Source organism: Olivibacter sp. SDN3 (assembly GCF_014334135.1).
Lineage (GTDB): Bacteria > Bacteroidota > Bacteroidia > Sphingobacteriales > Sphingobacteriaceae > Olivibacter.
The window spans coordinates 2,883,577-3,114,262 of record NZ_CP060497.1 but is presented as its reverse complement, the minus strand read 5'-3'; the positions used below and the strand labels follow the sequence as shown (position 1 = coordinate 3,114,262).

The following is a 230,686-nucleotide window of genomic DNA, read 5'->3' as shown; positions in this document are numbered from 1 at the left end:
GTATACAAACTATTTGGCTGTTTATTGCCAGTATTACTATCCTAAGTCTTTTCTTATTCCCTTACGTTCAGTTTTTTGACGTTAATGGCATTGCTATGGCGTTGAAGATAAATGGGGTGTTAGACAGTACCGGAGGCCAAAATCAGCTCAACACCTCTTTCTCTTTTATACTACAAACAATTGCAACAATTGTATTGGGGATCTTACCATTGGTAACCATCTTCAACTATAAAAACAGAAAAAAGCAGGTGAATTTAATTATGTTTACCATCATACTAACCATACTATTCTCCTTCTGGCTGTTTATTACTGCCAGTAACGCAGTCCACGCAGTTGGTAGAGCAATAACCCTAAGCAACATAGGGATTGGGGCACTTTTGGTGCCACTCTATATTATCTTTCTTTTGTTAGCTATTAAGGGTATCAGAAAAGATAATAAACTTATTAAATCTGCTGAACGACTTCGTTAAACTTCCTTATCGATCGGCTTCTCATAAAAAAAGGACATTGTTGCTAGCAAAAATGTCCTTTTTTAAGTTCACCACCATACACTAAAAATATTTTAACCAGCTATAAAACAACAGGTTAATAATAAAAGCAAAATCATTGGCGTATTCTTTGTCTAAAAAAACAAAATTTCATAACGCACTTTAAACTTGAATCAAAATTTAATTCCACAAAAATGAACTTTAAACTAAAAAAAGCTGGTTATACTGCCATCCTGACATTAATAACAACATCGTCGGTCATGGCACAATCTACAGAAATCAATGAGGTGAAACCGTTTGCGCCTACAACCGAGTACCGTACCTGGTCAATTGGAGTTGGGTTAGGGGTAGTCAACCAATGGAATGGAATGGGCTTTCTCCGGGATTTCAAGGCCGTGGAACACCAGCTGGGATATAATTTTTACGTGAGAAATCAAATTCTTCCGAGCTTAGGTGTCCAAGCTGAATATTTTGGGGGAAAACTAAGTGGCGGTATGAAAACAAACGACAATAATTTTTCTACATCTTTACCTTGGTCTGCTTCACTGAGTGCCAATATTACATTAGCGAATATCAATTGGCGACATAGAGAAGGAATCATCAAACCTTACTTCACAATTGGTGGGGGTATTATGGGATACCAACCAACAACGGAAATAAACGGAGTTGTCAGTGAATTGGAGTCGACAACCACCGCCTTTATACCCGCTGGCCTTGGGCTGAAATTTGGGGTAACACCCGATATTAATTTAGACCTAGGTTATCAATTAAACCTTGTAAATACAGGAGAACTAGATGGTGTTACCAGGAGACGCCGAGACATGTTTTCATATACAAGAATAGGAATCGAATTTGCTTTAGGGAATGGCAATAAGCCTTTTTTAGCTAATCGTAACCCCGTTGCAGATATGCAAAAGGAGTATCAGGCGAATTACGATGAGTTAGCTGCTGCACTGCAAATCGAAAGGGAAGAGCATGAGGCATTGAAAGCACAACTGGCAACTGATTTAGCCGACGACGATGCCGATGGTGTGGCCAATAAATTTGATAAATGTCCCGGAACGCCTGCAAATACAAAAGTCGATGGGTCAGGCTGTCCGTTACCTGAAGCGAAGCAGGTCGTGCAACAAATCACCGTAACAGAAGAAGATAGACGTGTGGTTGATGAAGCGATTAAGAACTTAGAATTTGATTTGAGTAAAGCGACCATTCGCCCAAGTTCTTATCCTAGCCTGGACAAAGTAGCTAATTTATTAATAGAGAAGAATTTTAGTCTTAAACTAGCCGGGCATACAGACAATACGGGCTCTATGCAACTCAATATGCGCTTATCAAAAGAACGTGCCGAAGCGGTGAAAGCCTATCTGGTAAGTAAAGGAGCTAATCCTTCCCGCATAGAGGCAACAGGCTATGGACCAACACAACCAATAGCAACAAATTCAACTGCAGAAGGCCGACAAGCAAATCGTCGGGTGGAATTTACTTTATATTAATATATAACAACATTAAATAATGGAGGGTGCTAACTAAAAACCCTTCATTATTTTTTACATAAAAATCTAATAAAATTCCAGGTTTTACGAGTTTCTAAATAGTTTGGCTGACTATCATTTGAATAAGCTTCACGTTCAAATGACAGGGCTTTATATGCTTGATGTCTTTTTTTATAGATTGCCCATTTAAACAACCATTCCATTACATACCATATATAAAAAGGTAATACCAACATTTCAATCTGCTGCCTATGATGTATTTTTTCATGCAAAAGAATCCGATCGGATAGTTGTTTATTTTTTATTGATTTATTAGCGAGGACAACCGGCCAAAGTGCCATAGCCTGTATTTTACTTCTGGATGGGATAATATAGTAAACTTTCATACCAAACTCCCTCTATGCTTTCATATGATCATTGACGTTCCTTTAGACAAGCTTCTAAAAACTAGTAATAACCCGTAAACCACCGTATCTGAAATTAATGTTCTGACGAGACAGCGTTCCCACAGGTAGTTTATAAAATGGTTCAACGGATAATCCAACCTTCTTAGAAAGAGGCAGCTGATGACCAACAGAAAAATTAAGGAATCCAGAATAACTATTACCCTGTAAAGGTGTTTCGGTTGATTGTTCACTGATGCTCATCACTTCAAATTCTGGTTGAGCCACCGCCAAACTTTCCATGTTCTCCATTGTTCGGTTTGTTGCAACCCGGGTTACATTATAGTTATTCACACGGTTCTCATTCAGGATGGCGAAAAGGGACACCCCTGCGCTGGCATAAAACCGATTATTAATATGATATTTTAAATCAATCGGTACGTCTAACGCCAAAACATTTGTATTAATTGATGTAAGTTCACGTGTCTCCGCATTTCTTGCGGTAAAAAAAACCTGTGAATTATCCGAAGATACTGCCGACGGCGACGATGCTGGTGGCAATGTCTGAGAGCCCCCCTGCTGAAAACCTAAATCTACAATAGAAACACCTGAGCCAATAGAAATTTTATTGGAAAGACGATATGCCACGGTTACCCCTCCTCCCATATTAACACGCTCTTCAGTCAATGATGGGGCAAAGACAACGCCTACACCCCAACGCTTCGCCAATACAGACGATTCCTCTTCATTGACCATTTTTAGTTCTGGTCTACTGTAGGCTTCTCCTTCACTCAACATTTTAATTAATGGGTCTTCATTTTCAACCATATCATTTGCATTCGGCTTCTCCTGCACTTTCCCAGTAGTCTCAGAGATACTGCTTGCTTGCCTCTCTCGAACATTGGGCACTTGCAGTGCGAATAACGACTGGTCTCCAATATGGTTTTCACGCTTTTCTATAACATCATTTTCATTAATTACAGAAATTAACGATACTTCTCCCAAAGGATTTGCTTTAGTCTTTAAAGTTGCTCTTTCCTCCTCCCGACTCGACTTTACTATTTTATTTTTATTGCTTTCGCTTACAGCAAGATTTTGCGTGTCGTAATCAGGTTTTTCTTCATCGGTCTGGGTATTTTCTTCCAAAGGAGTTTTTGATACAACTTGATGAGGTAGTTCCCTTAACACCTCATCAACCCCGCTCTTATTATACAAGAAGAACGTAACTCCCAACAATAAAATAGCAGCTGCACCACTTAAATACCAAAGAGGCATCAACCTATTAGCCCCTTTGCCTTTTTTTGCAAAGCGCTCCCATGCCCCTTCCCGATAAGGTGCTGAGTGTTCCCGCAAGGCCTCTGCCATGCGCGTTATCAGTTCCCTATTTTCTTTATCTTTCATGTTTAATTAACACCACTAATTTTTTTCTTAACTGCTATCTTCCTACCGCAAATTGTTCAGTATATAGTTTTCTCAGTTTTTGCTTCGCCCGGGTAAGGTATGTTCTAGAGGTACTATCAGGTATGTTTAATAGTTTCCCTATTTCCTCATGAGCATATCCCTCCACTTCATACAGATTAAATATTAAGCGCTGTATTTCAGGCAAACCTTCAAGCAGCTTTAGTATATCTTCAGCATAAAGCTTATCCGTTGCATTGATCATTACTGGCTTTACGTCATGCTCGCCCACATCTTCCAATGCGACCATACTTTTCTGCGAACGCAATAAATCAATTGAAAGATTAGCTGCGATTCTAGCTAACCAACCGCGAAAAGATTTTTCAAGCACCTCTCCTTCACCTATCTTATTAAACTTAGAGAGGTTCTTAAATGCCTTTATGAACGTTTCATTCACTAGTTCTTCGGCGTCATATTCATTTTTCACATATCGCATAACCACCGCTATCACATAACCATAGTATTTCTTATAGATAAATTCTTTACCACGTTCGTCATCTTTTTGGACACAGCTATCCAATGCACCCTCTAGTGTTACATTTTTACTTCTATTTAAATATCCAAAGCGATACTTCACTACAGCTATTAAAACTAATATCGAAAGCTATTTATCCTTTCTAATCCAACCACAAACCAAGCATAAATTCCACAAATTTACATATAAGTCCTAAATTTATGCTAACATCTCCTGGCTATTAAAGAACAGCTTTATAAATCGGCATACCATTTCAAAATAATGACCAGCTGTAGCAAAAGTTCTTTAAGTAAATATTATTCATCATTATTCTCCAATAACGTAAATGTTAATGCAAATGCTACATCGAGCCTAGCCAAATTTGCTTTTGATATAATTTTATTGGTTTGCATATACAGCCAAAGCTAGCTTGAAAGCAACTGAAACCACCGCTTGCCGTCCTCCGCCACAAAAGACTTTTTTATAGCGGAACCCCACATGATTGGCCTAAATTAAAAGAAGGATGAAAAAAAGCTTTTACAACCATGCCTGGTTCCATGAGACCTTTAGGCGTAAATTATTTCGAATGAAAACTTTAAAAATAGTATTCCAGCAAGTCGCTGCTTTGTAATTTTAATTTTTACTTTTTACTTTTTTACCTAAGTTTGCGAGAATCTAACGATTTGTGTTTCCAACGGTAAGAAAAGGAACATTTTACAGAATAAAATAAATGAGCAACAATATATTATCAGAACAAGAGATTTTACGAAGGGAAGCGCTGACACAACTGGTTAAACTAGGAATCGATCCTTATCCAGCAGACGCTTTTGAAGTCAATGCGAATGCACATGATATACTCGAAAATTATGAACGCGATAAGCTGAATTATAAAACCATCAGTATAGCCGGCCGGATGATGAGCAGACGCATTATGGGCAGTGCCTCGTTCATTGAGTTGCAAGATGCTACCGGACGTATACAAATCTATCTTAATAGAGACGAGCTATGCCCAACAGAAGACAAGACCTTGTATAATACTGTTTTCAAGAAGCTATTAGATATCGGTGATTTCCTGGGAATCAAAGGGCATGTGTTTACCACTCAAACCGGAACCATCTCTATACATGCCACCGAAATAAAAGTACTATCAAAATCACTTCGACCTCTTCCCATCGTTAAAGAAGCTGGAGGAAAAGTATTTGACGCTGTAACGGATCCTGAATTTCGTTACAGACAACGTTATGTTGATTTGGTAGTCAATCCCCAGATACGTGAAACATTTGTCAAAATAACAAAAATAAAGTCGGCTATAAGAAACTTCTTAGATGAACGTGGCGCACTTGAAGTTGACACTCCGGTATTGCAAAGTATACCTGGAGGAGCTGCGGCAAAACCTTTCATTACCCATCACAATGCACTTGATATTCCTTTGTATCTGCGCATCGCTAACGAACTGTATCTTAAACGCTTAATTGTTGGCGGGTACGACTGGGTATACGAGTTCAGTCGTAATTTCCGTAATGAGGGAATGGACAGAACCCACAACCCCGAGTTCACGGTGTTGGAATTTTACGTGGCATACAAAGATTACCTTTGGATGATGGATACTACAGAGCAGCTTTTTGAAAAGATTGCTGTTGCTACTAATGGAAAAACCATCCTAAAAGTTGGCGATAAAGAGATAAACTTCGCTGCACCTTATAAGAGGATAAGTATTTACGATGCCATTAAAGAGCATACAGATTTCGACGTAAGTTCCTTGGATGAGGCTGGTTTACGAGATGTGTGTGAACAACTCGACATACCTGTGGATGAAAGTATGGGCAAGGGGAAACTCATTGATGAAATATTTGGTGAAAAATGCGAACATCATTATATACAACCGACGTTCATCATCGATTATCCGGTTGAAATGAGTCCGTTAACAAAAAAACACCGAGACACAGAAGGTTTAGTGGAACGCTTTGAGCTTATGATTAACGGCAAAGAGCTCGCTAACGCTTATTCAGAACTCAACGACCCAATCGATCAGTTAAATCGTTTTGAGGATCAACTAAAACTCATGGAACGTGGAGATGATGAGGCCATGTTTATAGACTACGATTTCCTGAGAGCCTTGGAGTACGGCATGCCCCCTACCGCTGGTATTGGAATTGGAATCGACCGTCTGGCGATGCTGATGACCAATCAAGCTAGCATACAGGATGTATTATTTTTCCCTCAAATGAGGCCTGAAAAAGTAATTAAAACGGCTTCTATAGCCGATTATGAAGCTGAGGGCGTTCCAGCTGCCTGGGTTCCTGTATTACAAAAAATGGGGTTGAACACAATTGAAAGTCTCAAGGCGGCTAATCCCAACAAGGTTTTTAATGATCTGGGAGGGATGCGAAAAAAAATGAAGCTAGATATTACCATGCCTTCGAAGGAAACGGTGATGGATTGGTTTAAATAATAGGAAAATAGCAAGATTGCGGATTAAAATATCAGCATCATCCAAAACTGTTAAGTAACACTTCACTAACGGCCAAGGCCAAGCCTTTGAATAGGTTGGAGCTTTTGTCTTGCTACTTTGTCAATTTTTCCAAAGATTTACGATAAGCGCTACCTGTTTGCTTAATAATAAAGTCTTTTCGTAGCAAAAATGATAACCTGCTGCTTAACCTATTAAAAAAACCAGGTATATAAGTTGATTTCCTCCTTTTAAATGCGCTCAATCCCTCTCTTGCCACCTGTTGTACTGGCATTAAATAAGATCTAAGCCCGTTGAACTGGTCTCCTGCGGTCATTTCCGTCGCAATACCTCCCGGCATAAAAACAGTAAAAGAAAACCTGCTATTGGTCAGCTCCTTCGAAAGAGCAGATACAAAATTCAGCAGAAACCCTTTTGTTCCAGCGTAAACTGCCTGATAAGGGGTTGGGAAAAGTGCCGCCATACTTGACACTACCATCACCCCCCCCTCAGCTTGTTGCTTTTCAAAATAACGCACTAAAACATTAATCATATATGTGGTACTTACAATATTAATCTGAACCATTTGATTAAATTTTTCCCGCGAAAGTTCCATGTGGTTTCCCAAATAAGTTATTCCAGCATTTAGTACTACAGCATACACCGTTTTCTTTTTCAATATTTCATCTGTGATTCGTTCGACGTCACCGGTTACCGATAAATCTGCCACGACTACTTCAACCTCTACTTTAGCTTCATATTCCAATGCCTTTTTCAGAGATTCCAAGCGCTCCTTTCTACGCGCTAACAATATTAGATTAGCCCCGTGAATACTGGCCAACTGCCTTGCAATTTCTTCGCCCAACCCCGAAGAAGCACCTGTAACCAGTACCCATCTACCTCTAAAATCTAAACGTTTCATCTATTATAACCATCAGAGTTGGGCATAAGAACCTACTATTCTTTGCCTATTAATTAACATGTTACACCGAGAATCGCTCACAGCAAGAAGTGCTAAAAGTCATAACTTAATTAAGCCTGCGCCGTTGGCCCTCCAAAATTCATAGGAAACGGAGGTTCTTCATGTGTATCGATTTTACCATTCATTGCCTCATATTTGGCAATATTATCCTGAAATGCTTTCATCAAACGCTTAGCATGTTCGGGCGTCAAAACGATTCTTGACTTCACCTTGGCCTTGGGAACGCCGGGCATAACCCTGATAAAATCAACTACAAATTCAGTATGAGAATGGGTAATGATAGCTAAATTAGCGTACACCCCCTCCGCTATGTCCTCCGTCAATTCAATATTCAATTGATTATTTTGCTGCTCTTCCATAAAAAACAAATATTATTAATGTACCTTCTATTGCTTATGTTAAATAATCTCTATAAAAATGTAAATATAACGAATACCTATAAGAGCCTATTTAAAATTCATCTAATAATTTTTTTATATTTCTTTTTGGTTATACCATCGTTAAATTTTTCGAGATAGGCTTCTTGCTATCTCTGCAAAACCGAACGGAGTGAGCTCACCGAAGGTAATTTGTCTCGGCTCGCTCAAAAATGAGCTATAAAAAATTTTACAATATTAAATAGGCCCTAAGAAAAAAGCTCCGAAGAATGATTCTCCGGAGCCTTATATTAACTTGTTTTACTTGACAGACAGTTCAACTATACTTCTTCCTTAGAAGCTAATAATTGATCGTACTCTTCTTTAGAACCAACAATAATTCGATCATAGTTACGCAAACCAGTACCGGAAGGTATTAAGTGCCCTACGATTACGTTTTCTTTGAGACCTAATAAATCATCGCGCTTACCGCTGATAGCTGCTTCGTTCAAGACTTTAGTCGTCTCCTGGAAAGAAGCTGCAGAAATAAATGATTTGGTACCCAAAGATGCTCGGGTGATACCCTGCAACATCGGACTAGAGGTGGCAGCTATTGCATCACGCACCTGTACCAATTTAAGATCGCGACGTTTTAGGCTTGAGTTTTCTTCACGCAACTTGCGTAAAGACACGATTTGCCCAGCCTTCAAAACGTTCGAATCACCTGCGTCAGTAACCACTTTCTTATCGTACATCGAGTCATTCTCCTCGATGAAGTCCCATTTATTTACAGCATCCTTTTCAAGGAAACGTGTATCGCCCGGGTCTTCAATCATTACCTTCTGCATCATCTGGTGTACAATCGTTTCAAAGTGTTTATCATTGATCTTCACACCTTGTAGACGATAAACTTCTTGAATACCGTTCACCAGGTATTCCTGTACAGCGGCAGGCCCCTTAATCGCTAAAATATCTGCAGGAGAAATTGATCCGTCAGATAGAGGCATACCAGCCTTTACAAAGTCATTATCCTGTACAAGGATGTGCTTAGAAAGAGGTACTAAATATTTTTTCACCTGTCCATCACGCGATTCGATTTGGATTTCCCGATTACCACGCTTAACTCCACCTAAAGTCACTACACCGTCTATTTCAGTTACCACTGCCGGGTTAGAAGGATTACGTGCCTCAAATAATTCAGTTACGCGAGGCAAACCACCAGTAATATCTCGGGTTTTTCCTGCTGAACGAGGAATTTTAGCTATAATCTCCCCTACCTTTGCTTTACCATTATCATCCACAGAAATGTGAGCACCAACCGGTAAGTTATAGGTTCGTATTACATCGCCCGCGGTATCTAAAATTTTAATAGCAGGATTTTTTGTTTTATCTCTCGTGTCGATAATTACTTTCTCACGGTGACCTGTCTGCTCGTCAGACTCTTCACGATAAGTTACGCCTTCGATAATCGACTCAAATTCTACCTTACCAGCAAATTCCGAAATGATTACCGCATTATATGGATCCCACGAACAGATACGATCACCCTTGCTCACTTTATCTCCGTCTGCAACGTACAGGAACGAACCGTAAGGAATATTATTAGTCATTAACACTTTTTTAGATTCTGGATCTAAAATACGGAACTCACCGGAGCGGCCCAGCACAATATGTAGCTTGCCTTCTTCCGTTTCCCGCTCTACCGAACGCATGTTCTCAAATTCAATGATACCATCGAATTTAGCGATAACTTGCGATTCAGCAGCAATGTTAGATGCAGTACCCCCCACGTGGAAGGTACGAAGTGTTAGCTGAGTACCTGGTTCACCAATGGACTGAGCCGCGATAACACCAACGGCCTCTCCCATCTGTACGCGCTTACCTGACGCAAGATTACGTCCATAACAAAGAGCACAAACACCTCGTTTACTCTCGCAGGTTAAAACTGACCTGATTTCTATACCTTCAACAGCAGATTGTTCAATCTTTTCGGCTATTTCTTCGGTAATATCTTGGTCTGCTCCTACTAATAACTCGTTGGTTACATTATCATACACATCGTGTAAGGAAGTCCGCCCTAAAATGCGATCGTAAAGAGGTTCCACGATATCCTCATTATCTTTTAATGCGGTAGTAAAGATACCTCTCAGCGTACCACAGTCCTCTTCGGTTACAATCATATCCTGAGCCACATCATGTAAACGACGGGTTAGGTAACCAGCATCCGCAGTCTTCAATGCCGTATCGGCCAAACCTTTACGCGCACCGTGTGTAGAGATGAAGTACTCCAAAACCGAAAGCCCTTCTTTGAAGTTGGAAAGGATCGGATTTTCAATAATCTCACCACCGGAAGATCCAGACTTCTGAGGCTTGGCCATCAGTCCCCGCATACCGCAGAGCTGGCGGATTTGTTCTTTCGAACCACGCGCACCGGAATCTAGCATCATATAAACCGAGTTAAAGCCTTGATTATCATTAGATAGGATATCCATTACATTGGCCGTTAAACGGTTATTGATACGGGTCCAAATATCGATAATCTGATTATAGCGCTCGTTATTGGTTATGAATCCCATGTTATAGTTATTCATAACTTCTTCCACTTCTCTAGTTGCTTGTTCAATCAATCCAGCTTTGGCATCCGGAATGTTCAAATCCTGAAGGTTGAATGACAGACCGCCACGGAAGGCCATTTGGAATCCCAGCTCTTTAATATCATCTAAGAATTGAGCTGCTCTTGCCATACCCGTCGATTTCACAACATCTCCGATAATATCCCTTAGTGATTTTTTTGTTAAGAGTTCATTAATATAACCAACTTCCTCTGGAACCATTTGGTTGAAAAGCACCCGTCCCACAGTCGTATCGATAACTTTATTAACGATATTGCCTTCCTTATCCTTTACATTGGTTTTTACCTGAATAAAAGCATGCAGATCAATTTGTTTTTCATTGTAGGCAATAATTACCTCCTCCGGAGAGTAAAAAGTCATATCCTGCCCCTTCACTACACGGCTATCGTCTGTTCTACGACCTTTAGTAATATAGTAAAGCCCCAACACCATGTCTTGAGAAGGCACAGTAATAGGTGTACCATTTGCAGGGTTTAAGATATTATGGGCTGCCAACATTAAAATTTGGGCTTCCAGGATTGCCGCGTTACCTAGAGGCAAATGCACTGCCATCTGGTCACCATCAAAGTCGGCATTGAACGCTGTACACACTAACGGGTGAAGCTGGATCGCCTTACCTTCAACTAGTTTTGGTTGGAACGATTGGATACCTAAACGGTGGAGTGTAGGAGCACGGTTCAGTAATACAGGGTGTCCTTTAAGTACATTCTCCAAGATATCCCAAACAATAGGATCTTTGCGATCGACTATTTTTTTAGCAGACTTAACGGTTTTTACTACGCCACGCTCAATCATCTTACGAATGATAAATGGCTTATAAAGTTCGGCTGCCATATCCTTGGGCAAACCACACTCATGTAGCTTAAGGTTTGGTCCCACAACAATTACGGAACGAGCAGAATAATCCACACGTTTACCCAGTAAATTTTGGCGGAAACGTCCTTGCTTACCTTTCAATATATCCGATAAAGATTTCAAAGCTCTGTTACCCTCTGTTTTAACTGCATTCACCTTACGTGAGTTATCAAACAGCGAATCAACAGCCTCTTGAAGCATACGTTTTTCATTACGCAAAATAACTTCAGGTGCCTTGATTTCAATTAAACGCTTTAAACGGTTGTTGCGTATAATTACACGACGGTAAAGATCGTTCAGATCCGATGTTGCAAAACGGCCACCTTCCAAAGGCACCAATGGGCGCAATTCAGGAGGAATCACCGGAACAATCTTTACAATCATCCACTCCGGCCGGTTTTCTATACGATCGCGGGAACCACGAAAAGCCTCTACAACCTGAAGGCGCTTTAACGCTTCATTTTTACGTTGCTGGGAAGTCTCATTAGCAGCTTGATGACGTAGATCATACGAAAGTTGATCTAAATCGATACGGTGTAATAATTCTTCCAACGCTTCCGCTCCCATCTTAGCAATGAACTTCTGCGGGTCTTTATCATCTAAATACTGATTTTCTTTAGGCAAGGTATCCAAAAGGTCGAGATACTCCTCTTCCGTAAGAAAATCCATATATTGGATACCATCTTCTTCTTTTATTCCAGGCTGGATGACTACATATCGTTCATAATAAATAATCATATCCAGCTTCTTGGTTGGAAGCCCCAACAAGTAGCCTATCTTATTAGGCAATGAACGAAAATACCATATATGTGCAACGGGCACTACCAAATTGATATGACCCATACGCTCACGACGCACTTTTTTCTCGGTAACTTCAACACCACAACGGTCACAAACAATCCCTTTATAACGGATACGCTTATATTTCCCACAGTGGCACTCATAATCTTTTACAGGACCGAAAATACGTTCACAGAACAAACCATCACGTTCCGGCTTATAGGTACGGTAATTGATAGTTTCTGGTTTTAACACCTCTCCGCTTGAGCGCTCCAAAATAGCTTCTGGAGACGATAAACTGATAGTTATCGAGGTGAAATTACTTTTGATTTTATTATCTTTCTTATAAGACATAATAGCTCTTATTAGTTATGAGTTGAGGGTTATAAGAAAAGAGTCGACATACAACCCAAACTCATAACCCATAACTTTAAACATTAATCTAATGTGATATCTAAACCTAAGCCACGAAGCTCATGTACCAATACGTTGAATGATTCCGGCACAGATGGTGTCGGCAAATTATCACCTTTGACGATTGCTTCGTACGTTTTGGCCCTACCGATAACGTCGTCTGACTTAACAGTAAGTATTTCCTGTAGGATATTGGAAGCTCCGAATGCCTCAAGTGCCCATACCTCCATCTCACCGAAACGCTGACCACCAAACTGGGCCTTACCTCCCAAGGGCTGTTGCGTAATAAGTGAGTACGGCCCAATAGAACGTGCGTGCATCTTATCGTCAACCATGTGACCCAATTTCAACATATAAATCACACCCACCGTTGTAGCTTGGTCAAAACGTTCACCGGTCAACCCGTTATATAAATAGGTTCTTCCAGAAGCAGGAAGCTCAGCTTTAGCTACCCATCCTTCCACTTCTTCTGTTGTTGCACCGTCAAATATCGGAGTAGCGAACTTCATGCCCAGTTTCTGACCTGCCCAACCCAATACCGTCTCATAAATCTGTCCAAGGTTCATACGCGACGGTACCCCCAATGGATTTAGTACGATATCTACAGGTGTTCCATCTTCCAGGAATGGCATATCCTCATCACGCACAATACGAGCAACAATACCTTTGTTACCATGTCGGCCGGCCATCTTATCACCTACCTTAAGTTTACGCTTTTTAGCCACATAAACTTTTGCCATCTGTACGATGCCGGAGGGCAATTCATCTCCAACGGTTATAGCAAACTTATCACGGCGGTAAGCTCCAAGCTCTTCATTCAATTTAATATTATAGAAGTGTAAAGCCTGTTTTACCAATTCGTTCTTATCATCATCGGTTGTCCACTTTGTAGGATTGATATTGGCAAAATCCAGCTCAGTCAACATCTTTTGTGTGAACTTGGCCCCTTTAGGAATTAATAACTCTTTGTATACATTATATACTCCTTGAGAAGTTTTTCCATTAACAACAGCAAATAACTTATCGATAAGTCGCTCACGCAACTGGCGTACCGCCCTTTCATGGTTGAGATCAAGCTTTTCAATGGCCGCTTTCTCTTCTTTCTTCTCTGTTTTCTTAGCCCTTGAGAACAACTTCGTATCGATAACAACACCTCTAATAGAAGGTGGGGTTTTTAAAGATGCGTCCTTTACATCGCCCGCTTTGTCTCCGAATATCGCCCGTAGAAGTTTCTCTTCCGGAGATGGGTCAGACTCTCCCTTAGGTGTAATCTTACCGATAAGGATATCTCCCTCCCTCACCTCTGCTCCCACACGAATAATTCCGTTATCATCTAAATCCTTTGTAGCTTCTTCAGATACATTTGGGATATCAGATGTTAACTCTTCTTCTCCACGTTTGGTATCACGAACTTCCAATTCAAATTCTTCGATATGCAGCGAAGTAAAAATATCTTGACTCACAACACGCTCAGATATTACAATCGCATCCTCAAAGTTATATCCTTGCCAAGGCATGAAAGCTACTTTTAAGTTACGCCCTAAAGCTAATTCGCCATTTTCAGTTGCATAACCTTCACATAATACCTGCCCCTCTACTACCCGCTGTCCTTTGCGGACAATCGGCTTCAAGTTAATACAGGTACTCTGATTTGTCTTTTTAAACTTAATTAAACGATATGTTTTGATATCATCGTCAAAAGAAACGAGTTTCTGATCTTCATTTCTATCATAACGAATTTTTATTTCATTGGCATCTACATATTCAACCACACCATTGCCTTCAGCATTTATTAAGGTCCGCGAGTCGCTCGCCACGCGTCCTTCCAAACCTGTACCAACAATTGGCGCCTGAGGGCGCAATAACGGAACAGCTTGGCGCTGCATGTTTGATCCCATCAAAGCACGGTTTGCATCATCATGTTCCAAGAAAGGAATCAGCGACGCCGCGATCGAAGTAATCTGATTTGGAGCGACATCCATCAAATCTAACCTTTCAGGTTCGATAATTGGGAAATCTCCCTCAAAACGGGCTTTCACTTTCGGCGTAATGAAGTTACCCTTTTCGTCGTACTCTGCATTCGCCTGAGCAATGGTTTTACCATCTTCATCTTCAGCAGAAAGATAAACAACAGGCTCTTCAACAACTACCCTACCCTCATCTACTTTACGATACGGTGTTTCAATGAAACCTAAATTATTGATCTTTGCATGCACGCAAAGAGACGAAATCAAACCAATGTTTGGTCCTTCTGGAGTCTCGATGGTACACAAACGGCCGTAGTGCGTATAGTGAACGTCACGCACTTCAAAACCCGCACGCTCGCGCGAAAGACCACCTGGTCCTAAAGCGGAAAGACGACGTTTATGTGTTATTTCCGCCAATGGATTGGTTTGATCCATGAACTGCGATAGCTGGTTCGTTCCGAAGAAAGAATTGATCACAGACGATAAAGTACGGGCATTAATTAAATCAGTTGGAGTAAACACCTCATTGTCACGTATATTCATACGTTCACGTATAGTACGTGCCATACGAGATAAACCTACTCCAAATTGAGCATATAATTGCTCCCCTACCGTACGCACCCTACGATTAGACAAATGGTCGATGTCGTCCACCTCTGCCTTCGAATTGATCAAATTAATAAGATATTTAACAATAGCAATGATGTCCTGCTTCGTCAACACCTTAATTTCATCGGGCGTGTCCAGTTTTAATTTACGGTTGATGCGGTATCGTCCCACATCTCCCAAATCATATCTTTTATCTGAGAAGAATAAACGGTCAATGATACCACGTGCTGTTTCCTCGTCAGGTGGTTCGGCATTCCGTAACTGACGGTAAATATGTTCTACCGCCTCCTTCTCAGAATTGGAAGTGTCTTTTTGTAAAGTATTGTATATAATAGAATAGTCGGCATTATTCGCTCCATCTTCTTTCGTTAGGATGATAGACTTCACACCGGCATCTATGATCATATCAATATGATCGTCTTCTAAGACCGTTTCACGCTCCAAGATGATTTCATTTCGATCGATCGATACAACCTCTCCAGTATCTTCATCCACAAAATCTTCTACCCACCTCTTGAGAACTCTGGCCGCTAGCTTACGTCCTACTAATTTTTTAAGGCCGGATTTACTAACCTTTACCTCATCGGCCAACTCGAACAACTCCAGAATATCCTTATCAGAGTCGTAACCAATAGCACGTAGAAGAGTGGTTACCGGAAATTTCTTTTTACGGTCGATGTAGGCGTACATCACGTTGTTCACGTCTGTTGCAAACTCGATCCACGACCCTTTGAAAGGAATAACCCTCGCAGAGTATAATTTAGTGCCATTGGTATGGCGGCTTTGGCCAAAGAATACACCGGGCGAACGGTGGAGTTGTGATACAATAACCCGCTCTGCGCCATTGATTACGAAAGTACCCTTAGGCGTCATATAAGGGATTGTCCCTAAATATACGTCCTGTACGATAGTTTCGAAATCCTCGTGTTCTTCATCATTACATGATAAACGCAACTTAGCTTTTAGCGGAACGCTATAAGTTAAGCCCCGTTCGATACATTCCTGAATATCATAACGTGGCGGATCGATAAAATAATCCAAAAATTCAAGCACAAATATGTTTCTTGAATCAGAAATAGGGAAGTTTTCAGAAAAAACTTTGAACAGCCCTTCCTGGTGGCGGTTGTCAGAAGTTGTTTCCAACTGGAAAAACTCCCTGAAAGATTGCAATTGCACATCCAGAAAATCGGGATAGTCGATGACTCTTTTGCTGGTTGCAAAGTTTACTCTTTCGTTACGAATATCTTTGTTTGCCAAGGGAATTAGATTTTAGTTTATATTAAACTTCGCGAGACATGTTTTTGTCTTTCATTAAAGACCTTGTACTGTCAGACAAGCATAAGGATTATATAAAAACGGCAATAGACCCCGGTAGAAATACCGGAGTCTAGAACCATTTAGGACTTCTCTAGATGAAGATTACTTGATCTCAACTACAGCTCCTGCTTCTTCAAGTTGTTTTTTCAAAGCTTCAGCTTCGTCTTTAGCAACACCTGTTTTTACTTCTTTAGGCGCACCATCAACTAATTCTTTAGCTTCTTTAAGGCCTAAACCTGTTAAATCTTTTACTAATTTAACAACAGCTAATTTTTGGCCACCAGCTTCTTTCAAGACCACATCAAAAGATGTCTTCTCTTCAGCTGCAGGAGCATCAGCACCACCCGCAGCAGGACCAGCAACAGCTACAGCTGCAGCAGCTGGCTCAATACCATACTCATCTTTTAAGATTTGAGCTAACTCGTTAACTTCTTTTACTGTTAAGTTTACCAACTGCTCAGCAAACGCTTTTAAATCTGCCATTTTATTTTAAATTTTTGAATTTACTTTTTGTAATGAATTAATTGTTATAACGGTTTTCAAAGGGAATCCGTTAACCTCTTTCTTGTAAAGTTTTAACTAAACCTGCAAGTGTACCACCTCCTGATTGAAGGGCAGATACCACGTTTTTAGCAGGTGATTGAAGCAATCCGATAATCTCACCAATAAGCTCTTCTCTCGATTTGAGTGCAACCAGTGTATCCAATTGTTCGTCTCCAACAAACACCGCAGCATCGATATAAGCTCCTTTAAGAACGGGTTTATCCCCTTCCTTACGAAGTTCTTTGATCAATTTTGCAGGTGCGTTACCTGCCTCCGAGAACAATATAGTGGAAGCTCCTTTCAAAGCTCCTTTCAATTCATCAGAATCAACACCTGCCGCTTCCAAAGCCTTAACTATCAACGTATTCTTAGCCACTTGGATCTTAATACCTTTCTCAAAGCACTTACGGCGAATATTGTTGACTTTTGCCACAGTCAAATCAGCAGTATCAGTAATGTAAAAATTACCATAAGATTTGATCTGATCAGTTAAAGCTTGAACAATTTCTTGTTTTTCTTCTTTTCTCATGATTAAATCCCCGCTACTGATTTAGTTTCTACCTGAATACCCGGACTCATTGTTGAAGAGATATGGATACTCTTAAAATATGTTCCTTTCGCTGCAGAAGGCTTAAGTTTAGAAATAGTTTGTATTACTTCTAAAGCATTCTCATAAATTTTATCTGCTTCGAACGACACTTTACCAACTGAAGCGTGAATGATACCGGTTTTGTCAACCTTGAAATCAATTTTACCGCCTTTGACATCAGTAACAGCTTTCCCAACATCTTGAGTTACTGTTCCTGACTTTGGATTCGGCATAAGGTTGCGAGGTCCCAAAATACGACCAAGCCGACCTACCTTTGCCATCACACTAGGCATGGTAATAATGATATCAACATCGGTCCACCCACCTTCTATTTTACTGATATACTCATCTAAACCTACGTAATCCGCACCAGCTGCTTTAGCTTCTTCCTCCTTATCTGGAGTACATAAAACTAAAACACGCACGGTCTTACCGGTTCCATGAGGCAAAGTAGCAATACCACGAACCATTTGATTTGCTTTCCGCGGATCAACGCCCAAACGGACATCGACGTCTACGGACGCGTCAAACTTAGCGTTGGTAATCTCCTTCACTAAGGCTGACGCCTCTTGTAAAGAATATGCTTTACCAGCTTCAATTTTGGATAGTGCCGCCTTTTGATTTTTTGTTAATCTAGCCACTTTCTTAAACTGATTTCTGTTAATTAATTGTTCCAGGGTGCATCACCACTTACAGTGATACCCATACTACGCGCTGTCCCAGCAACCATTTTCATGGCCGATTCAATGGTAAATGCATTCAAGTCGGTCATTTTATCCTTAGCGATATTTTCAACCTGTTCCCAGGTAACTTTACCAACCTTTTTACGGTTAGGCTCGCCAGACCCACCTTTTAATCCAGAAACCTCAATTAATTGAACAGCAACCGGAGGGGTCTTAATGATAAAATCGAAAGACTTATCTGCATACACCGTAATAACAACGGGTAATACTTTACCTGGCTTGTCTTGGGTACGTGCATTGAACTGCTTGCAAAATTCCATGATGTTCACCCCTTTTGCACCTAATGCCGGTCCTACGGGAGGCGATGGGTTAGCTGCGCCACCTTTCACCTGTAATTTCACTAACGCACTGACTTCTTTTGCCATTTTTCGATTTTAATTTAATTACTAAATGTTTGTTAGTAAGTTGGAAGCAATATAACGTAACATTTATTGTTTGCATTTACAAGATGCAACACTCTTTGAAAGAGTGCGCAAAAATACAACAAAATTCAGAAGATTACAAGAAAAACTGTAATAATCTGAATTTTGTTGTATTATCTTATTGCTATGTTAAAAAAGATCTATAAAAACTGCACTACTCTTTCTCCACCTGCATGTAATTCAGCTCCAATGGTGTTTTCCGTCCAAAGACCTTTACCATCACCTTCAGTTTCTTTTTCTCCTCGTTAACTTCCTCAATCTCGCCAGAGAAACCATTAAAAGGTCCATCGGTAACCTTCACTGCCTCTCCAACATAATACGGTACATTCATCATCTCTCCTTGTTCGCTCATCTCATCAACTGTACCAAGTATTCTATTAACTTCGGTCTGACGCAAAGGAATTGCATTTCCGGCCTTATCACCTAAAAAGCCAATTACGCTATTTATATTTTTGATAATGTGCTCTAGCTCACCGTCAAGCGCAGCCTCAAGTAGCACATAACCAGGGTAATAATTTCGCTCTTTCGCTATCTTTTTCCCTTCACGCATTTGGAAATATTTTTCCATCGGAATCAATACCTGTGGAACCAAATGATTAATACCTAAGCGATTGATTTCCGCTTCAATATATTGTTTAACTTTTTTTTCTTTACCGCTAACGGCGCGTACAACGTACCATTTCAATTGCTGATCTGCCATTCTATAATCCTCCTTGATTTTTAGGCTGCTGTACCGTAAATGAGTTTCAATATCGCACTTGATGATTGATCCATTGCCAACACAATGAGCGCAATGATAATCGATGCAATAAGTACAATCACAGCAGAGTTCTGTAGCTCCGGCCAAGTCGGCCAAGAAACTTTCTGAGTCATCTCGTGATAAGAGTCTTTTATAAAATCAAGTACGTTTGCCATTGTGAGTTATGAGATATATTTCTTCGACTTCTGCGGCCTACTGTCGACGTTTATAGCCAACGGCCTACCGGTTATTATTTTGCACGGGCACAAGGATTCGAACCCTGATCAAAGGTTTTGGAGACCTCTATTCTACCATTGAACTATGCCCGTAAGACAATTAGCTAACTGGCCAATAACCAGTCAGCTAATTAGTTATATCTATGCGTGGATTAAGCTACAATTTCAGTAACCTGACCAGCACCTACGGTTCTACCACCCTCACGGATAGCGAAACGTAGACCTTTTTCCATAGCAATCGCGTTAATCAACTTCACATTAATAGTAACGTTATCACCAGGCATAACCATTTCTACACCTTCCTGTAACGTGATTTCTCCAGTTACATCAGTGGTACGGAAATAGAACTGTGGGCGATATTTGTTGAAAAACGGCGTATGACGACCACCTTCAGCTTTCGATAAAACGTAAACTTCAGCTTTAAATTCTGTGTGAGGAGTTACGCTACCTGGTTTACAGATTACCATACCACGACGGATATCCGTTTTCTCAATACCACGTAATAACAAACCTACGTTATCCCCGGCTTCTCCATAATCTAAGATCTTGCGGAACATCTCAACTCCAGTTACGGTAGATTTCAAGTTCTCTGCACCCATTCCTAAGATCTCAACAGGATCACCACTATTGATCACACCACGCTCAATACGACCTGTAGCAACTGTACCACGACCGGTAATTGAGAACACGTCTTCGATAGGCATCAAGAAAGGCAAATCAGTCAAACGTGGAGGAATAGGGATGTGATTATCTACAGCATCCATCAACTCCATAATTTTATCCACCCACTGTTGCTCTCCATTCAATGCGCCAAGTGCAGATCCTTTGATTACAGGAATATCATCACCTGGATATTCGTAGAATGATAATAATTCACGAACTTCCATTTCAACTAAGTCTAACAATTCAGGATCATCAACTAAGTCTGTTTTATTCATAAAAACTACAAGTGCGGGAACACCTACCTGGCGAGCCAACAAAATGTGCTCGCGTGTTTGAGGCATTGGTCCGTCTGTTGCAGCTACCACGATAATAGCTCCGTCCATCTGCGCAGCACCAGTAACCATGTTTTTCACATAGTCAGCGTGACCTGGACAGTCAACGTGAGCATAGTGACGGTTTGCAGTTGAGTATTCAACGTGTGCTGTATTGATAGTGATACCACGTTCTTTTTCTTCAGGAGCTGAGTCAATCGAATCAAATGAGCGAGCTTCTGATAAACCTGCATCAGCCAATACTTTAGTGATAGCAGCAGTTGTAGTGGTTTTACCGTGGTCAACGTGACCGATTGTACCAATATTTAAGTGTGGTTTACTGCGGTCAAATTTCTCTTTTGCCATTTTGTATGTGAATTAGTAAGTTAATTTTTATTTTTTTGGTTTTTATTATTTACACTTACGAGCCAATGATGGGACTTGAACCCATGACCTCTTCCTTACCAAGGAAGTGCTCTACCGCTGAGCTACATCGGCTTGTTTGAACAACAAAAAGCTAAAGCCGATAACGGTTTTAACTCTTTAATTTCAAGAGCGGAAGACGGGTCTCGAACCCGCAACCTATAGCTTGGAAGGCTATCGCTCTACCAATTGAGCTACTTCCGCTTGTTATTTTGATTTCCTACACTACCTACGTTCACGCAGGTATAAAACCGCCATAAGTTCACTTGTGAAACTTATTTTAAAAGTGGTGGGGGGAGAAGGATTCGAACCTTCGAAGCCGAAGCAACGGATTTACAGTCCGTCCCATTTGACCGCTCTGGAATCCCCCCAACATTGAGCCCCCTGCCGGGATCGAACCAGCGACCTACTGATTACAAGTCAGTTGCTCTACCAGCTGAGCTAAGGAGGCAAATTTACACTTATATAAAGAACGCTCTACCCTACTAGAACACCATTTCCTACTCCCTCGCATCCCCTGTGTTCCCTTTGGGACTGCAAAGATAGACAAGAAAGTATTAATTCAAAAAAAAAGTGAAAATAATTGTTGCAAAAAAAGCTTATAAAGCGCAAATACCTTGTTTATCAGTCTACTATTTTTTTGTTAAAAGCTCCTGTCTCAGTTCACCAAATGAGATTCCCTTCAAAAGAAAAGCCCCTCAAGAAAATAGCTTCCTTGAGGGGCCTTTCCTGTATGCTCTAGCTAACCAAAAGCTTCTTGTTGAGCTTCCACTAGTACTTCTTTATGATGGCTTACCTTCGTTCGCGTTTTCGTCTTATGTTTATTTACCTGCCTACGCAATGACTCTATCGCTAAATCTGTAGCTTCTTCAAAACTTTTTGCCCGACCTTTAGCGAAAAGCTGATTTCCAGGTATGTTAAGCTTAAACTCCGTTATTTTATTAGCTTCATCTTCAACATTTTCCAGTTTCAGATAACATTCTCCAGCTATTATCTGGTCAAAAAACTGGTCCAATTTGTCCACACGACGTTGAATAAAGTCTATCAATTTCTTGTCAGCTTTAAATTGAATTGATTGCGTGGTAATGTTCATAATTTCCTCCTTTTTTAAGCTTTGGGATGAGCTTGTTTGTAAATAGATTTTAATCGTTCAACTGAATTGTGTGTATACACCTGTGTGGCTACCAAATTCGCGTGGCCCAACAGCTCCTTTATAGCATTCAAATCAGCACCCCGGTTTAATAAAGCAGTAGCAAAGCTGTGCCTTAACACGTGAGGGCTCTTTTTTTGCTGTGAAGTTATCAGCGACAGATAATTCGTTACTACCCGATAAACAAGTCCTGGATAGACTGGCTTACCTTTTTTAGTAACGACTAAAGTTAAACAATTGTTATCAAATTTCTCATTTTTTTTTGATAATAAATACGCGCTGATCAGTTTTTCTAAACCTTCCAACAATGGCACGATACGCTCCTTATTCCGCTTACCTAAAATACGGATGGTACGCTGATAAAGATCCACGTCTTCTTCCTTTAGGTGCACTAATTCAGAAAGACGCATGCCTGTTCCAAAAAGCAATTCTATAATTAAACGGTCTCTTATCCCTTCAAAATTTTTCGCAAAAAAAACATCATCTGCCAACAACACGTCCATCTTTCCCTCTTCAACAACTACCGGTAATTTTTTTGGGGTTTTCACCGCCTTCAACAGCAGCATTGGATTCTCTTCATGAAGCCCCTCCCGCTGTAAAAATTTGTAGTATGTCCGTAAAGAAGATAATATTCTATTAACAGAAGAGGCTCCTAACTTATTCTCCATAAGTCCTGAAAGATAAAACCGCACATCTTTGTGTGTCAATTCGTCAAAGCCAATCCCTTCCATCTTCCAGAATTCTAAATACATGGATATATCTTTCTCATAAGCTTTCACAGTATGAGCAGAATAACGCTTCTCGAACGTTAAAAAAGAAATGAACTTATCCAAATACATCTTTGCGTCTATTTATCATTAAAAATCGCATGATCATCTAATCAATTACGCTGCTGAAACAGGCACCCCAAGTTACAATTGATTTCTCGTAATCTTACCCTTTACAATAAATAATTTCGAAATGGCTCGTTTGTCTATCACTGTATCTCCTTTAAAGTTTGGATTTGAAGCCCTTAGAATCAGCTTGTCTGACTCTTCATGTTCATAAAGGAGTTTTAAAGTTACCATATTATTAGCTAATTTATTAGTTACAACAAGGTAGGCTTCTCCCCACAGGATTACCTCCTGATTTATTACTTCCTTAATGGCTATAATTTCTCCGCTTGCAAACTTCGGATACATACTATCACCATAGATAGGTAAATAAGCTGTGCAATCATTAAACGGACGAAAATTAACATAAAACTCCGGCGCTTCCTGGAATGCTTCCGGCCCGTCAAACACCATTTCCGATAACTGAAGATGATAATAAGGCACTTCTCCCTCCGAAGGTTCTTGCCTCAGTCGGGTAATATTTCTCTCCTGTTTATATATTTGATAAGGAACATTGGATAAAAAAGGCTTGCCTTCCTTTTCCGACAACCATTTAAAACTTATATTATGATAATTTATAATATCTTTTGCCAACCTCTTCCCTATTACCCTCCCACCATTTTCAATGGCAGATAAATTATTGACATGCGTTGTAATATCTCCATAAAATTGCTCTAACGTCATATTTTTAAGCAAACGCAGCTCTTTAAACAATGAACCGAGCTTCGCTCTATCCAATTTATCAATCATATCAATTATTATCAAATAATATTTTTATTTATATAAAATGATACTATATTTGTTCGTATCATGTGATAGGCAAGATACAAATAACCTAGAGCATTCAAAAACGCACATTGTTCATTTTTTTACTCAAAATTATGGAAAACCTTAATCAAGAAATCCAGACAACGCATTTTCGTTATTTACAAGGAAATGCTATTCAAAACCCTCTGCTATTTATCCAGCAGTTTTGCTTTACAGAAACAGCCATCGAACTGTTTCGTCAAGACATCACTACACTTGTTGCTGCAGCAGGCACAAGAAAAACCGACAATAATGGTAAGTTCCACTTAAATTCCGACGAATACGTCTATAATCATAGAAAAATTATCGAGGCAATTGAAGCATTATGGGTACTCCATCATCAAGCATCACCAGAATTCGCTATCGATGAAAACCACCCTCTTTATCAGACAACAAAATGGAAAAGAGACGGCATTGATTTGGAGACAAGAATAAACAGCGCTGCAAGATATTACCGAAAGCTCGAAAATGAAGAAATAAACGATATCCGATTATTTTTAAGGGTCTTTTTCGTATATGCCGATATGAGTGAATGGAGAGAAATTTTAGATGATATTTTATCATACGCATATATCGATGAGAGCATAGCTTATGGATCCACCCAGTTCAGTCGCGAACTCATCCCCCTTACGGAATACTTAGAAAAAATGGCGGAAGCTATTTTTCTGATTGCTGAATTGACGCACTCCAAAAAAGAAACAACGGAAACAGTGTCGAATACTGATATAGAACACACGCCCATTGTTAATGAGCAAGCACCCGATATGGAAACCGGACCAAATACGGCCGTCCCCCTCCTTTCTTTGGAAGACGATAACTTTACAAAAGATCTTATCGAATATCTCAACACCTACTGGGTACATCTCGAAGAGCAGGAAAACACCTTTTTATACAGCCCCATCATGCTCACGGAAAGATTAGAAAAAAAACTTCTTACTTATTTTGAAACATTTCATCCTAAATTTTTGGCCAGAAATTATAGAAGGGTCTATATGGGATATTTAGAATATATTTTTCAGACCGGAATGCCATCCTATGAAGGCGAAATACGAACCTTTATCTATCAGATGGACACTTTCTTTGAACTTCTGGACTTAGCCGATGACGAAACCAAGCATTGGCCACAAGAAGATCGCATAGGATGGCAAGAAGTCTAAATCACCACAGATCTGATAATTTCTATTAATTCTCAATGATTTTATTTTCTGAAGCTGTAAAAAAAAGCCATTCGCAATTGTGTGCGAATGGCTTTTTTGTATAATAAATATCTATAAACTAGACCGTATCCTGGTTCAACGATTGCTTGTAGATAGCTTTTTTAATTTGAGTACGGCGGGCAACAGATTTTTTCTCGTAAGCCTGGCGCGAACGAAGCTCTCTTAACACTCCTGTTTTCTCAAATTTCTTCTTAAAACGTTTCAAGGCTTTATCTAACGACTCACCATCTTTTACATTTACGATAATCATATTCTTTTATATACCCCCTTTCTTTTTTTCTTTTTGGGACAACAAAGGTACGTAATATTATTCAATATAAAAAAATATAACTCCAGTAATTCGTAATCCTCCAAATATCATAAAGGAATAAGATTAATCGCCTTTAAAAAGATTAATGCGTAAGGCTAAGGAAGCAATATGTGTATTGGCATAGGTATATTGTGCCTCAGTCTGAAGAAAGCCTCTTCCAAGCAGAAGGCCTACACCTCCGGCAGGTACGGTATTGGTAAGCTTAGAGGAAAATAGATTAGAAAACTCGATATGCCCGTCATCCACTACATCACTAATAAATTCATTTTTTATATTTAACCTAAAGATGCCATCACTGCCTAAATTACTGCGCTGATCAATAACTCCTCCATGCGCATAAATTTGAATCAGTTTTGGAAGTTTATAGTTGAAAAACATTAAGGCCTGCTTGGTATGTGTTTCATGAGATAATACCACTTTCGTTCCCTCGGTATTAAAATACTCATTATTAAAGGTAAGAAACCGCTCGCCATTCGGTGTAAAATCTACTCTATTCTTCATATAAGAAAATAAAATATTAACGGAGAAAGCAGGATCATCATTTGCCGCAAACCATTGTGACAACTCATGCCGCACAGCTCCACCCCAAGCGGAAACCCCAATGCGCCCGTTATCGGAGACTAACGATAAAGGAAGGGCTCTTAATAGAATTTCGGTACTCTTCCCCAAACTAACGCTTAATTGAGGCATCAGAAAGGGAGTAACACCAACATTTGTACCCAACCCATCCATCATATTAAAATTAGCCCTTAAATAGTCGCCATTTATCGGATTAACTAAACGGTTGTTCGTACTAGGATCTAACAAATAAAAACCGATATTTCCACCGTCAGCATCCGTAAACAAACTGGGTGTTAACAGCGATGTGCTTACGCCAGGAGTTTGGTAAAGCTGATTGGTTGCGATAAAACGATTATTATCATTTATAGGAATAACCGCTGTATTACCCACCACGCTTAGTGAAATATGTCCTGATTTCTTAGGAATACTCCCACCCGGCCATCCCTGATTCAACGAAAAACCAAAATTCGACGAAAAGAGATTAGTGTATGCTGCAAAATAACTGTTACCAAAACGCTCTAAGTCTCTTAACTGTATTTCATAGTCTTGCAAGGATTGTCCGGAAACGTGTTTAAAACCGAACAACGCATATAACACCAATACATTAACCTTTACAAAAAAAGCTATTTTTCCTTTACTCTTCATCACTAACCGGTGTTAACAGTGCATACCCTAATTGATTATCCCCATTAGTGAGATTTATTTCTATCTCATCATATCCAGTGCTCATTACATTAAAAGTTAGCTGAGCTTTTAGTGCATCAGAAACGGCCGGAGCGGTAATCCTTAATTCGTCCTGCGCACCTCCTTCTAACGAATAAGTGGCAAAAGCCTCCATTCTCTCACCAAATAGCTCCTTAAACACACCACAGGGTGTATCCCCTTCCTTAATAGCTATCTTAATGACCGCCCCTTTACCTCCCTTGAAAAAAGTAAAGAGCAAGTTTCTTATGCAAATCCATTCGGGCCTATCAGAAACGTTATTTCTATTTTCATCGTATACTTCGCCTATTTCCCAAGTTTTACTACCTCCATCCTGCTCTGCATCGTTTAATACAAGGTGCATATAAGTAGGAGACGAATTGACAACTTTGTTCAATGCTTCTTGATCGCTATAATTTATTTCTGTCAAACAACTGGCATAGTTAACAGCCGACTGTCCTAACTTAACTATTTCTGCTTGATTTGACCAGCTATTAGTTCCGTCGGTACGCCGTATATCGATAAACGGCAAATCTTGATTATCACCCGTTAACTCAAAACTCACGAAACCATTATTATTCTCGCCTAAAACACCATTCTCACCAATAGTGAAGTCTTCTTCATGTAAATAAATCTTCATGTAGTCAAACTCGTCTAATATATGCTCAGGGAAAAGATAAGTATAGGTAAGTAAATCACATTGGGTATTTCTTGTACAAGAAGTAGGAATAAATAGGGAGATCATTAGTCCCACTGCGTAAACAACTTTTATCATGCTCAACGATTAAAAATTTCCATTAATCCCGCATCTTCCGTACCAAAAACCTTCAACACCAATAATCATATTATTATTTAACCGTGCGGGTCGTCATTTAACTTTGAGGTCGCCTTAGTATCCTTCATGAACGTGTATACGAGTAGCGAACAGAAAATGCAGGCTGTTATATACCAATAATAGTATGATTCATGACCTATATGTTTAAACCATAATGCCACATATTCCGCAGATCCTCCAAAAATAGCCACGGTTAATGCATATGGCAGACCTACTCCTAAGGCACGAACTTGCGCAGGGAAGAGCTCTGCCTTCACAACAGCATTGATACTGGTATAACCACTCACTATCATCAAAGCCGTTAACAACAACCAAAAAGCTTGCCATACGTCTTGTGTTTCCTGCAATAACGTAAGTAACGGCACCGTACATAAAACACCTAGTATGCCAAAACCGAGCAATAGTGGTTTTCTTCCGATTCTATCGGATAGTAATCCAAAAACCGGCTGCAGACAAGCAAAAATAAACAAGGACAAAAAAGAAATCAGTGTCGATTCTTCTCTTGATAAATGAACAGTGTTGACGAGAAATTTTTGCATATAAGTCGAATAAGTGTAAAAAGCAAGCGTCCCCCCCAAGGTTAGCCCCACAACTGTTAAGACAGCTTTAGGATGTTCTAACAACAGCTTTATAGAAGACTCACTGTTATTTACCTGCTTTTGTTGCAACTGGAAAGCTCTGGTTTCATCGAGATGCCGACGTAAATACAATGCAACTACTGCTAACACTGCCCCTATAACAAAAGGTATGCGCCAACCCCAGGCCAATATTTCCGCGTCACTCAGCAAAACGCGCTGTAATAACAGCTGAACCCCCAAAGCAATCAGTTGCCCCCCGATGAGTGTAACATACTGAAAACTGGAGTAAAACCCTCTTCTGTCCGGAGTAGCCATTTCTGTTAAATAGGTAGCAGAAACACCATATTCTCCGCCTACACTAAGCCCTTGTAATAATCGGGCAATAAGTAAAACTGCAGGCGCAAACAGGCCAATCTGATGATAGGTGGGCGTAAAGGCAATAAGTAAAGAGCCAAACGACATGAGTAAAACAGACAAAGTCATCGATTTTTTACGCCCATATTTATCGGCAATTGTTCCGAAAACGTAGCCGCCTAACGGTCGCATTAAAAAACCTACCGCGAATATTGCTGCGGTATTAAGTAGTTGGGCAGTAGAGTTGTTCTCGGGGAAAAAAGCAGCAGAAAAATATAGCGCAAAAGCAGAATAGGCATACCAGTCATACCACTCCACCAGATTTCCAATAGATCCTCCAAAAATCGCTTTTAATCTTCGCTTTGAAATTTTATGCTTATTTACAGTACTCATATTAAAAAAGGTTATATTATAGTCATCAAGCTGCCAAGTTTTATTTATCTTAACACCCCTAAAACAACAGTCAGAACATTAACGTAATTACCAAAAAGTAACGATGTCTTCAAACCTAACATTTTACCGCTATTTTTTTTTATGTATTACTACATTATTCTTAAATTTTGTCAATTGTCATGCTCAAGAAAACCAATTTGGAAACTGGACCGGATGGTTCAACAATGTCAAATTCAACAATCGATGGGGAATGAATAATGACATTCAGTTTCGGGGAGGTAGAAACTGGAACAGCAATTCATTACTTTTAATTAGGCCGGGCGTCAATTACTATATAGCAAACCATCAAACCGCATCCGTAGGATATGCCACAACATTGGTTACAAATGAGCTAAATACTGGACAGCGACGATTGACAGAACATCGCATCTGGGAACAATACCTAATCAACGACAAGATCTTCAATATTTTTTTACAACACCGTTTCAGATTTGAGCAACGTTTTTTAAAAAGACCAGACGAAACTATTTTTTCCCAACGGATAAGGTACTTTATTCGAGGGATCATTCCTCTTGTAACACCTATAAACGAGCGTTTTACCAATGGCATGTTTTGCTCTTTACAGAACGAGCTTTTTTTCAACGTCCAGAATAAAGGAGCACTTAACGGAAGCTTTTTTGACCAGAATAGAGCATACGCATCAATTGGATATAGGTTTTCACCAAAGTACGATCTCGAAATAGGGTATATGAATCAATTTATCTTAAGGCGATCTCCACAAGCAAATTTATCTACACATATCGCCCAGATTGCATTTTACACCAGATTGTAAAATAGTAAAACATGGGGTTAGGTAGATGGACAGCCTAGTCCTCAGTATCTCCAAACAATTTCGTTGCTGCATTACTTATATCCGGATCCTTCATAAACAGATCCCAAATAAGCCCCGTACGCCCATTTTCGAGCATCACCGGCACGACCGCCTGGTTAACAGCGTTAAAATCTTCAGAAACCCAATTATTCTTAAAATCAAATTCATCCCTAAAACCATATTCAGTCCAAAGGAATGCTCCGAGGTTGCGATAATAGTTCTTCAAGGCATCCAAGGCAATAGTTGGTGTAAAGGGGTAAGTTGCAATTGCCGACGAAGGGCTAAACTTAGCAGACATTAAAGAATCATTAGTAGTCTGTGGCCACAATACATCTGTGAGACTAACAAATTTCTCGCTTTTGTCTAGGGCGGCACGATAAAAAATATTGGCCAAATTTGTTTGATTACGTTCATAATCAACTCCGCTATCTACTTTACCCCGCGGGTCGAACGCTAAAAAAGGTTGCTGTAAATCAATCAGTGAAGAGGATAGTTTTCCTGCATTTAAGCTCATACCGTAATAAGTACTGTCGTCACCAAAGGTGTCTTTTCTAAAAATCTGACTTTGCTTCGTCTCTTGATCGGTAACTATAGTGTCCATTGGCGATGAAGAAAATCGTCCGACAGCTGGACCGACGTACTCCAGCGGCTGCTTATACCCGTCAAAATAAATATCCGTAGACATACTGCTACTTGGGGAAGCTATTGCTAAAAGATAGGCTATAAAGCTGCCGTTATACCCTCCCAAAGGTTTTGCATGATCAAAAAAACATGCTGGCGACCATTGGTCGTACAAATGAACACTTTCTTCATCCTTTTTAAATACTCTCCAATCAACATCTTCCCATAAAGCCGTAACCTTCTCTCTTAATTCCTGCTCCAGGCCTTCATCTTGATCAAAATAATTCCGTGAAACCAGCAACCCCTGCATTAAATAAGCGGTCGACTCTAAATCGGCAGCTATCTGACACGAATCACCAGAAATGGGAGATCCAGTTCTTCCATCTAATAGCTCCGGGAAAGCGCCATGATATTTAGTAGCATTTCCCAGAAAATCAACTATTTTTATTAGTCGATCAAGCACTACCTGTCGAGGAACAAACTGCCTTTCAGCACCAATAATCTGTGTCAAAATGCCTAAACCAGTTCCTTTAACCGACACTTGCGCATCGCTAACTAACGGATTTACTTTATGCATTCCACTGTTGAACTCCGTCTCAGCTGTAAAATAAGCAATGTGCGCACGCTCTACAGCTTCCAACAATTCATCGTCAGAGGCAAGTTTCGTATCCGCTTTCTTTATTTCCGAAAAAGGAGATTCCCTATATTTATAGTCTACCCAGGCAATTTTATAATAATAGCTTACATCTGTTCTCGGAACAAAATCAGTATACTTATCAAAATAGATTGGTCTAATCGCAATTGGAGTGAAATTTTCATTATCTTCTGATCGATATATTTTAATATAACGAATACTGGGAGTCAATGGTAGCTGCCATGTAATATCTACATGCCTTTCATAAGCGGTAACAGCAGTGAGCATTGCTTTACCTGTGAGTCTCATCTCAGGTGTTTTGGCAGGTAAAAATTCAATTTGATCAATAAATACATGATGCTCTTTACCATCATTGTTCTCTTGCTCAAACAAGATGCTAGTTATAGAAGCATTTTCGTCCAGATTATCGATATCCTTTACTGGAATCATGATAGACAACCAAGTATTATCTTGATAATTAGTAATGTATTTCTGCAGACTAATCAATTGCGATCGATTTTCTCCTTGCTTAAGCTGAATACCTGGCAATTCATTTACTTCAGTGTCTGCACTTGCAAAAATTTTAAAGATAAGGATATCGTTTTTATTAAATGAATAGCCTGATTCGCCTCTATAGTTAATTTCTGCCTGCCATAGCCCTTCGGTCCCTGACACATAATTCAGCAGCAAAGCATTCCCCGGTGTAAAAAAAACAGTATCTGAAACTGGAAGATGCCCATTCATACTATTAATCCAACTATCGCCGCTAAAAGTTGATTGCGAATAAAAATAGCTTTTGGGCATCACGCTATTATCAAAAAGCACTTCTGGGTAGGTCTCTCCCCTAGCTTGGAAAAGGAAACAATTAATAAATAAAAAAAAAGTAAAGTATGTTTTGTTCATAACGTGTATCTTAACAAATTATGCAGTGAGCAAAAACCAAGCCATGTATACAACCTGTCAAAATAGTATAGGGTTTATTAATTTCGCCGGCAAAATAATGCCGTTTACCGAGAAAGTATATGTATCAACCTAATACTATAGTGATAAAACATTTGATTCTATTACTTTTACAGAAATTAAAAGAGAAAGAGATATGAACGATTATAAAGGTCCGCAACGTAAGTCTAACTCTGGCAGAATCTGGGTAGGACTGATTATTATTATCATTGGGTTTTCGATGTTGACTAAAACATTAGGTTTTATGTTTCATTTCCCCAACTGGTTGTTCTCATGGCCTATGTGGCTTATTGTAATAGGTCTAATTATTGGTGCTAAAAACAATTTTAAAAAGCCTGCTTCTTTTGTTCTGATATTTATCGGCTGTTTCTTTCTAACTGAGCGAGTAGCCGACATTAGCTTGGGACGATTTTTTTGGCCTATGTTTATCATCATTCTCGGTTGCTGGTTAATTGCCGGCAGGAACAAACGCAACAACTATTTTAGCCCAAACGATCCGCCGAGAGATCCACTGAACGAAGATAAAGACGACTATACAAACTACGGTACCGACCATAACTATGGTAACGAAATGGACTGGGATAAAAGAGTAGACGATCCAACATTGGCTAATGAACCAACGGAAGAGGAAACAACGTCTAACGGTTTTCATGAGAAGCGCACACACTATTCGAACAAATATCCAGAGGACTTCATCGATTCTGTTTCTGTTTTCGGGCAAGTCAAAAAAAACATTTATTCAAAGAACTTTAAAGGTGGTGATGTAGTCAATATTATGGGTGGAGCGGATATCAACCTCATGCAAGCAGATATTCAACAACCCGTCATATTAGAGGTTGTTCAGATTTTTGGAGGAACTACTATTATCGTACCCGCTCATTGGAAAGTAAATCCAGAAATGACTGCAATATTTGGAGGAGTAGAAGATAAACGTTTTGTAAACAATATCGCTGTCGATAATCATAAAAATCTGATCATAAGAGGAACTTCCATCTTTGGAGGCATTACCGTTAAAAGTATTTAGGCAAAAAATGGCGTCATCTCCCATGATAACTTCAAAACAAAAGCTTATTGTCGTAAGCTGTGTTGCTGTTTGGGCCGGAAGCCTCATGATACAAATAGGACTACTTCTGTGGTTCGGTTTTAATCTCGAACCCGCACTCATTGATAGTCTTATCAGCGCAACAACCATTACAGCAGCATGTTATATTATTGCCAACAATTTAAATTATTATCAACCTCGTAAAGAGCGTTATTTTTACATCATTATCTGGGGATTATCTCTTGCGGCCATCAGCTTGACGGTAAACCGTTATGTTATGCAATATATCGCTAACGATAAATCTTACCTTGCTTTTCTTGATTTATCACTTCCGATACGCTTCTGTACTAATAGCCTGATCATTGCCTGGGTCGCAATCATGCAAGTATTATGGAATACACTCCACGATCAAAAAGAAAATGAACAACGCAAGACGGATGCAGAGAAGTTGGCACGGGAAGCTGAACTGTATAATCTCCGACAGCAACTGCAACCGCACTTTCTATTTAATAGTTTAAACTCTATTATAGCTCTTATTGGCAGGAAACCTGATGAAGCTCGAAATATGACCTTCCAACTTTCCGACTTTTTAAGAGGAACTCTTCGAAAGGACGATCAACAATTAATTCCTTTAAAAGATGAAATTGAGCATCTCAAACTTTATCTGGAAATTGAGAAAGTACGTTTTGGTCATCGTTTAGAAACAACTATAGACTATCCTGAAGATTGCGAACATTGTCTACTACCAGCCATGATTTTGCAGCCACTGGTAGAAAATGCCATTAAGTACGGTCTCTATGACACTACCGGCAATGTACAGATTACTATTAGAGCCAAAAAGGAAGACAACGGTTTATTTATAGCTATTCAAAACCCGTTCGACAAGGAGAGTAACCGACCACATAAAGGAACAGGTTTTGGTTTAAGAGGAGTACAACGTAGACTATTTTTATTGTTTGGAAGGACAGATTTGTTGCAAACTCAGCATACAGCACATATCTTTACAAGCAATATTAAAATACCACAAACATGATTAAAGCTATTTTGATTGATGATGAACCCCTAGCAAGAAGTATCATTAGCGAGTATTTAGCTAATTATAAAGAAATTACTATTGTAGAAGAATGCAATGATGGATTCGAAGGGGCTAAAGCAATTATGCAGCATCGCCCCGATATTGTTTTTTTAGATATTCAGATGCCAAAAATCAATGGTTTTGAAATGCTCGAACTATTAGACGAGCAACCTTCTGTTATTTTTACTACTGCTTTCGATGAATATGCCATTAAAGCTTTCGAAAAACACGCTGTCGATTATCTACTTAAACCTATCAGTAAATCCCGCTTTGACCAAGCCATTTCAAAATTCCTAAGCCAACGAAACCTTTCACAGGTAGATAAAGAACAAACGAAAAAGTTATTGGATAATCTCCCGCCGAGTCAACAAGCGTTAGAGCGTGTAGTAGTTAAAACCGGAAGCAAAATTAAAGTACTTCCAATAGAAACTATTTTTTGTTTAGAAGCAGATGACGACTATGTGAAGCTGCACACGGACGATGGTGTTTTTCTTAAGAATAAAACGATGGCATTCTTTGAAAAAGAGCTAGATCCTAACATTTTTGTTAGAATTCACCGATCTTTTATTGTAAAGATCGATAGCATTACCCGGCTCGAACCCTATGAAAAGGACAGTCATGTCGCTATTCTAACGAACAACATGCGAGTAAATGTGAGTAAATCTGGTTATGCCCGACTGAAACAGGCGCTAGGTTTATGAGGTGACATGGCATTATTTAATTTTATTTTTCTAAATTAAACCCATAATAGGCAGAACACCACAACAAATAAGCATCGATATTTACTGATTACGTGTGGTTTTACCGTTATCATCTTGGTTTAAACGAATAGATTGCATGAAATATATCATATTAGCGTTACTTACCTGTTTTACCTGCTTACGATTGACTTGTTTTGCCCAAGAGGAAAAAAGCGAAAAAACAATTGAAAATTTTAAACGCTATTTCAATGCAAAACAAACAGACTCTATATATAATCAGTGGTCAGGCCAAGCCAAAGGTATTACCAGTAAGCAAGTTTTTGATTCCCTATTGCAAAAACAACTTTATACCTTAGGTACAATCGATTCTTCAGTATTTCTGAAACGGGAAAATGGTCTTGATCATTATAGGTTAAATTTCAAAGACGATAGCTTAAAGTTAATATTAGGTACTGATTCCAATAATTTTATCGAAACCCTTTTGTTTCAACCATACGAAAAAAATGAAGCAGTAATATCGGCCCAAACAGTTGATAGCACGGATCTCCCTCCTACTACTGATTCATTGAATACACTTACAAAAGCGATTCCCGAAACCATCACAGAACGTTCTATTGATGACTTGGTGGATTCATTGGCGTTAAAATACATCACCCTTCCAAATACAAGCGGACTAGCGATTGGCATTATCAATAAGGGAAAAACCGGCTATTATTATTACGGAGAAACAACCCAGGGCAACAAACAACTTCCAGATCACGAAACATTGTTTGAGATCGGTTCTATCAGCAAAACATTCACCGCTACTTTACTGGCCAATGCGGTGCTAAAGGAATCCGTAAGCTTAGATGATCCGATACTGAATTTTCTACCCGACTCCATAGTCACAAATGAAACGCTTAAAGACGTTACCTTCCGAAACCTGGCGACGCATACTTCAGGTTTACCTAAAATGCCAAACAACTTTCACCCTGTCGACGAACTCGACCCCTACAAAGACTATAACCGCAGAGATCTTTTTTCTTTCTTGAAAAATTATACACTTAAAAATAAAGCGGATTCCGTCTATACGTACAGTAACCTTGGGTATGGCATAATTGGAGAGCTTTTAGCTTATAAAAATAGAACATCGTATAATGAAATGGTCCGAGACATCATATGTAAACCGTTAGACTTACCTAACACTACAGAGTTCCCAGAAAGCAAAAATCAGGAACATTTCATCCCCACATATAACAAAGATGGTCAGCTAACTCCTCATTGGCATTTTCTGGCATTTAGTGGGGCAGGCTCCTTAAAATCAACGGCACCTGACCTGCTCAAATATGCCGAAGCAAATATAAACCCTCCGAACAATGCGATAGGTAAGGCGATCCTTTTAACACAAAAACCTTTTTGGTTAGCTTCGGAGACTTTAGATCTGGGCCTAGCTTGGCATATCACGATAGACAACTTTCAGGAAATCTTTTGGCATAATGGAAGCACCTTCGGTAGTAGCAGTTTCATAGCCTTTTCCCCTGAAAAAAAAGTGGCAATAATTGTGCTTGCGAACGCTGCACAATCTGTTGATGACATTGGTCTCTTAATTATCAAGAAATTAATGAAAATAATTCCGTAAACGCGCTTAATTGCTATTTATTCGTTTTAATAATGCTTCTACTATTTTGGGAAAATGCTGATGCTCTAATTGCTGGCCTTTAAATTTAATCATCTCCAGGTTATCCCCTTCCTCTATCTTAAACCTTGCCTGATAGATTATCTCTCCTTCGTCAAAACATTCATTCACAAAATGAATAGTTATACCAGATTCACTTTCTTTATTAGCAAGAACAGCTTTGTGAACCCGATCACCATACATGCCTTTCCCCCCATAAGCAGGCAATAATGCTGGATGAATGTTAATGATTTTATTTGGATACGCTTCCAATAACGTAGCCGGCACCAACCACAGGAACCCCGCCAATACAATCAGATCTATCTCCATACGTTTCAGCAGATTTATAACCTCATCTGTTTCATAAAAATCATGTCGATCAAAAACGTGTGAAGGAACTTCGAAATTATCTGCTCGTTGTAAAACATAAGCGTCGGGATTGTTAGTCAAAATCAAAGACACTTCCGCATCTTGGCTATATTTGAAATGTTCCATAATTTTTTGGGCGTTTGACCCAGATCCCGAAGCAAAAATGGCAATACGTTTTTTCATTAGAGTTGTTGTAATAAATAAAGTGACAATGTCTATATGTACTCGTTACGCTTATATTTGGCACATAATAACATCGCTGGCAATAACATCATTAGCAGATTATAAATATACTATAGCTGGCCACAAAGTTAACATTAATGTATAATTTATTGTTCAAATGATAAACATCAAAACGTAAAATTGGCTCGAAGCTTGTTAATTTAACTCAGATAAAGTCTATTTTTGCATTTAAAATTCATCTTAAAAATATTTTATGGTTAACAAAATATACTATACCGCGTACATACTTTTCGTGATTATTACAGGAATGACAGCCTGCAGTTTTGCACAAACCAATAAGGTACCAAAAGAAATGCCCGAATTCACCTTCTATACCGTAGAAAAGGATGTTCCTTTTACCAAAAACAGCGTCAAATCCAATGACAACAACAATATAGCTATCTTATTTTTTGATCCGGGATGCAGTCATTGCCAACAAGAGGTACTTGGTTTAGGAAAGAACTATGATCGTATTAAAAATATCAATCTCTATCTCGTGGCCATGCAGGAGAAAAATCTTATAAATGCTTTCATGGCCATGTACGGTGGAGAACTGAGAGGAAAGAAAAATGTGACACTGCTTCACGATAAGAATTATGAGTTTATCGGAAAATTCAAACCCACCCAATATCCTGCAACCTTTGTTTATGGTCCAGATAAAAAACTAAAAGATTATTGGGACGGTGAAAAAAAACTACAAGACATCATACAAGCGTTGAACAAATAACGACAAATATAAATACGTCTAGTATTTCGCTCACCTTCGATACTGGTTGATAATCGTTAAAAAAATATTACCTTTGCGCTTTTAATTTATAATCAATGAGTCATCCTGTTAAAATCAAAAACGCGCTAGTTTCTGTATACTACAAAGATAATTTGGAACCCCTTATTAGGTTGTTGGATAACTATGGTGTACAACTTTATTCTACTGGAGGGACAGAAAAGTTCATCCGTGATCTGAACATTAATGTTACCCCTGTAGAAGAACTCACCGGTTACCCCTCTATATTGGGCGGAAGAGTAAAAACATTACATCCAAAAATTTTTGGCGGGATTTTGAGTCGAAGAGAATTAACAGAAGATAGAGAAGCAACCAATACATACGGCATTCCTGAAATTGATTTAGTTATTGTTGATCTATATCCTTTCGAAGAGACAGTGACTTCGGGTGCCTCTGAAGAAGATATTATTGAGAAAATTGATATTGGCGGCATTTCGCTGATACGTGCTGCGGCAAAAAACTATAAAGATGTGGTTATCATCGCTTCAAGAAATGACTATAGCGAACTAGAACATATACTAAAAGAAAACGAGGGGTATACCTCGTTAGCACAAAGAAAATCTTTTGCCAAAAAAGCCTTCAATGTTTCTTCTCATTATGACACCGCTATTTTTAACTATTTTAACAAAGAAGAACCACTAGAGGTTTTCAAATATAGTGAACAAACTACCAAAGCTCTCCGATACGGAGAGAATCCGCATCAAAAAGGAACCTTCTACGGCGATCTGGATGCCATGTTCCACAAGCTTAACGGAAAAGATCTTTCGTATAACAATTTAGTAGATATCGATGCTGCAGTCGCACTTATTGATGAGTTTGAAGAGCCCACTTTTGCTATATTAAAACACACAAATGCCTGCGGGATAGCCAGCAGGGACAATCTTTTAGATGCATGGAAAGATGCGCTCGCATGCGATCCTGTTTCAGCATTCGGAGGGGTATTAATCTGTAACGGAACAATAGATAAAGAGACCGCTGAAGAAATTAATAAGTTATTTTTTGAAGTGTTAATTGCCCCAGCTTTTAATGAAGAGGCCCTTCGAATACTCATGGGCAAAAAGAACCGCATATTATTGCAGAGAAATCATGTCAAATTGCCGAAAACTCAGTTCAAGACCTTATTAAATGGTATCATTGAACAGGATAAAGATTCGGTTATTGAGCATAAGGAACTTATGTCGACCGTAACAGACAGGATACCGTCTGAAGAAGATTATGCAAATATGTTCTTTGCAAATAAAGTTGTAAAACACACAAAATCGAACACGATTGTCTTCGCGAAAAACAATCAATTATTAGCAAGTGGTGTAGGCCAAACCTCTCGTGTTGACGCATTAAAACAAGCTATCGAAAAGGCTAAATCATTTGGGTTTGATTTACACGGAGCGGCGATGGCCTCTGATGCTTTCTTCCCTTTTCCAGATTGTGTAGAAATTGCTGCTGATGCAGGTATTATGGCTGTCCTACAACCTGGCGGTTCCATTAAAGATAAAGAATCCATTGATATGGCGAACAAAAAAGGTATAGCCATGGTTACTACCGGAATCAGACATTTCAAGCATTGATCAAAACAGGAGCTGATTCATTATAAAAAAAGCGAGCGCATGCTCGCTTTTTTTATGGCTCTTCTTTCAATGAAAAAACCACCTTACTTAAATCTGCACTATGCACGGTATTCATAAATTGAGCATGCCTGTTAACAAAATGATACACTGCTTTTGCTTTACTTAATTCATCATGGGTTTGTTTTAATAAATCGGGCAAAAGCCTTTTGAATTCGTCCCTTTGTTTCATCTGCCCACCCAACTCCTTAGCTAGAAGCAATTCTTTATCTACATTTTTCCATTCTTTTGTATAACTATGTCTTGAACCGCTACGCAGATACACATCTGCCAATTCAAAATACACTGCCGATTTGAAATTAGATGCCGCCGTCATATGATCCTCCTCAATAAATGCCGGCACGTTTTTCATAATATAAATCATCCTGGAGCAATCTATTGGCCATCCTGGAAGCCTAAACCCCTCTCTCAATAAAGAAGATTTTTGTTCGGAGAGTTTGAGCGTTCCCCTTAACACCACATTATAATTGTACGTTGCAGGTATAATGGCTTCGTACTCACTATACAATTTGGGGATCCTATCCTGAAACTCCCAAGTTTTAAAATTGTATAAGCGAGGCGAGACCAAGCGATAACTAAACTCTATGATGCTCCCGTCTTGAATATCGGGCATAGTAAACTTCGTTAAATCAAGATATTTGCTATAATTTTCAGTATATATCTTTTTACTATCCAACAACGTTTCTTTTGTTTTCCCTTTCAGATTAATAGTTACGGCCTTGATATCTTCAATATATTCTTTCCTATTGCCATCTTTATACAATGGGATAACAATATTAGCATGGTCAACTCCCTCTTTGTTAAATATTTTCACTCGCTTGTGATGAGTAAAAACCAACGTTATTTCGCCCTTGCTATCATCAAACTGAAACGCAGTACGTCCATATTCCCGTAACACAACAGCATCCGAAATACTGTCTAGCGAATACTTTTCGGTAGTCAAATCTTCATTAGTCAAAATGCCGAAAGAAAAATCCTGCGCTCGCAATTGATCTGCAATAGCAAGAAAACAGGAAAATAGCAAAATAATCCTAAGCATAAAAAAGGTTTAGATTTCGGGAGTGAATATAAATATAAAATACCTCAAGAAAAAAATATTTTTAACACTGATGAACGATAACGGGCAAGCATATGAATCTCAAATAAACATTTTTCTTACAAAGAATATATTTATAGGATGAAGATAACACCAATAAAAATTGTTTTTTTTCCTGTCTTTGTATATATCAGATTCATATTGTGATATTTTTGTCTTAATTTTGCGAACTATTATAAGAAAATATTAAAAACATTCCGAATGGGGTTATTTAACTGGTTTACTCAAGAAGTTGCGATAGATTTAGGTACGGCAAATACGCTGATCATACATAACGATAAGGTTGTGGTAGACGAGCCAAGCATCGTGGCGTTCGATCGTACGACAAATAAAGTTATTGCCATTGGCAGACAAGCCATGCAAATGGAAGGAAAAACCCATGACAACATAAAAACCGTTAGACCCCTAAAGGATGGTGTGATAGCCGATTTCAATGCGGCAGAGTATATGATTCGGGGTATGATAAAAATGGTCAACAATGGTAAAGGGTGGTTCTTCCCATCACTACGCATGGTTATCTGCATTCCCTCTGGTATTACGGAAGTTGAAAAAAGAGCGGTTCGCGATTCAGCAGAAATTGCGGGAGCAAAGGAAGTATATCTTATACACGAGCCAATGGCAGCTGCCGTTGGAATAGGCATTGATGTAGAAGAACCTATGGGAAATATGATCATCGACATCGGTGGGGGTACTACGGAAATTGCGGTAATCGCGTTATCCGGAATTGTGTGTGATCAATCCATACGTGTTGCAGGAGATAACTTTGATGCAGACATTGTCCAATATATTAGACGTCAACACAATATTATGATTGGTGATCGTACGGCGGAAAAAATAAAAATTGAAGTTGGCGCAGCTTTACCTGAATTGCAAGATCCCCCTGCTGATTTCGCGGTGCAGGGACGTGACCTCATGACTGGTGTTCCTAAACAAATTACGGTTTCGTATACGGAAATAGCCCACTGCTTAGACAAATCTATTTCTAAGATTGAAGAAGCCATTTTAAAAGCTTTAGAAATTACACCTCCAGAATTATCGGCCGACATCTATCAGACAGGTATATATTTAACAGGGGGAGGTGCACTCTTACGCGGATTGGACAAGCGTGTCCAGGCCAAAACCAAGCTGCCCGTACACGTAGCAGAAGATCCGCTGAGGGCAGTTGTAAGGGGAACCGGCATTGCACTCAAGAACATTGGTGGGTATAAATTTTTGATGCAGTAAATAAGCGGCGGCTCCCTACGATATTTTTTAGGGAGCAGCAAATTTTAAAAGCATATGCGAAACCTATGGATATTCATAAGTAAGTACAATAACTTCTTTTTGTTTATCCTCTTTTTTGGTATATCATTCATATTGGTGATAAGGAATAACAGCTTTCAGCGCGCCAGCACTATAAATTCCTCCAACGCTTTTATTGGTAGTATTTATCAAAGAATTGATAATTTCACACAGTACTTAAACTTAAAAGAAACCAACAGATACCTATCGGAAGAAAACGCCTTTTTAAGGAGTCAACTAAAAACTTCTAAATATAATACGCTAGTTGAACAGGATTCGGTACTCGATACTTTAGGACAAACACAGTACACCTACATTGTGGCCCGCATCATCAGCAACAGTGTTCACCAGAAAAACAACTATATTACCATCAATAGAGGAAGTGAGCAAGGTGTAAAAAAAGGCATGGGTGTGATCTCTTCCCATGGAATAGTAGGCATCGTCTTAAATGTTTCTCCTCATTTCGCTACCATTCAATCATTGTTACATGCCGATAGTAGAATAAGTGCTAGTTTAGTTGGTAGCAATGCATTTGGATCTTTGGTATGGGGCACCGAAAACTACGAAGCGAACAAAGCTGTATTACGGGATATTCCAAACCACGTAAAAGTTAAGCCTGGCGAAGAAGTGGTAACCTCAGGTTTCTCTTTGTTCCCCCCGGGTGTTTCTATTGGAAAAGTTATTAAATCGGGCAAAAGTGGCGATAGCTTTTTAGATATTGAAGTGCAATTAAACAATGATTTCAATACGCTTCAATATGTTTATATAATAGAAGATAAATTTGCAGATGAAAAGCAAAAGCTGGAAGGAGATACGTTAATCAATGAGTAGGATATTACTATTAAATGTTGTACGATTTATCGTTCTTATAATTGCACAGGTATTCCTTTTCAAAAATATGGGGTATTACAACCTAGCTACCCCTTACCCTTACGTATTATTCTTGTTAATGCTGCCACTGGGAATACCAAAATGGCTTTTATTTATTATTTCTTTTTTTACCGGTTTAACCGTTGATGCTTTTTATGATACGCTGGGCGTCAACGCTGCCGCGTGCATAACACTTGCAGCCATTCGAACGGCCTTTATCAACATCACTGTTCAACTAGATAATCATGAACTGTTTGCCACACCCAGTATGGGTGAGATGTCATTTAGATGGTTTCTGATTTACTCTACCGTGATGGTCTTTTCACATCATTTGGTCCTGCTCTTTTTAGAAGCATTTACATTTAGTAACTTCCACTATACATTCCTTAGTGTAATTTTAAGTTGTATATTTACGATACTTTTAATTTTACTTTTTTCTTTACTTTTTTACCGTAAAAGTAGGCGTTAACTGGAATACATATGGCTATTTTCAGCTATGCGCCGATAAATACACGCATTTTAGATATATGAACAGCTTTTTTGAAAGAAAATATGTTATTCAGGGGATATTTATAACCGCGGCTTTGCTTTTGGCATTACGACTTTTTTACCTACAGATTATCGATGATTCATATTTACTTTCGGCGAATAACAACGTATTGAGGAAAGTTGTAATTTACCCGGCCAGAGGTGTGATTTTAGATAGAACAGGTAAAATATTAGTGCAAAACGAGCCAGTATACGACCTCATGGTTACACCGAGAGAAGTAAAAAGCTTTGACACGTTAGCACTTTGCGAGCTGATCGGCGTTGACAAAGAGGGTTTCGATAAACGTTTCCAAAAAGCGGTAAATTTCTCACCTTATAGAGCCTCCGTATTCGAAAAGCAGCTCTCTGCACAAATCTATGCCCGCCTACAGGAAAAACTCTATCAATTTCGCGGTTTCTATGTACAAAACAGAACTGTTCGAAGTTATCCGGATTCAGTAGCAGCTCAATTTTTAGGATATATTAATGAAGTAACACCAAAAGACATTGAACGCTCGAATAACTTTTACCGACCGGGAGATTATATTGGAGTAAGTGGTGTGGAACGCGCCTACGAAGACCTGTTAAGGGGTCAACGAGGAGTCCAGAACCTGATGGTTGACGCCTTCAATCGCCCTAAAGGGCATTTTATGGATGGTAAATATGACACCCTGGCCGTAGCTGGGGAAGGATTAGTATCATCTCTTGACTTAGAGTTACAGAAACTCGCAGAAAAACTAATGAAAAATAAACGAGGCTCTGTGGTAGCCATCGAGCCATCAACTGGTGAAATTTTAGCTTTTTCGAGCACCCCAAGCTACGATCCAAACATGATGGTAGGAAGGGAACGCGGAAACAACTATATGAAATTATTGAACGACCCGAATAAACCCATGTTTATTCGGCCAATACAAGCGCAGTATCCCCCAGGCTCCGTTTTCAAAGTAGTCAGCGCATTAGTTAGTCAGCAAGCCGGCATGATCGAACAACAGACACGTTATCATTGTCCCGGAGGATATAGTTATGGAGGAGGAAGAGGCTTTATGCGCTGTACTCATGTTCATGGAACAATAGATCTCCCTGCTGCTATTCAAGGCTCTTGCAACACTTATTTTGGACATATCTATGCGCGCATGTTAGATCAACGGAAGATGAGGGCATCCAGTGCTTATACGTTATGGCGCGAAGCTATTATGAAATTTGGTATTGCTCAGGAACTCGGCGTAGATCTACCTAACGAAAAAAAAGGTCTTCTCCCAACGGCCGATTACTACTCCAAACGTTACGGTAACGAAAAGTGGGGTTCTGGCTACAATATCTCCAACTCCATTGGGCAGGGAGAAGTAGAAATCACTACACTTCAAATGGCCAATATCATGGCAATTGTAGCTAATCGTGGTTATTATTACCGTCCACATCTTATAAAATCTATAGGAGAAGAAAAAGTAGTAAAAAAAGAATTTACAGAAAAGATTTCTGTTGATATTGATGAAAAATATTTTGAGCCTGTTGTAGAGGGTATGAGTAGGGTAGTCAAATACAACACTAATATTCGCATACCAGATATTGAAATGTGTGGAAAAACCGGTACCGCACAAAATCCGCACGGAAAACACCATTCGGTATTCTTTGCTTTTGCCCCACGGGTGAATCCGAAAATAGCGATCGCAGTATTTGTTGAAAATGTTGGATATGGTGCCACCTATGCTGCTCCTATAGCTAGCATGATGGTGGAAAAATACTTAAAAGACACCATCAGCATGTCAAAAGCAACACAAGAACGTGTATTGAAAGAAAGCAACCTGATAGAACCTGAACCCCCTAAAGAAGAAACTGAACAAGTGGTAGGCACCTCTGCTCCATTTCCGTCTGCTGCGGAGAACAGGGTTACCTATATTAGACATAAGGAAAGGAAATTTCAAAGCAAAGAACGATAAGAGAGAAATTACAAACGAATGAATCAAACACGCAAAATATATGGTGGCTCTATTGATTGGTTAACTGTTTTTATTTGGTTAGCGCTCTGCATCATCGGATGGTTCAATATCCATGCGGCAGTTTTTGACCCCATGCACTCCAGTCTCGTAAGCTTAAGTACCAATTATGGTAAACAATTTCTATATATCATTGTGTGTGTTTTGGTGGCTTGTGCGATTATGATCATTGACGGCAAGTTTTACAATTACGTCTCACCCTTACTGTATGCCATTACACTGATTCTACTGGTAGCCGTTTTAATTGTCGGAAGAAATGTTGGTGGTAACCAGGCATGGATACCTATCGGAACCTTCAGGCTACAGCCCTCTGAGTTTGCAAAACTTGGTTCCTGTTTATTGCTCGCGAGATACCTAAGTTCACATAGTAATAAAACACCCAATACAGGAACACTTCTGGTAGGAACTATTATTCTTCTAGTACCGATCATACTCATCATGCTTCAACCAGATACCGGCTCGGCACTTACTTTCTTCGCTTTGGTACTTGTATTCTACAGAGAAGGTTACGTATCCGGACAGTTGCTAGCTTTCGCTTTTGTTTGCATTGTTCTTTTTATTCTGACACTTCTTTTTTCACAGTGGTATATTATCGGCATATTGGCGTCATTATGTGCACTTGGTGCTTATCTATTTAAAAGGAGCAGGAAAGCCATCCCTTCAGCAGTCATTCTATTTGTGGCATCCACTTTATTTGTGCTCTCAGTAGACTTCGCTTATGAACATATCTTACAATCACATCAAAGAAACCGTATCGATGTGATACTCGGAAAGGTTGACGACCCCAGAGGACAGGGCTATAACCTCAATCAATCAAAAATTGCGATAGGGTCCGGCCAACTTTTTGGTAAAGGTTACCTCCAAGGTACACAAACTAAATACAATTTCGTGCCCGAACAAAGTACGGATTTCATTTTTTGTACCGTAGGAGAAGAATGGGGCTTTATTGGTTCGGTGATCATTGTGCTATTGTACCTTGGGCTACTGCTACGTATTATACAAATGGCCGAACGCCAGAGGTCTTCCTTTGCACGGGTATATGGCTATGGCGTAGCATCTATTTTTTTCTTCCATTTTTTTATTAATATCGGAATGACAATAGGTATTGTTCCGGTAATTGGGATCCCATTGCCCTTTTTGAGCTACGGCGGCTCATCATTATTAAGTTTTACGATGCTTCTTTTTATTCTGCTGAAGTTTGACTCCAATAGAAAAGGGGTAGTATAAAGAAATAGCAAGTAAACGGTTACCGTTAATTAGCTAACGGCAACCGTTTCGTTCAATCATTTATTAAAGCGCTGGCGCAGAATAATATATAGTTTATCTACAGTAGCCTGCTTACTCGCCCAATTGTTTTTTTCAGCATAGTTGCTTTTCAAAAATGCATCTGCATCCTCAAAATTATCATATCTACCCAACAGTTCGATAGCCTCTGTATAAGCCAAACTATAACCGTTAAATAAATCTTTAATAAATAAAAGTTTGTCGTTTAAACTCACCGCCGACTTAAGATCTGTTGCATTCCGCTTTATACCTTGCTGGGGAGCATTAAAGGCACTTCTTGCCGCTGTAGCAGATATTTCCGGCTTCTTCTGCTCTTGCTTCCGTTGAGCAGAGAAAAGTTCATTCAAAGTCATTGGCCGCTTAGGTGTCTCGTCTGGTGCAGATTCAGGTTCTTCTTCGACTTTGTTTTGGCTTTCTTCAGAACTATCATTCGTCGAAATCTTCACAGATCGCTCTTCCTCAACCACTTGATCACTTTTTGTTTCCACTTTCTGTTTTCCCTCATCTTCAATTTCCTCACGCTCAGCTTTTGTTTCGGTAACAGGATGATCACTTTCCTGTTCTTCTTTTACACTTTTGTCCGAACTTTCAACTGAGGGCTCTTCCTGTTCACTTACTACAGGTTCAGCAGGCTTGAATTCTTTTTCATCATTAAAATCTGATGTTTTTTCTTCCTCTTTTGCTTCTTGTCTCGTTTCTTCTTCCTTTTTGTCCCGCTTATCTTCTAATTTGAATTCTTCTGCTTTCTCCTCAGTGCTCGCCGTTGCCGGTGTGAAATAGGTTTCCTCCACTTGCTGTTGATCTACATAATTTAAGGCCGATTCTTCTGTTTCATCCTTTAATATCGGTTTCGCCTCCTCTTCTGTAGATGCAGGTTCAGCAGCGTGCTCATCCTCATCCGGTTCATCTTCGTACCCGACGTCATCTGAAGGAGAATCTGCCACTATTTGAGCACCTAAATCAAATTTGTCAGCTGTATCGGCAGACACATCTCCTTGTACTTCTTCTGCCCTATCACCTATAAAAGTTAACTTTTTAAGAATGGTAATATGTCCCATCAAGTAGGTCATATTTGCTTCTAAAAGTTCTAAATGCACCCCTTCTTGTTCCTGTGGATTATTTTCCAAAAATTCGTACTGCTCCGTTAATTCCTTTAACAGTGATCCTACCTTTTCAAAAATATTCTGCTTTGTTACCATAATTTTCTAACGTATGTTTAGCTTAAAACATGGAGCTTAACCCCATTCAAACTTATACAAAATTGCTTTGATATGCAACGATAGATTCCGGAGAATAGTTTTTAATAAAATGCTTTGCATTCGCAAACGAGTAATTCTACTTTAGCAGCACCGATGAAGCAAAGTTCCAAGCGATGAGTCTTTGCCTACTATCTGCCGAATAAAGTAATAAAAATAATATAGACTTTAAGTTTTAATGCTGATATTAGTAGCCGTTTTAATCATATCAACAAACCTAGAACTTGATAAATTCAACATCCGTTGCGTGACCATTTGGTCTCATTTTTATACTAAAACAAAACTTTAACGATATATGATGCTATTTAGTGAGCATAGCTTTATAAACAAATCCAATCCACAAGGAAGTATTGAAGTGATCTGCGGTTCTATGTTTTCTGGAAAAACAGAAGAACTGATCAGGAGATTAAAACGCGCCCAGATAGCAAAACTACAAGTAGAGATTTTCAAGCCACAAGTAGATAATCGTTATGCCACGGCCGAAGTTGTTTCGCATGACAGAAACAGCATCCCATCAACATCGGTTGAAACGTCTTCTGCCATCCTTCTGTTAGGCTCCCAAACCCAAGTGGTAGGTATTGATGAGGCTCAATTTTTTGATAACCATCTATCTGAAGTATGTAATACGCTAGCAAATAAAGGCATTCGCGTAGTGGTAGCAGGTCTAGATATGGATTTTCAAGGCAAACCATTTGGACCAATGCCCGACTTAATGGCTATTGCTGAACACGTAACTAAGGTACATGCGGTCTGTGTATGTTGTGGAGCTCCTGCAAACTATTCCTTTAGAACAGCAGCACAAAATGAGAAAATCCACGTTGGCGAAAAAGAAAGTTATGAGCCCAGGTGCAGAAGTTGTTACTTCCAAGTTAAATAGCATTGCTGTTTTCATGTCGCAACCATCCAAAAACAATTAATATGTCTTACGCAAAACCAGTATGTATATCTTAGAGGTTTAATTGACTCTTATTTAACAGAAGTTTAATATAATATTTACTCAATAGAAAATAATAGCACTTACCTTTGTTATAGAAATTTACGGCCGGTTCTAACTCGGCTCTACATAAAGCCCCTTCTCATAATTTAGGTTTATAATTGGTTAAGTTAAGGCTGTCCGCCCATCGGATAGCCTTATGTTGTTTGTCTTTGTAGAAAAAACCCCACAGTTTGTAGCACCTTATCCCCTTTCTGCTGAAAAACACGTAAGCAACCCCTTGTATATCAAGCAAATAGTTACAAAAAACCCACAAACCTTCTCGACAAATCTCTTGTTACCACCAGTAACGATTATAAGAAAGGTAAAACAACCAAGGAAAAAGATAAGATGGAAAATAAATAATTCGTCGCCATTTTATCTCAACAGTCTAGTGAAACTAATTTATTCGAAAATGAAAACAACATAGCAAAACAGATTAACATGAAAAGAAGTCGTATCCAACATCCAATGTTCTTCCTTTGCCTATTGATGACAACACTACTATTAGCCACCAATCCAAAAAGAGTGGAAGCATCTGTGGCACACACCTCCAGAATCTTCCATTTACAAGATACTATCCCTAACCAAACAGAACCTCCCCCTGCTCCAACAGCTGACACACTTGAAGTTCAAGGAGTGGTAACGGATGACTCTACAAATGCTCCGCTGGCAAATGTATTGGTTAAATACAATGATACAGACAGTGCATTAACTGATCAGGATGGAAAATACCGTATAAATGCTGGCGCGATTGGCATATTGACTTTTGTCCGCGACGGCTACGATGTCAAAGAAGAGCCCATTAACAGTCGTGCTGAAATTAATATTGATCTTGCCTCGCTAGCTTCCATCCAAACCCGGGAAGCCGCTACCGCTTCGACAGATACCAGCGATAATGTTCAAATGACGGACTCCATTTCCCAACCTACTCAAACACAAGATTCGCTGGCAGTAGCCGATAATCAGGCCGATACCGCCTCTTCTGCGCAAGGAGAAATAACAGGGACGGTGCGAGACGACAATGGCCCAGTACCGGGTGTGAGCGTCACCGTTAAAGGTAAAGAAGGGGGTGTTACAACAGATGAAAATGGCAATTTTAGTATAAGCGCTCCCGGCAACTCCATATTGAGATTTAGCTCGTTAGGCTACAACCCTACCGAGGAATTCATTGATAACCGAAACGCCATCAATGTTACACTGCAGGAGGAAGCCCAGGCATTGGAAGAGGTCGAGGTGGTAGCCATCGGTTACGGAACGATGGATCGATCTAAATTGACCAGCTCTGTGTCAAGTATCGGTGCTGATCAGATTGAGAATGAAGTTCTTCCAAGTGTTACGCAGGCCATACAGGGAAGAGCTGGAGGGGTACAGGTAACGCAGAGATCTGGTTCCCCTGGAGGTGGGCTCAATATCAGGGTGAGAGGTACCACTTCAATCAATGCCAGCTCAGATCCACTTTACGTAGTTGATGGTATCCCCGTGAATAGCACCACGAACTTTACGGGAGGCAGCGACTTCAATTTTGGAGGTGGAACCCAAGGAATCAATATCCTTTCTTCCATCAATCCATCGGACGTACAATCCGTAGAGGTGCTAAAAGACGCGGCTTCATCAGCGATATATGGTGCACGGGCTGCCAATGGTGTAGTGCTGATAACGACAAAAAAAGGACAGCCAGGAACAAGTACTTTTAATTTCAATATGTATGAAGGGTTCTCTGAGGTTCCGAATAACCGGCGATATAACATGATGAATACCGAACAATATCATGATTACATGCGTGATTTTTATCGGTTCAATCTAGACGGAGATGGAAATCCTACGCCAGTTCCGGATCCTATTCTGGCCAATCCGGGGATCAATACCGACTGGCAGGGAGCCATGTTTCGAAGTGCTCCTACACGTAACTATGAGTTATCGGCTAGTGGTGGATCAGAAAAAACACAATATTTTACTTCGATTGGTTATATGAGACAAGCAGGTGTATTGCTAAATTCTGATTTCAGTCGAATAAGTGCGCGATTGAATTTAGATCATCAACACAGCGAAAAATTACGTTTCACCGCCAATGTCAACTTAACACGGGCTATTAACGACCGTGTCCAAGAAGAAAATTCCAGCAATGGTCCTACCAAATTTGGTATTGTGGCGCCGCCAAATATACCTGTTTTTAATGCTGATGGAAGTTACGGGCTGGACGAGGTAAGTACTGCTAGAGAAAACCCCATAGCCATGCTACAACTACCTGTTAACAATGCACAGACCAACCGAATTTTGGCTACACTATCGGCAGAATACCGCATCATCCCTGAGCTTGCACTGAAAACAAATTTTGGGACGGATATGAGCTTCATTGATGAAACAATGTTTATGCCGCCGACAGGTATTCGTGCCTTTGAAGCGCAACGTGGAATTGGCGCCCGAAGAAATTCACGGGATCAACTCTGGATAAATGAGACAACCTTAAATTTTGATAAAGCTTTTGGCGATCATAACCTCAACGCGTTGTTAGGGGTATCGGTTCAGGAATCCCGTTTTGAATTCGTGCATGCCAACCGATCTAATTTTCCATCCAATGATATCGAACACATAAATGCGGGAGGAATAATCAGCGGAGCAGATGCGTATCCCGAAGAATGGGCCATTGCATCGGGTTTTGCACGAGTAGACTATGGATACAAAGGCAGATATTTATTGACAGCAAACTTCAGAGCGGATGGTTCTTCGCGTTTTGGTGCCAACAACCGTTGGGGATATTTCCCATCTTTTGCGGCTGCCTGGCGCGCGTCTGATGAAGAATTCTTCCAGGATATTTCAGCAATAAGTAATTTAAAGCTCAGGGCAAGTTGGGGGATTACCGGGAATCAAAATATCGGAAACTATGCGAGTTATTCACTATATACCGGAGGCAATAATTACATGGGACTTCCGGGTTTTGTTCCAAATGTTTTGGGTGACCGTAATCTCAAATGGGAAACAACCAAACAATTAGATATAGGTTTGGATTTAGGCCTATTCAACAACCGGATCTCCCTATTGGCAGACTATTACGTCAAAAACACGTCGGACCTCCTGCTCGGGATCCCTATTCCATTCAGCTCGGGTTTTCAAACCCGTTTTACCAATGCCGGAGAAATACAGAACAAAGGTTTTGAATTCGAATTGACCACACAAAATTTGGTAGGTGAATTCAAGTGGAACACAACACTCAATATGACATTTAACCGAAACACTGTTCGAAGCCTAGCGAATAATTTAGACCGTATGTTAGGTGGCGTGGGCGAATTGAATATGGCGGTTCCAGGAGAACCATTAGGCGTATTCTTTGGATGGAAAATGATCGGTGTCAATCCGGAGACAGGCCTCATCGACTTCGAAGATCAAAATGGTAATCCAACAGCGCCTACTAACCCTAATGATCGACAGATCATTGGCGACCCTAATCCCGACTTCTTCGGTGGTATAACCAACACTTTCCAGTATAAAAATTTCGACCTGAGTATCATGGGACAGTTTTCTTATGGAAACGATATATTTAACTATAACCTATCTACCGTTTTGGGAGGGAGCAACATTAGTGCTAACCAATCAGAAGATCTAACCAGAAGATGGCGGAACCCGGGCGACATAACGGATATTCCCAGGCCAACTCCAAATGATCTAAATCATACTGCGATTTCTGATCGCTTTGTGGAAGACGGGTCTTTCTTTCGACTGCGTAACATTACGCTAGGCTATACCTTCCCCAGTGAGTTTTCTGAAAGATTAAATATCAATAGCTTAAGAGTGTATGCCACTGTGCAAAATGCTTTTGTCTTCACCAAATACCGTGGTTATGATCCGGAAGTCAGCTCACAACACGTGGGAGCGGGTAATGAAGGTTTGATCTATGGTTACGACTATGGTAGTTATCCACAGCCAAGGATCTTTACCGCCGGTGTTAATTTAATGTTTTAGCCTGATGATAATAAAAGATGAAACCTGCATGAGCTACAGCTCAAAAAAACATGTAAATATACCGCTCATGCAAGCTTCATTGCCTTTTAAAAATAACTTATTCCAATGAAAAAGCAGATCAGAAAAATAGCCATACTAAGCACGCTTGCACTAAGTTTATCCGCTTGCAACGATTTCTTAGACCGAGAACCAATTGTCCAAGTGAATCCTGACGAATATTTTACTTCTGAGAACAGTGCTGAGGCGGCAGTCACCGGCATGTACCGCAGCATGCAGAATTCATTTTCCTTTGGACAATCGGTGATTATCGTACCCGAATTCTCCGCCAGACATGTTAGTCACGCCAGCTCATTTCCCGAATACGTAAATTTCGACCAAAATGCCGTACGCGTGGATAACCCTTGGATTCAAAATATTTGGCAGCAGGTCTATACAACGATTAACGCAGCAAACAATATTATTGCAAGCGTACCCGAAATGGAAGAAAATGCCATTTCCGATGAAAAAAGGCAGCAATTTATTGGAGAAGCAAAATTTGTTCGGGCACTTAATTACTTCTTCATGGTACGTGCTTTTGGTGCCATCCCCTTTCCCTTAACACCAACAGAAGAAGATAGCGAACTACTAATACCCCGAACACCTATACCCGAAGTTTACGCACAAATCGTAACTGACCTGGAAGAGGCTTCCGGTATACCAGACTCCTATGGCGATAATGCCACTACCAAAGGACGGGCCACAGGACTGGCAGCAAAGGCTTTGTTAGCCAAAGTACAACTCTATCATGCGAATATCACAGGAGACTACGCACAGGCGGCCAGTACAGCACAGGAAGTAATTGCTTCTGGAGTTTTCTCTCTACAAGGTACATTCAGCACGATATGGGCAAATGAAAACACCGAAGAATCTATCTTTGAACTACAGTTTGACGAACAGGTAACCAACCCTCTTGCCTTACAGTCCAACGATAATGCCAGCAACCTGTTTTACGCAAAAAGCGTTTCGATTTATGATATGTATGAAGATGATGATCAGAGACGGGATTTTACCGTTTATTCCGGCACCAGAAATCGCTATTATATCGGAAAATACCCTCAAGGAGAACCGGCAACGCAGAACCTTCCGGTTATACGTCTAGCCGAACTGTACCTGATACATGCCGAAGCACAAGCCCGTATCGACGGTACTGTCAGTGACGCTGCTTATAATTCGTTAAAGGAAGTACGCGACCGTGCCGGCATCGAAACACCTCCCGCTTCTTCCTATGGAAGTTTAGATGACTTTATCGTAGCCGTGCAAAAAGAAAAGGAACTGGAAATGATGTTTGAAGGTGAATCTTGGTTCGACTTCTGTCGAACAGAATTAGCATTAACAGACATGATGTCCATTGCTGATCCAAATTTCTTTCTCTATCCTATACCAGGGAACCAAATCATTTTGAACCAGCAGCTCGATCAGAATCCCGGATATTAGTACAAAAGCTATTTACTTTTTTCCCGTAAAAAGGTAAATAGCTTTTGTACTACCTGCATAGCCATCAAGACCTGATGGTTCTGGCATTAATGATCTCGTTAATGCCTTTTTTTATTTTTTCTTAGATGAAATTTGTTTAACACCTGCCAGTTAGGGTAGTTTATCAAAGTCAACAACCGGTTGTTTATCAACGGTAGAAGACCGATCAAAACTTTGTCCAATAGGTGTATAGTCACTAAAAAAACCGAAGTTATGCAAGTAAAAGCGGTTCTTTTCACTGCCTCCACTATAGTCCAAGCGGAAGCCGGCACGAGCCGTATTATCCGCAGAAAACCGGGCTTTCATTACCTCATACCAATTCCCCTCCTTATCAACCACCCACTGGTTACCAAAATAAACCCTTCTTTCATATACCCCCTGTTTCGGAGAAAAATTCTCCAGAAAAGAATGAAATCCTTTTAACCAAGTCTGCGTCTGAGGCCGACTAAAACTTGCAATCAATTGCCACTCCCCTAGCTCTGGCGTAAAAAACCAAGCGGTATAATTTGTGTAATTGTTCTCCACAGGCTCCCCTTTAAGCAAAAAACCGTAGGTCTCGCCTGCTTTCCAATTATAACGCAAAAAACTCTGTCCACCCGACCCCTCATTACCAAATTCTCCGGTGTATACTTCCTCACCTTTCTTTAACAGTTTAATCTGTTGGTCTTCAGGGATCTCCTCCGGATTATCCGTCTCAAACGGGCTCCATACCGAAAATAGGACACGCCTTTCATCAGGTGAGTTCACCTGTATCCCAAAGTACCCTCCACTAAAACCATTCGCCATATAATATGACCCTATCACGTCATTCCCTTCCGGCACGGTTACTTCATTGTAATAATAACGAATGTCTTTATCTTCAGGTGTCTGGTAATTTAAATGCGTAGAAGGCCCTCTTCTACCCCAGTAAAAGAAGTTTCCCTCATCATTTTTGACAAACCTGACGGCATCGGTAACCGCTGTTCCCGCTAATTTAAATTCGGCTAGGTTTGACAAATTAATTGGCCCCTTCCCCTGTAAATGAATCGCTACATATCCGGTATCATTGATATTCCATTCACCTAAATACATATAATCATCTTTCACATGAGCTAATTCCACCAGTTTTCTTTCACTTCCTATCATCGCAACCAGTGATCCCGCACGCTCACTCGTTGCCTTCAGCCAAACATCAAGTGTTCCGGTAGCTCCAAACCGCACAAATGTTTTAAACTGCTGCTCCACCTCTTTCCATTCCTTTATCCCCTCTTTGCCAACAACATCTTTTTTATTCAAACTTGTTGTATGATCACCAACCTGCCAGGTATTCCCTCCTATCGGTACGGTAACCGCATTCGACGGGACTTCTTTCTGTTGCGCTTCCAAATGAGGAACACTTGCCATAAAAGCAACAATGAATAATATAAAAATCCGATTCTTCATACTTGATAAAACGTTAAAACCTTAATGAGAGGCAAACTACAGCAAATAAAACAAGTTTAAAAATTCTTGCTTTAATCAATCGGTTGCGCAAAAATAAGTCAACAGACAATACCTTATATCCACATCATTTAAATTGCATAATAAAAGCAATTTATATAAGTTTGTGCCACTGCAATCCATGCCTTTAGTTATAAGGTATAGATGTTATTTTTTCAAAAATTTTCAAAAGAGTAAAAATTAATATATTATGTCAAATACAACTAAAATCATCTATACTAAAACAGATGAAGCGCCAGCGTTAGCCACTTATTCTCTGTTACCTATTGTAAAAGCATTCACTGCATCGTCTAATATTGCCGTTGAGACCAAAGATATCTCATTAGCAGGTAGGATTTTAGCCCTTTTCCCTGAAAGCCTGACCGAATCACAACAAGTTTCAGATGCTTTAACGGAACTCGGAGAATTAGCTAAACAGTCAGAGGCTAATATTATTAAACTTCCAAATATCAGTGCTTCTATCCCACAACTGAAGGCCGCTATTAAAGAACTGCAGGCAAAAGGTTATAAATTGCCTAATTATCCAGATGAGCCAAAAAATGACGAGGAGAAGCAAATCAAAACTAAATACGACAAGGTAAAAGGAAGTGCAGTAAATCCAGTATTACGGGAAGGAAACTCCGATCGTCGTGCCCCTAAAGCAGTAAAAAACTACGCTAAAAAACATCCGCATAGTATGGGCGCCTGGTCAGCAGATTCGGCATCACACGTTTCAACTATGGAAAACGGTGATTTCCGCCACAATGAACAATCCGTGACCATTCCCGAGGAAACTGATGTAAAGGTCACTTTTACCGATAAGGCTGGCAACAAAACCGTGCTGAAAGAAAAAACACACCTACTTGCCGGCGAGGTTATCGATGCAACGGTAATGAGCAAGAAAGCTTTGCTAACGTTTCTGGATGAACAAATTGCAGATGCCAAAGCAAAAGGCGTATTATTTTCTTTGCATATGAAGGCCACAATGATGAAGGTATCTGATCCGATCATTTTTGGATATGCCGTAAAGGCCTTTTTCAAAGAAGTATTTGAAAAATATGGTGCCGACTTAAAATCAGTTGGTGCTAACCCAAATAGTGGCCTCGGAGATGTGCTCAGTGCAATTGAAAAATTGCCTGCCGATAAAAAAGACGCCATCGAGGCCACCATCAAGGAGGCGCTTAAAAATGGTCCTTCCATTGCTATGGTAAATTCTGACAGAGGCATTACCAATCTTCACGTTCCAAGCGATATTATCGTAGATGCCTCTATGCCAGCCATGATTAGAAATTCTGGACAAATGTGGAACGCCGATGGAAAATCTCAGGATACAAAAGCAGTTATACCAGACAGCAGTTATGCAGGAGTATATGAAGCTACTATTGAATTCTGTAAGAAAAACGGCGCTTTCGATCCTTCAACCATGGGAACAGTCCCTAACGTGGGTTTGATGGCCCAAAAAGCGGAAGAATACGGCTCACACGATAAAACCTTTGAAATCACAGCGGAAGGAACCGTAGAGGTGAGCGATGCTACTGGAAAAGTATTGTTTACGCATGACGTAGAAGCAGGCGATATCTGGAGAATGTGTCAGGTGAAAGACGCTCCAGTACGCGACTGGGTAAAGCTTGCGGTAACTCGTGCCCGTGCATCGGAAACGCCTGCCATCTTTTGGCTCGACCAAGATCGTCCACATGATGCAGAATTGATCAAGAAAGTGAAAGCTTATCTTCCTGAACATGATACCGAAGGATTAGATATTCAAATATTATCACCAGTAGAAGCTACTAAGCTAACACTTAAACGTATTAAAGAAGGCGAAGATACTATTTCGGTAACAGGAAATGTTTTACGTGATTATTTAACCGACTTATTTCCGATCCTCGAGCTAGGTACAAGCGCAAAAATGTTATCTATTGTACCACTCATGAACGGAGGAGGGTTATTCGAAACGGGTGCCGGTGGCTCTGCTCCCAAACATGTGGAACAGTTTGTAGAAGAAGGCCATCTACGTTGGGATTCTTTGGGAGAGTTTTTAGCCTTAGCCGTTTCTTTAGAGCATTTAGGTACTAATTACGACAATCCAAAAGCTTTGGTTCTAGCAGAAACCTTAGATCAAGCAACAGGTCAATTGCTCGAAAATCAAAAATCTCCATCCCGAAAAGTAAACGAATTGGATAACCGTGGAAGTCATTTTTATCTGGCCCTGTACTGGGCGGAGCGTTTAGCTGCCCAAGACAAGGATACTGATCTTAAAACGCAATTCGCGTCTATTGCGCAGCAATTAGCCACAAATGAGCAAAAAATCATTGATGAGTTAAACGCTGCCCAGGGCTCCAAAGTGGATATAGGAGGCTACTATTTTCCTGATGATTCCTTGGCAAATAAGGCCATGCGTCCAAGTATTACTTTGAACGAAATACTCGAAAAACGTTAAGTGATACAATAGCAAAGGAAAGGCCCTTGGAATATGTCCAAGGGCCTTTCCTTTGCTACAAATATTTTGGATATTATTTCTTAAGCACATAATTTTCCGCCAGTTCTCCGGTCACTTTTTCTCCATCCAAATCTAACGTAGTTAACGTGTTTTCACCTACAAAATATTTATTCGGACCATCCGACGCTCCATTTAAAACAATATTACTTCCATCCTCCCAAGAGAAACTGCCTTTTTCTTCTTGTACATCTCCATCACCTTTACCTAAATATTTTGTCTTTTTAACGTAGGTATCATCATCTTTCAATTCAACTTCCGTTTCGATCCCCTCACAGTCAGCGCAAGGCAGAACTCCCTTATAAACACCAACCACGTCCAGCGAATTTTGGGCATTATGCATATCCGCCGCGTCAGAAGTAGCGTCAATAGGGATATATTCATCAGTTGTTGTATCAGCAATACCCGTATTCGTTTCAGTCGAATTACTTGTCCCGCTATTATTACAACTCCAACATAATAGGGATACCAGCGAAAGCGTTAATAATTTCTTCATCATATAATTCTTTTTTTGTAGAAAATATAGCAAATCTAATACCAAATTATCTTTTTTTGCACACGAACAACTCATCACTAGATTTTTTATATTGCGCCAAAAATGATAGCTTTGACGGGAATAGGCCAGTGAATTTAATCAAAATACGAAACTCGGTTTACCTAAACCTCTAAAAATATGTTAGCATCCATATTTGCACTAATACTGATAAGGCATTTGCAGAAAAGAACAATATTATCTGGTCCTGATGATCAATGGGTGAGCTATTTCAAAGCTGGTATCTTCTTCTCAATAGCATTCATCGGCTTTTCCGTTATTTTCAAGTCTATCTTCGTTGGCTTACTAACACATTGCTTCCTTCTAGGCTTACTGCTAGCAGTGTATCTCATCCCCAAGTTACAAATTGGTCGGCCGATGATGTTTTCCATTATTCCAGTTGCGGCCGCATCCTTCATTGCCGATATCGTCAAATGGGTTACACCTACATTTTACGCAGCTAATGACGATGCTTTTGAAAGTGCAATTCTTTTTGGCGTTATATGGTTCATAGCCATGTGGTTCATCAACCGTAAGCAACATAAGGCCTTGGAAAACGAGCGATATAGACGGGAGATCGAAGAGGAACGCACACGCATGATCACCAAATTGAAGGTAGATCTCGAAGCCAAAGTTGCGCAAAGAACGAATGAGTTATTGCAACAGAAAAATGAGCTTCAACAAGCTTTAAATGAACTTAAGAGCACACAAGATCAGCTTATACACGCCGAAAAAATGGCGTCATTGGGAGAGTTAACAGCGGGCATAGCTCATGAGATACAAAACCCACTTAACTTTGTAAACAATTTTTCCGAAGTAAGCATTGAACTGCTGAATGAAATGAAAGAAGGGCCTCTTCTCGAATTACCAGAGGAAGCAAAAGAGGAGGTGGAAGAAATTGTATCAGACCTTTCCCAGAACCTTGAAAAGATCGTCGTTCATGGCAAACGTGCGGACAGTATTGTGAAAGGTATGCTGCAACATTCCCGTAGCAGCACAGGCCAGAAAGAAGTTACAGATATTAACGCATTGGCCGAAGAATACTTACGACTGAGCTATCATGGGCTGCGCGCAAAAGACAAATCCTTCAACGCTACTATAGAAACACATTTTGAACCTAACCTTTATAAGGTACATGTGGTAGCCCAAGATATCGGGAGAGTACTTCTCAACCTATTTAACAACGCTTTTTATGCCGTGAATGAAAAAAGCAAGGTACAAACGGGCACTTATGCCCCAAAAGTTGAAGTCACCACAAAAAACACGGAACTTACAGGTAACCAGAAAGGTATAGAGATCATTATAACAGATAATGGGTCAGGAATTCCGCAACGGGTTTTAGATAAAATTTATCAACCGTTTTTCACAACTAAACCTGCAGGTCAAGGTACAGGGCTCGGGTTATCTATCAGTTATGATATTATCAAGAAAGGACATTCCGGCGATCTAAAAATAGACACAAAAGAAGGAGCATACGCTAGCTTTATCCTTACAATACCAACATAGGTTAACTTTCTAAAAGGAGCAAGTTTATTTAAAATTATATAGGCATGAAAATATTGGTAGTTGACGATGAAATTGACGTACAACCGTTGTTTAGGCAACGCTTTAGAAAGGAAACGAAGAAAGGAGACCTAAGCCTCGATTTTGCATCCTCAGGAGAGGAAGCCCTGGCTTATCTTGCGAAAAAAGCATCCGAAGTGGTGCTCATCTTATCAGACATCAATATGCCGGGAATGAGTGGACTAGATTTACTCAGACATATTAGGCATACCTATGAAGGTACACCACCATACGTCATGATGATCACCGCTTATGGCGACGATGAGAATCATCAACAGTCAATTCATTTAGGGGCTGATGATTTCCTAACAAAACCATTAGATTTTAATCTTCTGAAAGACAAACTAAAAAATTTAAATGAACATGGCTAAAATACTTGTGGTTGATGATGAAGCTGATTTGGAATTATTGATCAAACAAAAGTTTAGAAAAAAAATCAGGGAACAGGTATATGTGTTTCTTTTTGCCAAAGACGGAAACGAAGCGTTGGAGATGTTAAAAAACAACGACATTGACATCATTTTAAGTGACATCAATATGCCAGGCATGGATGGGCTTACGCTACTCACCAAACTCCCCGAAGCCAACCCAGTAATAAAGGCAGTAATGGTGTCTGCTTATGGCGATATGGATAATATCCGCACGGCGATGAATCGCGGTGCTTTTGACTTCGTATTTAAGCCGGTTAATTTCAGCGATCTGGATTTAACCATTGAAAAAACACTACAACATGTTTCGCAAGTCAAGCGAACATTGCAGGCTATCAAAGAAAACAATATTCTGAAAATGTATGTAGACGAGCATGTGCTCAATTTCATGACTCACCAGGAGTTTGAAAAAAGTTTAATGGTTAATGAAACGGTTGAGGCCACAGTAGCCTTTATCGATATTTGTGGGTTCACTTCCATCACGGAAAATGTAGCCGCAGACGATGTAGTAAAACTAATAAACAACCTTTTTGACCTTATTGTTAAAGAAATCATCAACTATAACGGGCATGTAGACAAATTTATGGGAGATGCAGTAATGGCCATTTTTAAGGGAGACTACCACCTTGACAGGGCTATAGATGCAGCCTTAGCAGTAAAAGAGCAGATTGCAGCCGTCCCAATTTTCCAGTCAGGAGAAGATACTTATAAACCACAGGTATCTATTGGTATTAATTCAGGAGAAATGATTTCAGGAAACATCGGCTCCGCTTCATTGAAACGGCTCGATTATACCGTTATAGGCGATGCGGTCAACCTTGCCCAGCGCTTACAATCAACAGCAACACCAGGACAGATTATTGTCGCAGAACATATTTATAACCAAGCAAAAGAGTCTTTTGGATTCAATGCTTTAGGAACTGTATCCCTAAAAAACAAACAAAAACCAGTAGCAATATATGAAGTTACCTCCTAAACGCTGAGCCCTTAATGCTCACGTTTCCTTCTCTTTAGCACCCCGCCGGCAGCCTCTTTTATACTATTGGTATACACAAAGGCCTGCGGATCGATCTGGTGTATCAGATTCTTCAGTCTTCTCACCTCCAGACGGGTAACTACCGTAAATACCACATCTACCGGATAACTTATATCAAAACTGTCTTTAAGAAAACCGCGTTCTCCTTTATAAACGGTAATCCCCTTGCCCATGTCTTTTACTAAGCGTTCTTTGATAGTTTCGCTCTTTGCCGAGATAATATTAACTGCTGTGTATTCTTCTAATCCCTCTATCACAAAATTGATCGTTCTGGAAGCCGTATAGTAGGTCAACATAGAGTAAAGTGCAGTAGGAAGCCCTAAATGAATAGCAGCTATCAAAAATATAAGAATATTAATCCCCAATATTATTTCTGTTATGGTAAACCCAACCCTTTTTATCGTATAAAGCGCCAAAACTTCAATACCATCCAAGGCACAACCACCTCTCATTGAAAGACCAACGCCAATCCCCATAAACACCCCTCCAAATATAGAAACCAATAGTTTGTCGGAAGTAATCACCGGATAGGGTATGTACAAAAGACAGAAGCCTAATAAAATCACACAAATCAGCGTTTTCCACGCGAATTTAGCACTGATCTGGAAAGCACCCATAATGATGAACGGAAGGTTCGCAATAACAATAACATAAGCGATATTGACGTGATAAATCTCATGTATTAATAACGAAATACCGGTTACACCGCCGTCAAAAAACTGATTAGGCACCAAAAAACCCTTTAAAGCAAAACCACAAAATAAAATTCCCGTCAATACACATACGATATCCTGAATGGTCGCTTTCATTTTTTTATTCATATATTCTTGTTGCTTTTATTATTTTGTTTTAATCGTTTTAAGTGTTCTTCCTTTTTTTGCGCTCTCAATTTGATCGCTGTATCTGTAAAATATCGGTGCGTTTCCAAAAAATGAATCTGGAGATCGTTATACTCTCTGAGCGATTTTACTGTTCCCAAATTGATCATTTCGAGATACAATTTGTGACTGATTATAAAGAAATCATCTCTTCCCAGGTAATCTAAATCCGCATCACAAATAATTTTTTCCAAAAGATTTTCAGGTGTTTGTGGAAGTCTAGTGGCCATAATCAGTTCACAGACCTGCTCAATTTCTTTTGTATTATACTCAAATAAAGGCAGCTTTTCTCTTGCTATCGCACAAGATAACAACTCGTGATCTTTAGGTTGCACTAAAAAACCGGTATCATGAAACAACACTGCACTTAATAAGATAGTACAATCTGCTGTCGCTACACGTTCTTTTAACGCAATGTATCTGGCAGCATCATATACGTCCTCGGTATGCGTGACGCTATGATAGGTTAAGGAAGGAGAAAGCTCGTCTTTTAATTTGGATAAGATAAAACGAGTAGCCATATCCAATTGCATAATCAATTTTATTGATCGCTAATATATCAATTTTTCTTTTACCCTTATTCTGCAAACTTAATTTCGGTAAAACATGCTGATAACGGATGATATCACACCATCAAGTACTAAGGTTTTAGTGGCGATTAATACCTTGCTTTCAAAAATCTAAAGGACAATCCGTACGGTAATAAACGATGGCTCATTTTCCCGTGACAATAGCAGCACTCGTTAACGCCATTAGTCCGCCAAGAGCAGAAAAGGAAAGCCTTTCCATCGCTAAAAAAAGAGGATCATTTATCTCTAGACCCAGAAGCACCAACACAAAAGCGGTAACAAATATGGAGCCCATCATGTAATTTTGTCTAATATAATACTGCCAGAAGTAAACAAGTACAACGATAGTTACTAATAAAAGAATGATATCTCCGGTTAACAAAAGCACCAATGCACCTATCACACATCCAATCAATGTGCCCAATAGACGTTGACCGATACGTTTGACTGCTCCTTGGTTTCCTACTTGTACCACCATAATAATAGTAAGTGGCGCCCAATAACTATGTGGAAAAGGAGTCAAATGCATCATATATCCACTGATAATCAAAAGAGTGGCTAATTCAACTGCATACCTAAAATTCTCCCGTTTTAATCTTAAAAAATAATAGGTCGGCGATCGTTGCGAAGCATCCAAAGGTTTCATAGGGGTATAACGCTTTCCCAATAGCATTAACCCGATGACCACCAAAAGCTCTGTCAATATCCCAAGTCCACACCCTAAAGCAGTATATCGTATAATCCCACCTTCACCCGTATATATATAACTCATCAAAAACAAGGCTGCAGCCGGAATAACCATATCCGGCCAATTAATAGGAAAATACTGTTTTAAAAAACTGAAAAGAAAGGCTAGCAGGAGCATTGCCAGGGAAGTATACCATAGATTATTCCTGCACAGGTCAGCCATTAACACTACCAAGAGAAAAATTAATGATACTTTGAACGCAATGGTTATACGCTTGATTGGCGTATTATGCGCATTTACCCCAGCAATACTTTGAGCGGCAACAATAAGTATAGCCCCAAGCAAGCCTAATTTGAAGTTAAACATCACCGCCAAACCAACAGATACCACCGCAGAAGACACCAGCGAATTAGTAATTCTATCTAATTTATAAGAAAACTGATAAAAACACTTACTTACTTTAGCAAGACACAACACAATTATTAATTCTGATTTATCATATTAAATTAAAATAAAAAAACAAATATAACAATAAATACAGAATTTTAAATTGTCAAGAATTTATCTAATATATTAGCGGTGAGCTAAAGAATGATTATAACAAGACAATCGCAGATGCCGAAGGTTTATGCTCCGGCATCTGCGATAAGCAATTAACGGCACTGAAGAGTTAATCAGGGTGGTTCCCACTGATTTTATAACTTCCGGCAATAGTTCCGAACGATTTCACCAAACGATTCCAAGAATTTATTTGTGCCACGGCCAAAGTAAGATTGGCTATTTCTTCTTTCGAGAAAAAATTCAACAGTTCGTCGTGAATATCATCGGGATTGCGATCATCCTGAACATCAGTTAATCGTTCAGCGAATGCCAGGGCTGCTCTTTCAGCGCCCGAATAGTAGTTCGTTTCGCGCCAGGCAGGCAGGGAAACTAAACGCTGTAGCGTCTCTCCTGCTGCCGTAGCATCCTTTGAATGCATGTCCAAGCAATAAGCACAACCATTAAGCTGCGAAACACGCATAAAAACCAATTTAACCAGTAAAGGGTCTAAACCCGAACGCTCGATGTAAGACTGAACACCGCGCATTGCTTGGTAAAGTCCATTTGGCATCTCTTTTTGACTTATTCTTTCCATTTTTATAAAACATTTCTCTACAAGACATCCCTACCTTCCCAAAGGTGACATAAAAAAACATTTTTTTTGAAATGCTAATCCTGAAAATGGGATAAATGCTTTAAAGTTTTTAATTTATCAGGATTACGAACAATGTAAATATTGCTGATACCGTCGTCTTCTATATCTATAATCTGACAGCTTGCCAACCTATTTCCTTCATAGAACAGTATAGCGGGCTGGTGGTTAACTTCTGCCAGCTTATGGGAAAGCCCCTTCCAGTACTTAGCAAGCAATCCTCTCATCAAATTGAATGCTGCACGACGACCAATACTTGGTCTCAGCGCTGCCAAAACCTTTCCTCCTCCATCTGAAACTACTTTGGCTTCAGTCACCAATAAATGTTCCAATGCTTCAATATCACCTGTTTTCATCATTTCCAAATAGCTTTCCAACCAATCTTTCTGTACCTTATTCTTCTGCTTAGCCGGTAATTGAAGGATCTTTTTACTTCGCGTTAACACCTGCTTAGAAGCGTCCACACTAATTTGAAGTAGATCAGCAATCTCCTTATGTGCATAACCGTAGGCTTCCTTTAAAATAAATACTGCTCGTTGTACTGGATTAAGCCGCTCAAGTAAAACGAGGAGTGCATACGATAAGGTTTCTTCTTTCACTAATGGTTGTTGCGTATTTAACGTATCCACAGGTTCGGGCAGCCATTCACCCGGATACGTCATTCGACTATTCAATTGTTTCTTTTTCAAATTTATCGCACCATTGATTACGGAACGTATCCAATATGATTTTCGATTTTCTATTGCTGAAACATCCTTTCCCAGAAAGCGCAAAAAAACATCTTGTACAACATCCTCGGCATCGATATATGAGCCTAGGATATTATACGCATAGGTTAATAACAAAGGTCTGTATTGTTCAAAATCCGAATGTGACATGCAATCAAAATTAAACTAATTTACAAAAACTCAAGCCTACTATTCAGTTCTTTTATTTTGAGAAACCATAGCAGCTCTTTAACTTAGTGCCATCATCTATACAACAACCATCATGAGGATTGCTACCTACAATGTAAACGGAATCAATAGTCGGCTCCCCGTATTATTACGCTGGCTCGAAGAAACAAAACCAGATGTCGCGTGTCTGCAGGAGCTTAAAGCCCCACAGGAAAAGTTTCCTGAACAAGCTATTCTCGAAGCAGGTTACCAAGTCATTTGGCATGGTCAGAAAAGCTGGAACGGTGTAGCTATCCTTGCCCGAAATCTAACCATTACCGAGAGGGGGCGAATACTCCCCGGAGATCCGGAAGACAGTCATAGCCGTTATATCGAAGCCGAAATAAATGGTATTATTGTGGGGTGCCTATACCTTCCAAACGGCAATCCCGCCCCCGGTCCTAAATTTGATTATAAATTGGCATGGTTTGATCGGCTCCACGCTCATGCCCTTACCTTGTTGGACTCCGGTCAACCTGTTTTACTTACCGGTGATTTTAATGTTATGCCTACCGAACTTGACGTTTACAAACCCGAGCGTTGGGTAAAAGATGCCCTTTTTCGTCCCGAAACACGTGGGGCTTTTCAAAAACTCCTTGCACAGGGCTGGACTGATGCTATCCGTAAACTTTATCCTGACGAAGTGATCTATACTTACTGGGACTATTTCCGCAAGGCCTATGAACGCAACGCAGGCTTACGCATCGATCATTTTCTGCTAAGTCCGACGCTTGAAGGCCGTCTATCAGCTGCCGGAGTAGATCGCGCCGTTCGTGGGTGGGAGAAGACCAGTGACCATGCTCCAGTGTGGATTGAGTTAAGGTAATATACTCACCAAAAAAAACGGCAACGTAGTCAATAACAAATCCAACATGTATTTAGCTCAAGAAGAAGATAAAGAAATAGTAATCGATATTCTCTTACAATCATTTCGAAACAATAAAAGCGTTCATTATATTGTTAAGCAAGATGAGCAGCTAAATAAAAGGCTAAGATATCTTATGAGTTACTCCTTTGATTTATGTTTCCATTTTGGAAAGGTTTTATTGTCTGACCGTAAAGACGCCTGCGCATTGATTACCTATCCGCACAGAAAAAAGAACCTCCTAAAATCAATACGCATGGATATCGGACTTTTGATAAACACTATTGGTATATTCAAGTTAGGTAAAGCGATAAAAAGAGAGGCATTGATTAAAGCCAACTATCCTGTGCAAGACTTCCTGTATCTATGGTTTATTGGCGTGAAACCTCACATGCAGGGACAGGGCGTTGGATCCGATCTATTGAACCAAGTGCTACAGGAAGCTAAAGCAACACATTTAGACGTACACTTAGAGACGTCTACCTTAACGAACCTACCTTGGTATCGTAAATTTGGATTTGAAATCTACAAAGAACTTGATTTTGGTTACACGTTACATATGCTCAGGTGGAGAAAGGAAAAAGTATAACTTACCGAATCACAAAACTTTATTGACTTTTATCCAAATTTCCCTCAGGCCTTGATCCTTCCCGAACAATGGGTCTGTAGCGGGTAACTGCACAGCCTCAATATTCTTATCGGCTTGTGGCCGTTCATCTTCCTCACCTTTATTGAGGTCGGGGCTTAATCCTTTGGGGTAGGCCCCCACTACAGCAAAATCATCACTATGGGCTAAACATTTGTGACCTACTCCAGCCGGTATTATAAGGAGGTCACCGGCATTTGTCTGTACTTTTTCGCCGCGCTCGCCGCCGAGATGCAACAACGCATTTCCACTAAACACACCCAAAACTTCATGTGTGTTACTATGATAATGGTGAAAGGGATAAACACCCCATCGCCAGGCGTTGCCCCAATCATTTGACATAAATTTTTCCTCCAGCCAGTCAGCTCCCTTATTTCCGCGCATTGCGAAAGCACTTCCATAAAGCAATAGGGGAAGATCGTTGTTGGGAATACTTCCATCATCTTCAAAATGAAACATTTTTGGTTGTACTTTCGCCATAACAGAAAAATGCTGGTTAAGTATAAACGCAGCAAACGTCGTACCAGCTGTCGCTATAAAATGCTTACGTTTCATCATATTTTTCCTATTTTCCTCCCTTCACCGGTCATTTAAACCAGCTATGCGTTATAAAAAAGACGGGTTCCCCAGATTTTAACAAAAAAAGCCAAATATAGTTTAGTTCTTCGTATTGATCTGTTCATTTGGAAGCTATTTTCATGTCAATTCCCAAAAAACAGGCCATCATGCACATGGCAAGTTTCTTTGGTTAACAGCTGCGATTTTGCGGCCTGTCCCTTTCGCTTCCATTTCCAACTACGGCTATATACTATTTTCCTTCAAAACAAAAGTTGAAGAAGAGCTATCATAATTTTCAATAAGAATACTAGAATAAAAGTAATAAGATTTTATAATGAACCTATAAACATTCTCATATTGACCATAAATTTATCGTTTATTCACCGTAAATTGACCGTATATTTTACGGTCAATTTACGGTGAATAAACGGTTAAAAAACGATAAATTTGACTTTTATTATACCTTCTTTATACTTTTTTTATTACTTTATTTTTGTTTTTATCTATAAAATAGGCTTATTTTACCTATAATTGCAGGTGAGGGGAATCGACAGGAAATAAAAAAACCAAACTTAAATTATGGGAATTCTTAACAAAGGAGCAAACGGTCCTTTCCGGGGGAAGACAGGAAGTGTTATCGGCAGCGGATGGAAAAAGATCGATTACATCAAAGGGTTGCCCCGTTCATACAAAAACAAGGGGAAACCAAGTGTAGAACAACAATTTCAACAGCAGAAGTTCCAACTATTGAACAGTTTTTTATCGTTCATCACTCCTGTGCTAAAAATCGGTTTTCAGGCTTTTCTAAGCAAAGCCACCGCCCGTAATATTGCTTTCCAATACAATTACGAACATGCCTTTATCCAGGATGAGACAGGAGAGCCAGCGCTCAACTACGCTGCTCTCCGACTGAGCCACGGATCATTATTCAGTGCAGGGGCAGAAAATGCGGAATGGGTAGAAAATAGTATTCGAGTCTCTTGGGATCCGAAAACTTACGGCATTAGCGGTGCATTAGACGATGAGGCCCATATGCTCTGCTATTTCGCTAATGCTAATTTTTTTAAGAGTCCCGAAAATTTGGTGAGACGCCATCATGGTGAGGCACAAATACCCGATGTCTCCCAAGAAGAGTTCCAATCGGCACATATCTGGCTTTTCTTCAGTGATAACCAACGGAAAAGGGTATCATCTACGGTTTATCTCCCGACAACCAAGGATTAATTTACATATACAAATGGAGTTTTTCTACGACAGAAACAAAAAGAAATCCAAAAAAGCGCCCTACGGACGATTGGCGACCCAGCAGAAAATGCGTTTAGCGATGGCTTTTCTTAATCCGCTACGCCCTATTATCAATGACACCTGGAAAAACTATGGGGATGGTAAAAAAACCAAGGCCTTCGGCCAGGCCCTGCGGAAGGTGATACAGGATGCCATTACCGGTGACTATCCCGATCAGCATATTGTACCGGAAAAGGTGATGATCAGTATGGGTACCCTACCTCTACCGCCTATCGATGATGTTGCCCGTTCCACCGAACAATTGGAAGTTTTCTACGGGAATCTCACACATCCGATGGCAAAAGATGGCGATGAGTTGGCTTTAGTGCTCATCAACCCAGAAATGGGATTTGGCGCCCGGAACGATCAGACCTGCTATAGAAAAGATGGACATATCGAAGTAAAAATACCCCCTCCATTTAAACAGCATGGTTTCTACGCCTATCTCTATGCGCACAATAAAAAGGGAACCCAATATTCCAAAAGCTGTTACCTAGGCTATTTTGAGCCACGGGCGTAAGCTGAAAATTTATTGTTATTTCCAGGATCCGAATAGACGCCCTGTAAACAATTAATACACAAGGCACAACCAATAAAGGATTCATTGGATTCGAAAAACCAACAATGGAAGATCGATTACACGGATGCTTTCTTAAACGCAAGGATAGCAATATTTTTTGTTTTTTGTAAAACAAGAGTCTCCAGTGAAATATAGCAACTCCATCTTAATCTTTTGCGAAACTATTTCGGGCTGCTTTTTGTTGAGTTATATCAGGTGGTGGCTTTGGAGGATTTATATCGGGATAACCGGCTGCTTATTTTTTGTTAATTCTGAAGTCGAATAACACCTGATAATCGTTGGGAAATTATTGCTTTTCGAGTGGCCTTGCTTTCGGAATGATTAAGATATATTTATTGTTGATAGCAATACATAAGATATACTTACGTCGTCATATGTTCTTGGATTTATACCTGGCAATATGCACGTAAACAAATTTTTAAAATTAACTAATGCTTTGTATAACACTCAAAAATGAACACAATGAAAACAGTTAAAAATTTGTTAGTTGCTTTATTTGTTGGAGCTTGCACAGTTGCATATGCCCAAGAGCCTCAATTGGATGTTCCCTACGTCCCTACCAATCAGCAGACAGTGGAAAAAATGCTGGAGCTTGCGAATATTAAGCCCGATGATGTCGTCTATGATTTGGGCTGTGGCGACGGAAGGATCATTGTCACTGCCGCCAAGAAATTCGGCGTCACGGGTGTCGGAGTGGACCTCAATCCCCAACGTATCAGGGAAGCTAATGAAAACGCAGAAAAAGCGGGAGTGACAGATAAAGTGAAATTTGTTGAAGGTAATCTGTTCGAATTTGACTTCAGTAAGGCGGATGTTGTAACCATGTATCTTCTACCGTCGGTAAACATGAAACTGCGGTCGAAGTTGCTAAAGGAGCTGAAACCCGGCAGCCGCATCGTATCGCATGATTTCGATATGGGCGATTGGGAAGCGGAAAAAACGGTAAAAGTCGGCAACGACACGGTTTACCTGTGGACGATTGATTAAATAGTCTGGAAAGTCTTGAGTGGAGACCGAAAGCCGGTAAACATCTTAGTTTTTTACTTACGGATTTGTACTTGATCAATTGGAACTTTATCCAAGTAGAACAGAATTTCAGGATTAAAATAGAGCGGTTTTTCTCTAATTTTCAAAGAAGGATATTATCCTATCTCGCAATGTCCACCAAAGAGCGATATCTGCAATTTATAAAAAACTATCCCGATATAGAGCAGCATATCAAAAATTATCATTTGGCATCCTACATGGGGATTATGATCGAAAGTCTTAGCCGCACTCGTAAAGAACTTGCCAGAGAATAAACTATAATATTTAATCATAGATGGAAGAAAGTAGCAAACTATTTGATGTATTTATAAATTATTTAAAAGAGAACATTCCCGTATCTGACAAGGAGTTGTCAGCTATTATAAGTGCGGCGACGACCAAGACACTACGTAAATGGCAATCTATACTCCACGATGGTGAGGTTTGGAGAAAGATGGTATTTATCTCCGAAGGTTGCTGCCGCTTGTTTCGGTACGATGGGAAAGGCGCAGACCATACTGTACGCTTCGGGATCGAAAACTGGTGGATGACCGATCTAGAAAGCTTTAATGCAGATCGGCCGTCACAGTATAATATAGAAGCCTTGGCGGCTACCAAGATCATCGCATGGAGTAAAAAAGACTGGATGCAGTTACAAGAAGAAATACCTGCCTTCAAGAGATTTTACGAGCAATTGGTGTTACGTGCTTTTGAGGCAACACAAGAGCGGGTATACACACTTATCAGCCAAACGCCGGAAGAAAAATACCTCGACTTTCAAAAAAAATACCCTTTGGTTTTCGATAAAGTTCCCTTGCATATGGTGGCATCTTACCTCGGAATCTCCCGAGAAACACTTAGCCGCGTGCGCAAGGAACTTGTCAAGCCGAGCAAGAAAGGCTAGGAAAGATCCCCTAGCCTTTTATATTTCACCTTTTAAATCTCCGGATGCCAACTGCGCACAGGACTCACACTTTCCAATGCCGCTGCGACTTGTAAGATGGTGTACTCATCTAACCATTTCCCTACAATCTGCACGTTGATTGGCAAGCCCTCTGCACTGGTACCAAAGCGCATCGCAATGCCAGGCAGTCCCGTAACGTTGAGCGGTACAGTAGCTCCTTGCAGATAAGTAGCATCTACCGTCTGCCCATCGATCACAAAGGTTTCCACTCCGTGTTTATGTGCGGGAATAGGTAATACCGGTGTTATCAGCGCATCATATTGTTGAAAATAAGCTGCAAAGCCATCTTTGAGGCGCTCAGCAGCTTGTTCAGCATCGATATATGCTTGGTAAGAAGTCTCCGGTATCGAAAGCATGGTGTGCGCCATCTTGTAGATCTCGTTTTCCGGCCTGCCCTTCACAGCCTCTCGAAACGCAGGCTTCATCTCCATAATATGTAGCTTGTTAAATACCTCCAGTGCAAAATCTTGTTCCAAGGCGGGGATGTGGACGGCTTCCACGCTTGCCCCTAGAGCTGCTAAGGCATTGGCAGCGTCTTCAACCGTCTGTGCCACTTGCGCATCGACAGGCCCAAAACCCGGTGCTACCAACCAACCTATTTTCAACGTTTTAATATCTTTTGGCTGCTTAGTTTGTACATCTCCCAGCGCACTGCTAAATCCGTCTTTTCCATCGGCACCTGCCAAGATACCAAAAGACAGTTCCAGATCTTGAATGCTACGCGCCATAGGCCCTACGTGCCAGAAACGGCGTGGTGCACGAGGCCAGATACCGGTCATCGGCACTCTTCCGTGGGTAGCTTTCAGCGATACGATGCCGGTCTGTGCGGCAGGGCCTCGCACGGAAATAGCCAAGTCTGTGCCCAAGCCTATCGGCGATAGTCCGGCAGCTATGGCAGCCGACTCACCACCGCTGGATCCACCCGGCGTCCGGGTAAGATCCCAAGGGTTTTTGGAGCGACCGGTAAGCAGGTTCTCACTTTCAATCCAATAGGAAAATTCCGGAAGATTGGTCTTACCTAATAAAATAGCGCCGGCTTGTTTCATACGGGCAACAGCGGTGGCATCTGCATTCGGTATCCTCCCTTTGAATATGGGCGAGCCTCTTTGTGTAAGCACGTCTGCCGTGTCTATAGAGTCTTTGACGGTGAACGGGACACCGTGCAAAGGGCCGACCATTTCACCATTGGCAAGGGCAGCATCTGCTTTTTTAGCTGCGTCCAATGCTTTTTCTCCTACGATGGTAACCATTGCATTGATCTGCGGATTGACTGTGGCGATACGATCCAGATGTGCCTGAACCGCCTCTGTGGAGGAGATTTCTTTGTCGCGGATCAGCTTTGCCAATGTGATGGCCTCCTCGTAGTGGAGCCCGCCTGCTGTAGTGTGATTTGTCTTCATCTCTTTACATTTTTAAATAATTAAACATCTCTGATGAAGCAAAATTGCGACGAAAAGTGATCTAAAACGAAGTCAAATGACATAATTTGACAGCGGCATTTGACATAAATGTATGGCAAAAAGCCTTATCTCGGATCGATAGAAGTAGAGACCAATTTTTGTAATAGGATATCGCCATGTAAATATTATAGTGTTGTAGCCCAGGTTCGTTCAATTTTTTTGAAAGGCTCTTCTCCCAGTTTCTGCGATTAAACTTCGAAAATCTATTACTTTATTTTTAAATTCGCGTATGAAACCGAGATAAAAATAATATTGGCACACAGGGCAATGATTATTTCCATCGAGCGTTCATCGGCCATAACGAAAAAATAAACAGATGAAATTTCAGACTTTTGCCCAATTTATATTTGGCCCGATTTTGTTGGGAATGTTTTTGGTTATCAACATTCCGCAGACCAATGCACAAACCTTTGAATCATTGCCGGTTTTACATGGCGATACTGTTGTTTTCCCTATCAAACTGGTTAATGCCTACCCGTTCATATCGGGTACGGTAAATGGCGTAACGGGCAAATTTATGTTTGATACCGGCAGCAGTAACTCTATTGCACTGAATGACAATGTATTGTCTTTCCCGGAAAAAAAAGTAACAGGTAGTGGCGTAGTTGGCAGTGGACAGACGTATAAAGCAAGTACAATTGATACGGTCAAGAAAATCACCTTCAATAATGGCCTCGTATACAAAAACCTTGAAAAAATTCACAGTGCCAATTACAATTTCGTGGAGAATATAACTCCGGATTTCATAGGATATATTGGCTATAAATTCTTTGAGGGATATACGTTCAAATTAGACTATATCCATAAAAAGGTAACGTTTTACAAAAATACCCCCCAACGTGAGCTAAACAAAGATTTTCTGACCAATGAAAAAGTGTTGTCCATTATTGATTTCGATACCCGAAGATTACCCAATCATCCCTTGATCAAGTTTAAGATCGGAAATACCGAAATTTTGGGCGCATTTGACACTGGTCAGAACGGACTGCTGCAAGTCTCAGATAATACTCAAAAAGTTTTATCGTCAGAGAGGCTTATCACGCAGTCAGGGGTTGATGGTGCTGGGGATACCATATTGACCGTTAAGAACGTACTTATCGGAGAGCAGTTGAAAATTGATTTAAAAGGGATAGAGCAGGAAGAGGCCGAAAATATAAAAGTCATCAGAAAAGAACTGGAAATACCGGAGCCTGATTTAATGACATTCGGTTACCGATTTTTATCATTGTACAAAACCGTTTGGGACTTTGATGCTAAAAAAATATATATATTGGAATACTAGTGAAAGAATGGCTCCGTCCCACAGACACGTACATACAAAAGAGCACCCGTCAAGTATTCCTTTTTCCAATCCACCCTAAATGAGTGTGTCTGAAATTGTCATTCAGCTTAAGACCATATCCAAACATTCTATCCATTGATGAATGGCCGAATAGAATTAAACCTGCTAAAATGAGTATCTCGTTCGTGAGGCTAAATCCCAGAATAAAAATAGCTATTCCCACCAGTTTATGATGGAAAAAATTATAGAACCGGGCACCGACCTTAGTATTGATCAAGTAACCTATCATGGATAGATCTGGCAATAACAAATAGGCAGGAAAAACCCACCAGGCATAATGCAATTGGTTAAATAAGATTATCGAAAGCAAAAACTGCCCCACTTCTTCAAGTTTTAAAAGATTTTTCATTTCATTTATCATAACGGTCATTTTTTTGTTGTCAGATTGAATTTTATCAACTGTTTTACCGGTAAAAATCCGCCGGGATAATTGATCTGTGCATATCTGGTATTAGAAAGTGTTTTTAAACATTACCCGCAAGCAAACAAACTGCGAGTAATGTTGAAACAAGGTATCCTACCGTCTTTATCTTGGATAATTTCTGTTTAATGTTAACAGGTAGACCCTCCATTTACCAATAGATGTTGTCCGTTGACAAATGAGGATAAATCGCTGGCAAAAAACTCTGCGATATTAGCAACGTCCTCTACTTCCGCCATACGTTTCATGGGACACAGATCGATGATCTGCGCTCTCAGTTCAGGGTAAGCGTCGGGATCGGTGAAGATACCAGAGTGGTCCACTGCATAGGGGATAATCGAATTTACGGTTATACCTTTATGCCCGATTTCTTTTGACAAGACGTCCACCAAATAGCGTGGCGTTGTTTTGCTACCGCCATACAAAGCCATTCCCGGGATCGGGAACGAAGTTGTTGAGGATGCAATGTAAATAATCCTTCCGTTGTCCGAAACATGGCGTGCCGCTTCCTGCATCGTGAAATAAGAACCTTTCGTATTGATGGAGAATAAACGGTCATATTGTTTTTCCGTGAAGTCTGTTACGGGTAAATTCACCAGTTCAATACCCGCATTGGCCACCACGATATCAATTTTTCCGAAAGCATTTTCGGCTTCATTGAACAGTTTTTCGATGTCTGCCACTTTGCTGACGTCTGCCTGCACAGCCATTACTTTGACACCCATTGCCTTAATGTTCGAAACGACCTCATCTGCTGAGGCCTTATCTCTGGAATAATTGATTACAATGTCAGCCCCCAGTGCGGCATAACGTTCTGCAATGGCTTTCCCCAAGCCTCTTGCCGAGCCCGTAATCAGGGCCACTTTGTTCTTAAGTGAGTTCATTTTTTTCATTTTAAACTGATTCCCCGTTTCATTGGCTAACGGTAACAGCCAACCCGGAACAATGTCAATAAAGGGCTTTAGTTTAGCAAACGGAGAACCAGTGGTTTTTAAATTGACTGATTAGAGGTTCATCCCTCCCGATATTTCAATGCGTTGGCCTGTAATCCACCGAGCTTCATCTGTGCATAAGAATGCAACAACACTACCGATATCATCGGGCTGGCCTACACGGCCCAGTGCCGTAACGGATTTTATAAAAGAGTTGACTTCCGGGACATCCCTTGTGGCGCCTCCTCCAAAATCCGTTGCAATAGCACCGGGCGCTACAGCGTTGACCCGAATACCTCTTGCCCCCAACTCTTTTGCCTGGTAAAGCGTAAGCGTTTCGATAGCTCCTTTCATAGAAGCATAGGCAGCAAAGCCCGGCATGCTAAATCTTGCCAAACCTGTCGAAATATTTACGATTGCACCGCCATCGTTCAGATAAGCCAAAGCCTTTTGCGTGAGGAAGAATACGCCTTTGTAATGCGTGTTGATCATGTCGTCCACCTGTGCTTCGGTGGTTTCTGCAAAGGCTGCGTGAACCCCAGTTCCTGCGTTGTTGATTAGGTAGTCGAAATTTGGACTGCCCGTGTACGTTTGCAGATGTTCTGTCACTTGCTGTAGGAAATGATCGAACGATTGAACATTTCTGGTGTCCAATTGGTACGCTTCGGCTTTTCGGCCTGATGCCCGGATTTCTGACACCACGTTTTCTGCATCCTGTTTATTGGAATGATAGGTCAGCACTACATCGATACCTTTTTTAGCAAGTGCTAATGACGCGTTCCTACCGAGTCCCCGGCTCCCGCCGGTTACTACTGCGATTTTGTTTTTTGTTTCCATTTTTTTTTATGTTTTGATATAGAACAAAAGTGGGAATAGATCGAATGCAGCTGTTTGCAAAGATTAAAGCATCTGTTGCAAATTTTAAAGAAGGGGAATAGAAACGGTTATTTTAACGGGTTGTTGTTCTCTTTTCTATAATGGGCAGGCGATAAGGATGTGTGTTTTTTGAAGTAATTGCTGAAATGGGCGATTTCGGCAAAGCCAAGTTTGTAGGTTATTTCCTTAATAGGTAAATTGGAGTTCTGTAGGATAGCTTTGGCGGTCGCAATGGTTTTATCAGTAATCCACGTAGTGATTGGTTTTCCTGTTTTTGATTTAATTACACTACTTAGATAGTTAGGGTGCAAATTTTGTGCATCAGCATAATCTTGAACCCTGAAAACAGTTTCAACCTTGCCCGAACTCAAATCACGGTAATGTTTCTCTAACAATTGCTTGAACGATTTTACAATCTGCGAGCTTCGGTTTCCCTCATAAATCGGATTGTAATCCAGCCAAAAATATTCCTTAATTTTATACAGTAAAACAGCAAGCAGGTGGCCAATGATATAGTATTTTTCCAAAGCATGGTTCATGTATTCCCGGTGAATTTGCAGGTAGATATGCTCTACCGATAGGTAAAATTCTTCCGTTACGATTTTAGGTTGAACAGTTTCGGTCAAAAGAAAAGGGAACTGTTCAAAAATGGATTTGCTGACGTATTCTTTCAGGAATGCTTCATCAAAAGTAATCAAATAAACCTCCTCAATTTTTGTCCATCCAAAAGTTCGGTAATTACTCGGATTGGTAAAATATATGGTTTGAGGGGTCGTCTGAAAAAAATGTTCATCGATCTTATAGTGACCATTTCCGTCTTTAACAAAAAGAAATGAAAAATAATCTGGCCGGAATGAGGGTGAATGATAGGGAAATTCGAAGTCGATATCTTTCAGATTGAGTATGGAGAAACCTACCAAGGGATGTATCAGATCAGTCGATAAGCCCAAATGTTTGTACAGGTCAAAAAGTGATTTTACTTCTGGATTGTCGACTTTTTTCATTTTTCACGGCTTTAGTACGAGACAAGGGCTCGCATCAATTCAACAATCGATATCTTATCTCCACAGGAGCTTAATAAAAAGCTGATATTATACACGTAAACAACTATTTTTACGATGAACACTTAAAAAGGAAATGGACATTCATTAGCAATAAAGATACAGATCTTCTTACATTAATTAAAGCCCATCTTATGTGGGGCTCGCTTAGAAAGCACTCCTCTCTTTTGCAGAACAATCACATTTGAAAACACCGAATCGCCCAGAAAATCAAAGGAGATATCTATTATTCATTTTTTATTTGTTTTTCAATAGCGGATTTATCGATCACTGAAAACACTTTTTTGATTTTCGAATTCTCGAAGTGATAAAAAACATTTTCACTGAAACGAACTTTCCGGCCGTTTATAGGCAGTCCTAGGAATTCATCTTTCGGTGTACAATCGTACGTCAATCTGCTTGCCACATAGGAAGATGAACTAACAAGGATATCGATAGTGTAATACAGGTCGGGAATGTCTTCAAAATCTTGCTCAAGCAACTTTTGATAATTTTGCAAACCTATTTTCTCGTCGTTGTAAAAGATTTCTTCGGCTACGAATCGGTGCAGATTGGTCAAATCTTTTCCATTAAGAAGTGCTATATAGTGGCAATAAATGTCAGAAAAGTCCGTCATTGTTATGATTTTAGTTCAGATTATGCAAATGGACTCACATAACTTACTCAACAACGTTTTAAGCAAACGGTTTCAAAGACAGAATAATAACAATCTTTTACCAACCTTTTCTTCCCTACCATCGCTGGCAGTAATTAACCGTTGTTATCTTGGTTTTCCCTCGATCGAATTGGATAGGAGCATATAAGGATACGAGTAAAAGTACCCTAGCAACTTCTAAAAAAGCGGATGCGCTGAACGAACGACCCTTCCTGTACATGGTCGACTTACGGGCTTTAGTCAACCGATAAAGTGACTTAGTTACTGCGGCCTTTGACTGGACCGACAACCAGGTAAAGAAACGATTTTGAATCGACCTCATACTATGTTGTAATATCCTGATCTTCAAAATCGGATAGGTATAAACTCTGGCAACGTATGTATCGGCCTTCAATACAGGTTTATATTTTGTACATTTACGGTGTACACAAAATTGCATTGCGTGAAAAAAGAACGGTTGTACCTAAAAATTGCAAACATTATCGAAGAACAAATCGCCAATGAAACGCTAAAATTTGGCGATAAATTACCATCTATCCGTACCGTTCAAAAAATTTATAACGTAAGCATGAACACGGCCAAACAAGCTTTCCTGAAACTAGAGAGTAAGTCACTGATCGAACCCCGTTTACGTGAAGGGTATTTTGTCAGCAATACATCGCCCCGAAGATTTCCACTGCCATCGGTGGGCAAGCTGCTATCCTCACCCGATGAAAAACCACCTGATGACCTGATCGATAAGGTGGTTTCTTCCATGACTAGCGAGGGAATTACTAGGTTTTCACTTGGCACACCTTCCGCTAGTATGCTTCCAACGGCCAAACTCAATAAAGGAATCTTCAAAAAGATTCGAGAGCTGAATAATAGTGGCACAAGCTATCATCCCGTACAGGGCAGCGCCTATCTGAGGAGGATGGTTTCTAAATGGAGTATGGTGTATGGAGGCGGGCTTACCGAAAATGATTTGATAACCACGTCGGGTACGATGAATGCACTGTTCCATTGTCTGCTCGCGGTGAGCAAGCCTGGAGACACAATGGCGGTAGAGACACCCGTTTTTTTTGGAACGATACAGATTGCCAAATCACTTGGGCTTCATGTTATCGAAATACCTTCACATCCGCTCACAGGGGTTGACCTTGCCGCGTTAAAGAAAGTACTCCATAAAATCACGGTCTGTTGCTTTACCACCAATTTCAGCAATCCACTTGGTAGCCTTATGCCTGATAACCATAAAAAAGAGCTGGTCAACATGCTGGCCGAATACGACATACCATTGATAGAAGACGACTTGTACGGTAACCTGTTCTTCGGAACGGAAAGACCAAAACCCTGCAAAATATTCGATAAGGCAGGTATAGTTATGTGGTGCAGTTCAGTTTCCAAGACATTGGCTCCCGGTTATAGGGTGGGTTGGGTAGCACCCGGCAGATTCAAGGATAAAATAATGCGGCATAAGCTACTACAGACCATTTCCGCACCAATACTCTATGAGGAGGTGATAGCAGACTTTATGGAGCATGGACGGTATGAACATCACCTACGCAATTTCAGGAACCGACTTTATGCCAACTGTTTGCATTTCCAAAGGGCTATCGAAGAATACTTTCCCGACAACACCAAAATATCGCAACCACAGGGCGGCTTTGTACTTTGGCTCGAATTGGATGAACGGATTGATACGGCAAAGCTTTATGATACCGCCATTCGGAAAAACATCAGTTTTGCACCCGGCAGAATGTTTACGCTTCAGGAAAGGTATCACAATTGTATGCGGTTGAGTTTTGCGTTGGAATGGAACGACAAGCTTGAAAATGATCTCAAACGGTTGGGGCGTATCGTCAAAAATTCGTTATGATCTGTGTCCTATAAAAAAGACAAATCTGTACCTGTATCCAAAAATACAAAGTCTGTAAGTTTGCATAAAAAAGTAAAGAAATGAATTTGACAATTTATCACGTAGACACCTTCACCAATGAAGTATTCAAAGGAAACCCCGCAGCAATCTGTCCCCTAGCAAAATGGTTGCCCGATGATATCTTGTTGAAAATCGCAGCCGAAAACAATCTTTCTGAAACAGGATTTTATGTCATCGGCGAAAACAATGTAGAAATCCGTTGGTTTACCCCTACTGTGGAAGTTGATCTTTGCGGGCACGCTACACTTGCTTCGGCGTTCGTCATGCATCACTACGAAAATTATGGAAAGGATAACATCAATTTTTATTCCCTACGAAGCGGTAATTTATCCGTGACCGTAAAGCAGAAAAAATTTGTGCTCAATTTCCCGACAGACCAATTTACGGAAATCGAATTGACCGATGAACTGATTGCGGCAACAGATAAAAAACCGATTGCGGCTTTCAAAGGCAAGACCGATTACATGCTGGTATTCGACAGGCAGGAAGACATCGCAACCATAAAGCCTAATCTGCCATTGATGGGAGGAATGGATGCCAGGGGATTTATCGTAACGGCAAAGGGCAATACCCACGATTTTGTTTCCCGTTTTTTTGGCCCGGCAGTCGGCGTGAATGAAGACCCTGTTTGCGGTTCGGCGCATACTACCCTTATACCTGGAGTTGCTACCTTTAAAGCGAGACAGATTTAGATAGTAATTTTAAATTTGTAGAAATGCATAGAAAATTTGATGATTCGTTTAAGACCATGGCGGTCGATTTGAGCGTTGTTAAGGGGTCTGTAGCCGATGTAGCTAAGGAATTAGACATAGACCCCAGTTTGCTCAGTAAGTGGCGTAGAAACCCACGTTATAATGGGAATAAAGTTTTACCTGACAATCCTAAAATTAGCCCAGAGGAACAGGAGTTGAGAATTTTGCGTAAAAAATTAAGAGAAACAGAATTAGAGCGTGATATATTAAAAAAGGCCATAGCCATCTTCTCCAGGGGAGACGGTCCATATACCGGTTCATAAAGGCGAACCGAGAGGTATATTCCGTAGAGAAGATGTGCGAAGTATTGAACGTTAGTAGCAGTTGTTTTTATCGTTGGCTGATTTCTCCGGAGTCCCCTAGTGAACAGCGAAGTAAAGCACTTCTGGATAAAATACAGCAGGTACACAGTGACAGTAAGTATATCTATGGTAGTCCAAGGATAACTGCAGAGCTGCATAAAAAAGGTGAAATGGTATCAAGAAGCTATGTTGCAAGGTTGATGAAGAAACATGGGATACGAAGTAAGGTCAAAAAAAATATAGGGTGACCACAGATTCGAGCCATAGCTATGGGATAGCTGAAAATCTCCTCCAAAGAGATTTTTCAGCGGATGCCCTGTCACAGAAATGGGTTGGCGACATTACCTATATCCATACTGACAAAGGGTGGCTTTATCTAACAACAGTCATTGATCTGGCGGACAGAAAAGTCATCGGATGGTCTTTGAGTACTGATATGACCGCTAAAAACACTTCTGTAGAAGCCATCAGGATGGCTATTAAAAACCGGCGTGTCAAAGATGGACTGATCTTCCATTCGGATAGAGGGATCCAATATGCCTGCGATGAATTCAGGGAGGTAATTGTAGAAAACAGGATACTTCAAAGCATGAGCAGAAAAGCGAATTGCTGGGACAATTCAGTTGCTGAGAGCTTTTTCAAGACATTAAAGGCTGAAATGGTCTATCATAGAAAATTCATGGATCAGCAGTCAGCTAAATTGGAGATCTTTGGATACATTGAAGGATTTTATAACACCAAAAGAACACATTCTGCTCTGGGTTATAAGACACCCAGACAGATCGAAGAAATGCTATTGGAAAAAGAAAAAATGGCAGCATAAAAAAGTCTCCTATTTTTAGTTGCAATTCCAACCCTATTGGGCAGACCGATTGAACAAAACGGAATTAAAGGCTTTACAGATTTCCAAACGGACCGGGGAACTTCATTGCCGTTTGTTGGGTAACAGGATGGAATTGGCGGGTAACGCCGTACTCTATATGAAAGGCGAAATCTACATTTGATTGTAGTATTTTTCGTAATTTAGCTACCTTATAACTGTTTTACATTTTAGATTACCTAAGAACAATTTGGATAGACTGCGAAGACATATTGAACAGATTTCGCCTTTAAGCGATGAGGAGTTTAATTACCTCAAGGAATTTTTTGCTCTGAAACGAGTAAGAAAGAACCAGTATCTGGTTCACGAAGGTGATGAGGTGCGGTATGAGTTTTTAGTCTTATCCGGGTTGTACAAGGTTTTCTTTTTGGATGAGCAAGGAAAGGAATACATTATCCAATTTGCTCAGGAAAACTGGTGGATGTCTGATTATCAGGCTTTTTTTAAACATAAGACAGGTACAATTTTCATAGAATGTATTGAAGCCGGAGAAGTTTTGTATTCTACCTATGCAACAAGGGAAAAACTAGCTTCGGAATTTCACAAAATGGAACATTTTTACCGTGTTAAACTGACCAATGGATATGTAGCATTACAGGAAAGAGTTAAACTTCTGTTGTCCAGTACTCCGATAGAACGATATGAGGCCTTTTCAAAAATGTATCCCGATTTATTGCAGCGCTTACCAAAGAAGCTGATTGCTGAATATCTTGGTGTCAGCCGGGAGACCCTAAGCAGGATGCACTCCAAATAGCTTTTACAGATTATTGAATATTAAAGTGTGATTTCCATCACACTTTTTTTGTGCGCTCGCTCCTTTGTAACAAGGGTATGGTGGTCCTACCTTTGACTTATCAAAAGCAACGAATAGTAATCACTTTTTAAATTTTAAAATCATGAGTAAAAGAATTTTAATCATCGTATCCAATGCAGATAGTATTGGTCCGAACAATAGAAGAACAGGTACATTTTTACCTGAAGTAGCACATCCTTACGCTGAATTTGATAAAGCGGGGTTTAAGATTGATTTTGCATCTTTGTCTGGTGACACCCCTTATCTTGATGCCCTTAATCTGGCAGATGACCCGGATAATTTAACGTTTTTGACAGGAGATGGTTGGGAGGAAATGCAGAAAGCAACAAAACTCAGCGATGTAGATACAAGCGTATATGATGCTCTTTTCATCCCCGGTGGATTAGCTCCTATGGTAGATATGCCTGAAAACCCATTATTGAAAAAGGTAATTGCAGAAGCATACGATCGAGGAGCAGTAATAAGTGCTGTTTGTCATGGCCCTGTTTCGTTTTTAAATGTAAAATTATCAGACGGAACCTATTTGCTTAACGGTAAAAATATCACCTCATTCACAACTGAGGAAGAAGACCAATATGCAAGAGCTGATGTTCCTTTTGATTTACAAACCGCACTTACCGGGCAGGGAGCTATTTTCCACCCCGCAACAGCATGGTCTGCACACAGTATTCAGGATGGGAAAATTGTTACCGGCCAAAATCCTGCATCTGCAAAAGGTGTCGGAGAAAAAGTAGTAAGTATTCTTAGTAAATAGCAATTAATCATACCCGGCAATATTCTTAAAAACTGCAGAAACATTGCCGGGTTAAACAAAATAGAAGAAATCATGGAATCAAAAACCATAACAGCTTTTGCCAAATGGCAGGTCAGGGAAGGACAATTGAAAATGTGTTGTCTTTATTAAAAGAAGCTGTCGCAAAAAGTTCAGCAGAAGCGGGCAATCTTAAATATCAGATTTTTCTGGGGAATGAAAACCAGCATACACTAATGCTGTTTGAAGAATATGTCGATAAAGAGGCACTTGACTTTCATCGCAATGCATCCCACTTTCAGGAAGTCGTCGTACGAAAGATTGTTCCTTTACTTGAAAAACGGGAAGTAATACTTGCTTCATTGATAGAATTATAACGATTTAAAACTAAAATGACATGAGTAATATATTAATTATTGGAGCTAAAGGGAGAGTGGGCTCAAAACTAGTAGAAGTTTTGCAGGACTCAAAGCACATTGTATTTGCGGCTTCACGTCACGGTGATAGCAACCCAGTATGGACGAATGCAAACGTATCTCCGTTGGAATTTAACCTGGATTGGAGTGCGCAAGAGATGGCAGATGTGTTCCGAACCCATGAGATTGAGGTAATTTATTTTACCGCTGGTTCACGTGGTAGAAATTTGTTACAAACGGACTTGCATGGAGCTGTGAAGACGATGCAGGCTGCTGAATTGTCAGGAATAAAACGCTATATCATGTTAAGCTCTGTATTTGCGCTGCAACCCAGTAGATGGAACGAAAGTTTTTTAAAAGATTTAACTGATTATAACATTGCAAAACACTATGCAGATAACTGGTTAATTCGTAATACTAATTTGGATTTCACAATTTTACAACCCGGAAGCCTTGAAGAGACAGGAGGCTCAGGAAAGATAAAAGTGAATGTGGAATATCCCGGAGGTAATTCCATTGAGAATGTTGTGAAGACGCTAGCTGCAGTGCTAGATATTTCATCCACTTTTAGAAAAGTAATTACCATGCACGATGGAGAAACACCCATCGCAGAAGCTTTAATGTCTGTGTAGAAACACACATTCCTACTCATCATATTGTCTTAAAAAGTATTTTAACAAAAAATCTTTCCAGCTTTTGGAAAGATTTTTTGTTTATGGACAAAGCAGTGCTTTATACACTACTTGATTTTCATTCCATATTATGAAAATTGAATCCCGTGGGCTTATTTTATAAAAGTTGAAAACTCATCAATTGGCAATCTCACTTTTGCCGTATTGGCCAGATAATCATTTTCCGTATCGCGATACCCCAACGAAAGAATAACGGTGGTGTGCAAACCCTTCTCTGAAAGCCCTAATAAGCCGTCAAATCGCTCTGGATCGAATCCTTCCATAGGTGTTGTGTCTATCTTTAATTCCGCAGCAGCAATCAAAGCTGTTCCCAATCCAATGTACGCTTGTTTGTTAGACCACGTTGCATTTGCCTCGGTACTATTGGGACCGAAATAGCTAACCAATGCATTTTTTAAATCATCCATGGCTCCCTCAGGTAAATTTCGTTGTTTTTCGCCCATCTGTATGTATTTTTCAATATACGCCGTAGAGATATTATTGAATGCGGCAAATACCAATAAATGAGAAGAATTTGCAATCTGTCCATTGAAAGAACCTTCTCCCAACTTAGCTCTTAATTCAGGATCGGAAATCACAAAAACACGATAGGGCTGTATCCCGCATGAAGAGGCGGTAAGATTAATGGCTTCTACAATTTGATTGATTTTATCTTCACTGACTTTTTCTTCCGTATACTTTTTGGTGGCGTAGCGCCACTTTAAATGATTGATTAATTCCATTATTGTTATAATTTATTCTTTACGGCACAAAAATAAATGCATTTTGCTTAAATTTGTCACTAAGTAACAAAAAGTAATAGTGACATTTGGGTAACTAAAGGACAAGTATGAAACAAGGGAATATAGTATCAAAAGAATGTAGTCAAACCATATTGGCTATTAACGACACAATGGAAATATTAAGTGGAAAATGGAAAGTATCCATTATCGCTTGCTTATGCTTTCATCCTATGCGTTATTCCGAACTATTGAAGGAGGTACTAGGAATATCAGGAAAGATGTTGAGCAGAGAACTGAAAGAGTTGGAAGTGAATGGATTGATTGAACGAAATGTATTGGCCACATCGCCTGTTGCTGTAGAATATAAGATAACCGAATACGGCACCTCTTTAAAAAATTTAACGCAAACCATTGCGGATTGGGGATTAAATCATCGGGAACGCATTATAAGAGGAATGGAAAAAGAGAAGGGCTAGCTAAACTCAGTCCTGAATTTTAAAGATGTTTAGTTATTATTCTGTTCGATAAGCCTACAAAGGATATTGCTCAGCGAATCGAAAGTATCTGTTCTATTTTCATCAACTGCCATAAACCATAACTCATTCAAACCGCGTAACAGGTATTCTTTTATAAAAATTCTGAATCTATCACAGTGTAATTACCAGAAGGTGCAAAAACATAAAAAGATCTCAGCCGAATCGCGATGAGATCTCTAAAATTCCATGTATCATTAATTACCTGTGTAAAGCATCTTTCAATGCAACTGCGGCTTGTTTTACAGAAATCTGAACTGCTGGTATATGGCTCAATGGATTGAGCATCCCGTAGTCGTGGATAAATCCTTTGTACTCTGTAACGGTTACCGGTACACCCGCTTCATCTAATTTCCTAGCATAAGCCAGACCTTCATCATATAAAATGTCGTTTTCGGCTAATTGTACCAATGCAGAGGGCAGACCTTTTAATTCTTCCAACGAAGCTCTGGCAGGGGAAGCATATTTGCCCTTGCGTTCTGCAAGATTCGGTGCATAATTATCCCACATCCATTTCATCAAAGGTGTTGTTAAGAACCGCTCTTGGGCATATTTTGTATAGGATTCCCTTGTGAAATCCGCATCTGTCACCGGCCATAATAATAACTGGAAACTGATTTTCGGCCCTTTTCTATCTTTTGCCATCAATGAAACAACAGCGGCCATATTACCTCCTACGCTATTCCCGGCAACGGCCAATCTTGAACTGTCCACTCCTAGTTCACGGCCGTGAAGCGAAACCCATTTTGTAGCGGCATAGGCTTCATTAATTGCCACCGGAAATCGGGCTTCGGGTGACGGTGTGTAATCCGGGAATACAGCAACTGCTCCGCTATTAACTACGAGGTCACGTACGAGTCTTTTGTGGGTTGGATAGTCACCTAATACCCATCCACCTCCGTGGAAGAACATAAATACAGGAACATCTTTTTTTGCCTCTTTGGCTTTTACAACATGGATTTTTACCGTAATCCCGTCCTGGGTGATTGTTCTTTCTGATTCTTCAATATCGGAGTAATCATAATTTACCGAGTTCTGAGCTCCCACCAACACTAAACGTGCATCTTTTGGAGACATAGTTTCAAGGGGGTCACCACCACCGCTGTTCAGTACCTTAAGAAATGCTTTGGTTTCTTTGGAAATACTCGGATCCTGATTTGCAGGAGGTTGTGCCGATGTTGCAAATAAGAACTTTTTCATCTTTATAAATATTTAGTTGTCAATGAATAATTTATAAAGCAAATTTACTGTGTGCCCCTTTTCCCTGCGAGGAGCTAACGCACAAAAAAAGTGTGATTTCCATCACACTTTAATATTTAATAATCTGTCAAAGCTATTTCAGGACAAGACAGTATTTTACAAGGGGAGGAATTTTAAATAAACCCGCACGGAACAGATGGGCAAGGATCTCGAACCCTGTTTTTGCATCTGTGATGGATTTATGTAGCAGACCAGGCAAAAGGCCTGAGAATCGTTGCTTCCCCACATTGCGCATTTTGTATTACCATCATAGCATACCCAGAAAAGTTATACAGAATGCGCAATGGAACAGATGGGATAGGCTCCTAAGTAACGGATTAAAAAACAGACAGTTGTACAGACAAACCAAAGAATATTGCTATACTTGTTTCCTAAAAGGTTATGCGCATATTTACGAGTTGGGCGCAAGTTGACCTAATAGAATGTTTGTCAGAAAAAGGACTATTTTTGATACATTAATAACAAATTGTTAAATAAACCTCTAAAAATTTGATATTATGAAACTTCAGAGAATCTACACTTCATTACTCACTACAGACCTTGCAATGGCCGAAGATTGGTATACTAAGCTACTTGGCCGTGGGCCGGATAACCGTCCGATGGACACGTTAGTTCAATGGGAGCTATTTGACCAAAGTGGATTGGCTCTTTCCACCGACAAAGAGATTGCAGGCAAAGGCGTGATGTTCCTTTACGTTGAAGATGTCGTTGCCGAACGCAATAGACTACAGGGCCTTGGCATCGTAATCGGGGACGACATTCAGGGTGATTATTCGACACTGGCACAAGTTCGTGACCCTGACGGCAACCTGCTCACTTTGGCGACACCACCCTCGCCTTCCTTTCCACCAGCCTGACGTTTCAAACAAAATAAATCTAAAAACAATAGCAGATTTAAAAACAGAAACGAATAAAAAAACCTGAGCCCAACATTGTATAAGCGTAATGCATGCTGTACGCTAAAATTGAGCACTTTTGCTCCTAAGAAACTTTGCGGTAGGCGTAAAGTGAATAGCTCCGAAGTCCCGCACTACGCTTATACTTGACCGTTAGCTGTAACCACTTACCGACTAACATAACGACAAATTGAGAAAAAATATGGAGAATTCAACATCGATAACAGACGCAATTTGGACACAATTTGGAGCAAGCCTCGATATGCTCGAAAATGCAATCAATATGTGTCCTGACGAACATTGGGAAACAGAATTAGACTTTTGGTATCTATCTTTCCATTGCATTTTTTGGACAGACTATTACTTATCGACAGAACCTCATAAATTTGAGCCACCGAAACCTTTTACTTTTTCAGAATTTGACCCTACAGGTAAAAAACCGGAAAGAACTTACACAAAGCCAGAGGTTCTTATCTACTTGGAACATTGCCGGCTGAAAGCAAATCGGCTTATTAGCGAACTAACACCAAACAGAATGAACGACCGTTGGATTAACGAACGCAAAAACTATTCTTTACTTGAAATTTTGTTGTATAATATGAGACATATTCAACATCATTCCGCACAGTTTAACTTGTTCCTTAGACAGACTATTGACAATGCACCGAATTGGGTAGGTCAAGCAAAGAAACTTGCCGAAAAATAGACGGTCAAAAATTAAACGGACGAAATGTGGCTACAACTAAAGGTTTTGCAATAGTGGGGCGAAACTGCAAAGTTCAACAGTTGTATTTCTATTGAACTTTCGTGCAAAATTGAAGATTTGTGCTTCGATTCCCCCGCCCTCGCAAAGCCCCGAACCGTTACAGGCAATGTTTGGCGACCGCACAACCCGACACTTGTAAAGCCCACGATGAACTGTCCACTAACGGGTATTTATAAGACTTTGTGCAAGACGTCAACAGCAGCTCTTGGCTAACTGGCCCATAACGATTGAGGTACGGCTAGAACTATTTTTTGGGCAGTTTCCATTTTCCAACCAATGCAGCATCAGGCCCACCTTCGATATTGTTAGACCACCATCCGCGAACATTATTGACAATATGAAATACTTCTTCCGGAGTTTGATCTATATATATGGTGGTTGTGAAATTTTAGCTTACGTAATTTTACTTTTTTTAGCGTTATCAAAATTATTTCATAAAGAAACAGACCAATTGTCACCTGTAAGGAGAATGTTTAGAAGGTCGATTTGGACAGATGAATTTTAGTCCTTCTGCATCATTCAATTCAGCAAAACAGGGATTGGGCTTAAAGTGCACAGCAATCAGTTAACTCCTTTGGGCAGTATCCTATAGGTCAAACTTGCACGTCCATCTTTAAGTTGTTCAACCTTCAGTAGTTTCAGCTCGTTAAGGTGTTCCATCTTTGCAAAAAGCGCTTTCCCTTCGCCTGCAATGAGCGGATACACCAATAGGCGGATCTCATCCACCAGTCCCGCTTCAATTAAGTTTGCTACCGTCTGGGCACCCCCAATAAGATAAATATCCTTGCCGGGCTGATGCTTCAGGGCAGCAACTTCATCCAAGCTACGTATAAAGTTCGTATTAGGCCATAGAGCGGAATCAAGCGTAGTCGACAGCACATAATGCGGTGTCTTTGCGGCAAAGCGGGCCCATTCAATTTCACCGGGCGTCGGCACCCTGCCGGTCATGGAGAGGCGGTTACCCGGTTCATTTTGTTGTATGGCGGTCCAATACTCCTCGTAGCCGCTTTCGTTGTACATTGTTCCGCCAAGCAGGCAGGCATCTATCTGCGGTGTCAGGCCGTAGTCTTCAGACCAGGCTGCTATCCAATCCGGGTCACCGTTGGGTCCCGCGATCTTATTATCAAGAGACATTTTCATTGCAGCGATCAATTTTCTCATGTCAGTTTATTTTTGTTTGATTGCCCCGGTCAGTATTTGCCAATTCATTATTGTGTGGCCAGGGCAATCCCTTTCCGGTTTCACAAAGCAATCTCAGGCTTCTGAGAAACATGGCCCAGTCGTATGTGCAAACAGCAAACCCTTCTGAATACGCCTTCCAGCCATTATGCTGAAAAGATAACACGCATCCATTATCACCCGGTTCGATCTCAAAAGAAATGGTAGTGCCTATCCAGGATGCATAACCCTCCAGACAAAGCCATGTAACCCGCTTCAAAGGCGTCAGCTCCGTAATTTTCATTTCTTTGAAGTATTTATTGTCAAAAGCAAAACGGGCAATAGTGTTCAATTCCGGCTTTGCAGTTGTGTTTTCAGTCCACCATCCCGACAATCCCTTTTCAGTAGTGATTGCATTGTATATTTTTTCGGCGGAAGCTTCAATTTTTAATCTGTGACGAATATCTGGCATAGCTGTAAATTTTATAAAGCAAATATCAGGTCTAAATATTACTTTTATGGGGTGCTAAATAGACTTTTAAAGGGGCTGATTTGGACAAACATAAATTCTATATCTGTGAAAAAAACGATGAAACATATTACCATTCTGGTTCCTGATGGAGAAGTTAATCTCAGCACCATAGTAGGTGCTTATCAAATATTTACCCGGGCCAACGCTTATTGGAAGGAAAATGACGGAAGGGACTTATTTAAAATTCAACTGGTGGGTGTTTCCCCCAAAGTGGATCTGTATGGTCGCCTGTTCGCTGTGCAACCACATACCCATATTGCTGCTATTGATCAGACGAACCTCATCGTTATTCCGGCCTTGATCCATAATTTTCAAAAGGCGATCAAACAAAATAAACTGATGATGGACTGGGCGAAAAAGCAATATAAAAATGGAGCTGAAATAGCTACTATGTGCACTGGTGCATTTTTATTGGCCTCCTCCGGCTTGCTGAACGGAAGAGCCTGCTCTACACATTGGTCTGATGCGGATACTTTCAGAACAATGTTTCCGGAAGTAAACCTGCAAACGGACAAATTGATTACAGATGAAAATGGCATTTATACAAATGGTGGCGCCTATTCTTTTCTCAATCTCCTCATTTACCTTATTGAGAAATATTTTGATAGGCAAACGGCCATTTTTTGTTCCAAAGAATTTCAGATAGAAATGGACAGACAAAGCCAGTCGCCGTTTATCATATTCAAGGGACAGAAGCTGCACGGCGATGAAATGGTGAAAGAGGCACAGGCTTATATTGAAAGCAACCTTGATGAAAAACTTTCGATTGAAGATCTGTGTTCAAAATTTGCCACAGGCAGGAGAAATTTCGACAGGAGATTTATCAAGGCTACAGGAAATACACCGCTTGAATATGCTCAGCGGGTAAAGATTGAAATGGCAAAAAAATCATTTGAAACCAGCCGCAAAACGGTTAATGAAGTAATGTACGAAGCGGGTTATTCAGACGTAAAGGCATTTCGGAAAGTTTTTAGGAAAATAACGGGAATATCGCCTTTGGAATATAAAGGTAGATATAACAGGGAAGGAATGAATTAAACACGGCCGACAAAAGTCACATGCCACTAACAAGGTGTTGCCATAAACAGGATTGACGGAAGTAATTCAACTCATCGGAGCACCCGGGCGGCATTCTCCCTCTTACGCCTTCAGGCCTAATCGCGCCAGGCCGGTGTCCGGTCGCATGCCTGGTGAGTTTCCCCCTGGCGCAGACTCTTTTGTGATTGCCCGCCCATTATAGGTATCTCCCTTTGCCGTCCGGCTGTGCAAACACACTATCCAATCGCTGCCGGACCGCATGGCGCGGAAGCCGAATGCGGAAAGCTCTCCTCGCAGGCTTGCGGTACCTTTCCGCACCCAGCTTTCCTTACCCGGCCTTAGCAGGGCCGCTTACCGCACAGGGCTTCAGATGGCATATCTGTCCCACCCGTAAATAATATGACTGAGCGAAGAAGGATCCGGCAACATGGTATGTCTCCTGGTCCCACTGTGCCACTCCATGCGCCGGATTCAACAAAAAATCTGTAGAACCTCGCTAGAACTGTTTTTTCGGATTTTGGGGCTTTGGTTGTTTTTTACACAAAAGTGCATAAAAAAACCCTTCTAACGTTAATTAGAAAGGCTTTATGTGGTACCAACTGGATTCGAACCAGTGACACAAGGATTTTCAGTCCTTTGCTCTACCAACTGAGCTATGGTACCTCCTGCAAACGAGCTTGTTAAAAAGCTTTTTTGTTTGTTTTGGGAATGCAAATGTAGTGTCTTTTTTGAATACACCAAAGTTTTAATCAAAAAAATATCAATTTTTTTTGCTCTTTAAACGCATAAACCTGATTAACAGCTAGAAAATTTTTGTTCGAGATCTACCTTAAATAACTCTCCACTTTTTTACACCAAAAAACAATGCGCAATCTCCATACGTTTCAAGAATAGCATTTCTTGAGTTGGTTTGTATTCCCGGTAAAAACACGCCCAATTTAAATTGCTTCTAAATTTTTATTATTATGCAAGCATAATAAACACATTTAACTAAATTCGTAAAAAAAACCTTTTGTTCACTATGATTAGCCAGTTGATATTCGCGGTAATCTTTATACTAGCAATCGCTTTATTTACGTATAACATACGGAAAATTGTCAGAAACATAAAACTTGGACGCCCGTTAAAACGCAGTGACCGTCCTAAAGAGCGCCTTAAGACTATGTTGCGTGTTGCTTTTGGTCAAAGTAAAATGACTAAACGCCCTGTAGCATTTGTATTACACCTGTTTGTTTATCTAGGCTTTGTTATTATTAACATAGAAATGCTAGAGATCGTGATCGATGGTCTTGCCGGTACTCATCGTGTGTTTGCTGGATTGGGAATACTTTATAATTTCCTTATTGCCTGTTTCGAATGGTTAGCCTTAGGGGTACTTGTGGGCTGCGCCATTTTTCTCATCAGAAGAAATATTATTCATGTCAAACGTTTCTTTGGCGTGGAAATGACCAAATGGCCAAGAACAGATGCAAATTTGATTCTGATAGCTGAAATCCTGTTGATGATCGCCTTTTTATCCATGAATGCGGCCGACTTCAAAATGCAATCCCTAAATCAGGAAACAGTTATTGGTTCGTTTCCTATTAGCCAGTGGTTAGTAAACTTACTGCCTGCTGACTTAGATGCACTGCACATTATAGAAAGATGCTGTTGGTGGTTTCATATTGTAGGAGTGCTTGCTTTTTTAAACTATCTACCCTATTCAAAACATCTGCATATCATTTTTGCCTTTCCCAACACCTATTTTTCCAATCTCCATCCCAAAGGACAATTCAGTAATATGGAGTCCGTTCAACATGAAGTAAAAGCTATGTTAGACCCCTCCTACACACCGCCGAGCACTGATCAACCCGTACGATTCGGCGTAAAAGATATTCAAGATCTAACCTGGAAAAATCTACTCGATGCCTATACCTGTACGGAATGTGGTCGCTGCACATCAGTGTGTCCGGCAAATATTACAGGCAAATTACTATCGCCAAGAAAAATCATGATGGATACGCGAGATCGCACAGCAGAAATAGGTAAGAACATCGATCATAATGGCAATTTCAGTGATGATGGAAAAGCGCTACTCGACGACTACATCAGCAGAGAAGAAATATGGGCATGCACGACCTGCAATGCATGTGTAGAAGCCTGTCCGGTAAATATTAATCCACTTGAAATTATTGTAAATTTAAGACAATACGCAATTATGGAAGAATCACAAGCGCCCTCAAGCATCAACGCTATGTTCGGCAATATCGAAAATAACGGAGCACCGTGGAAGTATGCACAAGCTGATAGAGCGAACTGGAGGGAAGTCAATTAGTTCAATAGAACAAAATACGTTTACATTAATCTATGGAATTAGCAGGCTGACAGCTAATTTCCTAATAGCCATAAAGCAAAAATAGACTACAATATGAGCGACGAAAAGATAATACAAGTACCCACCATGGCTGAAATGCTTGCTAAGGGAGAAATTCCGGAAATACTGTTTTGGGTAGGGTGTGCTGGCAGTTTTGACGAACGTGCACAACGGATTACCCGGGATATCTGCAAAATTTTATCACACGTAGGATTAAAATTCGCTATTTTGGGCACAGAGGAAGGTTGTACGGGTGACCCAGCCAAACGGGCAGGAAATGAATTCCTGTTTCAGATGCAAGCTATGATGAATATAGAATTGCTCAATGGCTATGAGGTAAAAAAGATAGTAACCGCCTGCCCACATTGCTTCAATACGATCAAAAATGAGTATCCGCTTTTAGGTGGACAATACGAAGTTATCCACCATAGCCAACTACTTCAGCAACTAATTGATGAGGGAAAATTAAAAGCCAGTGGAGGAGAATCTTTTAAAGGAAAAAGAATTACTTATCACGACCCTTGCTACCTTGGTAGATCCAACAATGTATATGAAGCTCCTAGAAAAACTTTGGAAGCGCTCGATGCACAACTTGTGGAAATGAAGAGATGCCGGAGCAATGGTTTATGCTGCGGGGCAGGAGGAGCACAAATGTTTAAGGAGCCTGAACCGGGAAAAAAAGACATTAATATTGAACGGATTGACGAAGCACTGAAAACGGAACCAGAGGTGATTGCAGCTGCCTGTCCTTTTTGCATGACCATGTTACGGGATGGCGTAAAAAACTATAATAAAGAAGAAGAAGTTCAGGTATTGGACATTGCGGAAATCACTGCAAGAGCGAATGGACTATAGCAGATAACAAGCCATTATGCCCAGCAATCAACTATAGTTCTTATAGCTGACGCTGAGCATAAACGACTAAGTTATTTTAATATGATCACTTCTACCCTTCTATTTTGCTGGCGGCCTTCAGCAGTACTGTTCGTGGCAACCGGCTTGCTTTTTCCATAACCCTTGGTAGTAACACGATTTTCACTCAGACCTATACTAACAGCATAAGTTTTCACAGAAGAGGCTCTTTTTTCCGACAACCATTGATTATAATCTTCTTCACCAGTCGAATCGGTGTGTCCATTAATCTGGATATTGGCATTAGGATAGTTTTTATTGATGTAAGCAACCATATTTTTCATGGTAACTTTAGCCTTTTCAGATAGGTAAGAAGAGTTCGTGGCAAAAAGCACATCAGACTCGAAGGTGAGTACAACTCCTTGATCGGTCTGTGAAACAGTTCCTCCATCAATATGCTCATCAACGCCGGAAGTAACCACCTCGGCACCATCATTTACGATCATTTTTTTGCTTTTACAACTGAAAAACAATGCTGACGCCGCTAACATTAAAAAAAAAGTAAATCTGTTCAATTTCATTCTTAAGTTTTTTAATTAATCTATGCTATTCCAAGGGCCTCCCGCCCGGGTATCTTAGGAAGGATACGATATCGTATCGCTAATTTCGCTAAATCCTAATTTTGCGTAAATTAACTCAAAAGAAGAATGAAAAACAAATGGTCTTTTACATTTAAATGCTAATCCCATATATAGGTCATAACGGCACCACTTGCCAAACTTGTCTCTACATATTTATTGTGATACTCAATATTAAAAGATCTGTTTTTATCGTCATCATTTACTATAACCAAAACCTTTTTATTTTCAGGTGTGATAAAGGCCACATTAGCCAGCCCGTCGATAACATTAGATCCGATTCTTTTGGACCCATCTGGTACAAATTTCGATGCGTGCCCAACGATATAGTAAGCGACGTTACGCTGTATCTTTTCACCATCAATGCTTAATGCGCCTAAACAGCTGGTACATCCACCATCCGTATGGGGTTTATAATCAGATGTTGCTGCTAAATTCCATTCAAGTACATTTCTAGACCAATTTCTGGTAGCCCCTATTATTAAGTTAGACACATGCCATTGGAGTTCTTTCGAGAAATCACCAGGCCCTCCTACCCACTGTTCAGTAAAGTACAGCTGCTTCTCCGGATGTGCTTTGTGTACCTCTGATAGCGCCTCAATACGACCACCATATAAATGGAAAGCTGACCCATCTATATATTTCGCTGCTTCCTCGTCATTTAAAATGCTGATTGGATAATCTGGGCGATCGGCATTATGATCATAAAGAATGATTTTTGTTGTAATACCGGCCTCTTTAAAAGCTGGCCCTAAAGCGCTTTTAATAAAGTCGGCTTGCTCAACAGCTTCCATCAACATGCTAGGATTATTTCCTGGGTGCAAAGGCTCATTCTGGATGGTAACGGCGTCTATTGAGATACCCTCATCGGCCATCGCTTGCACATATTTCACAAAATAATCTGCGTACACCCCATAATATTCGGGTCTTAACTTTCCACCAATCGTATTGTTATTGGTTTTCATCCATGTGGGGGCACTCCAAGGAGATCCCAAAATTTTAATCTTCGGATTGATTTTTACAATCTCTTTTAGAACCGGGATAAGCGTCTCCCGCTCTTTTTCTATAGAAAAGTGTTTTAAGGTTGGGTCTTTCTGTCCTGCCGGTAAATCATTGTATGAAAAAGTAGATGCGCTGAGATCGGATGCACCGATACTTACACGCAGATAATTGATACCTATGCTATTTTCTTCCCTTCCAAATAACTCACGTAAAAGTACAGAACGCTGGTCTTCAGGCAATGCCTGAATTAAATCAGCACTTCCTCCCGTAAGTGTAAAACCGAAACCATCGATATCCTGATAAACTTTGTTATCGTCTATAGTAATCGTGGGTAAATCATTCGACTTTTCAACGAATGCTAACGCAGGCTGTCTAGCCAATAACGCTTTTTGATCACCAGTTGTTAAATACGGAACGACACCTTTACTATCTTCTTCCGGAGATTCTGATGAAGGGTTATTGCACGCAGCCATATTCAATAAGGCAAACAGCATCAATAAGAAAAAATTAAATCGCATTTGTTTGTAGGGTTAAAAGTAAACACAAGGCGGGAAACCTTTACTTCCCGCCAATAAAATGGTAAAGTTAGTATCCCGGGTTTTGATCCAGTTGTTGATTTCTATTGATTTCCTGCTGCGGAATAGGCAGCAACAACTTCTCTTCGGTCATATTATAATCTACCGCATTACCCGTACGTAAATCTATTTCCTGTAGATCGTTCATCACCTCTATAGCTAATCCCGCTCGTTTCAGGTCGTCCCAACGTTGCCCCTCCTGACATAGTTCTAAGCGCCGTTCCTCGAGAATAGCCAATTTTAGCGTTGTTTGATCACTCGCCGTCGACGCTGCTAATCCAACACGCTGACGCACCTGATTCAGCGCTTCCAGCGCTTCCGGAACTCTACCCAATTCATTGAGCGCTTCTGCTTTTAACAACATGATATCTGCTAACCTCAGCATATATTGCCTATTAGTGCTCGCCCAGCCGCTGGCACTCTTCCATTTATAAGCGAAGGGGACAGACGAACCCGAAGCATTTCCCCAGTATTCATCCAACCAGCCTACATTTTCAAAGAGTATACTGCTCGACTTTCTTGTTTCGTCCGACGCACGATCAAATGCGGCAACCAGATCGGTAGATGGCGTAATGAACTTGCGCCAGGTATCGCCACTTATGGATGGTGGAAGAAGCATCTGCGGCCCCCAATTCCCTTCGTTAGCGCCAACAAACTGTATTTCTAAAATAGACTCTGCATTGTTGTAATGCGCCCCATCGAACAGTTCAGCGAAATTAGCTAATAAGCGATAATTGGCAGGACTATTAATCACCGCATCACAATGTTCGAGTACTTTACCGTAGTCCCTATCTGCCTTTTGTGCATATACTTTTGCCAAGAGTGCGTTTGCGGCCCCTTTAGTAGCTCTAGCCTTGTTGACGCTGTTTTCTTCGGATAAGCGATCAGGCAAATACGAAACGGCCTGTTCAAGATCTGCTAGGATCTGTTGATATACCTCAGCTTCCGTATTCCTGGGAAGTTGTATGGCATCCGGTGCGGTAGACGCTGCTGGTTCCAGCACCAGGGGAACGCCCCCAAACATTTTCACCAGATTGTAATAATGATTAGCGCGCAAAAAGAGTGCTTCGCCCAAAATCTGCTCGCGTCTGCCTCCCTCGTCTAAGCTCGGATCATCGATAACAGGCACTTCTTGTAATATCGTATTGGCACGAAGAACACCTACGTAAAGCTGGCTCCAATTGTTGAATAGTCGGCCATTGGTAGGAACCAACTGTAACCTGTCTACCGCAAAGATCTCCGGATCATCTCCTCCTGCATAATAATTATCGGCCATAACATCACTAAAAATCACATTATCCCAAATATAATATTCTTGCTGTAGTGCATCGTACGCTCCTGTTAATGCAGCTTCTGCTTCTTGAAGGCTGGTATATGCATTTCCAGAGGTAGCTTCCGAAATGGGATTTAAATCGGTAAACTTATTACATGATGTTAACCCAGAAGTGATCCCCGTTACTGTCACGAATAGGGCAATATATTTAGCTTTCATAAATCAAATCCTTAAAATGAAACATTAAGTCCAAAAATGATGTTTCGGGTCTGTGGATAGGTACCATAATCGATACCTATAAAAGTGTTCTTACTTTGCGTAGCGTCGTTCACATTGGTAAATGCGTTTACCTCTGGATCAAAACCTTTATAATCGGTTATCGTGAAAAGGTTTTCTCCAGTGACATACAAACGTACATTACTTATCTTAATCTTATTTAAAAACTGTTCAGGCAAGTTATAACTCAGGGTAGCCGACTTTACGCGGAGGTAAGAACCGTTTTCTACAAAGCGCGTGGAATTTCTTGAATTCGCGATGTTATCGGCCACTGCCCGTGGAATCTGTGTTTCTTGCCCAATACTTGTCCACCTATCCAAAACAGCCGCCGTCTGATTCTTGGCATCGATCATACCCTCGGCCTCTACGCGAGTACCATTGTAAATATCATTCCCTTGGCTTCCCTGTAAAAAGATACTTAAGCCGATATTCTTATAGGAAAAAGTATTGGTCAAGCCATAAATGAAATTCGGGTTTGGGTTACCAATGATCCGGCGGTCGGACGCAGAAGGTGAACTGCTCGAAGTACCATCGTTTGTCAAATATAGGGCATCACCCGTTTGCGGATCAACACCGTTAAAAACATAACCATAAAACATGCCTATCGGTTGGCCGATCGTTGTATAGCTCACTTCGTCTCTGCCGGATATATTGGCTCCAAAAATATTGATTCCGCCCAATTCGGTTACCTTATTGCGATTAAAGGAAATATTAAAATCTGTTTCCCATTTAAAGTCGTTGACAAAGTTTCTGGAATTTACCTGAAACTCCAATCCTTTATTTTCTAATGCACCGGCATTCTGCAGTGCCACATCAAAGCCTGTGGAGCGCGGAACAGGAACATTTAACAATAAGTCATTTGTCTTTTTCAGATAGGCATCTACACTGAAATTAAGTCTTGCATTGAAAACACTTACATCAATACCGATATTCGTTTGCTGCGTTTCTTCCCATTTTAAATCATCATTCTGTAAAGTAGAAGGACGCGTTCCCGGTAAGATCTCTCCTCCGATAGGGTAATTAGCATCACTGGCCACCCTTCCCCAATAAGCGTATTCTCCTACGTTATCATTTCCTACAACTCCCCACCCGGCACGCAGTTTTAAGTCATCCAGCCAAGAAACATGCTGCAGAAAACGCTCCTGCGATAAGCGCCACCCGGCAGAAAATGAAGGAAAATAGCCCCACTTGTTGGAAGGTCCGAAGTTGGAACTGTTATCTGCCCTAAAATTCGCCGTTAATAAATACTTTCCTTCAAAATCATAATTTATCCTTCCGATAATGGATGCATTGGCCTTTTCCCTTTTCGCCACATTCGCAACCTGGATAATGGAGCCACCATTTGGTGTAACGATTGATGTGCCAGAGAAATTAGTGCGCTCGATCTCACTGTTTTCCCACTGTGTTTTTTGCGCCACCATTCCAACCAAAGCCCCAAAATTGTGTTTATCCACTTGTTTGTTATAAGAGAGGGTATTATCTGCAATCCAGTAACTCATCTGGTCTGTGTTATAGCGACCGATACCATTTCTAGCCCTTCCGTAACTGGTACGTATGGGGTCCAGAAAATAATCGTACACCCCGTTACCTGCATCGATACCGAAGTTGCTCCTGAATTTCAATCCGGGGAGGAAAGTAACTTCTGCATAAGCATTACCAATAACCCGTTGATTGCGGTATCCCCGATCTGAGCCATCTGTAAAGGCCAGTGGGTTCTCCCAATCTTGAAAAGGATTGCTTGTAAATGTACCGTTAGCATTATAGATGCCGATATTTTGTGGCGTTGATAGTATCCCCATAATTACTCCGCCTTGATTAACCGCTTGGTTATCCGCAACGTCTACATCATGGTATCGGGTATAGCCAACATTAGTCCCTAAAGTTAACCAGTTGTTCACCTCTTGCTCAAGATTTACTTTGAAATTGTAACGATCTGTCTCGGAACTGCGAACGGCTCCTTTCTGTTTCATCCATCCACCCGAAATATAATAAGTGGTTTTGTTGCTCTTTCCTGAGACAGCTAACTGATAGTTCTGTGACGCACCATTTTGAAATACCTCATCCTGCCAATTGGTATTGGCTGTGTATTGATCCCAGTCTGTATTTCTACCTAACTCGGTCATGAGTTGACGATACTGATCGGCATTCAGGACATCTAATCGACGCCAAACAGATGAAAAACCGCCATAAGCATTTAATTCAACCCTAGGCTTACCTTCCTTTCCTTTCTTGGTAGTAATCAACACCACACCATTGGCCCCCTGTGCACCATAGATGGCAGCAGAAGATGCATCTTTCAGGATTGACATACTCTCAATATCTGCCGGGTTGATGGAACGGGTATCGGCAATAGGCACGCCGTCCACCACGTACAATGGGTCACTGCTAGAGGTAATGGAACTCGTACCACGGATACGAATATTCAATCCAGCATTGGGCTTTCCTCCTGGTGAAGATACTTGTACTCCAGCGGCCTTCCCCTGTATAATACTACCGAATTGGGTATTCGGTCGTGACTCAAACGCTTCCTCGGTTACTAATCCCACCGCACCGGTGATATCCCCCCTTCGCTGCGTGCCATAACCAACTACGACCACCTCATCTAATTCCTGATCAAGTGATTCTAGCACTATTTCAAAATCGTTCCTCCCCGTGACCGCTTCCTCTCTACTTACGTAACCTACATAAGTAAAAACCAAAATCGCATCGGGAGCAACCTGCAAATTAAACTGCCCATCTCCATCCGTCGTAACACCTGTGCTTGAGCCTTTCACTCGGACGGATACGCCTGGCAGGACTTCCCCGGCATCATCTTTCACGATGCCTCTTATAGCTGACTGCTGGCTATAAGCAATAGCGGTAACGAAAACAAGGGAAATCAGTAGTAAATATTTCCTCCACATAGTTTAATAAAATTGGTTTAATGAATATAAATGTTGTTAGCCCGGTATTCCAACCAATAGCATACCGGCAGCAAATATAGAGAAGAAAGCTAGTTAAAAACAAACATTATTATACATAAAATACTGACAATTAGATGTTTATATACATATTGATACGCTTTAACACCGAAATAATGAAAGGTATTCTTTAGTTGTTTATCAGGTATTTATGTATTCAGAAGCAAAGTGTGTAAAACAGACACCATGATACGCTTCTTTACCATAGCATTTTTTACAAAACCCAGAAAAGAAAATTGCGATACCTCCAGGTCAAACGAGCAATTCGCTCCACCCCTGTGTTTCCGAAGCATTTCGAAAAGTCATTTTCTTTTGCTCCATCTGTTGTTTTATTTTTTTACTATAAGCCCAGCAAGTGCTTTGCCTAATACCTAAAACTTCGGCCAATTTGTGGGAGGATATTCTACCTTTGGTGGAATACAGGAGATAAATCAAATAAAAAGATTTATTAATGGGGATACGTACATGTTGCAAAACAGTGTGGGCAGTAGCAGATTCTTCATAACCACAATGGGCACAGCGCCTACTATGTGGTAAGTGTCCGATGTAGAACGCCGTAGCAGCACATTTTCTACAGCAGTATCCATTCTTCCATTTGAGACCTGCTAAAAATCGTAAGCAACTTTCCTGATCGGGATAAGCTTTACTGAATTCTTCAAAATCCAATCCCTTAGACAATGCTCTGGCACGTGTAACTTCTTCTACATTTACCTTCAACAATGCGTTGTCTTTATTTAACAACGCATTCATCCGAGTTATTTCATTCTTTTGTTCTTCAAGAAGCCTATTAGCTGCTGACAGCGCGAGGTTTTGCTCTGAAATAATATGCGATTTTTCCACCAACTCGCTGGTTCGCTCTTTCACTTTTTGTTCTAAATCCTTATTTATACTGTCTTTAAGTTCCTGATTGATCTGCATCTGTTTAATGGTCAATTGCTGCGCTTTATCTCTACTATTTTTCATGACGCGCACCCGGTCTCCCACAGCTAAAGAAAGGAAAGTCATTTCGAGTATAAAACAAAAACTCATGCAGTAATAAGAAACGATCCCAAAATTCAGCCAGGTGAACCCTAACATAATCATCAATTTTATGCTATAGCCAATGAATAAAAATCCATAACCAATGACAAAATAACGTGCAGGTCTATACCCTCTCCACCAGATATAAATTCCCGAGCCAAACGCCATTAACAACGGGATTGCCTCCATGAATTTATAATTCAATAAACTTCTATGCCATAACAATGCGTACAGCAAGTATAAGATACGGAGTCCAATAATTACTGAAATAATGGTGTTTAACTTTGGTGCTTTACGTTGCAATAACAGTAGACGCTGCGTAAAGAGTAACGCCGACACACTCATTAAACAAAGTACCACGCCAAAAGCATATTGATTCCATGCTGACCAGTTAGGCCATAAATAGTGATAGGCGATGCCATCGGTGCACATTTCAAAAAGTGCAACACATAACATATAACAGACATAGTAAAGATATGCCCGCTGCTTCACCGCGAAGAACATGATCAGGTTATAGAATGAAAACACCAGAATCATTCCATAAAATATACCAAAACTGAAATACTCCCCCAGCGCATACTCAACAAAAAAATCTATTGAACGTACTACGATAATGGCGTCAACCAGCTGTCGGGATTGAATTCTGAAGTAATAATCCTGTTGTCCTTTTAAGTCCTGATAAAGTGGTATTACAAAGTTTTTATGTAAAAACGGCCTTTTGGAAAAAGCATAATTATCGCCTAAGACCAATGTATCAAAACCTCCGGCATTATTGGGTAAATAAGCTTCGATCTCGTCTATTGTCTGATCAAAAAACTCTAAAACAAATAATTTTTCTGGGCTAATATGGTGGTCGATCGTTATTTTGTACCAATAGTATGCGTGAATATCCTCGTTCTGTGGAGTGCTCCTATCATTTAGCTGAAAACGCGCAGCCATTTCAGGCTGTAAAACATCCTTAAAACTAAGCATTCCTCGTTCATCTTTAAGAGATCGAAGTTCTCCAAAGGTAAACATATGTTGCTCGACGCTATCTGTTAAAACAACTGGCTGCTGCCCTCGTACCTTCCATACGGAACACAGTAGCATTGTTACTATTAAAATGACGCTTGTGTAAGCATTACATTTAGGCATCCACAAAGATACTATTTCGGTAATCAAATGTTTTGTAGTCAAACCTATTCTTCCTTTTGCTGTTCTTTATAATAGGATGAAATAGCTTGGATATATCAAAAATTGATTGTTATGAACAATGATAAACCTAATAATAGAAAAAATCAGGATATCCCAAATGATCAGGCCGATAGGGGGTACATCCATAACCTTAAGTATAACAAAAACACCGACAGTTTTGAGTACGATATTGAAAACGATCCCAAAACATACCCCAATGAAGAAGCTGAATATCAACATGACGACCCATATGACACCGTTGCTCCCCAGGGAAAGGATGATAATTCCGACTGGGATGAAGCAAATCTCTATGTAGGGGATGAATACGATAAAAACAAGTCGTTGGAAACCGACATAGATAGTTTAGGAATGCATATCGACAAAGGTAGAATAACAAAACTAAAAAAGGCAGATAAAGAGATTTCCAAAACACCGGAAGATCTCAGAGACGATCTAGATGAAGAGGGATACCCAAAAAGAGAGCCTTAGTTTAGTTAATTGCAACGTCAACGTTGAAGTACTTGCGAATATATATTAGTCGAATCCCAGATTAAAATCTTGTCGTAGCTTTTCAACGAGCGGATTTTTGGCGAGCATTGCTTGGTATTTTTCCTGATTGGTATAAGGTTTGCGAACCACATTCGACTCCACCTGTACGGGAATCAGGTCAATAGCAAAATTCTTAAGTTTCACCCTAAGGTCATTTAAAATCTCTATTTTTGATATCGTCAGCAAATTTTCTTGTATCGCATTTTCAACAATAACTTCTATTTTATGATCATCCCGTAATTTGGGAGCATTTGCAGTCATCAACGTAAATAAAGTGATCTTATTTGTTGCCTTGGCTTGATCTGCATAAGCATGCCAAACCTTCATAAAATTCTCATAGTCAAAACTTTGTCTTTCGGCCCCCATTATATATTCGGGTTCCGCATTAGGATCATCCTCTTTTTTATCCTTAAACACATCGTTTAGGTTAGGAATTGAAGAAGAAAGTTTAATATCCTTAAAACTAGGTATTTTCACTTTGGTAGGTTGGGGTGTCTCTCGTTCGTTTTCCACTTTTTCAACGTCCCCTGGATATTCTTTTTGCGGGCTAGGATTTAGTGGTTCTTGCTTAGAAACTGAAGGCGTTTCGGTTACTGCCGCATCAGGCTTTTTTTTTTCCGGTTCCTGCCGGTTTAAATTATCATTCGTAGCACTACTAAACTGAACAGCTGTCTTGATATGACACATCTTTAAGAGGGCAAGCTCCACCTGCAAACGTTGGTTTTTACTCGTGCGATAGTTAATTTCGCATTGATTGGCGATATTCAATGCAGATAATAACAGCCCAACTGTGGTCTGTTGTGATTGTTCCAAATAACGTGCCCTAATATTTTCACTTACTTCCAACAACTTCAACGTACTGGCATCTTTACCCACCAATAGATTTCTAAAATGTGATGCCAAACCATTAATGAAATGATTACCGTCAAAACCATTTAATAAGATTTCATCAAAAATTACCAGTGCGCTGGCGGCATTTTCTTCAAGGATGGCGTCTGTAAGTTTAAAATAGTAATCGTAATCCAGAATATTGAGATTATCTATTACCGCCTGGTAGTTAACATTCTTGTTAGAGAAACTAACAATCTGATCAAACATCGATAAGGCATCCCGTAAACCACCGTCTGCCTTCTGTGCAATCAGATGCAGACCATCGCTATCGTAAGCAACACCTTCTTTGGCCGCGATATTAGCCAGGTGCTGGGCAATATGCTCTATCTTGATTCTATTAAAATCAAAAATCTGACAGCGCGATAATATTGTCGGCAATATCTTGTGTTTTTCTGTAGTAGCCAGAATGAAGATCGCGTAGGTAGGTGGTTCTTCCAATGTCTTCAGAAAAGCATTGAATGCTTGCGTGGATAACATGTGTACCTCATCGATGATGTAAATCTTATATTTACCTGTTTGAGGTGGTATCCTCACCTGTTCAATCAAACTTCTGATATCATCTACTGAATTATTCGAAGCGGCATCCAATTCATGGATACTAAAAGAATTACCCTGCTGAAACGATCTACATGAGTCACACACTCCGCAAGCCTCCACTTCCGTGGTTAGTTGCTGACAGTTAATTGTTTTTGCTAAAATACGCGCACAAGTAGTTTTGCCAACACCACGAGGTCCGCAGAACAAAAAGGCCTGAGCCAATTGGTTGTTCTTAATTGCATTTTTAAGCGTTCCAGTGATGTGCTGCTGCCCAACGACCGTTTCGAAGGTTGAAGGACGATATTTTCGTGCAGAAACAATAAAATTATCCATCGCCACGAAGGTACGCATTTTGGCAGAAATTAGCCAATGCTTCGCTGTTGGTAATTTCAACTTACTCAGGCATAAAACGGTAAGCACTTGTATTTCCAAAAACAAAGACCTATCTTTGCATCCCGCTTTGGCGGAATTTAGTGAATTAACAAATTTTTTAACAAAATGCAACAATACGAAACCGTAGTAGTTCTTACCCCGTTGTTGTCAGAAGATGTAGCGAAAGAGGTTATTGCCAAATTCAAAAACATCCTTACTGAAAACGGAGCCGAGATTATCCATGAGGATAATTGGGGTTTGAAAAAATTAGCGTACCCTATTGAGAAAAAAACAACAGGGTTCTATCACCTAACAGAATTTAAGGCTCCAGGTGAATTGATCAATAAACTGGAACTTCAATACAAACGTGATGAGCGTATTATGCGGTTCTTAACTATTTCTTTAGACAAGCATGCCCTTGCTTATAATGAAAAGAAACGCAGCGGTGCTTTCAACAAAAAAACAGAAACTAAAGCAGAGGAGGCGGCAAAATAATGGCAAGAGATCAAATTCAATACGTTACTGCCCCTAAGGTAGAAGATAACCGTAAAAAATATTGCCGTTTCAAAAAGAACGGAATCAAATATATTGATTACAAAGACGCAAACTTCTTATTGAAATTTGTTAATGATCAAGGTAAGATTTTACCTCGCCGCTTAACAGGAACTTCTTTGAAATTCCAACGTAAAGTAGCTCAGGCTGTGAAACGTGCACGCCATATTGGTTTATTACCTTATGTAACTGATTCATTAAAATAATCTGGAGGTAAGAACGACATGGAAATCATTTTAAAACAAGATATTAAGAAACTTGGCGAGAAAGACGATATCGTAACCGTAAAAAATGGTTATGGTCGTAACTATCTTATTCCACAAGGCTTAGCTATTCTAGCTACCCCTTCTGCCAAGAAAGTGCTTGCAGAAAACATCAAACAAGCGCAGTTTAAACAAGAGAAAATCAAAAAAGATGCTACGGAGCTTGCTGCTAAGTTAGAATCTGTAAAATTGACTATCGGAGCCAAAGCTGGTGAGAGTGGTAAAATCTTCGGTTCGGTGAATACTATTCAAGTTGCCGATGCCCTGAAAAAAGAAGGTTTTGAAGTAGATCGTCGTCGCATCACCTTTGATGTAGAGCCTAAAGAGCTTGGCGAATATACGGCCAACTTAAACTTACACAAAGAAGTTAAGGTACAGGTTCCTTTTGAAGTCATTGCTGAATAAGCACTCTTTTTAAGAAAATAGTAAAAAGGTCTTTCCTTTCAGGAGAGGCCTTTTTTGTTTCGACCTAATTATCCCCTGCTATTGTTTTACGATTACTACATCTTTTGCTCTAGAGGCCGGTAGTACTTCCAGTTGAACTAAACGTCCCTCTTTTACCCGACCATAAACTGTAGTATGTTGTGGAGCATGTAGTTTAAACTCCACTTCACGATTCATTGGCCAAGCAGGTAGTACATAAATTTTTTCTCCATCGGTTTGCAACAACATCTCCTGTAAACCAATCATACCCGCTCCTCCCCAATTATGGTCAGGTGTCCAATCAAAACCCGGCCCCCAAAATGCAGGAAACCGTCGTCCTGAATTTTTTAGTTTTAACCTATTCAGTCTGACAGCCTCTGCCGTCAAGCCTAAACGTGCTGCAAAAATATTGTCCTGTTTCCAACCGATATGGCTTCTAAACTTCACTGCATCCGGGTCATATTTATAGGTGTTGACCGCCGTATCTAAGCCTGGCCTTCCCAGGCCATAAACACCCCAAGGAAAAACAGGATATAACTGTGGTACTTCGGTATTGTTGACGCGCTCCCAGAGTTTTGCAGGTGCCAACATCGCATAACCAGTTACTGTACGCGTATTCAACGGAGGGACTTTCTTCAACATAGCCCTGAAATATTCCCGCTTTTGCGAATTAAGATCAGAAGAAGGGAGCTTCAACACACCTTCTAATACGGTTTTTAGTGCTGCAATCGTCGAGTTGGCATTGTAAGCCATTTTATAGGTTTCTGCTGCCGAGCCTGGATATATTATCAGATGTCCTTCGTTATCTAAAGCTCTTACGCCTCGCCGCCGAGCTAGGTATTGATAGTGTTCATCAAAAAAAAGAAGGCAACTTTCAATTAAAGGTAGATATTCCTTAATACTCTCTCCCTGATAGTGATACGTCTCTAAAACCATCATACAAAACTCCAGTACCGTATCCCATTGATATTCCAGCCAGGCATTATATTCCATTCCCTGATCATAGTCTTCAGGTCTTTTCCATCCATATTCTGCTGGATTTGGCAAACCGAAATTCTCCAGCTGTTCGGTAAAACTCGCTCCTCCATGCCCCCAATACACCTTACTGCGCAATTCCGCATTATTCAACAACCTGTTGTAGAAGTCGAATGCAGGCTTCATGAGATCAAAGTCTCCACTTCGTAACAATGGCCAATAGACCAAGCGTTGATTCTGAGCGGTATGCGTACCCCCTCCCCAATTCCTGAAATCAGGTGTATAACGCAGACTACTATCAACATAAGACGGATCATAGGTAAACAACCCCCCGTTAAATTTGGTAGGATATGTTCCATAAGCATTACAAGCTAACATATATCGAAAGAGTTGATAATTCCTTCCCATTTGCCATTCTACATCGCTTTCATCCCTATTTTGCGGTTTAACTATAATAAAGCTTCTACTCCAAAAGGATCTCCACCAATTTCTCGTGCGTTCCCATGCTTTTTCGTATGCTGGCCTTTGTGTTTCCGCCAAGGTCAATAAATCCTGTTTCCACAATTGAATAGGACTTGCTTGATCGGTATGTAAATACAATCTTACTTCGTGTTTCCTGGAAGCTTTTGTGCTTTTTAATTGCCAACCCTTAAAATCGGTATCCATGTATTTTCCATCAATTATCCCTGCGGGCTCCATCCCCCTCCCTTCCATCCATCCACCAAAGGTTAACTCTCCGAGGGGATTGGTCAAATCAGCCTTGACGTGCTCCAAGCCTTGCTGTTGGACCGTAACATCAAATACTGTACTGTCGCTGTTCCGATGGTAGAAAAGAACAGCATTTCGATTAAACTCAACCTTATCTTTCCTAGTGCGCACTTCTCCAGGTGGTGCCCATTTATAAGTATTTGCATTATTTTCCTTCCCTTTGGTTATGCGGTCTCGGTAACGCCAATTTTCATAGGTTGCCATTGCATGGACAGGACTATCGGCAACAGCTTCCACATGTATGACTGGACTAAAAACATCCACCCAGACTTTTACTTTCACTTCGCCGTATTTATTTTTCCCGGAAATACTTACATACCCTTCCTCCAGTTTTAATACTTGTTGGAATATTTCCCCTTCCAATGGATTGGGGAATAAACGCAAACGTACCCTACCTAATTTCAATAAGGTATTATTTTCATCAAAAGTACCGCTACGGGCTACATAAAACAACAGATCTCCGTTTTCCACCCATACGTTCAAACCGATGTCACCGCCTCCACAAGGCATTGATTCACTCGCATTTCTACTCGCACTTTCCCATACGACGTCATAGGGACTTAAATCTATATCTTGGGCAGCCGAAAGCTTCCAAAAAAATAAAAGCAATACTATAAAATGTCTTTGCTTCATTTAGTAAATTTTATTTAATTTTTCTTCTTCTCATACAGCGAAAACTTTTTTGGCATTCGAGCTTGCTCCGCAGGTCTCTCAAAAGAAAACGCTAACAAAAAGAACTCAGCGTAAGCGAAAACTTTGAAGGTCGCATCTATCGTTTATGAATGTTAGTCCCATTGATAACATAAATGATCTTACCTATACCTTGATTCTCGTCATTCATACAATCACAACTCACCTCACCGGCATCCACACGGTCATGTCTGTATGTCCTCTGTTACCCCAGGCAAAATATGGGACAAGATTTATTAACAGCTGCCGGGATTCATCTCCCGCTAGCTTCCTATATAATTTCCCATCCCAATTCTTTTGTTTATCTATCAATTGGGCTTCACCTCGTAGATAAAGGAGTTTGCTATTTTCAACCATTTCCATTTGCGGCGAAAACCGGGCAGCTGCGGGTATCACTACGTCGAAAATACTATCACCTTCGGGTAAATCTACCGATTCCAAACAGTATACTAAGGGTCCTCTTTTCACTGCTACCTGGTTACGATTTTCCTCTACCAAAGGGTTCGCCTGCATCAATACAGCCTCCATTGGCAATACCAAACTTATCCTATCGCCCTCTTTCCAAAGTCGATTAATTTCCAAATAACTTCCCGGTGACACATCGCGATCCAGCACTTCTCCATTAATTTTCACAGATGCCGTTTCTGTCCATCCGGGAATCCTCAGAAAAAACGAAAAAGCATGATCGGGAACTTCTTCCAAAAACAATTCTACCTCTCCATTCCACGGGTATTCGGTCTGTTGACGTAACATGACCTTGGAACCATCTAGCAAATTTGTGTGCAGCTCATTCCCACTGTATAAGTTCACCCATAAGCCTTCTTCTGAAATATTATATGCATAATTATGTATTTGGGTTAACGTACGTACCGTATTAGGTGGACAACAGTTTGACAGCGATATGTATTCTACCCGGTCTTTTGACCAACGCTGCTCAAAAGGAAGGCTATCGGAATAAGCCAATGGATTGGTATATAAAAATCGCTTTCCGTCTAAACTAATACCCGATAGCACGCTGTTGTAGAGCGCCAGCTCGAACACATCCATGTATTTTGCGTCACCGGTAAGTTGTAACATCCTCCAGTTCCATAACATATTGCCAATATTCGCACAAGTTTCGTTATGAGCAGTAAAATTGGGCAACTGGTAGTCTCTACCATAAGCCTGATGTATCTTTTGTACTTCTGCCGGGTTGTATGAAGTACCATCTGGCGAAACACCATCATATAAAGATCCACACCCCCCGGTGATGTACATTTTATGAGAAGTTACATCCTCCCACATTTTACACAGCTGATCCAGCAAGGTTGAATCGCCCGTCTCGGCATAAACATCCGCAACACCAGCGTATAAATAATTGGCTCTCACCGCATGGCCCATCACTTTTTCTTGTTCGCGAAAAGGAATCCGGTCTTGATTATCATCTGTTCCATCATTTATAGCTCCTTTAATATCAATAAGGTGTTTAGCCAGATCTATATAACGCTCGTCGCCCAGGGTACGGTACATCTCTACCACTCCCATATAGTGTGATGGACAAATGGCATTACGTGCCAAAGTCGGAGACGCTGTTTTATAAAACTTATAGAGATAATCAGTCGCTTTTACTGCCACCTCCAAGAGGTTGCGCTTGCCGGTAGCCCGATAATGTATGCAGGCAGCTGTCATCAAATGACCGATGTTATATGCTTCAAAACTCAAACGATCTTCGAACTGATTTCTTTTGCCCGTCTTACGCTGTTCAATCATAGATAAGGTATAGATATACCCATCTTCCCGCTGAGAGCGGGCTATTGTTTCGATAACCTGATCCATCATGGTATCCAATTGTGGATTTTTCGTAGTTGCATACAAACTTGCCACAGCTTCTAACATTTTGTAATAGTCGCCATCATGAAAAGACGGTCCCTGATGACTTCCCGTGTCGAGTCCTGCAGCTATCTCAAAATTTTTATACGCATGACTAATTTCGGCATCATTATAAACCTTCCACAATTGCGGCACCATCTTTTTTTTGCCCATTTCAAAGCGCTCGGCCCAAAAACCAGAAGTCCACTGCACAGCATGCATATCAAGAGGCTTTAATTTAGCAAAAGGGCTGTTTGAGGTATTCACTAATGGCCTTTTCTGCGCCTTCACTGCCAAAACTAAGCTTAACAGCAGCCATATCCCTATCAAGAATCTTCTCATCTATTCATAATTTAATTGTTCATATCTTCTATCAAAAATATTACCCGACCTATTAGTCCGGCTTTTAACAAGGGTTGATCACCAAGACGGTACGGTGCTGTAGTATGGGTAATACGTTTGTCTTCGGACACAGACTGATCACCTATTATTCGATTTGCCCATGTATTACTCACGATGATTTCTATCTCATTATCACCTTCTTTCAACGCTGTCGTTACATTCACGCTATAGGGGGCGGTCCAAAGTGTTCCACAATTTTTCCCGTTGATTTTAACGGTTGCAATATTGGCTAATTCTTCCAATTTCAGCCACACATTAGACGCTTTGCCGTCCCACTGAAAGGTTTTACTGTAAGTAGCAGAACCTGAATAGTAACGGACAGCTGGATTTTCATGCTTACTCCAGTCGAGCAGCTTTTCAAAAATTACAGGCTTATCAGGTCCTCCAAAATCCGGATCAAACTGCACTTGCCACGGGCCGTCAATAGCGCTATGCTCTTTAAATATTTCCCAGTTTAAGCCCTCATGGTGTGTTTCCGTATCTGTAGGCTCTTCCAACAAAATGAATAGCGAAGCATTAGCCGCCAATCGAACCGGAATCTCGGTACGCCCTTTGTTAAATTTCCATTGTTTGACTGGTTTCTTTTCATTGTTTACTGCGTCAAAGAATACCGGTACTTTTCCCGCCACCCTTAAGGATACCATTACTTCCCTTTCTTCCGCCAATTGATTAGTTAAAAAGTAAATTTCCTTTGCTCCCGCTTTACGGTGATTGTAGCCCAGATTATATGCTGATGTTCCATCCTTTTTTGTAAAAATCACGTCTTGCGGCACCCCTAATTGATCAAAGGTATGGAGTAGATAAGGAGCTTTCACAAGGCGTCCTTTTCCTATTTTTTTTACACTTAATAGTTGGCCATCTATAATGACCTCTTCAAATGGCCCTTCCCATAATTGCTGTGCCAATTGTCTTAATTCTTTTTCTTCCTTAAGATTCGCCTGCAAACCCAGTGTGGTTTTCGGTTTATCAGCTATTACAACCGTTGCCCCCTTGTACACCAAGTTCCACAGCTTTTGAAGCACAGCTAAACTCATCGCCTGATAATTGGGTTGCATGGCGTGCTTAGCAGGAAAAACCAATATTTTGTATGCAGCTCCTCCGGGCAACACTATTTGTCCGTCCCTTACCTCAGCTAAATTTAAGAGTACATCGGGGTTAAAAGAATCGTACGCATACCCATTCAATGGGTTAACCCAATGCTCTGGCTGTACCATATGTGCACTTGTTGTTACTCCTGCAATTTTCTGCATAGGCAAGGCTTCATTAGCTAAACGTATCTGCTCTTGTTCAAGCCTTTCCTCACCAAACACTCCTGGCAAGGTTTCCACCAACCGATCAGGCAAAACAGCTCTTCTTGGCAACTCTTCTCCAGTAAATACCGCAATATCAGCAACAGGTACACCTTCTTGCAATAAGCACTGGCTCCTGGCTGCGTAGTCGACCCATGCTTTCCCTTGCCTCCACCAAGTTTGATCACGTTGGAAATAGAGTCCTATGCCATCGAGCGTCATCCCAGGCTTTCTATCCATCCAGGGATTATGTACATAAACATGATAAACCAGTTTATTAATACCTAAAGCGTAGTTACGATCTTGTAAGGTCTTCAAGTTGCCGGGATGCTCGTCCCATTGCATACGTATCTGCGTGAAGGCCTCGGCCTGTACCACAGACTTCCCATACACATGTGCCGCAGATGTCGCATCCAAAATGTCGTTAAGTTTATCATGTGAGGGACTCCGCAGCCAAAATTCACCCATGGGAATGTCAACCTTCTTAAAATGCTCCATACCATCTGTAACCATCACGGGCGCCGTTGTTTCAGCTGTAAAAACTGCACCTTTTTCACGGACTAAATCAGCCAGTGTATCAAAAAACTGATCGTTTATTAGTTCTGCGATGGTTTTCCTTACATCGTATAGAAAGCGTTCAGAAGTATCCATACTCTCAACAGGATATCCAGCCATCGCGGGTAAGTAATGTACGGGGTCGTATCCCCTTTTTTTCTTAAACTCTTCTTTAAATACAGGCGACCAATTCTGGCTTCCGCATTCCCAGCTATCAACGTGAAAAATTTTCAACACGCGGGCAGCCAATTCAGGGCCAGCAATCTCTACAGCCTTATTAAACCAGCCATTGAACTGCAACCTTACTGCCTCCGGGTTAAACTTATCACATTCTAACCCTTTTCCCGCCCCTGCCGTCTCATTTTTATGACCGGTGGACGTATGTCCCATCCGCAAAACAGTCCATTCACCTGCCGGTGCATCCCAAGCCAGCTCTCCATCGGCCTGCATATATGGGCGCAGATCAATTAAGTCTTGCTGTGCAATTCCTTTCTCTTCTGTGATCTGGGTTATATTACCAGTCGGTTCACTGATCCGCCATACCATTCCTGATTTGCCTTCAAATTGGTGGATGCGAGGCGAAGATAAGAGGGTTATACCTGACAATTTTAAGCTGGGTTTCCACTTCGCCGCGTCTAAATCTTCGCCACCCGGCTCGCTCCCTATCGGATCGTAGACAAAACGAAAATATTTAGCTTGTATGGGTTCAATAGCGTGCGTTACTCCCACATCCCAATCCAGCCAACCCGCCCTGGGAGGGACCAAACGGGTAACTTCCCGAAAGGTTTCCCCATCGTTGCTTACCTGAACAATCAAACGACCCGCTTGATAGTTAAAACCTTGTATATCAATCTTTATCGCTCTACAAAAGACTTCTTCTCGATAACTATACTGTATCCAACAGGGTTCTCCACTGCTAAAGTTTTTTTGATTGTCTGCGACTGCTAAAAACTGTGCGTCGGCACCGGTATTGGTCGTCACGTGAGGGACTTCCCGTACCCGACGATTGTATTTGCTTGGAAAAGCATAGACCGCAATATCTTCGTAATAATCTTCATACGCTTCGGGCATTGGCAACCGAAAAGCTACCCGTTGCTCCCCTGCGATCGTCGTATCAGTCCATACCACCTTCTGCATAGAAAGCTCTGGGCTTATCCACGGACCTCCAGCAGTGGCGAAGCCATCATTCGGCAGTAAGGCTATTTTTATACCCAAACGATCAGCTTCTTCCATCGTATAACGTAAAATCTCCCACCATTCGGCGCTCATGGTTTCAATAGCAGGTTCAAATAAAGGAGGGTCTGTTTTACCTTTAATTGGTGCGAGATAAGCTCCCGCAATACCTACCTCCTTCATCGCGTGTAGATCAGCTGTAATTGCTTCTCTAGAAAAGCTGGCATGCATCCAATACCAAAACATCCATGGATTAGACTCGTCATAGCCATGAGCTTGTGTAAATTCCATATTCGAGGGCAGATCCTTTTGCTGTCCCAAAGAAATAAAGGGCACCACAAAAAAAACACCCATCACTAACCGCAGTACCAAGATCATTTTCTTTTTATTGTTTATCATGTTTTACAGATTTATCCGACCTGTTTGCGCTTATTGCTTTAATAACCGATCACCTTTTAGTTTATACCCGCTCCAGCCGTAATGGAAGATAACTCCGAAGCAACAAAGAGGTACAATGTATCCTAATTGGGTGTTATCCTGATAATAGTCTATTAACCCACCCATAACATAAGGGAGAACAGCACCTCCTACAATAGCCATAATTAACCAAGATGAAGCTGTTTTGGTATCTTCTCCCAGTCCAACAATGCCTAGTGCAAAGATGGTAGGAAACATGATCGACATGAAAAAGCCAATCAGGCCGAGAGCATATACAACATATATTCCTTGGCCCAGCACGGCAATAGTACATAGTCCCATTGCAATAATGGCGTATGTCATCAGCAGATGCCCAGCTTTTATAAAGCGCATTAAGAGCGTTCCGACAAACCTTCCCAGCATAAATAAAAAGCCATAAACCCCTAAATAGTACCCAGCTGTTTTTTCATCTACACCAGCTCCCTGCTGAGCCATACGTATAAAAAAACTTGTTACACAGACCTGTGCCCCTACATAAAAAAACTGCGACACTACTGCCAAAAACAGATGTCTATGCCTCAGCACAGAAAAAAAACCTCCTTTCGCAGTTTGTGCCGTCGGCACCTTCATTTCGGGAAAACGGACAAAACAAAATACTATCGCAAAGAGGAGTAGCGTAGAGCCCAAAATAATATAGGGTATTTTCACAGAAGAGGCCTCTTCCATAAAATAGCCTGTACGATCTACATTTGACATCGCAGCGAGTGCCTCGGTGGTATATTCTTTGCCCGACAAAATGAAATTTGCTCCAATAATCGGAGCAACCATCGCTGCCAAACCATTAAATGATGCCGCCAGATTCAGGCGGCCGGTAGCGTTGGATGGTGTCCCTAGCATTGCAGCATAGGGATTTGCAGTAGTTTCCAGAATAGTTAGCCCACAACCAATTACAAAAAGTGCAAACAAAAACAGTGGATAACTTAACCAGTCCGCTGCCGGCACAAACAGATATGCCCCAGTAGCAAATATGAGCAATCCCAATACCATACATTGTTTATAACCTAATCGTTTTAATAATATTCCAGCAGGCAAAGCCATAATAAAATAAGCAAAAAACACTGCAGTATCTACCAATGCCGACTGCATATTACTCAGGTTGCAGGCTTTTTTTAAATGTGGAATAAGAATCGAATCCAGGTTATGCGCCATTCCCCATAGAAAAAACAAGCTCGTTACCAATATAAATGGCAGCAGATACGGATTCTTAGACGTTGCTTCCCTCGGATCTACGTGGCTTACCGGTTCTATTATTGTTTCCATTACACCTGTATTTGCTATTATTCTTTTCTTTTTGCCAACAATATATGATCCGCTACCAATACCACTTCGCCTCTCTGATTGATCACCTCTACATGCTCGGTAATCGTACCATAGGCAGGATTCTTCGCAGTATCTTTTTTGCTTATAGTTACTTCTGAATGAATAGTGTCTCCGATAAATACCGGCTTAACAAAGCGTAAGCGATCGTACCCCTTAGAAAAGGCCTCGGGATTGATTTCTGAAGCAGTTAATCCGATACCAATACTGAATACCATCGTACCATGCGCAATCCGCTGGCCGAAGGACTGGGTTTTGCACCATTCGGCATCTAAGTGGTGTGGGAAAAAGTCGCCTGTATGACCGGCATGTACTACAAAATCGGTTTCCGTGAGTGTCCGTCCAAGGGTTGTTCGCTTCGTATTTAACCGATAGTCTTCAAAAAAAATGGATTTAAAATACATAGGTTCATCGATTAGTCATCTTAAAAATTATTTTCAATCAGGGTACCTCCCCCGTCACTACATTGGTATGCCGCTTCAACCACTGCCATGGTTCTCATCACATCTTCCACACGAGCACCTAAAACCGTCGATTCTCCACTTTTGTAACGCATAAGTGCCGACATACTACCTATAAAAGCATCGGGAAACCACGATCCCTCAATTGGCAGCTGTTGCCATTGTGGAGGTCCATCTTCATCAAGTAAGCAATAATCAAAGGCATCTGGCACTCCGTGAGGGTAATCCATTAACAGGCCCATTTTTACTTTGATAGCACCATTAGTTCCTTCCCACTTGATATAGCTTTCCTGCTGTGTCGGTCCAAAATCATGATCGTGATTGGTATTGATTACCGCACGCAAGGTATCGCCATAGTCCATTATAATGGTAGACCTGGAAGACGAGAGGTTTTTGGTTGGATGCTTCAAGGTCTTAGCCATGACACTTTTGGGGGCTCCGAAGAAAGAGCGAATTAAGTCGACGTAATGAATACTATGGTATTGAATTTCGAGTCGAGGGTGTATTTTTACTAAAGGAAATAGCTCCCACGGTGTCTGTACGGTTACCTTCACTTCCATGTCATATACTTCGCCAATAGATCCGCTATCGATCAGGCACCTTGCGGCACTTACAAAGGGGGCAACACGTAATTGGCAATTGATGGCGGCATCTAGCTGTTTTTCCCGGCATACCTGCAAGATCTCCCTGCTCTGTGAAAAACAATCGCCCATGGGCTTCTGCATGAGCACTGCACTTTTATCGGGCAGTTGCTTTAGGGTAGGTACAAACTGCGGGGGCATAATGGTTACATCGTATATGGTATCTGCGGGGCTATCCTTTACGGCTTCAGTAATATTATCATATACCCTTGGTATACCAAATTGATCGGCCAATTTCTCAGCTTTTGCCCGACTGCGGTTAGTAATTCCAACCACTTCGAATCCCGCTTTTCTATATGCAGGCAAATGGGCATCGCCAACGATCCCTCCAGCACCTATAATAACAATAGGCAAGGTTTTTTTAGGTAGAATCGGTTTATAATCAATTTCCATCAGACGCTGTTTTCAAGTTCTTTTAGTATTTTTTCATTATCCTGTCCAATAATAGGTGAGCCGATACCCGAAAGAAGTTTTTCGCCATCAATACGGATCGGACATCGCGTTGTCTGATAACGATAACCATCTTGCATACTGACTTCTTGTAACATGTCCAGTGCCTGAAAACCTTCATGGGCCAATAAACGGTCCCAAGTCATCACATCGGCACACCATACATCCGCAGATTCCAAAATTGCCAGCCAGTGTTCTGTACTTTCGTTCCTCAGCTGTTTGCTCAATATTTCCTTGATTTCATCTCTCTTGTCAAAAGCATCGGCAACAGCTGTATAGGCTGTTAGCGGTTGACATTTGAGCAATTCTCCCAATTGCGGAATACTTCCCATGGCCAGTGCGATATAGCCATTTTTTGTTTTGTAAGTACCATAGGGTGCGCCAAGATAAGCATGTGCATTGTTGGTTTTGGTACGGGCGGGTAAAGCTCCTCCATCATGGTAATAAGTAGTAATGGTTTCCATTTGAAAATCATATGCAGACGCCAACATACTTACCTGTACCTGTGCGCCCTTTTGTCTAATGCCCCTATTAATCAAACAGGCCAATATGCCTTGTACCAAATTGGCTCCAGCCAACATATCCACAATAGAAAGCCCCATAGGTACAGGTCCATCATCGGCATTTCCGCTTAACCAAGTTAGTCCAGTAAGTGATTGTAGCAATAAGTCCTGTCCCGGTCTATCTCGCCAGGGACCATCCGAACCGTAGCCCGAGATCTCTCCGTAAATAATTGATGGATTTATTTTGGAAACTTCCGCATAGCTAAAACCTAAGCGTTCCATTACACCAGGACGAAAATTATGGATAAGCACATCGGCGTTGGTGATCATTTTTTTTACCAGGGAAACGTCTGTTGGCTGTTTTAGGTCGGCAGCAAAACCTTCTTTATTACGATTAATCGCGTGAAAAACCGAAGAGTCTCCGTTCATCACGACATCTGAAGTGTATAATTGCCTACAGATATCTCCTGATACCGGTTTTTCAACTTTTATCACTCGCGCTCCTAAATCAGCCAAGCGCAGGCCAGCCGAAGGTCCGGAAAGGAATTGGCTGAAATCGAGTACTAAATAATCCGCTAGAGGTTTCATACCTTATATGATATTAAATTCATGGTCAATGCTAAAGGTGTTTGCCCCCACTTTCGGGGCGCCCCTATTAGCGTATAAGCTCACGCTGTCAATCTGTATCGGATTTCGCGTAGTAATGAGTGCCTTTCCATTTGCCAAGGTTACCTCCTGTAGCATACCCAATACCTGAAAAGCCTTGTGTTGAAGTGCCTGGTGATAATTATAAACCATGGCACACCAAATTCCTTTTTTTTCCAATTGATTGCACCAATATGCTGTTTGCTGATGTTTGAAATGCCCGTTCAACATCTCAGTTATTTCATCCCGCTTCTCGAACCATGTTGCTTTATCGGTATAAGCTGAAAGATCACTGCCAATACATGTTCCTATGGCCAGTAGGTCTCCCATTGCTAATGCTAAGTACCCGTCACTGGTTTTGTATATACCGTATGGAGCACTCAGATAAGGATGCCCTCCCCCCTTTACCGCACTCCGTTGGGGAGGCTTTCTTCCATCATTTAAGTATGTTGTTAGCAATTCAAACTGCATATCCAAAATCGATTCTAACAAGCTTATTTCCACCAATACACTTCTTTTTGTCTTATTGCGTTTCAATATTCCGGCTAATATTCCCTGAACAAGATGAGCACCACAAAACATGTCAGCAACGGCCAAGCCAAAAGGAACAGGCCCATCGTGCTTAGTACCAGAGAGCCATGTCAAACCTGATAAGGCCTGAACCAATAAGTCCTGCCCGGGTTTATTAGCCCAGGGCCCATAACTACCATAACCACTGACGGCACCATATACAATGCTTGGGTTTATTCTACATACGTCCGGGTAACTAAGTCCGATTTTTTCCATCACACCTGGTCTGAAATTATGTGTTATCACATCTGCACGTGCAATAAGTCGTTTCACTTTAGCTAGATCTTCAGGTTTCTTTAAGTCGGCTGCATATGACTCTTTATTCCTATTAATGGTATGGAACACCAAGCTATCGTCTTCAATGAACAGATTTTTAATAGCGATCTGCCTTCCCCCTTCACCTTTTTCCGGTCGCTCAATCTTAATGACCCGCGCACCAAGGTCTGCCAGTTTAAGTCCCGCTAGCGGCCCAGCCATAAATTGGGCAAACTCCAATACCAATATGCCTTCCAAAGGTTTCATGTTATACGAGTGCTTTTGATTCCTGATACAATTCATTCAATTTACTTAGCAATACCCCCTCATCTCCGTTCTCTATTAAATAGCTCCTTATGATATCACCTGCATAATCTTGAAAAAACAAATGTCCATGATAACGCGGTCGTAAGAACGCACGTTCCAGAGCAGGCAGTGTACGATAAAAATAATTACCCGTTTGTTCGTTGGTATATACCGACTTCCATGCATCTAAATGTCCAGGTTGCCCACCACTATCAAAATATAATCCAGTTTGACAGAACGGGGAAGCCACATAACAGATATAGCGAAGTGCGTGCTCGATGTGCCGACAGTTGGCCGAGATAGCTACCCCAGTTCCTCCTAGGGTACTTTGCATATGTTGTCCATTTAAGCTCACCAGATCATGAAACTGCAGCTCACGCGCAGCATAACCATAACGTGCATAATTAGCATATCCATAAGCAAAAGGACAATAAGCTACGTGGTCCTCATTAACCATTTCTTCATATACCCTTATAGGGTTATAATTGTGAAAACGCTTATCTATTTTATCAGCTAGTTGCTTGAAATATAGTAGGGCCTGCCTGCCGACATGGTCACTCACCACAAATTGATCAGTTTGACAGGGCGCTTCACCCAGTGAACAACAGAACATATAAAAATTCATCAAGGTATCGATCGCGATCATGGGAAAACCTACAACTCCTTCATCTGCCAGTAACAATAAATCATGAAAGGTTTTAGGTAATTCTAGCCGATTTCTTTTCAGAAGATCAGGTCTACTTGATGCTACGGGTGTGGCAGCATCAATAGCCAGTGCCCATTGATGATTATCAAAATGGTAACTATTATACGACTGTCCTACACTATTGTTCTGTTGATCTTTCAAGAATGAAGACGCTAAATAGGCATCTAAGGGCAGCACGCTTTTAGTTTTCGCCGCAAAACCTGCCCACGGATGATCAATTACCAATAAATCATATGATTCGGCCAAGTCCTCAACCGAGAAGTCTGCAAATGCTTGCAATGAGCGCTTTTCCCATTTAATCTCCACTTCCGGGTTCTCTTCGCCGAAACGTTGCGCAGTGGCCACCATTGGCACAAACCCTCTGCTGTGGTTCCATGTAATTCCTTTTAACACAATTCGTTCACTATTCATATATGCTTGATATACTTAAAATCTAATTTCACTTACTTTTCTCTCCAAGTCTTTTTCTTCTGGCATGGGTAACAAATAAAAGGCATATTGATATCGCTTTGCGGGCACTTGGTAGTGTGGCAAAGGTTGTGATACGTCAGACCAGGTATCGTTCCCTCCCACCCCCATCTGTACTAAGTCTATATTTACCGTTATGTAACCTGCCTCATTAAGTTCATGATCGTATTTACTATGTAAAATCTCTGTTTCTGTATATGGCCATGCACTCATGCTCAACAAGCTATCAGCCACCACGAGTAACCCTTCTCGTTTTTCATCTACAAACCCCATCCATCGTATATCGGTTCGATTGGCATTTTCCTGTGGATATACATAAGGTTCAATAAAATCCATTAATGGCAACCGATAAATTCCAACATCTATTCCTAATCTTTTATCCACATAATTTTCTTGTGGCCCCCTACCATACCATACTATATGGTCGTAGGTTCTTTTTATTCCTCCCTGCATACCAATTTTAGGTATGTTCGGCAACTCTGGATAAGCCTCTAGATCATTGATAATCTTTAATATACCTTCGCCGTTGAGTACATAAGTTACCGAAACTGTTGCACTGCCTGGTATCACAGCATAGCTACTTATGATCTTCGTTTGCCCTTTAACAGTGCTATCTATCTGCAACTTGGTCAGCCGCGGAACCGCATCATACCAAGATTTCAATTTTTTACTTGGCTTCCAGCCCTTGCGGTCATTATCTGTTTCAGGTCGGGTAAAATGTGGAAGAAAAGGATGTGCAAGTTGCTCTTTACCGTTATATTTATAGGAGATTAACGCTCCGTCGCTTTTACTGAAGGCTGCTTCGGTATTTTTCGCTTTCAAAACATAACTTTTTGCTGTACTAACAACTACCACCTTAGCAAGCGATTGCGCTTGTTGTGCGGGTTCCGCCAATCCTGTTAACGTTAGTTGGTTAGCCGCAATTTCAAAATTTTTATCTGCCCAGGGTTTATCATCAGCTAAACGAAACCGCAGATCGAGTAAATACTCATTCCCATTTTTTAAAGCTGGTAGATATTGCCGTAAAGAAAGAACGGTATCACCTGAAGCGTGCAAACTTAAAGTGGGCAACCTTTTAAGCAGTATTGATTTACCATTTTCTAAAAGTTCCATTTCCATAACATAGGCGTTTAAATCAAGTACCGCATGTCGATTACGCACGCTTATCAAGCCATGCTTAGCGTCCACCAGTTCCGTTTCTATAGGCTGGTAAACCCGTTTACATTCGTACATAGCCGATTTTGGACGACCATCTGTTGCCACTATGCCATCGATACAGAAATTCCCATCGTGCCTTTCTTCTCCAAAATCACCTCCATAGGCAAAGTACGGTCTACCCAAACTATCCGTCCTTGTGATTCCATGGTCCTTAAACTCCCAGATGAAGCCACCTATTAAGCGAGGGCGACTTCTAAAGACGTCCCAAAATTCCTTCATATTTCCGGTTGAATTCCCCATAGCATGAGCATATTCCACAAAAAGGATTGGCCTATTGTCGCCATTTTTCTGGTCGAGCAACAAATCGGGCGTAAATATCCCTGGGTAGAAACGACTAATGATATCTACATAATATTGGTCGACCGGGTTACCAATGCGATGAGCATGATCATTTGATTTCGGATAACGTGAGTCAGATGGATCAATGTATCCGCTGTCTCTAGGGCTACCCATAGCAGGTTCGTAATGCACTGGACGGGTGATATCAAAATCGTGTATCCACGCCGCCATTGCCGCATTATTTGGCCCTCGTCCCGCCTCATTACCCAAGCTCCAAATAATAACAGATGGATGATTTTTATCTCGTAAGACCATTCGGTTGGTACGTTCCATAAAGGCATGAGTCCACTGCGGGTCATTACTGAGTTTCCCTCCTAATCCATGCGTCTCATAGTTCGCTTCATCCATCACAAAAATTCCATATTCATCACAGAGTTCATAGAGGTAGGGATCATTGGGGTAGTGACTGGTACGAATGGCATTAAAGTTAAATTGTTTAATGAGCTGCACATCCCTTTTTATGTCATCCCGAGAAAGCGCTTTCCCTTTTTCCGGATGGTGATCATGCCTATTTACTCCGTACAGATAAGTAATTTTCCCATTAATCAGCAGCTTACCGCTCGTTTTATCAAAAGTAACAGTTCTAAAGCCGACTTTACAGCTTTTAGCTTCCAACAGCTTCCCCTTATCGTCTCTAATGGAAAGGACAAGGGTATACAGGTTGGGGGCTTCATCACTCCATTTTTTCGGGTGCTTAACGTGTGCCTCCAATAAACCGAATTTCACATTGTCTAAACGGGGGTACACTTCGTTAACTATATCATTTGCAGATCGTTGCAAGGCTTTGGAAAAAACAGGTTTTCGCTGCTCATCATATAATTGGGCCTCCACAGTATATCCATTTATAGAATCGCCGGTAAAGTTCTCAATACGTGGGCGCACGCTGAAGATTGCGTTCTCATACATTTGGTCTAAATTGGCCTGCCAGTGAAAATCGGCAATACGTACCTTAGGCTCAGCCAGAAGCATCACCTCTCTTTGAATACCGCTCATACGCCAGTGATCCTGATCTTCCAGATAAGAACCATCACTCCATCGGATAACCTGTACAGACACTATGTTTTCTCCATCTTGTAAGTATGGCGTCACATTAAACTCGGAGGGCAGACAACTATCTTCCCCATAGCCCAGAAATTTTCCATTTACCCAAACCTTAAAAGCCGAACTCACACCCCCGAAATGTAGGGTAACATTCATATTTTGCCAATCGTTCGGAATGGTGAACGAACGCTGATAGGATCCTACAGCATTATAATCTTCGGGTATGCGTGGAGGGTCTACCGGTCTAAAGGGGTACACTGCGCTTTTATATATCGGAATATCATATCCTTTCATTTCCCAGTTGGACGGCACCGTCAACTTATCCCATCCCGTTACTTTCCCCTTATAGAAATCTTTAGGGGCATCTGCAGGTTTGGACGCAAAGAAAAAATCCCATTCACCATTTAAAGACAACATCCTTCCAGAAATTTCCCTACTACCTTGTATAGCGTCCTCTATACTAGCAAAAGAATAGGCAGTCGCCCGGGCAGGTTCCCGGTTAATACTGGTAATTAACGGATCCTCCCAAGGCTCAGCTGCATAAATACTTGGCTCCGGCGGTATAGTAGCTGGTAGTCCATCCACTGTTTGCCCATGAATATTTCCCCATGAACATGCTAAAAGCATTACTGCTCCCTTTCTTATTTTATTCCAGTTGAATACCACTAATACATTTTTGTTTTAATCGTTTATAAGAAGTGTTACTTGACGCCTTCCCCATGGTTAAGGTTCAAAATTAGTTTTCCATAACCTCGTTTTTTTATATCAAGTTGACCATCTATTATAGCATATTATCATTCCTCTTACCCAGTCATCAGTATCCTTCATTTTGCACTAAATAGGGGTTATTATCTAGTTCGGCAAGCGAAAATGGCAATAGATAGTGGTGAGGTTCAAACACCAAAGATCGGTCCGCTGGAGTTCTCAAAGTGGGTAACTTTAGGTGTGCAATATTCCACCTTTTCAAATCGTTATAACGTTGTCCCTCTAAGGCCAGTTCAACACGTCGTTCATGACGAATATAATCCCGTAGATTCTCCTGATTCTGATAACGTGTGCGATTAACTGATGGCATATCAATTCCTTCACGCTCCCTCACACGGTCCAACGCATCATATACGCTAGCATCCGGCCCGCTGATTTCATTTCGTGCTTCAGCGTACATCAGTAGGACATCAGCAAAGCGGAGGTGAATGTAATCCTGATCAGAAGCTGTGGCAGTATTGGAGGAGAAAGGAGCGCGGGAAAGATCGACATATTTTTCTGTTAAAAACCCGGTGTAAGACTCATAACTACCCGTCCAGGCTTCACCCGAGGAGTTACGCCATATCTCTCCGGGGAGTTTCACGGTAAGATCTAAGCGAGGGTCTCGATTGGCATAGGGGTTTTCCGGGTCAAATAAAGGCGATTCGTCCGCTCTGTTTCCATCGGTCATTTCATAATCATCTACTAAATCTTTATAGGGCTGCATGAGCGAGAACCAACCCAGCTCAATATCCATACCTGCCGCGCCAGGTCTCACCCGATGCGTATTCGCCGGGGCTAAATATTGAGTAGAAAAAATAATCTCCCGATTGATGTTAGCATTTGCCTGACCGGCTGTTGTAAACAAAGCGGCGTAATTATCTGCCAATGAATAGATTCCTCCATTGATAAGATCTTCCAAATATGGAATAGCCTCTGCCCACTTCTGTTGGGTAATCAAAACTCTCCCCATCAAAGCCTGTGCGCTCCCCCGCACAGCATGTCCACTGTATTTTTCATCCGGCAAATGGGCGATTGCAAATTGAAGATCTTCTTCAATCAATGCATAAACTTCTTCCCTCGAGCTTTTTGCGATCTTCGCCTCGTCTAACGTTTCAGGGAAATGTGTATAAATCACTACTCCTCCAAAAGTTTGCGCCAGGTCAAAATACGCCAGAGCTCTTATAAACCTCACTTCCCCTTGATAGTTATTGAGTTGCTGTTCATTGATAGGTGCTTTATCTACATTATCCAAAAAATAATTACATGAAGCGATGGCTCGGTAAGGTGTAGTGTACATGTTAACCATCGCCCCTGTTAGTCCCGGAGATATACCCCCTATAGTCATATTTTGCATGTTAGGCTGATTGTTTTCGCCTGGATCCAAAAAAGCATTATCAGAAAGCCCATCGAGATATACCCGTTCATAACCCAAAAAATTTTGTTGTAAACGAGAATAAACACCTGTTAGAGCGGTATTTACATCCTCTTCTGAAGTCCAAAATATCTGACTGGAAACGCTATTCAACGGATTTCTATCCAAGAAATCCTTTTTGCAAGCCATCAATAGCGATACTATTGCAACTATTGATAAGGTAACTAATTGTTTATTGCGTAGCATAATTAAACGATTTAAAATTTTACATTCATTCCCAAACTAAATATGCGTGCTTGTGGATACTGCGCGAAATTCCCGCTGACACTTGTTCTTTCCGGGTCTCCGCCTTCGTAATCGGTGATTGTAAAGAGATTATCTGCCGAAAAGTATAATCCCAGCCCTTGCATCTTTAGTTTAGAAACGACGTGCTCAGGGAAGTTGTAGGATAACATCACATTCTTTAATCGTAGGTAAGAGGCATCTTGCAAATAATAAGTAGAAGAACCATAGTTTGCAACGCCAGAATACCCTGCTATATAAATAGCCGGCAAGGTATTACTCCTATTCTCCGGCGTCCAGGCATCCCTCCATTTCGAGGTAGGAGCAGTTCCTTGCATAAATGGATCGACACCCCAATTATTTACTCTGGCCTTAAGACCTTCCACTCCCTGAAAAAATGCATGTAAACTAAAACCTTTATATCCCACATTAAAGCCAAATGAATAGATATAATCGGGATAAGCACCTTTTACTACAATCCGGTCATCAGCGTTCACCACGCCATCACCATTTTTATCTTTCATCTTTAAATCACCCGCCCGCGGATTCGGATTCAGTTCATGTCTTGGCACTGCCGGATTTCCGATATCTTCTTCCTGAAAAATGCCATCCCATTCGTAAAGGAAATGCTCATTGTAAGGAAGACCAATTTCTTGGATGGTAGAACCTCTAAAAGGAATCTGGATATCAATCACTTTGTTTCTAGCAGTAGAGATCTGGAAGTTAGCTCCATAAGATACTTCACCGATACGATGCTGATGAGTTAGTTCGAGTTCTATTCCCTGACTACGCATCTTACCATTATTGATGGTCTGTGAAGGAACTCCTAAGCTCGCCGGAACGGAAGGAGCCGCCAAAATATTAAATGCCGAACGTCTGAACCAGTCAAATGTAATGCCTAACAGACCGTTTTTTACGTTTAGGTCGAAGCCAAAATCGAGTACCCTAGATGATTCCCAGCGTATACGCTGATCGCGGAAAACATCGTTCACCGCACCTTGTTGTAAATCTGCATTCCCAAAAGGATAGTAAATACTGCCGATTACCAGATTATCCTGATACAAATACGTTCCAACATCCTGATTTCCTAAAGTTCCATAAGACCCCCTGAACTTTAGCTCACTCAACCAATTGGACTGGTTCTCAAGAAAATTTTCTTTCGATAGTAACCATCCTGCCGAAACTGACGGGAATAGCCCCCAGCGATAGGCGGGCGATACTTTTGAGGTACCATCGTATCGTAAGTTTGCTTCCAGCAGATAAATCCCTTTGTAATCGTAATTCAGGCGACCAAAGAAAGATTGCATGGCCCATTCGGATGGCCCTGCCAATGAGGGTAAACGGGGATGTGTAAAATAGAGCGACTCCCCATCGGGCATGTAACCTGTGAGATCCGTTAAGACGGGAGCAACAGTATTGATCCTTCTCCCCCTTAAGTTCTGATTTTTATAGAAAATCTGTTCATATCCCGCTAAGACCCTGAAGGTATGATCTTCAATTTGTGCATCATAAGTCAGCGTCGAATACACCGTAGGATTCAATACTTTCGAATATTGGTCGGTTACCCCTAGGATATCGGGTCCAAAGGTGTCTCTTATATAGGTATCTGTCGAAGGATCTTTCTGAAAAAGAAAAGCGTCATAATCCTTCTGATACATTTTATAATACTCATCAATATAATTAATTGCCACTTTAGATGTCCAGGTAAACCCTTTAAAGAGTCTTATATCAATAAATGCCTGTGCATTTAAATTATATTCTTTGGTATTTTGCTCTCCCATAGCATAGTACTCCTGAGGGTTACGGTTCCTTCCTTCCTGCTGATAGGCCCGAGAAACAATTCTTCCGCTACCATCAGGCAAAAAAGGACCGTAAAGTGGTCCTGCAGCATAAATGGCAAGCGCCATATTCTCTCCCGTAAAGGGTGGTTCCTGTCGGTCTTTATAGGTCATATTCATTATAGTCCCCACCGTGATTGCTTTACTTAATTCATTGGTATAGTTCAGCAAGCCGTTATAGCGTTTAAAATTGTATCCCTTGATCATTGCCCGTTGATCGAGATAACTTAGCGAGGCATTAAAAGTATTCCGTTCTCCCCCTCCTGATACTGATAGATTATGATTGGTTACCGTGGCCGGGTTGATATAGTAGTCGACGTTATCAAAATTTGGATATTGATTACGATCAGTTGCATTTCTGTATTTCTCTATCTCTCCTTCCGGGTAACGAAATGCTACTCCCGATCTTGCCGCCGCTTGGTTATACAGCTCCATATATTCCGCAGAGTTGGTAATTAAATCCGGCAGTGCGGTTGGGGAATGCCGTGCCACATTGGCATGATAATTAAAAACTGCTTTACCACTTCTGCCTTTCTTAGTAGTAACCAGAACCACTCCGTTTGCTGCTCTGGCACCGTAGATTGCCGCCGATGCCGCGTCTTTTAATACCGTTACATTTTCTATATCATTGGGAGAAAGATTATTGAACGAACCTGTAACACCATCTATAAGCACTAACGGTGCCGTACTTCCACCAAAAGTACTCCTACCCCTAATTAAAAAGTTGGGATTATCCCTCCCTGGCTCGCCCGAAGGTTGCGTCACCTGAACCCCTGTAACACGCCCTTGCAGCAAATTTGCCGCATTCGGCGCAGGCCGCTGTGTTAAGATTTCTCCCGATACCGCTCCCACAGAACCCGTGAGGTTTGCCTTTTTCTGTGTTCCGTAGCCCACTACCACCACCTCATCCAGTGCGCTGATATCTTCCTGTAAGGTAACTGTTAAAACGGTTTGGTCTCCAATTGTAATTTCTCGTGTAAGAAAACCAACAGAACTAAATTCCAAAATCCCTCCCACCATGGGAACAAGCAGCTTAAAGTTACCGTCTGTATCTGTAGACGTAACCGTATTCGTACTTTTTACCCGCACACTTACGCTCGCTAAACTTTCTCCAGAAATGGCAGTTACTTTTCCAGTAATCGCTCGTTCATTTTGCGCAAAAGCTCTATCGAACAATAGCAAATTACCCAGCAGCAATAGTAGTATCCAAGTATACTTGTGCCCCACAAATACTTGGCGTAAATTCATTGGATTTGTATTCATAATTTGACATTAGGTTAGTTTTTTATTTATTAGGTTAATGTGCCAAAACAATATCTGTCTATCCAACACTTATTAATTGACAAAAAATTCTCCTTTATACGGCTAGAGGATCGAATGAAAGATTAACTTTATAATTGGTTTAATATTCAAATATAAATATTATTTTCATATATAAAAGTATTTTAGTAAATTTTATCTGTTTCATTTTTGCATATCCACTTCTTTACCTTAATTTTGGCAATCATTCCCAAGAATATGCAGTCTAGAGACAATAAATACCAAGCGCCGGCTTTAGAGAAAGGTTTAGCTATTTTAGAGTATTTATCATCACAGTCGATTCCTCAATCACAAACAGAAATTGCTGCAGGTATTGGGAGAAGCCAAAACGAAATCTATCGTATGCTCATAAGCCTAGAGCACACCGGATACATCTTGCGCGAGGAGGTTTCTGGTAAATACCGCTTATCATTAAAATTATATTATTTATCTCATCATCATTCTATTGTAGATGAGCTGCGGAGGGCCGCTCTAAATGCTATGGAAGGGCTGGCAGACAGTATAAAAGAGGCCTGCCACCTCAGTATTATATATCGCAGTAAATTAATGGTTATCACACATGTGAAAAGTCCGGCGCCTATAGCATTATCAATTGAGGAGGGCAGTCTTTTCCCGCTGATTTTAACAGCTTCTGGTAGGGTTTTACTAGCTTATTCGACTAACGAAGTTAAAGACAATCTTCTTAGTAATAGTCAATCTTATCAAACCTTTGATAAAGCTAGACGGGAAGAATTAAACGTTTTGTTGCATGATATTTCCCAGCGGGGTCATTATATTATGCAAAGCGACCTTGCTGAGGGAGTGACAGATATCGCTGTTCCCATTATACACCCGAACACCGGCATTGTTGCCTGCTTAACGGTTTCTAAACTCACCAAATTCAACATTGATATCAATGTTGACAACAAAAGAATTTTGAGAGAGATTGAACACGCTGTCCATGAGATCTTAAAGAAGATTGGATTTGCTTAATCAACAGCGTCGTATTTTATCGTGTATGTACGGTCTGCTGATAATGTTATCTCATATACGCCCTTTGCTTTTTCAACAGCTTCCACATCTAAACCGGTGGGCTTCGTTTTACTTTTGACTCTTAAAATCCCCCGCCCCTCATCTGCCTGTACACGGATTTCTTGCTTACTGCAATAAACTTCGATGCTCCCGTCAGGTGTTGGCACCTTACCCTCCATCCATTTCAAACCACCGAGCTCAGGTTCCACAAGGTAGGTCTCATAACCAGGAGAAGTAGGCCTTACACCTAGAAAATATTTTCCCAAAAGATAAATAGGACTTGCGCCCCACGCATGGCATAAGCTTTTGCCAAATGGCCGACCATACATCGCATAATGTTCTTCACCTTCTTTCTGCGGATCATATTCTTCCCAAAAAGAGGTAGCGCCCAAAGCTAGCATTCCGCCCCAATAATTTTTTATTTCCTTTAATACGTACTGCTGCTCTTTAAGTGCACATAGTGCTTCCAGCTCATAAAATCGCATATAGGGTGTAGTAATTTTAGGGACGTCCTGATTTAGCAGTACACCTTTCTTTACCTCTTGTTGTTGTGGGGTATTTAAATAGTCAAAGAAAATGGCAAACATATTGGTATAACGAGTTACATGATCGGTAGCTTTGCCATTTATCCGGCTATGAACGAAGGCTTGCCTTTGTTCATTCCAGTAGTTGGTAAATATTTTTTGTTTCAATTGATCGGCTTCTTGTTTATAATATTCGGCGGACTTCCCGTCGCCAACGAGATTTGCACATAATGCCATTGTTTCCAGACTTCTACAGAACAGTAATTGCTCGAAACTTAGTTCTCCCGCTTTACTTAGACCTTCTGCCCAATCTACAAACACCCAATCGCCAGCCAACCCCTCCATGAAGCCATCTTCGTTTTTTCTTTGCAAACAAAACTCCATCAGGCTTTGCATTCTGGGGTAAAACTGTTTGATAAATTGTTGATCGCCCGTGTACAAATAGTAATCATAAATACCTAGAAACCAATAAAACGTATAGTCCATGATCGTGTTAATATGACTACTTACGGGCTCTTTACCCCGCAGAGCCAAGGTGGTACGCCTTACTGAAGGTGAGTCGAAGAATAGATAGTAATTCATAAGATAGCTTTGGTAAGCGTCGCCCGACCAGATCCAGCGATCACGCTTAATGCCGTCAATAAAAAACTCCCGACTCGTTAGTTCCATAGTATACTTAGACACCTCCCAGATACGGTTAAGTTCATCGTCTGAGCAACGAAAGCTTCCCCGAACTTCTAAAGGAAGATATTCGTACAACATCGATATGGAATCCACCTTTACGGGTTTATCAGGCACCACATAAACGTATCGAAACGCTTTAGATGTAGTTAATGTAGAATCCTGTCTAAGTGTAAGGTCTATCTGTAGACGGTCCAATGTTTCGCAAGTTTCTATGGCCAGCGCCTCTTCTTCTGACTCACCATAGTAAAGCGAAACTTTTCCTGCCCCCTGTAAGCCATGGAGCTTTATGAAGCCGAAGGTTTCTTTACCAAAATCCACTAAGATACCCGGGCTTTTTGTCTTTTCTGAAAGCGCCCACTGCGAACGGGTAGCCAAGCGGAATTTAGAAGGTCTATCTGCTGGACTATCAAAATTCCATGAACCGGCCTGCACCCAAGTAGTACCTGACTGATCGGAGGCCTTACCTGTTTCATCAATCCATTCCTTATCTTCATCGGTAACCAACCACGAACTATCCGAAACGATCTTTTTCCCCTGTAAATAGATAGCAGGCACCTTGTCTTGCGCATAAACTTTTAAATTAATTTTATGTTTCCCTGCAGGCACGTGGATGGTTTTCGGATAGCCTTCTATCATTTTGCCATCTAATTTTACATGATATTGTCCTTCGGCATAAATGTCTACGTCTTCAGCCTCTTCTATTTCAACAACTTTATGGAAGTCTAGGAGTGTATAGGGGTTGTCCATCCGCCAAAACGGAGGAAAAAAGGTTCCTCTCTCCGTACGTTTATTCTGCATTTGGTTACTTAGCCAGATTTCAAAATCACCAGGATACCAAACCCAAGTAGCTCTGCCTTGTGCGACAACTGCTGTTGAAAAAAGATGTGTTAGAAATAGTAGCGCAACGGGCAAATAGTTTCTTATAGATCGACAAAAGTTCATAATGGTTCCTATAAACAGATAAAGTGACTCAAAAATAGAAGCAAAGCTTTCTTTAAAGCTGTAAGATATTAACTATCTTATATAGGATATTAACATAAAATCAATGTCCGTTAAAAAATATGTATAATACAAACATGACCATAATCAACAGTGACCAAACCCACCTAACGCGATTAGTAGGTTGAACAGCGATATAGGGGATATTAGGCAATTGTTCTCTTTTCCCCGTGAAGAGTGAAATAATTACCGCAAAAAGCATCAACAACACAAAAATGCAGAAGGACAGCATCAGGTAGTGTGGCCAAATAGGAAATTTATCGGGCGTGAACACCCATAGATATAATACACCAATACCTAAACTTAATACAGATCCCAGGGACAGTACAAAATTAACCGCAGCTCTGCTGGTTCGTTTCCAGAACACCGTTAGTAGGAAAACTACAGATAAAGGAGGTGCAATAAAACCCAATACCGATTGAAACACGTCGAATAGGTTCAGGCCTTTTATCTCATCAATCGCTAAAGCTGCCAATACGGCAAATATACAACCCGCTAGAATCGTATACCTGCCCACCTTTACCATTTGCCTGTTGCTTGCTTGCGGATTTATCTTCTTTACATAAATATCGACTGTAAACACTGTACTCAGGGAATTAAGTGACGAACCAATGGTGCCCACAAGCACGGCGATCAAGACTACAATTACCAAACCGTTTAGCCCAGTGGGAAAGAGATGAGTTACCATGGTCATATAAGCCTCGGAGGGGTCTTCCAGTTCAGGATACAGAACATAGCACAGAATTCCGGTTAAGATAAATAGCGGTAAGGATAGGATTTTTAACCATGCTATAAAGTTAACCCCAAGTTGACCCTGTTCAAGGCTTCTGGCACCTAGTACAGACTGCACCATGGCCTGATCGGTACAGAAGAAAGCGATAGCGGCAACAGGATATCCCAACAAGATCGCGTACCATGGGTAATGTGGATCTCTTGCCGAGTGTATCAGATTCCAATAATCGGCAGGCACAGCATGGTATACTGAAGCTAATCCACCCGCCTTAGCTATACCAAGTATACTCAACAAGCAGGATACTATTATTAGTAAGAGCATCTGAAAAATATTGATTCGGGCGATAGTTTTAAGTCCTCCCATATAAGTAAAAAATGCAGCAAAAAAAACTAATACGGTGACTGATTGCCACATAGGAATACCTAAAACTTGCCTAATTAAAAAGCCTCCGGCAAAAAGTCCTAAAGTAAGCCAGGAAATCAACATTTTAACCAATGAGTACCACGCCAATATATTACGAGTGGTATCGCCATACCGCCTTCCCATAAATTCAGGCAATGTACTAACCCGAGCACCTAGATAACGTGGTGCGAAAACGAGGGCCAAAAGAAGTAAAAAAACGAAGGCATACCAATCGAAATTAACTGCTACAATACCGGTTGTGTAACCTATGCTCGCAAAAGCCAATAACATCGATGGTCCTACGTTAGTGGCCCACATATTGAAGCCGATACTTGCCCATCCCAAGGAGTTATGTGCCAAAAAGAGCGGTTTGTCTACTTTATTTCGATTAAAAAGACTTGAGCTAAGCCCAATAATCATCAGCAAAATTAAGTAGGCACCAATAATTCCATAGTCGAGCAGGGTAAGCCGCTCTGCAATATTACTCATATAAAAATTTATCGGATATTTAATTCGTCCAAACCGTATTCACTCCAAATTTCGTTTAACTTCACCGGCCTCCCTTTTTTTATTGAGCGATCCATTGCCTGCAGCAGTGCTACTGTACCTATCCCTTCGATCATATCAGGGTATGCGACAGTTTCTGCCGCGAGGCAATCAGCAAAATACTCCAGGTAATTTTGGTATTCACCGGCATGATGGCTTTTTCCTTCAAAGCGAAAATAATGTTTAAGTTTATGTTCCCAGGTGAGGATCTGTTCGTCACCGTTATTTGTTGTGATCGCGTAACGCAAATCCATGTAATCGGCCTGACTGCATCCCTCAGTGCCTCTTAGGATACAGCTCATTTCGCTATCGCGCAATACAGGTTGGATCGGGCCAGTATACGCACCACTTACTCGCGCTATCCGGCCATCTCGTGCTTTAAAAATGAAATGCATGGTATCCTCATGCTTTAAACCACCTTTTAGCCCATTGGCGCTCAACATACCGTAACCCATAACTTCATCGATATCGGGCAAATACCAGCGCACAAAATCCACAGGGTGGCTTAGCCCTCCATAGAGCCATTTAAAGCTGCTTTCCAGGGACCACGGTTTCTCTAAAAACCAGCGGTGATCGGCATGATAATACCCCTCAATGGTAATCAGCTCACCAATCAGCCCATTCTCAAAATCGGCTCGCTGCCTTTTCATAGGCTCAAAAAACCGCGAACTTTGTCCTACGAAAACCCTTTTACCACTAGACACGCTTAAGGCCAACAATTCTTGCGCATGTGCGAGATTATCTATAAAAGGCTTGGTACAGATCACATGCTTACCATGCTTCAGTGCTGATTTCACATGTTCGGCATGCAGCTTATCTGGTGTATAGATAGCAATGGCATCAATTTCAGGATCATCAAGCAAGTCCTGATAATTAGTTACATAGAGATGAAAATCAAACTCTTCCGCACGTTGCTTACAAACAGCTTCATTACGATCACATATTTTTATCAATTCAATCTTTGAACTATTCAACGCAGCAGATATTGTACTTCTACCTTCTCCTAATCCCAGTATTCCTAATTTTAACATTTCCGTTTTTGCTTTTTAGATGACCGAATACGAGATGCATGACATAAAATCACACCTGATATTAGGTTTATTCTGATCGTATTATTTATTTAAATTAAAAAACACCCAAACTTCACCTTCGCTCGTTCCCGGAAGCCCTTCTTGATATTTTGCCATGAGCTTATTCCATTCCTCCCCTCTGGAATTATTTTCCACCGTTTTCTTATCCAAGCTTTCAAAGTCGGCTCCCTTAGGAATACTGATGACCAAGAATAATTGTCTACCAGCTCTATATAAAAGCACCTGCTGAAACATTGCCTTACAAAACCCTTGTGAAACTTCTGGCCATTGCTCGAATTGTTGTGTATGATAATCTAGGTATTCTTGCTGGAGGGTACTATCTTTCACCAGATTGGCAGATAAAAGCACATGATCATATTCTTTGACTGCAATAGATTCTTTATCCTGGCAGCGTTTTCGATCAAAAGTGTAAAACGGCGCTTCTAACAACTGCACATCATACAACGGATAGGCCTCTAAACAATTTTTATAGAATCGCTCCGATTCGGCTTTTGTGCCGTACAGTATATGGTGATTTTCCCATTGATAAAGTAAAGGTTTTTCAATTCCACTTTCTTTGGCGAGCTCATAAAAGCGATGGATCATTTCGTCAGCAGCCACTGTAGCAACAACCTGTACCAAGTACGGGGAGTGAGCGTTATGGTAATTCGCTCCAGCATTACACGAAAAAACCATTGACATCATAAAAAAAATGTAAACTCTCAGTAGGTTAATCATAAATTTCCTATTCAAACAACCAATCAATATTCCGTTCATCGACTGCGATCCCAACTTCCGCATCATAACTTTTAAATTCTTTCGCGTCTGTAAAACCTAAAAGCAGGCATTCTCCTTTAGGAATTGTTAGCGTATGCTTTCCGGGAGGGAAACGATAAGCATGTATATATACCGGCGGATATCCCTCCAAAAGCAATGCATTTGCAATAAGCACATCCGATTGTCCATAATCATTTGCGCTAGCATCGCGTTCCAGCTCCGGGGCCGGGGCAAAGTTTTCACTTTCCTTTTCACTTCCAAAAGCAGCATCCTTTTCCTTAAAGAAACCCACAAGTAATTGAGCAGGTTGATCAACATCAAAAGTAATTTGGCTTCCTAAATTTCGCTGTCGGTCAGCGTCCATCCGGATACCTTTCAGCTTTGCCAAGCTAGTTGCTACTTCTACCAATTTATGTTCACTTCCAAATGGCTTTGCGTCTTTACTCAAGGCGTAAAAGCCTTTGCTACCTGCTATCAGCTTTACGGCAACGGGCTCTAACGGCTCAACGGTACCTGTTCCTTCCGGATGATGTTTGAGTGAATCGATCTGCCTCTTGAAGTGTGATAGCTCTTGCTCATATAATGGCAGCAGCTCATCCCATTTTTTGTAATTACCATCTATTCCTCGAATTGGAATTTTTCTTTGCGTGGTCTGCATGCTATTTGCATACAAATAGCTGTCGTCCGTGAGTGTTGTCAGCTTTTTAAAATACCATATACTATTTTCCAAGTGCGGTAGTGCTTTGTCTAAATCCCCTACTTCACTCGAATATTTATAGCGCAAAACCAGCAAGGCCGCCCGCACTTTTTCGGCGTAAAAGTTTGCCAAAGCATCGTAGCAATACACATCATTTTTTATCCTATTGAATTCTTCTTTTTCTTGTGTAACCTGTGAAGCAACTTTTTCTATGGCAAGTACAGCATTTTTACCGTGAGCCACCACTTCATCTGCAACCTGGACTGGGGTTTCTCCAATATGTGGTTCACCGTTCCATTCCTTCTTTGCATAGTCAATTAGCATTTCTCCTTCAGGTGCTTCAGACTCATAAAGTAAGGTAAATAGACTAAAGCGAAACGGATTAATTAACTGTGGCATAAACATCCCTAGGCTTAGTGTTTGTCGGTTACCGTCGGTAATGCCATAACGCCTTAATAGCTTTGGTGCTATTTCGCCCAGTTCTTCATAACTTTCCAACAATGCTCTCCCAGCAGTGTTATCCGTTCCGAATACCCCTGCCAAGATATCACTCCAGTAAGCTTCTTCCATATTCCTATCGTTACCCGCATTCCATGCATATCTCGCCCAAGCTTTATACCACATCCAATCGCGATCAATTTGTAACAGTCGCGCCGTTGTGTCTTTTAGGCGATCTGCTGCATAGGGCCAGTCCCAGTAAGAGGCCTGCGGATAGACGTGCAAACCGTTTGCATAATGAATGTTATGCATGGCCTGTACGCTTTTTTGAATAAAATCAGGTGATGCATAGCGAAAAGGTTCGAGATTTGCTAAAATATGCACATTCTGTATATGTACAGGCGCCGCTTTACTCAAAGTTTGGTGAAGTTCCGCCCACTTCCCGCGAGGCGTGTAGGTTGTCAACGCCTCGCCATTGTATTTTGCCATGGTATATAAATTTTTATATAAGGGCAGCGATGCCTTCATAACGGCGGGAGCATCAGTATCATGTGCGCGCAAAACAATGGGGGGTTCTGTTTCTTCGCCAATGCGCTTCAGTCCTTCCTGCACCCCCGGGATAATGGTCTTGGTAAACCAGTCGATATCGTCCTGTCCGACTCCTTCCATCGCCTCGCCAAGTGTTACCAACAATCCTACATTTGGATATTTCTCAACGAAGGCAGCGATGGACTTGCGCGTATAATCGGCTATTAGGGGGAGAATAGGCCTGTTGCGATCCTGCGTTTTTAAATCATGTTTTTCTGCAAAAGGCTTTGATACAATAATATTATAAAACATCTGTATCACCCAGATGCCCCGTTTATCGGCCTCCTTCGTGATGAACTGAAAGATTTCTTCATTTTTTTTAAACGTTTCCTCATCGACCTCCACCGCATAGGGATAATCGGCTAAGCGTACCAGTGAGGCGAACGGATGCCCATTCCACAAATACAGGGAATTATAGCGGTTCTCCACCAACATATCCAAGTATCTTATCCACTGTTCTTTATCATATAACCAAGGAAACTCTTCCGGTGTATAGGGGTATTCATATACCGTTCGTCCCGGTAGGTAGTGTGTTTTTTGAATACCAATCGCTGTACCGCGCAACAGCATTTCCGGATGATCTTTTTTTTGCAACTGCATTGGCAGTTGCCCTTCCTTATCAAGGCGCTCTGCCAATTCCAGACAACCATATAGCACACCATTATCGTCAGCACCTGCTATAAAGCTTTTTCCCTGTGCGGTATCCCAATGAATCTGAAAGGCTTCTTTTGCCGACAAGTTAATTGTATCGAATATCCCACTACCTATCGGATCTGCGATTTTACCGATAATTAATAATTGGGATGCTTGCGCAAGAGTCACGTCATCTGTAGTAAGCCTGATTTGATATCCCGAAGCTCGAAAAGCTTCAGTAAGCTTTTCCACACCATATTGTATACGTGGTGAAGCTTTTTCAGAAATAAGTATCGTTAGCGCATGTTTTTGGTTATCTCCCTGCACAGCAAAAGATAACTGCACCAGCTGAATCAACAGCAGGGTTAAACAGGCAGAAAACCAATGGCATTTTTTGCGGATGCATGTTATAGAGATTTCGCTTTTAAGCATTTTGGATATGCCACGCAAAGTAACGCTCGCTATGCTCATGCCACAAGCTTGCTTATACGCATCCAAAAACCCGTCGAAGTACCAACAGGGTTTGTGCCTGTTGCAGACACGGCCTTGGGGACGGCAGCGGAGCGCACCCGGATCCAGACGTGGAGCGACAGGCACAAACCCGATTTTGTTAAAAACAAACTTCCTGTTGCATGTTGTTATCATAAAGCATTTGCATTTAAGGTATCATGGTTATTGGCGGGATCTGTCCAATCCACTTTTTCGTTAGGGTTTATGCCGTGAATAAATTTTTCGATATTGGTATAGCCGTCACCGTTAACGTCGCCATTGGCATCTGATGGATCAAAGGGATCTAGACCATATTGCATTTCCCATTCGTCTGGCATTCCATCGTTATCCGAATCTTTATAGGGCGTACCGCCATAGGTTGGATATCCTCCCACCTGACTAACGTCTACGATAATCCCCTGCTTATAGGAATCTTTTGGAAGCCTTCTTTTTACAAAAGGGGAATCTTCTATTTCCCGATTTGGTAGACGATCCAATTTACCCGTTGCGACCTCCTGAACAATCCGACTATCTACTGCATCCCTTTTTGGCAACGTTGCACCAGCATTTTCCAAAACAAATGTAAATGCGTCATCGGCTTCCATAATAGCCAATCTAGACATCGGAAATGGACGATCGACCTTTATTAAATCACGATATATACCGGCATCGCCCCCATTCCCAATCTGCACACCGCCATCCCAATTATCGGCACTTACTTTTTCATGACCTTCTACGATATTACCTTGCACGTAGGCGCGACCAAAAACAAGTGAATCATGTTGAGAACGATCTGCCTCAGGCTTTAAAATTCTATACCCGGTGGGATGATCGGTTGGGGTGATTGGACCCGGCTTATAGTAATTATTGATGATGTTAAATAGCGAGCGATGGTCGCCCCCATCGACCGTGCGGTTCCACCAGTTGAAGATCACATTATTTACGAAAGAAAAATCACCATACATGCCCACCGATGAATTTCTACTGATATTATGTGCCCAAAGGTTTCGCATAAAGGTACTGTTTAACCCGCCCAAGGTACTGCCGAAAGCATGGTTATAGGTATCTAAGGCTTCTGAAAAAATGCTGTTTTGAATGGTTATGTTTACCGTAGGCAACTTCAGTCGTTCTCCCTGACCGTCGGTATACATATTTCTATAAATTGACATATTTTCATCTAAACCCCAACTGGCTGAACAGTGGTCAATGATCACATTTCCCATAGCATCACCGCCAAGGGCGTCATCACGGAGGGTTACATCAGTATTCCCTCTACGGAAACGCATATGTCGGATAATTACATCGTGCGTTTCTATAGAAACCGATTGTCCGGCGATACAAACGCCATCTCCAGGAGCGGTTTGGCCAACAATAGTCACATAAGGAGCTCTTATTTCAATTGGTGTTTCCAAATGAATAATGCCTGCGACATTAAAAACGATCATTCTGGCTCCCGCAGCTTCACATGCTTCTCTAAACGTACCTGGGCCTTTGTCATCCAAACTATTAACCACAAAGATCCTTCCTCCTCTACCACCTGGCGTAAATGCACCACCGCCTTCAGCTCCAGGAAAGGCTGGAATATCTGCTTTTATCAAATCGAGCGGATACGAAGCCCAAGGAATATAAGGGCGCCCGTTTTGTGCCTCCTGACGAACGATCGCAGCATTGGATTCTTCCCATTGTTTTTGAAGGCGTTCGTCTTCTCGCTGCAATAAAGCATCTGTTTTCGCTTGAAGCGTATCTGGGATTTGGGGATACTGCGCAGCAACAGTGTTTACCAGCAATAGCGCTACCAAAAAAGGGAGTAGTCTACAAAAATATTTATGTGTTTTGTACGATGAAATAATCATTACCTTTTTCTTTAAAATATCTAAAAAATACGATCCTATTTATTAATCACTAACCTTATAATTCTTTATTATCACCTACTTAACAGATACTTATAGGCTTCTTGTAAACCTGCCTGTTGTTTAACGCTCTCCGACACCATTGGTCCGTTATGCTTCCAGGTGTTCCCCGGGCCGTTGGCATTCTGTAAAAACTTCTCTTGTGGACACCAGTTGTTTTTTACGGTAAAATACGCTGATCCTTCGTCTGTATATAGGTAAAACCAATGTTCAGGTAGATGTGCATAGGGCGCGGTATAGATGCTATCGATATAATTTTCTTCAATGACAGATCCGGGTTGTGCTGATAGGGTATAAATACCTGCCACATCATTCATATGCTTGGCATAATGGTGAATTTTATTAGCCGAAACTTTGTTATTAGCCATTGCGCTTACCGTGGGTGTCCATCCCCACCCAAGACTAATACCAGTATAGGAAACTTCACTAATTTCATTATGCTGGATAATTGTATTACGCACATATCCAGCACCGATTCCCACACAGCCCCAATCCTCATTGGTAACATTAGTTATTAAATTGTTTTCTATCCTATTATCGGAAGTCAGCTCCCTTACATCGGTAGGATTATAGGGAAGATGCGTTTCGAAAGCTTCGTCTGAAAATACTCCGAGTAAAATTGCCGAGCCACCGATATCTCTAAATAGATTACCTTTAATACTATTATGTTGCACACCCCGGTGGTAGTCCAAACCAGTGGAAGCCAAGTGCTCGAATTTACAGTCTTCAAAAGAAGTATGCTGTGTGTAAGACAGGGTAGCTGCAGCATCGGGTCGTCCTATCCATGCTTGGTTTTCCAGTCCTTTTTTGTCGGAAGTACCCGGTACTTCGAGTTTGTAAGCATCCAGAAAGTACATCCCCGCCTGCAAAGCAACATGTCCGCGTTTTGACGGACGAAGCCAAGTACTATGCTGCCAAGTGATTCCTTTAAAATGTATATGTTGCACCGGTTGATCGATGGTCCCTGCCACGCGAAGCAGCGTTTCTAAATAAGGTACCAGAACTTCGGCAGTAGATAAATTTTCCCCATCCCTTGGCCAATAGTATAACTTTGCGCGCTGTTTATCCAGATACCACTCTCCCGGTTCATCTAAAAAATGTATGGAATTGGTCAGATAAAAAGCAGAGTTACCCGTTTCTTTTGAAAGCCATGGAGCAGGCCAGGGGTGTTCGGACTGTAGCTTGCTTTCCGGCTGTAAAAAAGACAACTGCACGCTATCGGCTACTACATTCGCTTCTTTTATACGTAAGGTAGCTACTGCCCACCACTGGTGTATAAAAAACTCCATTCCTGACTGCCATTGGAAGTTAGTACTTTTCGGAATCCAACAGGTTTCGTCTTTATGGTTCCAGGACAAAATCCTGTCCATACTGTCTCCTAAAGTACTTTTAGCTCTTACAGCTTTGATATCATTTACCCATAATTGCCTAAAATCTACTACTTCATCTCCCATCTTGGGAGCATCGATTACCCACACCTTCCCCCGAGCAACAGCAGCCAAACGTGCATTATCATCCGTTACTTTTTGCCAATTTTTCTTTAGCGGTATCCCTCCGCTTATGATAGGCTGTTCATCCGGAGCCGCAGAAATGATCGTTGGGCTTGTCGCCGTTCCCGAATCTTCCGGGCGAATAAATATCGGTTGCTTAAGCCTATATCTTCCTCCCTGCATATAGATATTCACCCCTTTTGCCACCCTTTCATCATTTAGTCTTCGCCACTCCCTCACTTTCCTTAAGGCGGCATCGAGCGTTGCCACGGGTTGGCTTTTTGTTCCCGGATAAGTGTCGGCACCTTGGGGAGATACCCAAAGTTCAGCTCCTTTCAAATGAATGGTGCCCATGGACATTAAGAGAACAGCTATAATAAAAGATCTCATTCTTAGCTAGTTTGATTTATAACGAGTTGCGCAATTGCAGACAGAAATCCAAAGCTATTTGCTGTATTGGATTTTCTTTGATAGCCTTCGCTGCCAGTAATCCCATCTGCTGATGATCTGTGCTGATGGTAGTGATGCCTCCTGCGATATATTTTTTTAACGGTGTATCATTATAAGATATGATACCAATATCTTCACCTATCTTTAAATTGCCAAGAGCCATTTTATCCAATAGGTTTACCAAATCATCATCGTTTACACAGATATACGCTTCACCTTTTGTTAGGACTGCGGTGTTAACTTCATGCAAGATCTCCCGCTCGAAAGCATATTGCTGACAAAACTTATGAAAACCTTTCTTGATCGCAGAGGGTAAATAACTTTTTGATGAAAAAACTAATTTTAAGGTATGGTACTTGCTCAAGCAGTGCTTTGCCTGATCGAGCGCTCGGTAGATATCATTTTCAAAATCCTCATAAATACAGGTATAATGCCCTTTAATACCCGGCAGTTTTTTATCCAACACGAGCAGCTTATCTTTCGGTAGCTTATCGATTAATGCTTCTGCAGCTTCGGCGTTATCTAAGAAATGTGGTAAAATAATGTAATGTGTATAATCCTGTCTTTTATGCAGCAACTGTTTAAACAAATAGAAGTCGTTGTTATAGACATAAAAATCAATCGGAATATCTTTTCCCAAAGCCGTTACCAGTGTATCGTAAAATAAACTTTTACCCTCACTAATTTTATTCACTAATAAACAGATACGTAACGGAGCTTTCAACTCCGTGGTTGAGATGAAGTGCCCTTTACCAGGTACAGCTTTCAATATACCTAGGTATCTAAGGTATTTGTACCCTCTGTCTGCAGTTTCTCTAGAAATCTCCAAATGACTAGTGAGCTCATTTAAAGAGGGCAATAGGTTGTTTTTCTGAAATTTTCCTTCTCTCACAGCTCCCAATATGGCGTGAGCTAACTGTAGATATTTAGGTGTTGATGAATAGCTATCAACACGTACATAATCAAAAAAAGTACTATTGCTCATCATACTCTCTTTTTATTTTATTTGATCTCAATTCTCGTTTTATTATTATGAATATTTCTTAATCATAATTCTTACTTCTCTCGTTATCGAAACTATCTTCTCTTAATATTTCCCTCCTTGGCCAGCTATGATCCATCGCTCAAGATTCGTATTATTTTACCTGGACAACAACTTCCTCTGACATGATCCCTTCTGCACGCACAGTTACCTTAATTTCTCCTTTTTCACCTTTTGTTTGAATAATCGCCAGGCATCTGCCATTGTAGGCTTCCTTTTTATCTCCCTTTAATGTTGTTAAACTCGCCTGAAAACCGTTATCAAGCCCTGCCAGAAAACCTACACCCTTTACGTCAAAACTCAACTCATTCGCTGCTTTAGGAACAAGGTTTCCGTTTGCATCCTCTATAAAAACGCTTATAAAGGCCAAGTCTTCCTGTGTGGCCTGTAATGTTGTTCTATCCACTTCCAGTCGAAGTTTTTTTGGTTTAGTGGCAGTCGCTACCTCCTTGGTTAACACGTCATTTCCCTGTCGCCTCGAAACTGCCTTTATGATACCCGGCTCGAAGGGCACCTTCCAGGAAACATGCATAGCATTTCCTTCCTTCTTTTGCGTGCCTAGCGATTGACCATTCAAAAACAATTCAACCTCATCTGCCATGTTGTAATAAGCCCACACGTCGACAATTTCTCCTACTTTCCAATTCCAATGAGGAAAAACATGTAACACCGGTTTACTTGTCCATTCACTTTGATACAAATAGTAAACGTCTTTCGGAAAACCAGCCAAATCGACGATACCGTAGTAAGAGCTGCGAGCGGGATAATCATATGGCACGGGTTCGCCCAAGTAATCAAATCCCGTCCAAACGAATAACCCAGCTAAAAAATCGCGCTCTTTTACTGCCCGCCAAGCCTGTTCATGGCTGGTTCCCCAGTATGCAGCTACATGATCGTATGCAGAAACCGTATGATCAGGGTTACCGTTCTTGACGAATTTTTCTTTTGGGTTTGGTGGCCAAAAACGCAAACTATCCTGCCCTAGATCATAGTGCCCTCTAGATGCCAAGGCAGATGTCGTTTCCGAGGCTATTAAAATTTGGTTCGGAAAGTTTATGGGTAAACTATCGTATTGTTCGTACTTGTAATTAAAACCTAAAATATCCAACGCTCCAGCCTGTGCAATAAAATTCTTTTCCGGATCGGTTTCCGTTAAGGCGGCTGTAACCGGTCGGGACTTGTCGACCGTCTTTACAATATCTACCAGCGCTTTCGTTAAAGCGATACCCGTACTATCAAACTGTTCGCGGATCTCGTTGCCAATGCTCCACATGATTATTGAAGGGTGATTACGATCACGCCTTATTAAATCTTCTAAATCTTGTCGATGCCATTCATCAAAATCAAGGGCATAATCAAACTTATTCTTTTTCTTCCGCCACATATCAAAGGCCTCATCCATCACCAGAAAACCCATTTCATCACACAAATCCAAGAACTCAGGAGCCGGAGGATTATGAGAAATCCGGATGGCATTTGCACCCATCTCCCTGAGTATTTCAAGTTGCCGATTCATTGCCCTTTTATTAACCGTTGCTCCCAAAGCGCCCAAGTCATGATGCATACAAACTCCCAGAATTTTCACAGCACTGCCATTCAGGTAAAATCCTTTTTTAGCATCAAATGAGAAATGACGAATGCCCAGTGGAACGATGTGCTCATCTAACACCTCATTTCCATCTAGGAGCTGTGTTTTTATTTGATACAAGTAAGGGTTGCTTACCGACCACAATTGAGGGTTACGAATTTCCAGTTCACTGACAGTTTCCGTTAAACTATCTGTCAATATCTGCTGAGACTTTCTAGACACTACCTCTTTACCTTGTTGATCATATAGAGTAATTTGCAAGGTTACCTCTCTTGTTTCCCCCGTTAAGTTACGATACGTGGTAATTTGCTGTACCTTTGCTTGCTCATCACTTACCTCTGGCGTTGTCACAAAGGCTCCCCAGTGATCTATCGCTATTTTATTTTTGGAAAGTAACCAGACGTTCCTATAAATTCCAGAGCCTGTGTACCAACGTGAATTAGGCTGTTTGCTATTATCCACTCGTACAGCGATTACATTTTGTGCGTCCCCAAATTTAATATAGGGAGTGAGATCATGCCTAAAAGAAGTATAACCGCTGGGCCTTTTACCTAGGTAATGTCCATTAATCCAAACTTCGCTATTTCGATAGATGCCATCAAAATCAATATACACTTCTTTCCCTTGTTCAGTTATAGGCATCGCAAAGCTTTTACGATACCAAGCTATCCCTCCGGGCAATGCACCCCCTTGATTGGTAGCCGGATGTGTATCACTAAAGTCACCTTCAATACTCCAATCATGCGGCAGATTTAAAAGTCGCCATTCCTTATCATCGAAAGCAGAAGTCTTCGCGTCAGGCCTATCTCCCTGAAAGAATCTCCAATCATTATTGAAGTTAATGCGCCCCATCGGTTGCTCCTGACCATAAAGCAAGGATGGGAAGATTAATATGAGGATCATTAGTCCTAACATCATCAGATGAAGCCGCTGTTTATACCGTTTACTCATTATTTCTCTTCTGTTACTGGATCTGGTGCTATAAATGTTTTTTTGCTATTGCCTAAATCTTTTGAGGTAGCTACGGCTATTCCTCTTTGATCATGTTTATTTACTGCACAATAAAAGTGATACACCACACCCTCATGTTTCAGTACAAACGACTTATGCGCATACTGCTCATCGTAAGATTCTGACGGTTCAATAAGGCTTTCTCCCTCCCAATCTGTCCATTTGACCAAATCCTTTGATGCGGCAAACCGGTTAAATGCCCCTTCGCGATCTTGCCAAAATGCGCCAAAGTAAAACATGACATAGGTATCACCGATCTGCTGAATAATGGCATCGCCGGTAATACCAACAGGATGATGTACGACAGGTTCGTCCAAATAACGTTTCCAATGGACCATATCGTCCGAAACCGCCATTCCGATCCGCTCAAACCAACGTGTTTTGATGTTATGCTGTGCAGAATCTCCATTGGCATTATAATACATGACAAAATTGTGTCCGGTGAGACCTTTTCCGTCTCGCATGACCGTACTTTTAAAAAGTTTTCGGTTTTCCCACCAACGAACATTTGGATCCTGTGAAGTTAAGACAGGCTCCCCTATCCGCTCCCATTCATGAGCTTGGGAAGGGTCTTTATCTGTATAAGCCATACCAATGGAAAGGTTGCCCGCTTCGTATCCACGACCATCTCCACCGAAGTAAGACATCCAATATTTTCCATCGTAAGGATGAAGTTCGTAATCACCTTCCCAAGTAATATCCTGTAAGGCATTATAACCAGCTTTTTGGTGATCGTCCCAAAGACCTTCGTCTGAAAAAGAAAGCAGTTTACCTAGATCTTGCCATGCTAACAGGTTTCTGCTCGAAGCTAACCATGTTTCATAACCTCTTCCATCAAAAACGAGATAGGTCATATACCATAAGCTATCCTTACGAAATACGGTGGGACAATCCATTTTTTTTGAATTATCCGGAGGAACCATCACCAAGCCATATTTATGAGGCGTTTTCACCTCGTTATAAATGGCTTGCATTTCATGATTTGTGAGGCGGTCTTTTTGCTGTGCACAGGCGGTCAGCACATGTAAAAAAACACTGATACTTAGATATATGAACTGTTTACGCCTCCGACGCGTGTGTATGCTCCCAAATTTTAAAGCCGTTTTTTTCTTCATATGAATGATATTCCCCCGATGCTATTGTTCTTTTTATTTTTAGTTCACTCGGTAAAATTTATTTACTCTGGGTTGCTCGCTCCCTCTTTCACCACGAAATGATAATCTCCTGATCCTACCGCTAAGATCTTTCTCCTTTTTTCGTCACCAATTATTGGAATGCCTACCTGTTCTAAATGCCGATTCCCTTCATAAATGATATAGTTGTCTGCTATCGGCAAATAGATTTTTGCTTCGGTATTAGTTGGGATACGTACTTTTAGTTCAAACTGGTCACCCTTTTTCTCCCACGATGAACGTATATCGCCATATATCGAGTGATAAACAGCTTTCACAGCACTTATATCTCCCACCACTTCCGGTTGAATTTTAATTTTGTTGAAGGCGATTCCTTCTTCCTGTTGCTTGATACCCGCCAAACCACTATACAACCACTCCATTAAGTGTCCGAGCATGAAATGATTATTAGATACACGCTCTGAGGCCTGCCAGGACTCCGTTAAAGCAGTTGCTCCTTTTGCTAGTTGATAACCATAACCAGGCACATCACTTCTGCTATTCATATCGTAGATGACATCTGAGCGTCCTTCCTCCTCCAGTACACGTAATACATAACGATAACCTATATCACCCGCCGTTAAACTGTTACCCCGTTGACGTATATCCTGAATAAGATTGTGCACCACAGCTTCTTTATGCTCAGGTTCTACCAATCCCATATATACTGCCATCGCGTTTGCTGTTTGGCTTCCGGTAGCATATTGTTTATTTGACGGATTAAAGAAAGCTTTATTAAACGCTTCCTTGACCTTCTTTGCTAATGATATAAAACGTGCTCGGTCTGTCTCATGGTCTAGCATTTCAGCTATTTCTATTAAGATTTGCAGATTGTAATAATAAATAGCTGAACCCGTAACTCCCATAGGGGTTAACTGGGAAACACCCGGAGGCTCTGGGCCAAGGTCGTACCAATCGCCTAACCCTTGCTTCAACAAATGGTTTTCGGATTTACCGGCTAAGTAACCCATATATTTCTTCATCATGGGATAAGCCGTTTCCAACACTTCCTTATTTCCATACCACTTATATAGGTACCAGGGTAAGATAATACTGGCGCTTCCCCATTCGGGTGAATCACGAAACATCTCTCCACCCCAGGTAAATTCCACAAATTCAGGAGCTATCTCAGGTACCAACCCATTCGGCAGCTGAGATAACATCATATCATTTACCGTCTTCCGCAGCAGGGTAGCAATATCGTAACGATAGCGGGCAGATGCTCCCATAAGGTGCGTTTGCTCTAACCAACCCAGCTTCTCCCTATGTGGACAGTCAGTAAACACGCTTACCATATTGCTTTTTATCGCCCAATCGATAAGACGATGTGTACGATTGAATAAGTCATTAGATGAATGGAAAATTCCAGCTTCCTCTGCCGCATTTCGAATATGAAGTCCTCGTAAGGCGATGATTTCGGCTTGCTTCGATGGGTTTTCGACTCCTTTAGGTACTGCCCCCCTTAGTTCAAGGTATCGGAATCCATAATAACTAAAGCGAGGTTGCCAATTTTCTTCTTCCCCTCCTTTAAGTACGTATTCAAAATAGAATGGGCCTCCAGTAGCTTTTTGGGTAACCGCTCCATCTTGCAGCAGTTCGCCGGGATATATACGCACGGTATCTCCAGCGTTACCCTTAACCGTGAGTGATACAACTCCCGATGCATTTTGCCCGAGATCAACTATCCAATCACCTTTTGGCGACCGCATCGTTTTTTTTGGATCAAATTGTTCAAAAACTTTTACTGGTTCAGCCGTTTGCGGCTTCAAGTTTTCTACGCCATTCGTAACAATAGCCTGTTGCCAATGTTTATCGTCAAAACCTGTGCTATCCCACCCGGGTTGTTCCAAACGGGCATCGTAATCTTCACCGCCATAGATGCTCGAAAAGGTAATGGGGCTTTTATCTGTTTTCCATTGTTCGTCACTTACCATATCATCGCTGCTTCCATCGGTATAGACAATATGTAAGCGCGCAATCATCTTAGGATAGCCAAAAGCGACCTTTTGCTTTCTGTATCTTCCTTTCACAGGTGGTATATAATAAAAGCCATTACCCAATAACACACCGATCGCATTTTCTCCGAGCCGTAAATATTTACTGACGTCAAAGGTCTCGTATAAAACTTCGCTATCATATTTTGTCCACCCGGCGTCCAAAAAATGATCACCTATTTTTTGTCCGTTGAGATGTAACTCAAAATGCCCTAAACCACTTATGAACAGCGTTGCCCGTGCAATTCGCTTTTGCACCTGAAAAGACCGACGGAATAGCGGTAATATATTGTTATCTTGAATCGAATCTTTTTTATCACTTTTTGGTAAGGGGTCTATACGATCGCTGGCCAATTCGTTGTAGGTTATCCATTGTGCACTTTTCCAATCCGTTTTATTGAAAAGTCCCATTTGCCAATGAGTCGATTCCGACCATGCCGAAACTTTTTCATGATTGTCCCAAACTTTCACCTTCCAATGATAGCTTTTTGTAGGCAGTAGCGTCCTCCCTTCATAGAGCACCTGATTAGATGCATTCGATGCAACTTTTCCAGAATCCCAGATATTGCCCTTATCGATCGCCAAGGAATCTATATGATCAGCAACCAAAATACGGTAAGCACGCTGATGCGTATTCCTTTCTCCTGATTGTAGTTCCCAGCTGAATTTAGGGTAGGTAACCAAGCCTTTGGGATATCGTTTGTAATCCACACGTAAGTTAGTAACCGCTAAGGTATCTGAAAATGCGATTTTACAACAACATACTATAATAAGCACCGTGATCATCCGACTCATATATCCAGTTTATAAAGGTTAATCAACAGACGTTTCAAATAGTTTTAGTGCCGGTTGTACCTTATATAGGTTAGTATCAATTACAAATATAAGTGAGATAGCAGGTGGTTCTTTATAGCAATTTAACCTGATATTATAGGATATTATCTTTGAAGGTATCTTTGCTTGATTTCTTTATACTTGCTTTAGCCTTTTCATAGTTAGGTTTTACCCAGGCTGTGCCTTTTCGCCTAAGTCATCAGGCATAAAAGAGCTATAAAAAAATTCAACAAACCGTTTACTGCCGGTAAATGCGTCTGAGCTAATATGGGACGTAGCTAATATCCTTCAAAGAAATTGCTTGATCTTGCTTTGGTGCATCAATGGCAATCTGATTAGTTGGAATTTCAAATTTCACTTTTCGAATGCGAATATCTTGGGCATTTAAGAGATGTATAGCAGTATCTGGACTTTTCAGCCAGGCATTTTCAACACAAACATTCTCCGCATCAGCAACCCGAAATAACTGATCACTATTTACACGGGCTCTTTGTATTTCCACATGGCTTAACGGAGCTTCCGGTATACCGTCGACACGTACAAATTGCGACGCTTGTTCAACCACGATATCTTTTATATAAATATCTCTAAAATAAGGTGTTAGATCGCCTGCTTCAATCGGTATGGTGCGGTCTGCAGCCGCTCCCACATGAACTGCACTACCCAACATATCCCAGCGTAAAGCGGTCTGCTCCAAGCGCATGCGAATACGCTCGTAGTATAATTTCTCTCCGCCACCTCCACGGGGTCTTCTTGTTTTAAAACGGATCCCATTTCCTTCGTTGTTAAACACACAATCATGCACATACAGATTTTTTATCACTCCGGCAGTTTCACTACCTATGGTTATGCCGCCATGTCCTTTCTCTGCTAGGCAATAACGCACCACCACATTTTCTGTAGGTCTGTTCACCCGCAAACCATCCGTCCCCCGACCTGCTTTCATAGCCAGACAATCGTCGCCGGTAATTAATGTACAATATTCTATTAACACATTTTTGGACGATTCCACGTCGATACCATCTCCTCTCGGAATTCCAACGGAATGGATCGTTACCCCGCGAATAATTACGTTGTCGCAATAAATCGGCACGATATTCCAAAAGGCCGTTCGCGCTAAACTTACCCCTTCTATATATACCGCTTCGCAGTTGATCGGTGAGATGAGCATGGGAGGAAAAATAAAGCCTTCGTCTGCCCCTTCATAAACCCGCTGCCCAACGGGTTTATCCAAAGGAACTACATTTTCAATGACGTCATGTGTCATGATCTGCCTACGTAACGAACCTTCTGCCGGACCGAGCAATTTTCCTTCACCCGTAATCGCTATATTTTTTTGGCCGTTAGCGTAGATACAGGCACCCAGTGACATGAGTTCAACTCCTTCGTTACGCGTAAATACAGCCGGTAGATAATCCGCTATTTCGCCACTGAAGTGAAGTTCAGCTCCCGACTCAACATGTAGGTTCACATTACTTTTCAAATTAATCCGTCCCGTTTTCCATTTTCCTTTGGGAATAACCACCCGACCGCCGCCCTGTTCAGCGACCTCATTAATAAGTGACTGGATAATACCAGTGACTACCTGCTCTTCCGTCGCCCCTTTATCTGTAATCCGCACAGAACGGTCAGGAAAATCTGGTTTGTGAAATGTAACAGTGGAAAAAGGTGCGGATATCGGTGCGATGGTATCTGGTAACGCACTTGCTCCGACATCATTTGCCGTGGGTATATCCGCCAACCATTCCATCTCTTCTACCCGCTTACTTTGACAGGCATTAATCATCATGAGCATACAAAAAAAACACCGAACAAATAACGTGGATAGGTCTATCATGCTTGGAAGATCTTTTTCATATAACGCGTATTATTCCCAAAGTTCCCCTTCACGTCACCCGGATTTTTGGCATCGCGCGAGCGCTCGATCACGAGCCATCCACTCCATCCCAACGCATCGAGAGTTTCTTTTACTTTTTGCATATCTAGTCGTGTATTATATTTCAACAAAACACCATCATCGTCTGTACAATGTATCTGACAAATATGTTCCTTACCCAGGATACGCAGCTCTTGACATAAATCGCGACCATTTTTGAGGGCATTGGAGAAATTGAAATAACTTTTGATATGCGCTGAACCAACCTCCTTTAGAAACTCCTTTTCTTCCGTAGCATCCAATGCCGTCTCAAGACCGATTGTCACTTCAGCTTTCTTAGCCATTTCACCAATAACCTTCAAACGCTTCACCAATTGCGGTCTTAGTTCAGGGTATTGTATCAAATCACCTTGTACGCCTAATGGTAAAAAGGCGATTTTTATTTTCATGGCTACCATGGTATCAATACAATCCTGCACCATTCTTTTATAAGTTGGCCGGGTAGCCAATGACTGCGCATAAAAACCTGTCATTGCTAACGAGCAGAGTTCTATATTCAACGTTTTTGCTTTTTCAAGATACGCCTTACGTACAGATCCGTGTGCCAGTTTACTATCAAAGGTTTCCCGATTGCCCAAGCCCCCCATATCGACTTCAACCCCATCTGCACCAAGTTCTTCAGTAAGATCCAAGGCACTTACTTTTTGACGCTTCAAGAGCATTAAATCTATTAATGCAATTTTATACTTTGGAGTCTTACGCCCCCATGCAAGAATAGGTGTTATCGCAGTCCCTACTCCCAAATAAGCGGTCTTTGAAATAAATTTTCTTCTGTTCATTCCTTGATATTTAAAACTCCTATTGAAACAATTTTTCCAAATTGTTATATCCTCTTAAGACATTTTCAGGTAACTGCTCACCATTTTCACCAAAAACATAAAGTGCTGATTCTTCTTCTATCACACATTTGCTTTCATCGTAATTACCTTGTGCGTCTTTTACCAATTGCTCATCTAAACTAAAATGTTTACACAAGAAATCATACACAGGTTTACGTTTGGAAAAACCAAAATCATGTCCTTCTTGCGGTAAATGCACGTTTTCTATCGAACCCTGTTTCCCGTAATAGCTATAGATCTGCTGCAAATATGGAAAATCATGCTCCGGCATATGGGCGGTCCAGTCACTGCCATCTGAGATTACTAACTGTGGATTAGGCGCAGCCATTGCTGCCAGTTCGACATTATTAGTACCGCCGGCACATAGATGAATTGGCATGCCGCTTTCACAAGGACAGCCTCCATAAAAATAGGAAGAAAGTGATACCACGGGGATACTCAACTTAATACGTGAATCTAGGGCTGTCATCAGTACACTATGACTACCACCGCCAGATCCACCGCAAATCCCCACACGGGTAGTGTCTGCTTCTTTTAACGCGAGCAAGTAATCTAAAATACGCACTGCACCTAAAACCTGAATAGTTTGCGCAAGACTTTTCCGATGATCTTCGTACTTAAACTGCAAGCCAGACTCCCCCCAACCAAATAAATCATAACTAAAGGCTATGGCGCCCATACGAGCGGTCATCGCACAGCGCACCTGGGCATCTTTTCTAAAACGATGCCCTTGCCAATGCCCATCAGGACTCAATACAATTGGAATTTTCCCCTTGAACTTTTCCGGTCTATAGAGTGAACCATTTACATATACTCCCGGCAATAGTTCGATCGCTACATTTTGTACGGTATAGCCATTCATTTTTCTAATCGGTGTCACGATAGGTCTAGAAGCAGGTGCAGAAGGTAACGGATATAGTGCTAAAGCTTTCCAAAGCTCGGTTCGCAAAGAGTCTTTTCTTAATTCCCAACTCACCTTATCGTCATATTGTGCTGCTATTTGATCTAATTTTTCCCAACCTTCTTTTACCGGCCAACGGTAATATTCGTATTCCCTCAACCGATAAATGCCTTCTTCTTCTTGAAACGCCCTTAAATCTAAGGGCGACAACACCTGTTGGAGGGTTTCTTCTATACTCGGCCTGAAACGCCAAAGCGCATAGTTCAACCAACGATCTTGAACTTGCTTCTCATCGTATTTGATTTGAACGTCATACTTGTTCTCGATCTGCTTCAGAACCGTTAGTAAAGGCATTTTGTACTGATTATCACTACGCTGCGCAAACAGTAATGATATATTTCCTACAATTGCCGATAGTGCTATTAATATTCGTATTACATTCATCGTTCCTTGATTAATCTTCCTCCTTTTTATAGTTGGTTGCCGTTGGTGCGGTATAGCCTTTCAAAGTAGGCCATTTACCCCTTTTTATTTTTCGAAGTTTCAGCTTGGTCGGATCCACTACCACATGTTTTATTTTCTCCCTTCGCCACGTGTAAATGAAATGCAGCAGCCCATCTTGTGTTTGAATCACTGCTGGATAGGAATACTGACTTATGGGCGAGTCTTCCAAAATTACGGCTGCGTACCAGTTTTTCCCATCCCTTGAAACCGATACATTAAGAGGTGTTCGTGGCCCTTTCGCCAAGTCTCCCGGAGGTAAAACATGGTTATAGACCAGTACCTGACGCCCGTCTTTTAATGTCACGGCATCCGTACCCGAATTATTGTTTGGCAGATCTGTTGGCTCAATGGCCGACCATGTTTCGCCGTTATCTGCTGACCAAGCTTGCACCAAAGCTCTATTTCTACTACGGGCCAACAATTGCAACTTACCTTTTCCATGGTTAAGGATACTGGGTTGAATAGCATCTATACTATCTTTGGTTTTCAGCGGTCCTATCTTATACCAATTTTTACCAAAATCGGTTGTAGCTTCGAAATGAAGCTTCCAACCATTGCCTTCCGTACTACTCGGACTTAATAGTGTACCGTTATCCAATAAAACAGGCTTATTCTTTACCGGCCCGATATATCCACGTGGTAAACTTGCTGCTTCCGACCATGTACGCCCCCCGTCGCTCGAACGCCTAAGCATTCCCCACCACTCAGCAGGTTTCGGACCTATTTTATAGAATAGCAATAGGTCACCGTCAGGTATTTGGTAGAGAACAGGGTTCCAGGTAGGCAAACGATCGCCATTCGGTTGTATTCCATGGGCAGCTGAAACGGGTGCCGTCCATTTTCCGTTCACCTGTCTACATACATAGATCTCCACGTCAGGATGCCGTTCTTTCGTTCCCCCAAAAAAGGCTGCCACTAAACCTGTAGGTGTTTCAACAATGGTTGCCGAATGGCACGATGGAAATGTAGCCTGCTCGTACAAAAATTCGTCTACTATTATTCCTTCACGCCAAATCTGGTTTTGCGCATGCAAGGTGTGTGTGAACAGACCAGATAGCGCTATAACCAAAAAGTAAATTTTGCCGAGTCTCATATCTTATTATTATTCATTCCATGGTAAATGAGTAGGTTCCTGCTACGACTTCAAAGATGATCTTTCCATCGGTCGTTTTTATATACTTTACCCCTTCTGCATTTGCTGCCGGTTTTTTATTTTCCATGACATGTTCCTCCTTATTCGTTGGAAAATATAGGTGGGCTTTTGTATTCGGAGGGATGGTAACCTTCCAAATAATCCCCTGCCCATCTTTCTTCCAACTACTGCTTATCTTTCCGTGTAACGACTTATAAGAAGCTTCCGCCCAAAGCATGGGTATCTCAAAATTAGGCTGCATTTCGATGGTTTTAAACCCCGGCTGCAAGGCCCTTATTCCACCAACGTGCTCAAAATACCATATCAGCAAGTCACCCAATAACATTACATGGTTTTGTGAATTCATATTTGGATTAGCTGTATTGCCATTCCATAATTCCCAAATAGTAGTTGCTCCATTTGCAGCCATATACCCCCAGCTTGGATAGGTCGTATTTGTAGCCAGTTGAAACGCAAGATCAGGTCTCCCGAAATTGCTCAAGCCACGCATGATCCACTGCGTACCGATCACGCCGGTACTGATATGCCTTTGATTATCATCCATTTTTTGTACAAGCTGCTGAAAAACAGCCTTCTTATCCTCTGCAGGTACGATATCATAGACCAAGGGCAATAAGTTAGCTGTTACGGTATTGTTACTATATTGTTTTATTTGAGTATCGAAGAATTTTTGATTGAAAGCTATTTTCATTTTTTCAGCCATCGCCCGGAAAGTTGCTTCATCCTTTTCAGCCCCTAACAGTTGAGCAAACTTTTGCATAAGCTGCAGCAGATGCAAGTATGTCGACGATGCCAATAATACTCCATCGGTTTGTCTTGTTGGATCGCGGGAGTGAATCAGTTCTGCTGATTCAGGCGGCACACACCAATCACCATACTTATCTTTTGTAATCAGTCCCTCTTCCGTATAATTATCACGCATATAAAACATCCATTTTTTCATGGAAGGGTAGTGCTTTTCGATCACTCGTTTATCTGCATACTGCCTGTACAACATGTCGGCCACCGTAAGGTAAGTACCCGGCCAGGTTACATTATCGCTATAGTAATGCCAATAAGCCGGGGCAACATCTGGAATACTGCCATCACTCATCTGTGCTGCCTGAATATCATCCAACCACTTCGCATATAGTTTAGCATTGTCAAACATAAAACTTTCACCATATGCGCCTGTAGTACGATCGCCCAGCCAAGGTTGCCGTTCATTTCGCTGCGGACAATCTAACGGCATCCCCTTATAGTTCCCGGCAATACCCCAAAAGGCGTTTTGATAAAGCCGGTTAAGTGTAGCGTCACTACTTTTGAACTTTCCTGTAGTTTCAAGCGCATCATATACAACCATGCCTTCAAAATCAGCTAAGGAAGGTTGACCTGGATAGCCTGTTATTTCTACATAACGAAATCCATGGTATACAAACCGAGGTTCCCAGTTTTCGTGGCCATTTCCCTTTAAAGTATAGCTATCCGTCACTTTAGCATCCCTTAGATTCGCAACAAAGAGACTTCCATCGGGTTGGAGCGATTCGGCAAAACGCATTTTCACCTGTGTTCCGGCCTGCCCTTTCACATGGATTTTTATCCATCCAGTCATATTCTGCCCCATATCCAAGACATATACCCCCGGACTTTGCTGATGGATATGCTGAGGTTTCAAGGTATCCATCACTTGCATAAACTCACTCATCTGGGCACGCGGCATCCCTCCCGGTGCCTGCACAAACTCAGCTTTTAACCAAGCTTCATCATTATATCCCACCTCGTTCCATCCCATCAATTCTTTCTGGGCGTCATATTCTTCGCCATCATACTCATTGTTGGTGCGAATAGGGCCATCTGCAGTAAGCATCCAGGAATCATCGCTGCTGATATAATCACTCGTTCCGTCTGTATACTCCACCTCTAAATTAAATCGCAATTTAGGATAACCAAAAGTTTTGATTTTATATGGTTTATAAGCCTGTCTCATGGCATAATACCTTCCATTACCTAAAATTACACCCAACGCGTTCTTTCCCGATAGCAAGGCATTCGTTACATCAAAAGTATTATACTTCACGTCCCTCGTATAATCCGTTGGAGCCGGGGCCAGCACCTGCTGACCAATCTTCATCCCATTCACATAAAATTCATAAAGTCCTAGCCCAATGATATAGGCCGTTGCCTGTTTAATGTTTTTTTTTGCTTCAAACTCTTTTCGGAAATATCTGGCCGACAGCCGCGAGAATTGATCTTCCCGATCCCATTCAAAAGCACGGTCAAGACCAATCCATCGACCTTTCCAGTCATTATAGTTTAACAAACCGACACTCCAATACGCCACATCACTCCATGCTGTTTGGCCATCACTACTCCATACCTTGACCCGCCAATAGCAGCGATCGCGACTACGAAGTATTTTTCCTCCATAAGATATATGTACGCTACTGTCGGTTGTTATTCTCCCTGAATCCCAATAATCGATTTGATTTTGCTTCAAACGTTCGGGGGACGACGCCACCTGAATCTGATAAGCGACCTGCTTAAGTCCTCTCTGATTACCAACCAGTTCCCAACTTAGCCTTGGTTGCTGTACATCGATCCCCTGGGGGTTGTTAAGCAACTCGCAGCGTAGATGCGTGATACCAACCTGACCCGCAAACACCAAGGTTGCCGGTAATGAAAGCCATACAATGAAGAATATATGTGTAAGTGCTTTATACATATGCGCTTATTTAGAACTAAAATCAAAATACAAGGTTAGTTCTTTTGCCCTACTGGGATCCTTTTCGTAATCATAAAAAATATTCTTTTTCCCCATCGGCCCGGTGTTTTCCCTTTTCTGTGTTTTGGTACCAATTCCTGTTATGCCCTGCATAAACGAAATATCTCCGGAAGGGAATATTAAATCATAGTTTTTCCATGGATCTTCCTTATATGCCGGTGTATACAAGCGTAAGAATGTGTCTTCATCAGGTGTTACCACTCTGAAGGATTGATTTTTTAATTCCAGCTCGCTCCAATACATCTGCGCGTGATATCCCTTAAATTCAGGATAAAGCCAAGGAGCTTCTCCCGTTTCACTATCATTATAGGCTTTACTCCAAACGCCAAAGGCCTGTCCCCTCATTCTGTTTTTCCAAACCCGGTAGGGTCCGATTCCCATATATTTTACCCCCAGTATTTGGTCTTCAGGCAGCAAAAAATTAAGTCCAACAAAATCTGTAAAGTAATCTCCGGGAAAATAACGAACAAACAGCTTCACCCAGCCCGAGGGGTAGACCGTCCACTCAAGTGTGTTATAGCTCAATTTTTCGTCAAATGTGGAAGTAATCATCAACTGATCTCCTTCTTTACGATGAGTAAAACCCCTAAAATTGTTTTCTCCCTGTTGTAATACCGGACCACTATTAAAAGGAATATCTCCCTCCTTATTACTTACTTTATGTAAAACGCCAGTGCGGTTATTAATATGGAGAATGATTTCGCCAGCCTGAACAATATATAACGAATCGCGTTCTTCTACTTCCACGGCATTATTACCTATTGTATCCACTAATTGCCTAATAAGGTCTTTTGGCTGACTAATAGGGTAACTCCAAGTAAATAGTTCATTTTTATGAGGATCGGTCGCCGTCACATATAACACGTCAAAATTTTGCCAATTAGTTGGAAGTTTAAGCTTTAAATTACCCTTTTGTAAGGGTTTAATGTCTGGTGCAGGCGCTTCCCCCATTAAAGAGTCGATCGGCTCCGCCTGTTCGTTCCACCTTTTTATCTTCCAAGTAAAGGCGCACTGATTCAGATTGGTAAAAGCGTATCTGTTTTCCATCTCAAAGGTACCATCGAAACTCGGTGTTATTGCCCTTTTCTCGATGAACACAGGGCTCCATATTTCTTTAATAGCAAAAAAACTAGCCTCCTTTTCCCTATAGGGTCCTACGATACCATCCGCTCCATGATTGCCGTCAGTATCGATCGAGTCCTTTCTATCCGTACGCACCACACCCTGATCAGCAAAATCCCATAAGAATCCCCCCGCAGACCGTGGATCATGCCACATATGCGTCCAATAATCTTCCAAACCAGCCCCATGACCACCGTCATACATGCCATGAAGAAATTCGGTAGGCATAACAATTTCCCGACCATTGTTGTAGTTTCCGATGCCGTAGTTGTATTCACGGTAATGTTGTGTCTCAATCCCTCCAAAGAGTTGCCATGGATGAACCACTGGCCGCTCTTGTATGTCTTCTGCTAAAAAAATACTATCCAAATCAAGATTATGCCCCCCTTCATTGCCATTTGCCCAAATCACGATGGATGGATGATTTTCATCATGAGCCATCATTTCCTTCAACAATTTAGTACCAATAGGTGTATCATAATGTCCATGCCATCCTGCGAGTTCATCCATCACGAAAAGCCCTAAAGAGTCGCATATATCCAAGAAATGACCATCCGGTGGATAATGAGACATACGAACAGCATTCATATTCATCTCTTTCATAAGTTTCACGTCGGCAATGCTGATTTGTTTACTCGTAGTACGTCCCGAAGACGGCCAAAAAGCGTGGCGGTTTACTCCTTTAAATTTCATTTTCACACCATTGACATAAATACCATCTCTTTCACGCACCTCCACTGTTCTAAACCCGAAACGCTTTTTTTCCCGATGAACCAATTCATTCCCTGTATATAATTCAAACACTACTTCATATAAATTAGGAAATTCTGACGACCACAGAGCAGGTTGACTAATTTGCGTATGCAAAAAGATCTCATTTTGTTCCGAGGTGATTTTTTGTAAAAATGGCGTTCCAATAGGTTTGCCCTCCAATGAATAGATCTGGCCTTTCACCTCATCGGCCGAGGTGTTCAGCTGTAAGTTTGCGCGAAAATCACCATTTGCCCTGGCATCTAACGAGACCCTCTCTATATGCGTTTTAGGCAATACTTCTAGCCAAACAGGCCGAAAAATACCGCCAAAAATCCAAAAGTCAGCTTTTCGCTCGGCATCGTTAACCGACTCATTTTCTGAATGTTTAGACACATTAACTTCTAGTATATTCTCCTTACCAAAATGTAACAGTTTCGAAATATTATATCTAAAAGCGTAGAAAGCCCCCTGATGTACCGGACCTGCCAATTGACCATTCACCCTTACTTCAGCATCGGTCATCACGCCTTCAAAAACGATATTTATATGTTTTCCTTCCCAAGATGATGGCACCTGAAAAGTATGTTTATATTGCCCCTTTTCTTTGCCCAACTTCTCGCTTTTATCAAAGCCATAATTATAGGTTCCAAAACCCGCTAACTCCCAATTGGAGGGAACCGGGATCGTGGTCCATTTGCCGGAATTACGCCCCTCTGTGCAATAGAATTGCCAATCTACCTGGTTATCGTTTCCTGTGCCGGATAAATATAGACGTGTTGTTTCTTGTGCGGAAGCTAAGTTTGCAAAAAAAAGCAATGCTAAACAAACAAGCACGTTTAGGGTAGGTACTATTATTTCCTTCGTTATTGTATTACTTATTGATTTCACCTGGTAAGCATTTATAGGAGTTCTATTTTAGAATAACTTTTTAGCTTTAAATTGTGTGATATAATAAACTGCTTCTTTGGCAGGTATCCCGCTTCCTTCCAAATCATAATCCTGATCGGTTGGTGTATCAGCATCCGGAAAGCGCCGCACCTCTCCTGTTCTGAAGGTAACTCTATTGATCTTTGCAATTGGAGCAAAAAATAATTTAGCACCTTTCTGCTGACCGTTTACAGCGATTGTGTAGGAACGGGTGTTCACATCAAGCACAAGCTTAAAATCATAGCATTCATTAGTTTCATACTGCGTTAAACCTGCATTTCTGTAACCCGCCTTGGTTTTAATCAAACTGTCGGCATCTATTATGATTCTCGCTGCTGCCGAGCCTTTATCATCTAAAAATTCCACTTGAAGTATACCGTGATCCACCTGTGCCGGTATTACCGAAAACTCCACTTGGAGGTTTTTACTTTCAGGAACCACTCGCTCAGCTTTGGCATAATCGTATGGATCTTTGTCACGTAAGGTCAGTGCTTTTTCACCATTAGGAGCGGCTTCTATTTTGGTAGTTGCCCATAATGGGCTATAGAGATTCCAGTTATTCAACTCCTTTCCTATGGGCATTTTCGAAAAAACCTCTTGCACACTGCCATCGACGGCAGCTACGATAGGAACCGGTATTTTGGCTACCCACATATCTTCCTTATTCATACTGTAGGTTACCCACATATTGTTCCCAGGTGGCTTTCCATTTCCCTCCAGTATACCGCGCACATATTGTGGCCCATACGATTTATAATTTCCTCCATAACGCATAGACGTTATTTCTCCATTTACCAATAAAAGATCTTTATATTCCAAGCCATCATCACTTGTCGATATCGCTAGCGGCCACCGGAATTCGGATGGATTATATACGGTAGCATAACGACCATCGACAGTTTTTTGTCCCCATATTTTAGCATTGCTATTTACAAAGCCCGGGGCCCGAAGCGCATCATAGGCCCATGATTTACCACCGTCATTACTGATGGAAGTAAGTGCATGCTTCCATAAGCCGACCACCCTACCATCAGGCAGATGATAATAACTGAACGCCTTGATACTTCGCTTAAGTGGGATTAAAGGATCGTCTCTGTCTGCCTCTTCCACCCATTGTTGCATCATCAGGGGCTGGGCCAGCACCTCTTCGCACGCATCTACAAAACCTTTCTCGTTGCTGTCGGTATAAAATGGATAAGTCGACTGCTTTTTATCCCACGAGGCGTTGTACCGAATGAAATAAATCGGACCAAATTCTCCATTACCCTTTACTTCACGCACGACGCGTCCAATGCCATTTCCATCATTTGGATCATCTTTAGCATCCATCGCTATGCCATAATAACCCAGTATTAATAAGCGATTGCTTTTGGAGATATAAAACCCCATCCGTTGATGCATTACGGCGTCCAAGTTCTTAGCTACTTTATCCTGTCCGGTTTTTTTCCAACCATCAGGTACTTTATACGGTGGAAACACAATTACTGGATCAGACCATTCGTAGCCATCTTTAGATGTTTGTAACAAGGTCTGGCCTGGAGGAATATGCTCGCCAATTGGATTACTCAGGTACTCCAAAAAGAAAGTATCCTTCCAGTAGGCTAACATCGGCTGGTGATTATAGGTCCAATTGTGTCCACCCGCTAATTTAGCCTGCTCTCGATTAGCCCGAAACACCTGTATATTATGTACCCCTACTACGGGACGTAGTTGTCCGTGATGATAATCCACACTGGATAAAGTGGTACCCGTATATTTTACAGTATCTTGTGCTACCGTAACTTGCTGCAACATGCAGGTTATACTGAAAAGTACTATCGTTGTTTTTAGTTTGAGTGACATTTGTTTGTTCTTCTTTTATCCAATAATGAAAGTAACCAACAACTATTGGAGCGATCTCATGAGCGCCCCTGAAAACTGAGTTTTGCTAATAAAATTTGCAGCTTTAACGGTTCTTCCTCCGACCATTTATATTTTCCTAACTATCCATCCATATATTACCGCGTTTGTTCTGTTTCCTTCTTCAATCTTTCCAGAACCTTTTTACTCGCTTTGAAAATGGTGCCATGCTTATGCCCTTTCGGAATACTAACTTCATCATCAATCGCCTTAAACTGTTTAAAATCTTCTGTAGCTATAACTTTATATTTTTCGTCGCCATACGAATCAAAGTAAATTAAATATTTCTTTCCTGCTTTCACGACCGTCGGTCCTTCTGTTTTCATTTCGGAAAATGATTCAGAAATACCATGATATGAACCCTCGGCTTTCTCCGCGAAAGCTACTTTTAGGTTACGATTCGGACGAGTATTATCTTTTAGCACAAGCACATAATCTTTTGGCTTTCTTTTGACAATAACGGCATCAATTACACTAAAACCTGGATCGAGAAATAAAGTCGCTTTACTGAACGATTTAAAGTCTTTGGTTGTCGTATAATACATTCGGTGGTTATTCTCTTCTTCCTCTTCTCCCTTCTCAAATCGATGGGGAATGGTTGACGCCCAGATGATGATATATTCTTTTGTTTCATCATCATAAAATAGTTCTGGTGCCCAAACATTAACGGTTGTTGGTTCATGCTCCATCACCGGGATAAAACGTTGCCCAGACCAGTTTATCAGATCTTTCGATTCTGCATAACCAAAACCTTTATCCCCCTTCCAGCTACAAGTCCATACTAAACGGAACAAGCCATCTGGACCACGAACGATAGATGGATCGCGCATCACTTTCTCTGTACCGACTGTTGGCTTTAGAAATACATAATTTAAATCATTCCAATGATAAGCATCTTTACTATATAATAACCGTAATCCCTCATCCGCAGGCTCGTGGAAAGATGTAAATAGGTATATATCTTTAGAGCAGGAAGATAAAATCCCTGCAAGCATTACCGATATCACGTGTTTTAATGATAAATGATGTGTGATGAGTGGAGCAAGCTTTTTATAATTCCTAATCATTTCAAATACAAATTGAAAACTCTTTTCTTTAAAACATTTATAATTCAGTGTTTCTAATCCATCATTAGAACTAAATCGTTTCAAGCACCAAAACCCAATCATTCCCTTCCTGCTCGCCTCCAGGTGCTTCAAAAGCTTGAATGCCTTCGTTGGATACTTCACCCATCGGTGTATATTCGCCATTACGGGGATCGAACCAAGAAACCTTCAATTTATTAGCCGATAATTTATTTATATTAACTTTAATAGTTCCCCCATTGTAGGTATAGATTAACGCGTAATCCTTACCCCGAGTAGCCGCTTTATAATCATACCCTTTGCCATTATCTACAAGGAGCGACTGATCTGGTATACGATCAAAAAAAGACTTCGAGAGCATCAACTCTTTTAGGTATTGCATTTGTCGAGCACCCGGGTGATCTATCGCTTGTTGCCATAATTCCGTAGCTCCATAGGCCGCCGTTGAATCGTTATCGCTTTCGTTCAGGAACTGCATCACAGAATTATCACCATAAGTAAAGCCGAAAGCACCGGAAAACACCGACCAGTACGCATATCGGCGTACATCTTTATCCGTCCACCGAGGTTCCTTCGGGTCGTGTAATCCTTGCGGAATTCCTTCATAAGACGGTTCACCATCAATGGTCGGTTTCGTAGGTTTCAATTGATAATCACCTTGCACGAAGCGCCAATTATCTTCACCATAATGATTGGTTTCATTCGCGGAAGTATCTTGATCATAGCGTCTATGTCCCGACTGGAACATATTGAAATCTAACCAAGGTTCTTTATGAAACCATTCGGAAGACGTAGTACGCCCTCTTGGATGAAAGGTGATAAGGTGATTGGAATCAAGTTGGTTTAAGGTATTTCCTATCGTTTTCCAAACTTGAATGGAGTCACTTCCTTTTAGATCACCTCCATTTAACCAGATAATATTTGGAGCAGATGTGTAGCGATTGGCAAGGAAACTAGCGTAGGCCTTAGCCTGCTCGGTGGTAACCCCACCTTCTTTTACGTTAGTGCCCCAAATGGGCACTAAGGCTAGATAAATATCTTTTTCGGCTGCTTTTTTAACAGCATAATCCACCAATTGCCAATAAGTGCATTGCGTGCTATCCTGTTGTGTTGTATCTCCCAGCAAGGGTTTGGAAATATCTCCTTCTTCTAGGGCAGAGCTACCGTAAGCATTTTTGGCCGTTAACGTGTGCAAAAGCATTACCTGAATCACATTATAACCTTTCTTTTGTCGATCCTCAAAGTATTGATCAATTTCTTTTTTCGTCAACTTACTGAATAGTAACCAGCCTGTATCACCTAACCAAAAGAAGGGTTTACCATCTTCAGTCATTATAAAACGTTCATTATCCGAAACCTTCAACCGTTGAAAGGGTACATCCTTTTGCTGTTTATCGCTACAAGCGAACATGCATAGAAAGGCAAATAGGATAGCACAGGTATTAACTTTTATCATAATTTACATTAAATATTAGGTATGGTGTAACCATACGATGCTTTGATTAGTGTCTTTCAATTTTACGGTGTGCTTCTTGCCGGCTTCTACTTGTTGCCCATCAATAATTTCCCCCGTGACGGGGTCAATATAGCTAACATCATATCTTCCCTTTGCCTGAGATAGGTCAAATTCAATTTCGTGCATCCCTCTTGTATATACAATTTGCTCACCCTCTTCACCACGAAGAACATAAAACCCATCTTTTTCACTTGTTTGTGGTTTCATCTGTGCAGCTGCAGTCAAAAAGGCACGGGGCAACGCAGGTGGAATGCTCGCCAATGACCCACCCCCCATAAATATAGCCCAGCCATTACTTTCAGCGCCATTCGCCGAATAAATAACCGCTTTATCTGGATAACGTTCACGGTAAGTCGAAACGGCTTGGTATACTTTTTCGAACGAAGTCTTTTTCGGCTTAAATAATCGCGCTTGTTGCCGCGGTGCTAAATGTTGCCCTCCCTTTGGTTCATAGGTAGTCCCATCCGCCTGTTCATACCAGTAACGAATATCTATTACATCTATAATATGGTTCCGTTTCGTATCATTCAACACCTCATCCTGTACATCTTTTGTGGTGCTTAATCCGATCAGTGCTCGTTGTTTATTTTCGCTTTCCCACTCATCAATTACATCCAGCCAAAACTGAACAAAGTGCAAGGGGCCCGTGTATTCGGCACCGGTTAGCTGAAGTACTCCCTTATTTTCCTTGAAATTATCTAAACACTTTCTTATATAAGCCCGATGTATCGGTACGCGATCTTTATTAGAAACATCATAAAACTGTGCGTCCATAAAAATCCGTTTATCACCGGCATAGGGTGGTGGTTCGGGAAACCCGGTGTGGTTTATATTATTGGCCGTCCGCCAGGGGAAGTCAGCATAATGCGCTCCGGCTTCAAGGATATTGTGTTGAAAGTAATTTTGATGTACGAAAAGGATGTCCTGCGCTTCCGCTAGATCAGCAAAGCTTTTTAGTCTTGACCAATACCATTGGTTATATTTTGTTAAATCATACTGACTTAAACCATCCCAAGCTTGTCCTTTCCCGCTCCGCGCATAGGGCAACTCGTAAAAAGGAGGCCACACATCGCCATCCATACGACGTATACGCTCGTGATCATCCCTTCTCCTATCATACCAAAGTCCGTAATTATGCTCGAAAGCAACCACGTGATGCCTCTTTAAAGTGTCTATCACGGCTGGCAAATCATCCGTTAAACCATGGCCAGTTTGTCCTGGTACAAATCGCGTGACATGAGGACGCGCCTTCTCCAGCCCATATCTACGTGAACTACCGTTCCACCATTGCACATCTTGTCTTTTCCCTATCAATACGCCCCTTTTTCCAACAAGCCAGCCATTTTCCAAATGAACAGCCGACGTATCCAATGTGTTGGATTTCGGAACAATTGCAGCAATCACCTTTACATCATTCGCTTCCAGGGAAATAGGTGTTCGCTGACTCGCTTGGTCAATAAATTCGCTTAAGGTAAGCTGCCGCTCACCGGCTAATTGTGTTAATTTTTTGGCGACTTCCACAGACGGACTACTAGAGGCTTCTGTTTCAACAGGCATCAAGTTTGTCCTTTTTTCAGTGGCAGCATTGCCCAAACGCTGCCTTAACTGTGCATAATACAAGCTTTGCGGTTTAATATGCTCATTAGAATGCTCCCAATAGCCGTCTCCCACAAAATGTGCCCAAGTACCGAAAGCCCAGTTCTCTGCTGTTGGCGGTTGATAACATTCAACACGTGCAGCAGCGCACTGCCAAAAAACGCTATTTGCTGCGGCCCATCCCGCACCACTTCCATCTTGTTCTAAATTAGCAAAACGTAGGGCTTGCCCATCTATCTCCACGCCGTCGAACAGGTTGCCCGACGACCAGCTATCAATCGCTCCACTATAGCTGAAGGGCTGGTAAGCATGACATTGTACAAAAACATTTGGTCCAGCAGCCATAAACCCTACGGCGAAGTCATGATACCCGTGCTCTGCATATAAACGCTGAAATAGTATTTGCTGCCCATTGGTAAAGAATGTGTGCCGTCTTTGTCCCCCAATTTCGGAAATGGGATCTAATGATTTACAATCTTCTACGGTAATACGTCTGGCGCTTTCTGTTACATATACCGCGGAACCGGCAAAATGTTTAAAATTTACCTGGCGAACCCAAGCATCTTGCACATTTTCCAAAGTAATGGCCATCCACCGATGGTCCTCATCTTTGGGGTTGTCTATATCATAACTGGATTGCAGTGTAAGGTTTTCAACCCCTATATCATGAATACGCCCCACCTTGCTGTACGAGGTTACCGTTGTTTCTCCATAGCTTTTGTCCAAAGCTGTTGTAATCGGGGCATCCAAGTAAACCCTATTGTCTTCAATATTGGTTATTGTTCGATCCCAGTAAATATCCCTTTGGCCGGGCTTCCAACCTAATGCGGTAATGCCTCCACCAAAGTGCCCCGTTCCCAATTTTTCAATCCATTGTTGGTTGGATGATCGATGAATGGTAATGGCATCCCCTACTTGAAAACCTTGCGTATTATTCACTTCCACATATTGTGCGTTAACCGGTACATATGGACTTGAAACCTGTGTCGTGTAACCTTTTATACGCTCTTCGCCACCTAGTATCTGTACCAATGTCTGTCGATCTTTTCCTGCACCTATTAACAAGGTGCCATCTTCACCTGTGCCGCTACCCCGAATCACAATTCCTGAATTACGAATGCGCAAAGTACCATTTACCTCAAAAGTTCCCGATTCAAGCAGTACAGTTCCTCGATAGCCGTTACCATCCATTGGTAAGGCGCTCAAATAATCAATTGCCGATTGGATTATTTCCGTAGCATCGCCACTGGTTTGCTTAATCACTGCGCGCGCATCAACATCAGGGATAGCCTCTTCACCGGCTCGATAACCGCTGTAGGAAAAATCAGGAATTCGGTTACCTAAGCTATCGGGAGTATAACGAAGAGTATCGTTTTCATAAACCAACGGAGATTGTTTTTCCTGGGCATAAAGCATGTTACCCTCACCTAAGCACCAGGCAAAGGCAAGGGATAACACACACCAACTACTAAAACCACTATAAACCATACTAACCAATCTAACGCATTACTGGACGTTATTTCTTTGCTATTACTGGAGCAACGGTTTCCTCCTTCACTAAACTATTTAAATAATTTTCAATATTTGTATATCCATTATCTGCATATTTTGATGCATCAGCTGGATCGTTTGCATTTAAACCACTGTTTTTTTCCCATTCGTCTGGTATACCATCTCCATCCGAGTCGTTATAAGGTACACCTTTATAGTCTGGGTAACCGCCCACTTGATCGACCGTAGTTATAATACCACTTTTATAAGAGTCTTTCGGTAACCGCCGATGTTCAAACTCTTCCGTTGGAAGTTGTACATTTTCGGGATACTCCGGTTTACCTGTGCGTACTGTACGAACAATCCGAGCATCTACAGCATCTTGTTTAGGCAATTGGGCACCTACGTTATTCAGCACATACTCATAGGCCTCCCCTGCATCTAATACACTAAATTCAGGTTTTGCAAAGGGTTGTCTTGCGCGGATATATTCCGTATATTCTGCTGCATTTGGCAGTGATTCTATCTGCACGCCACCATCCCAATTATCAGTTGTTACCTTTTCGTTGCCTTCTACAATATTCCCCTCCACGTAAGCCCTTCCATAGGTTTTCTCTGCAAGCTTACTTCTACCAGCCTCTGGCTTCAAGATACGAAAAGCTAGTCTAGAATCCATCGGTGTTGCAGGACCCGGTTTGTAGTAATTATTAATAATGTTGAATTTAGCTTGATAATCTCCTCCATCAACATTTCTGTGTACCCAGTTAAAAATGATATTGTTCGCAAAATTAAATACGCCATTCCATCCTACAGACGGATTTCGTCCGGCGTTATTTGCCCAAAGATTTCGGATAAATGAGCAATTCTCCCCTCCCAATGTGCTGCCAAAAGAGTGGTTCCAGGTATCAAGCGCTTCGGAAAAGATTGAATTTTGTATGGTAATATTTACGGTTCCATATTTTTTGTCGGGGCTATCGGTTCCATCATCATACATATGTCTATAAATAGACATATTTTCATCCAAACCCCAACTTGCAGATACGTGGTCAATAATAATATTCCCTATTGGATTTCCTCCAATAGCATCATCTCTGCGCCCTACCCAGGTTTCTCCCCGTCGAAAACGCATATACCGAATGATGACATCATGCGTATCTATCCAAACGGTCTCTCCTGCCACACAAACACCGTCTCCAGGTGCCGACTGGCCAGCAATTGTGATATAGGGGGCGCGAATAATTAAAGGACTTTTCAAGCGTATGATTCCTGCAACATTAAAAACAATTGTTCGAGCCCCACCCTGTTCACATGCCCAACGCAAGGTACCTGGTCCGCTATCTTCCAAGCTTGTTACGACCAACACCTTTCCTCCACGACCTCCAGGGGTATAGGCACCGCCTCCTTCTGCCCCAGGGAAAGCTAACAGATCAGCCTGCGGTAAATCATCCGGTCTGCTCGCCCATGGCACATATGGTCTTCCATTTTGAGCTTCTTGCTGTACAATTGGCCAAGCTTTCTCCCAGGCATGATCGGATGATTCTTTCGCCTTATTCAGAAGTGAATCACTGGTCTGCTTCACATCTTCCGTAATTTTTGGATATTGGGCATAAGTGGATGTTACTATTCCGACCCAAAGGGGAACTATCAAAAACAATCGCTTCATAAAAATCAGTTAGCATCTTAAGGCTTCATAACAAAAAACTACAATATCGTATAGTTTTGAGCCTTGGTTAATAATATAGCTCAAATATAGCCCATATTTTTGTTTAAATTTTATATGATTTTAACGCTATTATATAGGATATTATCATACGTAAGTTTATTATTTTTAACTACTTAAATGATGTTTTAACTAAAGGTCTAAAAGATTTAAAGGCTTTAGAATCCAAACTGCTGTAATTGAAAAGTGCTCTCGTTATTGATGTGAATCTATTAAAATGCTTATCAATATCCAGCGTCTATTTGGATATTTGGTTCATCGCCGATAACCACGTTATATAAGGTAAGATCGGTAGAATACGTTGTACCACGACTCACGATTTCTCCGCCATCATAAACAAGGATATCAAAATTCTCATAGCTAAAGTATGGGCTATTAAAATTCACCGTATAAATACCTAGAGGGATCGTACCCAAAATACCGGAATCAAACGTGTCGTCATCTGTTTCGAATGTATAGGTATTGGTGCCGTCTGTAAAGGTAATTATCCATTCATTAAAATTACCGGAGTGCGGCAAAATAATATCAATCTCCACGTCCTGCACGTAACTGTGCCTGAAACTACTTAATACAACAAAACTGAGTACCACTAACGCGTTCATTATTCTTTGTGTTTTCATAATTTAATTGAATAAAAGGTTAAAATCTTTATTGATTGTTATTTATTGCAAGGGATCAAAAGTACCCATACCGTTAAGGCCATTCCATCCCTGTGTTTGTTCCAGATATGGAGATGTATTTAAAATATTTTGATGAAGCCCAAAGAAATAGTATTCATCAAACCATTGGTAAGTCCACGCCGGCGTAGTGTTTATCGGATCTAAATCATCTTTTTCAACTATTTCAAAATAATTATCGTATAGATAGTCTAAATATTCTTCCTGATTTTCAATACCTGGGGGGAAGTCTGTGGGCTCACGATCAATCACGATGCTGCCATCCTGCCCAGACCGCATTGGGTCATCGTTACCCCTATACCGTGTACCATCGTCGTTCTTCACTACAAAAAAGTACCCTGTCCTCCGAGTACCATTTAATGCCTGATCTTGTAACCCCAAACGGGCGGACGTAGGACTATTGCCATCAAACAGCATCCAACGCCTTAGATCCCAATAACGATGTCCTTCATACGCAAACTCTACTCGCCGTTCATTTAAGATAGCCGCAAATAATTCGTCTCGCCCAGTAGCTGTCATGCCATAGTTCCCATCAAGATTTTCCACACCGGCACGTTCTCGGATAGCCCTGATACCGTCTATTCCTTCCGCTAACCTGCCGGTACCGATAGCGCTTTCTGCTAAATTCAATATGACTTCAGCAAAACGGATTTTCATCACATCCGTGCCACTCTCTTCAAAACGGCCACTCGCTTGTGTATTCGACGCGTTCGGATCAGAGGCCTTACACAAATATATCCCGCTAGCATTCGGCCCGAGTGTTTCTGTATTAGCGTCAGGTGTTTCATCGAAATCGGCACCATTATACCATCTGTAAGACCATTGTATGTAATTTGGGTTCTCCCTATATGGCCATGTAGCTCCATTATAAACAAAGGTTTTATAAAAGCGTGGATCGCGATTTTTATAGAACTTTTGAACATCATAAGGATAACTGGATTGGCCTGGCATTTTCCCATCTCTCATTGGAAAAGCTTCAACCATTTGTTTGGTAGGTGATACCGACCCCTCCCCATTCAGTTCTCTAGGGCGAATGTTACGCTCCCAAAAATTATTCTTTTTGATATTGTCAGCAGTTATATTGTTAAAACCATATACCATGACCGCTTCCGGATTGTCAATCTCTTCAAACCACATATTACCCCAAGCTTCTCCGTTCGCGAGATTACCCTTTTTATATAGTCCAAAACCATTGGCCTCCAATAGATCTTTGGCCTCACTATTTGCTACGTAGGCTCGTTCCCACCGCGCTGCGTCGTCATTCCGGTTAAATTGCGGACTAGCCCAGGTTAGTAACACTTTTCCCTTTAGCGCCGCAGCTGCACCACTGGTTATCCGGCCCCAACCTGTGCCATCCCAACGGCCAGGCAACATGCTCATTGCTGTATCTAAATCGGCACAGATCTGATCGATACAGACGGAAGTAGGGCTTCGTGGTACGGAATTTTCTTCGGTATTCTCAACGATCGGATTTTGTGGTGTTAATACTATAGGCACTCCTCCATATAGACGGACAAGATCAAAATATTGCCAAGCTCGCCAAAAATAAAGCTGCCCTTTAAGTGGTGCGGTCACGTCGGGCGTTAAACCATGTTCATCGATTTCGTCCAAAAAGAGGTTAATTTGTTTAAGACGGGTCCAAGTATTATTATTGATACCTCCTGCCATTCTAGTGCCGAAATACTGCAAAGCGTGATTTTGGACGAAAGAAATCTGTGCCCAAGGCTGATTAAATTCATTCTGCCCAGCTAATTCTTCAGTATTTTGACTGAATTTATTACCGTCTACGGCCAATTCCCAATATAACGATTGACCGTTTCCGTCCTTAGGCAAGAACATGCCGTAAATGTAGTCTACATAGGCTTGAGCTAAGTTTGGATCTTCATAAACCTGTTCATTTACGCCTGTAAAATCTCTCTTTTCCTGCAAAAACTCATCCTTGCAAGACGCTGCAACAGCTACTACACAAAGGGCCAATAATTTTATGTTGAAATGCTTTTTCATAATGAATAAGTCAAGTAGGTCTAAAATGTAAGGTTAAGTCCAAAAGAGTAGGTACGCAAATCAGGATATGCATCATACGCTGTACTAGGAGCCTTAAAATTAAATGGATTATAAAAATACATCGGATTTATGCAGGTAAAGTAAACTCTGGCGTTACTAACTTTTATCGCCTCGGTGATCTTCGCTGGTAGATTATAATTGATATTAAAATTCTGCATTTGTAATCTGAAGGAGCTTACCCGCCAGAATTCAGACGTCGGATTTAGGCTGATTTGGTTCCAATGTGGGTTTGGGTAATATCCCGTAGGATTTAAAATTGGGTCATAAATATCATTCCAGAAAACTGGACGGCTCTCATATATCGTACTGATGTCATTATTAATTTTAGAACGGGAGTTGCCATCGAATTCGGCCCATCCGCCAAAAGATCCACTAATGACACAGGACACACTGAGTGATTTATATGATGCCCTCAAAGTCATGCCCAAATTATAAAGGTTGGATTGCCGGTTAGCTAATTTCACCTGGTCGAAGTCGTCGATTATGCCATCCGGCGCGGCAAATGTTCCATCAGGCTGAAGAGGTCCTCTTACATCGCGGTAATAAAGCATTCCCGGGCGTAAATTTTCAGCATTAACCCCAAAGACCTGCGTGATATTATACTGGCTCACATATGCGTCAACCTCCTCTTGTGTATGGAACATGCCAAGATAATCGTAGCCCCACACCCCATTATCATTGGAATGTCCAGGTTGTGCGATCCACGGAAAGGCTAAGTCCTGTTCGTTAAAATTCCCGACCCTTACTTTATTATCAGACCAACTAAATCGTAAATCTACACCATAAGTAAAATCTTGACCGATATGATCGTTCCAACCGGCTCCCAATTCAATTCCAAACATATCAACCTCTCCAAAATTTTCAGCTGCTACGGATCCACCCACTGAGATTGGAACATTGCCTGTACGATTATCCAAAAGATTCAATCCTCTGTTATAGAAACCATCAATATTTGCCGATAAACGATTATCTAGAAACCGCATATCAACACCGATGTTGTTTTTATATTCGTCGCTCCAAGTGGCGTCCCTATTGGGTGAAGCTTCCATCTTCATTCCCACCGATGAGTTCTCGTTACCCCCAAATACGGCTCCATTTCCTACATCATAGGTGTAACGTTGACGCCATCGCCAGGGCTGGGTATCATCTCTTCCCATTTTACCAAATGAGTAACGAAATTTTAAGAAATTGATTCCACTTGCGTTAAAAAAATCTTCTTCGGAAATCACCCAACCTGCAGAGAGCGAATAAAATAGCCCCCAATAATTCTCTGGTGCAAACTTGGTAGACGCGTCACTCCGAATCAAAACTTCTGCCAAATATTTGTCTGCATAACTGTAATTCAATCTTCCTATATACGAAAGTGATCCGGCTTCATAATCTCGTGTATCCCCATCAAACTCACCGAAGGCCTCTCGGAACGATCCTGTGGTGGTTAAAAGCGGGTTTTCACGCGATACACTTTGTCTTTGAGATTCAGATTCTGCCTTTTCTACGCTGAACAAGCCGCTGATGTCATGTTCGCCAAATTTACGTGCGTAATTTGCCGTAAAATTCAACTGGTAGGATTGCGCATTTTCATTAATGTAGGATATTGCATTGTCGTTATTGACATTTATCTCGCCATTTACTGTAGCCCCATCATAAATATGCCTATTCTGTCCCAATCGATCAAAAGTATACAAGGTGTAACGCGTTCCAATTCTCCGTGTCATCCCACTGCTCATGTTTCTTCCGTAATTCACGCGGGCTGATAGTCCCTCAACGAATGGTATCTTGTATTCAGCGTTAAGATTTACAGTCATTCCTTTGGTAACACCCTTTGACAGGTTATTAAGACGCTCAATTTCGTAAAAATGGTACCGGGAGAGATCATTGCTGCCACCGGGCACTCTAACCGGGTAACCATCTACATACATAGGAATATACCGTGGTGTATTTATCAATGTCTGGTAATCATGATTATCGACTTCGTTGGTCACCTTATTCCACGTCTTCGTATTATCCGCATAATTTCCCGAAACCTGTAGGCCCACTTTAAAATTATCGGATACCTGTACATCCGTTCCCGCCCTGAAATTCCAACGGTCATAGGATAATGTAGCTAAGTTTCCATCCTGTTCAAAATAGGTTATGTTAACAAAGTAGGTTGCGCGCTCACTTCCTCCAGAAGCATTAACGGAGTGCTGTGTAGTATAAGAAGAAGACCATGCCGGTTCCAGCCAATCGTGATTAATTGTTTTAAAATGTTCCAGCTCGTCTTCGCTGAAAAAATTATTTTCTCCGGGATTTAAATTAGCACCATAGGGGCCGTTCATAATATTTACGTACTGTCCAAAATCATAAGCGCTCAACATCTTCGGACGGTACATTTCGTCGTTAATACCGTATGTCCCACTGTAATTTACACGGGGAGCTCCCGTTTCTCCCCGCTTCGTGGTAATAAGCACAACACCGTTAGCCGCCCGGGAACCATATATAGCTGCAGCGGCATCTTTCAGGAAACTTATACTTTCAATTTCGGCTTGCGTTAAGCTATTAAATAAGCTATTATCCGGTTGACCTTGAGCATCCACTTGAATAATACCGTCTATCACATATAAAGGCTGTGTTGTCCCTCCGTCTTTAGCAAGTGTTGAAGGGTTTCTCAGCTGCAACGTTGCGGGCACTCCTGGGCGTGAGGTACCACCACTAACATTCAGCCCCAAAACGCGTCCCGCTAATCCGGCAGCAACATTACTGACAGGAAGATCCTCTATATCTTTCATATTTATAGTCTCAACGGCCGCGGTGAGGTGACTTTTACGCTGGGTGCCATAACCGACAACAACTACTTCGTCCAAACTGCTATTATCTTCCTGTAGTACGATATCAAGATTGCGTTCCCCTCCGACAGCTATTTCACGTTTCACATAGCCCACATAAGTAAAAACCAATGTTTCGTTTCCCGTCGGCAAATTGATTCGAAAAACGCCTTTCTCGTCCGTTGTCGTGGCAGTTTGCGTGCCTTTGATGGTTACACTTACACCAGGTAGTGGCTCACCTTTTTCATTCTTTATTGTTCCCTGTATATTTACCCGTTTTTTAGACGAAATGCCTGATATTGCCCGTACGTCAGGTGCCAGTAACATAAAGCATATTGCCAATAATAGGATATAGAGCCTGTCTCTGGCAAAAATGTTGATTTTTAATAATGAAATGTTCATAAAGGTTAGTTAAAAAATGTATAATAACGTCAGGTAAAAGTGGATTTTTCTATATTAACGGTTACTGCCATTTATCTTCGATATGTCCTTTTCTCTCGCTTACCTTTCCTTCAACTTCTTTTCCCATTCCTCTCGCGCTTTTTTAGTTTCGACACCTTCAGCAGATAGATAATTGTTGATTTTACCTTTATACTTACCAAACCAGGCGTGCTTTTCTTTAGCAGAACCGGCGTCCATAGCTTTTTCCCGGGCTTCAGTTAAATAATCGAGTATTTGCCGTTGTTGCTCTGCTGTTAGTTTCGGTAACATATCCAGGTAATTTTTGTATGTAATGGGAAGTACGTTATAAGTCATTTCATCTTTCACCTTTTCTACCTGACTTTCTGTTAAGTGGCGATTTAGCTTTCTCAAATACCTATGGTGTATTTTTTCCCTTTTCTTTTCAGAAACGACATCAAGTTGGTCCATTAAATATTCTCGCTGATTGTTATCGGCGTTTTGCCCAATCGCTGCTCTTTTATCGGAGTAATCGGCATCAATATCATTCAAATCCCGATATTGTTTTATGATAATTTTTAATACTTTTGAATGTTTAGGTTCATCCAAGCTAAGTTTGTTAACGATTTTTTCTGAACGCGCTGTAATGGCCCTTGTATATTCATCGTCATCGTTTCCCAGAGTAGCTGCCGACGCCAAGTTCATTTCCCGAAAAAAGAACACGGTTACAAGCAGTACCGATATTATCAATAAAAATTTTCCAAACATATTCATTTCAAGCAATTTAAATAATGTCATAGCAACACTTTATATGGATAAACGTGTCTAAACCACTATATAAAAACGAAAAATATGTATCGGTCTATAATCTAATATTGGCTATTTCGATTAGTGGTTAGTTAACACAAATATGGAAGATCAGCAAGCTAAATTTTTAGCAATTATTATCTTATTACTGTAGGATATTAGCATATAGTTATCAATTTAGACGTTACCGGTAAAGACTGTTGAGTCTCCTATCTTAATTTTACGGACATCAAGTTCATGTTAAGCTCATCTTTTCCGGCTCAGTATACTTCTTCGAGTAGTGTGACTTTTTCATTTGATTTCAGGATCGTATAGAGATGGAAATCTAACAAAGAATGAGAGATCAGTAATTAATTACAACTCACAAGTATAAGGAATCTGATAAATTAGTTCCATCTCCTATATAGCTATATAGGATAAAACACCTTCATTATATTCATAATCCGATCTCTTAATTTTCTCCCTAAATTTCAAATGCGATCAATGTGCTAATGCTCTTCACAATTTTTCATCATGCTTATTCCTGCCAAGCCAACGAACACTTTCCAATTGCATAAAAATTTTTGTCTTCAAGTTTCATCATAGCTGTATATACAACGGTAAATGTCCCGTCATCTTCTTCAATAGCACATAGCGGTGTCCTAGTGTGATGGTCTCCCGGCATTGCCCATCGGTTCTTCTGTGATTGTACTTTAACTCTTGTTTCTTTACTCCAATGAAGGCCATCTAAAGAGAGACTGTAACCAATTTCATGATCGCCAAATGAATCGTATATCATCAAGTAGCGCCCATCTTTCATTTGTGTCACTATTTCATTTTCTGTGAATACTTCCGCCAACGAAAGTGGATTAAACCCTTCCGGCATCCTTTTCCATGGCCCGCTCAGTTTTGATGCAAAAGCAAGACCTGTAGGCCACTCTCCTCTGGGAACATGATTGTGTCCGTCATAAGGAGAATACCACATATTACCCACTTTATAGGGGTTAAAGCATGCAACCGCCTGCTCGCCTTCCCAATGCTGAGTATTTTCATCGGGTTTCATGACAATGTTCATGTCAGCATATGGTCCAGCAACGCCCTCTCTACCAAGCACTATCGATCTGGCTCTCCAAATGTTACCTTCGTAATCGTTACCTGTGATTTCGCCTCTCGTTGAGTCGCCAGCTCTATAAGCTACGTAAAAAATATTCCAGGCATTTTCTTCTTCATTAAACACTACGCCTGTAACCCAAACTTCGGCACGAGGATTTGTATGGGTTCTTCCAGGAACGCTTTTCACTACTGTTGAATGTCGTTCCCAATTAGCGGCATCCGTACTAGTCCAATAAGATATTCGGAGATCTCGGTGCGGACGTTCAAACATCTCATTGACGAACATATGGTAAACATCATTTACTTTTACAATCTGCCCGGTTTCAAAACCCGACTTATTGTTACTTTCCAAAACGTCGGGATGATCTGTTCCGACAACAGGACCTATGTGCTCATCGACTATTTTTAAGGTTTTAGCATTCGTTTCTCCACGCTCACCTTTCGGAATTCCACTGAGGGCCGTATGCTGAGCTGACGATTTTCCGTTACAGAAAAACGCAAAAATCAGGATTGCAAAAACTTTCAATAGCGTCTGCTGCTTTTCACGGTTCATATAATTTACATGTTAAATTTTCGCTTATCAATGGCCGTGTTCTTTCCGGAAGATTGAAATATCTTGCCTCGTTCATTTTCTCTTTTAATAAAAATGATATATTACCTTTTACTCCCCGTGAAGATCTATCACCCAAGACCCTAAATAACGATGATCAACAAAAATCAGCCATATCGTTCAATAGCCTGGGTTTTGACCGAACTCATCCCCATTTAATAATACATCTATATCTTGCTGAGGTACTGGCCGCAAATAATGATGTTCTTGAAAATTGAGGATATCAGGATTCAATCTCGTAATTCTATCGCCAAGCGTTCTAGTTCTCTTTAAATCAAACCATCGTTGATATTCACCACAAAACTCCCGTGCTCTTTCGTCCAGAATAAAGTCTAAGGTTATATCTGCAGCACTGACTTGCATTTCCGCCAAACTATTGGTCTCACTGTTGGCGGCTCGCGTACGGATCACATTTATATTATCTACTGCAACGGCTAGGTCGCCCAACTGAAATGCAGCCTCTGCCGCAATCATATACATTTCAGCGAGACGGATTACTATTAAGTCCAATACTCCTGCCTGCGAATTGACGCTCGACCTAGTAGGGTCCATAAATTTTTGAAGCACCGGATAATTGACTCCTGCACCGGGGTTGACACGTCCGTTGCCGACATTATACACACTATCTCGATCCACCACGGTATAAGGTAGCATGTGTTTATTTGGCACATCGTCTTTGGTTACATAGAGCGCAGTATCTATTCCTGGCCGCATGGTATAACCAATGATACTGGGATCCTTTCCGTTGGCTACTGCGTCTTCCCGCGTCCATGTGTAAGCTTGATTACAAATCCAAATTTCTCTAAAGAAGGCATTGTATCGAGCATCGTAATTGTTGTCGAACATATCTAATAGCGCCCTCGTCGGCATAACCCTACGCGTGCCATCATGGCCATATTCCATACTCATTTCCAAACCAATCTTAGCACTGTAATTCATATGAAAAAACGAATGTGTGCGATTGGCATTATCATCCAAATTCAGTGCATTATTCGTTGAGTTACTGATAACATACAATGCCTCCTTATTCTGCCGGTTATTTGCGGGATCGAAAATTTCATGGGGACTGCTCCATAGGGAAACCTGAAATTCGTTTTGGCGTTCGATAACCGCTGTTGCTACTTCTTGCGCCCGTTGAAAAAATTCCTGACCACCATCAGGATAGTAGGCCCTAGACAGGTAAGCTCTGGCCAACAAACCGAGTGCTGATTTTTTTGTTGCTCGACTGTATTCGGCCCCATGACTATTCGGTAAATGTTCGGCAGCAAAAAGCAAATCCTCAAAAATCAAGTCATAAAATTCATTTACAGGACTTCTTATTGCAGTCAACTCGGGCCCATCCACCTCCTCTGTTCGAAGGTCTACTCCCCCCCATGTCTCGACGATATGCCAATTATAAAACGCCCGCAAAAATCGTAATTCGCCCAATCGCGCATTTTTTTCCGACTCGTTGGTAAAGCCCGCTTCTTCAATGCGGTTGATACCTGCATTACATTGGTTTATTCCTTTATACGCTTCGCGCCAGATTGTGCGAAGTTGACCAGTATTACCCGGGGTAAGGCTAGCATATTTAGTTATTTGGGCACTTCTATCTGAATTTGCATCGGGTAACCACAAATCCGTTCCGGTTTCAAATGCAAATATTCCATCTTCTTTCTGGTAGAGTGACGATCTTTGGAACACATAAGCACCGTTTACCGCTGTAATAAAACCTTCAGGGCTTGTCCAAATTGCATCTGCCGTAGACCCTGAAGGATTAACTTCATCCAAATTACAAGAGGAAGTTAAGAAACACAAAGAAATTGCCGATAGGTAAAAATATTGTACTTTTTTCATCTGTATAAATTTATTTTCAAAGGCGACGACGCCATCATGATTTTTCACAAGTACTTATCTATTTGGTGTTCAAAAGCTCGCCAGCTCGGTTTAATCATTTCCACTTTGTGATTTTGAAAATCATGATGGTTTCATTATTTAATACTTTTCAATCGACTAAAAATCGATATTTACACCAAAGACGATTTGCCTGTTCAAGGGATCAGCCTCTGCCCCGCCCCTTTCCGGATCATAATCTCTCAGCAAGTGACTTTTGGAAAAAACGAAAAGGTTAGAACCTGTTGCGTAAATTCTGATCTTATCCGCAAAAATCTTTTGCGCAATTCTGGAAGGCATATTGTACCCTAAAGAGATATTTTTAATCTTAAGGAAAGATCCGTCGACAATTGTTAGCACTCCATTCTCGATAGGATATGCGGAAAGGTTGTTCCGCCGCGGCCGCGGGAAATCATTTGTAGGATTTTCGGGTGTCCAATAATTAAATGCGGCAGGTCCGTTTCGTTCTCCATCTGCCATATATCTTGCCAAAATCTCAGCATCGATCGTTTGGCCCCACCTCCCTATGATAAAGAGACCCAGATCGAACGCTTTATACCTAAAATTATTTTGGAGACCGATGATGCCTTTAGGAACGTTACTCCCCAAATACATCCGATCGTTATTATCTATTATACTGTTTCCATCAACATCTAAGATCTTCACGTCGCCAGGTGTAAAATTAGCGCCGCCATAGGTATAACTTGCGGCTTCTTCAGCTTCATCTGATTGCCAAATTCCTAATTTTTTAAATCCATAAAACGAATTGACAGGGCGTCCTAACAGCAACGAATTATCTAAACCATCTATAATGTCAACGTCATCGATCAGACCTGTAATCCGTTCTCTATTCCTAGTATAAGTCAGCGCGGTATTCCAAGAAAAATTACTAGCTTGTATATTCTGGGAATTTAGTTTTATTTCCAAGCCTTTATTGTTCGTGCTTCCTATATTTTGGTATACACTCGCTACACCAGTCAATTGAGGTAACGTACGCTCAAGAATGAGGTCTGTGGTTACCGTATTATAATAATCAATAGTGGCAGTCAGGCGTTGATTGAGAAGTTCAAGATCCAAACCAAAGTTAGTTGTTGCGGAATTTTCCCAGCCAAGCAATTGATTGCCAATACGCGGTTCGAACAGATAGGTCGCCGCTGGCACTTCTCCAAATGCCAACCTATTGTTGGCGTATACCAAATTCTGTGTCCCGTAGGGATCAACGGCAGAATTTCCAGCTACACCATAGGATGCCCTTAATTTCATGAAATTGATCAACGAAATCTTATCCATGAACCTTTCGTCACTAACTACCCAAGCTCCTGCTACCGAGGGAAACATATTCCACTTATTCCCTGGAGCCAATCTGGAGGCGCCATCAAACCTGTTGGTTATTGTAAAAATGTATTTATTTTTAAATGTATAATTGATTCTTCCTGCATAAGACATCATGTTATACTTTGTGTAATTTGACGTAATCAACCGGCTATCTTGATCAGTTGCGGATAAATTATAGAATAATTGAGAAGACAGCGGCTGATTACGCCCGGTTGCAGATAGAAATTCATATTCGTTTTGAATATAATTGGTGATTCCGGTAACGGTTACATCGTGTTCTCCAAATGTTTTTGCATAACTAACGATATTATCAAAATTAAAAAACTTGTTAGAACCTTTAGACATCGATGCCTCCGTAAAATTGGTATTTCTTTGTCGCCAAGAGGTTTCGTGATCGAATTGCCCCCTTCTGTCGTTGGTAAAATTCGTACCAAAATTAGACCGAATGGTCAAGCCTTCAACGGGTTTCAGTTCCAAAAAGGTATTGAGAATAATATTTGATCTAAGCGTATTGTCTGTCGCGATATGTGAGCCTCGTTCATCAGTCAATACACTGGGAAACGACGGATTGGCTGGATTTGGGTACACGACGATATCACCGTTGTCATCGAATGCTCGTCCGAAAGGACTCGCCGTTACGGCGTTCGCCAGTAAATTACTTGTTCTTCTATTAATATTTGAGTAAGTTAACTGTCCAAGCATTCCCACTTTTGCCCAACGATTTAAATCATGTTCAACGTTAAAACGCCCGTTAAACCTTTTCATGTTATCGTTGCGCAAAATCCCATCTTCCTGGAAAAAGCCTCCTGAAAAGAAAACTTTGGTTTTCTCGGAACCGCCGCGAACAGAGATCGTATGATTTTGCATACTACCATTTTGCAGCAGCAGATCAGGCCAATTAATCCAATTTCCGTTCTGAATGGCTTCCCATTCACCTTCATTTGCGAAAATATTCGGGTCATCGGCTGGAGAGGTCCATTGCCCATTATATCGCCATGCTTCCCGTCTTAACTGCACATAGTCATCAAATAAACGGACGTCGGGATAAGGTGTCAGTCCATTGATCCCATAGTAACTGTTGAGGGAGACTTTCGCCTTTCCAGCCATACCTTTTTTGGTCGTGACTATAATGACACCATTTGCTCCTTGAGAACCATAAATCGCCGTGGCAGACGCATCCTTTAAAACATCAATCGACTCGATATCATTGGGATTGAGGTCGTCGATACTGCCGCCTTGAAAACCATCGATAATATATAACGGTTCGTTACTGGCGGTAATTGATCTGTTCCCTCTGAGAACAATATCTACACCAGCACCAGCCTGTCCACTGGAACGGGTGATGTCAAGACCGGGAACCCTACCCTGCATTGCTTCCAATGGATTATGCGTAGGTGTTAAAACGATCTCTTCCGATTTGATAGAGGCCACTGATCCTGTCAAATCTCTCTTTTTCGTTGTACCATAGCCGATAACGACGACTTCATCGAGTTCAGAAGCATTTTCTTCCAATATGATAGCTACTTCATCCCTTCCGTTTATCGCAACTTCCTGAGTTGCAAAACCAACGTAGCTTACCATTAATACACTACCAGTAGAAGGCACCTGAAGTTGAAATTTTCCTTGATCGTCGGTAGTTACCGAATTCTGCTCATTTTTGATTTTTATCGTAGCACCGGCAATGGGATCTCCATTTCGATCCCTAACGGAACCTTTTATAGATGCCTGATTTATTACTACTGTGTACGGCCCATTTGGCAAATTTACGAAAGCAAATGCCCTTATGTCTGAGCATAGTATTACGAGTATGATAATAAATACGAATAATGGTATTCGCCTCGTAAGTCGGTATAGATAAATTAATACTTCGTTTTTACGCATTAGGTTATGTCAAAGGGTTAGAAAAATAAGTTAATTAGCCATGTGTACACACGTGCTATGGTTAGTTCTACTACAAAATTCAAAAAAACGGCGACTTCAAATATGCAGGTTTTTAGCTTTTTATTATAGTATCTTATCAAGAATAATCATTAAACATCTAAACTCAAGTAAATTAAGCCTTTAGCATTATTCAGAAGCAAGGTTAGCTCTTATTTCCCGTCATTGATCATGGGGTGGCAGTATTCACTTAAAAATAAATTCACGTACCTTTTCTAAACGGCTTTGGATAGTGTCTTCGTGAGTAACACGCTGTCAATCTTGAGCTAATAAAAACTTTTATTTGCCCCTTCTTGCGTGCATAAGGCGGGTATATATAAAAACAGGCAGACGATGGTACTTCATTGTGATATACATTCACTACCGCTATTTTATCATTAAAAAAACCGCAAGCCAATAAAAAGACACATCGGTAGGTTCAGAAAACTCCAAACCTCCGATGGTCTCCACCAACTATTGTAACCAACAATATTTATTTTAATTTCTTCTTGCTTAAGAAGCTGTTAAAAGCTTCAATTGACCATCCAATTTGTACTTCCCATCTTTTACAGTCTGAAAACTAAACTCCTTACCCTTATAACGGATACGGCACAAGCCTCCTGCTTTGGAGACCACTTCAAGCTCTTCTAGACTGCCTGATTTCCAAGAAAAACTCAATTCAAATCCTCCTCTTGCACAGATTCCTTTTACTTCGCCATCGTGCAGACTGGAGGGCAAGGCCGGCAATAAGTCTATACCTTCCAAATGACTTTGTAACAGCATTTCTCCTATACCAGATGCTCCACCAAAATTACCGTCTATCTGAAACGGAGGATGCGCATCAAAGAGATTCGGATAAACGCCACCACCGCGTACCGCCGGACTAATCAGCATGTTGAGCAACCGATCAGCATGTTCAGCATCCAAAAAACGCGTCCAGAGGTTGATTTTCCAAGCTAAGCTCCACCCTGTTCCTTCGTCACCACGAAAGAGTAATGATTGTTTCGCCGCTTCCATTAATTCGGGCGTTTGTTTCCAATTGATTTCACTTCCTGGATATACTGCCCAAAGGTGCGACACATGTCGATGGGTGTTGTTAGGATCGTCGATATCACTTAACCATTCCTGCAGCTGTCCGTGCTTACCAATTGTATTCGGTGCTATCTTTTTACTTTTGCTGGCAATTTTGCTAGCAAAGGCTGTATCTACGTCTAAAATTTTTGATGCTTCTATAACGTTTTTAAATAGCTGACGGATAATCTGATGATCCATGGTTGGTCCGGCCACCAAGCCCCCATGCTCAGGTGAATTCGAAGGTGTACTAATGAGCAAGCCCGTATTGGGATCTTCTACCAAAAAATAATCGAAGAATACTGCTGCATCTTTCATAATTGGATAGGCCTTATTCTGCAAAAAGTGTTTGTCTTGTGTATAGCAATAATGCTCCCACAAGTGTTGACATAGCCATGCCCCACCTGTTACCCAAATACCGTGGTTGGCGTTATTGATGGGCGCGGTTCCTCTCCACAAATCGGTATTGTGATGTAACACCCAACCAGGTGCATCATAATATTCCTTTGCCGTTTTCTTACCCGTTTCGCTCAGGTCTTGTACCAAATCAAACAAAGGTTTATGCAGATCTGACAGATTCATAAGCTCCGCAGGCCAATAATTCATCTCAGCATTGATATTTGTAGTATATTTACTACCCCAGGGGGGTGTAAGTAAATCATTCCAGATTCCTTGTAAATTTGGAGGTTGTCCGCCTTCTCTTGAACTGGTAATCAATAGATAACGTGCATACTGGGCAAATAATGCTACTAAGTTGGGGTCATTTACTGTAGCAAATTGTTCTATCCGCTTATCAGTTGGTAAGTGGAATGCTTTTGTTGTACCAAAGTTCAAAGAAAATCGATTGAAGTAACCTTGATAGTCTTGTACGTGTACCTCGCGAATATGTTCATATGTTTTATTAGCTAACTGATTGATTCGATCTCGGGAAATATCATGAGGTTTAGCAGAAATATCCTGATGGTTTATAAAATTTGTCGCTGCGGTTAGGAATATGGTAGCTGTATCCGCTCCAACTACACTGATCTGGTTATTATCTACAATTATACTGCCACCGTTGTGGCGAACCTTCAATAAACTTACTCCCTCTAGGGCACCATGCTTCACTTGCAGGGATAAGCTGATAGTACTATCATTCACTTTTTTTAATTGATAGGTCTTATGAGGTGTACTTAATGTGGCACGAAAATTTATCCTTTCTTTAACGCTGGCGGTTAGATGAACAGCCAAACTTTGATCAATAGCACTGACAAAATAAGTTCGTTTATATTGAACCCGCCCACTGCTATAGCTTGTTTCGCAAATTGCGTCTGTTAAATCAAGTGTTCTTTTATAATCCTCTACAGGTAGAGAATGATTAAAATCTAGTAAAAGGTCTCCAAAAGGTTGATAGGCTTCTTGATATTTCCCCACCCTCGGTGCATGATCATCCTGGACCCAGTATTTCCACATTTTGTTTAATGATACATAGTTCGTTTCATCTCCATCTTTTGGATAAATACGTAGTCTCCTTTTGGGATCTTTATACCCTACTGGGCCACCCTTATCCTCGTAATTCAGCACTTGTATTGCCAGTTGATTTTGCTTTTCAACCAATTCTTTTGGGATCACATATAACCTCCCCTGATTCATGTCTTGGGTAGTCCCAATTAATTGGCCGTTAACGTAGGTAAAATCCTGATCGCGTATCTTACCTAAGTCTACCACCAGGTCCCGTCCTCGCCAACTCGTTGGTAATTCAAAATCTGTCCTGAACCACACTGCTCCATCCAGTCCTTCTAAGCCCTCCTTTTCCCATCCATCTTTTAAAGGCAAGGTCAGTAACTTCCACTCCTTATCGTTAAAGTCCTTTAAGGAGGGGTTCCGCTTTTTATCAACAATACGCCGTATACCATCGAACCATGGCTTTCGCTCATCAGCAATAGATTTTGTTCCCATAAAATGCTCACCAGCCAATTTCTCGGCTGCTGCTTGTTTACCTTCAAAAAGCAGTGACCTAATTTTCTGCAAGTATTGATGAGCGCCCTTTTTGTTATAATCTCTAGGCGTTCCTGTCCACAATGATTCTTCATTGAACTGAATTCTATCTTGTTCAATACCTCCAAATACCATTGCTCCTAATTTTCCGTTCCCGATGGGAAGCGCTTCCGTCCATTCGGCAGCTGGTTCAGTATACCACAAACGAAGATCCTGCCCACATAAAGCTGTACTCGTAAATGAAATTATCAAGATTAAAAAATAGAGCTTTTGGTATTTTTTCAATAACATAGACATTAATTGACGATGATTTTTTCTTTCACATCCCCATGCTTTGATACAGGCTTTTTCACCTTATTTAAAACATTATTTCTCAGAACTATCCCCGTACTATTTCTTCCGGTTATCTGCAAAAAGGTAGCTATTGGCGACTGGATGAAACTATTAGTGATAAAAGCATCTGCCACATTGTTCAACATTATTGCTGCGGCATCTTTATACTCCTTTGAGCTACGTAAACCATTTACTTGCAAAGCCGACACTTCTGACGCTTGGATAGCAGCCCCTTTCTGCGCATTTATCAACACATTGCTAAAGTTAATATTTTTGGCATTTTTGATCAGAAAGCCAGTTTTGGTTTCCATGATGATATTGTCAAAAGTGATGCTTTCGATCGGCATTTCTTCCAAACCATTCAAATAACCTGCTTGTTCTCCATGCGCTGTAATACCACTTAAATGTATATTTCGAAAAATGGGTGTCCGCTCAGAAACTGGTTCTGACTTAGTCTTAGCATATTGCATGTCGAGCACAATCGCCTGTTGTTTGATATTCTTCATCACCATATTGCTGACCATTATATCTTCTACAACACCACCTCGCCCTCGGGCTGTTTTTATGCGAATACCTCGATCCGTACCATCAAATACACAATTGCTTATTGTAATCTTCCTGACGTCGCCCGACATTTCACTGCCAATCACCACACCTCCATGGCCGGATAACATTGTACAGTTGGTTATCGTATAGTTTTCGGCTGCTCGTGCCTCTTTTCTGCCTGAACGATCTTTACCAGATTTGATGGTAATACAATCGTCGCCTACACTGATGTGGCAATTCGAGATATGTACATTACTGCACGACTCTGGATTAATACCATCAGTATTAGGTGAAGGTGGATTATTGATCGTTATCCCATTTACCGTTACGTTGTCACTGAACTCAGGGTTAACTGTCCAAAATGGTGAGTTTTTAATCGTAACATCTTCAATACGCACATTTTTGCAATACATCGTTTGTATAAATGGGGGTCTTAAGAAACCGAGTTCCACCCAACCAGGAAGATCCGGATGGAGGATTTCTGTATTTAGTCGATGAAATTCTTTTTGCCAATGGGATTCGGGCGACTTTTTTACCTGTACCTCAGAATAAGCCCACCACTTCTTGCCATTTCCATTGAGTACACCACCTCCCTTTATGGTAATATTCTCCGCCTCATAAGCATAAATCAGTGGAGAGAAATTATATACCATAGTACCTTCCCACCTGCTGGGTACCATCGGTAGGTAGTGATCAAAATTGTCGCTAAAACTGATCTCTGCACCGGCATCTATCAACAGGGTAATATTGCTTTTTAAATGAATAGGACCTGTTAGGTACTTTCCTGCTGGAAAAAAAACTGTCCCCCCACCTGCTTGAGAGGCATGGTCTATGGCCTTTACGATAGCTTCTGTAGCTAATGCAGTACTGTCATTTTTGGCTCCATAATCCAGCACGTTATAGTAAGCTTGTGTTTGTCCAGATGTAGACATACCGAATAACATATAGCTGATAAATGCCGCTAAAAATTTCATCTTTGTATATACCAATAAAACTAATTTAAGTTCGCTTTTAAATTTTCCAGTTTTTTGGAAGCGCTCACTTTCTTTCCGTTGGAAAATATTGTTAATCCCTCACCCTTACCATATCTTTTGCCCGTTTTATCCCATACAATAGTTAAAATCCGACCATTATACAACACGTTGTCGAGGCAAAACCATTCCCATTGATCTGGAGGGACTAGAGGCTTTAGTAGGATACTATTTTCATCAACCGGTTTTAATCCGATCAAATCATTAATTATCAAATCACAGAATCCCGAATGGTTATAGAAACTACTTCTGGGATTATCCCCTTTTAGCCAATATCCTGTTCTTTCATCTTGATATTCTCCTAAATAAGGTTGGCCATTTTTCTGATGGGAAACCGCATATTGAAGTATCTCGTCATAGAATGCCTTTGGGTTTATTTTTTTATTTTGTTGATAGGTTGTTAGAAAATTTGCGAGTGCTTTTAATGTTTGTGTAGTAGCAAAAGGCCATATAGCACCATCCCATTCACATCCATGCCCGGAACCACGGGTGCGGAAAGTGGGCTCTCGACGCTCAGCGGTAGTTAAACCCCATGGTGCTTTGAAACCCGCCGTATCCTGCAGTTGCAACCAAGCATTCTGATAGTTGGCATCATCAGGAGGTAGATTAAAGTACCAGGGAATGAAACCGATAGCCTCCCTAGGGGCGAGCTTACCATTTGGATGTTGGGTTCTAAAAAATTTACTCGTGTCATCCCACAAACTATCCAAAACCAATTGCTTTAATTGATTGGCCTTTAGTTGATATTTTTGTTTTAGTGTTTCATTTCCTAATAGTGATGCTATTTTTCCCAACGCTCTTGCATTTCCGTACATATAGCTATTAATTGTAGGACGTCTATTCTGGATCTTCCGACCACCACTCACAGATTCTTCCATACCGTCTCGTACATCGTACTGCCAAAACATCCCTCCAGGTAACTGCCGCTCTTCTTCCCAACGTTCATAATCCTCATCCAACAAGGGTAACCACTTAGCGATAGATACACGATCATAGTTCACCAAATAAAGATTATGAACCGCATCACTTAACCAACTGCTAAATGCATGAAACTTAGAAGAATCGAAAGTAGACTCATTTAACAACCAAAAATCAATATATTGGTTAATATACTCGGGATTATGAAGCCAGCGTCCTTCGTAAATATGATGCCCTAAAGCGCAGCTAATAGCATTATATTTACCAGCGTGACTTACCGGTTCAATAAACTCTGTAAAAATAAAACCATGAGGTGTTTCTTTCAAGTGCTTTCTAAAACTCCACCAACGATAGTAGTAAATGCGTTGTATAGTTGAGTCAGGGCACTCAAATAAAGGTACATTATCAATAAGCCAATCATATGCATTTGCATTAGGAACGAAGTTTACAACAGACTCATCGTCGATGGAGTTGAAATAGGCAACCTGCTCTTTCAATACATCCCCTTGAAGTATAAAAGGCTTTTCCTGTGAGCTGCACGCAAACCAAATGTTCAATAAAAAACATAATGACAAGAGTACTTTTTTTTCCAATCTCCGTTGCATTCCTTTAACTATTAATTTTCTCATGTATTTTTACGACACGATTAAGATATATTTTTGTGTGATTGAATTGCTTTTGGTAATTCTAAGTAATTGGCTAACCGAGTATAATCAGTGTAAAGTTTATCAATTGACAACTTTGCTTTGTTATTAAAAGGTTCGATTTCTCTTCTACTAAAAAGCGAAATAGATAGTCCTCTTTTCTGCAAAAAATATTTGGATACTATTGGATACGCTGCATGCATTACTTCCATATTTTCTATAAGAAATTGCTGAACCAGGTTGACTTCACTAGTAAAGTGGTGCTGGTCAAAATGTTGACATAGCCAGACAATTAGTTCCGGGAAATAGTTCCCTTGAATACACGACAACCCTGCTGCTCCAGATCTTAGCGATGCCACTGCATGTCCCATATAAGCATCATATAAACCAAAAAGGCTATACTTTGCGGTTGCTGCAATTTTTGCTTGCACTTGTTCTATATCTAAACAAGTATCCTTATGGTAAATTACCCTTCCAGTAGACACGAACCTCCCCAATTGATGAGCTTTTAATAAACGCTTATAAGGTTCGGGGCACTCGTAAAATCCTAAGGGTATATCTTCTGTTAGCTCAAAGAGTTGGTAAATCCGACTATTTAAATATTCATCCGAGTCTTCTTCTCCTCCCAGCAAACCGGTAATAATGATCACCGCTTGTACGCCTAAAGCATGTGCCCGTTTTACAAAATCTGCTTGCATCGCCACATTACCCGCAATGGAGCATGCAGCAACGACAGGCACTTTACCGTTTGCAACTTTCAATACATGCGCTATGACCTTCAAACTTTCTGATTCGGTTAACTCGAACATTTCACTGGATTGACAGTTGGCAAACAAACCAGTGGCTCCTGCATTAATATAAAACTCCGTTAATGAAGTCAACGCCCGGAGATCCACCAAACCCACTTCGGTAAATGGCGTAAGCATTACAGGTACAAATCCTTTTGGTTTCTCTTGCATGTGATTTCTGTAGGTTATAACTATTACAAAGTTATTCTTTACAAGGTGATGTTTCTTATAATATATTTGCCGCAAATTATAGGATATTAGCCTTAGGTTACTTTTTCCGTAAAAAACTAATTATAACGCCCACCAGGTAAATACTTAAGGTGCCAACGACAATAATCATATTGGCATGCAGCGTGCTTTTTAAGTAGCTATAGCTATCTGGTATCAGGTAAGAAAAACTCATCCAGAGGATAACCGATATCCCCACTAGGGTAGCAATCATCCCATCTGTATTTTTAGCCTTCTTGCTCAACATACCCAGTAGGAACAAGCCTAGCATACCACCTGCAAATATACCCGACAATTGCCACCAAACATCAAGAATACTTTTTACACCGATCATCAATATCCCTACGATAATACCGAGCATACCGAATACGGTTGTTGCAACATGAAGTAGACGAAGCATTTGTTTATCATTTTGAAACTGCCGAATATAACGCTGGTAGATATCTACCGAGAAAACCGTAGCAGACGCGTTCATACCTGAACTGATGGTACTCATAGCAGCCGCGAGAATGGCCGATACAATAAGACCAATCAATCCGGTTGGGATTTGAGTAACCATAAAATGAGGCATAACCTTATCTCCGTAATCTTCGGGTTTTAGAGCAGCAGCTAACTGGCTTATTTCCGCCGTCGTTCCTGCTGCCCCCAATTGCTCTGCCGCGGTCTGTATTTTCACTGATTCTATTAAAGTGGGGTTCATTTGATAAAAAGCATATAGACAACTTCCTATAATAAAAAATAAAAAAGATGCTGGCAGATAGATCCATACGCATAACCAAACCGACCTTGCGGCGTCTTTAGGAGACACCGCCGTATGGTATCGTTGCACATAGTTTTGATCCATACCAAAATTATTTAAATTGATAAAAAAACCGTAGAGCAGTACTACCCAAAAGGTCGATTGCGTAAACGCCGGTTCGAAGCTTCCTAAACTGAATTTGTGGTCGGCTTTTCCAATTTCAATAATTTTCGATATGCCTCCTGGCATATTAGACACTACCAGGTAGATGATCAGCAAAGCCCCTAAGGTTTTTACTACACCCTGTACTACCTCTGTCCAGATTACTGCTTCGATCCCCCCCATCACCGTATACAAAATAATACAGCCCCCGGTAATCAACATAATAACTTCCATAGTATAGCCCGTCAATGCTTGCAAACTCAAAGCTATTCCAAAAAAAATTGATCCCATACGCGCTAATTGGGTTAACAGGAAACACAAAACAGCATAGGTTCTTGCCCATGGTCCAAAACGATGCTCTAAATGCGTATAAGCAGATATTTTTCCAGTACTTCTGTAAAAGGGAACAAAATATTTTACTGCAACCCAAGCTGCTAACGGCATGGAAAGGCTAAACACAAAGGAGTTCCAATTACTTCCAAAAGCCTTTCCTGGCACACCCAAAAAAGTATTACTACTTAAAAAGGTGGCATATATGGACAGACCTATAGCCCATCCGGGAATAAGTCCGCCAGCCTTAGTAAATTGGTCAGCGGTTTTATTTTTATGGGAAAACCAAAAACCTACCACTATCATGGCAATCAGGTATATTCCTATTATCATTAAATCTACAACTGGAAGATGGTTCATTAATACGTGTTTTAATAAATTGGTTAAGCCTCTGACCCCTAAATGTTGACAAATATGAAAATAATATCACGACCATCACTGACCATTCTTTTCTTCTTTTTCTATAAAATTACCATGATCAATTTGTACAATCAGATTATCGCTTATCATTTCGTAAAAACAAAGTTTTATCTTAGGTTTGCAAACTAATTAAGCATTCACTAAAAACGCCTACTTGCTTATTTATGACGAAAAAGCGAGCGCCTAAAAATCAACGGAATAAAAATCAAAGATTCCACACTTCACACAAAAAAAATACTGGCAGGGATAGGCTAATCCTTTTTTTTTGGCAAAAGAAGCTAGGGAAAACATTTGCTCATATCTGTTTTTATTTTATCATAATCACTATCAGTTGGGTATTTATATTACGATATATAAATCCTCCAATTACCTGGTTAATGCTTCAAAGAGGGATTGAACGAAAGTTGGAAGGGCAAGACTGGAAGCTAGAAAAACAATGGGTACATTACGAAGATCTTTCAGAAAACCTAAAAAGAGCTGCTATCACAGGCGAAGATGCAAATTTTATGATTCATGCTGGCTTTGATATAAAAGCTATTCGGGAGGCCTATAAAAAAAACCAGACGGATGACCTTATCCGGGGCGGCAGTACGATCAGTCAACAAACGGCAAAAAATGTATTTCTTTGGCCAGGGAGATCTTGGATAAGAAAAGGGTTTGAATCTTATTTTACTATTTTAATAGAACTGCTTTGGGGCAAAAAAAGAATTTTAGAGGTATATCTAAATATAATAGAAATGGGCGATGGTATATACGGCGCGAACGCTGCCACGTTAAGTTATTTTAGCAAACCTGCGACTGCGTTAACGAAAAGACAAGCAGCTCTCCTCATAGCGATTTTACCAAATCCCAAAAAATGGTCGGCCACGAAACCCTCAACGTTCATTAATAGAAAAGCCAACACAATTTTGCGTTATATGGAGCAAAGCGATATTCCAAACTGACAAGCTGTTATCATTTGGCCAGTTGAAATATTTTAGCATGCCAACTATTTTTAAATGGTACTTCCCATTGGGTATTTAGTTCCTCCTTATTGGCAACCAAATTATTAAAAACAACGGTATCTGCGTTAATAAGCCCTTCTGCTATCAATTTTTCGAATGCGACACGCGGAGCTACTACAATTTGATCTCCATCACGATAGGCTATCTGCATTCGGTCGAAGAAGTCGATATTCAATTCGTCTTCCAGCTCTTTTAATAACCTAACCGATTTGTCAATGGAACATCCAGAAGGCAAAGCGTATGATTGATCGACGGCAATAACGATAAAACGATGGTATCTAATATCAGCGGAAGCAGCTAATGGTTGCCCATGAGCCTTCCATTGCATAGTAAATTCCTCCAGTTTGTCTAGCACTATCTGTTCCTCTATTTCTGTAAACTCTCTGTCTGCTTGATAGATCCAAATCCTTTCCATAATGACAAAATAAAAATTAAAAAGTAAGACTGTCAAATTTCGTAGAACATTTTAATGTAATTTGATGAATTAAGTTAAAACAGCCATTAGACTTATTGAGCGCAACCAACACCTCTACTACCGGCAGCTAATTTTTTGAAAACAAGATATTAGTGATTATTTGATACACGATTCGATTAAAAACCCTCAAACCTTTCCCAAAAACCATCCTTTGGTAAGGGCGCAAAGAGATTAACAGGATCTTTCTTCACTGGGTGTTCGAAGCTTAACTTCCTCGCATGTAAGCAAATACTTCTTTTCATACTTCCCCTGGGATAGCCGTATTTATTATCGCCAACTATTGGACATCCGAGAGTAGATAGCTGGACACGTATCTGATGTGGTCTACCTGTCACCGGATATACTTCCAACAAGTAATAACCATTCAATTCACCAATTAATCGATAACTTAATTCTGCTCGCAAACTTCCTTTCACCTCATTGCGGTAGGCTTTAGTGACGTTTTTACGTGCGTTTTTCACAAGCCAATGAATCAGTACCCCTTCATCTTGAATGGGTCTATTACGTACCACTGCCCAATAGGTCTTGTGTATATCTCTGCTTTGAAACATTTTATTTATACGATCTAGAGCCTTACTGGTTTTGGCGAATAAAATTACACCGCTTACTGGTCGGTCTAGACGGTGCACAACTCCTAGGAAGGCACCATTCGGTTTATTGTACTTTTTAGTTAGGTAGTCTTTTACTTTTTCATCTAGAGATTCGTCTCCTGTTTCATCAACCTGAACAATATCTCCCGCACGTTTATTTATCGCTATCAAATGATTGTCTTCATACAACACATCTTGATCTGTTATAGGTTTAGTAACAATAGTCATACGTGGGCAAACTTAGACAAAATGCTTATCAATCACGAACTCAAATACAAAATAGATTCATGTGATTAATTGTACTTTTCTTTCCAAACATTAATTCCCGTGCTCGGGTTGATGGTGGGATTACAACATCTCTCTTTCTTACTAAAAAGACTAAAATCAAAACTAGGTGCGCTAGCCCTATAGTTATTTATTTTTCCCTTTGTTTTCTGTACCAGGTTTTGCAATAGACTCACGCATATCGGTATCCGCCTGAATATTTTGCATTTTATAGTAGTCCATAATACCCAAGTTACCACTGCGAAACGCTTCGGCCATGGCTAAAGGTATTTGAGATTCTGCTTCAATGACCTTTGCTCTCGCTTCCTGGGCTTTAGCCTTCATTTCCTGTTCAGTGGCTACAGCCATTGCCCGTCGTTCTTCGGCTCTAGCGTTGGCTACTTTTAAATCAGCCTCTGCCTGATCGGTCTGCAATTTAGCACCGATGTTCTCACCAATATCAATGTCTGCGATGTCTATTGAAAGGATTTCAAAGGCAGTACCGCTATCCAATCCTTTTTCCAATACTGTTTTTGAGATTTTATCGGGATTTTCAAGCACTTCCTTATGATTGTCAGCGGACCCTATGGTGGTTACTATACCTTCTCCCACGCGCGCGAGTATCGTTTCCTCACCCGCGCCTCCAACCAATTGATTGATATTTGCCCGTACCGTAACACGCGCCTTTGCAATTAACTGTATACCATCTTTAGCCACTGCCGCAACTGGCGGCGTATTAATCACACGAGGGTTCACAGATATCTGGACGGCATCAAATACATCTCTGCCAGCGAGATCAATGGCTGTTGCCAATTTAAAATCCAAAGGAATATTAGCTTTATCTGCCGAAATCAATGCTTTTATTACGCTATTCACATTTCCTCCTGCTAAATAATGCGTTTCAATTTCATTAGAAGTAATATTCAAACCGGCTTTTGTTGAAATAATCATCGCATTTGTCACCAAAGAAGGAGATACTCGACGTAAACGCATCAATACGAGGTTTAAAAGATTCACTTTCACGCCAGAAAGCTGAGCAGTAAACCATAAATTGACTGGCAGAATGTATAGTAACAAAAACAGCGCTACTATCGCACCAACAATAATTAATATAGGTGATAAAGAAGGATCCATGGTTATAGGGGATTAAATAATTAAAAATGATTAATAGTAAGTAGATTAGTAGGTTGCAACCGTTATTTTAGCAACTTGGAGTGCGGAATACGTCGCACTGAAGAACGCATTTTCGAATCAACAACCCCATAAGGCCGAAAGAAACAATCATCTCCATATCCTTTTGGGCACCAAATGGCGATATATTTAATTCAGCATTGTTCCATTTAAATATTGGTATCAGGCGTCTTCTCGCTAAAGTCATTGTGTAAATCTTTTAATAATAAGTCAACAAGGTTAACGGCTAAAGATACCATTTTTTTCCCAAGAAATTGAAATAAATCTCAGGTTGGCGTTTTATCGATATCTTGAGGTCAAAATGCCATCATTATATTACAACCATAATCTCAAAGGATTTAGGCTTTACGTGTATCTATCCATCTATTTACAAAGCTTCAAGTTATAAGGACGACTGCTTGCCTATTTTCTTTAACTGTTCCTCGATAAGCTTTAACCCTTCTCCAAAACTATGGGGGACATAATCTAGCTTATCATAAGCTTTATCTAAGATAAAACCAGTTCTTTTAGGGCGCAAAGCGTTCTGTTTGAGTTCAGAAGATCTCTCTTTACAAATATAAGACGATTCCAAGTGCCAATGCTCCACCACGGCATCTACCAATTCGCAAATACTAAATAGATCTTTACCCGATATATGATATATGCCTTCTGCTTTTTTCATCGCCATCGTTAAACAAGCCTTGGCCAAGTCTTCAGCCAGTGTTGGCATGCGCCATTGATCATTCACTACCTTAATCGTTTGACCATTTTCCAAAGCATTTTTTGACCAAAGGACGATATTGGTTCTACTTAGATCATTTACTACTCCATATACTAAAATTGTGCGAACGATTGACCATATACAGGATGAGTCTTTTATTAATTTTTCAGCAGCCAGTTTATGTTTGCCATAAACATTAATTGGATTTGGCTCATCATCTTCCATATACGGTCCTTCATCTCCATCGAATACAAAGTCTGTTGAAAGGTGTATTAAATGGATATTAAAGCGCTCAGAGAGTGCAATCAAATTAGCAACTGCTTCCACATTCACCTTTTGGCTAGCTACGGGGTCACGTTCGCATGCATCTACGTTAGCCATAGCTGCTGTGTTGATAATCACATCAGGTGAACATTCTTTAACAATGTTTTCCGTTTGCTCAAAATCTGTGATATCTAGGTCTATGTAAATATATCCCTTCTTCACCGGGTGTCTGTTAGCTCCTCTAGAGGTCGCGATATATGCTATATTTGCATCCGCTAATGCAGCATCTGTAATTTTCTGACCAAGCAAACCATTGCTACCGGTTATCAAAACTTTCTTCATACGTATATTAAATTAACACTCTTTATCCCATTACAGTTCTGCTAGAAACCCCACTACGATTAACACCTAATTTTTGTTAGCTTTTCCTAAATGAGCAACTATGCACTTCCCATCCAAATTTATTGTTAAAATAAAATATTAACTATTAACGTGCCAAAACATATCTATAATCGCAATAAGGCCCAAACAACATAAACTTTTCGTCTTTAGTCCGGGCGGTTTTGGTGTGAATTGATCATATATATAAAAAATCTTTTCATTTAAGTATTTGATATTCCACTATAAAGCGTATTTTTGCAGTCCGAAATAAAGCCCTTAAATGGCAATAAATCTGTACATTATTTAAAAAAACATAGTTTCTTATATGTCCAACACCGGAAAAATAGCGCAAATAATCGGGCCAGTAGTAGACGTCAGCTTTGTAGGCGACGCCAAGTTACCGAAAATTTTCGACGCATTGGAAATCGAAAAAGCAAACGGGCAGCGTATTGTTTTAGAGGTTCAACAACATTTAGGAGAAGAACGCGTACGTACCATCGCTATGGATTCAACCGACGGTTTAGTTCGTGGTATGCCTGTAAAAGATACTGGAGCTCCTATAAAAATGCCTATAGGCGATGACATTAAGGGCCGTGTATTTAACGTAGTTGGAGATGCCATTGATGGTATTAAAGAGCTCGATAAATCGAACGGTCGTCCTATCCACAGTTTGCCACCGAAATTTGAAGATTTATCCACCGAAACGGAAGTACTTTTCACAGGTATTAAAGTTATCGATTTATTAGAACCGTATGCTAAAGGTGGTAAAATTGGTTTGTTCGGCGGTGCGGGTGTTGGTAAAACGGTACTCATTCAGGAGCTTATTAATAATATAGCAAAGGCTTACTCTGGTTTATCTGTTTTTGCTGGCGTGGGAGAACGTACTCGCGAAGGCAACGATTTACTCCGTGAGATGCTTGAATCGGGCATCATTAAATATGGAGACGAGTTTTTACATAGCATGGAAAAAGGCGAGTGGAGCTTGGAACAGGTAGATACTGAAGCATTGAAAGACTCCAAAGCCACTTTCGTTTTTGGCCAAATGAACGAGCCTCCAGGGGCACGGGCAAGAGTAGCTTTATCAGGCTTAACCATAGCGGAATATTTCCGTGATGGAGATGGTGAAGGCGCCGGTAAAGATATACTTTTCTTCATTGATAACATTTTCCGTTTTACGCAAGCTGGTTCTGAAGTTTCTGCGTTATTGGGCCGTATGCCTTCTGCTGTGGGATACCAACCAACATTAGCAACGGAAATGGGTTTAATGCAGGAAAGGATTACCTCTACAAAACGTGGATCTATTACATCTGTGCAAGCGGTATACGTACCTGCGGATGACTTGACGGACCCTGCTCCTGCAACCACTTTTGCTCACTTAGACGCAACAACTGTATTATCGCGCAAAATTGCCGAGCTGGGAATATATCCTGCCGTGGACCCCTTAGATTCTACCTCTCGCATTCTTAATCCGGTAATCCTTGGTAGTGAACATTACAATACAGCACAACGTGTGAAAGAAATTCTACAACGCTACAAGGAATTACAAGACATTATAGCCATCTTAGGTATGGATGAGCTTTCTGAAGAGGATAAATTAGTTGTTTCACGTGCTCGTAGGGTTCAACGCTTTTTATCGCAACCCTTCCATGTTGCAGAACAATTCACAGGACTTAAAGGCGTATTAGTAGACATTAAGGATACCATCAAAGGTTTTAATATGATTATGGATGGCGAGGTAGATGAATATCCAGAAGCAGCGTTTAACCTTGTTGGAAGCATTGAAGATGCAATTGAAAAAGGTAAAAAACTATTAGAAGAGGCTAATGCCTAAATAAAAAGTATGGTGTAATATCTGGTTTAGCATATTACACTATAACTTTCGAAAGCTATGGAACTTAATATTATTACACCAGATCAGTCAGTATTCAGCGGAAAAGCCACATCGGTAACCGTCCCAGGAAGTGCTGGATCTTTTGAAATACTAAAAGATCATGCACCAATTATTTCTACCTTGGAGGACGGGAAAGTTATTATCCGTGACAATAAAAATATAGAGGTCATTATTATCAAAGGCGGGGTAGTCGAAGTACTCGACAATAAAATTACCGTGCTTGCTGAAGGTGTTCTTGAAGAAGAGTAAGATACCAAACAAAAAATAAAAGCCCGGTAATCAATGATGATTACCGGGCTTTTATTTTTTTCACTTTTTTCAGGAAGCAGCACATTTCAGGAAGAAAATTGTATAAAAATACTATGCATGCATATTTTTATACCGTATACCGAATTAGGTTTTAGTCTATTTTACAGCTATTAATATAACAAAACAAGCAAAAATCATGAAATAAAATTCTACAAAACACACAACACATAGAATAATATACCAAATTTAAGAAATCGTATTCAGCTATTGCCTTTGTAAATAGAAGCCCTTAACTTGGGAAAACAAATAAATGAGGGAGAAATGCGCTTTACCTAAGCAGTCTTATTATTGAACAAGGAAATCATCTTATTACAATAGAAGAGTAAATATATTTTAAGCAACATATGCTAACTAAACAAAAAACTGAACTAAACAAATACAGTAAGATCTTTACGCAAGATGAAACGCAGCCTGCCGCAAAAGCGATGCTATACGGTATCGGTTTGACAGACGCTGACATGGACAAAGCACAGGTAGGTATAGCCAGTATGGGTTACGATGGAAACACCTGTAACATGCACCTAAATGACTTGGCTCAAGTTGTCAAAAAAGGCGTATGGGAAAATGATTTAGTGGGCCTTACATTCGGAACGATTGGGGTGAGCGACGGGATGAGCAACGGTACGGACGGCATGCGTTTTTCCCTGGTATCACGCGACGTCATTGCAGACAGTATTGAAACGATTTGCGGTGGACAATATTACGACGGATTGATTGCGATTCCGGGTTGCGACAAAAACATGCCAGGTGCCATCATGGCCATGGGGAGGTTAAACCGCCCGGCTATTATGGTTTATGGCGGTACGATAGCACCGGGACATTATAAAGGGCAAGACCTGAATATCGTCTCGGCTTTTGAAGCATTAGGACAGCGGATATGTGGCAACCTATCGGATGAAGACTACGAAGGTATCATCAAGCATACTTGCCCTGGCGCAGGAGCTTGTGGGGGGATGTATACAGCCAATACCATGGCTTCTGCAATTGAAGCGATGGGAATGAGCTTGCCTTACTCCTCATCTAACCCCGCTGTTTCAGAAGATAAAAAAGCAGAATGTTTAGAAGCTGGCAAATATATCAAGATCCTATTGGAGAAAGATATCAAACCTTCTGATATCATGACCCGTAAAGCGTTCGAAAATGCATTGCGTACCATCATCATCCTTGGAGGGAGTACCAATGCTGTTTTACACTTTATCGCGATCGGTAAATCAGTTGGCGTAAATATTACACAGGACGACTTTCAACGTATGTCGGACGTAACCCCTGTTTTAGCAGACTTTAAACCATCCGGAAAATTCCTGATGCAGGATTTACACCAATATGGCGGAACCCCTGCAGTATTACGATACTTACTAGATGAAGGCTTATTACATGGCGACTGCTTGACTGTTACGGGAAAAACACTTGCCGAGAATCTTGCTGACGTCAAATCAATCGTTGACTATAACCAACCTATTGTTCAGAAATTGGAGAACCCAATCAAAGCAACGGGTCACTTGCAGATTCTTTACGGCAATCTCGCAGAAAAAGGTTCTGTTGCCAAGATCTCGGGCAAAGAGGGGGAAAAGTTCACTGGTCCTGCTCGTGTTTTTGATGGCGAACATGATTTAGTTGCCGGAGTTGCATCGGGTAGGATTAAGCCCGGAGATGTGGTTGTTATTAAAAATGAAGGACCTAAGGGCGCTCCTGGAATGCCAGAAATGTTGAAACCAACTTCCTTAATCATCGGTGCAGGGCTCGGCAAATCAATTGCCCTCATTACCGACGGCCGTTTTTCTGGAGGGACACACGGCTTCGTTGTCGGACATATCACGCCAGAAGCTTACTCAGGTGGACTCATCGGCCTGGTAGAAGACGACGATATCATCGAAATCGATGCGGTAAATAACACACTCAATCTGCAGGTGGATGAACAAGTCATTTCTCAGCGCCGCGCACGTTGGATACAACCAGCATTGAAAGTAACGAAGGGAGTTTTGTATAAATATGCCAAAACCGTATCGGACGCCGCTGGAGGCTGTGTAACTGATGAATAAATTTCGGTTATATATAATATATTTTCACTAGCTGACTATAAAATGGAGAAAATAAGGCTTATAGCTAAATACTAATAATATGAATACGCTCGAAATAACCAAAGACACTCCTCACAACAAACTGGAGGAAAAGGCAAAAAAAACACAATTATCCGGTTCCCAAGCGGTATTGGAAGCTCTTATTGCTGAAGGAGTGGATACTATATTCGGCTATCCGGGTGGTGCAATCATGCCGATTTATGATGCATTGTACGACTACAATGACCGACTTAAGCATATTTTAGTACGCCATGAACAGGGAGGAATACACGCCGCCCAAGGTTATGCCCGCACTTCGGGAAAGACAGGCGTGGTATTTGCTACCAGCGGTCCGGGCGCAACCAATTTAGTTACTGGTCTTGCAGACGCGATGATCGATAGCAACCCTATTGTATGTGTTACCGGCCAGGTTTTTGCACACCTCTTGGGTACGGATGCCTTTCAGGAAACGGATGTAATCAATATTACCACACCGGTAACGAAGTGGAACTATCAAGTGACCGATGCGTCGGAAATACCTGCTGCGCTAGCAAAGGCATTTTATATCGCCAGCACAGGACGCCCAGGCCCGGTTTTGATCGATATCACAAAAAATGCGCAGTTACAGCTATTTGACTATGAAGGTTATACTTTATGCCATCATATCAGAAGTTACCGCCCAGCTCCCATCATTAGAAAATCATATATAGAAGAAGCGGCCAAGCTTATTAATCAAGCCAAAAAGCCGTTTGTATTATTTGGACAAGGTGTTATCCTGGGTAAAGCGGAAGAGGAGTTTAAAACCTTCATCGAAAAAACAGGCATTCCCGCCGCCTGGACCATTATGGGTTTGAGCGCCTTACCTACCGATCATCCACTCAATGTAGGAATGCTCGGCATGCATGGAAACTATGCTCCGAATGTCTTAACCAATGAATGCGATGTGCTAATCGCCATAGGTATGCGTTTTGACGACCGGGTAACGGGTCGATTGGATAAATATGCAAAACAAGCTAAAATTATACACTTAGACATTGATCCCGCTGAGATCGATAAAAATGTTAAGACGACTGTTCCGGTATGGGGTAATTGCAAGGAAACACTACCCTTGCTCACCGAACTGGTAGCGGAGACCCAACATGAAGAATGGCTACAGAAATTCCGCATGTTAGAACAAGAAGAAATCAATACGGTCATCACAACAGAGTTACAACCTAGTGAAGGCGAGATGACAATGGGCGAAGTAATCAACATACTAAATGAACTTACCCAAGATGACGCTGTTATCGTAACCGATGTAGGTCAACATCAAATGGTAGCTTGCCGATATGCCCGCTTTAAGCAAAGCAAAAGCAATGTTACTTCGGGTGGTCTAGGCACCATGGGCTTTGGCCTTCCGGCAGCCATTGGCGCTTGGTACGGTGCCCCTGAACGTACCGTTGTGGCAATTATCGGCGATGGCGGCATACAGATGACCATACAAGAATTGGGAACGATCATGCAATTTGGTGCGAAAGTAAAGATTCTCATTTTGAACAATCAATTTCTAGGCATGGTGCGTCAATGGCAGCAACTCTTTCATGATAAACGTTATTCTTTTGTCAATATCACCAGTCCGGATTACACTACGGTGGCCCAAGGATATCATATCCCAGGAAACCGTATCGAGGACAGATCGAATCTCAGGGAAGCATTAATGGAGATGTTGGCTCACGATGGCTCTTATCTATTAGAGGTAATGGTGGGTAGAGAAAACAATGTTTTTCCTATGGTACCACAAGGAAGCAGTGTAAGTGAAATACGATTGAAGTAACAAGAAGTGTAAAAAATGGAAAAGCAAGAATATACTATCACATTATACGCAGAAAATACTATCGGTATGATCAGCAGAATAGCTATCATTTTTTCTCGTCGTAAAATAAACATCGAAAGCCTTAATACTTCCCCTTCTGAAGCACATGGCATACACCGATTCACCATTGTTATAACAGAATCTGAAGAGGTGGTAAGAAAACTCTGCAGGCAGATCGAAAAACAAGTAGAGGTGCTGAAAGCCTATTATAATACTAACGATGAGGTTATTTGGCAGGAACAAGCCTTATATAAAGTTCCTACAAATATTGTTGCCGAAAAAGCTCCAATTGAAAGGCTTTTACGCGAATACGGTGCTCACGCAGTAGTAATACGCAATGATTATACTGTATTTGAAACTGCTGGGCATCGAGAAGAGATTGATAAATTAACTGAAGCTTTAGCGGAATATAACCTTATCGAATTTGTTAGAAGTGCACGTATTGCCATCATAAAAGATAGCGAAGGCTTCCATAAAAAATTAAAAGAATTTGAACAGGCTGAACCTATTGAGGAGGTTGTAGAAAATGAATACCTCGATAAGCAGGATAAAATTTTTACCATGTAATGTAGTTCATAATGGTCATAACAAGTATAGACATAGCAATTCAAACCCGAAAAAATTTCATCCGATTGATGGACGAGATGACGATCGCTGAGCTGAATATCGTCCCTCCAGGATTTAACAATAATATCGCCTGGAATTTTGGACATATCTTAGTAAGTCAGCAAAAACTTTGCTATACGCTGACAGGCCTACCTCTAAAAATGGATAATAAGTACATGTTACGGTATCAACGAGGCACCAGACCAGAAAAGTTTATCCATGAGGACGAAATAGCTTTTTTGAAAGGAGCGGCCTATACCTTGATTGAAGAATTGGTAGGAGATTTAAAAAGATATATTTTCTGTAACTTTAATCCCACCAAATTACATTATGGACTTGAACTATTGTGTATTGAAGATGCAATCAATTATTTTCCAAACCACGATGCCCTGCATCTTGGCTTTGCTACAGCAATAAAAAGGGCAATTGAAGGAGAAAAGCGGAACGCCAATAGCCAAATTCCAAAGGTTCAAAGCTAAACGATAATAAATAAAAACTAAAAACAGTAAATCGTCAATTATTAGATAAAACAATGGCAAATTATTTTAACACCCTACCACTCAGAGAGCAATTGAACCAATTAAGCGTTGCTGAATTTATGAATATTAGTGAATTTACGGATGGAGTGAGCGCATTGAAAGGTAAAAAAATCGTCATCGTGGGTTGCGGTGCTCAGGGCTTAAATCAAGGACTCAATTTAAGAGATAGCGGTTTGGATGTTTCATACGCCCTGCGGAAAGAGGCAATCGAACAGAAAAGGGATTCATGGAAAAATGCAACCGACAACCATTTTACGGTGGGCACTTATGAAGAACTCATTCCTACAGCTGATCTCGTGAGCAATTTAACGCCCGATAAACAACACTCCTCCGTTATTGATGCAGTCATGCCTTTAATGAAAGAAGGTGCAACACTATCTTACTCTCACGGTTTCAATATCGTAGAAGAAGGAAAACAGATCCGCAAAGATATTACCGTGATCATGATTGCCCCTAAATGCCCTGGATCAGAAGTACGAGCGGAATATTTACGCGGGTTCGGCGTGCCTACCCTCATAGCAGTTCACCCCGAAAATGATCCACAAGGAAAGGGTTTAGCCGAAGCGAAAGCTTATTGCGTGGGTACTGGCGGCCATAAAGCAGGGGTACTGCGTTCTTCTTTTGTTGCAGAGGTTAAATCTGACTTAATGGGTGAGCAAACCATCTTATGTGGACTGCTACAAACGGGATCTATCCTTTCTTTTGACAAAATGGTTGAAAAGGGTGTTGACCCTGGATATGCTTCCAAACTAGTTCAATATGGCGTTGAGGTCATCACAGAAGCACTCAAACAAGGAGGGATCACAGCCATGATGGACCGTTTGAGCAATGTAGCGAAAATAAAGGCTTTCGAAGTATCGGAAGAACTGAAAACTATTATGCGTCCTTTGTTTCAAAAACATCAAGACGACATTATGAGTGGCGAATTTAGCCGCACCATGATGGAGGATTGGGCGAATGGCGACAAGAATCTATTGGCTTGGCGCGCTGCCACCGGCGAAACGGCCTTTGAGAAAACACCTGCTGGCGATATAAAGATTGGCGAACAGGAATACTTTGACCATGCCGTATTTATGGTGGCTTATATTAAGGCTGGGGTGGAACTTGCCTTCGAAACCATGGTAGAAGCAGGTATTAAACCTGAGTCGGCTTATTATGAGTCTTTACATGAAACGCCACTTATTGCAAATACCATTGCCCGAAAAAAACTATTTGAGATGAACAGGGTCATTTCCGATACGGCTGAATACGGTTGCTATTTATTTGATCATGCCTGTAAGCCACTATTGGCAGACTTCATGACTACAGTGGATACCGACATTATCGGCAAAAACTTTAATGAAGGAAAAGACCTGGCAGTTGATAACCAAGAGCTGATTGGTATAAATGAAGCCATCCGTACGCATCCGGTTGAAACGGTAGGTGCGGTATTGCGTAAAGCGATGACTGCTATGAAAGCCATCAAAACGGTATAAAAAAGTATTCAGACCAGTAATAGGACTAAATGTTCTAACTGGTCTGAATGATATGCTGCAAATAAAAAATGATTGTATAAAAAAATGACTAGCCCCCTCGTCCATATAACCCATTTAAGTCTACAATATGAGCAGGAAATCATATTGGATCAGCTCGACTGGCAGATCTTTCGTGGAGAACATTGGCTTGTCGGCGGTAAGAGTGGTTCTGGAAAAAGCTCGTTGGGTAAGGCACTAGCTGGACTCAACAAAACAAACGGTGATATCGAGTTCTTTTTCGATAAATCGTCATCTCTTCCGGCACGTGTGTTATATGTATCGAACTGGTATCAGTTTACCAATCTGGAAGGTGATCGTAACTTTTATTATCAGCAGCGCTATAATAAACAACAACGAAACGATACCTTAACCGTGTATGGTGAATTGATGCATTATTCCAAAGAGGAAAACCTGCCATTTGAGGAGGTCGAAAAGTACCTAAGTCTGTTTGATTTTATCAATTTTAAGAATACACAGCTGATCGAGTTGTCTAGTGGCGAGCATAAAAAACTGCAGTTAATAAAAGCTTTGTGGTTAAAGCCTCAGTTATTAATTATTGACGAACCTTATACCGGATTAGATAAAGCTTCGCGCGAAAAACTGAACCAGTTTCTGGAAGAGCTGGCCATTAAGGGGGTGCATCTGTTGCTCATCACAAATGAAGGAAATCTACCTGACTGTATCAATCGATTTGCGGAAATCGAACATGGACAATTAAAAAGGTTATCTTCTATTCAAAACCTGTCTAAAGACGTCGCCCGTAGGCAAAAACCTTTACCCTATTTCCTTCGGGAAGAAGTAAAGGAAGATACCGCTGTTTTCGTGCACATGGAAAACATCCATGTCCGTTATGGAGACAAAGAAATATTGAAGAATATCAATTGGACAGTGCGCGCAGGTGAAAAATGGCTACTTCAAGGGCATAACGGATCAGGAAAATCGACTTTGTTAAGCCTCATCAATGGAGATCACCCACAAGCCTATGCCAATCATATCTTTCTTTTTGGCAATAAGCGGGGAACTGGAGAAAGTATCTGGGATATCAAACAACGCTTGGGTATTATCTCGCCCGAATTGCATTGGTATTTTGATAAAACAGCTAAGGTATGGCAAGCAATTGCTTCAGGTCTTTACGACAGTATTGGCTTATTCCGTCAGCTAAGCTATCACGGCCAGCAGAAGGTCAATCAGTTAATGGATTTCTTCGAGCTAACAAGCTATAAAGACAGACTGTTAACCTCCCTGCCATTAGGCAAGCAACGTCTCGTATTATTGGCTAGAACCATTATTAAAAACCCATCGTTATTGATTTTGGACGAGCCTTGCCAGGGACTGGACCGTGCACAGACCAAACATTTCAATGCGGTGGTAGACGAACTCATCGGTTATGGAAAAACGTTGATTTATGTAGGCCACTACGAAACGCAGTTACCTAGCTGCTTGGAAAATAAAATTGTACTAGAGAAAGGTGAAGTAAAAACAATACAAAAGATAGCAGAGCCTGTTTAGTTAAGAGAAACGAAAATATATTAACTATCTGTGAAAAGCTATCTCAATAAGATATAATAGAAATAAAAAAGACCCAATATGTTACACAATCCTAATCACTTATACATATTCGACACTACTCTTCGTGACGGTGAACAGGTCCCAGGCTCACAGCTAACAACGCCCGAAAAGATTATCATTGGTGAAGCCTTGCAATCTTTGGGTGTAGACGTCATCGAAGCCGGTTTCCCGATATCGAGTCCCGGAGATTTTCAAAGCGTGGTTGAACTTTCAAAAGTTGTACGCGAACCCATTATTTGCGCGCTTACCCGTGCAAACAAAGGGGATATAGATTGTGCAGCAGAGGCTTTAAAATTTGCGGCGCGTCCGCGTATACATACGGGTATTGGTTCTTCTGATATGCATATCAAATATAAGTTCAATAGTACCCGTGAAGCTATTTTGGAACGTGCTGCGGACGCGGTAAGATATGCTAAACAATTTGTGGAGGATATTGAATTCTACGCTGAAGATGCCGGAAGGGCAGACAATGAATACTTAGCGCAAATGGTCGAAGCGGTCATTGCTGCAGGCGCCACAGTAGTCAATATTCCAGACACCAATGGCTATTGCCTCCCTGAACAATATGGTGCTAAAATTCGCTTCTTAAAAGAAAATGTTAAGAATATCGATCAGGCGATTATCTCCGTTCATTGTCACAATGACTTAGGTCTCGCTACCGCCAATAGTCTTGCAGGGATCCAAAACGGCGCCCGTCAAGTAGAGTGTACCATCAACGGTATCGGAGAGCGCGCCGGGAACACGTCTCTGGAAGAAGTGGTGATGGCTCTGAAAACACACTACCAAACACTTCAGTTCCCAACAAATATCAACACCAAACAACTGTATCCGCTAAGCACAATGGTAAGCCGCATGATGCGTATGCCCGTGCAAGCTAACAAAGCTATCGTTGGCCGCAATGCTTTTGCACACAGTTCAGGTATCCATCAGGATGGGGTACTTAAACACCGTGAAAATTACGAAATCATCAACCCGGAAGATGTTGGGATAGATCAATCAGAAATTATTCTAACAGCTCGTAGCGGAAGACATGCACTGAAGCATCATCTGGAACGCTTGGGCTATTCTATTGATAGGGTCGACCTTGATCAAACATACCAACGCTTTCTTTCATTAGCCGATGAGAAAAAGGAAATCAAAGATGATGATCTGTTGAGGCTGATGGGAGACGACGCGGAGACGAACTTCAAGAACGGTGTTACCATCAGTTCACTGCAGGTAGTAACGGGCGACCAGAGCGACCCGCAGGCTATCGTTAAACTAAACTACAAAGGAACGGAACAGGAAGCAACCGCAAGCGGTAATGGTCCGGTAAGTGCTACTATCAAAGCGATCGAAAGTATCATTGGGAGCCATAACGAAATCAAAGAATTCAATATTCACTCCATTCACGGCGGAAGTGATGATGTGAGTAAGGTAGACATGCGCGTCATCCATGGCGATCAATCCTATATGGGATACGGATTCAGCACGGATATTGTGAGGGCCTCTGCCAACGCTTATCTGGATGCATTGAACAAATTCGTGTAAAGGATATATCTCAACTTATTACTCGTCAATGGAAAAAATTTGAGATACACTAAACAACAAGAAACAATAAATTATCTAACTAAATAAAAATGAGCAAGACGTTATTTGATAAAGTGTGGGACTCGCATGTAGTACGGAAGATTGAGGGCGGTCCCGACGTGTTATTTATCGACCGTCATTTAATCCACGAAGTTACGAGTCCGGTAGCTTTTTTAGGATTAAAGAATAGAGGCATCACTGTATTGTATCCGGAGCGCACGTTCGCTACCGCTGACCACAATACGCCAACAATCGATCAACACTTACCCGTTTCGGATCCACTCTCGGCAAATCAGCTAAGGGCTTTGGAAGAAAATGCGAGTGCCTACGGCATTAGACATTGGGGACTTGGCCACCAGAAAAATGGTATTGTACATGTAATCGGACCGGAAAATGGGATTACCCAACCCGGAGCAACGATTGTTTGTGGAGACTCTCATACCTCCACACATGGTGCTTTTGGAGCTATTGCTTTTGGTATAGGAACTTCTGAAGTAGAAATGGTACTTGCTTCGCAATGTATCATGCAACCGAAGCCAAAAAAAATGCGTATTAACGTAACGGGATCACTCAGTAAAGGTGTTACACCGAAAGATGTAGCATTGTTTATCATCTCTCAACTGACAACCTCGGGCGCGACGGGTTATTTCGTGGAATATGCGGGTGAAGTTTTCGAAAAGATGAGTATGGAAGGCCGTATGACGGTGTGCAACCTCAGTATCGAGATGGGCGCACGCGGTGGTATGATTGCGCCGGATGAGACCACCTTTGACTACATCAAAGATCGTGAATTTACGCCAAAAGGGGAAGCCTGGGATAAAGCGATGGCTTACTGGCAGACGCTGAAAACAGATAACAACGCGGTTTTCGACAAAGAGTTCACCTTTGATGGCAGCCGCATCGAACCTATGATCACATATGGAACAAATCCGGGGATGGGTATAGGCATCTCTCATCATATTCCAGACGCTTCAGAAGTGGAAGGCGGGGTAGCTACCTATGAAAAATCTTTGGGTTATATGGGTTTCCATGAAGGCGAATCGATGATCGGTAAGAAAGTTGACTATGTTTTCGTTGGCAGTTGTACAAATGGCCGAATTGAAGACTTCAGAGCTTTTGCCTCCTTAATTAAAGGAAAGAAAAAGGCTGAGGCTGTGACTGTATGGCTCGTTCCTGGCTCTCATATTGTGGAAGACCAAATCAAAAAAGAAGGAATACTGGATATCTTAACCGAAGCAGGGTTCACGTTACGTCAACCTGGCTGCTCTGCCTGCCTAGCAATGAATGATGATAAGGTACCAGCAGGCAAGTACGCTGTAAGCACGTCCAATAGAAACTTTGAAGGTCGGCAGGGTCCTGGTGCTAGAACCATGCTGGCGAGTCCACTTGTTGCCGCCGCCGCTGCTGTTACTGGAGTAATTACTGATCCGAGAACTTTAATATAAAGATATGGCTTACGATAAATTCACAATATTAAAAAGCACTGCGGTACCTCTTCCGATTGAGAATGTGGATACCGATCAAATTATACCTGCCCGTTTTTTAAAAGCAACAGAACGTAAAGGTTTTGGAGACAATTTGTTTCGCGACTGGAGGTACAATGCAGACAATACCCCGAAAGCTGATTTTGTGTTGAACGATCCGCTTTATACGGGCAAGGTACTTGTTGGAGGTAAAAATTTTGGCTCTGGCTCATCACGTGAACATGCCGCCTGGGCTGTTTACGATTATGGCTTCCGCTGTGTGGTGTCAAGCTTCTTCGCCGATATCTTTAAAAATAATTGCTTAAATATTGGCGTATTGCCGGTGCAAGTTAGCCCCGAGTTTTTGGAAAAGATTTTTAGCGCTATTTTTACAGATCCCGATACGGAATTGGAAGTAAATCTTCCGGCACAAACGATCAGTCTTTTATCAACAGGTGAGCAGGAAAATTTCGATATCAGCACTTACAAGAAGGCGAACCTTTCTAATGGTTTCGATGATATCGACTATCTTCAAAATATAAAAGACGAAATTCAACAGTTTGCGTCAGAACTGCCGTTCTAAGCTTAACCAAATAGGGTAACAAACAACATATCTAAAAATAACTATTTCTTATCAAAATTACATCATTCTTTCATGATGTAATTTTGATCACCTTATGTTTGTTATTGGGTTGTCATCAGTGCAGTTGATGTCAACAAGAGGAAGAGCATGTGATTATAGTAATAATATATGTCGCAGTTTAACAGACAACACGCTCAAATAATTATATTTATATACGGATGAAAAGGAAAATAGAAATCATGGACACTACTCTCCGTGATGGCGAACAAACATCGGGGGTGTCTTTTTCTATTTCAGAAAAACTAACCATCTCGCAATTACTACTAGAGGAATTGCTTGTGGATCGTGTTGAAATTGCTTCGGCACGCGTGTCCGAAGGAGAGTTTGAAGCTGTAAGATCCATTGCAAGCTGGGCAAAACATAATGGACATATCGACGCTATCGAAGTATTAACCTTCGTTGACAACGGTATGTCTATTGACTGGATGTTAAAAGCAGGTATAAAGGTACAAAACCTCTTAACAAAAGGTTCATTAAATCACCTTACTCATCAACTCAAGAAAGCTCCAGAGAGGCATTTTGAAGAAATAGCAACAATTGTAGCTTCTGCAAAAAAGGAAGGTATTGAAACCAATGTATACTTAGAAGATTGGAGCAACGGTATGAAAAACTCTCCCGCATATGTTTGGCAATACTTGGCATTCTTATCTGAGTTACCAATTAAGCGAATCTTACTCCCCGATACACTCGGTGTTTTAACTCCAGTCGAAACTTTTCAATATGTTTCTCAGTTAAAAACGAAGTACCCAGAACAACACTTTGACTTTCACGCACATAACGACTATGATTTAGGAACCGCGAATGTGCTGGAAGCCGTTAAGGCAGGTGTAAACGGTTTACACCTTACCGTAAATGGTATGGGTGAACGAGCTGGAAATGCCCCGATGGCAAGTGCCGTAGCTGCCATTAATGATTTTTTACCCGAAACAAAAATAGCTGTTAAAGAATCAGCTATTTACAAGGTGAGTAAGCTAGTTGAAACTTTCTCAGGTGTCCGGATTCCTGCCAACAAACCTATTGTTGGAGAAAATGTATTCACACAGACAGCAGGCATACATGCCGATGGAGACAACAAAAACAACCTTTATTTCAATGATCTGCTACCTGAACGTTTTGGCAGGAAACGCAAATATGCGCTAGGGAAAACATCAGGAAAAGCAAATATTGAAAAGAATCTTCAGGAGCTGGGTTTAAAATTAAACAATGAAGATTTAAAAAAAGTCACTCAGCGTGTTATTGAGCTGGGAGACAGGAAAGAAACGGTAACAAAAGAAGACCTTCCTTATATTATTTCTGATGTACTTGACAGCAGTCTGTACGAAGAAAAAGTACGTATAGAGTCATATGTTTTAACGCATTCTAAAGGCTTGCGCCCGTCTGCAACTATCGCCGTATACCTAGATGGAAAGGTAATAGAGGAACATGCCCAGGGCGATGGCCAGTTCGATGCTTTTATGAAAGCGTTGACTAAAGTATATCACAAAAAAAACCTGCATTTGCCAAAATTAATTGATTATACCGTACGTATCGCTCCGGGAAGCAGCTCGGACGCATTGTGTGAAACGGTGATTACCTGGGAAACCGGAAACCACACGTTTTCTACACGTGGGCTGGATTCCGATCAAACGGTTTGTGCTATTAAGGCCACGCAGAAAATGTTAAATATTATTTAATTAAACAAAAATTATAAGATACCATGAATTTAAATATCGCTCTTTTAGCTGGGGATGGAATTGGACCTGAAGTGATAGATCAGGCAGTAAAGGTAGTAAATGCAATAGCAGCAAAATTTAATCACCAAATTAACTGGACATCCGCTTTAACAGGCGCTTCTGCAATTGATGCAGTAGGTGAGCCTTATCCAGATGAGACGCATAAAATATGTATGGCGGCAGATGCTGTATTATTTGGAGCCATCGGACACCCTCGTTTTGATAATGACCCAAAAGCAACCATTCGACCAGAACAGGGCCTTCTTAAAATGCGTCAAAAGTTGGGATTATTTGCCAATGTTCGTCCGACCTTCACGTTCCCTTCTTTAATAGATAACTCCCCTTTAAAAAGAGCACGAATTGAAGGCACAGATCTCGTTATCTTACGGGAGTTAACTGGCGGTATCTATTTTGGCGAAAGAGGTCGTAAGGATAACGGCGACACCGCTTTTGACACCTGTACTTATACCAGAGAAGAAATTAGACGGCTTGCTAAATTAGGGTTTGAAATGGCTATGACACGTAGAAAAAAACTCTGCTGTGTAGATAAAGCTAATGTACTAGAAAGCTCCCGTTTATGGAGAGAGACTGTACAAGGAATGGAAAACGATTTTCCAGAAGTAGAAGTAAGCTATGAATTTGTAGACGCCGTAGCTATGCGTCTGGTTCAGTGGCCAAGTTCGTACGACGTTATTATCACTGAAAACCTCTTTGGAGATATTTTAACTGATGAAGCTTCAGTTATTTCGGGATCTATGGGACTAATGCCTTCTGCGTCCATTGGTATCCATACATCGTTATTCGAACCAATCCACGGCTCTTACCCTCAAGCCGCCGGGAAAAACGTGGCGAACCCGCTCGCTACCGTATTATCGGCCGCGATGATGTTTGAAGATGCTTTTGGACTAAAAGAGGAGGCAGAAGCCATTCGAACAGTTGTTAACAGATCATTAGCTGAAGGTATTGTTACGGAAGACCTTTCGGGCAAAACCAGCAAAGCTTATAAAACCAGTGAAGTAGGCGACTGGTTAGCTGCTAATATATAAAACTTAAGCACGAAGATAGCCATGAAAACGCTATCTTCGTACGAAAGAATATCATTTAGAATGGATCCTGAATTGAATTATCAAAGTGCTTCTATGCGTTTAAAGCATGTCGTTAATCGCACTCCTTTAACCTACCATCCGAGACTTTCCGAAAAATATGAATGCGAAATCTATCTAAAACGGGAGGATCTGCAGCTGGTACGATCGTACAAATTAAGAGGTGCTTACAATATGGTTGGCTCGCTTTCTAAAGAACAACTGGAACGCGGTGTAGTATGTGCCAGCGCTGGAAATCATGCACAAGGCTTCGCCTATTCATGCAGTAAGCTAGGTGTTAAAGGGGTTGTTTTTATGCCCGAAATTACGCCAAAACAAAAAGTTACACAAACGGAAATGTTTGGTAATGGAAAAATAGAAATTATTCTTACGGGAGACACTTTTGACGATTGCCTACACAAATCCCTCTCCTATACGGTGGAGAATAACATGACATTCATCCCTCCATTTGATGATTATCGTATTATAGAAGGTCAGGGAACGGTGGGTGTTGAAATATTAGAGGATCAACCGGATATCGATGTGGCCATTATCCCAATAGGCGGCGGAGGTATTGCTGCCGGGGTAGGAAATTATTTAAAAAGTATTAATCCCGCTATCAAAATCATCGGTGTAGAACCGGCGGGCGCCCCTTCCATGACAGAAGCTTTAAAAGCCGATAAGCCAGTCACCCTAAATGAAATAAATCGTTTCGTTGATGGTGCCGCCGTTAAACGGATCGGAGAATTGACCTTTACACTCTGCAAGGATATATTGGAAAAAGTAATCCTTATTCCAGAAGGGAAAGTTTGTACCACTATCTTAAAACTGTATAATGAAGATGCTATTGTAGTGGAACCTGCCGGAGCACTATCTGTTACCTCACTGGATTTCTGCCGGGAGGAAATCAAGGGTAAAAAAGTAGTCTGTATCGTGAGTGGAGGGAATAATGATATCGACCGAATGGCAGAAATCAAAGAATTATCGCTACTCCATGAAGGATTAAAACATTATTTTATCGTGCGCTTTCCGCAACGGCCTGGCGCATTGAAACTTTTCGTCAATGAGGTTTTAGGACCGCAAGACGATATTACGCGATTTGAATTCATTAAGAAAACTGAGCGCGAGAGAGGTCCCGCATTAGTAGGCATTGAGCTACAAAATGCGGAAGATTACGATGCTCTCTTACAACGCATGCGCTTACATCGCTTTGATGTAAAAGAAGTCAATACAGATCAAACCTTATTTGAATATTTGATATAACATTGTTTTGTTGAATAGTTGAGTTGTCGAGTTCTAACTCCCTACTTAACTATTCAACTACTTACTCTACTCCCCCATCGCATATTTTATTCCGCCCAAAAGGTGCTTCTGAAAATCCACTTCATCATAGCTCTCCTTTGTATGCCCCAGTCCCGTATAGAATGCTCTACCTCCATCGTAGGCGTGGTACCATGCAATGGGGTGGTTGCCTTTGTTTTCCCCTCCTTCATAACTGTTTTCGTCCAATTTCATGAGCACCGTTGTTTCCTGATTAATGTCCTTATAATTATACCACTCATCCCACCTAGTCCATTGATCAGGTAAATGTTTTGTAGATGGATGGTTTTTATCCAGCACATCAATCGTTGCATTTTGCTGTTTAGGGTGACTTAAAAACCATGCCCCTACCAATTTATTATACCAAGGCCAACCATATTCAGTATCCGCCGCCGCATGCACACCCACAAAACCTCCCCCCTGTTGTATATAGTTTTCAAAAGCCTGCTGTTGCGCATCATTTAGGATATCTCCCGTGGTACTTAAAAAAATTACAGCTTTAAATTTATCAAGATAATCGCTAGTAAAAAGAGTGCTATCTTCGGTATGTACCACCTCAAAACCATTATCCCTTCCTAAAGCTTCAATAGTTGCCGTTCCCTTTTCAATAGAATCATGGCGAAAACCATTTGTCTTGGAAAACACTAGCACGGCCGGCCTGTTCTCCGGATGATCTATTTTCTTTTCAGATTTGCAAAAAGAAAAACAAATACCTGTTATACAGATCAGGAGGAAGGTTGTTACATAACGTTTCAATTCCATAGGTCTATCGTTTTATATGATTAGTAATATTACTTTTTTATTTTCAATTTTACTCCACGCAAGAACGATAATAGTCTAAACTTTCAAAAATATGTTCTTTTTCTACGTAGCTATCAAACGCACAGCCGCCGATTTGTTTCAGTAAAGCAAAGCCTATCCTGCCATCTACATTTTTCTTATCATTTAGCATATAGGCAAATAAATCATCATAGATGCCCTCGCCAAAGCGGTATGTTGGAAATATACGTTGAATATACGGCACAATTTCATTTAGTTCATCTACAGATAAGTCTCCCACTCTATGCGACAAGTAAGCCTCACAGATCATGCCTACCGCAATGGCTTCCCCATGCAACAACGGAAAGGAATCATTTGCCAAAGAGTAACTCTCTATCGCATGCCCTATAGTATGGCCGAAATTCAATATTTTCCGTAGCCCCTGCTCTGTGGGATCCTTAGTGACTACTTTATTTTTTATCTCAACAGATTGGTAGATAAGATCCTCCTGAATATCTTTTGGGTGGATCCCCTTTAGCGTGTTGTAGTAACCATTATCATAAATTAATCCATGCTTAATCATTTCGGCGAAACCTGAAATAATCTGTCTCTGATCAAGACTCGATAAAAAACTACCGTTGATGAATACCGCTTTTGGTTGTGTAAAAGTACCTATAATATTTTTTACACCGTCCATATCAATACCCGTTTTACCCCCAACAGAAGCATCCACCTGAGACAGTAAAGTGGTGGGGATTTGTATAAAATCTATCCCTCGTTTAAATGTTGAAGCGGCGAAGCCTCCGATATCTGTAATAACCCCCCCTCCTAAATTAATCATCAGACTTTTTCTATCGGCTCCAAAATCTATTAACATCTTCCAAATACCAATGCAAAAGTCGATCGTTTTATTTTCTTCTCCGGGATCGATTTCGATCAGGTCATAATTGACCAAGCTCTTTAAAATATCTTTCAACAGAGGCAAGCAGTGTTCACCTGTATTCTTATCTGTCAACACAAAAAATTTAGAGTAATTGCTGTTTTTCAAAAATTCATCTAACACATTTAAATTTGCATCAAAATATACAGAATACGTGTTACTTTTAATTTTTTTTATCATTTCTTAATTAGCTTTTTAATCGAACCTTTTTATGGTCATAAATCGTGGCACGAGCTATTGGCATTAAATTTAACGGTTCACATTTGGTATGAACTTAACTAATAACTATATTATTGAAATTTTATAGTGCAAAAACTCAACAACGTCTCCCTTCCTGACTTTATAACGTTTTCTATGTTCAACTTCACCATTACAATAAACCAAACCCTCACTTACAACGGCCTGAGCTTCTCCGCCATTTTCCACTATGTTAACGACTTTTAACAATTGTATCAAATGAATGTACTCCGTGTCAAGTTTAAAAGTAATCATGAGTCAAACCTACATAAAATTCTTACATGTATGGCAATTAAAATGATATTTTAAATAGATTTTATTTCTCTATTCTGCTATAAAAAATTTGCTTTTTTGTCTAAGTTTGTTCCATGATTTCAACATCTGAAGAGCCTAAAGCTCCCGTAGGAGAAAAGCTCACATTTGACAATACAGAGGTCGCTTTCCGCAGCAAAAGTAATGCGGCATTAAATCGCGCATATTGGCTCTTTAAGATTATTTCCAGCAATTTTTTAACTAAGGTCGGCCCGCCAGTCACCAATTTTGCTCTTAATTTAGGTTTACCTATCCAGGGCATTATTCGAAAAACAATTTTCGAACATTTTTGCGGAGGAGAAACGATCAACGATTGTGAAAGAACTATCCAGCAATTGGCCAATCAACACGTAGGAACTATTTTGGATTATTCGGTTGAAGGTGAAGAAACAGAAGAAGTGTTTGATAACGTATTCTCTGAAATATTGCAAACTATTGAAAGGTCAAAGAAAGATCAAAACATTCCTTTTTCTGTTTTTAAAATCACCGGTTTAGGGCGTTTTGATTTATTGGCTAAATTAGATGCCGGAGAAAAGCTTCAGCCAAAGGAAGAGGAAGAGTTCTTCAGAATAAAGAATCGTGTAGATAAAATTTGTAATGCAGCTTATCATGCCAATGTAGCAGTTTTAATAGACGCCGAACACTCTTGGATTCAGCACACCATAGATGATTTAGCTAGAGAGATGATGCAGAAATACAATAGACAGAAAGCTATCGTATACAACACCTATCAACTGTATAGGCATGATATACTCGCCACCCTTAAAGCAGACTTATATTTAGCTCAAACAGATGGTTTCTATATAGGAGCAAAACTTGTTAGAGGAGCCTATATGGAAATTGAGCGGGAAAGAGCTGAAAAATTGAATTATCCATCACCCATTCAGGCAGATAAAGCCGCGTCCGACAGAGATTACAACCTAGGACTTCAATTTTGTCTAGACCATATCGACAACATCGGCTTAATGGCCGGTACCCATAACGAAGCAAGCTGTTATCTTCTCGTTAAGGAAATGGAGCAAAGAGGAATTGTAAGAAATGATAAACGTATATATTTTGCACAATTACTTGGTATGAGCGATAACCTAAGCTTTAACTTGTCTGAGGCCGGCTATAACGTCGCTAAGTACATGCCGTATGGCCCTGTCAAATCTGTTATGCCCTATTTATTTAGAAGGGCACAGGAGAATACTTCAGTTGCAGGGCAAACAAGCAGAGAATTAAGCCTAATTGCCATTGAAAAGAAGAGGCGTAAATAAATAAATGTGGTAGAGTACGTTGAAATAACGTACTCTACCACATGCCGTCTATTGAAAGATTCCTTTTCTTGACAATAGCATTTCTAAGGTATCAGGAGCTGTTAACAACTCCGTGTGAATACCGATTTTTGCAGCCGTTTCGAGGTGCTGTGGACTGTCATCAATAAAAAGTGTTTCTTCTGGCCTTAAACCATGATTTTGAAGCACAAATTCGAATATTTCTTTATTCGGCTTTCGCATACCTAATAAGTGAGAGTAGTAATCTTTGACGAAATAACGACTATAATCGTCTAAACCATATTCTTTTTTCAGATAATCCATGATGAAATTATAATGGATCTCGTTGTTATTACTTAATAAAAAGGTATTGTATTTTTCTCTCATTTTATGTAATAACTCGTGCCTCCCTTGAGGGACTCCGATTAAGAGGGCATTCCAAGCTATATCAATTTGTTTATCTGTGAGATCGGCCCGCCCGGTAAGTTCTCTGATACCGTCTCTAAACTCTTTTGCCGTTATTTTTCCGATATCAAAATCATCAAAAAGCGTCGTTTGACCAGAGTGAGCGAATATATGCTCTACATGATTGACCCCCAAGTCGGTAAAAGCCTTTTGAGCTCTCTCAAAGTCTAGCATAAAAATGACATTCCCGTAATCGAAGATAATATTTTGAATATTTTGCATAATTAATTTTAAAATGTGCTTACAAATATGTAAAATTGCACTCGCAAATCAGCAATGATTGCCGCTCCAATAGCTCAGTTGGTTAGAGTAGAAGACTCATAATCTAAGAGGCTAAGGTGCTTAAAATGAGGAATGCATAGTTGGAACGAGGTTCCTTTTGACAGCAGAATTACCGAGTTTGTAAAAACTCAAAAACTTACAATAAACCCCCTGTTTAACGACAGGAAAATTAACGTAAGCGCCTATAGCTCAGTTGGTTAGAGTAGGAGACTCATAATCTTTTGGTCCCTGGTTCGAGCCCAGGTGGGCGCACAAATCGAAAAAGTCGTTTTCCCTCATGGAAAACGGCTTTTTTCGTTTCTTAGGGCACTTTAGGGACATCTGTCCTACGTCGCATCGGATACCCCGAAACGGCGAGACTTGCATAGATTTTTGTTGAACTTCACGTAAAAGTGTTACAAATGTGTTACAGCTTTTACGTGCCAATTTCGAAAGAACTATGGCAACCGTTAGTGCAAAGGTGTTCGAGCATCACAAAAAAGCCGATGGCACCTACAATGTGAAAATTTGTGTACAACACAAAAGATTGAGAAAGTATCTTGACACGACTCATTTCGTTGTCAGGAAACAATTAACCAAAGACTTTAAAGTCAAAGATCCGTTTATCGCTGAAAAGATCGAGAAGCAGCTAAGGGATTATCGAAAGATGATCAGCGAACTCGACGACCGACTGGATTATTTTACCGCTGAATCTCTACGCGATTACCTGCGAGACAAAGATGAAGATGTCGATTTTATCAAGTTTTGCGATCAGCATATAGAACATCTAAGAAAAGAGGATCGAATCGGAACCGCAAACAACCACCGAAAAATCCGTAACAGTCTGGTCGATTATTTCAACCGGACTTCCGTTTCCATCAAGGAGATTAACTCCAATATGCTGATGGCATATGAACGTTATATGCGGTCGGAAAGGACAATGACACGGATCAACCAATTGGGAAATGAAGTTACCACGAAAGAAAAAGGATTATCCGATAGCGGTTTGCACAATCAGATGCGTGATCTGCGTACCTTGTTTAATGCCGCAAGGGATCACTATAATAATGAGGACCTCGGCATCTACCGCATCAAGCATTATCCATTCAAGAAATACAAGGTTGGTTCCCCACCCCTCACCAAGAAAAGGAACAATACACTTGAACAAGTGTTGACTATTCGGGATTGTATAACCACCCCCGAAAGTCGTGCGGAATTGGCAAAGGAACTTTATATGCTTTCGTTCTACCTTTGTGGCATAAATGCCGTAGACCTGTATCAAATAACAGAACGTGACGTTAGAAACGGACGTTTAGACTATAACCGTTCCAAGACACAGGGCAAGCGTAAGGACAATGCCTTTATCAGTATTAAGATTGTCGATGAGGCCAAGCCTTTATTGGAAAAATATTTAGGGAAATTGCGCGAACGCTATTCAAGTGCCAATGCCCTTAATTGGGCATTATGTAAAGGCATGGAGCAATTACGCAAATTAACAGGCATACCCGAACTTACGTTGTATTGGGCGAGACACACATTTGCGAACACGGCAAGGAATGATTGTCGTATGAGCAAAGACGACGTGGCTCTTGCACTCAATCATGTTGACGAGGGTAATCGCACAACAGATATTTACATTGCCAAAGATTGGAAAATTGTAGATGATGTACAGCGGAAAGTCATTGCACAGCTTAGAAAAGTCGAAGTTAAGGTCTTGAAGAAAATACAAGCTAAAAACGAGACAGACTGCATCGCTGCCTAATAAACGTAACCGAATTACATGGGGCTCAATCCCATGTAATTCTTTTTGATTTAAAAACGTAAATCTGAAATACTATGAGGACTATAATTTTATTTTTCATAACCTGTATCATTGCAACATTCGGATATTTCGCCGCTTTGAGTATGCAAAACCCGTGGCCGGGCTACGCGGTGGCTTTTGGTGTCTGGACGATTTTCATATGGACAACGACAAAACCGAGAAGACGGAGACGCTAATATATAGGTGGTGAGAGGATGTTTTATTTCACCACCCAATCACTTTCGTTTCTAATATTCTTTATCCCGTTATCATCCAACCATGCTTTAAAAGTGTCTTCGTTATCAGGAGTAAACTTTACAATATCCCCATTTTTCAACATTAGGGTGAAGTCTTTAAGAATACATATATACATGGAAACTTCCGAAGCGGGATATTCAAAATTGGGAAAATAAATTACGGCTTCCATATTAAAAGAGTTGATTTTAGACCATTATGTCGCCGCTATAAAAAAAGCGTAGGCAACAACTTACAGCACTGAGGTCTTAGGAAACCCAACAACAATAAGTGCGCCCACGCCGTAGCATGAGCGTTTTACACTTGTTGTCCTGCTGTTTTGAAAGTTCCTAAGTTTCAGTGCCGGACTCAAAGCAAAACGCTTCAAGAATATCTTTACACAAAGATAATAATTAACTCTGTTTTTTAATAACGGTAGGTTTTTGGGATTGAGGTTCTTTCCTGTACATTTACCTTTATGCCGCTTTTTGTAGCATAATTTATCATATATAGGGAACAACAAAAAAGGAAAAACTACCTTATTTTATCAGCAACGGATTGAGCCGCTATAACCGCACCCTCCATATACCCACCGTGTTGGGTAGCTGTCTCGGTTACGCCAAAGAACAATTTGCCATTCATATAACTTTGTTGTAGCAACGGGTGTCCGTTATTATAGTGAGGATGTGGGATAACAGGGTTATCTCCCAATACAAATTCGTCCGTCCAGACTTTGTCAAAATAAGCGGTAGGATTTAATGCCTGAACACCCAATAAATTCGCTAAATGTTGCAATACAAATCTCCTTCTGTCTTCAAAAGAGTAAGATGCCCCAGCACCATCCAGGAAGCCCGTAAAACCAAATTTGTTTTCTTCAAAATTAGTGTGGTCGTGCATTTCTGCGACAATTCCTACGTGACTGAACAGTATTCCGGAATAGCCCTCATTTCGCCAAAACGGACTATCGTATTCCAAAGTAAACTTGATAGAACCTGCCATCCACGTTTGTACGGTCGGTAAAAGATGATGGAGAGCGTCGGGTAGCCTTGGCGAAAACATTACGCTCGTTGATACTAATTGTGGCGGTACGCACACGATTACTTTATCTGCTTCTAATATCTTATCCGTATCGGTTTCGAGTACAGCTCCGTTTTCCGTTTCCTTTATTGCAGTAACCTTTGAGTTCAGTAAAATTGTTTCCTTGGGTAACTTTTTTGCCAATGTATCGGTCAGTATTTGCGTTCCACCTGCCAAACGGTAGGAGGACATTTGATTTTCGGGAACAACAAACCTTTGCGGAGGTTCGTTCAAGTCCGTTTGGAACAACGATGTACCTTGTGAAAATTGCAGAAACTTCTGCAACCCCAACTCATCAATCAAAGCCAGCAAATTCGGGTGGATATCCGAGAACCACGTTGCACCCAATTCCAACGGCGTCAGCAAAGCTCCTTTTGTCGTTTGTATTCTACCACCCAATCGTGATGAGGCTTCCAATACGGTAGCATTGATATTCTTTTTCGACAACAGGTAAGCCAATGTAAGCCCCGTCAATCCACCACCTATAATAATGATACGTTCGTTTTCCCTCATCTGATGAAGCAATATTGATTTTTTAACCTGCGAATTTCCCTTTTTGCTGTTTTGCTTTTAGTGGACAAATCGGAAAATTTGTGGTAATTATCAGCAAACAACACGATATAGGCTTATGACAGCTATCATCCAATGATACTAATTTTGTAAATTAGCTGATTGGGAATGTTTCCCATAACGGATAAATATGGCTAAAGAGAAAACAAATATAATTAACGAATATCATCTGAACAGGCACGAGCCTGATAAGCCACAGTTTGCCCTGCACGATTTGCACGAATATCTGAAAACAAATCAGTGTCAGGCTATCAAACCCCATATCCACAGTTTTTATCAGGTTATATGGTTCAAGAAAGGTATGGGGAAACATTCGGTTGATTTTAAAGAGTACGACGTTTTTGACAATGCGATTTTTTTCGTTGCTCCCAATCAAGTGCATTATTTTGACGAAAACACGGACTACGGGGGTGTACTCATTCATTTCAACGAGCTTTTTTTGGTGCAAGACCAAAGCCAGATGGAGTTTTTTCTAAATCACAATCTGTTTAACAATCCGTATCAGCAACCCTCTTGCTGTATCGGTACGGGCATAGACGATATTTTGGACAAATACGTTTCGCAAATGAAACAGGAATTGGCAAACGAGAGTAGTTTTGGTAAAGAGCTGATTTTAAAAAACTATCTCCAATCATTCCTTATCCAAATACAACGTAGGAAAAACGAGTTTGAAAAATCTGCCGACCCGTCTTTTCCAATAATGGACGAAAAAAGAATGCAACTTGTTAAGTTCGCAACACTGATAGACGAAAACTATAAAAAAGGTTACAGCGTAGCCGAATATGCCCGATTACTGCATATATCGTCACGGAGCCTGTCAGACCTCACACAACAGCAACTCAACAAGACGCCGTCTCAAATGATACAGGAACGTATCATCTTGGAAGCACAACGTTTGTTATTGTACTCCAATCTCAATATCAATCAGGTGGGCTACCGCTTGGGCTTTGACGATGCGTCTTATTTTGTAAAGTATTTTAAGAAGTATACGGGCGTTTCTCCGTCCGAGTTCAAAAAATCCGTTTCCTAAAAGTACCATTTCTTTTCGCATTTGTACATTGTCGGGTAATCGATTACATAAGACCTTTGTCGTATAAACAAAAAAATAATGTTATGGCAAAGTCGTATTTAGAGATCACATTAAAGATTGACAACGCAGACAGAGCAAACGCTGCGGGAGTTTACAACCAATACAAAGCGCCGTTTTTGGAAAACATCAAAGGGGCAATCTCAAAAGAGCTCTTAATCAGAGATGAGGACGTACAGGTTTTGCACGGTTTCGAGCGTGCAGAAGATGCACAAAATTACCTTTCGAGCGAGTTGTTCAACAACGATGTAGTAACTGCATTGAAGCCTTATCTGAAAGATAATCCTGATGTAAGAATTTACACTGTAGCTTAACAAGCACAAGATTTAAGTTGTTAATTCAATTCAAAAGAGCCGTATTTTCCGCTTAAAATATGGCTCTTTTTGTACCTCTTTATTTTTATGTCAACAAAAACAAAATGGAGTAATGTCCTCTTACTTTTTACTTCACAGGCATTATTCCAGACAGGAACAATACTCGTGATGACCTTATCGGGAATGGTCGGGCTGAAACTCGCTCCCGAAGAAAGTCTTTCTACACTGCCTATCGCCATGATTTCGGTAGGTACGGCAACGATGATGATACCTGCCTCATTCGTTATCCGAAAAATCGGACAACGTAAGGGTTTTATGATAGGTACGATACTCGGAGTTTTGTCGGGATTGTTATCGTTCTATGCTATCATCAACAGTTCTTTCATTCTGTTTATAGTTGGCAATATGTTGGTCGGTACACATCAGGGTTTTGCACAGTATTATCGTTTTGCGGCAGCCGATGCCGTTCCCGAACATAATAAAGGCAAAGCTATTTCCTTTGTGATTGCAGGAGGTGTGGCTGCGGCATTTGCCGGTCCAAATTTGGCTAAATTTACCCAGCATTTGGGGACAATGCCTTATGCTTATTCTTTTATTTCGATTACCTTTTTAAGTATAGTGGCACTTTGTGTCCTTTTCTTCTTGAAACTTCCCAAAAATACGATTGCGGAAAACCAAAATGGAGAAACGCTGGTACAGGAACGCCCTTTGACAGAAATTATCAAACAGAGAACAACCCTAGCGGCGTTCGCTTCTTCTGCCGTCGGCTATTCGGTAATGATGATGATAATGACGGCAACGCCTTTGGCAATGCACCATTTCGGATTTTCGCCCGACCAATCTGCCACCGTGATACAATGGCACGTATTGGGAATGTTTGTGCCGTCTTTCTTTACAGGTATTTTGATTGGGAAGTTTGGCGTACATAAAATAATACTTTCGGGGATTATTATATTCTTTTTATACCTGATTTTCGCCCTTACGGGAACAGGCTATGCGAACTTTATACTTGCATTGATTTTATTGGGGATAGGCTGGAATTTTATGTACATCGGAGGTTCTACCTTATTGACAAAAGTGTATCAACCGATAGAAAAAGAAAAAGTACAAGCTTTTCACGACTTCTTTGTTTTCGGAGCAATAAGCCTTTCGGGATTGTCCGCAGGAGGTTTGCTTAAATATTGGGGTTGGCAAGGGATAAATCTTGCCGTGGTTCCTTTGTTGATTACGGCATTGGTCAGTATTATCCTGTATGTGATAAACATAAAATCTGCCAAACAAATATAAAAGCCATTTCCGAAAAGTACCATTTGTTTTCTTGTCTGCCCATTGTTTGATATTGCAATACCGAAGAACTTTGTATGTAGCAAAATTCTTTGGTATGGTAAAGGCATATTTAGAGATTATCCTCACGATTGATGGGCTTGACAGAGCGGGCGTAACAGCAGTTTACACTTTATATAAAGAACCTTTTTTGCAGACGGTTAAAGGGGCTTTATCCAACGATCTATTAACGCATATAGATGATGTGCAGGTTTTGCACGGCTTTGACAGCGTGGAAAATGCACAGGAATACCTCATGAGCGACCTTTTCAACAAAGACGTTGTAACTTCTCTAAGACCTTACCTAAAAGGCTTGCCCAACATCAAAATTTATAGTGTAACATAAGCCATCTTTTTAAATTCAATAGAATGATACAAGCAAAAGGATACGCAGCAGAAAACAGCACGTCGGGATTAGCCCCTTTCTCATTCGAGCGACAAGAACCCCACGAGCATGAAGTATTAATTGATATTTTATATTGTGGCATCTGTCACGCCGATATTCATCAATCCAAAAATGAGTATGGAGGTACACAATATCCATTCGTTCCCGGACACGAAATCATCGGTCGGGTAATAGATACAGGTGAACAGGTTACGAAATACAAAACAGGTGATCTGGTGGGTGTCGGATACTTTATACTTTCATGTGGTCATTGTCCTAATTGCACAAACCATGAAGAACAATTTTGTGATAACGGTATAACACCCACCCAGAACGGCAAACTCCCCGATGGGAGTACAACCAAAGGTGGTTATTCAAGTTGCATCGTGGTTCATGAAAACTATGTGCTCAAAGTTTCCGACAGCCTGGGAACAGCCGGAGCAGCACCGCTACTCTGTGCAGGCATCACCACATATTCTGCTTTAAGGCACAATGAGATCGGTACAGGGCATCAAGTCGCCGTTCTCGGTCTGGGTGGATTGGGGCACATGGCGGTCAAATTCGCCGTTTCCTTTGGTGCGGAGGTGACCGTATTAAGTTCTTCCCCGACAAAGAGAGAAAGCGCAATAGCATTAGGAGCGCATCACTTCATCAATACAGCGAATGAAGCGGAATTGAAAGCCGTATCGGGAAGTTTTGATTTTATCATGGATACCGTATCTGCCCCACACGATTACAACAGGTATTTACGCCTCCTTAAAAAAGACGGTACAATGATACTTTTAGGCGTTCCGCCCGAAAATCCGCAACTGGCGGTCGGGCTATTGACATCACGTCGTAGAAAGATTACAGGCTCATTTATAGGAGGCATTGAAGACACCCAGCAAATGTTGGATTATTGCGCCGAACACGATATTACCGCAGATGTGGAAGTCATACCACCCAGCTATATCAATACCGCATACGAGCGGATACTTGAAAGCGATGTAACCTATCGCTTTGTCATCGACATGAAAAAAGATCAACAACAATAAAATACATAAAAAATGGAACAAGCATTAATTATCGGTGGTTCTACCGGAATGGGAAAAGCCACCGCAGCACTATTACTTGAAAAAGGTATCGAAGTGGCTTTGGTGGCCAGAAAAGGAGCAAATCTCTACGAGGCAGTAAACGAGTTGGGCAAAAAAGGGACAGTAACCGCCTATGAGCTTGACTTGTCAAACATGGATGAAGTACACACATTCAGCAAGAAAATTGCCAGCGACCTTCCCAATCTAAAATACTTGGTCAATGCCGCAGGATATTTTAACCCCAAGTCTTTCTTGGACCATACCGAAGAAGATTACGATATATACCACAACTTCAACAAAGCCTTTTTCTTTATCACACAGGCAACGGCAAAAGTAATGGCTTCCAACGGTGGCGGTTCAATCGTGAATATCGGCTCAATGTGGGCAAAACAGGCGATCAAGGCTACTCCTTCATCGGCTTATTCAATGGCTAAAGCCGGTCTGCACAGTCTTACGCAACATTTGGCAATGGAGTTGGCCGATAGCAATATCCGTGTAAATGCCGTATCGCCTGCCGTCGTGGTAACACCGATCTATGGAGCATTTATGGAGAAAGATAAAATCGAGGAAAACTTGCAAGGCTTCAATTCTTTCCATCCAATTGGCAGAGTGGGAACAGCCGGGGATATTGCCTCGACCATCGCTTTCCTATTATCGGACGAATCCAGTTGGGTAACAGGAGCCGTTTGGGATATAGACGGCGGTGTGATGTCCGGCAGAAATTAATAAGCATAATCAAATTAAAAAAAGTGAACGTAAAAATAATGTCCTTAATGCTGTTCGTACTGGCTTTTTATGCCAATACGAACAGTTTTGCACAACAACAAAATATGCCTCCCGTGATTAAATCTGAATTTTATGGAAAAGGGAAATCCGCAATCGTAGCCCCGAACAAAGAACCGTTCATTGCCGATA

Annotated in this window: 180 protein-coding genes and 7 tRNA genes (2 of these 187 running past the window's edge); 75 read left to right on the top strand and 112 right to left on the bottom strand. The window is 41.0% G+C overall.

Annotation, left to right across the window (positions count from 1 at the left end):
- Both H8S90_RS12845 and H8S90_RS12840 read left to right on the top strand, forming a co-directional pair.
- Window positions 1–470: the 3' portion of a DUF4293 domain-containing protein gene (locus H8S90_RS12845; protein ID WP_187338275.1), read on the top strand. It extends 10 nt beyond the left edge of the window; only the last 470 of its 480 coding nucleotides appear in the window; its start codon lies off the left edge, out of view; the stop codon is at window positions 468–470.
- Between the two features lie 212 nt (window positions 471–682).
- Window positions 683–1,981: an OmpA family protein gene (locus H8S90_RS12840; protein ID WP_187338274.1), complete on the top strand. Its 1,299-nt coding sequence runs from the start codon at window positions 683–685 to the stop codon at window positions 1,979–1,981.
- A 47-nt stretch (window positions 1,982–2,028) separates the two neighbouring features.
- Here H8S90_RS12840 and H8S90_RS12835 read toward each other — a convergent pair whose 3' ends face one another.
- From H8S90_RS12835 to H8S90_RS12825, 3 genes are read right to left on the bottom strand one after another with little or no spacing between them, the layout of a single operon-like run.
- Window positions 2,029–2,367, bottom strand: a complete 339-nt coding sequence (locus tag H8S90_RS12835) for a hypothetical protein (RefSeq protein ID WP_187338273.1) — start codon at window positions 2,365–2,367, stop codon at window positions 2,029–2,031.
- A gap of 54 nt (window positions 2,368–2,421) precedes the next feature.
- A complete protein-coding gene (locus H8S90_RS12830; protein WP_187338272.1) occupies window positions 2,422–3,765 on the bottom strand; it encodes a hypothetical protein in 1,344 nt (447 codons plus the stop codon).
- A gap of 34 nt (window positions 3,766–3,799) precedes the next feature.
- Window positions 3,800–4,399, bottom strand: a complete 600-nt coding sequence (locus tag H8S90_RS12825; RefSeq protein WP_187338271.1) for an RNA polymerase sigma factor — start codon at window positions 4,397–4,399, stop codon at window positions 3,800–3,802.
- Between the two features lie 607 nt (window positions 4,400–5,006).
- Between H8S90_RS12825 and lysS the strand changes: the two genes are divergently transcribed.
- Window positions 5,007–6,728, top strand: coding sequence for a lysine--tRNA ligase (lysS, locus tag H8S90_RS12820; protein ID WP_187338270.1), 1,722 nt, complete (start codon window positions 5,007–5,009; stop codon window positions 6,726–6,728).
- A 112-nt stretch (window positions 6,729–6,840) separates the two neighbouring features.
- On the opposite strand, the gene H8S90_RS12815 is transcribed toward lysS, so the two are convergent.
- The 19 genes from H8S90_RS12815 to H8S90_RS12725 all read right to left on the bottom strand — a co-directional run bounded on the left by H8S90_RS12815 (window position 6,841) and on the right by H8S90_RS12725 (window position 24,079).
- Window positions 6,841–7,647: an SDR family oxidoreductase gene (locus H8S90_RS12815; protein ID WP_187338269.1), complete on the bottom strand. Its 807-nt coding sequence runs from the start codon at window positions 7,645–7,647 to the stop codon at window positions 6,841–6,843.
- Window positions 7,648–7,757: 110 nt separating this feature from the next.
- Entirely contained in the window at window positions 7,758–8,066 is a 309-nt protein-coding gene (locus H8S90_RS12810) for a DUF3467 domain-containing protein (protein ID WP_187338268.1), read from the bottom strand.
- Between the two features lie 338 nt (window positions 8,067–8,404).
- Window positions 8,405–12,685: a DNA-directed RNA polymerase subunit beta' gene (gene rpoC, locus H8S90_RS12805; RefSeq protein ID WP_187338267.1), complete on the bottom strand. Its 4,281-nt coding sequence runs from the start codon at window positions 12,683–12,685 to the stop codon at window positions 8,405–8,407.
- Between the two features lie 83 nt (window positions 12,686–12,768).
- A complete protein-coding gene (gene rpoB, locus H8S90_RS12800; RefSeq protein WP_187338266.1) occupies window positions 12,769–16,578 on the bottom strand; it encodes a DNA-directed RNA polymerase subunit beta in 3,810 nt (1,269 codons plus the stop codon).
- 162 nt (window positions 16,579–16,740) lie between these two features.
- Window positions 16,741–17,121, bottom strand: coding sequence for a 50S ribosomal protein L7/L12 (gene rplL, locus H8S90_RS12795; protein WP_187338265.1), 381 nt, complete (start codon window positions 17,119–17,121; stop codon window positions 16,741–16,743).
- A gap of 70 nt (window positions 17,122–17,191) precedes the next feature.
- Complete coding sequence (gene rplJ, locus H8S90_RS12790) at window positions 17,192–17,710, bottom strand: 50S ribosomal protein L10 (RefSeq protein WP_187338264.1); 519 nt, start codon at window positions 17,708–17,710, stop codon at window positions 17,192–17,194.
- A 2-nt stretch (window positions 17,711–17,712) separates the two neighbouring features.
- Window positions 17,713–18,411, bottom strand: a complete 699-nt coding sequence (gene rplA / locus H8S90_RS12785; protein ID WP_187338263.1) for a 50S ribosomal protein L1 — start codon at window positions 18,409–18,411, stop codon at window positions 17,713–17,715.
- Between the two features lie 23 nt (window positions 18,412–18,434).
- Window positions 18,435–18,878: a 50S ribosomal protein L11 gene (rplK, locus tag H8S90_RS12780; protein WP_187338262.1), complete on the bottom strand. Its 444-nt coding sequence runs from the start codon at window positions 18,876–18,878 to the stop codon at window positions 18,435–18,437.
- A 211-nt stretch (window positions 18,879–19,089) separates the two neighbouring features.
- Entirely contained in the window at window positions 19,090–19,635 is a 546-nt protein-coding gene (nusG, locus tag H8S90_RS12775) for a transcription termination/antitermination protein NusG (RefSeq protein WP_187338261.1), read from the bottom strand.
- A gap of 20 nt (window positions 19,636–19,655) precedes the next feature.
- Window positions 19,656–19,850, bottom strand: coding sequence for a preprotein translocase subunit SecE (secE, locus tag H8S90_RS12770; RefSeq protein ID WP_187338260.1), 195 nt, complete (start codon window positions 19,848–19,850; stop codon window positions 19,656–19,658).
- Window positions 19,851–19,932: 82 nt separating this feature from the next.
- Window positions 19,933–20,003 (bottom strand) — tRNA-Trp (locus H8S90_RS12765).
- Window positions 20,004–20,062: 59 nt separating this feature from the next.
- Window positions 20,063–21,250 carry an elongation factor Tu gene (gene tuf, locus H8S90_RS12760; protein WP_187338259.1) on the bottom strand — a complete coding sequence of 396 codons (1,188 nt, stop codon included), beginning with the start codon at window positions 21,248–21,250 and terminating at the stop codon, window positions 20,063–20,065.
- Window positions 21,251–21,310: 60 nt separating this feature from the next.
- Window positions 21,311–21,382, bottom strand: a tRNA-Thr gene (locus tag H8S90_RS12755).
- A 56-nt stretch (window positions 21,383–21,438) separates the two neighbouring features.
- A tRNA-Gly gene (locus H8S90_RS12750) sits at window positions 21,439–21,511 on the bottom strand.
- An 83-nt stretch (window positions 21,512–21,594) separates the two neighbouring features.
- A tRNA-Tyr gene (locus H8S90_RS12745) sits at window positions 21,595–21,678 on the bottom strand.
- A gap of 7 nt (window positions 21,679–21,685) precedes the next feature.
- Window positions 21,686–21,758, bottom strand: a tRNA-Thr gene (locus H8S90_RS12740).
- Window positions 21,759–22,049: 291 nt separating this feature from the next.
- Entirely contained in the window at window positions 22,050–22,400 is a 351-nt protein-coding gene (hpf, locus tag H8S90_RS12735; RefSeq protein WP_187338258.1) for a ribosome hibernation-promoting factor, HPF/YfiA family, read from the bottom strand.
- 14 nt (window positions 22,401–22,414) lie between these two features.
- Window positions 22,415–23,296, bottom strand: a complete 882-nt coding sequence (locus H8S90_RS12730) for a tyrosine-type recombinase/integrase (protein WP_187338257.1) — start codon at window positions 23,294–23,296, stop codon at window positions 22,415–22,417.
- A 72-nt stretch (window positions 23,297–23,368) separates the two neighbouring features.
- Window positions 23,369–24,079: an XRE family transcriptional regulator gene (locus H8S90_RS12725; protein ID WP_187338256.1), complete on the bottom strand. Its 711-nt coding sequence runs from the start codon at window positions 24,077–24,079 to the stop codon at window positions 23,369–23,371.
- A 131-nt stretch (window positions 24,080–24,210) separates the two neighbouring features.
- On the opposite strand from H8S90_RS12725, the gene H8S90_RS12720 reads away from it, so the two are divergent.
- Window positions 24,211–25,293: a hypothetical protein gene (locus H8S90_RS12720; RefSeq protein WP_187338255.1), complete on the top strand. Its 1,083-nt coding sequence runs from the start codon at window positions 24,211–24,213 to the stop codon at window positions 25,291–25,293.
- Window positions 25,294–25,411: 118 nt separating this feature from the next.
- Here the strand turns inward: H8S90_RS12720 and rpsU are convergent, their stop codons facing one another.
- The 4 genes from rpsU to H8S90_RS12700 form a co-directional block, all read right to left on the bottom strand.
- Window positions 25,412–25,603 carry a 30S ribosomal protein S21 gene (gene rpsU / locus H8S90_RS12715; RefSeq protein ID WP_187338254.1) on the bottom strand — a complete coding sequence of 64 codons (192 nt, stop codon included), beginning with the start codon at window positions 25,601–25,603 and terminating at the stop codon, window positions 25,412–25,414.
- Window positions 25,604–25,726: 123 nt separating this feature from the next.
- The gene (locus H8S90_RS12710) at window positions 25,727–26,869 is read right to left on the bottom strand and encodes a DUF6588 family protein (RefSeq protein ID WP_187338253.1); all 1,143 of its coding nucleotides are present in this window, start codon (window positions 26,867–26,869) and stop codon (window positions 25,727–25,729) included.
- Entirely contained in the window at window positions 26,859–27,701 is an 843-nt protein-coding gene (locus H8S90_RS12705; protein WP_187338252.1) for a hypothetical protein, read from the bottom strand. The genes H8S90_RS12710 and H8S90_RS12705 overlap by 11 nt, the downstream gene beginning before the upstream one ends.
- Window positions 27,702–27,778: 77 nt before the next feature.
- The gene (locus H8S90_RS12700; protein ID WP_187338251.1) at window positions 27,779–29,086 is read right to left on the bottom strand and encodes an MFS transporter; all 1,308 of its coding nucleotides are present in this window, start codon (window positions 29,084–29,086) and stop codon (window positions 27,779–27,781) included.
- Between the two features lie 103 nt (window positions 29,087–29,189).
- Here H8S90_RS12700 and H8S90_RS12695 point away from each other — a divergent pair, with 103 nt between their 5' ends.
- Window positions 29,190–29,918, top strand: coding sequence for a DUF2490 domain-containing protein (locus H8S90_RS12695; RefSeq protein ID WP_187338250.1), 729 nt, complete (start codon window positions 29,190–29,192; stop codon window positions 29,916–29,918).
- A gap of 34 nt (window positions 29,919–29,952) precedes the next feature.
- Here H8S90_RS12695 and H8S90_RS12690 read toward each other — a convergent pair whose 3' ends face one another.
- Window positions 29,953–32,115, bottom strand: coding sequence for a glucoamylase family protein (locus H8S90_RS12690; protein WP_187338249.1), 2,163 nt, complete (start codon window positions 32,113–32,115; stop codon window positions 29,953–29,955).
- Window positions 32,116–32,308: 193 nt separating this feature from the next.
- Here H8S90_RS12690 and H8S90_RS12685 point away from each other — a divergent pair, with 193 nt between their 5' ends.
- The 4 genes from H8S90_RS12685 (at window position 32,309) to H8S90_RS12670 (ending at window position 36,608) form a co-directional block, all read left to right on the top strand.
- Window positions 32,309–33,196, top strand: coding sequence for a LiaF domain-containing protein (locus H8S90_RS12685; protein WP_187338248.1), 888 nt, complete (start codon window positions 32,309–32,311; stop codon window positions 33,194–33,196).
- 22 nt (window positions 33,197–33,218) lie between these two features.
- A complete protein-coding gene (locus H8S90_RS12680; RefSeq protein ID WP_255501595.1) occupies window positions 33,219–34,247 on the top strand; it encodes a sensor histidine kinase in 1,029 nt (342 codons plus the stop codon).
- Window positions 34,244–34,990: a LytTR family DNA-binding domain-containing protein gene (locus H8S90_RS12675; protein ID WP_187338246.1), complete on the top strand. Its 747-nt coding sequence runs from the start codon at window positions 34,244–34,246 to the stop codon at window positions 34,988–34,990. The genes H8S90_RS12680 and H8S90_RS12675 overlap by 4 nt, the downstream gene beginning before the upstream one ends.
- A 136-nt stretch (window positions 34,991–35,126) precedes the next feature.
- A complete protein-coding gene (locus tag H8S90_RS12670) occupies window positions 35,127–36,608 on the top strand; it encodes a serine hydrolase (protein WP_187338245.1) in 1,482 nt (493 codons plus the stop codon).
- A gap of 6 nt (window positions 36,609–36,614) precedes the next feature.
- On the opposite strand, the gene purN is transcribed toward H8S90_RS12670, so the two are convergent.
- Window positions 36,615–37,196 carry a phosphoribosylglycinamide formyltransferase gene (purN, locus tag H8S90_RS12665; protein ID WP_187338244.1) on the bottom strand — a complete coding sequence of 194 codons (582 nt, stop codon included), beginning with the start codon at window positions 37,194–37,196 and terminating at the stop codon, window positions 36,615–36,617.
- A gap of 253 nt (window positions 37,197–37,449) precedes the next feature.
- Between purN and H8S90_RS12660 the strand changes: the two genes are divergently transcribed.
- Window positions 37,450–37,962 (top strand): peroxiredoxin, encoded by a 513-nt coding sequence (locus H8S90_RS12660; protein ID WP_187338243.1) that lies wholly within the window; start codon window positions 37,450–37,452, stop codon window positions 37,960–37,962.
- 95 nt (window positions 37,963–38,057) lie between these two features.
- Complete coding sequence (gene purH / locus H8S90_RS12655) at window positions 38,058–39,584, top strand: bifunctional phosphoribosylaminoimidazolecarboxamide formyltransferase/IMP cyclohydrolase (protein ID WP_187338242.1); 1,527 nt, start codon at window positions 38,058–38,060, stop codon at window positions 39,582–39,584.
- A 52-nt stretch (window positions 39,585–39,636) separates the two neighbouring features.
- Here the strand turns inward: purH and H8S90_RS12650 are convergent, their stop codons facing one another.
- Window positions 39,637–40,680 carry a DUF3857 domain-containing protein gene (locus tag H8S90_RS12650; RefSeq protein WP_187338241.1) on the bottom strand — a complete coding sequence of 348 codons (1,044 nt, stop codon included), beginning with the start codon at window positions 40,678–40,680 and terminating at the stop codon, window positions 39,637–39,639.
- 258 nt (window positions 40,681–40,938) lie between these two features.
- Here H8S90_RS12650 and H8S90_RS12645 point away from each other — a divergent pair, with 258 nt between their 5' ends.
- The 5 genes from H8S90_RS12645 to rodA are packed head-to-tail and all read left to right on the top strand — an operon-like array spanning window position 40,939 to window position 46,637.
- Entirely contained in the window at window positions 40,939–41,961 is a 1,023-nt protein-coding gene (locus H8S90_RS12645; RefSeq protein WP_187338240.1) for a rod shape-determining protein, read from the top strand.
- Window positions 41,962–42,015: 54 nt separating this feature from the next.
- On the top strand, window positions 42,016–42,849 hold the full coding sequence (gene mreC / locus H8S90_RS12640) for a rod shape-determining protein MreC (RefSeq protein ID WP_187338239.1): 834 nt from the start codon (window positions 42,016–42,018) through the stop codon (window positions 42,847–42,849).
- On the top strand, window positions 42,842–43,357 hold the full coding sequence (locus H8S90_RS12635) for a rod shape-determining protein MreD (protein WP_187338238.1): 516 nt from the start codon (window positions 42,842–42,844) through the stop codon (window positions 43,355–43,357). Before mreC ends, H8S90_RS12635 begins: the two co-directional genes overlap by 8 nt.
- A gap of 58 nt (window positions 43,358–43,415) precedes the next feature.
- Entirely contained in the window at window positions 43,416–45,353 is a 1,938-nt protein-coding gene (mrdA, locus tag H8S90_RS12630) for a penicillin-binding protein 2 (protein ID WP_255501594.1), read from the top strand.
- An 18-nt stretch (window positions 45,354–45,371) separates the two neighbouring features.
- Complete coding sequence (gene rodA / locus H8S90_RS12625; protein WP_187338237.1) at window positions 45,372–46,637, top strand: rod shape-determining protein RodA; 1,266 nt, start codon at window positions 45,372–45,374, stop codon at window positions 46,635–46,637.
- Window positions 46,638–46,693: 56 nt separating this feature from the next.
- On the opposite strand, the gene H8S90_RS12620 is transcribed toward rodA, so the two are convergent.
- Window positions 46,694–47,893 (bottom strand): hypothetical protein, encoded by a 1,200-nt coding sequence (locus H8S90_RS12620; protein WP_187338236.1) that lies wholly within the window; start codon window positions 47,891–47,893, stop codon window positions 46,694–46,696.
- Window positions 47,894–48,248: 355 nt separating this feature from the next.
- Between H8S90_RS12620 and H8S90_RS12615 the strand changes: the two genes are divergently transcribed.
- From H8S90_RS12615 to H8S90_RS12605, 3 genes are all read left to right on the top strand, one after another.
- Window positions 48,249–48,827 carry a thymidine kinase gene (locus H8S90_RS12615; protein ID WP_187343036.1) on the top strand — a complete coding sequence of 193 codons (579 nt, stop codon included), beginning with the start codon at window positions 48,249–48,251 and terminating at the stop codon, window positions 48,825–48,827.
- A gap of 540 nt (window positions 48,828–49,367) precedes the next feature.
- Window positions 49,368–52,883, top strand: coding sequence for a SusC/RagA family TonB-linked outer membrane protein (locus H8S90_RS12610; RefSeq protein ID WP_255501593.1), 3,516 nt, complete (start codon window positions 49,368–49,370; stop codon window positions 52,881–52,883).
- A gap of 105 nt (window positions 52,884–52,988) precedes the next feature.
- On the top strand, window positions 52,989–54,356 hold the full coding sequence (locus tag H8S90_RS12605; RefSeq protein ID WP_187338235.1) for a RagB/SusD family nutrient uptake outer membrane protein: 1,368 nt from the start codon (window positions 52,989–52,991) through the stop codon (window positions 54,354–54,356).
- A 150-nt stretch (window positions 54,357–54,506) separates the two neighbouring features.
- On the opposite strand, the gene H8S90_RS12600 is transcribed toward H8S90_RS12605, so the two are convergent.
- The gene (locus H8S90_RS12600) at window positions 54,507–55,817 is read right to left on the bottom strand and encodes a DUF3472 domain-containing protein (RefSeq protein ID WP_187342850.1); all 1,311 of its coding nucleotides are present in this window, start codon (window positions 55,815–55,817) and stop codon (window positions 54,507–54,509) included.
- Between the two features lie 247 nt (window positions 55,818–56,064).
- Between H8S90_RS12600 and H8S90_RS12595 the strand changes: the two genes are divergently transcribed.
- Window positions 56,065–58,290 (top strand): NADP-dependent isocitrate dehydrogenase, encoded by a 2,226-nt coding sequence (locus H8S90_RS12595; RefSeq protein ID WP_187342849.1) that lies wholly within the window; start codon window positions 56,065–56,067, stop codon window positions 58,288–58,290.
- Window positions 58,291–58,363: 73 nt separating this feature from the next.
- On the opposite strand, the gene H8S90_RS12590 is transcribed toward H8S90_RS12595, so the two are convergent.
- Entirely contained in the window at window positions 58,364–58,846 is a 483-nt protein-coding gene (locus tag H8S90_RS12590; RefSeq protein ID WP_187342848.1) for a copper resistance protein NlpE, read from the bottom strand.
- Window positions 58,847–59,020: 174 nt separating this feature from the next.
- Between H8S90_RS12590 and H8S90_RS12585 the strand changes: the two genes are divergently transcribed.
- From H8S90_RS12585 to H8S90_RS12575, 3 genes are read left to right on the top strand one after another with little or no spacing between them, the layout of a single operon-like run.
- Window positions 59,021–60,385, top strand: coding sequence for a sensor histidine kinase (locus tag H8S90_RS12585; protein ID WP_187342847.1), 1,365 nt, complete (start codon window positions 59,021–59,023; stop codon window positions 60,383–60,385).
- Between the two features lie 44 nt (window positions 60,386–60,429).
- Window positions 60,430–60,813, top strand: coding sequence for a response regulator (locus H8S90_RS12580; protein ID WP_187342846.1), 384 nt, complete (start codon window positions 60,430–60,432; stop codon window positions 60,811–60,813).
- A complete protein-coding gene (locus tag H8S90_RS12575; protein WP_187342845.1) occupies window positions 60,806–61,846 on the top strand; it encodes an adenylate/guanylate cyclase domain-containing response regulator in 1,041 nt (346 codons plus the stop codon). Before H8S90_RS12580 ends, H8S90_RS12575 begins: the two co-directional genes overlap by 8 nt.
- Window positions 61,847–61,857: 11 nt before the next feature.
- On the opposite strand, the gene H8S90_RS12570 is transcribed toward H8S90_RS12575, so the two are convergent.
- The 5 genes from H8S90_RS12570 to H8S90_RS12550 form a co-directional block, all read right to left on the bottom strand.
- Entirely contained in the window at window positions 61,858–62,715 is an 858-nt protein-coding gene (locus H8S90_RS12570; RefSeq protein WP_255501934.1) for a YitT family protein, read from the bottom strand.
- 8 nt (window positions 62,716–62,723) lie between these two features.
- A complete protein-coding gene (locus H8S90_RS12565; protein WP_187342843.1) occupies window positions 62,724–63,305 on the bottom strand; it encodes an HD domain-containing protein in 582 nt (193 codons plus the stop codon).
- 193 nt (window positions 63,306–63,498) lie between these two features.
- A complete protein-coding gene (locus H8S90_RS12560) occupies window positions 63,499–64,443 on the bottom strand; it encodes an FUSC family protein (RefSeq protein ID WP_187342842.1) in 945 nt (314 codons plus the stop codon).
- A 268-nt stretch (window positions 64,444–64,711) separates the two neighbouring features.
- Entirely contained in the window at window positions 64,712–65,176 is a 465-nt protein-coding gene (locus H8S90_RS12555; protein WP_187342841.1) for a carboxymuconolactone decarboxylase family protein, read from the bottom strand.
- A 74-nt stretch (window positions 65,177–65,250) separates the two neighbouring features.
- Window positions 65,251–66,111, bottom strand: a complete 861-nt coding sequence (locus H8S90_RS12550; protein WP_187342840.1) for a sigma-70 family RNA polymerase sigma factor — start codon at window positions 66,109–66,111, stop codon at window positions 65,251–65,253.
- Between the two features lie 112 nt (window positions 66,112–66,223).
- Between H8S90_RS12550 and xth the strand changes: the two genes are divergently transcribed.
- Both xth and H8S90_RS12540 read left to right on the top strand, forming a co-directional pair.
- Window positions 66,224–66,994, top strand: a complete 771-nt coding sequence (gene xth, locus H8S90_RS12545; protein ID WP_187342839.1) for an exodeoxyribonuclease III — start codon at window positions 66,224–66,226, stop codon at window positions 66,992–66,994.
- 46 nt (window positions 66,995–67,040) lie between these two features.
- On the top strand, window positions 67,041–67,622 hold the full coding sequence (locus H8S90_RS12540) for an N-acetyltransferase (RefSeq protein WP_187342838.1): 582 nt from the start codon (window positions 67,041–67,043) through the stop codon (window positions 67,620–67,622).
- Window positions 67,623–67,631: 9 nt separating this feature from the next.
- Here the strand turns inward: H8S90_RS12540 and H8S90_RS12535 are convergent, their stop codons facing one another.
- Window positions 67,632–68,237 carry a cupin domain-containing protein gene (locus H8S90_RS12535; protein WP_222852300.1) on the bottom strand — a complete coding sequence of 202 codons (606 nt, stop codon included), beginning with the start codon at window positions 68,235–68,237 and terminating at the stop codon, window positions 67,632–67,634.
- Window positions 68,238–68,816: 579 nt separating this feature from the next.
- Between H8S90_RS12535 and H8S90_RS12530 the strand changes: the two genes are divergently transcribed.
- From H8S90_RS12530 to H8S90_RS12515, 4 genes are all read left to right on the top strand, one after another.
- Window positions 68,817–69,461: a DUF6266 family protein gene (locus tag H8S90_RS12530; RefSeq protein WP_187342837.1), complete on the top strand. Its 645-nt coding sequence runs from the start codon at window positions 68,817–68,819 to the stop codon at window positions 69,459–69,461.
- A gap of 13 nt (window positions 69,462–69,474) precedes the next feature.
- Window positions 69,475–70,041 carry a DUF6266 family protein gene (locus H8S90_RS12525; RefSeq protein ID WP_187342836.1) on the top strand — a complete coding sequence of 189 codons (567 nt, stop codon included), beginning with the start codon at window positions 69,475–69,477 and terminating at the stop codon, window positions 70,039–70,041.
- Between the two features lie 522 nt (window positions 70,042–70,563).
- Window positions 70,564–71,088, top strand: coding sequence for a cyclopropane-fatty-acyl-phospholipid synthase family protein (locus H8S90_RS12520; protein WP_187342835.1), 525 nt, complete (start codon window positions 70,564–70,566; stop codon window positions 71,086–71,088).
- 334 nt (window positions 71,089–71,422) lie between these two features.
- Window positions 71,423–72,031, top strand: a complete 609-nt coding sequence (locus H8S90_RS12515) for a Crp/Fnr family transcriptional regulator (RefSeq protein ID WP_187342834.1) — start codon at window positions 71,423–71,425, stop codon at window positions 72,029–72,031.
- A gap of 32 nt (window positions 72,032–72,063) precedes the next feature.
- On the opposite strand, the gene H8S90_RS12510 is transcribed toward H8S90_RS12515, so the two are convergent.
- A complete protein-coding gene (locus H8S90_RS12510) occupies window positions 72,064–73,491 on the bottom strand; it encodes an amidase (protein ID WP_187342833.1) in 1,428 nt (475 codons plus the stop codon).
- 376 nt (window positions 73,492–73,867) lie between these two features.
- Between H8S90_RS12510 and H8S90_RS12505 the strand changes: the two genes are divergently transcribed.
- A complete protein-coding gene (locus H8S90_RS12505; protein ID WP_187342832.1) occupies window positions 73,868–74,833 on the top strand; it encodes a hypothetical protein in 966 nt (321 codons plus the stop codon).
- A gap of 49 nt (window positions 74,834–74,882) precedes the next feature.
- Here H8S90_RS12505 and H8S90_RS12500 read toward each other — a convergent pair whose 3' ends face one another.
- From H8S90_RS12500 to H8S90_RS12475, 6 genes are all read right to left on the bottom strand, one after another.
- Window positions 74,883–75,254 carry a DUF4260 domain-containing protein gene (locus tag H8S90_RS12500; RefSeq protein ID WP_255501932.1) on the bottom strand — a complete coding sequence of 124 codons (372 nt, stop codon included), beginning with the start codon at window positions 75,252–75,254 and terminating at the stop codon, window positions 74,883–74,885.
- A gap of 191 nt (window positions 75,255–75,445) precedes the next feature.
- Window positions 75,446–76,198 (bottom strand): SDR family oxidoreductase, encoded by a 753-nt coding sequence (locus H8S90_RS12495; RefSeq protein ID WP_187342831.1) that lies wholly within the window; start codon window positions 76,196–76,198, stop codon window positions 75,446–75,448.
- Between the two features lie 120 nt (window positions 76,199–76,318).
- Window positions 76,319–77,083 (bottom strand): SDR family NAD(P)-dependent oxidoreductase, encoded by a 765-nt coding sequence (locus tag H8S90_RS12490; RefSeq protein WP_187342830.1) that lies wholly within the window; start codon window positions 77,081–77,083, stop codon window positions 76,319–76,321.
- Window positions 77,084–77,190: 107 nt separating this feature from the next.
- On the bottom strand, window positions 77,191–78,126 hold the full coding sequence (locus H8S90_RS12485) for an AraC family transcriptional regulator (protein ID WP_187342829.1): 936 nt from the start codon (window positions 78,124–78,126) through the stop codon (window positions 77,191–77,193).
- Between the two features lie 283 nt (window positions 78,127–78,409).
- Window positions 78,410–78,799, bottom strand: a complete 390-nt coding sequence (locus tag H8S90_RS12480; RefSeq protein ID WP_187342828.1) for an ester cyclase — start codon at window positions 78,797–78,799, stop codon at window positions 78,410–78,412.
- 115 nt (window positions 78,800–78,914) lie between these two features.
- Complete coding sequence (locus tag H8S90_RS12475; RefSeq protein ID WP_187342827.1) at window positions 78,915–79,160, bottom strand: hypothetical protein; 246 nt, start codon at window positions 79,158–79,160, stop codon at window positions 78,915–78,917.
- A gap of 120 nt (window positions 79,161–79,280) precedes the next feature.
- On the opposite strand from H8S90_RS12475, the gene H8S90_RS12470 reads away from it, so the two are divergent.
- From H8S90_RS12470 to H8S90_RS12430, 9 genes are all read left to right on the top strand, one after another.
- The gene (locus H8S90_RS12470; protein WP_187342826.1) at window positions 79,281–80,696 is read left to right on the top strand and encodes a PLP-dependent aminotransferase family protein; all 1,416 of its coding nucleotides are present in this window, start codon (window positions 79,281–79,283) and stop codon (window positions 80,694–80,696) included.
- A gap of 80 nt (window positions 80,697–80,776) precedes the next feature.
- Window positions 80,777–81,448, top strand: coding sequence for a PhzF family phenazine biosynthesis protein (locus H8S90_RS12465; RefSeq protein WP_187342825.1), 672 nt, complete (start codon window positions 80,777–80,779; stop codon window positions 81,446–81,448).
- 23 nt (window positions 81,449–81,471) lie between these two features.
- On the top strand, window positions 81,472–81,771 hold the full coding sequence (locus tag H8S90_RS12460) for a transposase (protein ID WP_187340262.1): 300 nt from the start codon (window positions 81,472–81,474) through the stop codon (window positions 81,769–81,771).
- Window positions 81,772–81,803: 32 nt separating this feature from the next.
- The gene (locus tag H8S90_RS12455; protein WP_187340276.1) at window positions 81,804–82,058 is read left to right on the top strand and encodes an IS3 family transposase; all 255 of its coding nucleotides are present in this window, start codon (window positions 81,804–81,806) and stop codon (window positions 82,056–82,058) included.
- The gene (locus H8S90_RS12450; RefSeq protein WP_187342824.1) at window positions 82,055–82,633 is read left to right on the top strand and encodes an IS3 family transposase; all 579 of its coding nucleotides are present in this window, start codon (window positions 82,055–82,057) and stop codon (window positions 82,631–82,633) included. The genes H8S90_RS12455 and H8S90_RS12450 overlap by 4 nt, the downstream gene beginning before the upstream one ends.
- Before the next feature lie 247 nt (window positions 82,634–82,880).
- Window positions 82,881–83,444: a Crp/Fnr family transcriptional regulator gene (locus tag H8S90_RS12445; protein WP_187342823.1), complete on the top strand. Its 564-nt coding sequence runs from the start codon at window positions 82,881–82,883 to the stop codon at window positions 83,442–83,444.
- A 142-nt stretch (window positions 83,445–83,586) separates the two neighbouring features.
- Complete coding sequence (locus H8S90_RS12440; protein ID WP_187342822.1) at window positions 83,587–84,258, top strand: type 1 glutamine amidotransferase domain-containing protein; 672 nt, start codon at window positions 83,587–83,589, stop codon at window positions 84,256–84,258.
- A gap of 104 nt (window positions 84,259–84,362) precedes the next feature.
- The gene (locus H8S90_RS12435) at window positions 84,363–84,632 is read left to right on the top strand and encodes a putative quinol monooxygenase (protein WP_187342821.1); all 270 of its coding nucleotides are present in this window, start codon (window positions 84,363–84,365) and stop codon (window positions 84,630–84,632) included.
- 20 nt (window positions 84,633–84,652) lie between these two features.
- Window positions 84,653–85,303: an NAD(P)H-binding protein gene (locus tag H8S90_RS12430; RefSeq protein WP_187342820.1), complete on the top strand. Its 651-nt coding sequence runs from the start codon at window positions 84,653–84,655 to the stop codon at window positions 85,301–85,303.
- Window positions 85,304–85,455: 152 nt separating this feature from the next.
- On the opposite strand, the gene H8S90_RS12425 is transcribed toward H8S90_RS12430, so the two are convergent.
- Window positions 85,456–86,085 (bottom strand): NAD(P)H-dependent oxidoreductase, encoded by a 630-nt coding sequence (locus H8S90_RS12425; protein WP_187342819.1) that lies wholly within the window; start codon window positions 86,083–86,085, stop codon window positions 85,456–85,458.
- 107 nt (window positions 86,086–86,192) lie between these two features.
- Between H8S90_RS12425 and H8S90_RS12420 the strand changes: the two genes are divergently transcribed.
- Window positions 86,193–86,561 carry a helix-turn-helix domain-containing protein gene (locus tag H8S90_RS12420; RefSeq protein ID WP_187342818.1) on the top strand — a complete coding sequence of 123 codons (369 nt, stop codon included), beginning with the start codon at window positions 86,193–86,195 and terminating at the stop codon, window positions 86,559–86,561.
- 258 nt (window positions 86,562–86,819) lie between these two features.
- Here H8S90_RS12420 and H8S90_RS12415 read toward each other — a convergent pair whose 3' ends face one another.
- On the bottom strand, window positions 86,820–87,818 hold the full coding sequence (locus H8S90_RS12415; protein WP_187342817.1) for an alpha/beta hydrolase: 999 nt from the start codon (window positions 87,816–87,818) through the stop codon (window positions 86,820–86,822).
- 557 nt (window positions 87,819–88,375) lie between these two features.
- Here H8S90_RS12415 and H8S90_RS12410 point away from each other — a divergent pair.
- Together H8S90_RS12410 and H8S90_RS12405 are read left to right on the top strand one after the other, a co-directional pair.
- Window positions 88,376–88,735, top strand: a complete 360-nt coding sequence (locus H8S90_RS12410) for a VOC family protein (RefSeq protein WP_187342816.1) — start codon at window positions 88,376–88,378, stop codon at window positions 88,733–88,735.
- A 241-nt stretch (window positions 88,736–88,976) separates the two neighbouring features.
- On the top strand, window positions 88,977–89,480 hold the full coding sequence (locus H8S90_RS12405; RefSeq protein WP_187342815.1) for a DinB family protein: 504 nt from the start codon (window positions 88,977–88,979) through the stop codon (window positions 89,478–89,480).
- A 621-nt stretch (window positions 89,481–90,101) separates the two neighbouring features.
- Here the strand turns inward: H8S90_RS12405 and H8S90_RS12400 are convergent.
- Both H8S90_RS12400 and H8S90_RS12395 read right to left on the bottom strand, forming a co-directional pair.
- Entirely contained in the window at window positions 90,102–90,701 is a 600-nt protein-coding gene (locus H8S90_RS12400; protein WP_187342814.1) for a dihydrofolate reductase family protein, read from the bottom strand.
- A 1-nt stretch (window position 90,702) separates the two neighbouring features.
- The gene (locus tag H8S90_RS12395; protein WP_187342813.1) at window positions 90,703–91,170 is read right to left on the bottom strand and encodes an SRPBCC domain-containing protein; all 468 of its coding nucleotides are present in this window, start codon (window positions 91,168–91,170) and stop codon (window positions 90,703–90,705) included.
- Between the two features lie 117 nt (window positions 91,171–91,287).
- Here H8S90_RS12395 and H8S90_RS12390 point away from each other — a divergent pair, with 117 nt between their 5' ends.
- Window positions 91,288–92,268, top strand: a complete 981-nt coding sequence (locus tag H8S90_RS12390) for a GlxA family transcriptional regulator (protein WP_187342812.1) — start codon at window positions 91,288–91,290, stop codon at window positions 92,266–92,268.
- 590 nt (window positions 92,269–92,858) lie between these two features.
- On the opposite strand, the gene H8S90_RS12385 is transcribed toward H8S90_RS12390, so the two are convergent.
- Window positions 92,859–92,931 (bottom strand) — tRNA-Phe (locus H8S90_RS12385).
- A gap of 358 nt (window positions 92,932–93,289) precedes the next feature.
- Between H8S90_RS12385 and H8S90_RS12380 the strand changes: the two genes are divergently transcribed.
- Window positions 93,290–94,582 carry a (Fe-S)-binding protein gene (locus tag H8S90_RS12380; RefSeq protein WP_187342811.1) on the top strand — a complete coding sequence of 431 codons (1,293 nt, stop codon included), beginning with the start codon at window positions 93,290–93,292 and terminating at the stop codon, window positions 94,580–94,582.
- Between the two features lie 93 nt (window positions 94,583–94,675).
- Entirely contained in the window at window positions 94,676–95,476 is an 801-nt protein-coding gene (locus tag H8S90_RS12375; RefSeq protein ID WP_187342810.1) for a (Fe-S)-binding protein, read from the top strand.
- Between the two features lie 71 nt (window positions 95,477–95,547).
- Here the strand turns inward: H8S90_RS12375 and H8S90_RS12370 are convergent, their stop codons facing one another.
- From H8S90_RS12370 to H8S90_RS12350, 5 genes are all read right to left on the bottom strand, one after another.
- Window positions 95,548–96,054 carry an OmpA family protein gene (locus H8S90_RS12370; protein WP_187342809.1) on the bottom strand — a complete coding sequence of 169 codons (507 nt, stop codon included), beginning with the start codon at window positions 96,052–96,054 and terminating at the stop codon, window positions 95,548–95,550.
- 158 nt (window positions 96,055–96,212) lie between these two features.
- On the bottom strand, window positions 96,213–97,631 hold the full coding sequence (locus H8S90_RS12365; protein ID WP_187342808.1) for a glycoside hydrolase family 30 beta sandwich domain-containing protein: 1,419 nt from the start codon (window positions 97,629–97,631) through the stop codon (window positions 96,213–96,215).
- Window positions 97,632–97,698: 67 nt separating this feature from the next.
- The gene (locus H8S90_RS12360) at window positions 97,699–99,180 is read right to left on the bottom strand and encodes a RagB/SusD family nutrient uptake outer membrane protein (protein WP_187342807.1); all 1,482 of its coding nucleotides are present in this window, start codon (window positions 99,178–99,180) and stop codon (window positions 97,699–97,701) included.
- An 11-nt stretch (window positions 99,181–99,191) separates the two neighbouring features.
- Window positions 99,192–102,140 carry a TonB-dependent receptor gene (locus H8S90_RS12355; RefSeq protein WP_187342806.1) on the bottom strand — a complete coding sequence of 983 codons (2,949 nt, stop codon included), beginning with the start codon at window positions 102,138–102,140 and terminating at the stop codon, window positions 99,192–99,194.
- 309 nt (window positions 102,141–102,449) lie between these two features.
- Window positions 102,450–104,306 carry a 7TM diverse intracellular signaling domain-containing protein gene (locus H8S90_RS12350; RefSeq protein WP_255501931.1) on the bottom strand — a complete coding sequence of 619 codons (1,857 nt, stop codon included), beginning with the start codon at window positions 104,304–104,306 and terminating at the stop codon, window positions 102,450–102,452.
- Between the two features lie 156 nt (window positions 104,307–104,462).
- Between H8S90_RS12350 and H8S90_RS12345 the strand changes: the two genes are divergently transcribed.
- Entirely contained in the window at window positions 104,463–104,879 is a 417-nt protein-coding gene (locus tag H8S90_RS12345; protein WP_187342805.1) for a hypothetical protein, read from the top strand.
- Between the two features lie 45 nt (window positions 104,880–104,924).
- On the opposite strand, the gene H8S90_RS12340 is transcribed toward H8S90_RS12345, so the two are convergent.
- Window positions 104,925–106,700, bottom strand: a complete 1,776-nt coding sequence (locus tag H8S90_RS12340; RefSeq protein WP_187343031.1) for a DNA polymerase III subunit gamma/tau — start codon at window positions 106,698–106,700, stop codon at window positions 104,925–104,927.
- 165 nt (window positions 106,701–106,865) lie between these two features.
- Here H8S90_RS12340 and rpsF point away from each other — a divergent pair, with 165 nt between their 5' ends.
- From rpsF to rplI, 3 genes are read left to right on the top strand one after another with little or no spacing between them, the layout of a single operon-like run.
- Window positions 106,866–107,234 carry a 30S ribosomal protein S6 gene (gene rpsF / locus H8S90_RS12335; protein ID WP_187342804.1) on the top strand — a complete coding sequence of 123 codons (369 nt, stop codon included), beginning with the start codon at window positions 106,866–106,868 and terminating at the stop codon, window positions 107,232–107,234.
- The gene (gene rpsR / locus H8S90_RS12330; RefSeq protein WP_093332144.1) at window positions 107,234–107,497 is read left to right on the top strand and encodes a 30S ribosomal protein S18; all 264 of its coding nucleotides are present in this window, start codon (window positions 107,234–107,236) and stop codon (window positions 107,495–107,497) included. Before rpsF ends, rpsR begins: the two co-directional genes overlap by 1 nt.
- An 18-nt stretch (window positions 107,498–107,515) precedes the next feature.
- Complete coding sequence (gene rplI, locus H8S90_RS12325; RefSeq protein ID WP_187342803.1) at window positions 107,516–107,959, top strand: 50S ribosomal protein L9; 444 nt, start codon at window positions 107,516–107,518, stop codon at window positions 107,957–107,959.
- 78 nt (window positions 107,960–108,037) lie between these two features.
- Here the strand turns inward: rplI and H8S90_RS12320 are convergent, their stop codons facing one another.
- From H8S90_RS12320 to H8S90_RS12265, 12 genes are all read right to left on the bottom strand, one after another.
- Window positions 108,038–110,353 (bottom strand): DUF5703 domain-containing protein, encoded by a 2,316-nt coding sequence (locus tag H8S90_RS12320; protein ID WP_187342802.1) that lies wholly within the window; start codon window positions 110,351–110,353, stop codon window positions 108,038–108,040.
- A 219-nt stretch (window positions 110,354–110,572) separates the two neighbouring features.
- Window positions 110,573–112,600, bottom strand: a complete 2,028-nt coding sequence (locus H8S90_RS12315) for a glycoside hydrolase family 127 protein (RefSeq protein ID WP_187342801.1) — start codon at window positions 112,598–112,600, stop codon at window positions 110,573–110,575.
- 11 nt (window positions 112,601–112,611) lie between these two features.
- Entirely contained in the window at window positions 112,612–116,076 is a 3,465-nt protein-coding gene (locus H8S90_RS12310; RefSeq protein ID WP_255501930.1) for a glycosyl hydrolase, read from the bottom strand.
- A gap of 30 nt (window positions 116,077–116,106) precedes the next feature.
- Window positions 116,107–117,414, bottom strand: a complete 1,308-nt coding sequence (gene fucP / locus H8S90_RS12305) for an L-fucose:H+ symporter permease (RefSeq protein ID WP_187342800.1) — start codon at window positions 117,412–117,414, stop codon at window positions 116,107–116,109.
- A gap of 17 nt (window positions 117,415–117,431) precedes the next feature.
- The gene (locus tag H8S90_RS12300) at window positions 117,432–117,875 is read right to left on the bottom strand and encodes a MaoC/PaaZ C-terminal domain-containing protein (protein ID WP_187342799.1); all 444 of its coding nucleotides are present in this window, start codon (window positions 117,873–117,875) and stop codon (window positions 117,432–117,434) included.
- 20 nt (window positions 117,876–117,895) lie between these two features.
- Window positions 117,896–118,966: a Gfo/Idh/MocA family protein gene (locus H8S90_RS12295; RefSeq protein WP_187342798.1), complete on the bottom strand. Its 1,071-nt coding sequence runs from the start codon at window positions 118,964–118,966 to the stop codon at window positions 117,896–117,898.
- Window positions 118,966–120,114, bottom strand: a complete 1,149-nt coding sequence (locus tag H8S90_RS12290) for a CaiB/BaiF CoA-transferase family protein (RefSeq protein WP_187342797.1) — start codon at window positions 120,112–120,114, stop codon at window positions 118,966–118,968. Before H8S90_RS12290 ends, H8S90_RS12295 begins: the two co-directional genes overlap by 1 nt.
- Window positions 120,115–120,117: 3 nt before the next feature.
- The gene (locus tag H8S90_RS12285) at window positions 120,118–121,263 is read right to left on the bottom strand and encodes a CaiB/BaiF CoA-transferase family protein (protein ID WP_187342796.1); all 1,146 of its coding nucleotides are present in this window, start codon (window positions 121,261–121,263) and stop codon (window positions 120,118–120,120) included.
- Between the two features lies 1 nt (window position 121,264).
- On the bottom strand, window positions 121,265–122,419 hold the full coding sequence (locus H8S90_RS12280) for an extracellular solute-binding protein (protein WP_187342795.1): 1,155 nt from the start codon (window positions 122,417–122,419) through the stop codon (window positions 121,265–121,267).
- Window positions 122,420–122,434: 15 nt separating this feature from the next.
- The gene (locus H8S90_RS12275) at window positions 122,435–125,701 is read right to left on the bottom strand and encodes a glycoside hydrolase family 2 TIM barrel-domain containing protein (protein ID WP_187342794.1); all 3,267 of its coding nucleotides are present in this window, start codon (window positions 125,699–125,701) and stop codon (window positions 122,435–122,437) included.
- A 187-nt stretch (window positions 125,702–125,888) separates the two neighbouring features.
- Entirely contained in the window at window positions 125,889–127,439 is a 1,551-nt protein-coding gene (locus H8S90_RS12270) for a RagB/SusD family nutrient uptake outer membrane protein (RefSeq protein WP_187342793.1), read from the bottom strand.
- A gap of 11 nt (window positions 127,440–127,450) precedes the next feature.
- Entirely contained in the window at window positions 127,451–130,576 is a 3,126-nt protein-coding gene (locus tag H8S90_RS12265; RefSeq protein ID WP_187342792.1) for a TonB-dependent receptor, read from the bottom strand.
- 255 nt (window positions 130,577–130,831) lie between these two features.
- On the opposite strand from H8S90_RS12265, the gene H8S90_RS12260 reads away from it, so the two are divergent.
- Window positions 130,832–131,605, top strand: a complete 774-nt coding sequence (locus tag H8S90_RS12260; protein ID WP_187342791.1) for an IclR family transcriptional regulator — start codon at window positions 130,832–130,834, stop codon at window positions 131,603–131,605.
- Here the strand turns inward: H8S90_RS12260 and H8S90_RS12255 are convergent.
- From H8S90_RS12255 to H8S90_RS12090, 34 genes are all read right to left on the bottom strand, one after another.
- Complete coding sequence (locus H8S90_RS12255; RefSeq protein ID WP_187342790.1) at window positions 131,602–133,794, bottom strand: alpha-L-rhamnosidase C-terminal domain-containing protein; 2,193 nt, start codon at window positions 133,792–133,794, stop codon at window positions 131,602–131,604. The genes H8S90_RS12260 and H8S90_RS12255 overlap by 4 nt on opposite strands.
- Before the next feature lie 100 nt (window positions 133,795–133,894).
- Window positions 133,895–135,475, bottom strand: a complete 1,581-nt coding sequence (locus tag H8S90_RS12250; protein WP_187342789.1) for a sodium/solute symporter — start codon at window positions 135,473–135,475, stop codon at window positions 133,895–133,897.
- An 8-nt stretch (window positions 135,476–135,483) separates the two neighbouring features.
- Entirely contained in the window at window positions 135,484–136,563 is a 1,080-nt protein-coding gene (locus H8S90_RS12245) for a Gfo/Idh/MocA family protein (RefSeq protein WP_187342788.1), read from the bottom strand.
- Between the two features lie 81 nt (window positions 136,564–136,644).
- Complete coding sequence (locus H8S90_RS12240; RefSeq protein WP_187342787.1) at window positions 136,645–137,307, bottom strand: L-rhamnose mutarotase; 663 nt, start codon at window positions 137,305–137,307, stop codon at window positions 136,645–136,647.
- A gap of 40 nt (window positions 137,308–137,347) precedes the next feature.
- Entirely contained in the window at window positions 137,348–140,380 is a 3,033-nt protein-coding gene (locus tag H8S90_RS12235; RefSeq protein WP_255501929.1) for a hypothetical protein, read from the bottom strand.
- A complete protein-coding gene (locus H8S90_RS12230; RefSeq protein ID WP_222852298.1) occupies window positions 140,377–142,077 on the bottom strand; it encodes a polysaccharide lyase in 1,701 nt (566 codons plus the stop codon). The genes H8S90_RS12235 and H8S90_RS12230 overlap by 4 nt, the downstream gene beginning before the upstream one ends.
- 71 nt (window positions 142,078–142,148) lie before the next feature.
- The gene (locus H8S90_RS12225) at window positions 142,149–144,014 is read right to left on the bottom strand and encodes a right-handed parallel beta-helix repeat-containing protein (protein WP_187342786.1); all 1,866 of its coding nucleotides are present in this window, start codon (window positions 144,012–144,014) and stop codon (window positions 142,149–142,151) included.
- Window positions 144,015–144,030: 16 nt separating this feature from the next.
- Window positions 144,031–145,062 carry a substrate-binding domain-containing protein gene (locus H8S90_RS12220; RefSeq protein ID WP_370525693.1) on the bottom strand — a complete coding sequence of 344 codons (1,032 nt, stop codon included), beginning with the start codon at window positions 145,060–145,062 and terminating at the stop codon, window positions 144,031–144,033.
- 148 nt (window positions 145,063–145,210) lie between these two features.
- Window positions 145,211–147,622, bottom strand: a complete 2,412-nt coding sequence (gene galB / locus H8S90_RS12215; RefSeq protein WP_187342785.1) for a beta-galactosidase GalB — start codon at window positions 147,620–147,622, stop codon at window positions 145,211–145,213.
- 32 nt (window positions 147,623–147,654) lie between these two features.
- Complete coding sequence (locus tag H8S90_RS12210) at window positions 147,655–148,830, bottom strand: glycosylase (protein ID WP_187342784.1); 1,176 nt, start codon at window positions 148,828–148,830, stop codon at window positions 147,655–147,657.
- A gap of 62 nt (window positions 148,831–148,892) precedes the next feature.
- Window positions 148,893–151,676: a family 78 glycoside hydrolase catalytic domain gene (locus H8S90_RS12205; protein ID WP_187342783.1), complete on the bottom strand. Its 2,784-nt coding sequence runs from the start codon at window positions 151,674–151,676 to the stop codon at window positions 148,893–148,895.
- 301 nt (window positions 151,677–151,977) lie between these two features.
- Window positions 151,978–153,552: a glycoside hydrolase family 28 protein gene (locus H8S90_RS12200; RefSeq protein WP_222852297.1), complete on the bottom strand. Its 1,575-nt coding sequence runs from the start codon at window positions 153,550–153,552 to the stop codon at window positions 151,978–151,980.
- Window positions 153,549–154,430: a sugar phosphate isomerase/epimerase gene (locus H8S90_RS12195; RefSeq protein ID WP_187342782.1), complete on the bottom strand. Its 882-nt coding sequence runs from the start codon at window positions 154,428–154,430 to the stop codon at window positions 153,549–153,551. Before H8S90_RS12195 ends, H8S90_RS12200 begins: the two co-directional genes overlap by 4 nt.
- Window positions 154,431–154,449: 19 nt before the next feature.
- Window positions 154,450–155,835, bottom strand: coding sequence for a DUF4974 domain-containing protein (locus H8S90_RS12190; RefSeq protein WP_187342781.1), 1,386 nt, complete (start codon window positions 155,833–155,835; stop codon window positions 154,450–154,452).
- Window positions 155,836–155,845: 10 nt separating this feature from the next.
- Entirely contained in the window at window positions 155,846–156,988 is a 1,143-nt protein-coding gene (locus tag H8S90_RS12185; RefSeq protein WP_187342780.1) for an exo-alpha-sialidase, read from the bottom strand.
- A 13-nt stretch (window positions 156,989–157,001) separates the two neighbouring features.
- The gene (locus H8S90_RS12180; protein ID WP_187342779.1) at window positions 157,002–159,749 is read right to left on the bottom strand and encodes an alpha-L-rhamnosidase; all 2,748 of its coding nucleotides are present in this window, start codon (window positions 159,747–159,749) and stop codon (window positions 157,002–157,004) included.
- Between the two features lie 6 nt (window positions 159,750–159,755).
- Complete coding sequence (locus tag H8S90_RS12175) at window positions 159,756–162,572, bottom strand: glycoside hydrolase family 2 TIM barrel-domain containing protein (protein WP_255501928.1); 2,817 nt, start codon at window positions 162,570–162,572, stop codon at window positions 159,756–159,758.
- 27 nt (window positions 162,573–162,599) lie between these two features.
- A complete protein-coding gene (locus H8S90_RS12170; protein ID WP_187342778.1) occupies window positions 162,600–164,453 on the bottom strand; it encodes a six-hairpin glycosidase in 1,854 nt (617 codons plus the stop codon).
- A gap of 155 nt (window positions 164,454–164,608) precedes the next feature.
- Entirely contained in the window at window positions 164,609–165,577 is a 969-nt protein-coding gene (locus H8S90_RS12165; RefSeq protein ID WP_255501927.1) for a glycoside hydrolase family 43 protein, read from the bottom strand.
- 70 nt (window positions 165,578–165,647) lie between these two features.
- Window positions 165,648–167,051: a glycoside hydrolase family 140 protein gene (locus H8S90_RS12160; RefSeq protein WP_222852296.1), complete on the bottom strand. Its 1,404-nt coding sequence runs from the start codon at window positions 167,049–167,051 to the stop codon at window positions 165,648–165,650.
- Window positions 167,052–167,066: 15 nt separating this feature from the next.
- On the bottom strand, window positions 167,067–170,195 hold the full coding sequence (locus tag H8S90_RS12155) for a DUF6298 domain-containing protein (protein WP_187342777.1): 3,129 nt from the start codon (window positions 170,193–170,195) through the stop codon (window positions 167,067–167,069).
- A 28-nt stretch (window positions 170,196–170,223) separates the two neighbouring features.
- The gene (locus H8S90_RS12150; protein ID WP_187342776.1) at window positions 170,224–171,861 is read right to left on the bottom strand and encodes a polysaccharide lyase; all 1,638 of its coding nucleotides are present in this window, start codon (window positions 171,859–171,861) and stop codon (window positions 170,224–170,226) included.
- A gap of 281 nt (window positions 171,862–172,142) precedes the next feature.
- Window positions 172,143–172,538 (bottom strand): hypothetical protein, encoded by a 396-nt coding sequence (locus H8S90_RS12145; RefSeq protein WP_187342775.1) that lies wholly within the window; start codon window positions 172,536–172,538, stop codon window positions 172,143–172,145.
- A 42-nt stretch (window positions 172,539–172,580) separates the two neighbouring features.
- Window positions 172,581–174,599: a RagB/SusD family nutrient uptake outer membrane protein gene (locus H8S90_RS12140; protein ID WP_187342774.1), complete on the bottom strand. Its 2,019-nt coding sequence runs from the start codon at window positions 174,597–174,599 to the stop codon at window positions 172,581–172,583.
- 20 nt (window positions 174,600–174,619) lie between these two features.
- A complete protein-coding gene (locus tag H8S90_RS12135) occupies window positions 174,620–177,865 on the bottom strand; it encodes a SusC/RagA family TonB-linked outer membrane protein (protein WP_187342773.1) in 3,246 nt (1,081 codons plus the stop codon).
- Window positions 177,866–177,964: 99 nt separating this feature from the next.
- On the bottom strand, window positions 177,965–178,660 hold the full coding sequence (locus H8S90_RS12130; protein ID WP_187342772.1) for a DUF3826 domain-containing protein: 696 nt from the start codon (window positions 178,658–178,660) through the stop codon (window positions 177,965–177,967).
- A 526-nt stretch (window positions 178,661–179,186) separates the two neighbouring features.
- Window positions 179,187–180,314, bottom strand: coding sequence for a hypothetical protein (locus H8S90_RS12125; RefSeq protein ID WP_187342771.1), 1,128 nt, complete (start codon window positions 180,312–180,314; stop codon window positions 179,187–179,189).
- Window positions 180,315–180,491: 177 nt separating this feature from the next.
- The gene (locus H8S90_RS12120; RefSeq protein ID WP_187342770.1) at window positions 180,492–182,207 is read right to left on the bottom strand and encodes a RagB/SusD family nutrient uptake outer membrane protein; all 1,716 of its coding nucleotides are present in this window, start codon (window positions 182,205–182,207) and stop codon (window positions 180,492–180,494) included.
- 156 nt (window positions 182,208–182,363) lie between these two features.
- Window positions 182,364–185,459, bottom strand: coding sequence for a TonB-dependent receptor (locus tag H8S90_RS12115; RefSeq protein WP_187342769.1), 3,096 nt, complete (start codon window positions 185,457–185,459; stop codon window positions 182,364–182,366).
- A 549-nt stretch (window positions 185,460–186,008) separates the two neighbouring features.
- Complete coding sequence (locus H8S90_RS12110) at window positions 186,009–188,795, bottom strand: glycoside hydrolase N-terminal domain-containing protein (protein WP_255501926.1); 2,787 nt, start codon at window positions 188,793–188,795, stop codon at window positions 186,009–186,011.
- 44 nt (window positions 188,796–188,839) lie between these two features.
- A complete protein-coding gene (locus tag H8S90_RS12105) occupies window positions 188,840–190,396 on the bottom strand; it encodes a glycoside hydrolase family 28 protein (protein WP_187342768.1) in 1,557 nt (518 codons plus the stop codon).
- A 20-nt stretch (window positions 190,397–190,416) separates the two neighbouring features.
- Window positions 190,417–192,000 (bottom strand): alpha,alpha-trehalase, encoded by a 1,584-nt coding sequence (locus tag H8S90_RS12100; protein WP_255501925.1) that lies wholly within the window; start codon window positions 191,998–192,000, stop codon window positions 190,417–190,419.
- Between the two features lie 17 nt (window positions 192,001–192,017).
- On the bottom strand, window positions 192,018–192,974 hold the full coding sequence (locus H8S90_RS12095) for a dihydrodipicolinate synthase family protein (protein WP_187342767.1): 957 nt from the start codon (window positions 192,972–192,974) through the stop codon (window positions 192,018–192,020).
- A 97-nt stretch (window positions 192,975–193,071) separates the two neighbouring features.
- On the bottom strand, window positions 193,072–194,622 hold the full coding sequence (locus tag H8S90_RS12090; RefSeq protein WP_187342766.1) for a sodium:solute symporter: 1,551 nt from the start codon (window positions 194,620–194,622) through the stop codon (window positions 193,072–193,074).
- A 314-nt stretch (window positions 194,623–194,936) separates the two neighbouring features.
- Between H8S90_RS12090 and mtgA the strand changes: the two genes are divergently transcribed.
- Window positions 194,937–195,626 (top strand): monofunctional biosynthetic peptidoglycan transglycosylase, encoded by a 690-nt coding sequence (mtgA, locus tag H8S90_RS12085; RefSeq protein ID WP_370525700.1) that lies wholly within the window; start codon window positions 194,937–194,939, stop codon window positions 195,624–195,626.
- Between the two features lie 10 nt (window positions 195,627–195,636).
- Here the strand turns inward: mtgA and H8S90_RS12080 are convergent, their stop codons facing one another.
- The 4 genes from H8S90_RS12080 to H8S90_RS12065 all read right to left on the bottom strand — a co-directional run bounded on the left by H8S90_RS12080 (window position 195,637) and on the right by H8S90_RS12065 (window position 199,512).
- Window positions 195,637–196,101 carry an ABC transporter ATPase gene (locus H8S90_RS12080; protein WP_187342764.1) on the bottom strand — a complete coding sequence of 155 codons (465 nt, stop codon included), beginning with the start codon at window positions 196,099–196,101 and terminating at the stop codon, window positions 195,637–195,639.
- 176 nt (window positions 196,102–196,277) lie between these two features.
- On the bottom strand, window positions 196,278–196,979 hold the full coding sequence (locus H8S90_RS12075; RefSeq protein ID WP_187342763.1) for an RluA family pseudouridine synthase: 702 nt from the start codon (window positions 196,977–196,979) through the stop codon (window positions 196,278–196,280).
- Window positions 196,980–197,162: 183 nt separating this feature from the next.
- The gene (floA, locus tag H8S90_RS12070) at window positions 197,163–198,149 is read right to left on the bottom strand and encodes a flotillin-like protein FloA (RefSeq protein ID WP_187342762.1); all 987 of its coding nucleotides are present in this window, start codon (window positions 198,147–198,149) and stop codon (window positions 197,163–197,165) included.
- 439 nt (window positions 198,150–198,588) lie between these two features.
- Window positions 198,589–199,512 (bottom strand): SDR family oxidoreductase, encoded by a 924-nt coding sequence (locus H8S90_RS12065; RefSeq protein ID WP_187342761.1) that lies wholly within the window; start codon window positions 199,510–199,512, stop codon window positions 198,589–198,591.
- 364 nt (window positions 199,513–199,876) lie between these two features.
- Between H8S90_RS12065 and atpD the strand changes: the two genes are divergently transcribed.
- The 14 genes from atpD to ilvA all read left to right on the top strand — a co-directional run bounded on the left by atpD (window position 199,877) and on the right by ilvA (window position 217,620).
- The gene (gene atpD, locus H8S90_RS12060; protein WP_187342760.1) at window positions 199,877–201,382 is read left to right on the top strand and encodes a F0F1 ATP synthase subunit beta; all 1,506 of its coding nucleotides are present in this window, start codon (window positions 199,877–199,879) and stop codon (window positions 201,380–201,382) included.
- A gap of 57 nt (window positions 201,383–201,439) precedes the next feature.
- Window positions 201,440–201,691, top strand: a complete 252-nt coding sequence (atpC, locus tag H8S90_RS12055; protein WP_187342759.1) for an ATP synthase F1 subunit epsilon — start codon at window positions 201,440–201,442, stop codon at window positions 201,689–201,691.
- 404 nt (window positions 201,692–202,095) lie between these two features.
- A complete protein-coding gene (gene ilvD, locus H8S90_RS12050; RefSeq protein ID WP_187342758.1) occupies window positions 202,096–203,790 on the top strand; it encodes a dihydroxy-acid dehydratase in 1,695 nt (564 codons plus the stop codon).
- A 79-nt stretch (window positions 203,791–203,869) separates the two neighbouring features.
- The gene (ilvB, locus tag H8S90_RS12045; protein ID WP_187342757.1) at window positions 203,870–205,621 is read left to right on the top strand and encodes a biosynthetic-type acetolactate synthase large subunit; all 1,752 of its coding nucleotides are present in this window, start codon (window positions 203,870–203,872) and stop codon (window positions 205,619–205,621) included.
- Window positions 205,622–205,636: 15 nt separating this feature from the next.
- Window positions 205,637–206,227: an acetolactate synthase small subunit gene (gene ilvN / locus H8S90_RS12040; RefSeq protein ID WP_187342756.1), complete on the top strand. Its 591-nt coding sequence runs from the start codon at window positions 205,637–205,639 to the stop codon at window positions 206,225–206,227.
- Between the two features lie 11 nt (window positions 206,228–206,238).
- Window positions 206,239–206,745 (top strand): DinB family protein, encoded by a 507-nt coding sequence (locus H8S90_RS12035; protein ID WP_187342755.1) that lies wholly within the window; start codon window positions 206,239–206,241, stop codon window positions 206,743–206,745.
- A gap of 53 nt (window positions 206,746–206,798) precedes the next feature.
- Window positions 206,799–208,280, top strand: coding sequence for a ketol-acid reductoisomerase (gene ilvC, locus H8S90_RS12030; protein WP_187342754.1), 1,482 nt, complete (start codon window positions 206,799–206,801; stop codon window positions 208,278–208,280).
- An 84-nt stretch (window positions 208,281–208,364) separates the two neighbouring features.
- Window positions 208,365–209,828, top strand: a complete 1,464-nt coding sequence (locus tag H8S90_RS12025; RefSeq protein WP_187342753.1) for an ATP-binding cassette domain-containing protein — start codon at window positions 208,365–208,367, stop codon at window positions 209,826–209,828.
- A gap of 78 nt (window positions 209,829–209,906) precedes the next feature.
- Window positions 209,907–211,418 carry a 2-isopropylmalate synthase gene (locus H8S90_RS12020; RefSeq protein ID WP_187342752.1) on the top strand — a complete coding sequence of 504 codons (1,512 nt, stop codon included), beginning with the start codon at window positions 209,907–209,909 and terminating at the stop codon, window positions 211,416–211,418.
- A gap of 89 nt (window positions 211,419–211,507) precedes the next feature.
- Complete coding sequence (leuC, locus tag H8S90_RS12015) at window positions 211,508–212,902, top strand: 3-isopropylmalate dehydratase large subunit (protein WP_187342751.1); 1,395 nt, start codon at window positions 211,508–211,510, stop codon at window positions 212,900–212,902.
- Between the two features lie 4 nt (window positions 212,903–212,906).
- Window positions 212,907–213,503 (top strand): 3-isopropylmalate dehydratase small subunit, encoded by a 597-nt coding sequence (gene leuD, locus H8S90_RS12010; protein WP_187342750.1) that lies wholly within the window; start codon window positions 212,907–212,909, stop codon window positions 213,501–213,503.
- A 218-nt stretch (window positions 213,504–213,721) separates the two neighbouring features.
- The gene (locus H8S90_RS12005; RefSeq protein ID WP_187342749.1) at window positions 213,722–215,236 is read left to right on the top strand and encodes an alpha-isopropylmalate synthase regulatory domain-containing protein; all 1,515 of its coding nucleotides are present in this window, start codon (window positions 213,722–213,724) and stop codon (window positions 215,234–215,236) included.
- Window positions 215,237–215,259: 23 nt separating this feature from the next.
- On the top strand, window positions 215,260–216,321 hold the full coding sequence (gene leuB, locus H8S90_RS12000) for a 3-isopropylmalate dehydrogenase (protein ID WP_187342748.1): 1,062 nt from the start codon (window positions 215,260–215,262) through the stop codon (window positions 216,319–216,321).
- Between the two features lie 60 nt (window positions 216,322–216,381).
- Window positions 216,382–217,620 carry a threonine ammonia-lyase IlvA gene (gene ilvA / locus H8S90_RS11995; RefSeq protein ID WP_187343020.1) on the top strand — a complete coding sequence of 413 codons (1,239 nt, stop codon included), beginning with the start codon at window positions 216,382–216,384 and terminating at the stop codon, window positions 217,618–217,620.
- A gap of 66 nt (window positions 217,621–217,686) precedes the next feature.
- Here the strand turns inward: ilvA and H8S90_RS11990 are convergent, their stop codons facing one another.
- The 3 genes from H8S90_RS11990 to H8S90_RS11980 form a co-directional block, all read right to left on the bottom strand.
- Entirely contained in the window at window positions 217,687–218,439 is a 753-nt protein-coding gene (locus H8S90_RS11990; RefSeq protein WP_187342747.1) for a ThuA domain-containing protein, read from the bottom strand.
- Window positions 218,440–218,488: 49 nt separating this feature from the next.
- A complete protein-coding gene (gene aroB, locus H8S90_RS11985; protein WP_255501950.1) occupies window positions 218,489–219,553 on the bottom strand; it encodes a 3-dehydroquinate synthase in 1,065 nt (354 codons plus the stop codon).
- Window positions 219,554–219,661: 108 nt separating this feature from the next.
- Window positions 219,662–219,868: an RNA-binding S4 domain-containing protein gene (locus tag H8S90_RS11980; protein WP_187342745.1), complete on the bottom strand. Its 207-nt coding sequence runs from the start codon at window positions 219,866–219,868 to the stop codon at window positions 219,662–219,664.
- Between the two features lie 113 nt (window positions 219,869–219,981).
- On the opposite strand from H8S90_RS11980, the gene H8S90_RS11975 reads away from it, so the two are divergent.
- Window positions 219,982–221,184 carry a proline dehydrogenase family protein gene (locus H8S90_RS11975; RefSeq protein WP_187342744.1) on the top strand — a complete coding sequence of 401 codons (1,203 nt, stop codon included), beginning with the start codon at window positions 219,982–219,984 and terminating at the stop codon, window positions 221,182–221,184.
- A gap of 48 nt (window positions 221,185–221,232) precedes the next feature.
- Here the strand turns inward: H8S90_RS11975 and H8S90_RS11970 are convergent, their stop codons facing one another.
- Window positions 221,233–221,868, bottom strand: a complete 636-nt coding sequence (locus H8S90_RS11970; RefSeq protein WP_187342743.1) for an HAD family phosphatase — start codon at window positions 221,866–221,868, stop codon at window positions 221,233–221,235.
- Between the two features lie 238 nt (window positions 221,869–222,106).
- On the opposite strand from H8S90_RS11970, the gene H8S90_RS11965 reads away from it, so the two are divergent.
- Window positions 222,107–222,180: transfer RNA gene (locus H8S90_RS11965), tRNA-Ile, on the top strand.
- Window positions 222,181–222,367: 187 nt separating this feature from the next.
- A complete protein-coding gene (locus H8S90_RS11960) occupies window positions 222,368–223,669 on the top strand; it encodes a site-specific integrase (RefSeq protein ID WP_187342742.1) in 1,302 nt (433 codons plus the stop codon).
- A 259-nt stretch (window positions 223,670–223,928) separates the two neighbouring features.
- On the opposite strand, the gene H8S90_RS11955 is transcribed toward H8S90_RS11960, so the two are convergent.
- Window positions 223,929–224,135, bottom strand: coding sequence for a hypothetical protein (locus H8S90_RS11955; RefSeq protein ID WP_187342741.1), 207 nt, complete (start codon window positions 224,133–224,135; stop codon window positions 223,929–223,931).
- A gap of 341 nt (window positions 224,136–224,476) precedes the next feature.
- A complete protein-coding gene (locus H8S90_RS11950; protein ID WP_187342740.1) occupies window positions 224,477–225,532 on the bottom strand; it encodes an NAD(P)/FAD-dependent oxidoreductase in 1,056 nt (351 codons plus the stop codon).
- A gap of 187 nt (window positions 225,533–225,719) precedes the next feature.
- Between H8S90_RS11950 and H8S90_RS11945 the strand changes: the two genes are divergently transcribed.
- From H8S90_RS11945 to H8S90_RS11915, 7 genes are all read left to right on the top strand, one after another.
- Entirely contained in the window at window positions 225,720–226,619 is a 900-nt protein-coding gene (locus H8S90_RS11945; RefSeq protein ID WP_187342739.1) for an AraC family transcriptional regulator, read from the top strand.
- Window positions 226,620–226,702: 83 nt separating this feature from the next.
- Complete coding sequence (locus tag H8S90_RS11940; protein ID WP_187342738.1) at window positions 226,703–226,990, top strand: hypothetical protein; 288 nt, start codon at window positions 226,703–226,705, stop codon at window positions 226,988–226,990.
- A gap of 87 nt (window positions 226,991–227,077) precedes the next feature.
- Entirely contained in the window at window positions 227,078–228,277 is a 1,200-nt protein-coding gene (locus H8S90_RS11935) for an MFS transporter (protein ID WP_187342737.1), read from the top strand.
- Between the two features lie 94 nt (window positions 228,278–228,371).
- Window positions 228,372–228,659 carry a hypothetical protein gene (locus tag H8S90_RS11930; protein ID WP_187342736.1) on the top strand — a complete coding sequence of 96 codons (288 nt, stop codon included), beginning with the start codon at window positions 228,372–228,374 and terminating at the stop codon, window positions 228,657–228,659.
- 23 nt (window positions 228,660–228,682) lie between these two features.
- Window positions 228,683–229,732, top strand: a complete 1,050-nt coding sequence (locus tag H8S90_RS11925) for an NAD(P)-dependent alcohol dehydrogenase (protein ID WP_187342735.1) — start codon at window positions 228,683–228,685, stop codon at window positions 229,730–229,732.
- A gap of 12 nt (window positions 229,733–229,744) precedes the next feature.
- Window positions 229,745–230,497 (top strand): SDR family NAD(P)-dependent oxidoreductase, encoded by a 753-nt coding sequence (locus H8S90_RS11920; RefSeq protein ID WP_187342734.1) that lies wholly within the window; start codon window positions 229,745–229,747, stop codon window positions 230,495–230,497.
- Window positions 230,498–230,544: 47 nt separating this feature from the next.
- Window positions 230,545–230,686, top strand: the 5' end (the start) of a protein-coding gene (locus H8S90_RS11915; protein WP_222852295.1) for an OsmC family protein. It continues 305 nt past the right edge of the window; 142 of the gene's 447 nt are visible here — the first part of the coding sequence; it begins with the start codon at window positions 230,545–230,547; its stop codon lies off the right edge, out of view.

Excerpts from the sequence above, each read along its gene's own strand:
- H8S90_RS11920 (WP_187342734.1), top strand. The coding sequence starts at position 229,745 with ATGGAACAAGCATTAATTATCGGTGGTTCTACCGGAATGGGAAAAGCC.
- H8S90_RS12425 (WP_187342819.1), bottom strand. The coding sequence starts at position 86,085 with ATGGAATTAATCAATCATTTAAAGTGGCGCTACGCCACCAAAAAGTAT.
- H8S90_RS12355 (WP_187342806.1), bottom strand. The coding sequence starts at position 102,140 with ATGTGGAGGAAATATTTACTACTGATTTCCCTTGTTTTCGTTACCGCT.
- H8S90_RS12390 (WP_187342812.1), top strand. The coding sequence starts at position 91,288 with ATGAAACATATTACCATTCTGGTTCCTGATGGAGAAGTTAATCTCAGC.
- leuC (WP_187342751.1), top strand. The coding sequence starts at position 211,508 with ATGAGCAAGACGTTATTTGATAAAGTGTGGGACTCGCATGTAGTACGG.
- H8S90_RS12285 (WP_187342796.1), bottom strand. The coding sequence starts at position 121,263 with ATGAAACCTTTGGAAGGCATATTGGTATTGGAGTTTGCCCAATTTATG.
- H8S90_RS12600 (WP_187342850.1), bottom strand. The coding sequence starts at position 55,817 with ATGAAGAATCGGATTTTTATATTATTCATTGTTGCTTTTATGGCAAGT.
- H8S90_RS12510 (WP_187342833.1), bottom strand. The coding sequence starts at position 73,491 with ATGAAGACAAATCACACTACAGCAGGCGGGCTCCACTACGAGGAGGCC.
- H8S90_RS11980 (WP_187342745.1), bottom strand. The coding sequence starts at position 219,868 with ATGATTACTTTTAAACTTGACACGGAGTACATTCATTTGATACAATTG.
- H8S90_RS12495 (WP_187342831.1), bottom strand. The coding sequence starts at position 76,198 with ATGAACTCACTTAAGAACAAAGTGGCCCTGATTACGGGCTCGGCAAGA.
- H8S90_RS12195 (WP_187342782.1), bottom strand. The coding sequence starts at position 154,430 with ATGAACAGAAGAAAATTTATTTCAAAGACCGCTTATTTGGGAGTAGGG.
- H8S90_RS12100 (WP_255501925.1), bottom strand. The coding sequence starts at position 192,000 with ATGAGAAAATTAATAGTTAAAGGAATGCAACGGAGATTGGAAAAAAAA.
- H8S90_RS12090 (WP_187342766.1), bottom strand. The coding sequence starts at position 194,622 with ATGAACCATCTTCCAGTTGTAGATTTAATGATAATAGGAATATACCTG.
- H8S90_RS12180 (WP_187342779.1), bottom strand. The coding sequence starts at position 159,749 with ATGTATAAAGCACTTACACATATATTCTTCATTGTATGGCTTTCATTA.
- H8S90_RS12525 (WP_187342836.1), top strand. The coding sequence starts at position 69,475 with ATGGAGTTTTTCTACGACAGAAACAAAAAGAAATCCAAAAAAGCGCCC.
- H8S90_RS12465 (WP_187342825.1), top strand. The coding sequence starts at position 80,777 with ATGAATTTGACAATTTATCACGTAGACACCTTCACCAATGAAGTATTC.
- H8S90_RS12670 (WP_187338245.1), top strand. The coding sequence starts at position 35,127 with ATGAAATATATCATATTAGCGTTACTTACCTGTTTTACCTGCTTACGA.
- H8S90_RS12535 (WP_222852300.1), bottom strand. The coding sequence starts at position 68,237 with ATGATGAAACGTAAGCATTTTATAGCGACAGCTGGTACGACGTTTGCT.
- H8S90_RS11950 (WP_187342740.1), bottom strand. The coding sequence starts at position 225,532 with ATGAGGGAAAACGAACGTATCATTATTATAGGTGGTGGATTGACGGGG.
- H8S90_RS12520 (WP_187342835.1), top strand. The coding sequence starts at position 70,564 with ATGAAAACAGTTAAAAATTTGTTAGTTGCTTTATTTGTTGGAGCTTGC.
- tuf (WP_187338259.1), bottom strand. The coding sequence starts at position 21,250 with ATGGCAAAAGAGAAATTTGACCGCAGTAAACCACACTTAAATATTGGT.
- rpsU (WP_187338254.1), bottom strand. The coding sequence starts at position 25,603 with ATGATTATCGTAAATGTAAAAGATGGTGAGTCGTTAGATAAAGCCTTG.
- H8S90_RS12730 (WP_187338257.1), bottom strand. The coding sequence starts at position 23,296 with ATGTATTTGGATAAGTTCATTTCTTTTTTAACGTTCGAGAAGCGTTAT.
- rpsR (WP_093332144.1), top strand. The coding sequence starts at position 107,234 with ATGGCAAGAGATCAAATTCAATACGTTACTGCCCCTAAGGTAGAAGAT.
- rpoC (WP_187338267.1), bottom strand. The coding sequence starts at position 12,685 with ATGTCTTATAAGAAAGATAATAAAATCAAAAGTAATTTCACCTCGATA.
- H8S90_RS12650 (WP_187338241.1), bottom strand. The coding sequence starts at position 40,680 with ATGCTTAGGATTATTTTGCTATTTTCCTGTTTTCTTGCTATTGCAGAT.
- H8S90_RS12125 (WP_187342771.1), bottom strand. The coding sequence starts at position 180,314 with ATGAACCGTGAAAAGCAGCAGACGCTATTGAAAGTTTTTGCAATCCTG.
- H8S90_RS12585 (WP_187342847.1), top strand. The coding sequence starts at position 59,021 with ATGTTAGCATCCATATTTGCACTAATACTGATAAGGCATTTGCAGAAA.
- H8S90_RS12440 (WP_187342822.1), top strand. The coding sequence starts at position 83,587 with ATGAGTAAAAGAATTTTAATCATCGTATCCAATGCAGATAGTATTGGT.
- H8S90_RS12235 (WP_255501929.1), bottom strand. The coding sequence starts at position 140,380 with ATGATAACAACATGCAACAGGAAGTTTGTTTTTAACAAAATCGGGTTT.
- H8S90_RS12500 (WP_255501932.1), bottom strand. The coding sequence starts at position 75,254 with ATGATAAATGAAATGAAAAATCTTTTAAAACTTGAAGAAGTGGGGCAG.
- H8S90_RS12205 (WP_187342783.1), bottom strand. The coding sequence starts at position 151,676 with ATGAGTCGGATGATCACGGTGCTTATTATAGTATGTTGTTGTAAAATC.
- H8S90_RS12080 (WP_187342764.1), bottom strand. The coding sequence starts at position 196,101 with ATGGAAAGGATTTGGATCTATCAAGCAGACAGAGAGTTTACAGAAATA.
- H8S90_RS12310 (WP_255501930.1), bottom strand. The coding sequence starts at position 116,076 with ATGATAAACAATAAAAAGAAAATGATCTTGGTACTGCGGTTAGTGATG.
- H8S90_RS12260 (WP_187342791.1), top strand. The coding sequence starts at position 130,832 with ATGCAGTCTAGAGACAATAAATACCAAGCGCCGGCTTTAGAGAAAGGT.
- H8S90_RS12200 (WP_222852297.1), bottom strand. The coding sequence starts at position 153,552 with ATGATAGACCTATCCACGTTATTTGTTCGGTGTTTTTTTTGTATGCTC.
- H8S90_RS12025 (WP_187342753.1), top strand. The coding sequence starts at position 208,365 with ATGACTAGCCCCCTCGTCCATATAACCCATTTAAGTCTACAATATGAG.
- H8S90_RS12480 (WP_187342828.1), bottom strand. The coding sequence starts at position 78,799 with ATGACGGACTTTTCTGACATTTATTGCCACTATATAGCACTTCTTAAT.
- mreC (WP_187338239.1), top strand. The coding sequence starts at position 42,016 with ATGCGAAACCTATGGATATTCATAAGTAAGTACAATAACTTCTTTTTG.
- H8S90_RS12160 (WP_222852296.1), bottom strand. The coding sequence starts at position 167,051 with ATGATAAAAGTTAATACCTGTGCTATCCTATTTGCCTTTCTATGCATG.
- H8S90_RS12270 (WP_187342793.1), bottom strand. The coding sequence starts at position 127,439 with ATGCTACGCAATAAACAATTAGTTACCTTATCAATAGTTGCAATAGTA.
- H8S90_RS12550 (WP_187342840.1), bottom strand. The coding sequence starts at position 66,111 with ATGTCACATTCGGATTTTGAACAATACAGACCTTTGTTATTAACCTAT.
- H8S90_RS12615 (WP_187343036.1), top strand. The coding sequence starts at position 48,249 with ATGCTATTTAGTGAGCATAGCTTTATAAACAAATCCAATCCACAAGGA.
- purH (WP_187338242.1), top strand. The coding sequence starts at position 38,058 with ATGAGTCATCCTGTTAAAATCAAAAACGCGCTAGTTTCTGTATACTAC.
- H8S90_RS12005 (WP_187342749.1), top strand. The coding sequence starts at position 213,722 with ATGAAAAGGAAAATAGAAATCATGGACACTACTCTCCGTGATGGCGAA.
- H8S90_RS12380 (WP_187342811.1), top strand. The coding sequence starts at position 93,290 with ATGATTAGCCAGTTGATATTCGCGGTAATCTTTATACTAGCAATCGCT.
- H8S90_RS12685 (WP_187338248.1), top strand. The coding sequence starts at position 32,309 with ATGAACGATTATAAAGGTCCGCAACGTAAGTCTAACTCTGGCAGAATC.
- H8S90_RS12830 (WP_187338272.1), bottom strand. The coding sequence starts at position 3,765 with ATGAAAGATAAAGAAAATAGGGAACTGATAACGCGCATGGCAGAGGCC.
- H8S90_RS12555 (WP_187342841.1), bottom strand. The coding sequence starts at position 65,176 with ATGGAAAGAATAAGTCAAAAAGAGATGCCAAATGGACTTTACCAAGCA.
- rplJ (WP_187338264.1), bottom strand. The coding sequence starts at position 17,710 with ATGAGAAAAGAAGAAAAACAAGAAATTGTTCAAGCTTTAACTGATCAG.
- H8S90_RS12840 (WP_187338274.1), top strand. The coding sequence starts at position 683 with ATGAACTTTAAACTAAAAAAAGCTGGTTATACTGCCATCCTGACATTA.
- H8S90_RS12455 (WP_187340276.1), top strand. The coding sequence starts at position 81,804 with ATGTGCGAAGTATTGAACGTTAGTAGCAGTTGTTTTTATCGTTGGCTG.
- H8S90_RS12275 (WP_187342794.1), bottom strand. The coding sequence starts at position 125,701 with ATGCTTTTAGCATGTTCATGGGGAAATATTCATGGGCAAACAGTGGAT.
- ilvA (WP_187343020.1), top strand. The coding sequence starts at position 216,382 with ATGGATCCTGAATTGAATTATCAAAGTGCTTCTATGCGTTTAAAGCAT.
- H8S90_RS12710 (WP_187338253.1), bottom strand. The coding sequence starts at position 26,869 with ATGAAGAGTAAAGGAAAAATAGCTTTTTTTGTAAAGGTTAATGTATTG.
- H8S90_RS12695 (WP_187338250.1), top strand. The coding sequence starts at position 29,190 with ATGTCTTCAAACCTAACATTTTACCGCTATTTTTTTTTATGTATTACT.
- rpsF (WP_187342804.1), top strand. The coding sequence starts at position 106,866 with ATGCAACAATACGAAACCGTAGTAGTTCTTACCCCGTTGTTGTCAGAA.
- H8S90_RS12020 (WP_187342752.1), top strand. The coding sequence starts at position 209,907 with ATGTTACACAATCCTAATCACTTATACATATTCGACACTACTCTTCGT.
- H8S90_RS12095 (WP_187342767.1), bottom strand. The coding sequence starts at position 192,974 with ATGCAAGAGAAACCAAAAGGATTTGTACCTGTAATGCTTACGCCATTT.
- H8S90_RS12720 (WP_187338255.1), top strand. The coding sequence starts at position 24,211 with ATGGAAAACCTTAATCAAGAAATCCAGACAACGCATTTTCGTTATTTA.
- H8S90_RS12565 (WP_187342843.1), bottom strand. The coding sequence starts at position 63,305 with ATGGCTACTCGTTTTATCTTATCCAAATTAAAAGACGAGCTTTCTCCT.
- H8S90_RS12690 (WP_187338249.1), bottom strand. The coding sequence starts at position 32,115 with ATGAACAAAACATACTTTACTTTTTTTTTATTTATTAATTGTTTCCTT.
- H8S90_RS12435 (WP_187342821.1), top strand. The coding sequence starts at position 84,363 with ATGGCAGGTCAGGGAAGGACAATTGAAAATGTGTTGTCTTTATTAAAA.
- H8S90_RS12540 (WP_187342838.1), top strand. The coding sequence starts at position 67,041 with ATGTATTTAGCTCAAGAAGAAGATAAAGAAATAGTAATCGATATTCTC.
- purN (WP_187338244.1), bottom strand. The coding sequence starts at position 37,196 with ATGAAAAAACGTATTGCCATTTTTGCTTCGGGATCTGGGTCAAACGCC.
- H8S90_RS12105 (WP_187342768.1), bottom strand. The coding sequence starts at position 190,396 with ATGAAATTTTTAGCGGCATTTATCAGCTATATGTTATTCGGTATGTCT.
- H8S90_RS12620 (WP_187338236.1), bottom strand. The coding sequence starts at position 47,893 with ATGGTAACAAAGCAGAATATTTTTGAAAAGGTAGGATCACTGTTAAAG.
- H8S90_RS12460 (WP_187340262.1), top strand. The coding sequence starts at position 81,472 with ATGCATAGAAAATTTGATGATTCGTTTAAGACCATGGCGGTCGATTTG.
- H8S90_RS12675 (WP_187338246.1), top strand. The coding sequence starts at position 34,244 with ATGATTAAAGCTATTTTGATTGATGATGAACCCCTAGCAAGAAGTATC.
- H8S90_RS12120 (WP_187342770.1), bottom strand. The coding sequence starts at position 182,207 with ATGAAAAAAGTACAATATTTTTACCTATCGGCAATTTCTTTGTGTTTC.
- H8S90_RS12815 (WP_187338269.1), bottom strand. The coding sequence starts at position 7,647 with ATGAAACGTTTAGATTTTAGAGGTAGATGGGTACTGGTTACAGGTGCT.
- H8S90_RS12315 (WP_187342801.1), bottom strand. The coding sequence starts at position 112,600 with ATGAGAAGATTCTTGATAGGGATATGGCTGCTGTTAAGCTTAGTTTTG.
- hpf (WP_187338258.1), bottom strand. The coding sequence starts at position 22,400 with ATGAACATTACCACGCAATCAATTCAATTTAAAGCTGACAAGAAATTG.
- H8S90_RS11935 (WP_187342737.1), top strand. The coding sequence starts at position 227,078 with ATGTCAACAAAAACAAAATGGAGTAATGTCCTCTTACTTTTTACTTCA.
- H8S90_RS12570 (WP_255501934.1), bottom strand. The coding sequence starts at position 62,715 with ATGAAAGCGACCATTCAGGATATCGTATGTGTATTGACGGGAATTTTA.
- H8S90_RS12295 (WP_187342798.1), bottom strand. The coding sequence starts at position 118,966 with ATGGAAATTGATTATAAACCGATTCTACCTAAAAAAACCTTGCCTATT.
- nusG (WP_187338261.1), bottom strand. The coding sequence starts at position 19,635 with ATGGCAGATCAGCAATTGAAATGGTACGTTGTACGCGCCGTTAGCGGT.
- leuB (WP_187342748.1), top strand. The coding sequence starts at position 215,260 with ATGAATTTAAATATCGCTCTTTTAGCTGGGGATGGAATTGGACCTGAA.
- H8S90_RS12230 (WP_222852298.1), bottom strand. The coding sequence starts at position 142,077 with ATGATTATTTCATCGTACAAAACACATAAATATTTTTGTAGACTACTC.
- H8S90_RS12155 (WP_187342777.1), bottom strand. The coding sequence starts at position 170,195 with ATGGTTTATAGTGGTTTTAGTAGTTGGTGTGTGTTATCCCTTGCCTTT.
- H8S90_RS12375 (WP_187342810.1), top strand. The coding sequence starts at position 94,676 with ATGAGCGACGAAAAGATAATACAAGTACCCACCATGGCTGAAATGCTT.
- H8S90_RS12400 (WP_187342814.1), bottom strand. The coding sequence starts at position 90,701 with ATGAGAAAATTGATCGCTGCAATGAAAATGTCTCTTGATAATAAGATC.
- atpD (WP_187342760.1), top strand. The coding sequence starts at position 199,877 with ATGTCCAACACCGGAAAAATAGCGCAAATAATCGGGCCAGTAGTAGAC.
- H8S90_RS12835 (WP_187338273.1), bottom strand. The coding sequence starts at position 2,367 with ATGAAAGTTTACTATATTATCCCATCCAGAAGTAAAATACAGGCTATG.
- H8S90_RS12145 (WP_187342775.1), bottom strand. The coding sequence starts at position 172,538 with ATGAAAACACAAAGAATAATGAACGCGTTAGTGGTACTCAGTTTTGTT.
- H8S90_RS12140 (WP_187342774.1), bottom strand. The coding sequence starts at position 174,599 with ATGAAAAAGCATTTCAACATAAAATTATTGGCCCTTTGTGTAGTAGCT.
- H8S90_RS11945 (WP_187342739.1), top strand. The coding sequence starts at position 225,720 with ATGGCTAAAGAGAAAACAAATATAATTAACGAATATCATCTGAACAGG.
- H8S90_RS12115 (WP_187342769.1), bottom strand. The coding sequence starts at position 185,459 with ATGCGTAAAAACGAAGTATTAATTTATCTATACCGACTTACGAGGCGA.
- H8S90_RS11925 (WP_187342735.1), top strand. The coding sequence starts at position 228,683 with ATGATACAAGCAAAAGGATACGCAGCAGAAAACAGCACGTCGGGATTA.
- ilvC (WP_187342754.1), top strand. The coding sequence starts at position 206,799 with ATGGCAAATTATTTTAACACCCTACCACTCAGAGAGCAATTGAACCAA.
- H8S90_RS12580 (WP_187342846.1), top strand. The coding sequence starts at position 60,430 with ATGAAAATATTGGTAGTTGACGATGAAATTGACGTACAACCGTTGTTT.
- H8S90_RS12410 (WP_187342816.1), top strand. The coding sequence starts at position 88,376 with ATGAAACTTCAGAGAATCTACACTTCATTACTCACTACAGACCTTGCA.
- H8S90_RS12490 (WP_187342830.1), bottom strand. The coding sequence starts at position 77,083 with ATGGAAACAAAAAACAAAATCGCAGTAGTAACCGGCGGGAGCCGGGGA.
- H8S90_RS12660 (WP_187338243.1), top strand. The coding sequence starts at position 37,450 with ATGGTTAACAAAATATACTATACCGCGTACATACTTTTCGTGATTATT.
- H8S90_RS11990 (WP_187342747.1), bottom strand. The coding sequence starts at position 218,439 with ATGGAATTGAAACGTTATGTAACAACCTTCCTCCTGATCTGTATAACA.
- H8S90_RS12590 (WP_187342848.1), bottom strand. The coding sequence starts at position 58,846 with ATGATGAAGAAATTATTAACGCTTTCGCTGGTATCCCTATTATGTTGG.
- H8S90_RS12150 (WP_187342776.1), bottom strand. The coding sequence starts at position 171,861 with ATGAAGCGATTGTTTTTGATAGTTCCCCTTTGGGTCGGAATAGTAACA.
- H8S90_RS11930 (WP_187342736.1), top strand. The coding sequence starts at position 228,372 with ATGGTAAAGGCATATTTAGAGATTATCCTCACGATTGATGGGCTTGAC.
- H8S90_RS12280 (WP_187342795.1), bottom strand. The coding sequence starts at position 122,419 with ATGAATAGTGAACGAATTGTGTTAAAAGGAATTACATGGAACCACAGC.
- fucP (WP_187342800.1), bottom strand. The coding sequence starts at position 117,414 with ATGGAAACAATAATAGAACCGGTAAGCCACGTAGATCCGAGGGAAGCA.
- H8S90_RS11955 (WP_187342741.1), bottom strand. The coding sequence starts at position 224,135 with ATGGAAGCCGTAATTTATTTTCCCAATTTTGAATATCCCGCTTCGGAA.
- H8S90_RS12365 (WP_187342808.1), bottom strand. The coding sequence starts at position 97,631 with ATGCGATTTAATTTTTTCTTATTGATGCTGTTTGCCTTATTGAATATG.
- H8S90_RS12220 (WP_370525693.1), bottom strand. The coding sequence starts at position 145,062 with ATGATGAGCAATAGTACTTTTTTTGATTATGTACGTGTTGATAGCTAT.
- H8S90_RS12475 (WP_187342827.1), bottom strand. The coding sequence starts at position 79,160 with ATGAGGTCGATTCAAAATCGTTTCTTTACCTGGTTGTCGGTCCAGTCA.
- H8S90_RS12135 (WP_187342773.1), bottom strand. The coding sequence starts at position 177,865 with ATGAACATTTCATTATTAAAAATCAACATTTTTGCCAGAGACAGGCTC.
- H8S90_RS12340 (WP_187343031.1), bottom strand. The coding sequence starts at position 106,700 with ATGGATAATTTTATTGTTTCTGCACGAAAATATCGTCCTTCAACCTTC.
- H8S90_RS12320 (WP_187342802.1), bottom strand. The coding sequence starts at position 110,353 with ATGAAGCAAAGACATTTTATAGTATTGCTTTTATTTTTTTGGAAGCTT.
- H8S90_RS12415 (WP_187342817.1), bottom strand. The coding sequence starts at position 87,818 with ATGAAAAAGTTCTTATTTGCAACATCGGCACAACCTCCTGCAAATCAG.
- atpC (WP_187342759.1), top strand. The coding sequence starts at position 201,440 with ATGGAACTTAATATTATTACACCAGATCAGTCAGTATTCAGCGGAAAA.
- H8S90_RS12255 (WP_187342790.1), bottom strand. The coding sequence starts at position 133,794 with ATGAACTTTTGTCGATCTATAAGAAACTATTTGCCCGTTGCGCTACTA.
- H8S90_RS12345 (WP_187342805.1), top strand. The coding sequence starts at position 104,463 with ATGAACAATGATAAACCTAATAATAGAAAAAATCAGGATATCCCAAAT.
- H8S90_RS11940 (WP_187342738.1), top strand. The coding sequence starts at position 226,703 with ATGGCAAAGTCGTATTTAGAGATCACATTAAAGATTGACAACGCAGAC.
- H8S90_RS12190 (WP_187342781.1), bottom strand. The coding sequence starts at position 155,835 with ATGAATGTAATACGAATATTAATAGCACTATCGGCAATTGTAGGAAAT.
- H8S90_RS12575 (WP_187342845.1), top strand. The coding sequence starts at position 60,806 with ATGGCTAAAATACTTGTGGTTGATGATGAAGCTGATTTGGAATTATTG.
- H8S90_RS12595 (WP_187342849.1), top strand. The coding sequence starts at position 56,065 with ATGTCAAATACAACTAAAATCATCTATACTAAAACAGATGAAGCGCCA.
- H8S90_RS12420 (WP_187342818.1), top strand. The coding sequence starts at position 86,193 with ATGAAACAAGGGAATATAGTATCAAAAGAATGTAGTCAAACCATATTG.
- H8S90_RS12035 (WP_187342755.1), top strand. The coding sequence starts at position 206,239 with ATGGTCATAACAAGTATAGACATAGCAATTCAAACCCGAAAAAATTTC.
- H8S90_RS12360 (WP_187342807.1), bottom strand. The coding sequence starts at position 99,180 with ATGAAAGCTAAATATATTGCCCTATTCGTGACAGTAACGGGGATCACT.
- galB (WP_187342785.1), bottom strand. The coding sequence starts at position 147,622 with ATGATGTTAGGACTAATGATCCTCATATTAATCTTCCCATCCTTGCTT.
- ilvD (WP_187342758.1), top strand. The coding sequence starts at position 202,096 with ATGCTAACTAAACAAAAAACTGAACTAAACAAATACAGTAAGATCTTT.
- rplL (WP_187338265.1), bottom strand. The coding sequence starts at position 17,121 with ATGGCAGATTTAAAAGCGTTTGCTGAGCAGTTGGTAAACTTAACAGTA.
- H8S90_RS12610 (WP_255501593.1), top strand. The coding sequence starts at position 49,368 with ATGAAAAGAAGTCGTATCCAACATCCAATGTTCTTCCTTTGCCTATTG.
- H8S90_RS12485 (WP_187342829.1), bottom strand. The coding sequence starts at position 78,126 with ATGAAAAAAGTCGACAATCCAGAAGTAAAATCACTTTTTGACCTGTAC.
- H8S90_RS12430 (WP_187342820.1), top strand. The coding sequence starts at position 84,653 with ATGAGTAATATATTAATTATTGGAGCTAAAGGGAGAGTGGGCTCAAAA.
- floA (WP_187342762.1), bottom strand. The coding sequence starts at position 198,149 with ATGGATCCTTCTTTATCACCTATATTAATTATTGTTGGTGCGATAGTA.
- xth (WP_187342839.1), top strand. The coding sequence starts at position 66,224 with ATGAGGATTGCTACCTACAATGTAAACGGAATCAATAGTCGGCTCCCC.
- leuD (WP_187342750.1), top strand. The coding sequence starts at position 212,907 with ATGGCTTACGATAAATTCACAATATTAAAAAGCACTGCGGTACCTCTT.
- H8S90_RS11960 (WP_187342742.1), top strand. The coding sequence starts at position 222,368 with ATGGCAACCGTTAGTGCAAAGGTGTTCGAGCATCACAAAAAAGCCGAT.
- H8S90_RS11975 (WP_187342744.1), top strand. The coding sequence starts at position 219,982 with ATGATTTCAACATCTGAAGAGCCTAAAGCTCCCGTAGGAGAAAAGCTC.
- H8S90_RS12170 (WP_187342778.1), bottom strand. The coding sequence starts at position 164,453 with ATGTCACTCAAACTAAAAACAACGATAGTACTTTTCAGTATAACCTGC.
- H8S90_RS12705 (WP_187338252.1), bottom strand. The coding sequence starts at position 27,701 with ATGATAAAAGTTGTTTACGCAGTGGGACTAATGATCTCCCTATTTATT.
- rplK (WP_187338262.1), bottom strand. The coding sequence starts at position 18,878 with ATGGCAAAAGAAGTCAGTGCGTTAGTGAAATTACAGGTGAAAGGTGGC.
- H8S90_RS12515 (WP_187342834.1), top strand. The coding sequence starts at position 71,423 with ATGGAAGAAAGTAGCAAACTATTTGATGTATTTATAAATTATTTAAAA.
- H8S90_RS12405 (WP_187342815.1), top strand. The coding sequence starts at position 88,977 with ATGGAGAATTCAACATCGATAACAGACGCAATTTGGACACAATTTGGA.
- rodA (WP_187338237.1), top strand. The coding sequence starts at position 45,372 with ATGAATCAAACACGCAAAATATATGGTGGCTCTATTGATTGGTTAACT.
- H8S90_RS12165 (WP_255501927.1), bottom strand. The coding sequence starts at position 165,577 with ATGATTAGGAATTATAAAAAGCTTGCTCCACTCATCACACATCATTTA.
- H8S90_RS12065 (WP_187342761.1), bottom strand. The coding sequence starts at position 199,512 with ATGAAGAAAGTTTTGATAACCGGTAGCAATGGTTTGCTTGGTCAGAAA.
- H8S90_RS12395 (WP_187342813.1), bottom strand. The coding sequence starts at position 91,170 with ATGCCAGATATTCGTCACAGATTAAAAATTGAAGCTTCCGCCGAAAAA.
- H8S90_RS12725 (WP_187338256.1), bottom strand. The coding sequence starts at position 24,079 with ATGATTGATAAATTGGATAGAGCGAAGCTCGGTTCATTGTTTAAAGAG.
- H8S90_RS12370 (WP_187342809.1), bottom strand. The coding sequence starts at position 96,054 with ATGAAATTGAACAGATTTACTTTTTTTTTAATGTTAGCGGCGTCAGCA.
- H8S90_RS12130 (WP_187342772.1), bottom strand. The coding sequence starts at position 178,660 with ATGACATTATTTAAATTGCTTGAAATGAATATGTTTGGAAAATTTTTA.
- H8S90_RS12250 (WP_187342789.1), bottom strand. The coding sequence starts at position 135,475 with ATGAGTAATATTGCAGAGCGGCTTACCCTGCTCGACTATGGAATTATT.
- H8S90_RS12810 (WP_187338268.1), bottom strand. The coding sequence starts at position 8,066 with ATGGAAGAGCAGCAAAATAATCAATTGAATATTGAATTGACGGAGGAC.
- H8S90_RS11970 (WP_187342743.1), bottom strand. The coding sequence starts at position 221,868 with ATGCAAAATATTCAAAATATTATCTTCGATTACGGGAATGTCATTTTT.
- H8S90_RS12635 (WP_187338238.1), top strand. The coding sequence starts at position 42,842 with ATGAGTAGGATATTACTATTAAATGTTGTACGATTTATCGTTCTTATA.
- H8S90_RS12505 (WP_187342832.1), top strand. The coding sequence starts at position 73,868 with ATGAAATTTCAGACTTTTGCCCAATTTATATTTGGCCCGATTTTGTTG.
- ilvB (WP_187342757.1), top strand. The coding sequence starts at position 203,870 with ATGAATACGCTCGAAATAACCAAAGACACTCCTCACAACAAACTGGAG.
- H8S90_RS12225 (WP_187342786.1), bottom strand. The coding sequence starts at position 144,014 with ATGAGATCTTTTATTATAGCTGTTCTCTTAATGTCCATGGGCACCATT.
- H8S90_RS12075 (WP_187342763.1), bottom strand. The coding sequence starts at position 196,979 with ATGACTATTGTTACTAAACCTATAACAGATCAAGATGTGTTGTATGAA.
- H8S90_RS12185 (WP_187342780.1), bottom strand. The coding sequence starts at position 156,988 with ATGAGACTCGGCAAAATTTACTTTTTGGTTATAGCGCTATCTGGTCTG.
- H8S90_RS12265 (WP_187342792.1), bottom strand. The coding sequence starts at position 130,576 with ATGAATACAAATCCAATGAATTTACGCCAAGTATTTGTGGGGCACAAG.
- rplI (WP_187342803.1), top strand. The coding sequence starts at position 107,516 with ATGGAAATCATTTTAAAACAAGATATTAAGAAACTTGGCGAGAAAGAC.
- lysS (WP_187338270.1), top strand. The coding sequence starts at position 5,007 with ATGAGCAACAATATATTATCAGAACAAGAGATTTTACGAAGGGAAGCG.
- H8S90_RS12245 (WP_187342788.1), bottom strand. The coding sequence starts at position 136,563 with ATGTTAAAATTAGGAATACTGGGATTAGGAGAAGGTAGAAGTACAATA.
- mrdA (WP_255501594.1), top strand. The coding sequence starts at position 43,416 with ATGAACAGCTTTTTTGAAAGAAAATATGTTATTCAGGGGATATTTATA.
- H8S90_RS12680 (WP_255501595.1), top strand. The coding sequence starts at position 33,219 with ATGATAACTTCAAAACAAAAGCTTATTGTCGTAAGCTGTGTTGCTGTT.
- H8S90_RS12240 (WP_187342787.1), bottom strand. The coding sequence starts at position 137,307 with ATGATGTCAATGGTTTTTTCGTGTAATGCTGGAGCGAATTACCATAAC.
- H8S90_RS12210 (WP_187342784.1), bottom strand. The coding sequence starts at position 148,830 with ATGAAGAAAAAAACGGCTTTAAAATTTGGGAGCATACACACGCGTCGG.
- secE (WP_187338260.1), bottom strand. The coding sequence starts at position 19,850 with ATGGCAAACGTACTTGATTTTATAAAAGACTCTTATCACGAGATGACT.
- H8S90_RS12290 (WP_187342797.1), bottom strand. The coding sequence starts at position 120,114 with ATGAAACCTCTAGCGGATTATTTAGTACTCGATTTCAGCCAATTCCTT.
- H8S90_RS12645 (WP_187338240.1), top strand. The coding sequence starts at position 40,939 with ATGGGGTTATTTAACTGGTTTACTCAAGAAGTTGCGATAGATTTAGGT.
- H8S90_RS12605 (WP_187338235.1), top strand. The coding sequence starts at position 52,989 with ATGAAAAAGCAGATCAGAAAAATAGCCATACTAAGCACGCTTGCACTA.
- H8S90_RS12350 (WP_255501931.1), bottom strand. The coding sequence starts at position 104,306 with ATGCTACTGTGTTCCGTATGGAAGGTACGAGGGCAGCAGCCAGTTGTT.
- H8S90_RS12700 (WP_187338251.1), bottom strand. The coding sequence starts at position 29,086 with ATGAGTACTGTAAATAAGCATAAAATTTCAAAGCGAAGATTAAAAGCG.
- H8S90_RS12300 (WP_187342799.1), bottom strand. The coding sequence starts at position 117,875 with ATGTATTTTAAATCCATTTTTTTTGAAGACTATCGGTTAAATACGAAG.
- ilvN (WP_187342756.1), top strand. The coding sequence starts at position 205,637 with ATGGAAAAGCAAGAATATACTATCACATTATACGCAGAAAATACTATC.
- H8S90_RS12530 (WP_187342837.1), top strand. The coding sequence starts at position 68,817 with ATGGGAATTCTTAACAAAGGAGCAAACGGTCCTTTCCGGGGGAAGACA.